This window comes from Pseudomonas sp. FP2294, assembly GCF_030687625.1.
Taxonomy (GTDB): Bacteria; Pseudomonadota; Gammaproteobacteria; order Pseudomonadales; family Pseudomonadaceae; genus Aquipseudomonas; species Aquipseudomonas shahriarae.
This window is the reverse complement of the sequence record NZ_CP117441.1, coordinates 4,687,986-4,915,950: the sequence shown is the minus strand read 5'-3', so window position 1 is coordinate 4,915,950 and position 227,965 is coordinate 4,687,986. Positions and strand designations below refer to the sequence as shown.

The 227,965-nt window shown below is 60.1% G+C and carries 208 protein-coding genes, 1 other RNA gene, 5 pseudogenes and 1 riboswitch (2 of these 215 only partly in view); of the genes and pseudogenes, 115 read left to right on the top strand and 99 right to left on the bottom strand.

What is annotated here, in order from left to right; genetic code table 11:
• The 8 genes and pseudogenes from PSH73_RS22065 to PSH73_RS22030 form a co-directional block, all read right to left on the bottom strand.
• A protein-coding gene (locus PSH73_RS22065) for an ABC transporter permease subunit (RefSeq protein WP_057958424.1) crosses the window boundary here: on the bottom strand, positions 1-372 show its 5' portion. 639 nt of this gene lie to the left of the window's left edge; only the first 372 of its 1,011 coding nucleotides appear in the window; the start codon lies at positions 370-372; the stop codon falls past the left edge of the window.
• A 73-nt stretch (positions 373-445) separates the two neighbouring features.
• Positions 446-2,041, bottom strand: a complete 1,596-nt coding sequence (locus tag PSH73_RS22060) for an ABC transporter substrate-binding protein (RefSeq protein ID WP_305461360.1) — start codon at positions 2,039-2,041, stop codon at positions 446-448.
• 81 nt (positions 2,042-2,122) lie between these two features.
• Complete coding sequence (locus PSH73_RS22055; protein WP_057958426.1) at positions 2,123-3,523, bottom strand: OprD family outer membrane porin; 1,401 nt, start codon at positions 3,521-3,523, stop codon at positions 2,123-2,125.
• Positions 3,524-3,693: 170 nt separating this feature from the next.
• Positions 3,694-5,238 carry an ABC transporter substrate-binding protein gene (locus tag PSH73_RS22050; RefSeq protein ID WP_370694608.1) on the bottom strand — a complete coding sequence of 515 codons (1,545 nt, stop codon included), beginning with the start codon at positions 5,236-5,238 and terminating at the stop codon, positions 3,694-3,696.
• Between the two features lie 365 nt (positions 5,239-5,603).
• Entirely contained in the window at positions 5,604-7,229 is a 1,626-nt protein-coding gene (locus PSH73_RS22045) for an ABC transporter substrate-binding protein (protein ID WP_057438055.1), read from the bottom strand.
• Between the two features lie 312 nt (positions 7,230-7,541).
• Positions 7,542-8,102: pseudogene (locus tag PSH73_RS22040) on the bottom strand (ABC transporter substrate-binding protein); the annotation flags it as partial.
• 57 nt (positions 8,103-8,159) lie between these two features.
• A complete protein-coding gene (locus PSH73_RS22035) occupies positions 8,160-10,583 on the bottom strand; it encodes a hypothetical protein (protein WP_233093234.1) in 2,424 nt (807 codons plus the stop codon).
• A 465-nt stretch (positions 10,584-11,048) separates the two neighbouring features.
• Positions 11,049-11,762 (bottom strand): SIMPL domain-containing protein, encoded by a 714-nt coding sequence (locus PSH73_RS22030; RefSeq protein ID WP_057958429.1) that lies wholly within the window; start codon positions 11,760-11,762, stop codon positions 11,049-11,051.
• 207 nt (positions 11,763-11,969) lie between these two features.
• On the opposite strand from PSH73_RS22030, the gene PSH73_RS22025 reads away from it, so the two are divergent.
• Together PSH73_RS22025 and PSH73_RS22020 are read left to right on the top strand one after the other, a co-directional pair.
• The gene (locus tag PSH73_RS22025) at positions 11,970-13,232 is read left to right on the top strand and encodes an ATP-binding protein (RefSeq protein ID WP_057958430.1); all 1,263 of its coding nucleotides are present in this window, start codon (positions 11,970-11,972) and stop codon (positions 13,230-13,232) included.
• Positions 13,225-13,785: a response regulator transcription factor gene (locus PSH73_RS22020; protein ID WP_057958431.1), complete on the top strand. Its 561-nt coding sequence runs from the start codon at positions 13,225-13,227 to the stop codon at positions 13,783-13,785. Before PSH73_RS22025 ends, PSH73_RS22020 begins: the two co-directional genes overlap by 8 nt.
• A gap of 198 nt (positions 13,786-13,983) precedes the next feature.
• Here the strand turns inward: PSH73_RS22020 and PSH73_RS22015 are convergent, their stop codons facing one another.
• Positions 13,984-14,421, bottom strand: a complete 438-nt coding sequence (locus tag PSH73_RS22015; protein ID WP_120734150.1) for a YhcB family protein — start codon at positions 14,419-14,421, stop codon at positions 13,984-13,986.
• A gap of 147 nt (positions 14,422-14,568) precedes the next feature.
• Between PSH73_RS22015 and PSH73_RS22010 the strand changes: the two genes are divergently transcribed.
• The 3 genes from PSH73_RS22010 to zapE all read left to right on the top strand — a co-directional run bounded on the left by PSH73_RS22010 (position 14,569) and on the right by zapE (position 17,752).
• Positions 14,569-15,198, top strand: coding sequence for an alpha/beta hydrolase (locus PSH73_RS22010; RefSeq protein WP_057438061.1), 630 nt, complete (start codon positions 14,569-14,571; stop codon positions 15,196-15,198).
• Positions 15,199-15,222: 24 nt separating this feature from the next.
• Positions 15,223-16,578, top strand: a complete 1,356-nt coding sequence (locus PSH73_RS22005) for a tryptophan--tRNA ligase (RefSeq protein ID WP_057438063.1) — start codon at positions 15,223-15,225, stop codon at positions 16,576-16,578.
• A gap of 79 nt (positions 16,579-16,657) precedes the next feature.
• A complete protein-coding gene (gene zapE, locus PSH73_RS22000; RefSeq protein ID WP_057438065.1) occupies positions 16,658-17,752 on the top strand; it encodes a cell division protein ZapE in 1,095 nt (364 codons plus the stop codon).
• A gap of 129 nt (positions 17,753-17,881) precedes the next feature.
• Here the strand turns inward: zapE and PSH73_RS21995 are convergent, their stop codons facing one another.
• On the bottom strand, positions 17,882-18,802 hold the full coding sequence (locus PSH73_RS21995; protein WP_169866093.1) for a GlxA family transcriptional regulator: 921 nt from the start codon (positions 18,800-18,802) through the stop codon (positions 17,882-17,884).
• 220 nt (positions 18,803-19,022) lie between these two features.
• Here PSH73_RS21995 and PSH73_RS21990 point away from each other — a divergent pair, with 220 nt between their 5' ends.
• Positions 19,023-20,159: an acyl-CoA dehydrogenase family protein gene (locus tag PSH73_RS21990; protein ID WP_305461356.1), complete on the top strand. Its 1,137-nt coding sequence runs from the start codon at positions 19,023-19,025 to the stop codon at positions 20,157-20,159.
• A 101-nt stretch (positions 20,160-20,260) separates the two neighbouring features.
• Here the strand turns inward: PSH73_RS21990 and PSH73_RS21985 are convergent, their stop codons facing one another.
• Complete coding sequence (locus tag PSH73_RS21985; RefSeq protein ID WP_057444655.1) at positions 20,261-21,301, bottom strand: NADP(H)-dependent aldo-keto reductase; 1,041 nt, start codon at positions 21,299-21,301, stop codon at positions 20,261-20,263.
• 248 nt (positions 21,302-21,549) lie between these two features.
• On the opposite strand from PSH73_RS21985, the gene rplM reads away from it, so the two are divergent.
• The 8 genes from rplM (at position 21,550) to PSH73_RS21945 (ending at position 27,343) form a co-directional block, all read left to right on the top strand.
• Positions 21,550-21,978: a 50S ribosomal protein L13 gene (gene rplM / locus PSH73_RS21980; protein WP_029291908.1), complete on the top strand. Its 429-nt coding sequence runs from the start codon at positions 21,550-21,552 to the stop codon at positions 21,976-21,978.
• A 14-nt stretch (positions 21,979-21,992) separates the two neighbouring features.
• Positions 21,993-22,385 (top strand): 30S ribosomal protein S9, encoded by a 393-nt coding sequence (gene rpsI / locus PSH73_RS21975; RefSeq protein ID WP_003171743.1) that lies wholly within the window; start codon positions 21,993-21,995, stop codon positions 22,383-22,385.
• A 267-nt stretch (positions 22,386-22,652) separates the two neighbouring features.
• Complete coding sequence (gene petA, locus PSH73_RS21970; protein ID WP_032860120.1) at positions 22,653-23,246, top strand: ubiquinol-cytochrome c reductase iron-sulfur subunit; 594 nt, start codon at positions 22,653-22,655, stop codon at positions 23,244-23,246.
• Positions 23,246-24,457, top strand: a complete 1,212-nt coding sequence (locus tag PSH73_RS21965) for a cytochrome bc complex cytochrome b subunit (protein WP_003188526.1) — start codon at positions 23,246-23,248, stop codon at positions 24,455-24,457. The genes petA and PSH73_RS21965 overlap by 1 nt, the downstream gene beginning before the upstream one ends.
• Entirely contained in the window at positions 24,457-25,236 is a 780-nt protein-coding gene (locus tag PSH73_RS21960) for a cytochrome c1 (protein WP_198799644.1), read from the top strand. Before PSH73_RS21965 ends, PSH73_RS21960 begins: the two co-directional genes overlap by 1 nt.
• Before the next feature lie 150 nt (positions 25,237-25,386).
• Positions 25,387-26,004 (top strand): glutathione S-transferase N-terminal domain-containing protein, encoded by a 618-nt coding sequence (locus PSH73_RS21955; protein ID WP_027604841.1) that lies wholly within the window; start codon positions 25,387-25,389, stop codon positions 26,002-26,004.
• A gap of 17 nt (positions 26,005-26,021) precedes the next feature.
• Complete coding sequence (locus tag PSH73_RS21950) at positions 26,022-26,435, top strand: ClpXP protease specificity-enhancing factor (protein ID WP_057438071.1); 414 nt, start codon at positions 26,022-26,024, stop codon at positions 26,433-26,435.
• Positions 26,436-26,593: 158 nt separating this feature from the next.
• Positions 26,594-27,343 carry a FadR/GntR family transcriptional regulator gene (locus tag PSH73_RS21945; RefSeq protein ID WP_057958438.1) on the top strand — a complete coding sequence of 250 codons (750 nt, stop codon included), beginning with the start codon at positions 26,594-26,596 and terminating at the stop codon, positions 27,341-27,343.
• 23 nt (positions 27,344-27,366) lie between these two features.
• Here the strand turns inward: PSH73_RS21945 and PSH73_RS21940 are convergent, their stop codons facing one another.
• Together PSH73_RS21940 and PSH73_RS21935 are read right to left on the bottom strand one after the other, a co-directional pair.
• Positions 27,367-27,561 carry a hypothetical protein gene (locus PSH73_RS21940; RefSeq protein WP_198799643.1) on the bottom strand — a complete coding sequence of 65 codons (195 nt, stop codon included), beginning with the start codon at positions 27,559-27,561 and terminating at the stop codon, positions 27,367-27,369.
• Positions 27,562-27,750: 189 nt separating this feature from the next.
• Entirely contained in the window at positions 27,751-28,908 is a 1,158-nt protein-coding gene (locus PSH73_RS21935) for a phospholipase (RefSeq protein WP_169989522.1), read from the bottom strand.
• Positions 28,909-29,135: 227 nt separating this feature from the next.
• Between PSH73_RS21935 and kdgD the strand changes: the two genes are divergently transcribed.
• From kdgD to PSH73_RS21910, 5 genes are all read left to right on the top strand, one after another.
• The gene (gene kdgD, locus PSH73_RS21930; protein ID WP_057438078.1) at positions 29,136-30,047 is read left to right on the top strand and encodes a 5-dehydro-4-deoxyglucarate dehydratase; all 912 of its coding nucleotides are present in this window, start codon (positions 29,136-29,138) and stop codon (positions 30,045-30,047) included.
• Positions 30,048-30,101: 54 nt separating this feature from the next.
• Positions 30,102-31,547, top strand: a complete 1,446-nt coding sequence (locus PSH73_RS21925) for an aldehyde dehydrogenase family protein (protein ID WP_057958440.1) — start codon at positions 30,102-30,104, stop codon at positions 31,545-31,547.
• Between the two features lie 103 nt (positions 31,548-31,650).
• Positions 31,651-33,015, top strand: coding sequence for an MFS transporter (locus PSH73_RS21920; RefSeq protein WP_029291889.1), 1,365 nt, complete (start codon positions 31,651-31,653; stop codon positions 33,013-33,015).
• A 12-nt stretch (positions 33,016-33,027) separates the two neighbouring features.
• On the top strand, positions 33,028-34,581 hold the full coding sequence (gene garD, locus PSH73_RS21915; RefSeq protein ID WP_305461353.1) for a galactarate dehydratase: 1,554 nt from the start codon (positions 33,028-33,030) through the stop codon (positions 34,579-34,581).
• 111 nt (positions 34,582-34,692) lie between these two features.
• On the top strand, positions 34,693-35,634 hold the full coding sequence (locus PSH73_RS21910; RefSeq protein ID WP_057438376.1) for an AEC family transporter: 942 nt from the start codon (positions 34,693-34,695) through the stop codon (positions 35,632-35,634).
• A gap of 69 nt (positions 35,635-35,703) precedes the next feature.
• On the opposite strand, the gene PSH73_RS21905 is transcribed toward PSH73_RS21910, so the two are convergent.
• The 6 genes from PSH73_RS21905 to gatC all read right to left on the bottom strand — a co-directional run bounded on the left by PSH73_RS21905 (position 35,704) and on the right by gatC (position 40,896).
• A complete protein-coding gene (locus PSH73_RS21905; protein WP_057958446.1) occupies positions 35,704-36,087 on the bottom strand; it encodes a carboxymuconolactone decarboxylase family protein in 384 nt (127 codons plus the stop codon).
• Complete coding sequence (locus tag PSH73_RS21900; RefSeq protein WP_233098269.1) at positions 36,084-37,094, bottom strand: calcium/sodium antiporter; 1,011 nt, start codon at positions 37,092-37,094, stop codon at positions 36,084-36,086. The genes PSH73_RS21905 and PSH73_RS21900 overlap by 4 nt, the downstream gene beginning before the upstream one ends.
• 98 nt (positions 37,095-37,192) lie before the next feature.
• Entirely contained in the window at positions 37,193-37,564 is a 372-nt protein-coding gene (locus tag PSH73_RS21895) for a septal ring lytic transglycosylase RlpA family protein (protein ID WP_057958448.1), read from the bottom strand.
• A gap of 120 nt (positions 37,565-37,684) precedes the next feature.
• On the bottom strand, positions 37,685-39,130 hold the full coding sequence (gatB, locus tag PSH73_RS21890; protein WP_057438093.1) for an Asp-tRNA(Asn)/Glu-tRNA(Gln) amidotransferase subunit GatB: 1,446 nt from the start codon (positions 39,128-39,130) through the stop codon (positions 37,685-37,687).
• Between the two features lie 10 nt (positions 39,131-39,140).
• Positions 39,141-40,592, bottom strand: a complete 1,452-nt coding sequence (gene gatA, locus PSH73_RS21885) for an Asp-tRNA(Asn)/Glu-tRNA(Gln) amidotransferase subunit GatA (protein WP_057438095.1) — start codon at positions 40,590-40,592, stop codon at positions 39,141-39,143.
• Between the two features lie 16 nt (positions 40,593-40,608).
• Entirely contained in the window at positions 40,609-40,896 is a 288-nt protein-coding gene (gene gatC / locus PSH73_RS21880) for an Asp-tRNA(Asn)/Glu-tRNA(Gln) amidotransferase subunit GatC (protein ID WP_003216077.1), read from the bottom strand.
• A 210-nt stretch (positions 40,897-41,106) separates the two neighbouring features.
• Here gatC and mreB point away from each other — a divergent pair, with 210 nt between their 5' ends.
• The 8 genes from mreB to tldD all read left to right on the top strand — a co-directional run bounded on the left by mreB (position 41,107) and on the right by tldD (position 52,259).
• Entirely contained in the window at positions 41,107-42,144 is a 1,038-nt protein-coding gene (gene mreB, locus PSH73_RS21875; protein WP_002555108.1) for a rod shape-determining protein MreB, read from the top strand.
• Positions 42,145-42,312: 168 nt separating this feature from the next.
• A complete protein-coding gene (mreC, locus tag PSH73_RS21870; RefSeq protein WP_253207558.1) occupies positions 42,313-43,350 on the top strand; it encodes a rod shape-determining protein MreC in 1,038 nt (345 codons plus the stop codon).
• Positions 43,350-43,838: a rod shape-determining protein MreD gene (mreD, locus tag PSH73_RS21865; protein ID WP_057438103.1), complete on the top strand. Its 489-nt coding sequence runs from the start codon at positions 43,350-43,352 to the stop codon at positions 43,836-43,838. The genes mreC and mreD overlap by 1 nt, the downstream gene beginning before the upstream one ends.
• A 50-nt stretch (positions 43,839-43,888) precedes the next feature.
• On the top strand, positions 43,889-44,485 hold the full coding sequence (locus PSH73_RS21860) for a nucleoside triphosphate pyrophosphatase (RefSeq protein WP_115128996.1): 597 nt from the start codon (positions 43,889-43,891) through the stop codon (positions 44,483-44,485).
• Positions 44,486-44,554: 69 nt separating this feature from the next.
• Positions 44,555-46,012, top strand: a complete 1,458-nt coding sequence (gene rng / locus PSH73_RS21855; RefSeq protein ID WP_115128995.1) for a ribonuclease G — start codon at positions 44,555-44,557, stop codon at positions 46,010-46,012.
• 75 nt (positions 46,013-46,087) lie between these two features.
• Positions 46,088-49,903, top strand: a complete 3,816-nt coding sequence (locus PSH73_RS21850) for a YhdP family protein (RefSeq protein WP_305418339.1) — start codon at positions 46,088-46,090, stop codon at positions 49,901-49,903.
• Positions 49,904-49,951: 48 nt separating this feature from the next.
• On the top strand, positions 49,952-50,800 hold the full coding sequence (locus tag PSH73_RS21845; RefSeq protein WP_057958455.1) for a carbon-nitrogen hydrolase family protein: 849 nt from the start codon (positions 49,952-49,954) through the stop codon (positions 50,798-50,800).
• A 16-nt stretch (positions 50,801-50,816) separates the two neighbouring features.
• Positions 50,817-52,259 (top strand): metalloprotease TldD, encoded by a 1,443-nt coding sequence (tldD, locus tag PSH73_RS21840; protein WP_057958456.1) that lies wholly within the window; start codon positions 50,817-50,819, stop codon positions 52,257-52,259.
• Between the two features lie 45 nt (positions 52,260-52,304).
• Here tldD and yjgA read toward each other — a convergent pair whose 3' ends face one another.
• A complete protein-coding gene (gene yjgA, locus PSH73_RS21835; RefSeq protein WP_029291815.1) occupies positions 52,305-52,826 on the bottom strand; it encodes a ribosome biogenesis factor YjgA in 522 nt (173 codons plus the stop codon).
• 108 nt (positions 52,827-52,934) lie between these two features.
• Here yjgA and pmbA point away from each other — a divergent pair, with 108 nt between their 5' ends.
• The 6 genes from pmbA (at position 52,935) to PSH73_RS21805 (ending at position 58,206) form a co-directional block, all read left to right on the top strand.
• A complete protein-coding gene (gene pmbA / locus PSH73_RS21830) occupies positions 52,935-54,281 on the top strand; it encodes a metalloprotease PmbA (protein ID WP_057958457.1) in 1,347 nt (448 codons plus the stop codon).
• 151 nt (positions 54,282-54,432) lie between these two features.
• The gene (locus PSH73_RS21825) at positions 54,433-54,828 is read left to right on the top strand and encodes a hypothetical protein (protein WP_057438105.1); all 396 of its coding nucleotides are present in this window, start codon (positions 54,433-54,435) and stop codon (positions 54,826-54,828) included.
• Positions 54,821-56,197 (top strand): lyase family protein, encoded by a 1,377-nt coding sequence (locus PSH73_RS21820; RefSeq protein ID WP_305461348.1) that lies wholly within the window; start codon positions 54,821-54,823, stop codon positions 56,195-56,197. The genes PSH73_RS21825 and PSH73_RS21820 overlap by 8 nt, the downstream gene beginning before the upstream one ends.
• Before the next feature lie 27 nt (positions 56,198-56,224).
• The gene (locus tag PSH73_RS21815) at positions 56,225-56,668 is read left to right on the top strand and encodes a hypothetical protein (protein WP_305461346.1); all 444 of its coding nucleotides are present in this window, start codon (positions 56,225-56,227) and stop codon (positions 56,666-56,668) included.
• A gap of 1 nt (position 56,669) precedes the next feature.
• Positions 56,670-57,281: a superoxide dismutase gene (locus PSH73_RS21810; protein WP_200659096.1), complete on the top strand. Its 612-nt coding sequence runs from the start codon at positions 56,670-56,672 to the stop codon at positions 57,279-57,281.
• Positions 57,282-57,312: 31 nt separating this feature from the next.
• Entirely contained in the window at positions 57,313-58,206 is an 894-nt protein-coding gene (locus PSH73_RS21805) for a ZIP family metal transporter (protein WP_200659094.1), read from the top strand.
• A 200-nt stretch (positions 58,207-58,406) separates the two neighbouring features.
• Here PSH73_RS21805 and PSH73_RS21800 read toward each other — a convergent pair whose 3' ends face one another.
• The 10 genes from PSH73_RS21800 to PSH73_RS21755 all read right to left on the bottom strand — a co-directional run bounded on the left by PSH73_RS21800 (position 58,407) and on the right by PSH73_RS21755 (position 65,417).
• The gene (locus PSH73_RS21800) at positions 58,407-58,679 is read right to left on the bottom strand and encodes an HPr family phosphocarrier protein (RefSeq protein ID WP_057438107.1); all 273 of its coding nucleotides are present in this window, start codon (positions 58,677-58,679) and stop codon (positions 58,407-58,409) included.
• Positions 58,680-58,695: 16 nt separating this feature from the next.
• On the bottom strand, positions 58,696-59,553 hold the full coding sequence (gene rapZ, locus PSH73_RS21795; protein ID WP_120734139.1) for an RNase adapter RapZ: 858 nt from the start codon (positions 59,551-59,553) through the stop codon (positions 58,696-58,698).
• 2 nt (positions 59,554-59,555) lie between these two features.
• Positions 59,556-60,020 carry a PTS IIA-like nitrogen regulatory protein PtsN gene (gene ptsN, locus PSH73_RS21790; protein WP_057958463.1) on the bottom strand — a complete coding sequence of 155 codons (465 nt, stop codon included), beginning with the start codon at positions 60,018-60,020 and terminating at the stop codon, positions 59,556-59,558.
• 12 nt (positions 60,021-60,032) lie between these two features.
• Positions 60,033-60,338 (bottom strand): ribosome hibernation-promoting factor, HPF/YfiA family, encoded by a 306-nt coding sequence (hpf, locus tag PSH73_RS21785; protein WP_032860085.1) that lies wholly within the window; start codon positions 60,336-60,338, stop codon positions 60,033-60,035.
• Positions 60,339-60,413: 75 nt separating this feature from the next.
• Entirely contained in the window at positions 60,414-61,907 is a 1,494-nt protein-coding gene (locus PSH73_RS21780) for an RNA polymerase factor sigma-54 (protein WP_057445159.1), read from the bottom strand.
• A gap of 184 nt (positions 61,908-62,091) precedes the next feature.
• Positions 62,092-62,817, bottom strand: a complete 726-nt coding sequence (gene lptB, locus PSH73_RS21775) for an LPS export ABC transporter ATP-binding protein (protein WP_029291791.1) — start codon at positions 62,815-62,817, stop codon at positions 62,092-62,094.
• A complete protein-coding gene (gene lptA / locus PSH73_RS21770) occupies positions 62,817-63,350 on the bottom strand; it encodes a lipopolysaccharide transport periplasmic protein LptA (RefSeq protein WP_029291790.1) in 534 nt (177 codons plus the stop codon). Before lptA ends, lptB begins: the two co-directional genes overlap by 1 nt.
• Positions 63,337-63,909 (bottom strand): LPS export ABC transporter periplasmic protein LptC, encoded by a 573-nt coding sequence (lptC, locus tag PSH73_RS21765; protein WP_057438113.1) that lies wholly within the window; start codon positions 63,907-63,909, stop codon positions 63,337-63,339. The genes lptA and lptC overlap by 14 nt, the downstream gene beginning before the upstream one ends.
• A gap of 8 nt (positions 63,910-63,917) precedes the next feature.
• Complete coding sequence (locus PSH73_RS21760; RefSeq protein WP_029291786.1) at positions 63,918-64,442, bottom strand: HAD family hydrolase; 525 nt, start codon at positions 64,440-64,442, stop codon at positions 63,918-63,920.
• The gene (locus PSH73_RS21755; RefSeq protein ID WP_115128986.1) at positions 64,443-65,417 is read right to left on the bottom strand and encodes a KpsF/GutQ family sugar-phosphate isomerase; all 975 of its coding nucleotides are present in this window, start codon (positions 65,415-65,417) and stop codon (positions 64,443-64,445) included.
• Between the two features lie 287 nt (positions 65,418-65,704).
• Here PSH73_RS21755 and PSH73_RS21750 point away from each other — a divergent pair, with 287 nt between their 5' ends.
• From PSH73_RS21750 to hisC, 10 genes are all read left to right on the top strand, one after another.
• Entirely contained in the window at positions 65,705-66,514 is an 810-nt protein-coding gene (locus tag PSH73_RS21750) for an ATP-binding cassette domain-containing protein (protein ID WP_038443322.1), read from the top strand.
• The gene (gene mlaE, locus PSH73_RS21745; protein ID WP_029291779.1) at positions 66,514-67,311 is read left to right on the top strand and encodes a lipid asymmetry maintenance ABC transporter permease subunit MlaE; all 798 of its coding nucleotides are present in this window, start codon (positions 66,514-66,516) and stop codon (positions 67,309-67,311) included. The genes PSH73_RS21750 and mlaE overlap by 1 nt, the downstream gene beginning before the upstream one ends.
• Positions 67,311-67,778 (top strand): outer membrane lipid asymmetry maintenance protein MlaD, encoded by a 468-nt coding sequence (gene mlaD / locus PSH73_RS21740; protein ID WP_057438115.1) that lies wholly within the window; start codon positions 67,311-67,313, stop codon positions 67,776-67,778. The genes mlaE and mlaD overlap by 1 nt, the downstream gene beginning before the upstream one ends.
• Before the next feature lie 11 nt (positions 67,779-67,789).
• Positions 67,790-68,443, top strand: a complete 654-nt coding sequence (locus PSH73_RS21735) for a phospholipid-binding protein MlaC (RefSeq protein WP_057438117.1) — start codon at positions 67,790-67,792, stop codon at positions 68,441-68,443.
• The gene (locus tag PSH73_RS21730; RefSeq protein ID WP_057958465.1) at positions 68,440-68,745 is read left to right on the top strand and encodes a lipid asymmetry maintenance protein MlaB; all 306 of its coding nucleotides are present in this window, start codon (positions 68,440-68,442) and stop codon (positions 68,743-68,745) included. Before PSH73_RS21735 ends, PSH73_RS21730 begins: the two co-directional genes overlap by 4 nt.
• Before the next feature lie 114 nt (positions 68,746-68,859).
• A complete protein-coding gene (locus PSH73_RS21725) occupies positions 68,860-69,099 on the top strand; it encodes a BolA family protein (protein ID WP_010567702.1) in 240 nt (79 codons plus the stop codon).
• Between the two features lie 23 nt (positions 69,100-69,122).
• On the top strand, positions 69,123-70,388 hold the full coding sequence (gene murA / locus PSH73_RS21720; protein WP_057438121.1) for a UDP-N-acetylglucosamine 1-carboxyvinyltransferase: 1,266 nt from the start codon (positions 69,123-69,125) through the stop codon (positions 70,386-70,388).
• 156 nt (positions 70,389-70,544) lie between these two features.
• Positions 70,545-71,180, top strand: coding sequence for an ATP phosphoribosyltransferase (hisG, locus tag PSH73_RS21715; protein WP_003188599.1), 636 nt, complete (start codon positions 70,545-70,547; stop codon positions 71,178-71,180).
• 127 nt (positions 71,181-71,307) lie between these two features.
• The gene (gene hisD / locus PSH73_RS21710; RefSeq protein ID WP_003188601.1) at positions 71,308-72,624 is read left to right on the top strand and encodes a histidinol dehydrogenase; all 1,317 of its coding nucleotides are present in this window, start codon (positions 71,308-71,310) and stop codon (positions 72,622-72,624) included.
• A gap of 3 nt (positions 72,625-72,627) precedes the next feature.
• Positions 72,628-73,680, top strand: coding sequence for a histidinol-phosphate transaminase (gene hisC / locus PSH73_RS21705; RefSeq protein ID WP_057438123.1), 1,053 nt, complete (start codon positions 72,628-72,630; stop codon positions 73,678-73,680).
• Between the two features lie 130 nt (positions 73,681-73,810).
• On the opposite strand, the gene PSH73_RS21700 is transcribed toward hisC, so the two are convergent.
• Together PSH73_RS21700 and upp are read right to left on the bottom strand one after the other, a co-directional pair.
• Positions 73,811-75,085 (bottom strand): uracil-xanthine permease family protein, encoded by a 1,275-nt coding sequence (locus PSH73_RS21700; RefSeq protein ID WP_057958466.1) that lies wholly within the window; start codon positions 75,083-75,085, stop codon positions 73,811-73,813.
• 2 nt (positions 75,086-75,087) lie between these two features.
• Positions 75,088-75,726 (bottom strand): uracil phosphoribosyltransferase, encoded by a 639-nt coding sequence (upp, locus tag PSH73_RS21695; RefSeq protein ID WP_029291751.1) that lies wholly within the window; start codon positions 75,724-75,726, stop codon positions 75,088-75,090.
• A 163-nt stretch (positions 75,727-75,889) separates the two neighbouring features.
• Here upp and PSH73_RS21690 point away from each other — a divergent pair, with 163 nt between their 5' ends.
• The 3 genes from PSH73_RS21690 (at position 75,890) to PSH73_RS21680 (ending at position 77,410) form a co-directional block, all read left to right on the top strand.
• Positions 75,890-76,447, top strand: coding sequence for a hypoxanthine-guanine phosphoribosyltransferase (locus PSH73_RS21690; protein WP_057438125.1), 558 nt, complete (start codon positions 75,890-75,892; stop codon positions 76,445-76,447).
• A gap of 3 nt (positions 76,448-76,450) precedes the next feature.
• A complete protein-coding gene (locus tag PSH73_RS21685; protein WP_057438127.1) occupies positions 76,451-76,918 on the top strand; it encodes a WbuC family cupin fold metalloprotein in 468 nt (155 codons plus the stop codon).
• 204 nt (positions 76,919-77,122) lie between these two features.
• Complete coding sequence (locus PSH73_RS21680; protein ID WP_305461342.1) at positions 77,123-77,410, top strand: PA4642 family protein; 288 nt, start codon at positions 77,123-77,125, stop codon at positions 77,408-77,410.
• Positions 77,411-77,513: 103 nt separating this feature from the next.
• Here the strand turns inward: PSH73_RS21680 and mqo are convergent, their stop codons facing one another.
• Together mqo and PSH73_RS21670 are read right to left on the bottom strand one after the other, a co-directional pair.
• Entirely contained in the window at positions 77,514-79,022 is a 1,509-nt protein-coding gene (mqo, locus tag PSH73_RS21675) for a malate dehydrogenase (quinone) (RefSeq protein ID WP_057958467.1), read from the bottom strand.
• 733 nt (positions 79,023-79,755) lie between these two features.
• The gene (locus PSH73_RS21670; RefSeq protein ID WP_057438133.1) at positions 79,756-79,992 is read right to left on the bottom strand and encodes a hypothetical protein; all 237 of its coding nucleotides are present in this window, start codon (positions 79,990-79,992) and stop codon (positions 79,756-79,758) included.
• A 170-nt stretch (positions 79,993-80,162) separates the two neighbouring features.
• Here PSH73_RS21670 and PSH73_RS21665 point away from each other — a divergent pair, with 170 nt between their 5' ends.
• On the top strand, positions 80,163-80,750 hold the full coding sequence (locus PSH73_RS21665; protein ID WP_029291738.1) for a YajG family lipoprotein: 588 nt from the start codon (positions 80,163-80,165) through the stop codon (positions 80,748-80,750).
• A gap of 57 nt (positions 80,751-80,807) precedes the next feature.
• Here PSH73_RS21665 and PSH73_RS21660 read toward each other — a convergent pair whose 3' ends face one another.
• Positions 80,808-81,017, bottom strand: a complete 210-nt coding sequence (locus PSH73_RS21660; RefSeq protein ID WP_170044058.1) for a hypothetical protein — start codon at positions 81,015-81,017, stop codon at positions 80,808-80,810.
• 183 nt (positions 81,018-81,200) lie between these two features.
• On the opposite strand from PSH73_RS21660, the gene PSH73_RS21655 reads away from it, so the two are divergent.
• A complete protein-coding gene (locus PSH73_RS21655) occupies positions 81,201-81,458 on the top strand; it encodes a hypothetical protein (protein WP_170059365.1) in 258 nt (85 codons plus the stop codon).
• A 135-nt stretch (positions 81,459-81,593) separates the two neighbouring features.
• Here PSH73_RS21655 and PSH73_RS21650 read toward each other — a convergent pair whose 3' ends face one another.
• Positions 81,594-82,757: a 1-acyl-sn-glycerol-3-phosphate acyltransferase gene (locus tag PSH73_RS21650; RefSeq protein ID WP_169959755.1), complete on the bottom strand. Its 1,164-nt coding sequence runs from the start codon at positions 82,755-82,757 to the stop codon at positions 81,594-81,596.
• Positions 82,758-82,901: 144 nt separating this feature from the next.
• On the opposite strand from PSH73_RS21650, the gene PSH73_RS21645 reads away from it, so the two are divergent.
• The 3 genes from PSH73_RS21645 to PSH73_RS21635 are packed head-to-tail and all read left to right on the top strand — an operon-like array spanning position 82,902 to position 84,013.
• Positions 82,902-83,084 (top strand): CPXCG motif-containing cysteine-rich protein, encoded by a 183-nt coding sequence (locus PSH73_RS21645; protein WP_057438139.1) that lies wholly within the window; start codon positions 82,902-82,904, stop codon positions 83,082-83,084.
• Positions 83,085-83,095: 11 nt separating this feature from the next.
• Complete coding sequence (locus PSH73_RS21640) at positions 83,096-83,356, top strand: putative signal transducing protein (protein WP_057444473.1); 261 nt, start codon at positions 83,096-83,098, stop codon at positions 83,354-83,356.
• A gap of 36 nt (positions 83,357-83,392) precedes the next feature.
• Positions 83,393-84,013 (top strand): SOS response-associated peptidase, encoded by a 621-nt coding sequence (locus tag PSH73_RS21635; protein ID WP_057438144.1) that lies wholly within the window; start codon positions 83,393-83,395, stop codon positions 84,011-84,013.
• Between the two features lie 130 nt (positions 84,014-84,143).
• On the opposite strand, the gene PSH73_RS27130 is transcribed toward PSH73_RS21635, so the two are convergent.
• Together PSH73_RS27130 and PSH73_RS27125 are read right to left on the bottom strand one after the other, a co-directional pair.
• Positions 84,144-84,848 (bottom strand): methyl-accepting chemotaxis protein, encoded by a 705-nt coding sequence (locus PSH73_RS27130; RefSeq protein ID WP_370693750.1) that lies wholly within the window; start codon positions 84,846-84,848, stop codon positions 84,144-84,146.
• Between the two features lie 201 nt (positions 84,849-85,049).
• A pseudogene (locus PSH73_RS27125) lies at positions 85,050-85,106 on the bottom strand (hypothetical protein); the annotation flags it as partial.
• Positions 85,107-86,501: 1,395 nt separating this feature from the next.
• Here PSH73_RS27125 and PSH73_RS21625 point away from each other — a divergent pair.
• Entirely contained in the window at positions 86,502-87,320 is an 819-nt protein-coding gene (locus PSH73_RS21625) for a M48 family metallopeptidase (protein WP_057958473.1), read from the top strand.
• A 126-nt stretch (positions 87,321-87,446) separates the two neighbouring features.
• On the opposite strand, the gene PSH73_RS21620 is transcribed toward PSH73_RS21625, so the two are convergent.
• From PSH73_RS21620 to PSH73_RS21610, 3 genes are all read right to left on the bottom strand, one after another.
• Positions 87,447-88,031 (bottom strand): TMEM165/GDT1 family protein, encoded by a 585-nt coding sequence (locus PSH73_RS21620; RefSeq protein ID WP_057438151.1) that lies wholly within the window; start codon positions 88,029-88,031, stop codon positions 87,447-87,449.
• An 89-nt stretch (positions 88,032-88,120) separates the two neighbouring features.
• A riboswitch (yybP-ykoY riboswitch) is annotated at positions 88,121-88,240 on the bottom strand.
• A 51-nt stretch (positions 88,241-88,291) separates the two neighbouring features.
• Positions 88,292-89,290 (bottom strand): class I SAM-dependent methyltransferase, encoded by a 999-nt coding sequence (locus tag PSH73_RS21615; protein ID WP_115128982.1) that lies wholly within the window; start codon positions 89,288-89,290, stop codon positions 88,292-88,294.
• Positions 89,291-89,321: 31 nt separating this feature from the next.
• Entirely contained in the window at positions 89,322-90,287 is a 966-nt protein-coding gene (locus PSH73_RS21610) for a 2-hydroxyacid dehydrogenase (RefSeq protein ID WP_305461339.1), read from the bottom strand.
• 84 nt (positions 90,288-90,371) lie between these two features.
• Between PSH73_RS21610 and PSH73_RS21605 the strand changes: the two genes are divergently transcribed.
• The 7 genes and pseudogenes from PSH73_RS21605 to PSH73_RS21575 form a co-directional block, all read left to right on the top strand.
• On the top strand, positions 90,372-91,001 hold the full coding sequence (locus PSH73_RS21605; RefSeq protein ID WP_057438156.1) for a LysE family translocator: 630 nt from the start codon (positions 90,372-90,374) through the stop codon (positions 90,999-91,001).
• Positions 91,002-91,148: 147 nt separating this feature from the next.
• Positions 91,149-92,831: a fatty acid--CoA ligase gene (locus PSH73_RS21600; protein WP_057438159.1), complete on the top strand. Its 1,683-nt coding sequence runs from the start codon at positions 91,149-91,151 to the stop codon at positions 92,829-92,831.
• A 335-nt stretch (positions 92,832-93,166) separates the two neighbouring features.
• Positions 93,167-95,041 (top strand): DUF1302 domain-containing protein, encoded by a 1,875-nt coding sequence (locus tag PSH73_RS21595; RefSeq protein WP_057958477.1) that lies wholly within the window; start codon positions 93,167-93,169, stop codon positions 95,039-95,041.
• A gap of 28 nt (positions 95,042-95,069) precedes the next feature.
• Positions 95,070-96,434 carry a DUF1329 domain-containing protein gene (locus PSH73_RS21590; protein ID WP_057958478.1) on the top strand — a complete coding sequence of 455 codons (1,365 nt, stop codon included), beginning with the start codon at positions 95,070-95,072 and terminating at the stop codon, positions 96,432-96,434.
• Positions 96,435-96,666: 232 nt separating this feature from the next.
• The gene (locus PSH73_RS21585) at positions 96,667-99,405 is read left to right on the top strand and encodes a LuxR C-terminal-related transcriptional regulator (protein WP_120734134.1); all 2,739 of its coding nucleotides are present in this window, start codon (positions 96,667-96,669) and stop codon (positions 99,403-99,405) included.
• Between the two features lie 72 nt (positions 99,406-99,477).
• Complete coding sequence (locus PSH73_RS21580) at positions 99,478-101,667, top strand: OsmC domain/YcaO domain-containing protein (protein ID WP_120734133.1); 2,190 nt, start codon at positions 99,478-99,480, stop codon at positions 101,665-101,667.
• A gap of 32 nt (positions 101,668-101,699) precedes the next feature.
• Positions 101,700-101,957 (top strand): annotated as a pseudogene (locus PSH73_RS21575) (MBL fold metallo-hydrolase); the annotation flags it as partial.
• A gap of 394 nt (positions 101,958-102,351) precedes the next feature.
• Here PSH73_RS21575 and PSH73_RS21565 read toward each other — a convergent pair.
• From PSH73_RS21565 to PSH73_RS21525, 9 genes and pseudogenes are all read right to left on the bottom strand, one after another.
• Complete coding sequence (locus tag PSH73_RS21565; protein ID WP_305461336.1) at positions 102,352-102,909, bottom strand: DUF3365 domain-containing protein; 558 nt, start codon at positions 102,907-102,909, stop codon at positions 102,352-102,354.
• A gap of 205 nt (positions 102,910-103,114) precedes the next feature.
• Positions 103,115-103,322: pseudogene (locus PSH73_RS21560) on the bottom strand (MBL fold metallo-hydrolase); the annotation flags it as partial.
• Positions 103,323-103,525: 203 nt separating this feature from the next.
• Complete coding sequence (locus PSH73_RS21555) at positions 103,526-103,714, bottom strand: DUF2892 domain-containing protein (protein WP_081044184.1); 189 nt, start codon at positions 103,712-103,714, stop codon at positions 103,526-103,528.
• 13 nt (positions 103,715-103,727) lie between these two features.
• Positions 103,728-104,147, bottom strand: a complete 420-nt coding sequence (locus PSH73_RS21550; protein ID WP_057958483.1) for a DUF6691 family protein — start codon at positions 104,145-104,147, stop codon at positions 103,728-103,730.
• Positions 104,144-104,584 carry a YeeE/YedE family protein gene (locus PSH73_RS21545; protein ID WP_057958484.1) on the bottom strand — a complete coding sequence of 147 codons (441 nt, stop codon included), beginning with the start codon at positions 104,582-104,584 and terminating at the stop codon, positions 104,144-104,146. The genes PSH73_RS21550 and PSH73_RS21545 overlap by 4 nt, the downstream gene beginning before the upstream one ends.
• 143 nt (positions 104,585-104,727) lie before the next feature.
• Positions 104,728-105,219 (bottom strand): OsmC family protein, encoded by a 492-nt coding sequence (locus PSH73_RS21540; protein ID WP_057958485.1) that lies wholly within the window; start codon positions 105,217-105,219, stop codon positions 104,728-104,730.
• A 189-nt stretch (positions 105,220-105,408) separates the two neighbouring features.
• Positions 105,409-106,212 (bottom strand): sulfite exporter TauE/SafE family protein, encoded by an 804-nt coding sequence (locus PSH73_RS21535; RefSeq protein ID WP_057958486.1) that lies wholly within the window; start codon positions 106,210-106,212, stop codon positions 105,409-105,411.
• A gap of 28 nt (positions 106,213-106,240) precedes the next feature.
• Positions 106,241-107,911, bottom strand: coding sequence for a bifunctional protein tyrosine phosphatase family protein/NAD(P)/FAD-dependent oxidoreductase (locus PSH73_RS21530; protein ID WP_057958487.1), 1,671 nt, complete (start codon positions 107,909-107,911; stop codon positions 106,241-106,243).
• 51 nt (positions 107,912-107,962) lie between these two features.
• Entirely contained in the window at positions 107,963-108,841 is an 879-nt protein-coding gene (locus PSH73_RS21525; protein WP_057958488.1) for an MBL fold metallo-hydrolase, read from the bottom strand.
• Between the two features lie 236 nt (positions 108,842-109,077).
• On the opposite strand from PSH73_RS21525, the gene PSH73_RS21520 reads away from it, so the two are divergent.
• From PSH73_RS21520 to PSH73_RS21485, 9 genes are all read left to right on the top strand, one after another.
• On the top strand, positions 109,078-110,403 hold the full coding sequence (locus PSH73_RS21520; RefSeq protein ID WP_057958489.1) for a sigma-54-dependent Fis family transcriptional regulator: 1,326 nt from the start codon (positions 109,078-109,080) through the stop codon (positions 110,401-110,403).
• A gap of 147 nt (positions 110,404-110,550) precedes the next feature.
• Positions 110,551-110,751 (top strand): cytochrome oxidase putative small subunit CydP, encoded by a 201-nt coding sequence (cydP, locus tag PSH73_RS27120; RefSeq protein WP_057958490.1) that lies wholly within the window; start codon positions 110,551-110,553, stop codon positions 110,749-110,751.
• Entirely contained in the window at positions 110,748-112,319 is a 1,572-nt protein-coding gene (locus PSH73_RS21515) for a cytochrome ubiquinol oxidase subunit I (protein ID WP_057958491.1), read from the top strand. The genes cydP and PSH73_RS21515 overlap by 4 nt, the downstream gene beginning before the upstream one ends.
• Positions 112,312-113,448, top strand: a complete 1,137-nt coding sequence (cydB, locus tag PSH73_RS21510; RefSeq protein ID WP_057958492.1) for a cytochrome d ubiquinol oxidase subunit II — start codon at positions 112,312-112,314, stop codon at positions 113,446-113,448. Before PSH73_RS21515 ends, cydB begins: the two co-directional genes overlap by 8 nt.
• Before the next feature lie 22 nt (positions 113,449-113,470).
• Entirely contained in the window at positions 113,471-113,593 is a 123-nt protein-coding gene (gene cydX / locus PSH73_RS21505) for a cytochrome bd-I oxidase subunit CydX (protein ID WP_081044185.1), read from the top strand.
• Positions 113,590-113,877, top strand: a complete 288-nt coding sequence (locus PSH73_RS21500) for a cyd operon YbgE family protein (protein WP_057958493.1) — start codon at positions 113,590-113,592, stop codon at positions 113,875-113,877. Before cydX ends, PSH73_RS21500 begins: the two co-directional genes overlap by 4 nt.
• Positions 113,878-113,888: 11 nt before the next feature.
• Positions 113,889-114,329, top strand: coding sequence for a group II truncated hemoglobin (locus PSH73_RS21495; RefSeq protein WP_057958494.1), 441 nt, complete (start codon positions 113,889-113,891; stop codon positions 114,327-114,329).
• A 198-nt stretch (positions 114,330-114,527) separates the two neighbouring features.
• Positions 114,528-114,908 (top strand): rhodanese-like domain-containing protein, encoded by a 381-nt coding sequence (locus PSH73_RS21490; protein ID WP_057958592.1) that lies wholly within the window; start codon positions 114,528-114,530, stop codon positions 114,906-114,908.
• A gap of 987 nt (positions 114,909-115,895) precedes the next feature.
• Positions 115,896-116,657, top strand: coding sequence for an OmpA family protein (locus tag PSH73_RS21485; protein WP_029297808.1), 762 nt, complete (start codon positions 115,896-115,898; stop codon positions 116,655-116,657).
• Positions 116,658-116,725: 68 nt separating this feature from the next.
• Here PSH73_RS21485 and PSH73_RS21480 read toward each other — a convergent pair whose 3' ends face one another.
• From PSH73_RS21480 to PSH73_RS21465, 4 genes are all read right to left on the bottom strand, one after another.
• Positions 116,726-117,307, bottom strand: coding sequence for a BON domain-containing protein (locus PSH73_RS21480; protein WP_057958495.1), 582 nt, complete (start codon positions 117,305-117,307; stop codon positions 116,726-116,728).
• Positions 117,304-117,897 carry a phosphoheptose isomerase gene (locus PSH73_RS21475; protein ID WP_057438165.1) on the bottom strand — a complete coding sequence of 198 codons (594 nt, stop codon included), beginning with the start codon at positions 117,895-117,897 and terminating at the stop codon, positions 117,304-117,306. Before PSH73_RS21475 ends, PSH73_RS21480 begins: the two co-directional genes overlap by 4 nt.
• Positions 117,898-118,001: 104 nt before the next feature.
• Positions 118,002-118,373 carry a YraN family protein gene (locus tag PSH73_RS21470; protein WP_198818409.1) on the bottom strand — a complete coding sequence of 124 codons (372 nt, stop codon included), beginning with the start codon at positions 118,371-118,373 and terminating at the stop codon, positions 118,002-118,004.
• A complete protein-coding gene (locus tag PSH73_RS21465) occupies positions 118,373-120,184 on the bottom strand; it encodes a penicillin-binding protein activator (protein ID WP_057958497.1) in 1,812 nt (603 codons plus the stop codon). The genes PSH73_RS21470 and PSH73_RS21465 overlap by 1 nt, the downstream gene beginning before the upstream one ends.
• 219 nt (positions 120,185-120,403) lie before the next feature.
• Here PSH73_RS21465 and rsmI point away from each other — a divergent pair, with 219 nt between their 5' ends.
• From rsmI to lpxC, 18 genes are all read left to right on the top strand, one after another.
• Complete coding sequence (gene rsmI, locus PSH73_RS21460; protein ID WP_057958498.1) at positions 120,404-121,276, top strand: 16S rRNA (cytidine(1402)-2'-O)-methyltransferase; 873 nt, start codon at positions 120,404-120,406, stop codon at positions 121,274-121,276.
• A 95-nt stretch (positions 121,277-121,371) separates the two neighbouring features.
• An RNA gene (gene rnpB / locus PSH73_RS21455) (RNase P RNA component class A) lies at positions 121,372-121,725 on the top strand.
• A gap of 354 nt (positions 121,726-122,079) precedes the next feature.
• The gene (gene mraZ / locus PSH73_RS21450; RefSeq protein WP_003171868.1) at positions 122,080-122,535 is read left to right on the top strand and encodes a division/cell wall cluster transcriptional repressor MraZ; all 456 of its coding nucleotides are present in this window, start codon (positions 122,080-122,082) and stop codon (positions 122,533-122,535) included.
• The gene (rsmH, locus tag PSH73_RS21445) at positions 122,532-123,479 is read left to right on the top strand and encodes a 16S rRNA (cytosine(1402)-N(4))-methyltransferase RsmH (protein WP_029297816.1); all 948 of its coding nucleotides are present in this window, start codon (positions 122,532-122,534) and stop codon (positions 123,477-123,479) included. The genes mraZ and rsmH overlap by 4 nt, the downstream gene beginning before the upstream one ends.
• On the top strand, positions 123,476-123,769 hold the full coding sequence (gene ftsL, locus PSH73_RS21440) for a cell division protein FtsL (RefSeq protein WP_057438173.1): 294 nt from the start codon (positions 123,476-123,478) through the stop codon (positions 123,767-123,769). The genes rsmH and ftsL overlap by 4 nt, the downstream gene beginning before the upstream one ends.
• Positions 123,769-125,511 carry a penicillin-binding protein 2 gene (locus PSH73_RS21435; RefSeq protein ID WP_162947807.1) on the top strand — a complete coding sequence of 581 codons (1,743 nt, stop codon included), beginning with the start codon at positions 123,769-123,771 and terminating at the stop codon, positions 125,509-125,511. The genes ftsL and PSH73_RS21435 overlap by 1 nt, the downstream gene beginning before the upstream one ends.
• Positions 125,511-126,974: a UDP-N-acetylmuramoyl-L-alanyl-D-glutamate--2,6-diaminopimelate ligase gene (locus tag PSH73_RS21430; protein WP_305461332.1), complete on the top strand. Its 1,464-nt coding sequence runs from the start codon at positions 125,511-125,513 to the stop codon at positions 126,972-126,974. The genes PSH73_RS21435 and PSH73_RS21430 overlap by 1 nt, the downstream gene beginning before the upstream one ends.
• Positions 126,967-128,337, top strand: a complete 1,371-nt coding sequence (murF, locus tag PSH73_RS21425) for a UDP-N-acetylmuramoyl-tripeptide--D-alanyl-D-alanine ligase (RefSeq protein ID WP_120734128.1) — start codon at positions 126,967-126,969, stop codon at positions 128,335-128,337. Before PSH73_RS21430 ends, murF begins: the two co-directional genes overlap by 8 nt.
• Complete coding sequence (mraY, locus tag PSH73_RS21420; protein WP_057958502.1) at positions 128,337-129,419, top strand: phospho-N-acetylmuramoyl-pentapeptide-transferase; 1,083 nt, start codon at positions 128,337-128,339, stop codon at positions 129,417-129,419. Before murF ends, mraY begins: the two co-directional genes overlap by 1 nt.
• A 6-nt stretch (positions 129,420-129,425) precedes the next feature.
• Positions 129,426-130,772, top strand: a complete 1,347-nt coding sequence (murD, locus tag PSH73_RS21415; protein ID WP_120734127.1) for a UDP-N-acetylmuramoyl-L-alanine--D-glutamate ligase — start codon at positions 129,426-129,428, stop codon at positions 130,770-130,772.
• Positions 130,769-131,992 (top strand): putative lipid II flippase FtsW, encoded by a 1,224-nt coding sequence (gene ftsW, locus PSH73_RS21410; RefSeq protein WP_057958504.1) that lies wholly within the window; start codon positions 130,769-130,771, stop codon positions 131,990-131,992. The genes murD and ftsW overlap by 4 nt, the downstream gene beginning before the upstream one ends.
• On the top strand, positions 131,982-133,052 hold the full coding sequence (gene murG / locus PSH73_RS21405; protein ID WP_057438181.1) for an undecaprenyldiphospho-muramoylpentapeptide beta-N-acetylglucosaminyltransferase: 1,071 nt from the start codon (positions 131,982-131,984) through the stop codon (positions 133,050-133,052). The genes ftsW and murG overlap by 11 nt, the downstream gene beginning before the upstream one ends.
• The gene (murC, locus tag PSH73_RS21400; RefSeq protein ID WP_057958505.1) at positions 133,045-134,496 is read left to right on the top strand and encodes a UDP-N-acetylmuramate--L-alanine ligase; all 1,452 of its coding nucleotides are present in this window, start codon (positions 133,045-133,047) and stop codon (positions 134,494-134,496) included. The genes murG and murC overlap by 8 nt, the downstream gene beginning before the upstream one ends.
• Positions 134,493-135,476, top strand: coding sequence for a D-alanine--D-alanine ligase (locus PSH73_RS21395; protein WP_057958506.1), 984 nt, complete (start codon positions 134,493-134,495; stop codon positions 135,474-135,476). Before murC ends, PSH73_RS21395 begins: the two co-directional genes overlap by 4 nt.
• Positions 135,477-135,480: 4 nt before the next feature.
• Positions 135,481-136,347 (top strand): cell division protein FtsQ/DivIB, encoded by an 867-nt coding sequence (locus PSH73_RS21390; RefSeq protein WP_057438185.1) that lies wholly within the window; start codon positions 135,481-135,483, stop codon positions 136,345-136,347.
• 15 nt (positions 136,348-136,362) lie between these two features.
• Positions 136,363-137,622, top strand: coding sequence for a cell division protein FtsA (gene ftsA / locus PSH73_RS21385; protein ID WP_029297837.1), 1,260 nt, complete (start codon positions 136,363-136,365; stop codon positions 137,620-137,622).
• Positions 137,623-137,688: 66 nt separating this feature from the next.
• Entirely contained in the window at positions 137,689-138,879 is a 1,191-nt protein-coding gene (gene ftsZ, locus PSH73_RS21380; RefSeq protein ID WP_057444456.1) for a cell division protein FtsZ, read from the top strand.
• A 112-nt stretch (positions 138,880-138,991) separates the two neighbouring features.
• Positions 138,992-139,903, top strand: coding sequence for a UDP-3-O-acyl-N-acetylglucosamine deacetylase (gene lpxC / locus PSH73_RS21375; protein ID WP_029297841.1), 912 nt, complete (start codon positions 138,992-138,994; stop codon positions 139,901-139,903).
• 146 nt (positions 139,904-140,049) lie between these two features.
• On the opposite strand, the gene PSH73_RS21370 is transcribed toward lpxC, so the two are convergent.
• From PSH73_RS21370 to PSH73_RS21345, 6 genes are all read right to left on the bottom strand, one after another.
• Positions 140,050-141,543, bottom strand: a complete 1,494-nt coding sequence (locus PSH73_RS21370; protein ID WP_120734126.1) for a sensor domain-containing diguanylate cyclase — start codon at positions 141,541-141,543, stop codon at positions 140,050-140,052.
• 84 nt (positions 141,544-141,627) lie between these two features.
• The gene (locus tag PSH73_RS21365) at positions 141,628-142,950 is read right to left on the bottom strand and encodes an OprD family porin (RefSeq protein ID WP_120734125.1); all 1,323 of its coding nucleotides are present in this window, start codon (positions 142,948-142,950) and stop codon (positions 141,628-141,630) included.
• Positions 142,951-143,263: 313 nt separating this feature from the next.
• Entirely contained in the window at positions 143,264-144,628 is a 1,365-nt protein-coding gene (locus PSH73_RS21360; RefSeq protein ID WP_057958509.1) for a heavy metal sensor histidine kinase, read from the bottom strand.
• A complete protein-coding gene (locus tag PSH73_RS21355) occupies positions 144,618-145,295 on the bottom strand; it encodes a heavy metal response regulator transcription factor (RefSeq protein ID WP_057958510.1) in 678 nt (225 codons plus the stop codon). The genes PSH73_RS21360 and PSH73_RS21355 overlap by 11 nt, the downstream gene beginning before the upstream one ends.
• A 9-nt stretch (positions 145,296-145,304) precedes the next feature.
• The gene (locus PSH73_RS21350) at positions 145,305-148,400 is read right to left on the bottom strand and encodes a multidrug efflux RND transporter permease subunit (protein ID WP_169989507.1); all 3,096 of its coding nucleotides are present in this window, start codon (positions 148,398-148,400) and stop codon (positions 145,305-145,307) included.
• Positions 148,397-149,563, bottom strand: coding sequence for an efflux RND transporter periplasmic adaptor subunit (locus tag PSH73_RS21345; protein WP_169989506.1), 1,167 nt, complete (start codon positions 149,561-149,563; stop codon positions 148,397-148,399). Before PSH73_RS21345 ends, PSH73_RS21350 begins: the two co-directional genes overlap by 4 nt.
• A gap of 215 nt (positions 149,564-149,778) precedes the next feature.
• On the opposite strand from PSH73_RS21345, the gene PSH73_RS21340 reads away from it, so the two are divergent.
• The 3 genes from PSH73_RS21340 to PSH73_RS21330 all read left to right on the top strand — a co-directional run bounded on the left by PSH73_RS21340 (position 149,779) and on the right by PSH73_RS21330 (position 153,031).
• On the top strand, positions 149,779-150,012 hold the full coding sequence (locus PSH73_RS21340) for a hypothetical protein (RefSeq protein ID WP_057438192.1): 234 nt from the start codon (positions 149,779-149,781) through the stop codon (positions 150,010-150,012).
• Between the two features lie 135 nt (positions 150,013-150,147).
• A complete protein-coding gene (locus PSH73_RS21335) occupies positions 150,148-151,359 on the top strand; it encodes a transporter substrate-binding domain-containing protein (RefSeq protein WP_057958513.1) in 1,212 nt (403 codons plus the stop codon).
• Between the two features lie 97 nt (positions 151,360-151,456).
• Positions 151,457-153,031 (top strand): PAS domain-containing methyl-accepting chemotaxis protein, encoded by a 1,575-nt coding sequence (locus tag PSH73_RS21330; RefSeq protein ID WP_057958514.1) that lies wholly within the window; start codon positions 151,457-151,459, stop codon positions 153,029-153,031.
• Positions 153,032-153,205: 174 nt separating this feature from the next.
• Here PSH73_RS21330 and PSH73_RS21325 read toward each other — a convergent pair whose 3' ends face one another.
• The 5 genes from PSH73_RS21325 to PSH73_RS21305 all read right to left on the bottom strand — a co-directional run bounded on the left by PSH73_RS21325 (position 153,206) and on the right by PSH73_RS21305 (position 157,622).
• Positions 153,206-153,949, bottom strand: coding sequence for a YkgJ family cysteine cluster protein (locus PSH73_RS21325; protein WP_057958515.1), 744 nt, complete (start codon positions 153,947-153,949; stop codon positions 153,206-153,208).
• A 108-nt stretch (positions 153,950-154,057) separates the two neighbouring features.
• Complete coding sequence (locus PSH73_RS21320; protein WP_057438199.1) at positions 154,058-154,540, bottom strand: N-acetyltransferase; 483 nt, start codon at positions 154,538-154,540, stop codon at positions 154,058-154,060.
• A gap of 3 nt (positions 154,541-154,543) precedes the next feature.
• Entirely contained in the window at positions 154,544-155,446 is a 903-nt protein-coding gene (locus tag PSH73_RS21315; RefSeq protein WP_057438202.1) for a chemotaxis protein CheV, read from the bottom strand.
• Between the two features lie 98 nt (positions 155,447-155,544).
• Positions 155,545-156,519: a D-glycerate dehydrogenase gene (locus tag PSH73_RS21310; RefSeq protein ID WP_057958517.1), complete on the bottom strand. Its 975-nt coding sequence runs from the start codon at positions 156,517-156,519 to the stop codon at positions 155,545-155,547.
• Between the two features lie 134 nt (positions 156,520-156,653).
• Positions 156,654-157,622 (bottom strand): LysR family transcriptional regulator, encoded by a 969-nt coding sequence (locus PSH73_RS21305; protein ID WP_057958518.1) that lies wholly within the window; start codon positions 157,620-157,622, stop codon positions 156,654-156,656.
• A 181-nt stretch (positions 157,623-157,803) separates the two neighbouring features.
• On the opposite strand from PSH73_RS21305, the gene PSH73_RS21300 reads away from it, so the two are divergent.
• From PSH73_RS21300 to PSH73_RS21285, 4 genes are read left to right on the top strand one after another with little or no spacing between them, the layout of a single operon-like run.
• Positions 157,804-159,315, top strand: coding sequence for an efflux transporter outer membrane subunit (locus PSH73_RS21300; RefSeq protein WP_120734122.1), 1,512 nt, complete (start codon positions 157,804-157,806; stop codon positions 159,313-159,315).
• Between the two features lie 11 nt (positions 159,316-159,326).
• Complete coding sequence (locus PSH73_RS21295; protein WP_200656922.1) at positions 159,327-161,510, top strand: FUSC family protein; 2,184 nt, start codon at positions 159,327-159,329, stop codon at positions 161,508-161,510.
• Complete coding sequence (locus PSH73_RS21290) at positions 161,500-161,700, top strand: DUF1656 domain-containing protein (RefSeq protein WP_057438206.1); 201 nt, start codon at positions 161,500-161,502, stop codon at positions 161,698-161,700. Before PSH73_RS21295 ends, PSH73_RS21290 begins: the two co-directional genes overlap by 11 nt.
• A 10-nt stretch (positions 161,701-161,710) precedes the next feature.
• Positions 161,711-162,571, top strand: a complete 861-nt coding sequence (locus PSH73_RS21285) for an HlyD family secretion protein (RefSeq protein ID WP_057438208.1) — start codon at positions 161,711-161,713, stop codon at positions 162,569-162,571.
• A gap of 46 nt (positions 162,572-162,617) precedes the next feature.
• On the opposite strand, the gene PSH73_RS21280 is transcribed toward PSH73_RS21285, so the two are convergent.
• Positions 162,618-163,022: a hypothetical protein gene (locus PSH73_RS21280; protein ID WP_057438390.1), complete on the bottom strand. Its 405-nt coding sequence runs from the start codon at positions 163,020-163,022 to the stop codon at positions 162,618-162,620.
• Positions 163,022-164,209, bottom strand: a complete 1,188-nt coding sequence (locus tag PSH73_RS21275; RefSeq protein WP_057958521.1) for an MFS transporter — start codon at positions 164,207-164,209, stop codon at positions 163,022-163,024. The genes PSH73_RS21280 and PSH73_RS21275 overlap by 1 nt, the downstream gene beginning before the upstream one ends.
• Before the next feature lie 111 nt (positions 164,210-164,320).
• On the opposite strand from PSH73_RS21275, the gene PSH73_RS21270 reads away from it, so the two are divergent.
• Entirely contained in the window at positions 164,321-165,175 is an 855-nt protein-coding gene (locus tag PSH73_RS21270) for a LysR family transcriptional regulator (protein WP_186625898.1), read from the top strand.
• A gap of 41 nt (positions 165,176-165,216) precedes the next feature.
• Here PSH73_RS21270 and PSH73_RS21265 read toward each other — a convergent pair whose 3' ends face one another.
• Positions 165,217-166,029 carry an SDR family oxidoreductase gene (locus PSH73_RS21265; protein ID WP_057438210.1) on the bottom strand — a complete coding sequence of 271 codons (813 nt, stop codon included), beginning with the start codon at positions 166,027-166,029 and terminating at the stop codon, positions 165,217-165,219.
• 20 nt (positions 166,030-166,049) lie between these two features.
• On the bottom strand, positions 166,050-166,514 hold the full coding sequence (locus PSH73_RS21260) for a multidrug transporter (RefSeq protein WP_305461326.1): 465 nt from the start codon (positions 166,512-166,514) through the stop codon (positions 166,050-166,052).
• Between the two features lie 203 nt (positions 166,515-166,717).
• Between PSH73_RS21260 and PSH73_RS21255 the strand changes: the two genes are divergently transcribed.
• On the top strand, positions 166,718-169,498 hold the full coding sequence (locus tag PSH73_RS21255) for a dermonecrotic toxin domain-containing protein (RefSeq protein ID WP_305461324.1): 2,781 nt from the start codon (positions 166,718-166,720) through the stop codon (positions 169,496-169,498).
• A 126-nt stretch (positions 169,499-169,624) separates the two neighbouring features.
• Here PSH73_RS21255 and PSH73_RS21250 read toward each other — a convergent pair whose 3' ends face one another.
• The 13 genes from PSH73_RS21250 to yaaA all read right to left on the bottom strand — a co-directional run bounded on the left by PSH73_RS21250 (position 169,625) and on the right by yaaA (position 187,682).
• Entirely contained in the window at positions 169,625-171,076 is a 1,452-nt protein-coding gene (locus PSH73_RS21250) for a mannose-1-phosphate guanylyltransferase/mannose-6-phosphate isomerase (RefSeq protein WP_198818000.1), read from the bottom strand.
• A gap of 147 nt (positions 171,077-171,223) precedes the next feature.
• Positions 171,224-171,877, bottom strand: coding sequence for an alginate O-acetyltransferase AlgF (locus PSH73_RS21245; protein WP_305461321.1), 654 nt, complete (start codon positions 171,875-171,877; stop codon positions 171,224-171,226).
• Between the two features lie 16 nt (positions 171,878-171,893).
• The gene (locus PSH73_RS21240) at positions 171,894-173,084 is read right to left on the bottom strand and encodes an alginate O-acetyltransferase (protein WP_057958524.1); all 1,191 of its coding nucleotides are present in this window, start codon (positions 173,082-173,084) and stop codon (positions 171,894-171,896) included.
• 11 nt (positions 173,085-173,095) lie between these two features.
• Entirely contained in the window at positions 173,096-174,628 is a 1,533-nt protein-coding gene (locus tag PSH73_RS21235; RefSeq protein WP_057438220.1) for an MBOAT family protein, read from the bottom strand.
• A gap of 187 nt (positions 174,629-174,815) precedes the next feature.
• Positions 174,816-175,916, bottom strand: a complete 1,101-nt coding sequence (locus PSH73_RS21230) for a mannuronate-specific alginate lyase (RefSeq protein ID WP_120734119.1) — start codon at positions 175,914-175,916, stop codon at positions 174,816-174,818.
• Positions 175,917-175,924: 8 nt separating this feature from the next.
• Positions 175,925-177,373, bottom strand: a complete 1,449-nt coding sequence (locus PSH73_RS21225; protein ID WP_120734471.1) for an alginate O-acetyltransferase — start codon at positions 177,371-177,373, stop codon at positions 175,925-175,927.
• A gap of 11 nt (positions 177,374-177,384) precedes the next feature.
• Positions 177,385-178,974, bottom strand: a complete 1,590-nt coding sequence (gene algG / locus PSH73_RS21220) for a mannuronan 5-epimerase AlgG (RefSeq protein WP_305461319.1) — start codon at positions 178,972-178,974, stop codon at positions 177,385-177,387.
• Positions 178,974-180,461, bottom strand: coding sequence for an alginate export family protein (locus tag PSH73_RS21215; RefSeq protein ID WP_305461317.1), 1,488 nt, complete (start codon positions 180,459-180,461; stop codon positions 178,974-178,976). Before PSH73_RS21215 ends, algG begins: the two co-directional genes overlap by 1 nt.
• Entirely contained in the window at positions 180,458-181,894 is a 1,437-nt protein-coding gene (gene algK / locus PSH73_RS21210) for an alginate biosynthesis TPR repeat lipoprotein AlgK (protein ID WP_120734470.1), read from the bottom strand. Before algK ends, PSH73_RS21215 begins: the two co-directional genes overlap by 4 nt.
• A 107-nt stretch (positions 181,895-182,001) precedes the next feature.
• Complete coding sequence (locus PSH73_RS21205) at positions 182,002-183,171, bottom strand: alginate biosynthesis protein Alg44 (protein WP_029297907.1); 1,170 nt, start codon at positions 183,169-183,171, stop codon at positions 182,002-182,004.
• Between the two features lie 37 nt (positions 183,172-183,208).
• The gene (gene alg8, locus PSH73_RS21200; protein WP_162947770.1) at positions 183,209-184,690 is read right to left on the bottom strand and encodes a mannuronan synthase; all 1,482 of its coding nucleotides are present in this window, start codon (positions 184,688-184,690) and stop codon (positions 183,209-183,211) included.
• Between the two features lie 83 nt (positions 184,691-184,773).
• A complete protein-coding gene (locus PSH73_RS21195; protein ID WP_057958529.1) occupies positions 184,774-186,090 on the bottom strand; it encodes a nucleotide sugar dehydrogenase in 1,317 nt (438 codons plus the stop codon).
• 812 nt (positions 186,091-186,902) lie between these two features.
• On the bottom strand, positions 186,903-187,682 hold the full coding sequence (yaaA, locus tag PSH73_RS21190) for a peroxide stress protein YaaA (RefSeq protein WP_057438227.1): 780 nt from the start codon (positions 187,680-187,682) through the stop codon (positions 186,903-186,905).
• Positions 187,683-187,829: 147 nt separating this feature from the next.
• On the opposite strand from yaaA, the gene PSH73_RS21185 reads away from it, so the two are divergent.
• The 7 genes from PSH73_RS21185 (at position 187,830) to PSH73_RS21155 (ending at position 199,067) form a co-directional block, all read left to right on the top strand.
• Positions 187,830-188,954 carry a polysaccharide deacetylase family protein gene (locus PSH73_RS21185; protein WP_169959730.1) on the top strand — a complete coding sequence of 375 codons (1,125 nt, stop codon included), beginning with the start codon at positions 187,830-187,832 and terminating at the stop codon, positions 188,952-188,954.
• A 323-nt stretch (positions 188,955-189,277) separates the two neighbouring features.
• On the top strand, positions 189,278-190,672 hold the full coding sequence (locus PSH73_RS21180) for a PhoH family protein (RefSeq protein ID WP_198792611.1): 1,395 nt from the start codon (positions 189,278-189,280) through the stop codon (positions 190,670-190,672).
• 169 nt (positions 190,673-190,841) lie between these two features.
• A complete protein-coding gene (gene moaC / locus PSH73_RS21175) occupies positions 190,842-191,315 on the top strand; it encodes a cyclic pyranopterin monophosphate synthase MoaC (RefSeq protein ID WP_057438233.1) in 474 nt (157 codons plus the stop codon).
• Positions 191,312-191,554: a molybdopterin converting factor subunit 1 gene (gene moaD, locus PSH73_RS21170; RefSeq protein ID WP_057438235.1), complete on the top strand. Its 243-nt coding sequence runs from the start codon at positions 191,312-191,314 to the stop codon at positions 191,552-191,554. The genes moaC and moaD overlap by 4 nt, the downstream gene beginning before the upstream one ends.
• Positions 191,555-191,556: 2 nt before the next feature.
• A complete protein-coding gene (moaE, locus tag PSH73_RS21165; RefSeq protein ID WP_057958531.1) occupies positions 191,557-192,009 on the top strand; it encodes a molybdopterin synthase catalytic subunit MoaE in 453 nt (150 codons plus the stop codon).
• A 230-nt stretch (positions 192,010-192,239) separates the two neighbouring features.
• Positions 192,240-194,225 carry a hypothetical protein gene (locus PSH73_RS21160; RefSeq protein WP_162947769.1) on the top strand — a complete coding sequence of 662 codons (1,986 nt, stop codon included), beginning with the start codon at positions 192,240-192,242 and terminating at the stop codon, positions 194,223-194,225.
• Positions 194,226-194,264: 39 nt separating this feature from the next.
• On the top strand, positions 194,265-199,067 hold the full coding sequence (locus PSH73_RS21155) for an RHS repeat domain-containing protein (RefSeq protein WP_305461312.1): 4,803 nt from the start codon (positions 194,265-194,267) through the stop codon (positions 199,065-199,067).
• A 24-nt stretch (positions 199,068-199,091) separates the two neighbouring features.
• On the opposite strand, the gene PSH73_RS21150 is transcribed toward PSH73_RS21155, so the two are convergent.
• The 3 genes from PSH73_RS21150 to PSH73_RS21140 all read right to left on the bottom strand — a co-directional run bounded on the left by PSH73_RS21150 (position 199,092) and on the right by PSH73_RS21140 (position 202,590).
• The gene (locus tag PSH73_RS21150; protein ID WP_057958534.1) at positions 199,092-200,219 is read right to left on the bottom strand and encodes an FAD-binding oxidoreductase; all 1,128 of its coding nucleotides are present in this window, start codon (positions 200,217-200,219) and stop codon (positions 199,092-199,094) included.
• Positions 200,220-200,364: 145 nt separating this feature from the next.
• Entirely contained in the window at positions 200,365-201,837 is a 1,473-nt protein-coding gene (gene rhlB, locus PSH73_RS21145; RefSeq protein ID WP_115128943.1) for an ATP-dependent RNA helicase RhlB, read from the bottom strand.
• 96 nt (positions 201,838-201,933) lie between these two features.
• Positions 201,934-202,590 (bottom strand): alpha/beta hydrolase, encoded by a 657-nt coding sequence (locus PSH73_RS21140; RefSeq protein WP_198792619.1) that lies wholly within the window; start codon positions 202,588-202,590, stop codon positions 201,934-201,936.
• A 345-nt stretch (positions 202,591-202,935) separates the two neighbouring features.
• On the opposite strand from PSH73_RS21140, the gene PSH73_RS21135 reads away from it, so the two are divergent.
• The 5 genes from PSH73_RS21135 (at position 202,936) to PSH73_RS21115 (ending at position 207,361) form a co-directional block, all read left to right on the top strand.
• A complete protein-coding gene (locus tag PSH73_RS21135; protein ID WP_057438245.1) occupies positions 202,936-203,967 on the top strand; it encodes an amino acid ABC transporter substrate-binding protein in 1,032 nt (343 codons plus the stop codon).
• A 72-nt stretch (positions 203,968-204,039) separates the two neighbouring features.
• Positions 204,040-205,221, top strand: coding sequence for an amino acid ABC transporter permease (locus PSH73_RS21130; protein WP_198830312.1), 1,182 nt, complete (start codon positions 204,040-204,042; stop codon positions 205,219-205,221).
• A gap of 10 nt (positions 205,222-205,231) precedes the next feature.
• Positions 205,232-206,329 (top strand): amino acid ABC transporter permease, encoded by a 1,098-nt coding sequence (locus PSH73_RS21125; protein ID WP_057958538.1) that lies wholly within the window; start codon positions 205,232-205,234, stop codon positions 206,327-206,329.
• A 10-nt stretch (positions 206,330-206,339) separates the two neighbouring features.
• Positions 206,340-207,104, top strand: coding sequence for an amino acid ABC transporter ATP-binding protein (locus PSH73_RS21120; RefSeq protein WP_045062117.1), 765 nt, complete (start codon positions 206,340-206,342; stop codon positions 207,102-207,104).
• Between the two features lie 68 nt (positions 207,105-207,172).
• Positions 207,173-207,361, top strand: coding sequence for a hypothetical protein (locus PSH73_RS21115; RefSeq protein WP_305462745.1), 189 nt, complete (start codon positions 207,173-207,175; stop codon positions 207,359-207,361).
• A gap of 44 nt (positions 207,362-207,405) precedes the next feature.
• Here PSH73_RS21115 and PSH73_RS21110 read toward each other — a convergent pair.
• Positions 207,406-207,477: pseudogene (locus tag PSH73_RS21110) on the bottom strand (type II toxin-antitoxin system MqsR family toxin); the annotation flags it as partial.
• A gap of 159 nt (positions 207,478-207,636) precedes the next feature.
• Between PSH73_RS21110 and PSH73_RS21105 the strand changes: the two are divergent.
• Both PSH73_RS21105 and PSH73_RS21100 read left to right on the top strand, forming a co-directional pair.
• On the top strand, positions 207,637-208,296 hold the full coding sequence (locus PSH73_RS21105) for a FadR/GntR family transcriptional regulator (protein ID WP_057438247.1): 660 nt from the start codon (positions 207,637-207,639) through the stop codon (positions 208,294-208,296).
• Complete coding sequence (locus PSH73_RS21100) at positions 208,286-209,566, top strand: CynX/NimT family MFS transporter (protein ID WP_057438249.1); 1,281 nt, start codon at positions 208,286-208,288, stop codon at positions 209,564-209,566. The genes PSH73_RS21105 and PSH73_RS21100 overlap by 11 nt, the downstream gene beginning before the upstream one ends.
• On the opposite strand, the gene PSH73_RS21095 is transcribed toward PSH73_RS21100, so the two are convergent.
• From PSH73_RS21095 to PSH73_RS21060, 8 genes are all read right to left on the bottom strand, one after another.
• A complete protein-coding gene (locus PSH73_RS21095; protein WP_057438251.1) occupies positions 209,563-210,213 on the bottom strand; it encodes a DUF1120 domain-containing protein in 651 nt (216 codons plus the stop codon). The genes PSH73_RS21100 and PSH73_RS21095 overlap by 4 nt on opposite strands.
• Before the next feature lie 17 nt (positions 210,214-210,230).
• A complete protein-coding gene (locus PSH73_RS21090; protein ID WP_305461307.1) occupies positions 210,231-211,373 on the bottom strand; it encodes a DUF1120 domain-containing protein in 1,143 nt (380 codons plus the stop codon).
• A gap of 11 nt (positions 211,374-211,384) precedes the next feature.
• Positions 211,385-213,817, bottom strand: coding sequence for a fimbria/pilus outer membrane usher protein (locus PSH73_RS21085; RefSeq protein ID WP_305461305.1), 2,433 nt, complete (start codon positions 213,815-213,817; stop codon positions 211,385-211,387).
• 55 nt (positions 213,818-213,872) lie between these two features.
• On the bottom strand, positions 213,873-214,574 hold the full coding sequence (locus PSH73_RS21080) for a fimbria/pilus chaperone family protein (RefSeq protein WP_057958542.1): 702 nt from the start codon (positions 214,572-214,574) through the stop codon (positions 213,873-213,875).
• A 33-nt stretch (positions 214,575-214,607) separates the two neighbouring features.
• The gene (locus PSH73_RS21075; RefSeq protein WP_115128933.1) at positions 214,608-215,234 is read right to left on the bottom strand and encodes a DUF1120 domain-containing protein; all 627 of its coding nucleotides are present in this window, start codon (positions 215,232-215,234) and stop codon (positions 214,608-214,610) included.
• 89 nt (positions 215,235-215,323) lie between these two features.
• Positions 215,324-215,944 carry a DUF1120 domain-containing protein gene (locus PSH73_RS21070; RefSeq protein ID WP_169989496.1) on the bottom strand — a complete coding sequence of 207 codons (621 nt, stop codon included), beginning with the start codon at positions 215,942-215,944 and terminating at the stop codon, positions 215,324-215,326.
• Between the two features lie 37 nt (positions 215,945-215,981).
• On the bottom strand, positions 215,982-216,596 hold the full coding sequence (locus PSH73_RS21065) for a DUF1120 domain-containing protein (protein ID WP_057958544.1): 615 nt from the start codon (positions 216,594-216,596) through the stop codon (positions 215,982-215,984).
• 47 nt (positions 216,597-216,643) lie between these two features.
• On the bottom strand, positions 216,644-217,270 hold the full coding sequence (locus PSH73_RS21060) for a DUF1120 domain-containing protein (RefSeq protein ID WP_057438259.1): 627 nt from the start codon (positions 217,268-217,270) through the stop codon (positions 216,644-216,646).
• Between the two features lie 427 nt (positions 217,271-217,697).
• On the opposite strand from PSH73_RS21060, the gene PSH73_RS21055 reads away from it, so the two are divergent.
• The 5 genes from PSH73_RS21055 (at position 217,698) to PSH73_RS21035 (ending at position 221,230) form a co-directional block, all read left to right on the top strand.
• A complete protein-coding gene (locus tag PSH73_RS21055; protein ID WP_057958546.1) occupies positions 217,698-218,507 on the top strand; it encodes a hybrid sensor histidine kinase/response regulator in 810 nt (269 codons plus the stop codon).
• A 200-nt stretch (positions 218,508-218,707) separates the two neighbouring features.
• On the top strand, positions 218,708-219,343 hold the full coding sequence (locus PSH73_RS21050; RefSeq protein ID WP_057438263.1) for a response regulator transcription factor: 636 nt from the start codon (positions 218,708-218,710) through the stop codon (positions 219,341-219,343).
• An 84-nt stretch (positions 219,344-219,427) separates the two neighbouring features.
• Positions 219,428-219,898 (top strand): nuclear transport factor 2 family protein, encoded by a 471-nt coding sequence (locus PSH73_RS21045; RefSeq protein ID WP_057444437.1) that lies wholly within the window; start codon positions 219,428-219,430, stop codon positions 219,896-219,898.
• 36 nt (positions 219,899-219,934) lie between these two features.
• On the top strand, positions 219,935-220,219 hold the full coding sequence (locus tag PSH73_RS21040) for a GIY-YIG nuclease family protein (RefSeq protein ID WP_057444436.1): 285 nt from the start codon (positions 219,935-219,937) through the stop codon (positions 220,217-220,219).
• 81 nt (positions 220,220-220,300) lie between these two features.
• Entirely contained in the window at positions 220,301-221,230 is a 930-nt protein-coding gene (locus PSH73_RS21035) for a glutathione S-transferase family protein (RefSeq protein WP_057438265.1), read from the top strand.
• 123 nt (positions 221,231-221,353) lie between these two features.
• Here PSH73_RS21035 and PSH73_RS21030 read toward each other — a convergent pair whose 3' ends face one another.
• Both PSH73_RS21030 and yejK read right to left on the bottom strand, forming a co-directional pair.
• Entirely contained in the window at positions 221,354-221,707 is a 354-nt protein-coding gene (locus PSH73_RS21030; RefSeq protein ID WP_057438267.1) for a glutaredoxin family protein, read from the bottom strand.
• Positions 221,707-222,711, bottom strand: coding sequence for a nucleoid-associated protein YejK (gene yejK / locus PSH73_RS21025; RefSeq protein WP_038443112.1), 1,005 nt, complete (start codon positions 222,709-222,711; stop codon positions 221,707-221,709). The genes PSH73_RS21030 and yejK overlap by 1 nt, the downstream gene beginning before the upstream one ends.
• A gap of 396 nt (positions 222,712-223,107) precedes the next feature.
• Between yejK and PSH73_RS21020 the strand changes: the two genes are divergently transcribed.
• On the top strand, positions 223,108-223,389 hold the full coding sequence (locus tag PSH73_RS21020) for an HU family DNA-binding protein (protein ID WP_038443110.1): 282 nt from the start codon (positions 223,108-223,110) through the stop codon (positions 223,387-223,389).
• 66 nt (positions 223,390-223,455) lie between these two features.
• Here PSH73_RS21020 and rlmF read toward each other — a convergent pair whose 3' ends face one another.
• The 3 genes from rlmF to PSH73_RS21005 all read right to left on the bottom strand — a co-directional run.
• Positions 223,456-224,472: a 23S rRNA (adenine(1618)-N(6))-methyltransferase RlmF gene (gene rlmF / locus PSH73_RS21015; protein WP_057958549.1), complete on the bottom strand. Its 1,017-nt coding sequence runs from the start codon at positions 224,470-224,472 to the stop codon at positions 223,456-223,458.
• A 138-nt stretch (positions 224,473-224,610) separates the two neighbouring features.
• Positions 224,611-227,457: a valine--tRNA ligase gene (locus PSH73_RS21010; protein ID WP_120734106.1), complete on the bottom strand. Its 2,847-nt coding sequence runs from the start codon at positions 227,455-227,457 to the stop codon at positions 224,611-224,613.
• A gap of 152 nt (positions 227,458-227,609) precedes the next feature.
• A protein-coding gene (locus PSH73_RS21005) for a hypothetical protein (protein ID WP_057958551.1) crosses the window boundary here: on the bottom strand, positions 227,610-227,965 show its 3' portion. 28 nt of this gene lie beyond the right edge of the window; only the last 356 of its 384 coding nucleotides appear in the window; its start codon lies beyond the right edge, outside the window; its stop codon occupies positions 227,610-227,612.

Sequence of the window (227,965 nt, the reverse complement as noted above, 5' to 3'; positions counted from 1 at the left end):
CTTGAGTGCCGCGATCACCCCGGCCAATAGCCCGAGGATGCCGGCGAACAACAGGGCGGCCATGGACAGTTCCAGGGTCGCGGGGAACAGGGCGGTGAACTCGCTCCAGACGCTGGTGCGGGTGCGCAGGGATTCGCCGAGGTCGCCCTGGGCGAGCTTGCCGACGTAGTCCAGGTATTGCGCATACAAGGGTTTGTTCAAGCCAAGGCGTTCCATTGCCTGGGCGTGCATCTCGGGGTCAACCCGCCTTTCGCCCATCATGACTTCTACGGGGTCGCCAGGGATCATGCGAATCAACGCAAAAGTCAGCAACGTGATGCCGAAGAACGTGGGGATCAATAACCCCAATCGGCGGGCAATAAAACTAAACATCGTGTTGTCTACCTCAATCAGCCGGTTAGGCAGGTCCGGCTCCGTCAACGTCGACGGAACCGGGCGTCTCTTATTACTTCACCTGGGTGGTGGCGAAGTTATTGTTGGTCAGGGGGCTTTGGGTATAACCCTCGACGTTCTTGCGCATGGCGGTGAACATTTTCGGGTAGGCCATGGGGATCCATGGTTGGTCCTTGTCGAAAACGGCCAGCGCTTGTTCATAGAGTGCGGCGCGTTCGGCGGGTTCAGCCACGGCGCGGGCCTTGTCGATCAAGCCCTGAAACTCTTGGTTACACCAGCGGGCGTAGTTTTCGCCGTTTTTAGCGGCATCGCAACTCAGGTTGGGGGTGAGGAAGTTGTCTGGGTCGCCGTTGTCTCCGGCCCAGCCGGCCGAGACCATGTCGTGTTCGCCGGCTTTGGCGCGCTTGAGCATTTCGCCCCACTCCATGACCCTGATATTGACCTTCAGGCCAATCTTCGCCAGATCCGCCTGCATGCGCTGGGCGCCGAGCATCGGGTTGGGGTTGGTCGGGCCGCCGCCGTTGCGGGTGAACAGGGTGAATTCGGTGCCTTCCGGCACGCCGGCTTCCTTGAGCAGGGCACGGGCCTTGTCCAGGTCGCGGGGCGGGTTTTTCAGCTGGTCGTTGAAGCCCAGCAGGGTCGGCGGGTACGGGCCGGTGGCGTCGATGGCATTGCCTTTGCCGTACAGGGATTCGTTATAGCCCTGTTTGTCGAACGCGATGTTGATCGCGTGGCGCACCCGCGCGTCGCTCATGTACTTGTGGGTGGTGTTCATGGCGGTGTAGGCGGTGGTCATCGCCGCCAGTTCCGCGACCTTCAGGTTGGAATCGGCCTTGATACTCGGCAGGTCGTCAGGCTTTGGATACAGCGCGATCTGGCACTCATTGGCCTTGAGCTTTTGCAGGCGCACGTTGTTATCCACCGCGATGGCCAGGATCAGCGGGTCGGCGGGCGGCTTGCCACGGAAGTATTCCGGGTTGGCCTTGAAGCGCACCTGGGCATCTTTCTGGTAGCGGGTAAAAATAAACGGGCCGGTGCCGATCGGCTTGCTGTTGAGCTCGCCGGTCTTGTTGGCGGCCAGCAGTTTGTCGGCGTATTCGGCGGAGTGGATGGCGGTGAAGGGCATCGCGACATCGGCCAGGAACGGGGCTTCGGGGCGGGTCAGGGTGAAGACCACGGTGTGGTCATCGGTCTTCTCGACGCTTTTGAGCAGTTCCTTGAAACCCATGCTTTCGAAATAGGGGAAACCGGTGGTGGACTTGTTGTGCCACGGATGTTTCGGGTCCAGTTGACGCTGGAAGCTCCAGAGCACGTCGTCGGCATTCAGGTTGCGCGTGGGCTTGAAGTAGTCGGTGGTGTGGAACTTGACGTCATCACGCAGGTGGAAGGTATAGGTCAGACCGTCTTCACTGATGTCCCACGATTTGGCGAGTGCAGGCACGATTTCAGTAGTGCCGGGCTTGAAGTCCACCAGGCGGTTGAACATGGTTTCGGCCGCAGCATCGGCGGTGACGGCCGTGGTGTACAGGACCGGGTCGAAGCCTTCCGGACTGGCTTCGGTGCAGACCACCAGCGGCTTGGCCGAAATGCCCAGGGCCACACTCAGCAGTGCAGCGGTCATGGCGGCTTGTAACGGGAGCATTTTCATTGAAGAGCCCTCTGCAAACGATTCAACCACACAAATGTAGACGGCAGGCTCGTCCTGAGCCTGCCGTTTACCTGGCGCTAATTAAAGGATGTTGAATGGGATGGTGGTGACCAGACGGAATTCCTTGACGCTGCCGTCAGATTGGAACTCGCTGCCACGGTGTTCGACGTAGGTCGCACGGATAGCAGTGGCCTTGAGCGGGCCGCTCTGGATCGCATAACCGGCGCCTACACCGTATTCCTGGTGTTTCTCGCCGTCTTGCTTCTGGATACCGTCGTAGCCCTTGCCGACTACCCCACGGTTGCCGGTGTAGTGGGTACCGTCAATGCCCCAGCCGCGAGCCGAGTAGATGTTGAACTTCAGGCCCGGCACGCCGTATTCGGCCATGTTAATGCCGTAGGCGACCTGGAAGGATTTCTCGTTCGGGCCGTTGAAGTCCGAAGTCAAGGAGTTGGCCAGGTAGATGCCGTTGGTTTCGTGCAGGTAGTCGAAGTACTCGTTACCGTTCACCGCCTGGTAGGAGAAGGTCAGGCTGTGGGCTTGGTGCGCCAGGCCCAGGGACAGGGAGAAGGTATCGTTGTCGATATCCCCCATCAGCTTTTTGCCTTCGTCGACGGTCTTGTAGTAGTTGAAGCCAGTGGTCAGGGCCAGTTGCTGGCTGTCACCCAGTTCGTGGGTTGCACCGAAGTAGTACTGGTTCCAGAAGTCCTTCACGTTGGCACCGAAGAAGCTGGTCTTCAGGCTTTTGAACGGCTGATAGTTGGCGCCCAGGGTGTAGACCTTGTCGGTCTCCACGCTGGCATCGGATGTGTATTCGGTACGGAACTTCGACAGGCTCTGCTCGGTACGTGGCGAAACACGATCAAACACACCGCCCTGGAACGACAGGTTGTTGAATTCTTCGCTGTTGAAACTCACACCCTCGAAGCTCGAAGGTAGGGCACGGTTGCCGATAGTGTCGACGATAGGGCTGCTGAAGTTCTGGCGACCGGCAGTCAGGGTGGTGTTGGAAACACGGAACTGGACGTTGGCCAGGCCCAGTTTGCTCCACTGGTCTACGGCATTGCCGTCAGAGTCAGCCAAGGTGCGGTTAGAGCCGCCCTTGATATCGCGTTTGCTGCGGTCCAGAACCAGAGCGTTGTACACCGCTACTTCGGTCTTGACACCAACAGTGCCCTGGGTGAAACCCGAGCTTGCGTTGAGGATGGTGCCCTGAACCCAGTTGGTACGGTTGCGGTCGGTCTTTACGACACCGTGCTCTTTGTATTTGAAGCTGCCCCCCCGGTACAGGCTTTCGTGGGAGTACCAGTTGCGCGTACTGCCGCCGAGGCTGAAGTCTTCGATAAAGCCCTTGGCTTCGCTTTGGGCGCTGGCGCCGGCCAGTGTGGTCGGCACGAATTCCTGGCTTGCAGGTTCGGCGTAAGCGGTCGCGGTGATGCTGCTGATGGCCATGGCCAGTAGCACTTTGCTGCTTAGTTTCATGGGTGGAGCTCCTTTGGTTCTCTTTTTTTTATGCCGGCCTTTTTAGATGAGCCGGCTATTGGGTGTGTAACTCTTCAAGCACTTGCAAACGTTTGCTGTAGGACATTTCGCGAATTACAGCTGCACGTTTGCGGCAGAGCCCACTTCGCTCTGCGCATCCGGTTATTTTCTTATGGGGTGATACTGACGCCCGAGAACACGTTGCGGCCGAAGGGGCTGACTTTGAAACCTTCGACCTTGGTGCTTAACGGTTGGTTGACCGTCGAGTGGGCGACAGGCGTGATCGGCACCTGTGTTTTAAGCAGTTGCTGCGCCTGTTTGTACAGAACAGTCCGTTGTTCACGGTCGGTGACGACCTTGGCTTGCTTGATCAGCTTGTCGTACGCCGGGTCACACCACATCGAGTAGTTGTTCCCGCCGATGGCGTCGCAGCTGTAGAGGGTGCCCAGCCAGTTGTCCGGGTCACCGTTGTCGCCGGTCCAACCAATCAGGCTGACATCGTGCTCGCCGTTTTTGGTGCGCTTGATGTACTCGCCCCACTCATAGCTGACGATCTTGACCTTGAGGCCAATCTTGGCCCAGTCGCTTTGCAGCATCTCGGCCATCAGCTTGGCGTTGGGGTTGTACGGGCGCTGGACGGGCATGGCCCACAGGGTGATCTCGGTGCCTTCCTTGACGCCGGCCGCCTTGAGCAATTCCTTGGCTTTTTCCGGGTTGTAGGCGGCGTCCTTGATGCTGTCGTCATAGGACCACTGGGTCGGCGGCATGGCGTTGACCGCCAGTTGCCCCGCGCCCTGGTACACGGCATTGAGGATGCTCTGCTTATTCACCGCCATGTCCAGGGCCTGGCGCACTTCGAGCTGGTCGAAGGGTTTGTGCCGCACGTTATAGGCGATGTAGCCGAGGTTGAAGCCGGGTTTGGTCAGCAGTTGCAGGTTCGGGTCGGCCTTGAGCGCGTCGACATCGGCGGGGCGTGGATGCAGGGTGACCTGGCATTCATTGGCCTTGAGCTTCTGCACGCGTACCGAGGCGTCGGTGTTGATGGCGAAAATCAGTTGGTCGAGCTTGACCTTGCTCGGGTCCCAGTAGTTTTTATTGCCGGCGAAACGGATCTGCGAATCCTTCTGGTAACGCTGGAACACGAACGGCCCGGTGCCGATCGGCTTCTGGTTGATATCGCTGGGTTTGCCGGCCTTGAGCAGTTGCTCGGCGTACTCGGCCGAGAGGATCGCGGCGAAGCTCATGGCGATGTTCTGGATAAACGCGGCATCGACCGTGTTCAGGGTCATCACCACGGTATGCGGGTCGGTTTTCTCGACCTTGGCGATGTTCTTGTTCAGGCTCATCCCGTTGAAGTACGGAAACTCGGTGGGGTAGGCCTTGCGAAACGGGTGGTTGGCGTCAAGCATGCGGTTGAAGGTGAACAGCACGTCATCGGCGTTGAAATCCCGTGTCGGCTTGAATTCCTTGTTGCTGTGGAACTTCACCCCTTCGCGCAAGTGGAAGGTGTAGGTCAGGCCGTCTGGCGAGATATCCCACTTGGTAGCCAGCCCTGGTACGACGCCGGTTTCACCCTTTTCGAACTCAACCAGGCGGTTGTAGATCGGCTCGGCCGCATCGTTGTCGGTGGCGGTGGTGTACTGCGCAGTATCGAACCCGGCCGGGCTGCCTTCGGAGCAGAACACCAGGCTTTTCTTTTCGGCAGCCTGGCCCATCGAAGCGACGGCCAACAGGCTGGTACCCAATATCGCGGATAGAACGGTGGTATGGCGCATGACGGTCCCCAATCCATGTTTATCGTTTTCGTCAGTGAACAATCAGCACGCCTTACCTGGCATGGAGAAAGCACTGCTCCCATCCACAGCAAATGCCGTATCGGAATTGCGCGTTTGCCTACCTCGACGTTAGGGAACGAGGGCAGGGCGGTAAATGCGCAGAACCGGACAGACCTTGTAGGTATCGGACGTAACCTGCGCAGTTAGCTGCTGTAGGACGGCAGCCCATGCGGGGGTAGTTCGATTCCTAGGATCTGGGCGGATGCAATAACGGCGACGTTATGAAACGTCGCCGCTAGAGATCACTACTTGCTGACGCTTACCCCGTAGAAGGAATTCAAGCCAAATGGGCTGATCTTGAAGTCCTGCACGTTGTTGCGCATGGGTTGATACACCGTCGAGTGTGCGATAGGTGTCATGGGCACTGCATCTTTGAGGACGTGTTGCGCCTGCTTGTACAGTTCGGTGCGCTTGGCGACGTCCGATGTGGCCTTGGCTTCTTTCACGATGCCGTCGAATTTCTTGTCACACCATTTGGAGAAGTTGTTGCCGGCCAGGGAGTCGCAGCCAAACAGCACGTTCAGCCAGTTGTCCGGGTCACCATTGTCACCGCTCCAGCCGATGATCATGGCCTGGTTCTCGCCGCCCTTGGAACGCTTGATGTACTCGCCCCACTCGTAGCTGACGATGTTGACCTTCAAGCCGATCTGCTTCCAGTCGTTCTGCAGCATCTCGGCCATCAGCTTGGCGTTGGGGTTGTACGGACGCTGGACCGGCATGGCCCACAAGGTGATCTCGGTGCCTTCCTTGACGCCGGCCTCCTTGAGCAGTTCCTTGGCCTTGGCCACATCGTGCGGGACGTCCTTGATGGTGTCGTCATAGGACCATTGGGTCGGCGGCATGGCGTTGACCGCCAGTTGGCCTGCGCCCTGGTACACCGAGTCGATGATCTGCTGCTTGTTGACCGACATGTCCAGCGCCTGGCGTACGCGCAGGTCGGCCAGGGGGTTGGCGGCCGTCTGGCCCTTGAGCACTGGCATGACGTTGTAGGCGATATAACCCAGGTTGAAACCGGCCTGGTGCGGCAGTTTCAGGGTTTTGTCCTCGCCCAGGGCCTTGAGGTCGGCCGGACGCGGGAAGAGGGTGACCTGGCATTCATTCTTCTTGAGTTTCTGCACACGCACCGACGGGTCGGTGGTGATGGCGAAGATCAGGTTGTCGATCTTCACGTCTTCAGGCTTCCAGTAATCCTTGTTGCCGGTGAAGCGGATGTTGGAGTCTTTCTGGTAGCTCTTGAACACGAACGGACCAGTGCCGACCGGCTTCTGGTTGATGTCCTGGGGCTTGCCGTCCTTCAACAGTTGGGCGGCGTATTCGGCCGACTGTACCGAGGCGAAGCTCATGGCCAGGTTCTGGATAAACGCGGCGTCCACGGTGCCAAGGGTGAACTTGACGGTGTGGTCGTCGATTTTCTCGATGTTCTTGATGTTGGTGTCCATCCCCATGTCCGTGAAGTACGGGAACTCGGTGGGGTAGGCCTTACGGAACGGATCGTCTTTATTGATCATCCGGTTGAAGGTGAAGAGCACGTCGTCGGCGTTGAATTCACGAGTCGGCTTGAAATACGGCGTGGTGTGGAACTTGACCCCTTCGCGCAGGTGGAAGGTGTAGGTCAGGCCGTCTTCGGATACATCCCACTTGGTGGCCAGGCCAGGAATCACGGCGGTGCCGCCGCGCTCGAACTGGCTGAGCCGGTTGAACATGGTTTCGGCCGAAGCATCGAAGTCTGTTCCGGTAGTGTACTGGCCTGGGTCGAAACCGGCCGGGCTCCCTTCGGAGCAGAACACCAGATTAGTCGCCGCCTGGGCGAAAGGTGCAGCGGCCATTAAACCGGCGCTGACTAAAAACGGAATGACTGCGTGTTTAAGCATGTTGGCCTCATGATTTGTTGTCATTTTTGGAATTGAGGGCGACCTCGTGAGTCGGCCTGCGGATACTTATGCAGGCCCCATACCCAATGCAAGACGTTGAGAGGCAACAAGCGGCAAAGAGTGGTACGAACGTACAGGAATGTCGCATTCATATAATTTTCGGCACAAAACTGCATTTTTGAGGGTGTTTTTCGGTGCGTGACGCGCACCGAATCGGTTCGGTCGAGGTGTCTGGCGCACTAGATTGGGGCGTAGCTGTTACTTATTCAGACTTACGCCGTAGAACGGCGTCAGGCCAAACGGGCTGATTTTTCAATCCTGGACGTCCTTGCGCAGGTGCTGGAAAACCGTCGAGTTCACAATTGGCGTTATAGGTATTTGATTGTTAGGTATTTTTTGCTCCTGTTAATACCACTTGATGGGTTCGTCATGGTCACTGCTGAGCCTGGCCTTCTGCACCTGTTGGCCGTACTCCGGGTGACACCATTTTGCATAATCGCGGCCCTTGATCGCGGCACACCTGTAGAGCACACCGAGCCAGTAATCCGGTGCGCCGGTCCAGGCGTAAATCATCACATCGTGCTCGCCGTTTTTTGCACGTTTGATGCATTCACTCACTCATAGCTGACGATATTGGCGGTGATCCCGAATCTGGTCCAATCCTGGCGGACCATCTGCGCTGACATTCGCGTGTTGGGAGTGGAGGCGCGCCCCATCGTCATCGCCTATAGATGGGGGGGTGATACCTGGTGCAACTCCTGCTTCTTTTAGTAGCGCCCAGGCCTTGGCCGGATCGTGCGGTGAGTCTTTGATGTTGAGGGCATAAGACCATTTGGTCGCAGGCCGGGTGCTCTGCGCCAATTGCCCGCCAGCGTTTTTGAGCCTCTCCCAACGGGGGCGGCAAAAATCGCTGACTGCTTCAGATCGTCCTTAAGCGCCGAAATGAGCGGGCTTATAAGTGAAAAACCACCACTTTATTGGGTTCCAATGTGGGTTTTTCTTGGTGGGGTTGAACGTCTTGGCCAAATTATCGTTGACGTATTCTTCGGCTTGTATCCTGACCGCTCGTCTCACCGCAGGGGTCAGATTTGTGTTGCTCTGTTTTAAGTGTTCTAAGTAGAAGGTTTCTACTTTGCCGATGGCTTTTGTAATAACTTCTGGAGCGAGGCGTGCCGTTAATGTTCCCTCGTAACCTTTTACTGGGCGGTTTATGAGCTTCTGGAATTCAGCGGCAAATGACTGTTCAGCACCGTTTGCGGAGTAGCAAGATAGAAGGCGTACTTTTTGAAAGTTTTCCGGCCGGATGCCTTGTTGATGTAGTGTGTCCAGTAGCTCCTGTGGAGTATTTAGTTTTCCATTGTATGAAACTTTGCTTGTTCCCGTTGATTTGTCGAGCCCGCCATGTACCACAATGTTCAGGCGAGAATCTTTGCCTAGTTTTGAGTCATCGACAAAAGTGTAAAGATCTTTGTTGATGTGGTTGAGGTCCTTTGCGTCTCCGCTGAGTATATTGACGCTATCGGCGGTGGAAAATAGCTCTTCACCTGTTGGAAGATTTTTAATTGATTTAAGCTTTTCAATACTGGTGTTTTCGGCGTCGGTCAACGGGAGGGACGTTAATATACCGCCTTCTTTGGGCACCTGGTTCGGGGAGGGCTCAGTACCGCTATTAGCCTTGGGGGGGTGCTCAAATTCGTAGCTGCTTGTATCTGCGTTATATTTCCACTGATAATCATAGCCGGCAGAAGAGTTAAAGCGTATGGCTGCTTTCTCTGCCTCAACCTCGGCCCCCCCGACAACGGCAAATGCAGCTTCTTGTGCCAGTTGCAGTCCTGATATAACCGCTGCGCTAGTGCCTCCCGCGCGATCTTGTGCGGTCATGCCATAGAGGCTGTCATGGGCTCCGAAGACAATATTGCCCGTATTGCCGACGACGGGTAAATATCCGAAAGTATTCCCCCAAAGTTCCTTTGCCTTCTTCCAGCCCTGCTGTGAGGATCCAAATACTTCAGTTTGGTCAGACCATACGGCATTCTTGGCATTCTCTTTTTGAAATTCTGAAGCAATGCCATTGCTCAGGTTGCCGAACCTCAAATAATAGTCACTGTCCCGTGATTGGGTGTAATTGAACAGTTCCGAAACCGGTACTTCCTTATCCTTCACAAAGTTCTGGCGTCCGGGGTAGAGGGCGGGGGCGCCTTCAATCAAGTTGTCGAGGACGCCGACTGCGCTTGGCCAATGGGCATCCTTTCCGCCTTGCCGGTCTCTGGCATTAAAGCTTTGCACTAAGTTGTCACGGTTGACTTTAGCCCAGGCCGCGAAATCTTTATCACCATGAATCTCGCTGATAGTGCCATTTTTTAAATCAACCATCAGCCCCTGGTTGGGCCTGTTATTAGCGTTGCCATCATAGGGGGTGTATGGAATAAATGCATACCCTGCCAGTGGGTAGCCGTATATGTTGGGGATGATAACCTGCCCATTTTTATTCAGTGTCCGGTTGATGGCTTCTTGACCTTCAGGGCTTAAGGTCTTGAATGCATTTTTATCGCTATGCAGGCTTTTTAAAGTTCCCTTTAAAGTATAGGTGTCTGCTTTGCCTGATCTTTCTGCCAATTCTCCCGAGGCGTTTCGCATTGGCGTGGCTACGGTTTTTTCCCAACTGTTTTGGAGTTTTTTGCCCAGCGACTCTAAGTTGCTCACCATCTGCTTGTCTTCAGGCTCGATTTCCATAAAGCTAAAATTTATCGGCCCGCCTCGTTCTACTTTATCGTGCTGAAGTGCGCCTGCTGCAATTTCCCATGCTGAGTAGGTGCGTTTCTCTACGTTGCTTAAGTTTTCGGGAGTGCCCCGTCCCACATAGGACTTGAATGTCACCGTGATTTTTTTATGCGGGTCGTATCCCGCTGCCAACAAACCAGCACTGAAGTAACCTGCGGGCTCCATGAATTGACGAGTGTCTTGGAATTTAATGTTCCTTTCGCCTTCGCTACCGGATTCCACATTCTTGATTTTCAGTTCTACACGATACGCATAGTCATCAACACGTTTCTCCCGTTCCTGCATGGAGGCGCTCGCCCCGGGCGGAGTGAGGCTCCAGCCATAAATGACCCCCTTGTAATTACCCGGTTTAAGGTCTTCATTGGGCGAATGCCCACTAAACCCACCGCGATAAAACTGCTTGTTACGCGGAACATTGCCCCTCGATCTATCCCCGGGGGCTATTGAGCGAGAGACGCGATTCGACGCAGGTTCTTGCTCTGGGTAGTCTGCTTTTGAGCCCAGGGGGTTGGCTGTTGATGGGGAATTAGTGGTGGCGGGAAATTGTAGTCGAGAGGGTTCCTGTATGCGCATTTTCGGCTCGATCACGGAGTGGGTTGTAGGCTAATCATCGATCATCTATGTGCTGCCACTCAGCAATGAATTTAAATACCGTGCATTAGCGGTACCGCACAGAGATTTTCGAAGAATCACGTTCCTTTAACTAAGGTGGCGGTGACAGTAATCAAGTGGCTGTCTGGATACATTGAGTTCCACTGTTACACTCGGGCTGAGCGTATAGAGTGGGTTTTAAGCTTATCCCCACAGTGCTGAAGAAGAGGTTTACGCAGAAGTACCGTAACCTTGTTACAGGGCGGTTTGAGTTTGGAGGGCACTTAAGCTTTACTGCCGTCGTTACTGAAACATTGCCTGCATGGTCTTCAATAGCGGCAATGTAAGTAGTGATTTTATTCAGGCGGTGTAGGTGCTGATAGTCGAAAAAGTTGCCCAAAAAAAAGCGCAGCCGTTGAGGCTGCGCCGTTTCTAAGGCTGCAAAGGTTACTGCAAGACTTCAATCACCCCGTCGGCGCTCATGCTGACCTGGCTGGTGCCGGCCTCGACCTCAGGTGTCGGCGCCGAATCCATCGCTGCCGCCTTCATCATCATCCCGCCATTTCGCGCGTACGGCATTGGGTAGCCGTTGGTATTGAAGTTCAGGTTGACGATCTTGTAGCCCTTGCCGCCGAGTGCATCGGTGGCCAGTTGGGCGCGGGCCTTGAACGCGGCGACCGCATCCTTGAGCAACGCGTCTTCGCTGGACTTGCGCGTGGCGTCGGCGATGGCGAAGTCCATATTGTCCATTTTCAGGGTGTTGAGCAGCTCGCCGGTGAGCTTGGACAGCGCGGGGAAGTCCGCGCTTTCCAGACGCAGTTCGGCGCGCTCGCGCCAGCCGGTGATCTTCTGGTTCTTGTTGTCGTAGATCGGATAGCTGTTGCGGCTGCCCTGGCGCAGGGTCACGGCTTTTACTTCGCGAGCTTCGCCCAGCGCCTTGTTCATGATGGTTGTGACTTCGGCGGCGAGCTTGGCCGGGTCAGTATTTTGCGACTCGGTGTAGAGGGTGACGATCATCTTGTCACGGGCCACTTCCTGGCTGACTTCGGCCCGCAGGGAAATCTGGTTGTAGTGCAGTTGGTCGGCGGCCAGCGCGGGCAGGCTGGCAATGCTGCCAACGCTGAGGGCAATAAGGGCGGCACTGCGAGTGAAACGTGACATGGAAGCTCCTTGAGAGTGATCGTGTTCGGTAAGACTGTAGACGGGGGATTCGGGTTCGGCGGGTTACAAAATCTCTACATCTGGCGACGATGCCGACGAACGGTCATAAAGCCATGACCTGCGTCAAAGGGCCACAGACTCGCAGACTGTATCGTCGCTTCGTTTATACTTGCTGCGATCCGCCTGGAGCGCTCATCAGGAGAGCTCATGCTCGCCCCCGTAAAACTGACTTCCGCCACTCGCCAGAACCTCTGGCGCCTGACGTTTATCCGCACCCTGGTGCTGGCCGCCCAGGCCGGTTCCGTGGGGCTCGCCTATTGGTTTGAACTGCTGCCGCTGCCTTGGCTGCAACTGTGGGTGACCCTGGCCTTTTCCACGGTGCTGTGTGTGTTCACGGCCATCCGTCTGCGCACCACCTGGCCGGTGACGGAGCTGGAGTACGCGCTGCAACTGGCCTGCGACCTGTTTATCCACAGCGTGTTGCTGTATTTCTCCGGTGGCTCCACCAACCCCTTCGTTTCCTATTACCTGGTACCGCTGACCATCGCTGCCGTGACCTTGCCGTGGCGCTATTCGGTGATCCTGTCGGGGATTGCCCTGGCGCTTTACACCTTGTTGCTGGCGCAGTTCTATCCCCTGGAAACCTTCCCGATTGCCCGGGAAAACCTGCAGATCTACGGCATGTGGCTGAGCTTCGCGCTGTCGGCGGCGGTGATCACCTTTTTTGCCGCGCGCATGGCCGAAGAGCTGCGGCGCCAGGAAGAACTGCGCGCAATCCGCCGTGAAGAGGGCCTGCGTGACCAGCAACTGCTGGCCGTGGCGACCCAGGCCGCCGGTGCGGCCCATGAACTGGGCACGCCGCTGGCAACCATGAGCGTGCTGATCAAGGAAATGCGCCAGGACCATCACGACCCGGCCTTGCAAGACGACCTCGGCGTGTTGCAGGAACAGGTCAAGCAGTGCAAGCAGACCTTGCAGCAACTGGTGCGCGCCGCTGAAGCCAACCGGCGCCTGGCGGTGGATATGCAAGACGTCACCCAGTGGCTGGACGAAGCCCTGAACCGCTGGCACTTGATGCGTCCCGAAGCCAGTTACCGTTTCCACCTGCTGGGGCAGGGCGCAGTGCCGCGTATGGCGCCACCGCCGGACCTGACCCAGGCGTTGCTGAACCTGTTGAACAATGCAGCCGACGCCTGCCCGGAAGGGTTGGAAGTGCAGTTGGACTGGGATTGGGAAAACCTCACCATCAGTATTCGCGACCACGGCGCTGGCGTGCCGCTGGCGATTGCCGAGCAGATCGGCAAGCCATTCTTTACCACCAAGGGCAAAGGCTTCGGCCTGGGCCTGTTCTTGAGCAAGGCCAGCGTGACCCGCGCTGGCGGCTCGGTGAAACTTTACCCCCATGAGGAAGGCGGCACGCTCACCGAGCTGCGCCTGCCCCGTGCTGCACGAGGAGACATCGATGAGTGACGAGATCCAAGTCGAAGGCGAAGAACTGCCGCACCTGTTGCTGGTAGATGACGATGCCACCTTTACCCGCGTAATGGCGCGAGCCATGAGCCGTCGCGGGTTTCGCGTCAGCACTGCAGGTTCCGCCGAAGAAGGCCTGGCCATCGCCCAGGCCGACCTGCCGGACTACGCGGCACTGGACCTGAAAATGGACGGTGACTCGGGCCTTGTGCTGCTGCCCAAGCTGCTGGAGCTGGACCCGGAAATGCGCGTGCTGATCCTCACCGGGTATTCGAGCATTGCCACCGCTGTCGAGGCGATCAAGCGCGGTGCCTGCAACTACCTGTGCAAGCCGGCGGACGCCGATGATGTGCTGGCCGCCTTGCTCTCCGAGCATGCCGACCTCGACACCCTGGTGCCGGAAAACCCGATGTCGGTGGACCGCCTGCAGTGGGAGCACATCCAGCGCGTGTTGACCGAGCACGAAGGCAATATCTCAGCCACGGCCCGTGCCCTGGGCATGCACCGCCGGACCTTGCAGCGCAAGCTGCAGAAGCGCCCGGTACGGCGCTGAACTACGGTGAGTGGGCTTGTGTGGGAGCGGGCTTGCTCGCGAAGGCGCAGTGTCAGTCAAGTCTTTAACAACTGACACTCCACCTTCGCGAGCGAGCCCGCTCCCACATTGGATCTCCATTGTTCTGCCGATCCAGTTCCAACAAAAAGCCCGGCTGATCATGGATCAGCCGGGCTTTTTGTATGGCTTGAAAACGACTTACTTTTTCAAGCCGTAATGCTCATCCAGCATGCCGGGGGCGTTCGGCGCCTTTGGCGCGTAGTCCCGCGGCGGCTCCTGGTTTTCCCGTGGCGGGGTCAGGCGCTCCCGTGGGGCTTGCGTGGCATCGGAATGCAGCGCGGCCAGCAGACGCTGACGGGTAATATCGTCCAGGGCCAGGCGGTTGGCGCCATCGGCGAGGTGATCCTGTACTTCCTGGTAGCTCTGGGTGAGCTTCTTGACCAGGGTCGCGGTGCTGTTGAAGTGGGTAACAACCTCGTTCTGATAACTGTCAAAACGTTCCTGGATGTCATCCAACTGACGCTGCGTGCGGTTAGGCGCGGCATTCGGCAGGAGGCGAGCAACCAGGAATCCAATGGCGACACCGGCAACCAGGGCAAGAGTCGGCAACAACCAAACTAAGAGCGAGTGTTCCACGAGTCCTTCCTCTATAAACGGCTTTGCTTTACGTTAACGGCTCGGACCTGCGCTGTATACCGCGATTAAGCTCGCAATGATGCCATGCACAGACTTTTAGCTAGACGAGTCGACCCCTTGAGAGGTCACGGAGTTCATTCCTTGCTCATGCGTGAAACCCCTGTTTTGATTGATGGCCCGGTAGGCCAATTGGAAGCCTTGTACCTCGATCACCCCGAGCCACGTGGCCTGGCGCTGATCTGCCACCCTAACCCGGTGCAGGGTGGGACCATGCTCAATAAAGTCGTCTCGACCCTGCAACGTACCGCCCGCGATGCCGGTTTGATTACTTTGCGTTTCAATTACCGTGGCGTCGGTGCCAGCGCTGGTAGCCATGATATGGCCACAGGTGAAGTGGACGATGCCGAAGCCGCCGTAAGCTGGCTGCGTGAAAAACACCCGGACCTGCCCATCACCTTGCTGGGTTTCTCGTTCGGTGGATTTGTTGCCGCCAGTCTCGGCGGGCGCCTGGAAGCCAAGGGCGAAAAACTCGCGCACCTGTTTATGGTGGCTGCGGCCGTCATGCGTTTGCGTGACGAGGACCCGCTTCCACAGGGCTGCCCGCTGACCGTGATCCAGCCGGAAACCGACGAAGTGGTCGACCCGCAGCAGGTCTACGACTGGTCTGCCGCCCTCAAACGCCCCCATGAGCTGCTGAAAGTGGCAGAATGCGGGCACTTTTTTCATGGCAAGCTCACCGATCTCAAGGATCTGGTGCTGCCGCGCCTTTCGAATTGATAGCAGTCTGATAAGCGATTACCCATGACGACTCGTACCCGTATCCTCACCGGCATCACCACCACCGGCACCCCGCACCTGGGCAACTACGCCGGTGCCATCCGCCCGGCGATCCTCGCCAGCCAGGATGCCAATGCCGATTCGTTCTACTTCCTGGCCGACTACCACGCCCTGATCAAGTGCGATGACCCGCAGCGCATCCAGCGCTCGCGTATGGAAATCGCCGCGACCTGGCTGGCCGGTGGCCTGGATGTGAACCGGGTGACCTTCTACCGTCAGTCCGATATCCCGGAAATTCCCGAGCTGACCTGGCTGCTGACTTGCGTCGCGGCCAAGGGCCTGCTCAACCGTGCCCACGCCTACAAGGCCTCGGTGGACAAGAACCTGGAAAACGGCGAAGACCCGGATGCCGGGATCAGCATGGGCCTGTACAGCTATCCGGTGCTGATGGCGGCGGACATCCTGATGTTCAATGCCCATAAGGTCCCGGTCGGCCGCGACCAGATCCAGCACGTGGAAATGGCCCGTGATATCGGCCAGCGTTTCAACCACCTGTTCGGCAAGGGCAAAGAGTTCTTCACCATGCCCGAGGCAGTGATTGAAGAAGGTGTCGCCACCTTGCCGGGCCTGGATGGGCGCAAGATGTCGAAGAGCTACGACAACACCATTCCGTTGTTCACCACCGCCAAGGACATGAAGGACGCGATCTCGCGAATCGTCACCGACTCCCGCGCGCCGGGTGAGGCCAAGGATCCGGATAACTCGCACCTGTTCACCTTGTACCAGGCGTTCGCCACCCCTGAACAGGAACAGCAACTGCGCAGCGAACTGCTCGACGGCCTGGGCTGGGGCGAGGCGAAAAACCGCCTGTTCCAACTGCTGGACGGCCAGTTGGGCGAAGCCCGCGAGCGCTACCATCAATTGATGGCGCGCCCTTCGGACATGGAAGACCTGCTGCTGGTCGGCGCCAAGAAGGCCCGTGCCGTCGCCGGTCCATTCCTGCAGGAGCTGCGGGAAGCCGTGGGCCTGCGCTCGTTCGTCAACCAGGCCAGCGAGGCTGCCAGCACCAAGAAGAAGGCAGTCAAGGCCGCGCGGTTTGTCAGCTTCCGTGAAGACGACGGCAGCTTCCGCTTCCGCCTGCTGGCGGCTGACGGCGAGCAGCTGTTGTTGTCGCGCAACTTTGCCGATGGCAAGGCGGCCGGCGCTGTCACCAAGCAGTTGCAGTCCGGCCAGGCGCTGGATGTGCGCAGTGAGGCCCTGGGCTTTACGGTGTGGCTCGACGGCGCGTGTATCGCCGACAGCCCGGCCTTCGCCGATAGCGCTGCGCGGGATGCCGCCATCGAAGCCGTGCGCGTAGCATTGACGCCAATCGAAGACTGACCCGACCAAGGGTTGATTGCCATTATCCGGGGCCGTCGTTACAGTGACGGCCCGTTTTTGTTGCCTTGCTAACGAAATTATGACGCCCCTAGAACGATATCAAGCTGATCTGAAGCGCCCCGACTTCTTCCATGATGCTGCCCAGGAAACGGCGGTGCGTCACTTGCAGCGCCTGTACGAAGACCTGGTCGCCTCTTCCCAGAGCAAGCCGGGGATGCTCAGCAAGCTGTTTGGCAAGAAAGACCAGACGCCGGTCAAAGGCTTGTACTTCTGGGGCGGTGTGGGTCGCGGCAAGACTTACCTGGTCGACACCTTCTTCGAAGCGCTGCCGTTCAAGGAGAAGTCGCGCACTCACTTCCACCGCTTCATGAAGCGCGTGCACGAAGAGATGAAGACCCTGCACGGCGAGAAAAACCCGCTGACCATCATCGCCAAGCGTTTCTCCCAGGAAGCGCGGGTTATCTGTTTCGATGAGTTCTTCGTGTCCGATATCACCGATGCGATGATTCTCGGCACCCTGATGGAAGAGTTGTTCAAGAACGGCGTGACCCTGGTCGCCACCTCGAACATCGTGCCTGACGGCCTGTACAAGGACGGCCTGCAGCGTGCGCGTTTCCTGCCGGCCATCGCTCTGATCAAGCAGCACACCGATATCGTCAACGTCGACAGCGGCGTCGATTACCGCCTGCGGCACCTCGAGCAAGCCGAGTTGTTCCACTTCCCCCTCGACGAAGCGGCCCACGAAAGCCTGCGCAAGAGCTTCCGTGCGTTGACGCCGGAATGCACCCAGGCGGTGGAAAACGATAAGTTGATGATCGAGAATCGCCAGATCATTGCCCTGCGCACCTGTGACGACGTGGCCTGGTTCGACTTCCGCGAGCTGTGCGACGGCCCCCGCAGCCAGAACGACTACATCGAACTGGGCAAGATCTTCCATGCCGTGATCTTGAGCGGTGTCGAGCAAATGAGCGTCACTACCGACGACATCGCCCGGCGCTTTATCAACATGGTCGATGAATTCTACGACCGTAACGTCAAGCTGATCATCTCGGCTGAAGTCGAACTCAAGGACCTCTACACCGGCGGTCGCTTGAACTTCGAGTTCCAACGGACCTTGAGCCGCTTGCTGGAAATGCAGTCCCACGAGTTCCTGGCGCGGGCGCACAAGCCTTAGGCAAACACCGAACCAAAATGTGGGAGCGGGCTTGCTCGCGAATGCGGCGTATCAGTCGACTTATTCGTTAACTGACACACCGCATTCGCGAGCAAGCCCGCTCCCACATTTGATTGTGCCCGGCTTTAGTTAGGCGGCCTGCTGGAACTGCTGGCGATACTGGTTCGGCGACAGTTCCGTGTGCTGCCTGAACAGCCGCGCAAAAAAGCTCGCATCGTCGTAACCCACCTCATAGCTGATGGTCTTGATGCTCTTGCGGCTGCCCGACAACAACCCCTTGGCTGTCTCGATGCGCAGGCGTTGCAGGTAGTGCAGCGGCTTGTCGCCGGTAGCGGTCTGGAAGCGCCGCATAAAGTTGCGGATGCTCATGCCGTGTTCTCGGGCCACGTCTTCAAAGCGGAACTTGTCGGCGAAGTGCTCTTCGAGCCAATGCTGGATCTGCAGGATGATCACATCCTGGTGCAGCTTCTGCCCACCAAAACCGATGCGTCCCGGCGCGTAGCTGCGCTGCACTTCGTAAAGGATGTCGCGGGCCACGGCCTGGGCGATGTTGGCGCCGCAGAAGCGCTCGATCAGATAGATGTAGAGATCGCAGGCCGACGTGGTGCCCCCGGCGCAGTACAGGTTGTCGGCGTCGGTCAGGTGCTTGTCCTGATTGAGCTGGACCTTGGGGAAGCGTTCGCTGAAGGCGTTGAAGAAGCGCCAGTAGGTGGTCGCCTCCTTGCCATCAAGCAGGCCGGCTTCGGCGAGCCAGAACACCCCGGTGGCCTCACCGCATAACACCGCCCCGCGCGCATGTTGCTCGCGCAGCCAGGGCAGGATCTGTGGGTAGCGTTTGCTCAGGGCGTCGAAGTCATCCCAGAAGGCCGGCAGCACAATGATATCGGCGTTTTCCAGGCCGCCGTCGACCGGCATGATCACATCGCTGAAGCTGCACACCGATTGCCCATCGGGGCTTACCAGGCGGGTTTCAAAGGCCGGCGTGAGGCCCAGGCCCTGCTGTTTGCCGTAACGCAGGCTGGCGAGGTGGAAGAAATCCTTGGCTTGCATGAGGGTGGAAGCAAACACCCGGTCAATGGCCAAAATGCTGACGCGCCGCAAGGGCGTGGAGACGAGGTTAGACATAATTTCGATTATTCTTATAGGGGAAAGTGGTCAACTAACGGCTGGATCGTCTTATTTTTTGTCGCATGTGTCCAGTGTCCTGTGACGTCCGTGCAGCTTAGGCTCTGTGATCTTGTTTTTGTCCGACAATCGACGCAGGTGACTCATGATTCCCAGAACCTTGTTCAGCTCCGAGCACGAACTCTTCCGCCAGAGCGTGCGCACCTTCCTCGAAAAAGACGCGGTGCCGTACCATGCGCAATGGGAAAAGCAGGGCCATATTGATCGCGCCCTGTGGAGCAAGGCGGGGGAGGCGGGGATGCTGTGCTCGCACCTGCCGGAAGAATATGGCGGCCTGGGCGCGGACTTTATCTACAGCGCCGTGGTGATCGAAGAGATCGGCCGCCTGGGGCTGACCGGGATTGGCTTCTCCCTGCATTCGGACATTGTTGCGCCGTATATCCTGCACTACGGCAGCGAGGCGCTGAAGCACAAGTACCTGCCCAAGCTCGTTTCCGGGGAGATGGTCACGGCCATTGCCATGACCGAGCCGGGTGCCGGGTCGGACCTGCAGGGGGTCAAGACCACTGCCGTGCTGGACGGCGATGAGTATGTAATCAACGGCTCCAAGACGTTTATTACCAATGGCTTCCTGGCGGACCTGGTGATTGTGGTGGCCAAGACCGATCCCAAGGCCGGCGCCAAGGGCACCAGTCTGTTTCTGGTCGAGGCCAATACGCCGGGCTTCGACAAGGGCAAGCGCCTGGAAAAGGTCGGGATGAAGGCTCAGGACACCTCCGAGCTGTTCTTCCAGGACGTGCGGGTGCCCAAGGAGAACCTGCTGGGCCAGGCGGGGATGGGCTTTGCCTACCTGATGCAGGAGCTGCCCCAGGAGCGCCTGACCGTGGCGATCGGCGCCCTGGCGTCGGCCGAGGCGGCGCTGCAATGGACCCTGGACTACACCCGCGAGCGCAAGGCGTTCGGCAAGGCGATTGCCGACTTCCAGAACACCCGCTTCAAGCTGGCGGAGATCGCCACCGAGGTGCAGATTGGTCGGGTGTTTGTCGACAAGTGCCTGGAACAGCACCTGCAAGGCAAGCTGGATGTGCCGACGGCGGCGATGGCCAAATACTGGACCACTGACCTGCAATGCAAGGTGCTCGATGAGTGTGTGCAGTTGCACGGCGGCTACGGTTACATGTGGGAATACCCGATTGCCCGGGCCTGGGCGGATGCGCGGGTACAGCGCATTTATGCGGGGACCAATGAGATCATGAAGGAGATCATTGCGCGGGCGCTTTGAATCTCTGGTGCTGTTGAGGGCCCCATCGCAGGCAAGCCAGCGCCCACATTACCGATCAAATGTGGGCGCTGGCTTGCCTGCGATGGCGGCCTGAAGGTCAATCAAGGCGCAGGATTTGGGTGATCCTTCTGAATCGCCTCGATCCCGTCCAACACCTCTTTCGACAGTTTCAGATCAGCACTGGCGATATTGCTGTCCAACTGCGCAAGCGTCGTCGCGCCAATGATATTGCTGGTCACAAACGGCTGCTGCGTGACAAACGCCAGGGCCATCTGCGCCGGGTCCAGGCCGTGCTCGCGGGCCAGGGCCACATAGCGGCTGCACGCGGCTTCCGATTGCGGGTTGAAGTAGCGGCTGAAGCGGCTGTAGAGGCTCAAGCGACCCTTGGCCGGCCGTGCGCCGCCTTCGTACTTGCCGCTGAGCATGCCGAATGCCAGTGGCGAATATGCCAGCAAGCCACATTGCTCACGGATGGCGACTTCTGCCAGGCCCACTTCAAAGCTGCGGTTGAGCAGGTTGTAGGGGTTCTGAATCGACACCGCGCGGGTCCAGCCACGGGCCTCGGCCAGGGCCAGGAACTTCATGGTGCCCCACGGCGTTTCATTGGACAGGCCGATATGGCGGATCTTGCCGGCCCTGACCTGCTCGTCGAGGGCTTCGAGGGTTTCTTCCAGCGGTGTGAGGTCGGGCTCTTCCTGGTGCTTGTAGCTCAGTTGGCCGAAGAAGTTGGTGCTGCGTTCCGGCCAGTGCAGTTGGTACAGGTCGATCCAGTCGGTCTGCAGGCGCTTGAGGCTGGCGTCCAGGGCGTCGACGATGTGCTTGCGGTTGTGCTTGAGCTGGCCGTCGCGGATGTAGTCGATGGTGTTGCCGGGGCCGGCGATCTTGCTGGCGAGGATCCAGTCGGCGCGGTCACCCCGACTCTTGAAGTAGTTGCCGATGTAGCGTTCGGTGGTGGCGTAGGTGTCAGCCTTGGGGGGGACCGGGTACATTTCTGCGGTATCGAGGAAGTTGATCCCCGCACCTTTGGCTCTTTCAATCTGGGCGAAGGCCTCTGCCTCGGTGTTTTGCTCGCCCCAGGTCATGGTCCCGAGGCAGATCGCGCTCACGTTCAGATCGGTCCGGCCCAGCTGTCGATAATCCATCGGGTGCTCCTTCGGGGAAAACAATCATAAAAGCAGGTTGAATTTTTTTTCGCAATCTGCATAATTGCCCACCTCTTTCTGCAGTGGAAGTGATGCGCCGCCTGCCGAAGAATCTTGCCGTTGAACGGACGCGCTGACCCGAGCCCCCGATAGCGTCTGTATCCGGCTGCCTTTGACTTGTCAAAGTACGCACTATTCAGTAAGATCCGCCGTCTAATTTACAGGGCGGCCCCTGAGGCTATTAAAGAATGACAACTTTTACTGCAAAACCGGAAACAGTTCAGCGCGACTGGTTTGTCGTCGACGCCGCTGGTCAGACCCTGGGTCGTCTGGCCACTGAAGTCGCCAGCCGTCTGCGTGGCAAGCACAAGCCTGAGTACACCCCTCACGTTGATACCGGTGACTACATCGTAATCATCAACGCTGAGCAGGTTCGTGTAACCGGCAACAAAGCAAGCGACAAAATGTACTACCGTCACTCCGGTTTCCCAGGCGGTATCAAGTCTTCGAACTTCGAAGGCCTGATTGCCAAGAAGCCTGAAGCCCCGATCGAGATCGCGGTTAAAGGTATGCTGCCGAAGGGCCCACTGGGTCGCGACATGTATCGCAAGCTGAAAGTCTATGCGGGCGCTGCTCACCCTCATGCTGCTCAGCAGCCCCAAGAACTGAAGTTTTAACGGAATAGTTCATTATGTCGGCGACTCAAAATTACGGCACTGGCCGTCGCAAAACCGCAACCGCACGCGTTTTCCTGCGTCCGGGCACTGGTAACATCTCGATCAACAACCGCACTCTGGACAACTTCTTCGGCCGCGAAACTGCCCGCATGGTAGTTCGTCAGCCGCTGGAACTGACCGAGACCGTTGAAAAGTTCGACATCTACGTCACCGTTATCGGTGGCGGTGTAAGTGGTCAAGCTGGCGCAATCCGCCACGGTATCACTCGCGCTCTGATGCAGTACGACGAAACCCTGCGCGGCGCTCTGCGCAAAGCTGGCTTCGTGACTCGTGATGCCCGTGAAGTTGAACGTAAGAAAGTCGGTCTGCGTAAAGCGCGTAAGCGTCCGCAGTACTCGAAGCGTTAATTCGCTTTACGTTCCACAAAAACGCCCAGCCTCCTCGCGGAGCTGGGCGTTTTTTATTGCCCGCTTTTTATGCAGGTTTTTTCTGTGTGACAACTTGCCACATCCGTAGACCCCCTATACTACAAGGCTTGGGGCTTAGGCTCCGGGTAATTACCTTGTCAGAGGTGGGGCTTTTCATTACCATTCGGCAAAATTTTTATAAGTTCAGATTTAATACTTAGTAGACGCCTGATTTAACAGGCCAAAAAGCTGATGGGAGAGGACTGAATGAGCAATGACGGCGTGAATGCAGGCCGGCGTCGCTTCTTGGTAGCAGCCACATCCGTTGTGGGTGCTGCAGGAGCGGTGGGGGCTGCGGTCCCGTTCGTGGGGTCATGGTTTCCCAGTGCCAAGGCGAAAGCCGCAGGTGCACCGGTGAAGGTGAATGTCAGCAAGATCGAGCCAGGCCAGCAGATGATTGCTGAGTGGCGCGGCCAGCCAGTATTCATCGTTCGTCGTACCGAGGAAATCCTGGGGAATCTGAAGAAAATCGAGGGCCAGTTGTCTGACCCCGAATCCAAGAATTCCGAACAACCCGCCTACGCCCAAAACGAAGCGCGTTCGATCAAGCCAGAGATTCTGCTGCTGGTCGGTCTTTGCACGCACCTGGGCTGCTCGCCGACCTTCCGCCCGGAAGTCGCGCCTGTGGATCTGGGCAAGGACTGGGTTGGCGGCTATTTCTGCCCTTGCCACGGTTCCCACTACGACCTGGCCGGTCGCGTCTACAAATCCCAGCCTGCTCCGTTGAACCTGCCGGTTCCGCCGCACAACTACGAATCTGACGACGTTATTGTCATTGGTGTCGATAAGGAGAGCGCGTAATGAGCAAGTTCATGGATTGGGTGGATGCGCGCTTCCCCGCCACCAAAATGTGGGAAGACCATCTCAGCAAGTATTACGCGCCGAAGAACTTCAACTTCTTCTATTTCTTTGGCTCCCTGGCATTGCTGGTACTGGTCAATCAGATCGTGACCGGTGTCTGGCTGACCATGAGCTACACCCCGTCGGCGGAAGAAGCATTTGCCTCCGTCGAATACATCATGCGCGACGTCGAGTACGGCTCGATCCTGCGTCTGTTGCACTCCACTGGCGCTTCGGCGTTCTTCATCGTGGTCTATCTGCACATGTTCCGTGGCTTGCTCTACGGCTCGTACCAGAAGCCGCGTGAACTGGTGTGGGTGTTTGGCATGCTGATCTACCTGGCACTCATGGCAGAGGCCTTCATGGGCTACCTGCTGCCTTGGGGCCAGATGTCCTACTGGGGTGCCCAGGTGATCATCTCGCTGTTTGGCGCGATCCCGGTCATCGGCAACGACCTGACCCAGTGGATCCGTGGTGACTACCTGATTTCGGGCATCACCCTGAACCGCTTCTTTGCCTTGCATGTGGTGGCCTTGCCGATCGTGATCCTCGGTCTGGTGGTGCTGCACATCCTGGCGCTGCACGAAGTCGGTTCGAACAACCCCGACGGCGTGGACATCAAGAAGCACAAGGACGAGAACGGCATTCCGCTGGACGGCATTCCTTTCCACCCTTACTACACCGTGAAAGATATCGTCGGCGTGGTGGTGTTCCTGTTCGTCTTCTGCTCGATTGTGTTCTTCTTCCCGGAAATGGGCGGCTATTTCCTCGAAAAGCCTAACTTCGAACAGGCGAACGCATTCAAGACCCCGGAACACATTGCCCCGGTCTGGTACTTCACGCCGTTCTACGCCATTTTGCGGGCGATCCCCGACAAGCTCATGGGCGTTATCGCCATGGGTGCGGCCATTGCGGTGCTGTTCGTGTTGCCTTGGCTCGACCGTAGCCCGGTCAAGTCCATGCGCTACAAGGGCTGGCTGAGCAAAATCTGGCTGTGGGTGTTCTGTATCTCGTTCGTGATCCTGGGTGTGCTGGGCGTACTGGCGCCGACCCCTGAGCGGACGTTGTTGTCGCAGGTCTGCACCTTCCTGTACTTCGCCTACTTCATTCTGATGCCGTTCTACACCCGGCTCGAGAAGACAAAACCGGTTCCGGAAAGGGTGACTGGCTGATGAAAAAATTATTCGCTGCATTGATTCTTGCTGCCCTGCCGGCACTGTCCTTCGCGGCCGGTTCTGGCGTGGCACTGGAAAAAGTCGACATTGACGTTTCTGACAAGGCTGCCATGCAAGACGGCGCCCGTACGTTCGCCAACTACTGCATGGGCTGCCACAGCGCCAAGTTCCAGCGTTACGAGCGCGTGGCCGATGACCTGGGCATCCCTCATGAGTTGATGCTCAAGAACCTGGTGTTCACCGGTGCCAAGATTGGCGACCACATGAACATCGGCATGCAAGCGGCCGACGCCAAGGCCTGGTTCGGGGCTGCACCGCCCGACCTGACCCTGGTAGCACGCGTACGTGGCACCGACTGGCTGTATGGCTACCTGAAATCGTTCTACGAAGACCCTACGCGCCCATGGGGCGTGAACAACAAGGTCTTCCCGAACGTGGGTATGCCTAACGTGCTGGTCGGCCTGCAAGGCCGTCAGGTGGTCGGATGCAAGCAGGTTCAAGTCGTGGAAAACGGCAAGAAGCAATATGACCCGCTGACCGGCACGCCGTTGACCCACGAAGCCTGTGACCAACTGACCATCGTGCCCAAGAGCGGCGCGCTGAACGAGGAGCAGTTCGACGAGAAGGTCAAGAACCTGGTGACCTTCCTGGCTTACTCCGCCAACCCGGTCAAACTGGAGCATCAACGCATCGGTACCTATGTGTTGCTGTACCTGGCTTTCTTCTTCGTATTCGCTTATTTGCTCAAGCGTGAATACTGGAAGGATGTGCATTGATCCAACCTTAGGCAATTGCTGTTAATCTTGCGCGCCCAGCGACGTCTCTGAACGGGTAACGCTCTGGTTGATCCAGGTGTTACAGGAGATGCTTTCTGGGCGCGCTCGTTTTTGAGCTTTCGATAATTTCAACAAGCGAGGAGGACCGCCATGGGCGTGACCAACCGGTTGGCCTGTTACTCCGACCCCGCCGACCACTATTCCCACCGAGTACGCATCGTGCTCGCAGAGAAGGGTGTCAGCGCCGAGATCATCAGTGTGGAGGTGGGACGTCACCCGCCGAAACTGATCGAAGTGAACCCTTACGGCAGCTTGCCCACCCTGGTCGATCGTGACCTGGCGTTGTGGGAGTCAACCGTGGTGATGGAATATCTGGATGAGCGTTACCCCCATCCACCTTTGCTGCCGGTGTATCCGGTGGCGCGTGCCAACAGCCGCCTGCTGATCCATCGGATCCAGCGTGACTGGTGTGGGCTGGTGGATCTGATTCTGGATACACGCAGCAAAGAAGCGGCCCGTGTGCAGGCGCGTAAGGAATTGCGCGAGAGCCTGACCGGCGTTTCTCCATTGTTCGCCGACAAACCTTTTTTCCTCAGTGAGGAACAAAGCCTGGTGGATTGCTGCCTATTACCCATACTCTGGCGTTTGCCGATTCTGGGCATTGAACTGCCGCGGCCTGCCAAGCCGCTGCTTGATTACATGGAGCGCCAGTTTGCGCGTGAGGCTTTCCAGGCAAGTCTGTCTGGCGTCGAACGTGATATGCGCTAAGGCTTAAGGAGCCGTTGATGAACTCCAGTCGACCTTACCTGGTCCGCGCGCTCTACGAGTGGATTGTGGACAACGATTGCACCCCGCATATGCTGGTCAATTCCGAGTTTCCTGCGGTGCAGGTGCCACAAGGTTTTGCCAGTGACGGACAGATTGTCCTGAACGTTTCGCCCAGTGCCGTGCGTCAACTGCACATGGACAATGAAGCGGTCAGCTTTGAAGGGCGTTTTGGTGGGGTACCCCATACGCTCTATGTGCCCATCGGCGCGATCCTGGGCATTTATGCCCGGGAGAATGGCCAGGGCATGGTGTTTGATCTGGAGTCGTCCCTTGAAGACGACGAAGCGATTGAAATTGAAGATGATCTGCCGCCACCTGATTCCGAGCCACCGCGCCCTAGCGGCCGGCCGAGCTTGAAAGTGGTGAAGTGATAAAACATGCGCCTTCGGGCATGTGTTGAAAATGCCCCGGCTTAGGCTGGGGCATTTTTTTGCGCGCGATAAACCTTGGGCAAATCATGCAGGGCGGTGATCGTACAACTCGCTTGGGCTATGATGCCCTTTTGAATCATCGAGATAGTTGCCTGCCCATGGAAAACCTCAGCACAGCCCCGCGTCTTCCCCGCAAGCGCCGTAGCCTTGCCCAGGAACTGGTCACGGTGTTGTCCGAACAGATCCGCGATGGCCAGCTCAAGCGTGGCGACAAACTGCCCACCGAGTCAGCCATCATGGAAGCCCATGGGGTCAGCCGCACGGTGGTGCGCGAAGCGATCTCGCGGCTGCAGGCAGCCGGGCAGGTGGAAACCCGGCATGGCATCGGCACCTTTGTGCTGGATACGCCGAGCCCCAGCGGGTTCCGCATTGATCCGGCGACCGTGGTCACGCTGCGTGATGTACTGGCGATCCTCGAATTGCGCATCAGCCTGGAAGTGGAGTCTGCTGGTCTCGCGGCCCAGCGTCGCAGTGACGAGCAGTTGGCAGCGATGCGCGCGGCCCTCGATGCCCTGAATGAAAGTGCAGCGCACGCCAGTGATGCGGTAGCGTCGGACTTCCAGTTCCACTTGCAGATTGCCCTGTCCACCGGCAACCGTTACTTCACCGATATCATGACCCACCTGGGCACCAGCATTATTCCGCGGACCCGCCTGAATTCTGCGCGCCTGGCCCATGACGACCAGCAGCACTACATGAGCCGCCTGAGCCGTGAGCACGAAGAGATTTATGAGGCGATTGCCCGCCAGGATTCGGATGCGGCGCGGGCGGCGATGAGATTGCATTTGACCAATAGTCGAGAGCGGCTGCGCCAGGCTCATGAAGAAGCGCAGGCGCAGCGGGGGTAATTCGGTGATTGCTAGGGAGGCATTTACGCCAGGAAAAAGTCGATTTGCTTAACTTCGCCATTTTTGATTTGGAAGTTTTTGCCTATGATCAATTCAGGCGGACCACCATCAAGTTGAACGGTATCACCGATATTGGGTAGGTCCACAGCATCGATATTCTGCGTCGCTGCTTTGAATTTATTGGATTTGGATGTAAACGTGCATTTTCTAGTAGCCATGGCATGCCTCGCTATTTCTCGATTACTGAAGGGCCTCCAGGGTGACTGCACCTCTTGCGGCTGAGGTTGCCCGGTGGTGGCGTTCAATCTAGGGGCGACGGGTACATCGCTGATACTGTCAGAATTCACAGTGACGACGAACGGTCCCCTGTATACGAATCATCCGTACACAGGGGCGCTGTGGCTACATCAAGGCAGCGGGTTATTTGGCTTGTAGTCCTTAAGCAACAGATACGTACTCCACCCCCACCAATCATTGGTCCACTGCTTGTCATTCAAGTTGTTGACGTCCTTGCGCCGCAACACCTTGTCGCCCTCGGCCTTGAACAGCGGCGAAAAGTTATTCGCTGGATTGTTCGCCGCGTTCAAGTCCGGCACATGCAGTGGTGCCTTGAATGTGGCCGGGGAGGGCGCGATACCGCTGATGTACGCGTCGAAGATCTCATCGGCCGAAGCCTGTACCGCACGCTTGACCTGAGTGCGGTTGGCGGCGTCATTGCTATCGAAATAGCGTTTGTCGCCATAGGCATGCCACTCATCGCCCAGGGCATTGCGTACATTGAGCCCGAACTTGCTGTCTTCATCGTGCATAAAGCGGCTGATCAACGACCCGAGTTCACCCGGTGTCACCACGGCCGCCAGTTGTTTGCGTGGGACGCGCAGGTGCCCTGCGGAAAACAGGTCGGTCAAGAAGTGATCAGCAAAGCTGTTCATGGCGTAAGCCAGTTCCAATTGCTGGCCACTGCCGCTTTGGTGAGCCACCACCGCTTGTTGCAGGGCGGCAGAATGCCCGGCCAGGTAGGCAGACAGCGCCCACTCGCCGAAATGGTCGGCATTATCGGCCGCCAGCTTCAAGTAGCGCCCCAGGGGAACCATGGCTGAAACCACGCTGCCGCCGCCGGTGATACGGTTCCACTCTTCAGACAACGTATCTCCTAGTGCGTCGTAGGCCTCATGGGGTTGCTTGCCATCCTGAATGGCCTGCTTCACTGCGTTGATCTCTTTTTGCATGACCGCGAGGATTTTGCCCGCTTCCTCCCGTGACGCCGGCAAAGTCGCCAGCGAGTTAAACGCGGCGGTGAAGCGCTGCACACGCTCGGTGGGTGACGCACCGTCACTGATGGGCTGGCCGGGAATTCCGTAGAAGTCACCGCCCAGGGAGATGATCTGACCATAGGTCAGGGCCAGGCCGTTGGGTAGTTGAAGCTTGACTTGCGCGCCCGGAATAGAGGGCGCGCCCTGCACGAAGCGCAGCTGGGTGTCATCGCCAATGGCGGTGTGCTCGCCGCCTTCAAAGCGCAGGGAGGGGAGGGTTTTGCGGGTAATGACCGATTCAAGTTCTGACATGTTAGCTCCTTGCTATGTCGTAGGAATCTTCCTTGATAACTGTATGTATATACAGTTACTGCGAGAATAGAGGAATAATTTCCTACGTCAAGGCGCTCGCTACTAATGACCTCGAAATACCGGCAAGCCGACAAAAGAAGGTTGACGAACATTTTTATAGTTGTACGATGACGTACCACATAAATAATAACGTTCCAGTCTTCGTCTTTGCCCAGGGTGTTCAAATAATGAATCCACAAGAACTGAAGTCCATCCTCTCCCACGGTCTGCTGTCTTTCCCGGTCACCGATTTCAATGCCCAGGGTGAGTTCCACCCGGCGGGCTATATCAAGCGCTTGGAGTGGCTGGCCCCGTATGGCGCCTCTGCGTTGTTTGCGGCGGGCGGCACCGGTGAGTTTTTCTCCCTGGCAGCCAGTGAATACGCCCAAGTGGTGAAAACCGCAGTCGATACCTGCGCTACCAGCGTGCCGATCCTCGCCGGTGTCGGCGGCTCCACCCGCCAGGCCATCGAGTACGCCCAGGAAGCCGAGCGCCTGGGAGCCAAGGGCCTGCTGCTGTTGCCGCACTACCTGACCGAAGCCAGCCAGGATGGCGTCGCCGCCCATGTCGAGGCGGTGTGCAAGTCGGTAAAAATCGGTGTGGTGGTCTACAACCGCAACGTCTGCCGCCTGACCGCGCCGCTGCTGGAGCGCCTGGCCGAACGTTGCCCGAACCTGATCGGCTACAAGGATGGCTTGGGTGATATCGAGCTGATGGTGTCGATCCGCCGTCGTCTCGGTGATCGTTTCAGCTACCTGGGCGGCTTGCCGACTGCAGAGGTTTACGCCGCTGCCTACAAGGCCCTGGGCGTGCCGGTGTACTCCTCGGCAGTCTTCAACTTTATTCCCAAGACCGCGATGGACTTCTACCACGCGATTGCCCGGGAAGATCACGCCACCGTCAACAAGATCATCGACGACTTCTTCCTGCCTTACCTGGACCTGCGTAACCGCAAGGCCGGCTATGCCGTGAGCATCGTCAAGGCGGGCGCAAAAATCGCCGGCTATGACGCAGGCCCGGTACGTACCCCGCTGACCGATCTGCTGCCAGAAGAATACGAAGCCCTGGCCGCGCTGATCGACAAGCAAGGTGCGCAGTAACCCATTAATAAAGCCGCTGAGTGATCAGCGGCTTTTTGCGTAAGGAGAAGAGGCGTGTCCCAAGCCAAGCGTTTTGACAACTACATCGGCGGCCAATGGGTGGCCGGTGCGGACTACTCAAGCAATATCAACCCGTCGGATCTGTCGGATGTCATCGGCGATTTCGCCACGGCCGACCTGGCCCAGGTCAACGCCGCCATCGACGCGGCCCGCGCGGCGTTCCCGGCGTGGTCGACCTCCGGCATCCAGGCCCGGCATGACGCCCTGGATAAAGTCGGCAGCGAGATCCTCGCCCGCCGTGAAGAACTCGGTACGCTGCTGGCCCGCGAAGAGGGCAAGACCCTGCCGGAAGCCATCGGCGAAGTGACCCGTGCCGGTAATATCTTCAAGTTTTTTGCCGGCGAGTGCCTGCGCCTGTCCGGTGATTACCTGCCGTCGGTGCGCCCTGGGGTCAATGTCGAAGTCACCCGCGAAGCCTTGGGCGTGGTGGGCCTGATTACCCCGTGGAACTTCCCGATTGCCATCCCCGCCTGGAAAATCGCCCCGGCCCTGGCCTACGGCAACTGCGTGGTGCTCAAGCCGGCAGACCTGGTGCCCGGCTGTGCCTGGGCCCTGGCCGAAATCATCTCCCGCGCCGGCTTCCCCAGTGGTGTGTTCAACCTGGTGATGGGCAGCGGCCGCGTCGTCGGCGATGCGCTGGTCAACAGCCCGCAGGTCGATGGCATCAGCTTTACCGGCTCCGTGGGCGTGGGCCGACAGATCGCAGTCAGTTGCGTGTCGCGCCAGGCCAAGGTGCAGTTGGAGATGGGCGGCAAAAACCCGCAGATCATTCTCGACGATGCCGACCTCAAGCAGGCCGTCGAGTTGTCGGTGCAGAGCGCGTTCTACTCCACCGGCCAGCGTTGCACGGCGTCCAGTCGCTTTATCGTCACGGCGGGGATCCACGACCGATTCGTCGCGGCCATGGCCGAGCGCATGCAGTCGATCAAGGTCGGCCATGCCCTGCACGCGGGCACCGATATCGGTCCGGTGGTGTCCCAGGCCCAACTGGACCAGGACCTGAAATACATCGACATCGGCCAGGGCGAGGGTGCGCGGCTGGTCAGCGGTGGTGGTTTGGTGACGTGTGACACCGAAGGTTACTTCCTGGCGCCGACTCTGTTCGCCGACAGCCAGGCCGCCATGCGCATCAGCCGTGAAGAAATCTTCGGCCCGGTGGCCAATGTCGTGCGCGTGGCGGACTACGAAGCGGCACTGGCCATGGCCAACGACACCGAGTTCGGTTTGTCGGCAGGCATTGCCACCACCTCGCTCAAGTATGCCAACCACTTCAAGCGCCACTCCCAGGCCGGGATGGTGATGGTCAACCTGCCGACGGCGGGTGTGGATTATCACGTTCCCTTTGGTGGGCGTAAGGGCTCATCCTACGGTTCGCGTGAGCAAGGTCGCTATGCGCAAGAGTTCTACACCGTGGTGAAAACCAGCTACATCGGCTCGTAAACGCAATACGTGTGGGAGCCGGCAATCCAGCTCCCACAAAAAAGCAGTGCGCAGCACCAAAACCATTACCCGCAAAAAAAATAATTAGTGGGAGTACATCTACATGCAAGCGACCAAGCCGACGCACGTCCGTTATTTGATCTTGCTCATGCTGTTCCTGGTGACCACGATCAACTACGCCGACCGCGCCACCATCGCCATCGCAGGTTCCAGCCTGCAAAAAGACCTCGGCATCGACGCGGTCACCCTCGGTTATATCTTCTCTGCGTTCGGTTGGGCCTATGTTGCCGGGCAAATCCCCGGCGGCTGGCTGCTCGACCGTTTCGGCTCGAAAAAAGTCTATGCCCTGAGCATCTTCACCTGGTCGCTGTTCACCGTGCTACAAGGCTATGTCGGTGAGTTCGGGGTCTCCACCGCCGTGGTGGCGCTGTTTATGCTGCGATTCTTGGTGGGCCTGGCAGAGGCGCCATCCTTCCCCGGTAACGCACGGATTGTCGCGGCCTGGTTCCCCACTGCCGAACGCGGTACGGCTTCGGCGATCTTCAACTCGGCGCAGTACTTCGCCACTGTGTTGTTTGCACCGCTGATGGGCTGGATCGTCTACAGCTTCGGCTGGCAGCACGTGTTTATCGTGATGGGCGTGATCGGCATCGTGTTCTCGCTGATCTGGCTGAAAGTAATCTACAGCCCGCGCCAGCACCCGCTGATCAACGAAGCCGAGTTCAACCACATCGCTGCCAACGGGGCGATGGTCGATATGGATCAGGACAAGGCCAAGGGTAAGAAAACCGACGGGCCGAAGTGGGATTACATCCGCCAGTTGCTGACCAACCGCATGATGCTCGGGGTCTACCTGGGCCAGTACTGCATCAACGGTATTACCTACTTCTTTCTCACCTGGTTCCCCGTGTACCTGGTGCAGGACCGTGGCATGACCATCCTCAAGGCCGGTTTTATCGCCTCGTTGCCGGCGATCTGCGGTTTTATCGGCGGCGTGCTGGGCGGGGTGATTTCCGATTACCTGTTGCGCAAGGGCCACTCCCTGACCTTCGCTCGCAAGGCGCCGATCATTGCCGGTTTGTTGGTCTCCAGTAGCATCATTGCCTGCAACTACGTGGATGTGGAATGGATGGTGGTCGGCTTTATGGCCCTGGCCTTCTTCGGCAAAGGCGTTGGCGCACTGGGTTGGGCGGTGGTGTCTGACACCTCGCCGAAACAAATCGCCGGCCTCAGCGGCGGCTTGTTCAACACCTTCGGCAACCTGGCTTCCATCACCACGCCCATCGTGATTGGCTACATCATCAGCACTACCGGTTCGTTCAAGTGGGCCCTGGTGTTCGTCGGCGCCAATGCGCTGGTGGCGGTATTCAGCTACCTGGTGATCGTCGGCCCGATCAAGCGCGTGGTGCTCAACGAGCCACCGAGCAAAGGCCCCGAGTTGACTAACCTTTCCCAAGCGCAATCCTGAAGGGGCCGTGTGATGCAGTTGATTGAACATGCCGACTCGCCGCGCTCCATTCGTCTGCACGAGCGCGACAACGTAGTAATCGTGGTCAATGACCAGGGCGTGCCGGCGGGCACCGAGTTCCCGGACGGCCTGGTGACCGTGGAGTTCATCCCCCAGAGCCACAAGGTGACCCTGGAAGATATCCCGCAAGGTGGTCAGATCATTCGCTATGGCCAAACCATCGGTTACGCCTTGCAGCCGATACCGCGCGGCAGTTGGGTCCAGGAAGATCAACTGCGCATGCCTACCGCACCGCCGCTGGACAGCCTGCCGCTGTCCACCGAGGTCCCCGAGGCCCAGGCGCCATTGGAAGGCTTTACTTTCGAAGGTTATCGCAATGCCGACGGCACCGTCGGTACGCGCAATATCCTTGGCATCACCACCACTGTGCAGTGCGTGACCGGCGTGCTGGACCATGCGGTCAAGCGCATCAAGGACGAGTTACTGCCCAAGTACCCGAATGTCGATGACGTAGTGGCACTGACCCACAGCTACGGCTGTGGCGTGGCCATTACCGCCACCGACGCCTATATCCCGATCCGCACTGTGCGCAACCTGGCACGCAACCCGAACCTGGGGGGCGAAGCGCTGGTGATCAGCCTGGGCTGCGAGAAATTGCAGGCCGGGCAAGTGATGCACGACAACGACAGCTCGGTGGACCTCAGCGAGCCGTGGCTGTACCGCCTGCAGGACGCCAGCCACGGCTTCAGTGAAATGATCGAGCAGGTCATGGCGCTGGCCGAAGTCCGCCTGAAGAAACTCGACCTGCGCCGGCGGGAAACCGTACCGGCCTCGGAGCTGATCCTCGGCATGCAATGCGGCGGCAGTGACGCGTTTTCCGGGATCACCGCCAACCCGGCGCTGGGTTACGCCTCGGACTTATTGCTGCGGGCCGGGGCGACGGTGATGTTTTCCGAAGTCACTGAAGTGCGCGATGCCATTTACCTGCTGACCTCCCGTGCCGAGAGCCAAGACGTTGCCCGGGAACTGGTACGGGAAATGGATTGGTACGACCGCTATCTGGCCAAGGGCGAGGCCGACCGCAGCGCCAACACCACGCCGGGCAACAAGAAGGGCGGGTTGTCGAACATTGTCGAGAAGTCCCTGGGCTCCATCGTCAAATCCGGCAGCAGCGCGATCAACGGCGTACTGGGGCCGGGCGAGCGCTTCAAGGGCAAAGGCCTGATCTTTTGCGCGACACCGGCCAGCGATTTTGTCTGCGGCACCTTGCAACTGGCGGCGGGGATGAACCTGCACGTCTTCACCACCGGTCGCGGCACGCCTTACGGGCTGGCGATGGCGCCGGTGGTGAAGGTCTCGACCCGCACGGAACTGGCCCAGCGCTGGCCAGACCTGATCGATATCGACGCCGGACGCATCGCCACCGGCCGTGCGACCATCGAGGAGCTGGGCTGGGAGTTGTTCCACTTCTACCTGGATGTAGCCAGTGGCAAGAAGCAGACCTGGGCCGAGCGGCATAAATTGCACAATGACATTACGTTGTTCAATCCGGCGCCGATCACCTGAGACCGTGTCGCATCATCGCGGGCTTGCTCGCGATGGAGGCCTGCCGGGCGCAATGGTGCTGGATGTTTTATGATTAGCCACCTACTGACCCTCACCAAGGTTCTCCCTGGCATGCTGGCTATCTTCCTGCAAACCCTGACCATCACCGCGCCGGTGTTTGCCATGCTGTTCCTGGGCGTCCTGCTCAAGCGCATCAACTGGATCAACGACGACTTTATCCACACTGCGTCGGCCTTGGTGTTTAACGTCACCATGCCGGCGTTGCTGTTTCTGGGGATTCTGCACGCCGACCTGCATTCGGCGCTCAAGCCAGAACTGCTGATTTATTTCTCGGTTGCGACGTTGGTCGGCTTCGCCCTGGCCTGGGGGTGGGCGATTTTCCGTTGCCCGCGTGAGGACCGGGGTATTTATGCCCAAGGTGCATTTCGTGGTAACAACGGGGTGATCGGCCTGGCACTGGCGGCCAGTATGTACGGCGACTACGGGATTTCCCTTGGCGCGATCCTCGCCGCCCTGGTGATCCTGTTCTACAACACCCTGTCGACCATCGTGCTGGCGGTCTACAGTCCGGTGATCAAGTCCGATCCGTGGAGCATCTGCAAAAGCGTGTTGGCCAATCCATTGATTATCAGCGTGATTGCGGCCACACCCTTCGCGTATTTCCAGATTGGCTTGCCCGGCTGGCTGGAAAAGTCCGGGCAATACCTGGCAGATACAACATTGCCATTGGCGTTGATCTGTATCGGCGGCACGTTGTCCATGGCTGCCCTGCGGAAAAGCGGCAGCATTGCCCTGAGCGCCAGCCTGATGAAGATGATCTGGCTGCCCCTGGTGGCGACTGCCGGCGCGTGGCTGTACGGGTTCCGCGGGCCGGAACTGGGGATCCTGTTTTTGTATTTCGGCGCGCCGACGGCCGCCGCCAGTTTTGTCATGGCTCGCGCGGCCCAGGGCAACCACGAGTTGGCGGCAGCGATCATTGTGATCACCACCTTGATGGCGGCGGTGACCACTAATATCGGGATCTTCGTGTTGCAGGCGGGTGGCTGGATCTGAAATGTTCTGGTGAAGGTGTGCACAATCAAAATTGTGGGAGCGGGCTTGCCCGCGATAGCGATCTAACAGTCACTGCGGGCCTGACTGATACGCCTCAATCACTTCCTGCGCCGCCCGAAACGCATCAATCGCCGCCGGCACGCCGGCATACACCGCGCAATGCAGCAGCGCCTCGCGAATTTCTTCAACAGTACAGCCATTATTCAGCGCGCCGCGCACATGGCCCTTGAGTTCCTGCGGGCACTTCAAGGCAGTCAATGCCGCGAGTGTAATCAGGCTGCGGGTCTTCAGTGGCAGGCCTTCACGGTTCCACACCCCGCCCCAGGCATGTTCGTTGACGAAGTCCTGCAGTGGCTGGGTGAACTCGGTGGCATTGCCCAGCGCGCGGTCGACAAACACATCACCCATGACCTGGCGACGCATTTGCTCGCCGGATTTCGGTTGATCGGTCATTGCGATTCCCTCTTGTGGTGTTGGCGGCGCCAGGCTCGCAGCGAGGTGAACAACAGGAAAGCCACCAGCGCTGGCAGCACGTAGTACAGCATCAGTTGTTCGAGTTTATTGGCCAGCGGCATGCCGGTGGTGAACGACAGCACATGCAGCCCATACGCCAGGTACAAGCCCAGCAGCAGCAAGCCTTCGGCGCGGGTAATGCGGTAGCCGGTGTAAAACACCGGCAAGCACAACACCACGACGCCGAGCATTACCGGCAGGTCGAAATCCAGGGCATTGGGCGATACCGACAAGGGCGACGGCGCCACCAGCGCGGTAAAGCCCAGTACCCCCAACAGGTTGAACAGGTTGCTGCCGATCACGTTGCCCACCGCAATCTCCCGCTCGCCGCGTACGGCGGCGATCAGGGATGTGGCGAGGCACGGCAGGGAGGTACTGACGGCAACGATGGTCAGGCCGATCACCCGCTCGGACAGGCCCAGGTCGCCGGCCACTTCCACCGCCGCCCCCAGCACCAGGTGCCCGGCGATCACCAGCAGCACGAGCCCACCGATCATCCACAGCAAACTGCTCAACCACGGCGCCTGCACCACGGTGTCGCGGGTCCGCGGGCGGCGCGAATGGCGGGTCTGGTACAGCAACAGAGCGAGGTAGGCGAGTAGGGCGACCAGCAGGGTCAGGCCGTCAAGCGGGGTCAGGGCCTCATCGCTGGCGAGAATAAACAGCAGCAGGCTGGCGCCGATCATCACCGGGATATCCAGGCGCACCAGTTGGCGCGACACGCGCAAGGGAATGATCAGCGCCGACAGGCCCAGGGTGACGAGGATATTGAAGATGCTGCTGCCGATCACACTGCCCACGGCAATATCGGTATTGCCGGCCAGGGTGGCCTGCAGGCTGACGGCGATTTGCGGCGCGCTGCTGCCAAAGGCCACGATGCTCAAGCCAATGATCAGCGGCCTGACCTTGAGGCTGGCGGCCAGGCGCACGGCGGCGCGTACCAGCATTTCGGCGCCGGCAATCAGCAGCAGCAGGCCGCTGATCAGTTCAATCAGGCTGATGGGCGAGAGGGCGCTTAATCCGAAAATGGTCAGGGCTCCGACAGTCAGTTGCTCAGGGCTTGTACGCGCACGCGCGCGGTTCCGCTGCGCAGCATACCCAACTGTTCGGCGGCCTGGCGTGAAAGATCAATCAGTCGGCCACGGGTGTGTGGGCCGCGATCATTGATGCGTACCACCACGGATCTATCGTTGGACAGGTTGGTGACCTGCACCCGCGTGCCGAATGGCAGGCGTCTGTGGGCGGCGGTCATTGCGTGTTGGTTGAAGGGTTCACCGCTGGCGGTTTTCTTGCCGTGGTGCTTGGCGCCGTAGTAGGACGCGGTGCCGGTTTCGTCGTAACCGTTGGGGTCGATCAGGCCACTGGCGCAGCCGGTGAGCAGGGAGAACAGGGCGCAGAGGCCGAGTAGACGCTTCATTATCAAAATATCCCCATTACAAATGTGGGAGCGGCGGTGCGACGCTTCGAGTCGTCGCACCGCCGCTCCCACATGGGGTCCGAGTCGCAAGTAAAATCCCGCTCGGACCATTCATTGCTATCAGCCTTCGAGCTTGCTCTTGAGCAATTCGTTCACCTGTTGCGGGTTGGCCTTGCCTTTGGAGGCTTTCATCGCCTGGCCCACAAAGAAGCCGAACATCTTGCCGCGCTTGGCTTCATCCGCCGCACGGTATTGCTCGACCTGCTCGGCGTTGGCCGCCAGCATTTCATCCAGCACGGCCGAGATGGCGCCGCTGTCGGTGACTTGCTTGAGGCCGCGCTTCTCGATGATCTCGTCGGCGTTGCCTTCACCGCTGGCCATGGCCTCGAATACGGTCTTGGCGATTTTGCCGGAGATGGTGTTGTCCTTGATGCGCAGCAACATGCCGCCCAGTTGTTCGGCCGAGACCGGGGCTTCGTCGATTTCCAGGCCCTGTTTGTTCAACAGGCTGCCCAGTTCGACCATGACCCAGTTGGCGGCCAGCTTGGCGTCACCGGCAATGCTCACGACTTTTTCGAAGTAGTCGGCTTGCTCGCGGCTCGAAGCCAGCACGCTGGCGTCATACACCGACAGACCGAACTGCGCCTGGAAACGCTCGCGTTTTTGCGGTGGCAATTCCGGCAGGGTGGCGCGCACGTCATTGAGGAACGAATCCTCGAGCACCACTGGCAACAGGTCCGGATCGGGGAAGTAACGGTAGTCGTTGGCTTCCTCTTTGCTGCGCATGGCACGGGTTTCGTCTTTGTTCGGGTCGTACAGGCGGGTCTGCTGGATCACTTTGCCGCCGTCTTCGATCAGCTCGATCTGGCGACGGACTTCGGTGTTGATCGCCTTCTCGATGAAACGGAACGAGTTGACGTTCTTGATCTCGCAGCGGGTGCCGTACTCGACCTGGCCTTTTGGCCGCACCGACACGTTGCAGTCGCAACGCAGGGAGCCTTCGGCCATGTTGCCGTCGCAGATGCCCAGGTAGCGCACCAGCGCGTGGATGGTCTTGACGTAGGCCACGGCTTCCTTGGCACTGCGCATGTCCGGCTCGGACACGATCTCCAGCAGCGGCGTGCCGGCGCGGTTCAGGTCGATGCCGGTGGCGCCATTGAATTCTTCATGCAGGCTCTTGCCGGCATCTTCTTCCAGGTGCGCACGGGTCACGCCGACGCGTTTGATCGTGCCGTCTTCCAGAGGGATATCCAGGTAGCCCTTGCCGACGATCGGCAATTCCATCTGGCTGATCTGGTAGCCCTTGGGCAGGTCCGGGTAGAAGTAGTTCTTGCGCGCAAACACGTTGTGCTGGCCGATCTCGGCGTCAATCGCCAGGCCGAACATCACCGCCATGCGCACGGCTTCCTGGTTCAGTACTGGCAGTACGCCAGGCATGCCCAGGTCTACCAGGCTGGCCTGGGTGTTGGGCTCGGAGCCGAACGTGGTGGCGCTACCGGAGAAAATCTTCGATTGGGTGGCGAGCTGGGTATGAATCTCCAGCCCGATCACAACTTCCCATTGCATAGTGTTCTCCTCAGAAGCCGGTTGGGGTGCGAGTGTGCCAGTCAGTGTGCAACTGGTACTGGTGCGCCACATTGAGCAAGCGGCTTTCCTGGAAATACGGGGCGAGTAGTTGCACGCCCACTGGCAAACCGTCGACAAAGCCTGCAGGCATGGACAAGCCCGGCAGGCCGGCGAGGTTGGCGGTGATGGTGTACAGGTCTTCCAGGTATTCGGCGATCGGGTCGCCGGTCTTGGCGCCGATCTTCCAGGCCGGGTTTGGCGTGGTTGGGCCGAGGATCACGTCGACTTCATTAAAGGCTGCCATGAAGTCGTTCTTGATCAGGCGACGGATCTTTTGCGCCTTGAGGTAGTACGCGTCGTAGTAACCGGCCGACAGGGCGTAGGCACCGACCATGATCCGGCGTTGTACTTCCACGCCGAAACCTTCGCCACGGGAGCGCTTGTACAGGTCGGTGAGGTCTTTCGGGTCTTCACAGCGGTAGCCGAAACGCACGCCGTCGAAGCGCGACAGGTTCGACGAGGCCTCTGCCGGGGCGATCACGTAGTACGCCGGAATTGCGTGCTGGTTGTTCGGCAGGCTGATTTCCTTGATCACCGCGCCGAGCTTTTCCAGCTCCTTGACGCTGTTGTGCACCAGCTCGGCGATACGCGGGTCGAGGCCGGCGCTGAAATACTCTTTCGGCACGCCGATGCGCAGGCCTTGGATCGAGGTATTGAGGCTGGCGCTGTAGTCCGGCACCGGTTCATCAATGCTGGTGGAGTCCTTCGCATCGAACCCGGCCATGCCTTGTAACAATATTGCGCAGTCTTCGGCAGTGCGGGCCAAAGGGCCGCCCTGGTCGAGGCTGGACGCGTAGGCAATCATGCCCCAGCGGGAAACACGACCGTAGGTCGGTTTCAGGCCGGTGAGGTTGGTGAACGCGGCAGGCTGGCGGATCGAGCCGCCGGTATCGGTGGCTGTGGCGGCCGGAAGCAGGCGGGCGGCCACGGCTGCAGCCGAACCACCGGACGAACCGCCGGGCACGTGCTCCAGGTTCCACGGGTTTTTCACCGCGCCGTAGTAGCTCGATTCGTTGGCCGAGCCCATGGCGAATTCGTCCATGTTGGTCTTGCCCAGGGTCACGGCCCCGGCTTCGGCCAGCTTGGCGACCACGGTCGCATCGTAGGGCGCCTTGAAGTTATCGAGCATCTTCGAGCCGCAGCTGGTGCGGATGCCCTGGGTGCAGAACAGGTCCTTGTGACCGATTGGCGCACCCAGCAGCGCGCCGCCTTCACCGTTGGCGCGACGGGCGTCAGCGGCCTTGGCCTGGCTAAGGGCCAGCTCTTCGGTGAGGCTGATGAAGCTGTTGACCTTCGGGTCCAGCGCGGTGATACGCGCCAGCAGGGCCTTGGTCAGCTCTTCGGAAGAAAACTTTTTGTCGGCGAGACCGCGGGCGATCTCGGCCAGAGTCAATTGATGCATTGCAGGCTCTTTCCCTTTAGTCGATGACTTTCGGAACCAGGTACAGGCCGTTTTCGACCGCTGGTGCGATGGACTGGTAGGCCTCGCGATTATTGCGTTCGGTCACGACGTCTGCGCGCAGGCGCTGGCTGGCTTCCAGTGGGTGGGCCAGGGGTTCGATGCCATCGGTATTCACCGCTTGCATCTGGTCGACCAGCCCGAGAATGCTGTTCAGGGCTGCGGTGGTCTGTGGAAGATCGGCTTCATTGAGGCCCAGGCAGGCCAAATGAGCGATTTTTTCCACGTCGGAGCGTTCAAGCGCCATGGGATTCTCCAGTGGAAAACAGAACGGAAGCTATCCGTGTGTTAGATTGTCGGAACACTACCGCATTTCTACGGTCATAAGGCCGCGATTGTGGGGTTAGGTGCACAGAAAGTCGGCCAATTTAGCACATTGGCGCCTTGCCCAAAATCCCTGTCGTTGTTAGAGTTTGCCGCACTTTTTTACCCACGCGTTGCCTAGGGTCCCTTTCCCATGTTCAAGAAACTGCGTGGCATGTTTTCCAGCGATCTTTCCATCGACCTGGGCACTGCCAACACCCTTATTTACGTGCGCGAGCGCGGTATCGTCCTGAATGAGCCATCGGTTGTGGCCATTCGGACCCATGGTAATCAGAAAAGTGTCGTTGCCGTGGGCACCGAGGCCAAGCGCATGCTCGGCCGTACACCTGGCAACATTGCCGCCATTCGTCCGATGAAAGACGGCGTGATCGCCGACTTCAGTGTCTGCGAGAAGATGCTGCAGTACTTCATCAACAAGGTTCATGAAAACAGTTTCCTGCAGCCCAGCCCTCGTGTGCTGATCTGCGTACCGTGCAAATCCACCCAGGTGGAGCGTCGTGCCATCCGTGAATCGGCCCTTGGTGCCGGTGCCCGCGAAGTGTTCCTGATCGAAGAGCCAATGGCCGCTGCCATCGGTGCCGGCCTGCCGGTTGAAGAAGCGCGCGGTTCGATGGTGGTGGATATCGGTGGCGGTACCACTGAAATCGCCCTGATCTCCCTCAATGGCGTGGTGTATGCCGAATCCGTACGGGTTGGCGGCGACCGCTTCGACGAAGCGATCATCACGTATGTGCGTCGTAACTACGGCAGCCTGATCGGCGAATCCACCGCCGAGCGCATCAAGCAGGAAATCGGTACCGCCTACCCGGGTGGCGAAGTGCGCGAAGTCGATGTTCGCGGTCGCAACCTGGCTGAGGGCGTGCCACGTGCCTTTACCCTGAACTCCAATGAAGTGCTGGAAGCTCTGCAAGAGTCCCTGGCCACCATCGTTCAGGCGGTCAAGAGCGCGCTGGAGCAGTCGCCGCCGGAACTGGCTTCCGATATCGCCGAGCGTGGCCTGGTGCTGACCGGTGGTGGCGCCTTGCTGCGTGACCTCGACAAGCTGCTGGCCCAGGAAACCGGCCTACCGGTGATCGTCGCCGAAGACCCGCTGACCTGCGTTGCCCGTGGCGGTGGTCGTGCACTGGAAATGATGGATAAACACACCATGGACCTACTCTCCAGCGAATAAGATCGTTGGTTGCGCCATGTTTCGCCAACAGGCAGCACTTTGCAGTGCTGCCTGTTGGCGTTTATCTTCTTCAATCTGCATCCAGGCCGGTTTGATGCCGTATGAATAAAGAGAATATCTGCCCGGGAGTAGCGGCCTATTAAACCGCTCTTCACTAAAGGCCCCTCATTGGGCGTGCGCTTGTTGGTGCTGGTCGTGCTATCGGTCGCGCTGATGGTGGTCGATGCCCGCTTCACACTGCTCAAGCCAGTGCGTAGCCAGATGTCGCTGGTATTGATGCAGTCCTACTGGATCACCGACCTGCCGCAACGGCTATGGCAAGGTGTGGCCAGCCAGTTTGGCAGCCGCACAGAACTGGTGGCCGAGAACGAAAAGCTCAAGACCGAAAACCTGCTGCTGCAGGGGCGCATGCAAAAGCTTGCGGCCCTGACCGAGCAGAACGTCCGGCTGCGCGAGTTGCTCAATTCTTCCGCGTTGGTCAACGAAAAGGTCGAAGTGGCCGAGTTGATCGGCATGGACCCCAACCCCTTCACCCATCGCATCATCATCAACAAGGGCGAGCGCGATGGCGTGGTCCTTGGCCAGCCGGTGCTCGATGCCCGTGGCCTGATGGGCCAGGTGGTGGAGTTGATGCCCTATACCTCCCGCGTGCTGCTGCTCACCGACACCACCCACAGCATTCCGGTGCAGGTCAATCGCAATGGCCTGCGGGCGATTGCCAGCGGTACCGGCAACCCGGAACGCCTGGAATTGCGGCATGTGGCCGACACCGCTGACATCAAGGAAGGCGACCTGCTGGTCAGCTCCGGCCTCGGCCAGCGATTCCCGGCGGGCTATCCGGTGGCGACGGTCAAGGAAGTGATCCACGATTCCGGCCAGCCATTCGCGATTGTCCGTGCCGTGCCGACAGCCGCGCTGAACCGTAGCCGCTACCTGTTGCTGGTGTTCAGTGACACGCGCACGCCGGAAGAGCGCGCCAACGAGGCTGCCCAGGCCCAGGAAGCGCAGGACCGGCAGGACGGCACCACCACGCCGATCATCCCGGCCACCGTACCCAAGCCTGCGACACCGGCAGCGCCAGTGGCGACACCGGCTGCACCCGCCGCGCCCGCTTCGGCAACACCTGCCCGGCCGGTCAGGCCTGCGGCGTCCACGCCTGCTGCTGCTGCACCTGCGCCGGCAACCACTCGACAGGGGGCGCAATAATGGCCGGTACACATTCACGCAATGGCTGGATGGTCTGGTTGACCTTCGCCATCGGTATGTTGCTCAGCGTTTCGCCGATGCCGCAATTCATGGAAATCCTGCGCCCGCTGTGGCTGGCCTTGCTGCTGGCCTTCTGGGCCCTGGCCTTGCCGCACAAGGTCGGCATGGTCACCGCGATGTGCCTGGGGCTGGCTGAAGACGTGATGTATGGCACCTTGCTCGGCCAGAACGCCTTGATTCTCACGCTGATCACCTTCCTGGTGCTGTCGCTGCAGCAACGCCTGCGCATGTTTCCGATGTGGCAGCAATGCCTGGTGATCCTGGTGATCTTCGGTCTGGCCCAGTTGGTGCAACTGTGGCTTAGCGCCTTGACCGGTAACCGCCAGCCGACCCTCGCGCTGGTCTTGCCGGCGCTGGTCAGCGCGCTGTTGTGGCCATGGGTCAGCTTCGGTCTGCGTGGTTTGTGTCGCCGCTATAAAATCAATTGAGTGGGGCGCGAAGCTCTGCCTGGTTATCGAACCCGCAGGGAGAGTTTGCAATGCAATCGCTTTATCTGGCCTCCGGCTCTCCTCGGCGGCGTGAACTGCTGACCCAGATTGGCGTGCCGTTCACCGTGGTCAACGCCGCTATTGATGAAACACCCCTGGGCGACGAGTCGCCTGCGTCCTACGTCGAGCGCCTGGCCCGTGGCAAAGCCGCTGCAGGCCTGGCGACATTAGCCGATACCGCAAATGCCTGCGTGCTAGGGGCCGATACTGCCGTCATCCTGGATGGCCGGATCCTCGGTAAGCCCGTGGACCAGGCCGATGCCCTGGCCATGCTGCTGGCCCTTTCTGATCGTGAGCACGAAGTCCTCACCGCCATTGCGCTGCTTGATGGCCAGCGTTGCGAAACGCGCCTGGTCAGCAGTCGCGTGCGCTTTCGCCAGGTTTCCACACAAGAAGCAACGACTTACTGGCACAGCGGTGAACCCCAGGACAAGGCGGGCGGCTATGCTATCCAAGGGTTGGCGGCGGTATTTGTCGCCGGGCTCAATGGCAGCTACTCGGCAGTCGTTGGCCTGCCGGTCTGCGAAACAGCAGAACTGCTGGGCCATTTCGGCATACCCTGTTGGCAACACCTTTCCGTGCGCTGAACGCTCTACTCCAGCGCCACCTTTAAGCGATCGGCCACTATTGTGAAAACGCCTGAACGAGACCCAGCCATGAGTGAAGAGATTCTGATCAATATCACGCCGATGGAATCGCGCGTGGCGGTGGTAGAAAACGGTGTTTTGCAGGAAGTGCACGTCGAGCGCACCCAGAAGCGCGGGATCGTTGGCAATATCTATAAAGGTAAGGTTGTGCGGGTGTTGCCGGGCATGCAGGCAGCCTTTGTCGATATCGGCCTGGACCGTGCCGCATTTATCCATGCCTCGGAAATCTCCCTGCGCGAAGGCCCTGCGGTCGAGAGCATCAGCGCCCTGGTGCACGAAGGGCAGAGCCTGGTGGTGCAAGTCACCAAAGACCCGATTGGTTCCAAGGGCGCGCGCCTGACCACGCAATTGTCGATTCCTTCGCGTTACCTGGTGTACATGCCGCGCACCGCCCACGTCGGTATTTCCCTGAAAATCGAAGACGAAGGTGAGCGTGAGCGCCTGAAAAAGGTGGTCAGCGATTGCGTGGCGGCCGAAGGTATCAAAGAGGCGGGCGGCTTTATCCTGCGCACTGCCGCCGAAGGTGCCGGTGCCGATGAAATCCTGATGGACATCCGCTACCTGCGGCGCCTGTGGGACCAGATCGCGGCCCAGATCAAGACCGTCGGCGCGCCGAGTGTCATCTACGAAGACCTGGGCCTGGCCCTGCGAACCCTGCGTGATCTGGTCAGCCCGAAGATCGAGAAAATCCGCATCGACTCGCGGGAAACCTTCCAGCGCACCACGCAATTTGTCGCCGAACTGATGCCGGAAATCGCCGATCGCCTGGAACACTACCCCGGCGAACGGCCGATTTTCGACCTGTATGGCGTCGAGGACGAAATCCAGAAGGCCCTGGAGCGCAAGGTGCCGCTCAAGTCCGGTGGCTACCTGGTGGTCGACCCGGCCGAAGCCATGAGCACCATTGACGTCAACACCGGCGCCTTCGTCGGCCATCGCAACCTTGAAGAAACCATCTTCAAGACCAACCTCGAAGCCGCCACCGCCATTGCCCGTCAACTGCGCCTGCGCAACCTGGGCGGGATCATCATCATCGACTTCATCGACATGGAAGATGAAGAACACCAGCGCCAGGTGTTGCGCACCCTTGAAAAGCAGCTGGAGCGCGATCACGCCAAGACCAACATCATCGGGATCACCGAGTTGGGCCTGGTACAGATGACCCGCAAGCGTACCCGTGAAAGCCTTGAGCAAGTGCTGTGCGAACCGTGCAGCAGTTGCCAGGGCCGCGGCAAGTTGAAGACCCCGGAAACGGTTTGCTACGAGATTTTCCGGGAAATTCTACGAGAGGCACGCGCTTACCAGGCCGAGGGTTATAGAGTCCTGGCCAATCAGAAGGTGGTTGATCGGTTGCTCGACGAAGAGTCGGGCAACGTTGCGGAACTGGAGGGCTTCATTGGCCGTACCATCCGTTTCCAGGTCGAAACCATGTATTCACAGGAACAATACGACGTGGTGCTGCTCTGATTCGCATCCGTCCTGTTCAACGAGACCGCCAGACCTTGATCTGCCGTCCGACTATTACCTTGAGGGTCGCCTGACATGGAGCGTCTACAACGCTTTTTTGCCGCACTGACCCGTTGGGGCCTTGGCCTGTGTGCATTGCTGTTGGTACTGGCGGCGGTCTACGTCAGCCTGGGCCGTGAATTGACGCCATTGGTGGCGGAGTACCGTGCCGAAGTCGAGGCCAAGGCGCAGGCGGCGGTCGACATGCCCCTGAGCATTGGCAGCCTGGAAGGGCGCTGGAGCGGCTTTGCCCCGGTCTTGCTGGCCCATGACGTGATGGTCGGCGAGGGCAGCAGTGCCTTGCGCCTGGACCAGGTGCAAGTGGTGCCCGATCTCTGGGCCAGCTTGCTGGCGTGGGATGTGCGCATTGCCCACTTGGAAGTCAGCGGATTGCAGCTCAGTGTCAAGGAGGACCAGGACGGCCGTTGGGCGCTGCAAGGCCTGCCTGTGCAGGACGACCAGCCCCTGGACCCGGAACGACTGCTCACGCGCATGCAAGCGGTGGCGAAGATTTCGCTGCTCGACAGCCAGGTCACTTTGCAACCGTTTGAACAAGCGCCGCTGACCTTGACCTATGTGGGCCTGAGCCTGCAAACCGGTGCCACCCGCCAACGCCTGGATGCACGCCTGACCTTGCCCGATGGGCAGCCGCTGGCCCTCAGCCTGCGCACGCGGATCCGCGCTAGCCAGTGGCGCGATGGTGAAGTCCAGGCCTACCTGAGCCTGCCCCAGAGCAATTGGGCGCAATGGATTCCGGCGAAGTTGACCCGGGACTGGAAACTCAATGAGCTGAAAGCCGGCGGCGAACTCTGGCTGACCTGGGCCGGCGGAACGCTGCAAAGCGCCGCCGCGCGGCTCAATGCGCCGCAAGTGAAGGTGCGGTATGCCCAGCGCAAACCCGTGAGCATCCACAACCTGGGCCTGACGGCCTACCTGCAACGCAGTGATCGCGGCCTTAAGGTGGTCTTCGACTCGCTGGCCATGAACCTGGGCGACACCCGTTGGGAGTCGCACCTGCAATTGCAGCAAACCCTGGCCACCGACAAGGCTCAGGAAACCTGGAACCTGCAGGCCGACCGCCTGGACCTGACGCCGATCACCCCCTTGCTCAACGCCCTGGCGCCATTGCCCGAGGGTTTTGCCAAGACCGTCGAAGCGTTGAAAGCCACGGGCGTGCTGCGCAATGTCCTGGTGGATTATCGTCCCCAGGAGACGGGCGATCAGCGCGTCAGCTTTGCCGCCAACCTCGAGCGGGTGGGCTTTGATGCGTATTTCGGCGCACCGGCGGCCCGCAATGTCTCCGGCAGCATCAGCGGCGACCTGGGCCAGGGCGAGCTGCGCATGGACAGCAAGGACTTTGCCTTGCACCTGTACCCGATTTTCGCCAAGCCCTGGCAGTACATCCAGGCCAACGCGCGCCTGACGTGGAGGCTGGATAAACAAGGCTTCACGCTGATCGCTCCGTATATCAAGGTGCTGGGGGAAGAGGGCAAGGTCGCGGCGGACTTCCTGATTCGCCTGCATTTCGATCATAGCCAGGAAGACTACATGGACCTGCGGGTCGGCATGGTCGAGGGCGATGGACGCTTTACTCCCAAATACCTACCGGCCGTGTTGAGCCCGGCCCTGGATGAATGGCTGCGTACGGCCATTCTCAAGGGCGCGGTCGATGAAGGCTTCTTCCAGTATCAAGGCTCGTTGAACCACGATGCGGTGATGGCGGCGCGCAATATCAGCCTGTTCTTCAAGGTGCATGACGCCGAGCTGGCGTTCCAGCCTGGCTGGCCCCATGTGAGCAAGGTGACCGGTGAAGTGTTTGTCGAAGAAACCGGTGTGCGCATCCTGGCCAGCAAGGGGCAATTGCTCGACACCAAGGTCAAGGATATCTACGTCAACATTCCCCATGCGCTTCCTGGCCATGACAGTCATCTGCTGCTGACGGGCGGGTTTGCCGGTGGGCTGGGTGACGGCCTGAAGATCCTGCAGGAAGCCCCCATCGGCACGGCGTCGACGTTTGCCGGCTGGAAAGGCGAGGGCGACCTGCAAGGTTCACTCGACCTGGACATCCCCCTGGCCAAAGGCACCGAGCCGAAAATCGTGGTGGACTTCAAGACTGACAAGGCGCACCTGCAACTGGCCGAGCCGACCCTGGACCTGAACCAGCTCAAGGGCGAATTCCGCTTCGACAGCACCAAGGGCCTGAGTGGCCAGAACATCAGTGCCCAGGCCTTTGACCGGCCGATCACGGCGCAGATTGCTGCCGGTGGCAAGCCGGGCAATCTCAGCACGCGGGTCACCGCCAAGGGCCAGGTGACGGTCAAGCGCCTCACCGACTGGCTGAAAGTCGGCCAGCCGCTGCCGGTGTCCGGGGATATCCCGTATCAACTGCAACTGGACCTGGACGGTGCCGACAGCCAGTTGCGGGTCAGTTCCAACCTCAAGGGCGTGGCGGTGGATTTGCCTGCTCCGTTTGGCATGTCCGCCGGTCAGGGCCGCGCCAGTGTGTTCCGCATGACCTTGCAGGGCGCAGAGCGACGCTACTGGTTTGATTACGGCGAGCTGGCGAACTTTACCTTTGCAGCCCCGGCGAACAACTTTGCCCAGGGCCGTGGCGAACTGTTCCTCGGGGATGGCGATGCCTTGCTGCCCGGTGGCAAGGGCCTGCGGATTCGCGGGGTGCTGTCGGAGCTGGATATAGATCCGTGGAAGAAACTGGTGGACCGCTACGCCGGCAATGATCCGAGTGGCAATGCCAAGCAACTGTTGAGCAGTGCCGATTTCAAGATCGGCAAGCTGACAGGCTTTGGTACTCAATTCGACCAGGTCAGCCTGCAACTGGAGCGCAAGCCCGCGGCCTGGGGGCTGCAGCTCGACAGCCAGCAAGCCAAGGGGGCTATTGGCCTGCCGGATGCCAAGGGCGCACCCATCGCCATCAATCTGCAATACGTGAAGCTACCGGCGGTTGACCCCACGGTACAGGCCGACGAGAACGCGCCTGATCCCCTGGCGAACATTGATCCCAAGGACATTCCGGCGCTGGATATTTCCATTGGCCAGTTGTTGCAGGGGCCCGACTTGATCGGTGCCTGGTCCTTGAAGGTGCGCCCGACGGCCAAGGGCATGGCCTTCAACAACCTCGACCTGGGCCTCAAGGGTATGCGGCTCAAGGGGGCCGGTGGCTGGGAAGGGGCGCCGGGCGCCAGCAGCAGTTGGTACAAGGGGCGCCTGGACGGCAAGAATATCGCCGATGTGCTTAAAGGCTGGGGCTTCGCGCCCACCGTGACCAGCCAGAGCTTCCATCTGGATGTTGATGGACGCTGGCCGGGTTCGCCTGCGTGGGTTGGGCCCAAGCGGTTTTCCGGGAGCCTGGATGCATCGTTCCGCAAGGGCCAGTTTGTCGAGGTCGAGGGCGGTGCCCAGGCGTTGCGGGTGTTTGGTCTGCTGAACTTCAACTCGATTGGCCGGCGTTTGCGCCTGGACTTCTCGGACTTGCTCGGCAAGGGCCTGAGCTACGATCGGGTCAAGGGCCTGCTGGCCGCCAGCAATGGTGTGTTTGTGACCCGTGAGCCGATTGTTCTCACCGGGCCGTCGAGCAACCTGGAGCTTAACGGCACGCTGGACCTGGTGGCTGACCGTGTCGATGCCAAGTTGCTGGTGACCCTGCCGGTGACCAACAACCTGCCGATCGCCGCGTTGATCGTGGGGGCACCGGCCATTGGCGGCGCACTGTTCCTGATCGACAAACTGATTGGCGATCGGGTCTCGCGTTTTGCCAGCGTCCAGTACAAGGTGGAAGGGCCATGGAAAGATCCAAAAATCACCTTCGACAAGCCATTTGAAAAACCGCAATAAGCCCCTGTGGAGTAGCATGGCCCCATGCTTTTTATGGAGTGTCGGCCCATGTCCTTTGCGGTAATCCAGATGGTCAGCCAGAGTGATGTTCTGGCCAACCTGGCCCAGGCCCGGCGGTTGCTGGAGCAGGCGGCGGCGGGGGGCGCGCAACTGGCAGTGCTGCCGGAAAACTTCGCCGCCATGGGCCGCCGTGACGTGGCCGCTATCGGCCACGCCGAAGCTGTGGGCGAGGGGCCGATCCTGCCGTGGTTGAAACTGGCCGCCCGTGACCTCAACTTATGGATAGTGGCCGGTACCTTGCCGTTGCCCCCGCTCGGGCAGCCCGACGCCAAGTCCAATGCGTGCTCGCTGTTGATCGACGCGCAGGGGCAGATTGTGGCGCGCTACGACAAGCTGCATCTGTTCGACGTGGACGTGGCGGATGCGCGCGGTCGTTATCGCGAATCTGACGACTATGCTTACGGTAACCAGGTAGTGGTGGCCGATACGCCGGTTGGGCGCCTGGGGCTGACGGTCTGTTATGACCTGCGCTTCCCCGAGTTGTACAGCGAATTGCGTGCGGCGGGGGCCGAATTGATTACTGCGCCTTCGGCCTTTACGGCGGTAACGGGGGCTGCGCACTGGGATGTGCTGATCCGGGCCCGGGCCATAGAAACCCAGTGCTATCTGCTGGCGGCCGCCCAGGGCGGTGTGCATCCGGGGCCACGGGAAACATTTGGCCATGGGGCAATTATCGACCCATGGGGGCGCGTACTGGCGCAACAAGATCAAGGCGAAGCGGTGTTGTTGGCCGAACGCGATAGCAGCGAACAAGCGTCGATACGGGCGCGCATGCCGGTGGCAGGCCACCGGCGCTTTTTCTCGCAGGGCGCACAGCGACCTGCTTCAGAACGATGAATTTAAGGCCGAACCTATGAGCGAGTTGTTGTCCTCAGTCAGTGAACACCTCCTGGCGCCCGGTGGCGTGACCATCGAAAGTCTGCAAACCGTACTGGGTGACCTGGCCGGGCCGGGTATTGATGCTGCAGACCTGTATTTCCAGGGGCAGATTTCCGAGTCATGGTCCCTGGAAGACGGGATCGTCAAGGACGGCAGCTTCAACCTTGACCAAGGGGTTGGCGTGCGCGCGCAGTCCGGTGAGAAGACCGGCTTTGCTTATAGCAATGCCATCACCCTCGAAGCCCTGGGCCTGGCCGCCCGCGCGGCGCGTTCGATTTCCCGCGCCGGGCAGCACGGCACCGTGCAGGCGTTCAGTACCCAGGATGTGGCCCAGTTGTACGGCCCGGATAATCCACTGGAAGTAATGACCCGTGCCGAAAAGGTCGAGTTGCTCAAGCGTGTGGATGCTGCAACCCGGGCCCTCGACCCGCGTATCCAGCAAGTGAGCGTGAGCATGGCCGGGGTCTGGGAGCGCATCCTGGTGGCGTCCACCGATGGCAGCCTGGCGGCCGATGTGCGCCCGCTGGTGCGCTTTAATGTCAGTGTGATCGTCGAGCAGAACGGGCGTCGCGAGCGCGGCGGCCACGGTGGCGGTGGGCGTACGGATTATCGCTATTTCCTCACCGACGACCGCGCCATGGGCTATGCCCGCGAGGCGTTGCGCCAGGCGCTGGTCAACCTGGAAGCCATTCCGGCGCCAGCGGGTACGCTGCCGGTGGTCCTGGGTTCGGGCTGGTCCGGGGTTTTGCTGCATGAAGCGGTGGGGCATGGCCTGGAAGGTGACTTCAACCGCAAGGGCAGCTCCGCCTACAGCGGGCGCATGGGCGAAATGGTCGCCTCCAAGCTCTGCACCATTGTCGACGACGGTACATTGGCCGGTCGCCGTGGTTCCCTGAGCGTCGACGACGAAGGTACGCCGACCGAGTGCACCACGTTGATCGAAAATGGCGTGCTCAAGGGCTATATGCAAGACAAGCTCAACGCGCGCCTGATGGGCGTGGCGCGTACCGGCAACGGCCGTCGCGAGTCCTACGCGCATTTGCCGATGCCGCGCATGACCAACACCTACATGCTCGCGGGCGAAAGCGACCCGGCAGAGATCATTGCCTCGGTGAAGCGTGGGATCTATTGCGCCAATCTTGGTGGCGGCCAGGTGGATATCACCAGCGGCAAGTTCGTGTTCTCCACCAGCGAAGCCTATCTGATCGAAGACGGCAAGATCACCGCGCCGGTCAAGGGTGCAACCCTGATTGGCAACGGCCCGGAAGCCATGAGCAAGGTGTCGATGGTCGGTAACGACCTGGCGCTGGACAGCGGTGTGGGGATGTGTGGCAAGGATGGGCAGTCGGTGCCGGTGGGTGTCGGCCAGCCAACCCTGAAAATTGATGCGATCACCGTGGGTGGTACGGGGTCGTAAGGCGTGGAGCTTCGGGTGGCGAAGACCGCCACCCGGGGAAGAGGATCAGCGCAGGCCGCGTTGAGTCTCGTCCAGCTCACGGATGTACTTGAAGATTTTACGGCTGGTGGCCGGCGCCTTGTTCTGTGCCAGTTCGTGCTGGGCCTGACGGATCAGGGAGCGCAGTTGCTGGCGGTCGGCGTCCGGATAGTCCAGGACGAACTTCTCCAATACAGCGTCGTCACCGCCGATCAGGCGGTCACGCCAACGTTCCAGGTTATGGAAACGTTCGTTGTATTGGCGGGTGGAAGCATCGAGTTGATCGAGCAAAGTCAGAATGGCGTCAGTGTCCTGGTCGCGCATCAGCTTGCCGATAAACATGATGTGCCGTTTACGCGCGATATTCGCGGTGTGCTTGGGTGCATCCGCCAAGGCCCGGCGCATTTCGTCGGTCAGTGGCAGTTTGGCAATCAAGTCCGGCTTGAGTGTTGTAAGGCGCTCGCCGAGATCAACCAGAGCATGCAGCTCGCGTTTGACCTGGGTTTTGCTTTTCTCCCCATCGAGGGAGTCGTCGTAAGAATCAACCATGGTGGCAGTCCGCAAAGAAACGCCGCCATGATAACCAGTCGGGGGCCGCTTGTCCGGCCCGGTCGCTCGATGGCCTTAACCGAAAGCAGAATTTGAGTGGAGAGAACCATGAGTGCAGCCCAAAGCGTCGGTCCACAAGCGTTACCGGCACTGCAGGAACAAGTTGAGCAGATCATCGCCGAGGCCAAGCGCCAGGGCGCCAGTGCCTGTGAAGTGGCGGTGTCGCTGGAGCAGGGCCTGTCGACTTCGGTACGCCAGCGGGAAGTGGAAACCGTTGAGTTCAACCGCGACCAGGGTTTTGGCATCACCTTGTATGTGGGGCAGCGCAAAGGCTCGGCCAGCACTTCGGCCAGCGGCCCGGAAGCGATTCGCGAGACGGTTGCCGCCGCACTGGCGATTGCCAAGCACACCTCCGAAGACGAGGCCTCGGGTTTGGCGGATGCGGCCTTGATGGCGCGGGATCTCAAGGATTTCGACCTGTTTCACGCCTGGGATATCACTCCCGAGCAGGCCATCGAAAAGGCCCTGGCCTGCGAAGCCGCGGCGTTTGATGCCGACAGCCGGATCAAGAATGCCGATGGCACCACCCTGAGCACCCACCAGGGTTGCCGGGTGTATGGCAACAGCCACGGGTTTATCGGCGGCTATGCGTCGACGCGCCATAGCTTGAGCTGCGTGATGATCGCCGAGGCCGATGGCCAGATGCAGCGTGACTACTGGTATGACGTGAGTCGCCAGGGTGAGCTGTTGGCGGACCCGGTGAGCATCGGCCAGCGCGCCGCGCAACGGGCGGCGAGCCGCCTGGGTGCGCGCCCGGTGCCGACGTGCGAAGTGCCGGTGTTGTTTTCGGCGGAACTGGCGGGTGGTCTGTTCGGCAGCTTTCTCGGGGCGATTTCCGGGGGTAATCTGTACCGCAAATCGTCGTTCCTTGAAGGCGCGCTGGGGCAGAAGCTGTTTCCGGAGTGGCTGACCCTGGACGAACGCCCGCACCTGATGCGCGCCATGGGCAGCTCGGCCTTTGATGGCGACGGCCTGGCAACCTACGCCAAGCCGTTTGTCGAGAACGGTGAGCTGGTGTCCTACGTGCTTGGCACCTACGCCGGGCGCAAGCTCGGTCTGCCGAGTACCGCCAACTCCGGTGGGGTTCACAACCTGTTCGTGACCCATGGCGACGAAGACCAGGCGGCGCTCCTGCGGCGCATGGGCCGTGGTTTGCTGGTGACCGAGCTGATGGGCCACGGCTTGAACATGGTGACGGGCGATTATTCCCGAGGCGCGGCGGGGTTCTGGGTGGAGAATGGCGAAATCCAGTTCGCGGTCCAGGAAGTGACCATCGCCGGCAATATGCGCGACATGTTCAAGCAGATCGTCGCCGTGGGTAACGATCTGGAATTGCGCAGCAATATCCGCACCGGCTCGGTGCTGATCGAACGCATGACCGTCGCCGGCAGCTAAGCCGCAACCCGTTACACAACAGCGCCACCCCCAGGGTGGCGCTTTTTTTTGCCTGGAATATCACAAGGCCGACAAAGGTATCGGTTCAATAGCTTGTTTTGATTCTCAATATCATTTAATAATAAATATCATTATCGAGTGAGCATGGGTCATGAGTTCTGTCCTGCACGAGGATCCCTACCTGGAAAGCTGGCGCTGGATGAGTCGTCAGATTCGCTGCGGGCTCAACCCTGACGAGCCGCGCCTGATCGAACACTACCTCAGCGAAGGCCGCTATCTGGCCTGTTGCACGGCCACGCACCCGTGGACCATCGCCGAGACCTCGTTCCGTCTGCTGCTCGACACTGCCACCGATATCGCCTTGCCCTGGCATTGGCGCTCCACGTGCCTGGACCAGGCCTGGCGCCCGCTGCGCGACCTGGAAAACCTGTCTCACTGTGCCTGCCGCCTCAAGCGCTGGCAGACCTTTGCCTGGCAATTGGCGACTTGCGAACTGCAACCTTCGATTTCTCACTCCGACTTGGTGCAAGGATCTTCCGATGAGTAACACCCGTATAGAACGCGACAGCATGGGCGAACTACAGGTACCGGCCGACGCGTTGTATGGCGCGCAAACCCAGCGTGCAGTGGATAACTTCCCGATCAGCCACCAGCGCATGCCGACCCAGTTCATCCGCGCCCTGATCTTGGCCAAGGCCGCCGCCGCCAGGGCCAACGTCGATCTCAAGCAGATCAGCGCAAGTCAGGGCAAAGCCATCGTCGACGCCGCCCAAGGCTTGCTGGAAGGCGACTTCATGCAGCACTTCCCGGTGGATATTTTCCAGACCGGCTCCGGCACCAGCTCCAACATGAACGCCAACGAAGTGATTGCGACCCTGGCCAGCCGCCTGCTGGGCGAGCCGGTCAACCCCAATGACCACGTCAATTGCGGGCAAAGCAGCAACGACATCATCCCGACCACCATTCACGTCAGCGCCGCGCTGGTGCTGCATGAACAGACGTTGCCGGCGTTGCTGCATCTGGTTGCGGTGATCGGGCGCAAGGCGGTGGAAGTTCATCCGTTCATCAAGACCGGGCGTACTCACCTGATGGACGCCATGCCGGTACGCATGAGCCAGGTGCTTGAAGGGTGGGCGCAGCAACTCAAGGCCAATATCGCGCACTTGCAGGGCTTGCTGCCAAGCCTGCAGGCCCTGGCTCAGGGCGGCACGGCCGTTGGCACCGGGATCAACGCGCATCCTGAGTTTGCTGCGCGTTTCAGTCAGCAGTTGAGCAGCCTGACCCAGGTGCAGTTCACTCCGGGCAAGAACCTGTTTGCTCTGATCGGCTCCCAGGACACCGCCGTTGCCGTCTCCGGCCAACTCAAAGCGATTGCCGTGTCGCTGATGAAAATCGCCAACGACCTGCGCTGGATGAACTCCGGCCCCCTTGCCGGTCTCGGTGAAATCGAACTCGAAGGCCTGCAGCCGGGCTCGTCGATCATGCCGGGCAAGGTCAACCCGGTGATTCCAGAGGCTACGGCCATGGTTGCGGCCCAGGTGATCGGCAATGACAGCGTGATCACCATCGCCGGTCAGTCCGGCAACTTCGAACTCAACGTGATGCTGCCGATCATCGCCCAGAACCTGCTCAGCAGCCTGGAACTGTTGGCCAACTCCAGCCGTCTGCTGGCAGACAAGGCCATCGCCAGCTTCAAGGTCAACGAACCCAAGCTCAAGGAAGCGCTGTCGCGTAACCCGATCCTGGTTACCGCACTCAACCCGATCATTGGTTACCAAAAGGCCGCTGAAATCGCCAAGAAAGCCTATCAACAAGGCCGGCCGGTGATTGATGTGGCGCTTGAGCACACCGACTTGCCCCGCAGCCAACTGGAAATCCTCCTGGATCCGGAAAAGCTCACGGCGGGTGGCGTGTAATCACCGACCCTGCTTTGGAGGCTCACCATGGAGCATTGGAAACGCACGATCGAACGGGCCAATCACTGCTTTATGCAGGGCGAACTGGTGGATGCCCGCGAGCATTACCTGCAAGCCCTGGCCCTGGCCCAAGTGTTGTTCGAGCGCTGGGGTGATGCCGACGAAACCGTAGCCGCTTGCGTCATTTCCCATCACAACCTGGCGGACCTGCACCTGCGCCTGAACCAGCCGGAAGAAAGCGCGGAATACCTCTGCGCCATTCACCAGCGCTTGCTGCAGACCATGCAGGACACCCGGCTGCCTCAGCCACTGCGCGAGGCGGCCTTGCGCCAGAGCAGCAAGACCTACGTCGAACTGTTGAATTTCATCAGCGATCACGGCGAATACCCCCGTACCCATCGCTTGCTAGGCAGCCATACGGCGTCGACGGATGCGCCGACCCGCAACAGCCCTTTTTATGGAGCACATTGATATGTCCTACACCTTGCCTGCCTTGCCTTACGCCTACGATGCCCTGGAGCCGCATATCGATGCGCAAACCATGGAAATCCACTACACCAAACACCACCAGACCTACATCAATAACCTCAATGCGGCGGTCGAAGGTACTGAGTTTGCTGGCTGGCCCATCGAGAAACTGGTCTCCAGCGTCCAGCAACTGCCGGAAAAGCTGCGCGCAGCGGTGATTAACCAGGGGGGCGGGCATGCCAACCACTCATTGTTCTGGGCAGTCATGTCGCCCAAGGGCGGCGGCAAGCCCGAAGGTGCCCTGGGCCACGCGATTGATGAGCAGTTGGGTGGCTTTGACGCCTTCAAGGAGGCCTTTACCAAAGCTGCGCTGACCCGCTTCGGCAGTGGCTGGGCCTGGTTGAGCGTGACCCCGCAAAAGACCCTGGTAGTCGAGAGCAGTGGCAACCAGGACAGCCCGTTGATGAATGGCAATACGCCGATCCTCGGTCTGGACGTGTGGGAACACGCCTACTACCTGCTTTATCAGAACCGCCGTCCTGAATACATCAACGCCTTCTACAGTGTTATCAACTGGCCGGAAGTCGCTGAGCGCTACCAGGCGGCCCTCGCTTAATGACCTTTCATAACAAGACTTAAGGCCGACTATGGGCACTGAAACACTGGCGATCAGCAGCGTACGAATGTTTCGTTATGCGTTTGGCTCGCTGCTGCTGTTGGCGGGAATGGCATTGCTGGTGGCCCACGGGCTGGCCTGGCTGAACCTGGAGCCGCGGATCCTGCGCGCACTGCAAGGTGGCGCAATCTGCGCCCTGGGTACGGCGCTGGGGGCGGTGCCGGTGCTGGTGATCCGGCGGATGCCGTTAGCGGTCAGCGATACGTTGCTGGGCTTCGGTGCTGGCGTGATGCTCGCGGCGACCGCGTTTTCGCTGGTCGTGCCAGGGATCGCCGCCGCCGAAAACCTGGGGTTCACTCCCTGGGCGTCCAGCGGCCTGGTCAGCTTCGGCATCATGCTCGGTGCCTTCGGCCTGTTTCTGGTGGACCGCAAGGTCTCCGGTGCCAGCCCGGAGATGCTGGTCGGTACGCCCGATAAACCGGTGATCCCGCCGCGTATCTGGCTGTTTGTGTTCGCGATCATTGCCCACAATATTCCCGAAGGCATGGCGGTAGGCGTCTCGGCGGGTGGCGGTATGCCCGATGCCGACAGCCTGGCCATGGGCATTGCCTTGCAGGATGTGCCGGAAGGGCTGGTGATTGCGCTGGTGCTGGCAGGGGCGGGGATGTCGCGGGTCAAGGCATTCCTGATTGGGGCGGCATCCGGCCTGGTAGAGCCGGTGTTTGCCGTGCTCTGTGCCTGGCTGGTCAGCCTGGCCGAGATGCTGCTGCCTCTGGGTTTGGCCCTTGCGGCCGGGGCGATGTTATTGGTGGTGACTCACGAAGTAATCCCCGAGTCGCGACGCAATGGCCATGACAAACTTGCCAGCCTGGGGTTGTGCATCGGGTTTTGCCTGATGATGGCCATGGATACAGCGCTGGGCTGATGCCTAACGCAAAAAGCAATGTGGCAGCTGGCTAGTGTGGGAGCTGGCTTGCTTGCGATGCAGACACCTCGGCATAAAAAATGTGGGAGCGGGCTTGCCCGCGATAGCGGTGTATCAGTCAAGTATGTATCGACTGACTCCCAGCTATCGCGGGCAAGCCCACTCCCACATTGATTTGTGCTGCATTCAGGAAAGAAGGGCTATTCGCCTTCATCGAAGTAGTTGTTGATCAACTTCACCAGCGCATCCAGCGCTTCCTGTTCCTGCTCACCTTCGGTCTTCAGATGAATCGTCGTGCCCTTGCCTGCGGCAAGCATCATCATGGCCATGATGCTTTTGCCATCGACCATGGACTCTGGCGTACGCCCGGCACGCACCTGGCAAGGAAACTGGCCCGCAACTCCGACGAACTTGGCCGACGCGCGGGCATGCAAGCCCAGTTTGTTGATGATTTCAATTTCCAGAGCGGGCATCGCGAAGGTGTTCCTTTCAGCTGAGGTCGCGGTGGCGAACCTGGACATTCTTGAGGGTTTGCTGCAAGGCCTGGCCCAGGCGCTCGGTCAGGTAGACGGAGCGGTGATGCCCGCCGGTACAGCCGATAGCGATGGTGACATAGGCCCGGTTGCTGGCGGCAAAGCGCGGTAGCCACTTGAGCAGGTAGCTGGAGATGTCCTGGAACATCTCCTCGACATCCGGTTGCGCCGCCAGGTAATCGGCAACCGGTTGGTCCAGCCCGGACTGGTCGCGCAGTTCCGGCTTCCAGTAAGGATTGGGCAGGCAACGCACGTCAAATACCAGGTCGGCGTCTATCGGCATGCCCCGCTTGAAGCCAAAGGACTCAACAAGGAACGCGGTGCCGGGTTCCGGCTGGTTCAGCAGGCGCAGCTTGATGGCGTCACGCAGTTGGTAAAGGTTCAGGCTGGTGGTGTTGATCTTGAGGTCGGCCAGGTCAATGATCGGCCCCAGCAGCTTGGTCTCGTCCTCGATGGCTTCGGCCAGCGAGCGGTGCGGGCTGCTCAGTGGGTGGCGGCGACGGGTTTCCGAAAAGCGCTTGAGCAGCGTTTCTTCGTCGGCATCCAGGTACAGCACGTCGCAATGGATATGCTTGGCGCGTACCTCTTCGAGCAATTCCGGGAAACGCGTGAGGTGGCTGGGCAGGTTGCGTGCGTCAATGGACACGGCCACCAGCGGTTGTGCCAGCTCGGTATGGATCAGCGCACGTTCTGCCAGCTCGGGCAGCAGGCCGGCCGGCAAGTTGTCTATGCAATAGAAACCACTGTCCTCAAGCACATTGAGGGCCGTACTTTTACCTGAGCCGGAACGCCCGCTGACGATGATCAAACGCATGATTACTGCCCGCTTTGTTCATCCAGGACAACCTGATACAGCGCTTCATTGGTGCTGGCGCTACGCAGTTTCTTACGTACTTCGTCACGGTCAAGCATGCTGGCGATCTGCCGGAGCAGTTCCAGGTGTGCATCGGTGGCCGCTTCCGGGACCAGCAGGACGAACAGCAGGTCAACCGGGGCGCCGTCGATAGCGTCGAAATCAGTGGGGGCGTCCAGGTGCAACAGGGCGCTCACCGGTGTTTCACAGCCTTTTAGGCGGCAATGAGGAATAGCGATGCCGTTGCCAAAACCGGTCGAACCGAGTTTTTCACGAGCAATCAGAGCCTCGTATACATCTTGCATCACCAGCTCAGGCACTTCGCGGCTGATCAGGTTGGCAATCTGTTCGAGGGCTTTCTTTTTACTGCCACCCGGCGCGTTCACGAGTGAACGGCCGGGGGTCAGGATGGTTTCAAGTCGAATCATGGGTGGGGAGTGTTAGCGGCCTGTGCCTTGAAGAAGGCTCTGCTGCTTTTCCTTATGCTTTTTGATTTGGCGATCCAGCTTGTCGGTCAGGTCGTCAATGGCGGCATACATGTCTGAATGCTCTGCATTGGCGACTACTTCCCCGCCGGGTATACGCAAGGTGGCTTCGATTTTCTGCTTCAGCTTTTCGACAGACATGATGACTTGCACATTGGTGATCTTGTCGAAATGCCCCTCAATTCGTTTGAGTTTCTCGCTGATGTAGGCGCGCAGCGGTTCGGTCACTTCCAGTTGGTGTCCACTGATGTTGACTTGCATACAGCTTCTCCTTCGTTGCCAGTGCATAAAGCGGCGGGTAGGAGTACCCGCCACTGGAACGCTATGGCCCGCCCGTCACATCAATCGCTTACGCTCGCTGGAAGGCGCGATCCCAAGGGACTCGCGGTACTTGGCGACGGTTCGACGGGCGACCTGAATGCCTTGTGCCTCCAGTAAACCAGCGATCTTGCTGTCACTCAACGGCTTTTTCTGATTTTCCGCCGCAACGAGTTTTTTGATGATCGCGCGGATCGCCGTGGACGAGCATTCACCGCCTTCGGAGGTGCTGACGTGGCTGGAGAAAAAGTATTTCAGCTCATATATACCCCGTGGGGTATGCATGAATTTTTGGGTGGTGACCCGGGAAATGGTCGATTCGTGCATGCCCACTGCTTCGGCAATGTCATGCAGCACCAACGGTTTCATCGCCTCGTCGCCATATTCCAGGAAGCCGCGCTGATGCTCGACGATCTGGGTGGCCACTTTCATCAGGGTCTCGTTGCGGCTTTGCAGGCTCTTGATGAACCAGCGAGCCTCCTGCAACTGATTGCGCATGAAGGTGTTGTCGGCGCTGGTGTCGGCCCGGCGTACAAAACCTGCGTATTGCGGGTTGACCCGCAGGCGCGGCACTGATTCCTGGTTCAGCTCCACCAGCCAGCGCTCGTTGTCCTTGCGCACGATCACGTCGGGGACGACATACTCGGCTTCGCTGGACTCGATCTGCGAGCCGGGACGCGGGTTGAGGCTCTGTACCAGTTCGATGATCTGGCGCAGGTCATCTTCCTTGAGTTTCATCCGACGCATCAGCTGGCTGTAGTCGCGGCTGCCCAGCAGGTCGATATAGTCGGTGACCAGGCGTTGGGCTTCGGCCAGCCACGGTGTCTTGGCGGGCAGTTGGCGCAGTTGCAGCAACAGGCACTCGCTGAGGTTGCGCGCGCCGATGCCGGCGGGCTCGAACTGCTGGATGCGGTGCAGGACCGCCTCGATTTCGTCCAGCTCGATGTCCAGTTCCGGGTCGAAAGCCTCGAGGATTTCTTCGAGGGTCTCGTCCAGGTAGCCCTGATTGTTGATGCAGTCGATCAGGGTCACCGCGATCAAGCGATCGGTGTCGGACATCGGGGCAAGGTTCAGTTGCCACAGCAAGTGGCTCTGCAGGCTTTCGCCGACGGAGGTGCGGGTGGTGAAGTCCCACTCGTCATCGTCGTTGCTGGGCAGGCTGCTGGCGCTGGTCTGGTAGACATCTTCCCAGGCCGTATCCACCGGCAGTTCATTGGGAATGCGTTCGTTCCATTCGCCTTCTTCCAGGTTATCCACCGTGGGTGCGGTTTCCTGGTAGGAGGGTTCCTGGACGTCGGGATTGGGTTTTTGCTCTATGTTGTCGGCCAGTGGGTCGGCATTATCGAAGTCGTCGCCTTCTTCCTGGCGTTCGAGCATCGGGTTGGACTCCAGGGCCTCCTGGATTTCCTGTTGCAGGTCCAGGGTCGACAATTGGAGCAGGCGGATGGCCTGTTGCAGCTGCGGTGTCATCGTCAGCTGCTGGCCCATTCTCAGGACTAGCGATGGTTTCATGGCAGGGGCTTAACACCTTATTCGCCGGCGCAATGCGCCATCCACGACAGGGCGCGTGAGCGCCAAACATAAGCAAATTATATGCCTGATATCGGGGGCTTTGCCTAGAGCGCGGTAACAATAAAAACAATAAGGTTTTTATTGACTCCCGCGCCTGATGGCGAATGTCCTGACACCCCAGTGTTTACAGGCGGAACTCGTGCCCCAGATACACTTCCTTGACCAGTTCGTTGGCCAGGATGGTGGCGGAGTCGCCCTCGGCAATCAGTTGGCCGTCGTTGACGATATACGCGGTTTCGCAGATATCCAGGGTCTCACGCACGTTGTGGTCGGTGATCAGCACGCCGATCCCCTTGGCCTTGAGGTGATGGATGATCTGCTTGATGTCGCCTACCGAAATCGGGTCGACACCGGCGAAGGGTTCGTCCAGCAGGATGAACTTCGGTGCGGTGGCCAGGGCGCGGGCGATTTCCACGCGGCGCCGCTCGCCGCCGGACAGGCTCATGCCGAGGTTGTCGCGAATATGGTTGATGTGGAACTCCTGCAGCAGGCTTTCCAGCTCCTGGCGGCGTCCGTCGCGATCCAGTTCCTTGCGGGTTTCCAGGATCGCCATGATGTTGTCGGACACTGACAGTTTGCGGAAGATCGACGCCTCCTGGGGGAGATAGCCGATACCGGCCCGTGCACGGCCGTGCATGGGCTGGTGGCTGACGTCCAGGTCGTCGATCAATACACGGCCCTGGTCCGCCTGGACCAGGCCGACGATCATGTAGAAGCAGGTGGTCTTGCCGGCACCATTGGGGCCAAGCAGGCCGACGATCTGGCCGCTGTCGATCGACAGGCTGACGTCGCGCACGACCTGACGGCTTTTATAGGCCTTGGCCAGATGCTGGGCTTTCAGGGTCGCCATTACTGGGCCTTCTTCTTCGGCTGGATAACCATGTCGATGCGCGGACGTGGCGCAGTGACCTTGGTGCCATTGGCGCGGCCGGCAGTGGCGACCTGCTTGACGGTGTCATAGACGATTTTCTCGCCTTCGGTCGAGTTGCCGTCGCTGCTGATCACTTTGGCGCGGTCAGTCAGTACGATACGGTTCTGCGGCGCGTGATACTGGATGGTCACGCCATAGCCTTTGATCGGACCTGGATCGGCGGCGTTTTGCTTCTGTTCGAAATAGGCAAGGTTGCCCACCGAAGTCACGACGTCGATGTCGCCGGCCGGGGTACGGGTCAGGGTCACGGTGTTACCGGTAATCTTCATCGAACCTTGGGTGATGATGACGTCGCCCTTGTAGGTCGCGATACCTTGCTTGTCATCCAACTGCGCATCGTCAGCCTGGATGTGGATCGGTTGCTGGCTATCGTTCGGCAGAGCCCAGGCGCTCACGCTTCCCAGTGCTGCGCCCAGACCGAGCAAAATAGGGAGGGTTTTAACGAGCCTCATACTGTCCTCTTACGTTCGATAGCAGGTGTATCCTGCTTTCTTTCAAATACGCTTTCATTCCCTTGCCAGTCGATACACCGCCAGCGCCGTCGATTCTAACGTCTTGCTCGGTCTGCGCATATTGCTTCTGTGGGAATACGGTCATGCGACTGCTGGTAATGATGGTGTCGCGCTTCTGGGCGTCGGTGCGCGCAACACGCACCGAGTCGATCAGTTCCACTTCGGTGCCGTCCGGGTTGACCTCGCCACGCTTGCTGGTGACGTGCCACGGGAATTCGGTGCCGCGATACAGGTTCAGGTCCGGATTGGTCAGCAATGTGACCTCGGAAGCCTTCAGGTGTTCGACCTTGTCCGACGTCATTTCGTATTGCACCTTGCCGTCAGGCAGGAACTGCACGCTGTAGGCGTTGGTGGCGTAATAGTCGATAGCGCCCTGGTCGACCTGCGCAACAGGCTGGTCGAGGAAGCGCTCCGGGCTGATATTCCAGTAGCCCACAGCGAGGAACAGCGCGGCGATGGCTCCGAATATCAGGAAGTTGCGAATCTTTTTACTCAGCATAGAGGGCTCTATAAGTAGGCGGCGTGGGCCGCTTCAAGGCTGCCCTGGGCTCGCAGGATCAGTTCGCAGAACTCGCGGGCGGCGCCTTCGCCGCCACGGGCCTGGGTAATGCCGTGGGCGTGTTCGCGAACAAACGACGCGGCATTGGCTACAGCCATGCCCAGGCCGACGCGGCGAATCACCGGCAAGTCAGGCAAATCATCGCCCAGATAGGCGACCTGCTCATAGCTTAGGTTGAGTTTGCCAAGAAGCTCGTCCAGAACCACGAGTTTATCCTCACGGCCCTGGTAGAGGTAAGGAATCCCCAGGTTTTGTGCGCGGCGCTCCACGACCGGGGTCTTGCGACCACTGATGATCGCGGTTTGTACGCCAGAGGCCATCAGCATCTTGATGCCCTGGCCGTCCAGGGTATTGAACGTCTTGAATTCGCTGCCGTCTTCGAGGAAGTACAGGCGACCGTCGGTCAGCACGCCATCCACGTCGAAAATCGCCAGTTTGATGGCCTTGCCCCGTTGCAACAGGTCGGTGTTCATTTACATCACTCCCGCGCGCAGCAAATCGTGCATGTTCAGGGCGCCAATCGGGTGATCGGCATCATCGACCACCACCAGGGCGCCGATCTTGTGGTCTTCCATAATCTTCAGGGCTTCAGCCGCGAGCATTTCGGCGCGGGCGGTCTTGCCGTGAGGGGTCATGACTTGATCAATGGTGGCGGTATGGATATCAATGGTGCGGTCCAGGGTGCGACGCAGGTCACCGTCGGTGAAGACCCCGGCCAGGCGCCCGTCGGCCTCGAGGATCACGGTCATGCCCAGGCCCTTGCGGGTCATTTCCATCAAGGCATCCTTGAGCAGGGTGCCACGTTGTACCTGTGGCAGCTCGTCACCCGCATGCATCACGTTTTCCACTTTCAGCAGCAGGCGACGGCCGAGGGCGCCACCGGGGTGGGAAAAGGCGAAGTCTTCGGCGGTAAAACCACGGGCTTCCAGCAGGGCCACGGCCAGCGCGTCGCCCATGACCAGGGCGGCGGTGGTGGAGGAGGTGGGCGCCAGGTTAAGCGGGCAGGCCTCATGGGCTACATGTACATTCAGGTTCACTTCGGCGGCCTTGGCCAGCGTCGAGTCCGGGTTGCCGGTCATGCTGATCAGCTTGATGCCCAGGCGCTTGATCAGGGGCAGCAGGGTCACGATTTCGTTGGTGGTGCCTGAGTTGGACAGGGCGAGGATCACGTCATCGCGGGTGATCATGCCCATGTCACCATGGCTGGCTTCGGCCGGGTGCACGAAAAATGCCGTGGTGCCGGTACTGGCCAGGGTGGCGGCAATCTTGTTGCCGACATGGCCTGACTTGCCCATGCCGACCACGACAACCCGGCCTTTACTGGCCAGGATCATCTCGCAGGCGCGTACGAAATCTGCGTCGATATGGGCCAGCAAGCCTTCTACGGCTTCAAGCTCGAGGCGGATGGTGCGTTGTGCGGATTGAATAAGGTCGCTGGATTGGCTCATGTCTGAAATCGTATAGCCTGACGAAAAGTCGGCGATTATAGCGGTAATGATCAATTCCCTCACGCAAGTTCGTCAGGCGTTGTTCTACTTAAGAGTGAGATCGCTCTCAAATGCGCAATTACCTGTCCTCTTTCTGAACAAGCACAGCTCCGGCCTTGGGCGCTTTATGTCAGCAGTGATATAGTTCGCCGCCAGTTCGGTCCGCGCAGCGCACATGTGTCTAACTGTCGCAAGCAGTTGTCCCAAGCATGGTGTCTGAGTGAGAAGCTGCATCCCAAGGAGTTTAGATGAGTGCCGATAACGCCTACGCGGTCGAGCTGAAGGGTCTTTCCTTCAAGCGCGGTACGCGCAGCATCTTCAATAATGTCGATATTCGCATTCCCCGCGGCAAGGTGACGGGCATCATGGGCCCTTCCGGCTGCGGCAAGACGACCCTGCTGCGCCTGATGGGCATGCAACTGCGGCCTACCGCCGGGGAAGTCTGGGTCAATGGCCAGAACCTGCCGACCCTGTCGCGCAGCGATCTGTTCGATGCGCGCAAGCACATGGGTGTGCTGTTCCAGAGCGGTGCACTGTTCACCGACCTCGACGTTTTCGAAAACGTCGCGTTCCCGCTGCGGGTGCATACCCAACTGTCGGAAGAAATGATCCGTGACATTGTGTTGTTGAAGCTGCAGGCCGTAGGGCTTCGCGGTGCCATCGACCTGATGCCGGATGAGCTTTCTGGTGGTATGAAGCGGCGCGTGGCTCTGGCGCGGGCGATTGCCCTCGACCCGCAGATTCTCATGTATGACGAGCCGTTCGTCGGCCAGGACCCTATCGCCATGGGCGTATTGGTGCGCCTGATCCGCCTGCTCAATGACGCGCTGGGTATCACCAGCATCGTGGTGTCCCATGACTTGGCCGAAACCGCGAGCATTGCCGACTACCTCTATGTCGTCGGCGATGGCCAGGTATTGGGGCAGGGCACGCCTGAAGAACTGATGAACGCCGATAACCCGCGTATTCGCCAATTCATGACCGGCGACCCTGATGGCCCGGTGCCTTTTCATTTTCCGGCAGCGGATTACCGCGCAGATCTTCTGGGGAAGCGCTGATGCGCAAGACATCTTTAATCGAGAAGGTGCGCCTTTTCGGTCGTTCCGGCATCGACATTGTCGAAGTGCTCGGGCGTTCGACGATTTTCCTGTTTCACGCCTTGCTGGGCCGCGGTGGTATCGGCGGTGGTTTTGGCTTGCTGCTCAAGCAACTGCACTCGGTGGGCGTGATGTCCCTGGTGATCATTGTGGTCTCCGGGGTGTTCATCGGCATGGTGCTGGCGTTGCAGGGCTTCAATATCCTGTCCAGCTACGGTTCCGAGCAGGCGGTGGGGCAGATGGTTGCACTGACGCTGCTGCGTGAGCTGGGGCCGGTGGTCACCGCCTTGCTGTTTGCCGGTCGCGCCGGCTCTGCGTTGACCGCCGAGATCGGCAACATGAAGGCCACCGAGCAACTGTCCAGCCTGGAAATGATCGGCGTGGACCCGCTCAAGTACATTGTTGCCCCGCGCCTGTGGGCCGGCTTCATCTCCCTGCCACTGCTGGCAATGATTTTCAGCGTGGTCGGGATCTGGGGCGGTTCGTGGGTGGCGGTGGACTGGCTGGGGGTCTACGACGGCTCCTACTGGGCCAACATGCAAAACAGCGTGACCTTCAGCGGTGACGTGCTCAATGGCATTATCAAGAGCATCGTCTTCGCCTTCGTCGTGACTTGGATCGCCGTATTCCAGGGCTATGACTGTGAACCCACTTCAGAAGGGATCAGTCGAGCCACTACCAAGACCGTTGTGTACGCCTCGCTGGCGGTACTGGGCCTTGACTTCATTTTGACCGCCTTGATGTTTGGAGATTTCTGATGCAAAACCGCACTGTGGAAATCGGTGTAGGCCTTTTCTTGTTGGCTGGCATCCTGGCTTTGCTGTTGCTCGCCCTGCGAGTCAGCGGCTTGTCGGCCAGTTCGGGCGCCGATACCTATAAACTTTACGCCTACTTCGACAATATCGCCGGTTTGACGGTCAGATCCAAAGTGACCATGGCCGGTGTGACCATCGGCAAGGTCACAGCAATCGATCTGGACCGCGACAGCTTCACCGGCCGCGTGACCCTGCAACTGGACAAGAAGGTAGATAACCTGCCGACTGACTCCACAGCGTCCATCCTCACGGCCGGTCTGCTGGGCGAGAAGTACATCGGTATCAGCGTGGGCGGGGAAGAAGCCTTGCTCAAGGATGGTTCGACCATTCATGACACACAGTCGTCGTTGGTATTAGAGGACCTGATCGGTAAATTCCTGCTTAATACGGTTAGTAAAGACGCCAAATGAGGAGTTTGTTCATGATCTCAACCTTGCGACGTGGCCTGTTGGTGCTGTTGGCAGCCTTGCCATTGATGGCTAACGCCGTGGCGGCACCTTCGGCGCACGACATTATTGATAGAACCACCAAAGAGCTGCTGGCTGACCTTGCCGCGAACAAGGAACAGTACAAGCAGAGCCCAAGCGCGTTCTACGATGCCCTCAACGGTATCGTGGGTCCGGTGGTCGACGCTGACGGCATCTCGCGCAGCATCATGACCGTCAAGTATTCGCGTAAAGCTACGCCTGCGCAGATGCAGCGCTTCCAGGAAAACTTCAAGCGCAGCCTGATGCAGTTCTACGGCAACGCCCTGCTGGAATACAACAACCAGGGTATCGTCGTTTCCCCGGCCAAGGATGAGTCTGGCAACCGCACCAGCGTGGATATGCAGGTCAAGGGCAACAATGGCTCGATCTATCCGGTTTCCTACACCCTTGAGAAAATCAACGGCGAATGGAAAGTGCGCAACGTGATCATCAACGGCATCAACATCGGCAAGCTGTTCCGTGATCAGTTCGCCGATGCCATGCAGCGCAATGGCAACAACCTGGACAAGACCATTGATGGCTGGGCCGGCGAAGTGGCCAAGGCCAAGGAAGTGACCGAAGAAGCTGCAGAGAAGCAGGCCCCATGACTGAGTCGGCTGTTCGTCAAGGCCAGGCCGGCGAGCTGCTCCTCAGTGGCGTGCTCGACTACAGCACCGGGCCGGCCCTGCGTAAGCAGGGCCAGGCACTGATCAATGCCAGCACTGCGCCGGCATTGGTCCTCGATTGCTCGGCGGTGGTGAAGTCCAGCAGTGTTGGCTTGTCATTGCTCTTGTGTTTCCTACGTGACGCCGCGGCGGTCAACAAACCTGTCAGTATTCGCGCATTACCCGAGGATATGCGTGAAATTGCCCAGGTTTGCGGTCTGGCCGAGCTGTTGGCGCATCCTTAATACACATTATTGAAGAAGCCCCCCGTCAGAGTCCTGCTATGCGGGGTTCGCAGGCGCGGGGCTTTTTTGTATGATGTGCGACCCGCGCGCACTGGGCGCCGATAGAGGTTGAGCATGCAGGCCCTAGAAGTTAAAAGCTTCCTTGAAGGAAAGCTGCCGAATACTGAGGTTGCAGTTGAAGGCGAAGGCTGCAATTTCCAGCTGAACGTGATTAGCGATGAACTGGCGGCATTGAGCCCGGTCAAGCGTCAGCAGCAGATCTATGCCCATTTGAACCCGTGGATCACCGATGGCAGCATCCATGCGGTCACTATGAAATTTTTCAGCCGCGCGGCCTGGGCCGAGCGCACCTGAGCCCCCAAGGCGTCGAGATTCTTATGGATAAATTGATTATTACCGGCGGTGCCCGTCTTGATGGCGAAATCCGTATCTCCGGGGCTAAAAACTCGGCCTTGCCGATCCTGGCCGCCACCTTGCTGTGCGATGGCCCGGTTACCGTAGCCAACCTGCCGCACCTGCACGACATCACCACCATGATCGAGCTGTTCGGTCGCATGGGCATTGAGCCGGTGATCGACGAGAAGCTGTCGGTCGAAATCGACCCGCGCACCATCAAGACCCTGATCGCACCGTACGAACTGGTGAAAACCATGCGTGCCTCGATCCTGGTACTGGGCCCGATGGTCGCCCGTTTCGGCGAAGCCGAAGTGGCACTGCCTGGCGGTTGCGCCATTGGTTCGCGTCCGGTGGACCTGCACATCCGTGGTCTTGAAGCCATGGGTGCGACCATCGACGTCGAAGGTGGCTACATCAAGGCCAAGGCGCCGGAAGGCGGCCTGCGTGGTGCAAACTTCTTCTTTGATACCGTCAGCGTGACCGGTACCGAGAACATCATGATGGCCGCTGCCCTGGCCAATGGCCGCAGCGTCCTGCAAAACGCCGCGCGCGAGCCGGAAGTGGTCGACCTGGCCAACTTCCTGATCGCCATGGGTGCCAACATCACTGGCGCCGGCACCGACACCATCACCATCGACGGTGTGAAACGCCTGCACTCGGCCACCTACAAAGTGATGCCGGACCGTATCGAGACCGGTACCTACCTGGTTGCGGCTGCCGTGACCGGTGGTCGCGTCAAGGTCAAGGACACCGATCCGACCATCCTTGAAGCGGTCCTGGAAAAGCTGCGCGAAGCCGGTGCCGAAATCACCACCGGCGAAGACTGGATCGAGCTGGACATGCACGGCAAGCGGCCAAAAGCCGTCAACGTGCGTACCGCTCCGTACCCGGCGTTCCCGACCGACATGCAGGCGCAGTTCATTTCCCTGAACGCGATTGCCGAAGGCACTGGTGCGGTCATCGAGACCATCTTCGAAAACCGCTTCATGCACGTGTACGAACTGCACCGCATGGGCGCCAAGATCCAGGTCGAAGGCAACACTGCCATCGTCACCGGTATCGAGCAGCTCAAGGGCGCGCCAGTGATGGCCACCGACCTGCGGGCTTCGGCCAGCCTGGTGATTTCGGCGTTGTGCGCTGACGGTGACACCCTGATCGATCGCATCTACCACATAGATCGTGGCTACGAGTGCATCGAAGAAAAACTGCAGATGCTTGGCGCGAAAATCCGCCGCGTACCGGGCTAACCCCCACTGCTCGGGCGCAGGGAAGCGCCCGCCCGAGGTGTGCACAGGCACGCCTCGGCTGAATTTGTTTCAAATCGAGGCTGTAATGGCCTCGATCTGTGTCTGGCGCCATTTGCGACCGGACAGCAATAGCCTGATGAAGGATTGACGTTTCCCATGTTGACCATCGCACTGTCCAAGGGCCGCATCCTTGACGATACTTTGCCGCTTCTGGCTGAAGCGGGCATCGTGCCGACCGAGAATCCGGACAAGAGCCGCAAGCTGATCATCCCCACGACCCAGGACGACGTTCGCCTGTTGATCGTGCGTGCTACCGACGTGCCGACCTACGTTGAACATGGCGCCGCCGACCTCGGTGTCGCCGGTAAAGACGTGCTGATGGAATACGGCGGCCAGGGCCTGTACGAGCCGCTGGACCTGCGTATCGCCCTGTGCAAGCTGATGACCGCCGGCCGTGTCGGTGACGTCGAGCCAAAAGGCCGCCTGCGGGTAGCCACCAAGTTCGTCAACGTCGCCAAGCGCTATTACGCCGAGCAAGGCCGTCAGGTCGATATCATCAAGCTCTATGGCTCGATGGAGCTGGCGCCGCTGATCGGCCTGGCCGACAAGATCATCGACGTGGTCGACACCGGCAACACCCTGCGCGCCAATGGCCTGGAACCCCAGGACTTTATCGCTGACATCAGCTCTCGCCTGATCGTCAACAAAGCTTCGATGAAAATGCAACACGCCCGGATCCAGGCGTTGATCGACACCCTGCGCAAGGCAGTGGAGTCTCGACACCGCGGTTGACTCACCTGCGCGGCCCTAGGTCGCGCCCGTCTATCCGCCTCATAGCCAGAATTCTCAGGTGCCCAAGCGGAAACGACTGCTAGTTTAGGGCGCCTGAGTTTTTGCCAATTCTATTGAGGCCCTCGCTATGACCACGTCCACTGCAATTGCCCGACTCAACGCTGCCGACCCGGATTTCGCCCATCATCTGGATCATCTGCTGAGCTGGGAAAGTGTGTCCGACGATTCGGTCAACCAGCGGGTGCTCGACATCATCAAGGCCGTGCGCGAGCGCGGCGATGCGGCGCTGGTGGACTTTACCCGCCAGTTCGACGGCCTGGACGTCAAGTCCATGGCCGACCTGATCCTGCCCCGCGAACGCCTGGAACTGGCCCTGACGCGCATCACCGCGCCGCAGCGCGAAGCCCTGGAAGTCGCAGCGGCGCGGGTGCGCAGCTACCACGAAAAACAGAAACAGGACTCCTGGAGCTACACCGAAGCCGATGGCACGGTGCTGGGCCAGAAAGTCACACCGCTGGACCGCGCCGGCCTGTACGTGCCGGGCGGCAAGGCTTCATACCCGTCGTCGGTGCTGATGAATGCCATTCCCGCCAAAGTGGCGGGCGTGACCGAGGTGGTCATGGTGGTCCCGACCCCGCGCGGTGAAATCAACGAACTGGTGCTGGCCGCTGCCTGCATCGCCGGCGTTGACCGCGTGTTCACCATCGGGGGGGCCCAGGCCGTCGCCGCGTTGGCCTATGGCACCGAAAGCGTGCCGAAAGTCGACAAGGTGGTCGGCCCCGGCAACATCTACGTTGCCACTGCCAAGCGCCATGTGTTTGGCCAGGTCGGTATCGACATGATCGCTGGCCCCTCGGAAATCCTCGTGGTGTGCGACGGCCAGACCGATCCGGACTGGATTGCCATGGACCTGTTCTCCCAGGCCGAGCACGACGAAGACGCCCAGGCGATCCTGGTCAGCCCCGACGCCGAGTTCCTCGACAAGGTGGCGGCGAGCATCAATAAGCTGCTGCCGACCATGGAGCGTGCCGAGATTATCGAGAAGTCGATCAATGGCCGGGGTGCGTTGATCCTGGTGCGTGACATGGAGCAGGCCATCGAAGTGGCCAACCGCATCGCCCCCGAGCATTTGGAACTGTCGGTGGCCGACCCACAGGCCTGGCTGCCGTCGATTCGTCACGCCGGTGCGATCTTCATGGGTCGCCACACCAGCGAAGCCCTGGGCGACTACTGTGCGGGCCCCAACCACGTGTTGCCGACCTCCGGCACTGCGCGATTCTCGTCGCCGCTGGGGGTGTATGACTTCCAGAAGCGCTCGTCGATCATCTTTTGCTCGCCACAAGGTGCTTCCGAGCTGGGCAAGACCGCCTCGGTGCTGGCCCGTGGTGAATCGTTGAGCGCGCACGCCCGCAGCGCCGAATACCGCATCGTCAAGGGAGAGTAAGACATGAGCAAATTCTGGAGCCCTTTCGTCAAGGACCTCGTGCCTTACGTGCCCGGCGAGCAGCCGAAGCTGACCAAGCTGGTCAAGCTCAACACCAATGAAAACCCCTACGGCCCGTCGCCCAAGGCGCTGGCAGCGATGCAGGCCGAGTTGAACGACAACCTGCGTTTGTACCCCGACCCCAACAGCGACCTGCTCAAGCAGGCCGTGGCCAAGTACTACGGGGTGGATGGGAGCAAGGTATTCCTCGGTAACGGTTCCGACGAAGTCCTGGCGCATATCTTCCACGGTCTGTTCCAGCACGACCTGCCACTGCTGTTCCCGGACATCAGCTACAGCTTCTACCCGGTGTACTGCGGGCTGTATGGCATCACCTCGGCCCCGGTGCCGCTGGACGAGCAGTTCCAGATCCGCGTGGCGGACTACGCCAAGCCTAACGGCGGGATCATCTTCCCCAACCCGAACGCGCCGACCGGCTGCGTGATGGCGCTGGACGCGGTGGAGCAACTCCTCAAGGCCAGCCCGGATTCGGTGGTGGTGGTCGATGAAGCCTATATCGACTTCGGCGGCGAAACGGCCATCAGCCTGGTGGATCGCTACCCCAACCTGCTGGTGACCCAGACCCTCTCCAAATCGCGCTCACTGGCCGGTTTGCGGGTAGGCCTGGCGGTGGGCCACCCGGACCTGATCGAGGCGCTGGAGCGGGTCAAGAACAGCTTCAACTCCTATCCACTGGATCGCCTGGCGATTGTCGGCGCGGCGGCGGCCTTCGAAGACCGTGAATACTTCGAGAAGACCTGCCAACTGGTGATCGATAGCCGCGAGACGCTTGTGGCGCAGTTGCGAGAGAAGGGCTTTGAGGTGTTGCCGTCAGCGGCCAACTTCATCTTTGCCCGCCACCCACGGCACGACGCGGCCGGCCTGGCGGCCAAGTTGCGGGAGCAAGGGGTGATTGTGCGGCACTTCAAGCAGGAGCGGATTGCCCAGTTCCTGCGGATCAGCATCGGGACACCTGAGCAGAACCAGGCGTTGATTGATGGTTTGGGTGATCTTTAAGGCTTGAATCTATATGGGCTGGACGGGCCGCATCGCGGGCAAGCCCGGCTCCCACATGGAAATGCATTCCAATGTGGGAGCCGGGCTTGCCCGCGATGAGGCCATCAGCTACACCGACACTCCGTAGCCTTTAGAGCAACGGCTCGTCCGGCTTCTTGTGCTTCCAGCCATCATTGCCCGGCAGCAGCAGGTTCAAACCAATCGCTACCACGGCGCAGAGGGCGATGCCCTTCAGGCCGAAATCATCGGGACCGGTACCGGTGCCGATCAGCACACCGCCAATCCCGAACACCAGAGTCACCGACACAATCACCAGATTGCGCGCCTCCCCCAGGTCGATCTTGTGACGGATCAGGGTGTTCATCCCCACCGCGGCAATCGAGCCGAACAACAGGCACAGAATCCCGCCCATCACCGGCACCGGAATGCTCTGCAGCAGCGCGCCGAACTTACCGACAAAGGCCAGGGTGATGGCAAATACCGCCGCCCAGGTCATGATCTTCGGGTTGTAGTTCTTGGTCAGCATCACCGCGCCGGTCACTTCGGCGTAAGTGGTGTTGGGCGGGCCGCCGAACAGGCCAGCCGTGGTAGTGGCGATACCGTCGCCCAACAGCGTGCGATGCAGGCCGGGCTTTTTCAGGTAGTCACGACCGGTCACGCTACCCACGGCAATCACGCCGCCGATGTGTTCAATGGCTGGGGCCAGGGCCACCGGGACGATGAACAGAATCGCCTGCCAGTTGAATTCCGGCGCGGTGAAGTGGGGCAGGGCAAACCACGGTGCGGCGGCGATCTTCGCGGTGTCGACCACGCCGAAGTAGAACGACATGCCAAAACCCACCAGCACCCCGGCAATGATCGGCACCAGGCGGAAAATGCCCTTGCCGAACACGGCCACGATCAGCGTGGTCAGCAGCGCCGGCATCGAGATCAGCATTGCCGTCTGGTAAGGGATCAACTCGGCACCGTCGCCCGACTTGCCCATTGCCATGTTCGCGGCAATCGGCGCCATGGCCAGGCCGATGGAGATGATCACCGGTCCGATCACCACGGGCGGCAGCAGCCGGTCGATGAAACCGGTGCCCTTGATCTTCACGGCGAGGCCGAGGAAGGTGTAGACGAAGCCCGCCGCCATCACCCCGCCCATGGTCGCCGCGAGGCCGAACTGGCCCTTGGCGAGAATGATTGGGGTGATAAACGCAAAGCTCGATGCCAGGAACACCGGCACTTGGCGCCCGGTGACAATCTGGAACAACAACGTGCCAAGGCCTGCGGTAAACAGTGCAACGTTTGGATCAAGACCTGTGATCAGCGGCATCAACACCAGCGCGCCAAATGCTACGAAGAGCATTTGTGCGCCAGACAGGATCTGGCGCCAAAGCGGGTCGTTGAATTCATCCTGCATGTTCACGCGTCCTTCTGCTTGGTGCCGAAGATCTTGTCGCCAGCATCGCCCAGGCCCGGAATGATGTAGCCGTGCTCGTTCAGGCGCTCATCAATGGACGCGGTGTAGATCACTACATCCGGGTGAGCTTTTTCTACGGCGGCGATACCTTCGGGTGCCGCTACCAGCACCATGGCGCGGATATCCTTGCAACCGGCTTTCTTCAGCAGGTCGATGGTAGCGACCATGGAGCTGCCGGTGGCCAGCATCGGGTCGATGATCATCGCCAGGCGCTCGTCGATCTCGGGGACGAGTTTTTCCAGGTAGGTGTGGGCCTGCAGGGTTTCTTCGTTGCGGGCTACGCCCACAGCACTGACCTTGGCGCCCGGGATCAGGCTCAGCACGCCTTCAAGCATGCCGATACCGGCGCGCAGGATCGGTACCACGGTAATTTTCTTGCCAGCGATTTTCTCGACCTGGACGGGACCGCACCAACCGGGGATCTCGTAGTTTTCCAGGGGTAAATCTTTGGTGGCTTCGTAGGTGAGCAACGCTCCGACTTCCTGAGCAAGCTCACGGAAGTTCTTCGTGCTAATGTCGGCGCGGCGCATAAGGCCGAGCTTGTGTCGGATCAGCGGGTGGCGGATCTCACGGATGGGCATGGGGAAAGGCTCCGGCGGCGGGCAAAAAAACCGGCCTAGATTAATCTATCCGAGGGTGTTGTCCTATAGACAACCAGTACGTTAGTCCATAAAGGCTTGAACGTTGCGTCCCAGAGGCGTACCTTCGCCCGCTTTTCTTGCCACAGTACCCCTGGAGAGCGCCATGTCCGCTGATCTCGAGCATATCCGTCAAATCATGCGCGAGGCTGACTGCCTGTACACCGAAGCACAAGTCGAAGAGGCTATCGCCAAGGTCGGCGCGCACATCACCCGTGAAATGGCTGAAACCAACCCGGTGGTGTTCTGTGTGATGAACGGCGGTCTTATTTTCGCCGGCAAATTGCTGACGCATCTGCAATTCCCGCTGGAAGCGTCCTACCTGCACGCCACGCGCTATCGTAATGAAACCAGTGGCGGCGACCTGTTCTGGAAAGCCAAGCCGGAAGTGTCGTTCATCGACCGCGACGTCTTGATCATCGACGACATCCTCGACGAAGGTCACACCCTGGGCGCGATTGTCGACTTCTGCAAACACGCCGGCGCGCGCAACGTGCACACCGCCGTGCTGATCGACAAAGACCACGACCGCAAGGCCCGCCCGGACCTGAAGGCCAATTACGTCGGCCTGCCGTGCATCGACCGCTACATCTTCGGTTACGGCATGGATTACAAAGGCTACTGGCGCAATGCCAATGGCATCTTTGCTGTGAAGGGGATGTAAGTCGTGGCGCGTTTTCTTGATCAGTCGCTGTTTGCCGAATTGGCCGAGAAAGCCGCCGCCAACCCCCGTGGCCGGCAGAACGTCAACTTCCACCAGATGGAAGAGCCGTGCCATCGCATGGCTGTCGGTTTGCAGCCACACACCTATGTGCAGCCCCATCGTCATCTCACCGCTGACAAGGCCGAGACCCTGCTGGTACTCAAGGGGCGCCTGGGTATTTTGATTTTCAGCGAGTCTGGCGCGGTTCTGGAGCGGCGCATCTTGCAGGCCGGTGGCGATTGCCAGGGCGTTGATCTGTCGCCAGGGGTTTTCCACGGTCTGGTGGTGCTTGAGCCCGACACGGTGATGTTCGAGTGCAAGGCAGGCCCTTATCGCCCGGTGGGCGAGGGCGAACTGGCGACCTGGGCACCCCGGGAAGGCGAAGCCGGCATGGCTGAGTATCATCGCTGGATGCTGGCCCAGTTCGATTGAACCTGGCAGCGGAAAAAAGGTGGGTGGGGTTTGTGTGGGAGCGGGCTTGCCCGCGATAGCGGAGTGGCAGGTTAGATATGTTCGACTGACCCACCGCCATCGCGGGCAAGCCCGCTCCCACATTAGAGCCTCGTGGCTTCCGAACCTTGTGTCCCGCAGGTAGACTTCTACCCCCGTGTACATGTCTGCAGGCTGGAGTCGGCAATGCGTAAAGATAAGAAACAAGTGATTGGTGACGAGATCGGCGACGATCAGATCAAGCTGTTCCTGGATTTTGAACCGGTCGACGCCACCTCACCGTCCCTGCACAAGCTGATCAAAGCCTATCGCGGCCTGCGCATCGACGATTTCGAGCGGTTCCTGGGCTTTTTCAAGGACGCTGGGCTGGACCTCGACGGCAAGGACGAGCATGGCCAGACCTTCGTCGATCTGATCAAGGATCAGCGCAACGCGGACGAGTACATCGAGCTGATCAAAATCGCTCGCGGCTGAATAGCCAGGACATAAAAAAACGCCCCGTTCTCAGCACGAGAGCGGGGCGATCGTTCCCACGCTCTGCGTGGGAATGCATCCGGTGACGCTACGCGTCACGACCTCAAGCGTAGCTTTCGGCCTCGCTACCTTGCTCAACCAGTTCCAGGCTGATGTTGTTCTGCACGCTGATCTTGCGATACAGCTCGGCATCGGTTTCCAGGACTTTTTCCCGGGCCGGGAAGATTTCCTGCAACTTGGCCGCCCATTCACCGGCCGCCTGGGCCGGGAAGCAGCGTTCGATCAGTTCCAGCATGATCGAAACAGTCACCGAAGCCCCTGGGGACGCACCTAGCAGCGCCGCCAGCGAACCGTCTTTGGCCGCGACCAACTCGGTACCGAATTGCAGCACGCCGCCTTTCTTCGGATCCTTCTTGATGATCTGCACCCGTTGACCAGCCACTTCCAGGCGCCAGTCCTCGGCTTTGGCTTCGGGATAGAAGCGGCGCAGGGATTCCAGGCGCTGCTCCATGGACTGCATCACTTCGCTGACCAGGTACTTGGTCAGGTCCATGTTGTCCCGGGCCACGGCCAGCATCGGGCCGATATTGCCGAGGCGAATCGACATGGGCAGGTCAAGGAACGAGCCGAACTTGAGGAACTTGGTGGTGAAGCCAGCGTATGGCCCGAACAGCAGGGATTTCTTGCCATCCACCACGCGGGTGTCCAGATGCGGCACCGACATCGGCGGCGAACCCACGGCGGCCTGGCTGTAGACCTTGGCCTGGTGCAGCTTGACCACTTCCGGGTTGTCGCAACGCAGCCATTGGCCGCTGACCGGGAAGCCGCCGAAACCTTTGCTTTCTTCAATACCCGAGGCTTGCAGCAGCGGCAGGGCCGCGCCGCCGGCGCCGAGGAACACGAACTTGGCGTCGACATTGCGCGTGTTGCCGCTGTTGACGTCCTTGATGCTCACGGTCCAGCCGGCGCCATTGCGCTTGAGGCCGGTAACGCGCTTGCTGTACTTGACGTGGGCATCTGCCGAGCTGCTCAGGTGCGCGAGCAATTGGTTGGTCAGGGCGCCGAAGTTGACGTCGGTACCGTTCATCACGCGGGTCGCGGCGATTTTCTCGTCGGCCGGGCGGCCCGGCATCATCAGCGGCATCCACTCGGCCATTTCTGCACGGTCTTCGGTGTAGTGCATGTCCGAGAACGCGTGGTGCTGGCTGAGGGTTTCAAAGCGTTTCTTGAGGAACGACACGCCTTTTTCGCCCTGCACGAAGCTCAGGTGCGGCACGGGGCTGATAAAGGACTTTGACGAGCCAAAGGTGCCTTTTTTGGTCAGGTACGCCCAGAACTGCTTCGACACCTCGAACTGGGTGTTGATGTGCACGGCTTTCTTGATGTCGATGGAGCCATCACCCGCCTGCGGGGTGTAGTTCAGCTCGCACAGCCCGGCGTGACCGGTACCGGCATTGTTCCACGGGTTGGAACTCTCCGCGGCACCCGAATCCATCAGCTCAACGACTTCCAGCTTGAGGCCGGGGTCGAGCTCCTTGAGCAGTACGGCAAGGGTGGCACTCATGATGCCCGCACCTACCAGTACTACGTCGACTGCTTCGTTATGCGCCATTTAACGCGTCTCCAAAATCTGCAGCACCAAATTGACGGCATGGCTGCCAGGAGTGACGGGGCGGTTCACGTAATGCCCCAGGTTACCCATGGCCAGGATCGCCATGTCCGATTCTTCGCAATTTTTTTGCAACTTCAGCGGACGCTGCCGACCAGGCCTTATCTGCATATGAACGCATTTAAGGGCCCCTGTGGCAATTCGACTTATGGTCAAGTACGTCCGATCGTGCAACCAAATCCGTAGCGGACAGGCTTCAAGCTCCGGTTTTTGAGGAGTACTCGGTCCTGTGTGGTTGGGCAGTGCCAGACGTTGATGGTGCTTGTACAAACGCAAAACTATTCATTTGCTCGCCACACTCTTGTGAAGTTGTGAAAACCCGTTTTTTTCACGCTCTTTTGAAGACGTGAACCTCAAAAAAGGGCTGCCCCAGCCTGGCACCTGGCCCGAAATCACTGCCGACACGCGGCATAACGGGCAAACAACTCAAGTGGCCGAGCGCAATGGCAGCTCTGGCAGATTCGGTAAAGGCGCAGGTTTGCAGACAAAACAGCCAGCTCGCCAGCTTCACTCGATCTGTGTGGGCGGCTCTCTGTGGGCGGTGCGGGGGAGCTAATACCGGAGCATTAGCGATGCTGCGAGGCCCGATCAGGAGACGTCCTTATAATCGGGGGGAGATTGTAGCGAAGAACTGCAGGGAAATGGACGTGTTTTATGACTTTTATTAGCGCTTCGGTCAGGCGGTCAACGGCAGGCGGTGTGATGACCGTGCGCGGCGCGGGCTGATGCGGGCGCGGGCGGGCAGTGGCTGGTGCATCCAGCTCAAGCGGATCTCCTCGACTTCGACCCAGCCTTCACCCACCGGTGGCTGGCTGCAGTGCTTGAATGCCTGGCAACGACCTTGCGCGTCGAGCAGGGCAAAGTGTCGAAAGGCGGGCTTGCGTGCGAATAAGCGCCAGAGAAAGTCGAACATGGTGGGCCTCCTGATAATGGGGCCAAGCATGCCAGCCCAGCATGACATATCGGTGACACTGAACCGCCGCCGGCGGGCCTGTGTCTGAGGTTGTAACTGACGCTAGTTCCCGGCAGCGGCGCACCGCTATACTGCTCGGCTGTCGGTACCTGATTTCTGGAGAGAAAAGCATGTTGCAACGCCTGTTGTTCGGTTTGATCACTGTGACCAGCTTGACCCTGGTTGGCTGCGCCCACAGCCCGCAGCAACTCAGCCCGCAACCCAAGCTCACCACCCAGCTGGCGCCTGTAGGCCATGGCCAGCCGGTCTCGGTGCGGGTGGTTGACGGTCGTCCGTCGCCGACCCTGGGCACCCGCGGTGGCCTGTACCCGGAAACCAGCGCCATCACGGTGACTGGTGCCGACGTGCTGCCCAAGCTGCAAGCCCAGGCCGAAGCGGCTGTGCGCCTGCTGGGCTTCACCCCGACCAGCAACTCGCCTGGCGCGCCGCAACTGACCGTGACCCTGGCGGAGCTGAAGTATCAGTCGCCCAAGGAAGGCCTGTACGTGACCGAAGCCACCATCGGTGCGACCTTCCGCTCTGATGTGTCCGCCGGCAACCGTCGCTACAGCGGCCGTTACGGTGCGTCCCTGGACCAGCGCTTCGGCATGGCGCCGAACCAGGAAACCAACACCAAGCTGGTCAGCGACGTGTTGAGTGATGCCCTGACGCGTCTGTTCAAGGATCCAAGCATCGGCCAAATCCTTAGCTCGCAATAATCAGCTGTAAAAAAGCCGGGCCCCGTTACGGGCCCGGCTTTTTTGTGTCTGCGCTCTTCATGCCGCCGTTTCGACATAAAAGTCCAGCACACTCACGCCTGTCAGCAGGTCCATCTCCGGCAGGTCGGCATGTTGGTGCCCGCCGAGGGCGCAATACACCAGCCAGTGCCGGTCCTGAACATTGAACGCCAGGCCGCCGACCAGCGCCTCTTGCTCATCGCTGGGGGCGATCAGATACAGCCGATCCTGGTTCTGCGCGTGCAACATGACAAGCTCCCTTGTGTGCGAAGGGCAACAGAGTGGCTTGTTAAGGTGACGTTCAGGTGACGCTGTAAATTACTCGATACATTAGTCGTCAATGGGGGAGGGAGCTGTGATGCGCAGGAGGGCGCAGTTCGTTCAGGTTTGTATCTGGATGGATACCCGGTCACTGTTACACCGAGGTTTTTGATGTCGCTGCCGGCATTACTGCTAAATACCGCTGCATTGTTGATTGCCTGCCCCGGCGCCGGGCTGCTGTTTGTGACCCGCCTGCGGGAGCAGCGGGCGATGGCCCAGCTTGCCGCGCAAAGTGAAGAGCGGGCGATCGACCAGCCGATGCTGTTTCTGGATGTGCGTACCGAGCGCCGTCATCGCCTGGGCTACCGCCTCGGGTTTGCCTGTGTCGGGCTGGCGCTAGTGATCTCCTGGCTCAGCACTCAATTGTAAAAATACCCCAAAACCACTGTGGGAGCGGGCTTGCTCGCGATAGCGGTGTGTCAGTCAAATAGTTATCAACTGACCCACCACTATCGCGGGCAAGCCCGCTCCCACATTGTGTTGTGTGTTGTTCACGCTATTGGGTTACAGGACAATCCCTGCTTTAACCCGATATTGATTACGCACCGGCATCGCATATTGCAGCACCAGATACGGTCGGTGCTCCGCCGGGCAGGCATTCAAGCGTCGCTCCCACTCTGCTTTCGCCTTGGCCAACTCGTCCGCCGGGAACACCTCGGCAGCCGTCGGCACCTGCAATTGCGGGTCGGCGTCGCTCCATTGTGCGTAGGCCAGGTAATGCACGGGAAATAACCGGTAGCCCCCCAGAATCTGTCGGTCCATCTCGATGGCCAACTGTTTGGTGTCTTCAAAACGCTCGACAATCGGCGGCGCGAAGTTGACGTGGACCCGGCCCTTGTAGCCCGTGATGCCCAGGGCAATGCTCACGTCATCTTCACCTGGCGCTTTGGCGTAGGTGCCGGTGGTGGCGCGGATATACAGTTCGCGCGCCTTGGCCGCGTCGCACGGGTCGTATTCGTAGCTGATGGACACCGGCGTCAGGTTCAGCGACAGGATGACGTCAGCAAACGGCTCATCCTTGCGGCTCATATGGAACATCTTGAGGATCGCCGACTCAGTGCGATCATCCCCATCCTTGGCGCGGCCTTCGGCCTGGGCAATCCAGATCGACTGGCAGTCGTTACGGATCGAATGGTTGATGTAGGCCGACAGCAGTTGGTACGCCGCCATCTTCTCGCGTCGCCCGGTAATGGAGCGATGTACGATAAAACTCTTGTTCAGGCGCATCAGATCGCTGACAAACGGCTTCTGCAGCAGGTTGTCACCGATGGCAATGCGCGGTGTTGGCAGGCCGGCGTGGTACACCGCATAGTTGACGAAGGCCGGGTCCATCACGATATCGCGGTGGTTGGCCAGGAAAACATAGGCCGTACCGGACTTGAGCTGTTCGACCCCGGTATAGGTGACGCCGTCGGTCGCCCGGTCGATGGTGTGGTCGACGTAAAACTCGACTTTGTCCTGCAAGGTGGCGACGGTGGTCACACCGGCGAACTCACGGCGCAGCTTCTGGGCGATCAGCGGCTTGAGCAGCCAGCCGAAGGCGCCGGCAAAGCGCGGGAAGCGAAAGTGGGTCAGGATGTCCAGAAAGGCCTTGTCACTGAACAGCCGGGCCAGTACTGCCGGGACTTCGCTGTCGTTGTAAGGTCGGATGGTATCGAATTCGCCCATCATGCTCTCTTGTTAGAAACGGCTAGGGTAAGTAAAGGTTTGGATCGATAAGTGACAGGGCAGGTCTGAACAAATGGCATCAAACGAAAAAGCCCTGCAAATAGACCGGCGATTATACGCACAAGTCACCTGGGAGAGACCGCGATGCTAGAACCTGCGCTGTACGATTGTCCTTATTGTGGTGAAGAGGTCGAGACATCTGTGGATTTGTCCGGCGGTGACCAGAACTATATAGAGGACTGCCAGGTGTGCTGTCGGCCGATCAATTTCTACCTGCAGGTCCACGGCGAGGAATGGATGCTCGAAGTGCGCAGCGAGAATGAATAAGGGGGGCAGCCATGCAACGAATCTACGAACCGGAAAACCTGATGGAGGGCGAGTTGCTGCAGCAAATGCTCGCCAGCGAAGGTATCGACGCCCATCTGGTGGGGCGCCATCTGCTGGGTGGTACGGGTGAACTGCCGATCTTCGGCCTGTTGGGCCTGGAAGTGGAGAACGACCAGGCTGGTGAAGCCCGCGAGTTGATTACCGCCTATATCGGCGCCCAACCGCTACCCGGCGATGAACCCGACAGCTACCCCGACGTGCTGGTCTGTTAGGCTGTCGTTCGGTTTACCCAAGAGTCGTGTTGCCCCATGTGTGGACGTTATGCCCTGTTTCGCTGGAACCCCGCCTTCGCTGCCTTGCCGGGGTTCCCGGCGGATCAACAGGCCCAGTGGAATATTTCTCCCAATGATTCGGTGCTGATCCAGCGCGCTACCGACGGCCAGCGCACCCTGGCGCGGGCCCGCTGGGGGCTGACGCCCCCCTGGTTGACTGATCTGTCCCGCACCCCGGCCCATGCCCGCGCCGAAACCCTGGCCGAACAACCGATGTTTCGCGAGGCCTTTCGCCTGCGCCGCTGCCTGCTGCCAGCCAATGGCTTTTATGAATGGCGTGGCACCCAGCGCAAGCGGCCGTACTGGCTCACGCCGGGGGAGGGCTCGACGCTGTTCTTTGCGGCGATCTGGGAGGCTTATCCGGTGCAGGAGCAGGTGTGGTTGAGCGCGGCAGTGGTGACCCAGGCCGCGCAGAGCCAGCGCCGGCCGCTGATTCTGGATGCGGCGGGGCAGGAAGCCTGGCTCGATCCCGAGACGCCGTTGCATGTGTTGCAGGGGTTGCTGGCCGGTGAGCCGGCGGCGTTGCGTGAGCGGGTGCTGGCTAACATGGTCAATGATCCGAAGCTCAATGGGCCGGAGTGTTTGACCCCGGGTTGAGGCTGGGGGTTGAGTGGGGGATTCGCTGGCGCCATCGCAGGCAAGCCAGCTCCCACATTTTGACGTGTGAATACCTTCAAATGTGGGCGCTGGTTTGCCTGCGATACGGCCCTGAAGGCCACTGAAACCTTTATACCTTGAACTGATTGATCAACCGCCGCTGCTGCTCCGCCAACTGGGTCAGCCCCGCACTGGCAGCACTGGACTCATCGGCACCGCCCGCCACCTCATTGGCCACCTGGCCGATATTGATCACATTGCGGTTGATGTCCTCGGCCACCGCACTCTGTTCCTCTGCCGCACTGGCAATCTGCGTGTTCATGTCATTGATCACCGACACGGCCTGGGTGATGGTCTCCAGGGCCTGGGCCGCCTTGGCCGCGTGCTGCACGCTTTCATCGGTACGCTGCTGGCTGTCTTCCATGACCCGTACCACGTCCCGCGTGCCTTGCTGCAATTGCTGGATCATGGCCTGGATTTCTTCGGTGGCCTTCTGGGTTTTCTGCGCCAGGTTGCGCACCTCGTCGGCCACTACCGCAAAGCCCCGGCCCTGTTCGCCAGCCCGTGCAGCTTCGATGGCGGCGTTGAGGGCCAGCAGGTTGGTCTGCTCGGCAATGCCGCGGATGGCAATCAGGATGGCATTGATGTTCTCGCTGTCCTTGGCCAGGGTCTGGACCACGCCCACTGCCTTGCCGATCTCCAGGGCCAGGGCGCCGATGGACGTGGAGGTGTCGCGCACAATCTGCATGCCCTGGCTCGCAGCCTGGTCGGCATGGGTGGCGGCTTGTGCGGCCTGGGTGGCATTGCGGGCCACGTCCTGGGCGGTGGCGGTCATCTCGTGCACGGCGGTGGCGACCTGGTCGATCTCGACCATTTGCTTGTGCACCCCGAGGTTGGTGCGGATGGCGATGTCGGCGGTGTGTTCCGACGAATCGCTGACTTTCTGCACCGAACTGACCACCTGGGTAATCATGCCCTGCAGCTTGATCAGAAAGGTATTGAAGCCGGCGGCAATCGCGCCCAGTTCGTCGGCGCGGTCACTGGTCAGGCGGCGTGTCAAATCGCCTTCGCCCTGGGCGATGTCATTGAGCATCGCCACCATCTGCTTGAGCGGCCGGGCAATGCCATGCCCCACCAGCCAGATCACCAGCAGGCCGATGCCGGCAATCACCAGACCAACCATGGTCATGCCGAAGATATCGGTTTTGCGCTGGGCGTCCAGGTCGCCCTGCAGCGCTTGCAAGTCGGCCATCACCGTGCCCAACGGCAGTTGCAGCATCAAGGTCCAGCGCGCATCGGTCTGGCCGATGTTGAAGGGCAGGAACAACTCGATCAGCCCCTGGGCCTGGTCGACGTCGTAGCGGACTTCGCCGACGTTCGGCTGGTTGAGGTGATCGATTGTATTTTTGTCGAACAGGTCGCTGGCTTTCTCTCCCAGCTTGCTGGCGTCCTTGGTATAGGCGACCAGGCGGCCATTGTTGGAAATCAGCGCCATTTCGCCGGCACCGTTGTACAGCTTCTGGTCGGCAGCGGTCAGCATTTCCTGGATGAAGTTAACCGACAGATCGGCGCCGACGATGCCCTGGAACTTTGCGTCGATCATGATCGGCTCGATAAACGAGGCCAGCATCACCGTGGTATTGCCTACGCGATAGGGCGCGGGGTCGATGACGCAGGGTTTTTGGGTTTCCTTGGAGCAGAGGTAGTACTCACTGGCGCGGATGCCGGTGGAGAGAATTTTCTGGTCGGTCAGGTCGGCGAGTTTTTCCAGGCCCAGGCTGCCGTCCTGGTTGCGGAACCACCAGGGCATAAAGCGCCCGTTTGTGGGCTCTATGCCAACCACGGCGGTGTTCAGGTAGTTGGCGTCGTTGTGGTCGATGGCATTGGGTTCCCAGGCGATATAGGAGCCGAGGACTTTCGGGTTGCGCACCACGGTTTCGTGCAGCAGGTTGATCAGTTGTTCGCGGCTGACCTGCAATGGGGCGCCGCCGTTTGCGTCTTTCATGCCCATCAGTGCGTTGGTGGTGGCCAGGCCTTTGGCGGTCACCAGTGGCGCTTCCAGTTCGCGCTGGATCAGTGTGGCTTGAGTGTGGGCGAGTGCCGTGAGCCGTTGCTCGATGATCTGCTCGAATTGCGCCTGGGTGCGTGCCTGCACCATGTCCTGGGTCCGTGCGCCGGCGAACAGCGCGTACAGCACCAGGGCCGCCACGACGCTCAGCACGATGGCCCCGGCCAATGCCGCAACAGAAAACTGAATCGACTTGAATTTCATGGAAGCTCCGGGCGCTTAGGGCATCATCTGTTTTCTTATATCGGCCACAGGCGCTGCAGACATGAGGTGCTGCCCTGTAAAAGAATCAGGGGTGTCGTTTATAGAATGGTTGTGGGCGTGGGGGATGTCTGAAATCAGCGGTTATGCGTCAGGTGTATCTGGCGCAGATACAAGGGAGGGCCTAGGATATGCGCCATAATTTCAGGGAGAAGGCGCATGAAAAAATATTTGGCGGTAACGGCATTGAGCGCAGCCTTGCTGCTCGCCGGTTGCCAGTCGGTCAACACCACCAGTGGCGGCGCCGTGGGTGTGGAGCGCAAGCAGTACATGTTCAGCATGCTGTCGAGCCAGGAAGTCGACCAGATGTACGCGCAGTCGTACCAGCAGACCCTTGGCGAAGCCAGTGGCAAGGGCCTGCTGGACAAGACCAGCACCAACGCCAAACGTGTGCAGGCTATCGCCAAGCGCCTGATCGCCCAGGCTCCCACCTTCCGTCCGGATGCGGCGCAGTGGAAGTGGGAAGTGAACCTGATCAAAAGCGACGAGATGAACGCCAACTGCGGGCCTGGCGGCAAGATATTTGTCTACAGCGGGCTGATCGACACCCTCAAGTTGACCGATGATGAGCTGGCGGCGGTCATGGGCCATGAAATTGCCCACGCCCTGCGTGAACATGGCCGCGAAGCCATGTCCAAGGCCTACGGCATCGAGATGGCCAAGCAGGGCGCCGGCGCATTGTTGGGCCTGGGCCAGGACAGCATGGCGCTGGCCGATACCGTGGCCAACTACGGCATGACCTTGCCCAACAGCCGCAGCAACGAGAACGAAGCCGACCTGATCGGCCTGGAACTCTCGGCCCGCGCCGGTTACAACCCGAACGCGGCCATCACGCTCTGGAACAAAATGGCCAAGGCCTCCGAAGGCGCACCGCCTGAGTTCATGAGCACCCACCCGGCCTCCAGCAGCCGGATCGCCTCGTTGCAGGCGGCGATTCCCAAGGTGATGCCGTTGTACCAGCAGGCCAAGAAGTCCTGATAATCCAGGCCTTGTGACGATCCAAAGCTGGGAGCGGGCTTGCTCGCGATAGCGGTGGTTCAGTTAATTAATACGTGACTGATACAGCGCTATCGCAGGCAAGCCAGCTCCCACATTTGCAAAGGGTTACAACCAGCCGCTGCTTTGCATGGCCTTGTACACCGCCACCAGCGCCAGGATAAAGAACGCCGAGGCCGCCAGGCGCCGAATCAGGGTCAGCGGTAGTTTCTCCGCGGCGAAATTCCCCGCCAGAACCACCGGCACGTTGGCAATCAGCATGCCCAGGGTGGTACCGATAATCACCAGCCACAACTCCGGGTATTGCGCCGCCAGCATCACCGTGGCGATCTGCGTCTTGTCCCCGATTTCTGCGATGAAGAACGCAATCAGCGTGGTCAGGAACGGCCCGAACTTGCGTGAAGTACTGGCCTCGTCATCGTCGAGCTTGTCCGGCACCAGGGTCCACAGGGCCGTGGCGCAGAAGCTCGCAGCGAGTATCCAGTGCAACACCGCATCCGAGAAGAAACTGCCAAACCAGGCACCCACGGCACCGGCGGCGGCGTGGTTGGCCAGGGTCGCGGCGATGATGCCGGCGATGATCGGCCAGGGTTTGCGAAAGCGTGCGGCGAGGATGAGCGCGAGCAATTGCGTCTTGTCGCCGATTTCGGCCAAGGCAACGATTGCGGTAGGAACGAGGAGTGAATCCAGCATCAGGTAGGTTTCCAGGGGCGGGTCGACACGGCTATGACACGTACAGCCTTCCCGCCCCGGGTAAGGTGTGCGTGTCATAGGTCTTGTCAAACCCCGGTCCGTCTGTGCGGACTCCTGGGTCGCATACGCCATGGTCTGCTGACCAAGTATGTTGACGTATGCCGGACGAGCATGTTGCTCGTGGGAGACTACTCCCCTAGGACGGAGCGGATTCTGCCTTGGCAAAATCCATTCGGCAAGCGTTCTTTTTCAAACGCCCGTCAGCCGCGCTTGGCACGGTAGATGCGAAAACCCTGGCCCTCGGCCTTGACTGCGCACACGCCCAGATGCTCTTCGATCAGTGGTTGGTACTTCAGGAAGCTGTTGGCAACTAGCCGAAGTTCGCCACCGTTTTTCAGATGTTGGCGTGCTTTTCGCAGCAGGTTTTCCGTAGCGAAATAATCCGTATGCACCCCGACATGGAACGGCGGGTTGCTCAGAATCGCATCCAGGCCCATGGGCGCGGCGTCGATGCCATCACCGGTCAGCACTTCGCCTTCCAGGCCATTGGCCTCCAGGGTCAGGCGACTGCTGGCGGTGGCGAAGGCGTCCACGTCGAGCAGCGTCACGGTGTTGTGCGGATAGCGCCGCTTGACCGCCGCGCCGAGCACGCCGGCGCCACAGCCGAAGTCCAGCAGATGACCGCTGGGCAGCTTGTCCAGGTGTTCGAGCAAAAGCGCGGTGCCGCGATCCAGGCGGCCATGGCTGAACACGCCGGGCAAGCTGACGACCTTGAGCGGCCCGTCGGCCAGTGGCACTTCAAAGACCTCGGCCAGGCTTGCCAGGTCGGGGGCTGCCGGGGCGTCGGCCACGGTGGCCAGCCACAGCTGGCAGTGCCGCGCATTGTCGAGCTTGCGTGGCTTGCCGAAGGCGTTCAGTTGCTTGGCGGCGCTTTCGATGCCGCCGCGTTTTTCGCCCACCAGGTACAACTCGGCGCCCGGCAGCCGTGCCGCCACAGCCTTGAGGATGTAGTCGGCGAGGTCCTTGGACTTGGGCAGAAACACCACGGCTGTGTCGAATGCACGCTGCGGTACATTCACCCCGAAATGGCTGCGCTCGGCAAACCGCGCATCCAGCGCCGCCTGATCGCCCGCATGCCAGCACCAGCCATGGGCATTGGGCAGGCGGCCCAGCAGGTCGTCGGCGGGCAGGCCGGCCAGTAACACATTGCCTTGAAAAAGTTCGGCCTGACGAAGCAGTACTTCACTGCGCGGATCCATGGTCTGCTCCCTGAAAAAGGAGCGCAGTTTATCAACTGACGACGCGCTGCGGTGCTCCGCTGAAAAAGCCCCGGGCGTTTTCGGTCAATTGGCCGACGATCCGTTGCCGCGCTTCGCGACTGCCCCACGCACTGTGTGGGGTGATGATCAGCCGTGGGATGTCGCTCGCCAGCAGCGGGTTGCCGGCGATCGGCGGTTCGACGCTCAGCACATCGGTGGCCGCGCCCCCCAGATGACCGCCACGCAGGGCGTCTGCCAAGGCCTGTTCATCAATCAGGCCACCGCGTGCGGTGTTGACCACGAACGCGCCCGGCTTGAGCAGCGCCAGTTCGCGGGCGCCGATAAAGTGCCGCGTATGTTCGTTGAGCGGGCAATGCAGGGTCAGGGCGTCGACCTGCGGCAGCAATTCGTCCAGTGGCACCCGATCTGCGCGGGGCGGGCGACCGGGAATGGCGCCCAGCACTACGCGCATGCCAAAGGCTTCGGCCAGACGCGCGACGGCGCCGCCCAGTTCGCCATGGCCCAGCAAACCCAGGGTTTTGCCTTCCAGCTCGACAATCGGGTAGTCCAGCAGGCAGAACTGCTTGGCTTGCTGCCACAGCCCGGCATCGACGTCTTTTTGATAGTCCTTCAGGCGCGTGGCAAGGTTGAGCAGCAGCATGATCGTGTGTTGCGCCACTGACGGCGTGCCGTAACCCTGGCAGTTACTCACGGTAATGCCCTGGGTGCGGGCGGCGGCCAGGTCGACGTTGTTGGTGCCGGTGGCGGCGATCAGGATCAGTTTCAGGTCAGGGCAGGCGGCCATCGTCTGGGCGTTGATCAGGATCTTGTTACTGATCGCTACCTGGGCGCCTTGCAGGCGCTCGACCACTTGATCGGCCGAGGTCTGTTCGCACAACTGCAAGTCGCTGAAGGTCTCCCGCAACCCGCTGAGGTCAAGGTCCCCCTGGTCCAGGGAAGGGTGATCAAGGAAGACGGCGCGGCGATTGTTCGTCATCAACTGTACCTTTTGCGACAGGGTTCGAAGGCGTAATCTGCCGAGCCTACCAGATGAAATAATCAGTTACTTCTTGGAGTGTGCATGTACCTCACCGAGTTTTTGACCGTGGCGTTGATTCACCTGCTGGCCGTGGCCAGCCCCGGGCCGGACTTTGCCGTGGTGGTACGCGAGAGCGTGACCCATGGCCGGCGTGCCGGCACTTGGACGGCGTTGGGCGTCGGTTCGGCGATTTTCCTTCACGTTGGCTACTCGTTGCTCGGTATCGGTTTGATCGTGTCCCAGTCCATCGTGCTGTTCAACGCCTTGAAATGGGCGGCGGCGGCCTACCTGTTGTATATCGGCTTCAAAGCCCTGCGGGCGCAGCCGGCCAAGCCTGCCAGTGAAGAAGACTTGCACCGCGAAGTGGGCGAGCGCAGTGCCCGCGGCGCCTTTACCTCGGGCTTTGTGACCAATGGCCTGAACCCCAAGGCCACGCTGTTTTTCCTGTCGCTGTTCACCGTGGTGATCAACCCCCACACGCCGCTGGCCATCCAGGCCGGTTATGGCCTGTACCTGGCCGTGGCTACCGCCCTGTGGTTCTGCATGGTGGCCATGTTGTTCAGCCAACAGCGCGTGCGCGCCGGGTTTGCGCGCATGGGCCATTGGTTTGATCGGAGCATGGGTGCGGTGCTGATTGCCATTGGCGTGAAAGTGGCCCTCACCGAGCGCTAAAGGCGCCGCTGGCTGAATGAATGCTGGCGTAAAGCTAGCATTCATCCGGCTCTGCAAATCATTCCTTCGGCTGATTTGGCCGGCGTGCAAGGTCTCTACAGTGCAAATCCTTTAGCCAAGACCGTGCAGTCATAAAAAGGGATTCGTATGTTGCAGACTCGTGTTATCCCGCCCGCCGAAGGCGCCTACCAATACCCGCTGTTGATCAAGCGCCTGTTGATGTCGGGTGCGCGCTACGAGAAAACCCGGGAAATCGTCTACCGCGACAAGCTGCGCTACACCTACCCCACCCTGATTGAACGCGTCGCTCGCCTGGCCAATGTGCTGACCGCAGCCGGGGTCAAGGCCGGTGATACCGTGGCCGTGATGGACTGGGACAGCCACCGTTACCTGGAATGCATGTTCGCCATTCCGATGATTGGCGCGGTGATTCACACCATCAACGTGCGCCTGTCGCCAGAGCAGATCCTCTACACGATGAACCACGCCGAGGACCGCTTTGTGCTGGTCAACAGCGAGTTCGTCGGCCTGTACCAGGCCATTGCCGGCCAATTGACCACCGTCGACAAAACCCTGCTGCTGACCGATGGCGACGAGAAAACCGCCGATCTGCCCAACCTGGTAGGCGAGTACGAAACGCTATTGGCCGCTGCCAGCACGCACTACACCTTCGAGGACTTCGACGAGCATTCGGTGGCTACCACCTTCTACACCACCGGTACCACCGGTAACCCCAAGGGTGTGTATTTCACCCACCGCCAACTGGTGCTGCACACCATCGGCGTGGCGACCATCATGGGCAGCGTCGACAGCGTGCGTCTGCTGGGCACCAACGATGTGTACATGCCCATCACGCCGATGTTTCACGTCCACGCCTGGGGCTTGCCATATGTGGCGACCATGCTCGGCCTCAAGCAGGTCTACCCCGGCCGCTACGACCCGGAATACCTGGTGGAGTTGTGGCGCAAAGAGAAGGTCACGTTCTCCCACTGTGTGCCGACCATCCTGCAGATGCTGCTCAACGCCAAGGCCGCCCAGGGTGTGGATTTTGGCGGGTGGAAAATCGTGATTGGCGGCAGTGCCCTCAACCGCTCGCTGTATGAAGCAGCCAAGGCCCGTGGCATCCAGTTGACAGCGGCCTATGGCATGTCCGAGACCGGCCCGCTGGTGTCCTGTGCCCACCTCAACGAAGAACTGATGGCCGGCAGCGAAGACGAGCGCACCACCTACCGGATCAAGGCCGGTGTGCCGGGGCCGTTGGTGGAAGCCGCGATCATCGACGGGGACGGCAACTTCCTCCCGGCCGATGGCGAGTCCCAGGGCGAACTGGTGCTGCGCGCGCCATGGCTCAGCGAGGGGTATTTCAACGAGCCGCAGAAGGGCGCCGAACTCTGGGAAGGCGGCTGGATGCACACCGGCGACGTGGCCACCCTCGATGCCTTCGGTGTGATCGACATTCGCGACCGTATCAAGGACGTGATCAAGACCGGCGGCGAGTGGATTTCATCCCTGGCCCTTGAAGACCTGGTCAGCCGTCACCCGGCGGTACGCGAAGTAGCGGTGGTCGGGATTGCCGACCCGCAGTGGGGCGAGCGTCCGTTTGCCCTGTTGGTGGTCCGTGAAGGCCACGGGATTGGCGCCCGCGAACTCAAGGAACACCTCAAGCCGTATGTCGAGCAGGGCCACCTGAGCAAGTGGGCAATTCCAAGTCAGATTGCCATTGTTACGGAAATTCCCAAGACCAGCGTCGGTAAGCTGGACAAGAAACGTATCCGTATCGACATCATTGAATGGCAGGCCAATAACAGCACCTTCCTGTCCACGCTCTGAGCCCTTGTGCCGTGCCCGTTCGGGCACGGCAATGCTCTATTACAAGCCTTCGCCTTGTCATTTGCCGAATTTCAGCCATCCTCTTTTGCGTCAGCCCTCGCTGACATGGCGAAAGGGCTGTCGCAGACGGGTTGGTGATGCAAATCACACTTTAGAGGGATCAAGCGGTACCCCCTGCTGGCTATAGTCCCTCCCAGAGTTTTTCAAGGATGCGGCGCTGCGGTCCTGGGTGGTCCGGTGGCTGTCTGGCATTGGAATCGTTGTATTCCGGCCGTTACAAGCGTGTTTGAAAAGGCTCACTGCCATAACAATAAAATGCACATGGAGTAGCGTCGATGACCTCAGTAAATCAGTTCTGGCGCCGGGCGAGATTACCCCTGGCGGTCAGTCTTGCCTCGACCCTCGCCGGGCCCGCATTCGGCGTCAGTTTCAACATTGGTGAGGTCGAAGGCAGCTTCGACTCGTCCCTGTCGGTGGGGGCCAGCTGGAGCACGGCCAAGCCCGATCGCGACCTGATTGGTGTCAACAACGGTGGCAAGGGGCTGTCGCAGACCTCCGATGACGGTCACTTGAACTTCAAGCGCGGGGAGACGTTCTCGAAGATCTTCAAGGGCATCCATGACCTGGAACTGAAGTACGGCGATACCGGTGTATTCGTGCGTGGCAAATACTGGTACGACTTCGAACTCAAGGATGAAGGCCGCGAGTTCAAGGACATCAGCGACCACAATCGCAAAGAGGGCGCCAAGTCTTCCGGCGGGCAGATTCTCGATGCGTTCATCTACCACAACTACTCCATTGCCGATGCGCCGGGTTCGGTGCGTTTTGGTAAGCAAGTAGTGAGCTGGGGTGAAAGTACTTTCATTGGCGGTGGTATCAACTCCGTCAACCCGATCGACGTGTCTGCGTTCCGTCGTCCGGGCGCCGAAATCAAGGAAGGCCTGATTCCGGTCAACATGTTCTACGTGTCGCAATCCTTGACCGATAACCTGTCGGCAGAAGCGTTCTACCAGTTGGAATGGGATCAGACGATCACCGACAACTGCGGGACATTCTTCTCGCAGCCGGATGTGATTGCTGACGGCTGCAACGATAACTTGCGCTTGCTCAGCAAGCGTTCAGTGATCGCGGCGGGCGGTGGTTTGCCGTTGATGAACGCGTTTGGCGTGAACATCAATGAGGAGGGTGTGCTGGTCAAGCGTGGCCCTGATCGCGACGCACGTGATAGCGGTCAGTTCGGCGTGGCGATGCACTACAACTTTGAGCCGCTGGATACTGAGTTCGGCGCGTATTTCATGAACTATCACAGCCGTGCGCCGATTTTCAGCGCCAGGGGCGCCTCCGCTGCGACCTACGCAGCAGCTAACGCATTGACGTTTACACCTGGCGCCAGTCAGTTGCGTCCTCTCATTGTGGCCGGTAACTCCAGCTACTTTGTCGAGTACCCGGAGGATATTCGGCTGTATGGCTTGAGCTTCTCCACCACGCTGGCGACAGGGACCGCCTGGAGTGGTGAATTGAGCTATCGGCCGAATGCGCCAGTGCAACTCAATACCACCGATATTTTGTATGCGGGCGTAACGCCGCTGTTGGGCCTGGGGGACGCTTCGCCACTTAAAGGCTCTGCTGACCAGGATCTGAACGGCTACCGGCGTAAGGAAGTTACCCAGTTCCAGACGACCTTTACGCACTTCTTCGATCAAGTGATGGGAGCAAGTCGCTTGACGTTGGTCGGTGAAGTGGGCGTGACCCACGTCGGTGGCCTGGAAAGCAGTAACAAAGCACGTTACGGGCGTGATCCGGTGTATGGCCCTGGGCAAGGCGCTCTTTGTGCAACGCTTAACGGCGGAACAATTGCCGGTGCCGGACCTGGCACCGATGCCAGCAACCTTACTGCCAATTGCAACAATGATGGCTTCACTACCGCCACTTCCTGGGGCTACCGTGGCCGGGCAATCTGGGAATACCCGGATGTCTTCGCCGGCGTGAACCTCAAGCCTAACGTGGCGTGGTCCCATGATGTGAACGGTTACTCGCCAGGTCCTGGCGGCAACTTTGAAGAAGGTCGCAAAGCGGTGAGCCTGGGGCTGGACGCGGAATACCAGAACACCTACACGGCGAGTCTGGCCTACACCAACTTCTTTGGTGGCGACTACAACACCTCGGTTGACCGCGATTTCGTGGCCCTGAGTTTCGGCGCGAACTTCTAAGTACACTGCATTTCAGGAAGACCAGAACATGAAAATAACCAAAAGTCTGTTGCACGTGGGTGTGCTGGGACTGTCGATCATGGCCAGCAGCGTCATGGCGGCCGTCTCGGCGGATGAAGCCGCCAAGCTGGGCACCACGTTGACCCCGATGGGCGCGGAAATGGCCGGCAACGCTGCCGGCACCATCCCTGCCTGGAAAGCCCTGCCAACCAACGCCGGCGCCGTGGACGCCAAAGGCTTCCTGGCCAACCCGTATGCCAGCGAGCAGCCGCAGTTCATCATCACCGCGCAGAACGTCGAGCAGTACAAAGACAAGCTGGCGCCGGGGCAGTACGCGATGTTCAAGCGCTACCCTGAAACCTTCAAGATGCCGGTGTACACCACCCATCGCGGTGCCACCGTGCCGGCGCAAGTGTTCGCCTCCATCAAGAAAAACGCCACCAGCACCAACCTGGTAGGCGGTGGTAACGGCCTGGAAAACTTCGAAACCGCGATTCCGTTCCCAATCCCGAAAAGCGGGGTCGAGGTGATCTGGAACCACATCACCCGTTATCGCGGCGGCAGCGTGACACGCCTGGTAACCCAGGCCACGCCACAGGCCAACGGCTCGTACAGCCTGGTGTACTTCCAGGACCAGTTCGTGTTCCGCGACAAGATGAAGGATTACGATCCGGCAAATCCGGGCAACATCCTGTTCTACTTCAAGCAGAAAGTGACCGCTCCTGCGCGTCTGGCCGGTGGTGTATTGCTGGTGCACGAAACCCTGGACCAGGTAAAGGAACCGCGCGCCGCGTGGGTCTATAACGCCGGCCAGCGTCGTGTGCGCCGCGCGCCGCAAGTGTCCTATGACGGGCCGGGGACTGCCGCCGATGGCCTGCGGACTTCCGACAACCTCGACATGTACAACGGCGCTCCGGATCGCTACGACTGGAAGCTGGAAGGCAAGAAGGAAATCTACATCGCCTCCAACAGCTACAAACTCGACGATCCGAAGCTCAAGTACGCCGACATCATCAAGGCCGGCCACATCAACCAGGACCTGGCGCGTTATGAACTGCGCCGCGTCTGGCACGTGGTCGCCACCTTGAAGGAAGGCCAGCGCCATATCTATGCCAAGCGTGACTTCTACATCGACGAAGACACCTGGCAAGCAGCGGTGATCGACCATTACGACGGTCGTGGCCAACTGTGGCGTGTAGCGGAAGCCCATGGCGAGAACTACTACGACAAGCAAGTGCCGTGGTACGCCCTCGAAACCCTCTACGACCTGCAGTCCGGCCGCTACCTGGCCCTGGGCATGAAGAACGAAGAGAAACAGGCCTATGACTTCGGCTTCACTGCCACCACCAGCGACTTCACCCCGGCGGCTCTGCGTCAGGATGGTGTTCGCTAAACAGCGCTAGACAAGTCCGCACCTGTGGGGGTGGGCTTGTGTGGGAGCGGGCAAGTCCGCTCCCACACAAGCCCATCCCCACATTTGTTTTTGGGCATCCGGAAAATAGTTGGTTATTTCTTGTTGTAGTCTTTTTCAGACAAATGTTGCAAAGATCTACAAAGCGACGGCTTTTAACGCTAGTCTGCGGACATCTGCAATGCCGACCACAGCCTACTACAAGAGCCCGGCGATGACTGATCTGTCCCCAATCCAAGGGCCTGCCAGTGCGATAATCCCCACGCTGGAAGGGCGCTTCTACCGACCCCCGCTGCCCGATGGCTATGTGCTGCGCCCGCGTTTGTGCGAGCGCTTGAGCGCCGGCCTGGACGGGCGTCTATTACTGGTCAGCGCGCCGGCCGGGTTTGGCAAGAGCTCGCTGGCGGTGGAGTTCTGCCAAAGCCTGCCTGATCACTGGCATAGCCTGTGGCTGGGCCTCAGTTCGCGGGACAGTGATCCGGGACGCTTCCTTGAGCGCCTGCTGGAAGGTTTGCAGCAGTATTTCCCGCAGGTCGGCACCCAGGCCCTGGGTTTGTTGAAAATGCGCCAGCGCCATCAGCCGTTTGCCTTTGAAGAGTGGCTTGATGGCCTGCTCGACGAATTGACCGTCCACCTGTCCACACGTACCCCGTTACTACTGGTGCTGGATGACTACCACCTGGCCCAGGGCCCGGTGCTGGATCGCTGCCTGCAATTCTTTCTCAACCATTTGCCCGATGGCCTGTTGGTGCTGGTCACCAGCCGCCAGCGTCCCGACTGGCATTTGGCACGGTTGCGTTTGTCCCGGCATCTGCTGGAGTTGCATGAACAAGACCTGCGCCTGACCAACGACGAATCCCTGGCCTTGCTCGAGAGTCATAGCAGCTCGTTGCGCGGTGAAGCCTTGGACAACCTGATCCGTCGCAGCGAAGGCTGGGTGGCCGGCCTGCGTTTCTGGTTGCTGGCGGCCTCCGAAGCCGGCAACGAGGCCGACTTGCCCCAGGGCCTGCATGGTGGGGAGGGGCTGATCCGTGACTATCTGCTGGAAGAGGTGATCGACTGCCTGCCGCCGGAAGTCCAGGCCTTCCTTTACGACACGGCCTCCCAGGAGCGTTTTTGCAGCGAGTTGTGCGATGCCGTGCGCGAGGCCCATGACAGCGCGGAAATCCTGCGCTACCTGCAAGCCCATCAGGTGTTCCTGGTGCCGCTGGACGAGCAGGGCCACTGGTACCGTTATCACCACCTGTTTTCCGATTTACTGCGCACCCGGCGCTCGCCAAATGCGATGTTGCCGGCCGCCAGCCTGCACCTGCGCGCCTGCCGCTGGTTCAACGCCCAGGGCTTGCTCGATGAGGCCGTGGAGCAAGCACTGCGTGCCGGGCATCCGGATGTGGCGGCGAATCTGGTGCAGAACCTGTCCGAAGAACAACTGCTGGCCGAGCAGAACGTCGGCATGCTCCTGCGCTGGAAGATGGACTTGCCCGACAGCCTGTTGATCAGCACGCCGCGCTTGATCGTGCTCTATAGCTGGGCGCTGGGGCTGGCTTGCCAGTTGGATGCGGCGGAAGAGTTGTCCAGCCATCTCAGCCGCTTCCTGCCGGCACCGTCGGCCACTGCGCAGAAGTCGATGCTCGCCCAGTGGCTGGCCCTCAGCGGCATCATCGCCCGTGGGCGCGGCGACCGGGAACTGACCCACTTGTATTGCACAGAGGCCCTGGAAAGCCTGCCGCACAAGCGTTACGGCCAGCGTTTGATGTGCCTGTCGACCTTGTCGAACCTGGCCATCGTCGACGCCGACCTGTGGCGTGCGCGGGGCTTGAATCGCGAATCCCTGGAACTGGCGCAACGCGTCGGCAACCCGCTGTTCGAGGCCCTGGCCCATTACGACCGGGCACGGGTGCTGCAGGCGCGTGGGGAAATCCTGCGTTCCCTGGAGGAGGTGCGCGAGGGCCTGCAACGCTTGCAGGGCCTGGCATCCCAGCGCCTGTATGCGGTGCGCGCACGCCTGTCGTTGTATGAAGGGTTCCTGCTGCTGATGCGTTGCCAGCCGGAGGCCGGCCTGTTGCGTTTGCGTACAGGGCTTGCCGAAGCCCGCGCCTGCCGGGATATCAGCGTGTTGATCGGCCACTGTGTCATCGCCAACCTTGAGGGGCGCCGTGGCGATTTTCCCAAGGCCTTTGCCGAACTGGCCGAAGCCGAGCGCTTGATGCATATCTGGGACGTGCCGCCGATCTACTACCTGGCCATGATCACCCTGATCAAATGCGAGTTGTGGCTGGCCCAGGGCCGTACCGACCTGGCCGATGCCTGGCTGGTGCGCCTGGGGCAAACCTATAACGGCGAGCAGGCTGCCGCCGCCCCGGAGTTTCATCCGCACCTGGCGCAACATATCGAACTGCAACAGGCGGCCCTGGATGCTATTCGTGGCCAGTGCGAAAGCGCCCGGCGTCGACTCGATGGGTTGGCGCGGCAAGCCGAAGGCAAAGGCCAGCAGATGATCGCGGTGATGGCCCTGAACCAGCACGTGCTGTTGTTGCTGGATGACGGCCAGGCAATGTCAGCCCGGCCGCTGTTTGCCCGCGCCTTGCAAATGGCCAGCGGTGGCGCGTTGCAACCCTTCCAGCGCCTGTTGGAACGTTATCCCGACTGGGTACGCGAGCAACTGGGCCAGGCGCCGAACGATTTGATGCGGCAAAGCCTCTGGGCCCTGCTGCCGGCGGTTGCCCCGCGCGAGCCAGTCGAAACCAGCCATTCCAGCGAAACCTTGAGCGCCCGTGAGCTGGCAGTGCTGCAGTTGATCGCCCAAGGGTGCTCCAACCAGGAAATCAGCAACCAGCTGTTTATCTCGCTGCACACCGTCAAGACCCACGCCAGTCATATCAACAGCAAACTGGGGGTCGAGCGCCGCACCCAGGCAGTCGCGCGGGCGCAGGAGATGGGGTTGTTGGGGTAAGGGGGAGACTTGCGCCGTAAAAGCCGGATAATGGCGGCCAATTCGTTTGCTCCGCTATTCTGGTAATCCCGCATGGAAATCAAGGTCAATTTTCTCGACAACCTCCGGCTTGAAGCCAAGTTCGATGACTTCACCGTGGTGGCCGACCAGCCGATTCGCTACAAGGGCGATGGCTCGGCCCCCGGTCCGTTCGACTACTTCCTGGCTTCGTCGGCGTTGTGTGCGGCTTACTTTGTGAAGTTGTACTGCAGCACGCGCAATATCCCCACGGACAATATCCGCCTGTCGCAGAACAATATTGTCGACCCGGAAAACCGCTACAACCAGATCTTCAAGATTCAGGTCGAGTTGCCGGCGGATATTTCCGACAAGGATCGCCAGGGCATCCTGCGCTCCATTGACCGCTGCACGGTCAAGAAAGTGGTACAGGCCGGGCCCGAGTTTGTTATCGAAGAGGTGGAAAACCTCGACGCCGACGCCCAGGCGTTGCTGATGCCGGCGGCTGCGTCAGACGCGGGCACCTTCATCGCGGGCAAGGACCTGCCGCTGGAGCAGACCATCGCCAACATGTCGGCCATTCTCGCGGGCCTGGGCATGAAGATTGAAATCGCCTCGTGGCGCAATATCGTGCCCAATGTCTGGTCGTTGCATATCCGCGATGCCCATTCGCCGATGTGCTTTACCAACGGCAAGGGCGCGACCAAGGAAGGCGCACTGGCGTCGGCCCTGGGAGAGTTTATCGAGCGCCTGAACTGCAATTTCTTCTACAACGACCAGTTCTGGGGCGAAGACATCGCCAACGCGGCGTTTGTGCATTACCCGGAGGAGCGCTGGTTCAAGCCCGGCCGTAAAGACGCGCTGCCGACGGAAATCCTCGACGAGTACTGCCTGAAAATCTACAACCGCGATGGCGAGTTGCGCGGCTCACACCTGATCGATACCAACTCCGGCAATGAAGAACGTGGCATCGTCTCACTGCCGTTTGTGCGTCAGTCTGACGGCGAGGTGGTGTATTTCCCCTCCAACCTCATCGAAAACCTCTACCTGAGCAACGGCATGAGTGCCGGTAACACCTTGGCTGAGGCCCAGGTGCAGTGCCTGTCGGAGATTTTCGAGCGTGCGGTGAAGCGCGAAATCATTGAAGGTGAATTCGCCTTGCCGGATGTCCCGGCTGAAGTGCTGGCCAAATACCCAAGCATCCTCGCCGGTATCCAGGCCCTGGAAGAGCAGGGTTTCCCGGTGCTGGTCAAGGATGCGTCCCTGGGCGGCGAGTTCCCGGTGATGTGCGTGACCCTGATGAACCCGCGCACCGGCGGCGTATTTGCCTCGTTTGGCGCCCACCCAAGCCTGGAAGTGGCGCTGGAGCGAAGCCTTACCGAGTTGCTTCAGGGCCGCAGCTTCGAAGGCCTGAACGACTTGCCGCAGCCGACCTTTGAAGGGCATGCGGTGACCGAGCCGAACAACTTTGTCGAGCACTTCATCGACTCCAGCGGCGTGGTGTCGTGGCGCTTCTTCAGTGCCAAGTCCGATTACGCGTTCGTGGAGTGGGATTTTTCCGGCCAGGGCGAAGACTCCAACGCCGAAGAGGCCGCGACTTTGTTCGGTATTCTCGAAGGCATGGGCAAGCAGGTCTACATGGCGGTGTACGAGCATATCGGCGCCAAGGCCTGCCGCATCCTAGTGCCGGACTATTCGGAAATCTATCCGGTTGACGACCTGATCTGGGATAACACCAACAAGGCGTTGTTCTTCCGCGCCGATATCCTCAACTTGCACAGCCTGGATGAAGACGGCCTGCAAGCGCTGGTCGAGCGCCTGGTGGAAAGTGAACTGGATGATTACACCGATATCACCACCCTGATCGGCATCGAATTTGACGACAACACGGCTTGGGGCCAGTTGACGATCCTTGAGTTGAAGCTGCTGATCTATCTCGCCTTGCAGCAGTATGAAGAGGCGAAGGAAGCGGTGGAGATGTTCCTGCAATACAACGACAACACCGTCGAACGCGGCCTGTTCTACCAGGCAGTGAATGCGGTGCTGGAGATGCAGTTGGACGAGGATTTGGAGCTGGAAGACTACGAGGCCAACTTCCGCCGGATGTTTGGCAACGAGCGCATGGACGCCGCCATTGGTTCGGTGGAGGGCAGCGTGCGGTTCCATGGTTTGACCCCGACCAGCATGAAGCTCGAAGGCCTGGATCGACACCTGCGGCTGATCGACAGCTACAAAAAACTGCACGCCGCACGGGCCAACAGCTAGAAGGGAGCCCTTATGCACGCCACAACCCCCGACTGATCCGCGAAACCTTCCCCGTCGGCCCTTTGCAGTGCAACTGCACAATCATCGGCGGGTCACCAAGAAGGCCATCGTGGTCGATCCGTATGGCAACCATGAGCTGATCCTGGCGCGGCGCGGCGCGGCTCGACGCGCTGGGCCTGGGCCTTAAGGTGGTGAGCATCATCCACACCGATGCGCACCTGGACCACTTCCTGGCTTCCGGCCAGTTGAAAGACAAGACCTGCGCCACGCTGCACCTGCACAAGGAAGATTGTCTTTCTGGGCTGCCCAATACGCTTGGTTTTAGCAACTGAAAAAGTAATCCGAATCGCTCAATCACGAAGCCAAATGTCATAAGCGAAAGACTGGTTCGGTTCCAAGCCGGCAAGGCTCCCTCAGCGGCAAAAAACACTCATGGATCGTTCAGGTCAGATATTAAGTTATCCTTGTTTGAACGATTGTAGATTCGATTCCGGTCAGCTAGCAGCGATTGTTAAATTTATAAGTAAGACACGTAGACGTGTAGATGTTTTTTTCTTACTTAGGCTCCATATGTAGTGGTCTAATAAAAATTGAAATGCTCTAGTGTTCGGCTCAAGGATCGAATGTTGTAGGCTTAACAGAAATACCGCTCACCCAGAATGGGTATTTTTTTGCGTTCCTAAGTTAATCATTTGTTGTCTCTATGATTCGGCGTAGAGTAAATGCACCGCGCAACTCTCCTAGAGCAAAGCCGCGGGCTTTATCCTGTGGGTATCGTTGATCTATTACCGCAGCCAGTTCCGGCTTTAGCTCCTTACCATGGCATCCTAAACACGCCTCACCTGTGGGAATAGCCTTCATCATTCGGAATTCACCCTTTACGATTTCCGAATACGCTAAACCAGATAATGCTTCACCTGCCGCAGCGCGCTTAACAAACTGCTCAAGGATCTGCCTTTCCCAAACATCTGGCGCGTTATCCGGATTTCGAACCTTTAATGCTGTCCGACCCACAACCCACGGTGTTTGACTATGCTGATCAGCAATTTGTGGTGCGAGCAACTGGCAAGCCTCAACGGCGTTAACCGCTCCGCCTGTTTGCATCGCTGATTTCACGGTGTCCATAAGATGCTGCTGGAAGGGGGGAATAAGAGCAGCCCCTTCAGCAGTCATCTTTTCGAGGTCGTCAGCATAGGCTGCAACGCTCAATGCTCCGCTCAGAAAAATCGTTACCATCCGCATATCAATTTCCTCATACTTTTCTCGATCGAACTGTTGGGGTTAACAAACATGGCCTTGACGGGGTGGTGAGTCACGATCTAAAACGTGCATCTGCCCTTGTCAGGTAGCGACGGTATTGACGCATGCCAATTATTTAAGTGAGTCAATTAACGACAGCAACTCAGAGCACGTTAAGAGTCATTTTCAGGTAGCAAGTGCCACTTCCTTAAAATGGAGGTAACTGACCGGCCCGCATGTTCACTTGCACGGATGGGTGGATAAGTGTCGGCGTACCGAAGGTGGCATTCCGCGCTTGGCGCATAGCAACGAAATCTGCTTCGCTGGTGCCCATGATGCACATGGACGTTATGAGTTCGTTGCTCTGCAATGGTTGTTTCATTGCGGTATTCATCTCGACCCGGGACCTTATAGTCGGGTCACTGACAACATAGCTATAGGTATGCTTAGCGGAGTCAAAAAAAGCTTCTACATGTGGTTTCATGATGGAATTCTCTTTTCGATATACGAAGTGGAGTGCTGATCTACCAACGGGCTCTGGTAAGGAACCGTGATCAGTGCTGCGATCTAAACCACCAGGGGCACCTTCAGGCGCCCGCTAGTGTGCAACGGTTGCCGCTCAGCAACGGTTACAGGTTTTGATGCCTAGCAACGTATAGACAGGGCAGAAACGGAAAATGCCAGTGGCCAGCGGCACCAAACCTATCCAACCCCACACGCCGATCACACCGGATAGACTGAGGCCAATGAGAAGCAGACCAGCGACAACGCGCAGGCTACGGTCAATGGTTCCAATGTTCGCTTTCATGGCGATCTCCCGATCAATGGCTGCGCCGGGTCTCCAGCGCAGTAAACAACAACATGCCGGCCAGCATGGCCAACATGAACACAATCACTTGCCAGCTTCCTGTCAGCAGAATTGCCACGGCGGGGCCAGGACAGATGCCTGCTATTCCCCAGCCGATGCCGAACAACAGGCTCCCGCCAATCAAGCGCGGGTCCAACTCACGTTTGATCGGTAGCTGCATTGGCCTTCCCAGCAGAGAACTTGATTGCTGTCGCGCCCAGGTTAGCGGGCCAACGGCTATGCCGATCGCCCCGACCATGACCAACGCCAAGGAAGGATCCCAGGCACCGGTTAAATCGAGGAAAGCGAGTACTTTGCTCGGATTGGCCATGCCTGCCAGAAGCAGACCCAAGCCGAACAGCAGACCCGCAATGAATGCACTCAGTTTGGTCATGTCCAACCCCCCAGCAGATGACGCAAGACAAACACTGTGGCGAAACCACTGAACATGAAGCACGCAGTGGCAACCATCGATCGCGGCGAAAGGCGCGATATGCCGCACACCCCATGGCCACTGGTGCAACCTGAACCATATCGTGTGCCGATGCCCACCAATACACCGGCGACGATCAATTCGAACCAGCCACTTTGGAACTCAATCTGCGGCAGCGTGGCGAACAAGCCCCATAGAAGAGGCGCGATGAGCAGGCCCAGGAGAAAAAGTGCTTTCTCACTCACCCCCTCGCTCCCACGCTGTAAAAAACTGCCGATCAGACCGCTGATGCCTGCGATACGCCCGTTGGCGACGACGAATAGACTGGCCGCCAAGCCAATCAATGCACCGCCTGCAAGGGATGACCAGGGAGTGAAGTTGAGCCAGTCGACATTCATGAAGCTTCTCCGGCACAAAATTGTTGATACAGGGTTTGGATGACTGCCGATGCTGCTGGACTGCTGATGCGATAGAACGTCACCAACTCCAATACCAATCGGGCACTCTAAGCCACAATGTTTTACCTATCCGCTGCAAGTTTTCACGCCCCTGTCGAAGCGGGTTCAGTGGAAGCATGCAGATCACCTTTTAGTACCAGCCCTTCGGAGTCTATGACTCGTAATTGGACTGGGATGCCTTGGGCCACGCTTTGTGTAACGGTGCAAAAACTTTCGAATTGGCCAAGGATGCGCGGTAAGTGCTCCAGCTTGGCAGCTGATTTTCCTAACTGCAGTTCAATGTCTATATGGAGTACCCGTAGGCGATTTTCAGCATTGCGTCCGACCTCAGCAGTGGCCTTGCATGAAAGCGGCTCGGCATCCTGCTTGTACTTACGCAGGGCGAACAGCAGACTGTTAGTCAGACAGTTAGCAACCGCACCGAGCAGCAGTTCCACCGGGCTGGGACCAACAGCCTCACCCAGTGGGGGTGGCTCATCCACGGTCAGAGTCGGCGCACCTTCTTCGAAGTGCAGCGTGCAGCGATAGTCATGTTGTTGCTCCAAACGCAAATTCACACGAGTGCTGTCGTTCATGAGTCCAATCCTTCGTTCATTTGACGGTAGGTTCAATCCAGCTCTGCAGCAGCGGACCAGGAAGTGGATCAGTGGGGTGGCCGAGATAAATACCAGCAGAAGAACCATCGCGGCCGGATCTGGCAGTCATGGATTGGCTGAAGGCTTCCAGGGCAGCCGTCAACAGGCGGATAAGTCCTCCGCCCTGATCTACTGAATAGCTTTTACCAGCAAGGCCACTGCAACCACTGCAGATACAATGGCAAACCCTTTTTGTAAGTTTGGCCCCGACAGCTTGGCAGCGACCAAGCGCCCGCAGATCATGCCGGCTAATGCGCCAATGGAAAACGGAATGGCAACTGCCCACTGTAAGTGCCCAGCTGCCGAGCTTGCAGCAACGCCGGAAATTGAAACCAGTGCAATAACGGCTAGAGACGTTGCGAGCACGGACTGCGCTGTCAAATTGGTGTATCGCTGGAGCGCCGGCACCATCACGAAGCCACCGCCCACGCCGAGCAAGCCGGAAAGCCCGCCCGCGACAATCCCAGAAACGGTGAGCGCCCATGCACAGGGTGCAGTCCAGTTCAGCTTTCCGCGATTTGCGTCCAACAGACAAGGCGGTTGTTTGTTCATGGCCGGTGTCTTTGATTCCGCGGAAGAAGGCAATGAGCGTTGAAACACCCGGAACGCTACGTACATCAAGACAAAGGCAAAGATGATCGTCAACGGACGGTTCGGCATGCGCTGCGCCAGCCAAAGGCCAAGCGGAGAACAGACGATCCCCGCACCTGCGATCAAAAGCGCTGCTTTATAGCGGACGGTGCCGTTTTTGAGTCCCATCACGGCACCCAGAGTCGCGGCTAAACCGACAGCCAGTAAACCGATTGGCCCAGCTTCGGCCATGCTCAACCCCACTCCAAACACCAGCAAGGGAACAGCCAGTATTCCTCCGCCAGCGCCGGTCAGCGCCAGAATGACCCCAACAGTAAGCCCGAGCAGTAGGATCACGATCATCTCAGTCTCCTTGCTTTCAGGTCTGGTTTCATAGGTCGGCCAACTCAGGTTTCGCCATCCACTCATGGCCCTTGAGCATTCCCTTCCAATACAGCGGTGGAAGAATCCGTTCCTTGAGCAGCCATGCCAGCCTCGATGGCCGGGTGCCGTCGATTAGCCAGGATGGGAAGCTGGGGGCGACCTTGCCACCATAGGTGAACTCAGCCAGTACGATCTTGCCGCGTTCAACCGTCAGCGGGCAGGAGCCGTAACCGTCGTAATGGGCGCTGCCTTTCGCTTTACCCATTGCAGCCAGCACATTATGGGCAACGACTGGCGCTTGCTTGCGTGCTGCTGCGGCGGTTTTGGCGTTGCTGGAGTTGGCCGCGTCTCCCAGCGCGTGAATATTGACCCAGGTTTTATGGCGCAAAGTGGCAGGGTCGACATCAATCCAGCCAGCCGTGTCAACGAGAGGGCTGACCCGGATGAAGTCCGGCGCAATCTGCGGTGGCACCACATGAAGTAGATCGAAGTCGCGCGCAACAAGATGGGAGCTGCCATCCGAATCGACGCAGTTGAACGTTGCAGTCCGTGCGGGCCCATTCACGCTGGTGAGTGTGTTGCCGAAATTCAGGTCGACACCATAAGCCTTGATGTATGACATCAGTGCGGGCACATAGTCGGGAACTCCGAACAGCACCGCGCCAGCGCTGCAAAACTCGATCTCGATGTTGTCCAATACACCGGTACGTTTCCAATGATCGGCGGAGAGGTACATTGCCTTTTGCGGTGCCCCGGCACATTTGATCGGCATGGGTGGTTGAGTGAAAATGGCTCGCCCACCACGCAGTTGCTGCACCAGTTCCCACGTGTAAGGGGCAAGGTGATACAGGTAGTTTGAAGTCACACCGTTGCGGCCTAGCGTGTCCGACAACCCCTCGATGGCATGCCAGTTAAGCTTCAGGCCAGGGCATACAATCAGCTGCTCGTATTTGACGACTCGGCATCCATCAAGAATGACGGCATTTCTCTCTGGTTCGAATGCGGCGACCGCCGACTTGATCCAGTGCACGCCTCGCGGGATGGTTGTGCCCATCGTGTGGGCAGTTTGGGGTGCATTGAAGACACCACAGCCGACAAGCGTCCAGCCTGGTTGGTAGTAGTGCACATCTGCCGGGTCGATGATGGCAATGTCTAGTCCAGGCTCTCGTGCCAGCAAGCTGGATGCAGTCGCGATACCCGCCGCACCGCCACCGATGATGACCACGGAATGCTCCGCCTCAGAAACTTCGACCGGTGTGCGCCCCTGATTCGCAATTCGGCGAATGACGCCTTTCATATCGAACCCGGCTTTTTTGGCAGTATCGACGATGTGTGGCAGGGATTGTTGGCCGGCTTGTGACAGTGCCCACATCGTTGTCGAGCGCATGCCGGAACGGCAATAGGCCAACACGGGCTTTGGAAGCGTTTCAAGGAGCTTGCCAAAGGCAATACCTTGCTCGTCGGTGACTTTGCCTGATTCAGCAGGGAGGTAGTGCGCCTCAATACCGATCGCCTGGGCGGCTCGTTTGATTTCGGCAAACAACGGTTGATCGCCGCCTTCGCCATCGGGACGGTTACACACAATGGCGCGAAAACCAGCTTCTTTCAGTTCCGCCAATTGGTTGGGGAAAATTTGTTCTGATACTGACAGTCCAGGCACAAGGCAACGAATGTCCATAAAGGTCTCCGTTATGGGTATTTTCTTATAGGTTTTTCAGGGGAGGCAACGTCAGGCGACGTTGAGTGGGATTTTCAGGTAGCGCGTCCCGTTCGCTTCAGGCTCAGGCAAATGCCCGGCTCGCATGTTGACCTGAACCGATGGCAGGATCAGCGTTGGCATGTCCATCAATGCGTCACGCTTTGTGCGCATCGCCACGAACTCTTCCTCACTGATCCCATTACGCACGTGGACGTTTTGCGTGCGTTGGTCTGCAACAGTACTGACGAACTGCACCTCGCGGCCATCTGGCTGGTAGTCGTGGCACATGTACAGCAAGGTATTGGCCGGCAGACTCAGTACCTTGTTGATTGATTGGAACAGCGTACGCGCATCACCACCGGGAAAATCACAGCGTGCAGTACCGTAGTCCGGCATAAACAAGGTATCGCCGACGAATGCAGCCTTTTCGGTCCCATCGCTGATCACATAAGTCATACAGGCTGGTGTATGGCCCGGTGTATGGAGCGCGTGGCATTGCAGCGTGCCGATGGCGAACAGCTCGTCATTGACGAACAGGTGATCGAACTGGCTTCCATCGCGGGCCATATCACGACCTGTATTGAACAGAGTGCCGAATACCTCTTGCACCGTCGAAATCTGGCTGCCGATCCCTATTTTTCCACCGAGCTTTTCCTTCAGGTATGGCGCGGCCGTCAGGTGGTCTGCGTGGACGTGAGTCTCAAGAATCCAGTCGACCTTCGCATTGAGTTCGTTCACCCTCGCAATCAATTTGTCGGCAGACGTTGTGGCGGTGTGGCCGGATTTAGGGTCGTAGTCAAGTACGCTGTCTACTAAAGCGCAGTGGTTGGTCGCTTCATCCAGCACAAGGTAGCTGACGGTATTGGTGGCAGAATCGAAGAATCCTTCGACGTGAAGTTTTACGCTCATGACCTGTCTCCTTAGGGGGGCTTTTATCGAGCCGCTCACACTAAGGACTGACATAGCAATAAGCCTGCCAAGGTTGTTGTGTGCGAAAAATGGTTTTTATCTTGTTGATTTCAATAGATTTATATTTTTTTTAGGGATTTGTTTTTTTATAAGACCCTGAAATTCGCTGCCATTGGCAGTGCCTGTTGACAGAGCTGGCAGTGCCACAACAGGATGGTGGATTCTCAGGAGCCACCATGAAGACCATCCTGCCCGCCCCGGACAACTCACTCCCACACCCGGATCAAGTGCAGTCGCTTGTTTCGTTTCTTGAGCACGAACCCCAGCCGATGATCGTGCTCGATCCGGAGTACAACATCCTGGCCGCCAACACTGCCTATCAGCGGCAGTTTGGCAGCGCTGACAAACCCTTTATCGGTCATAAGTGTTATCAAGTCTCACACCATTACGATGTCCCTTGTGATCAGGCGGGTGAGAATTGTCCGATGAAAAAGGCGCAGGAAATGCGCGGGCCGGATCGTGTTTTGCACATTCACCACACGCCTCGCGGTCCCGAGCATGTCGACGTCGAATTGCGTCCGATCCTAGACGAGCACGGAATAATTACCGCGTATGTTGAGCGTCTCACACTGGTCCGAAGCGCCTCAGCGCGCCCCAGTAACGAAGGGCTGGTGGGCTGTTCACCAGCCTTTAACCTCGCCCTGTCTGAGCTGCAGCGGGTCGCACCATCAATGCTGCCGGTACTGCTGTTAGGCGAGTCCGGTACGGGCAAAGAGTTGTTCGCTCGCGCGGTGCATGAAACCAGCGAGCGGGCCACTGGACCCTTTGTAGTCGTAGATTGCTCAGGATTGACCGAAACGTTGTTTGAGAGCGAGCTGTTCGGCCATGAAAAAGGAGCATTCACCGGTGCCTCCACGCGTAAACCTGGTTTGGTCGAAACGGCCCAGGGCGGCACGTTGTTTCTTGATGAGATTGGCGATGTTCCGCTGGCAATGCAGGTGAAACTGTTGCGCCTGATCGAATCGGGCACCTATCGCCGTGTCGGCAGTGTCGAGACCCTTCACGCCAACTTCAGGTTAATTGCTGCGACCCATAAACCACTGGAAAAAATGATGGAGAGAGGTGAGTTCAGGCAGGACCTGTACTACCGCATCAGCGCCTTTCCAATTCAGTTACCCCCCTTGCGTAACCGAGTTGAAGATATTGGCTTGCTTGTGAATTCATTTCTACAACGTGCCGGTACAGGCAAGCGCCGGCTGACGATAGATGCCGATGCTCTGACACAATTGCAGCGCCTTCCCTGGCCCGGCAATATCCGTGAGTTACGCAATGTTCTAGAAAGAGCCAGTCTGTTCGCTGACGATGGAGTGATCCGCTCCATACATTTACCCCTGCCCAGCGTCGTGATACCTCCTCAGTCCTCGACGTCCACCCCTTTAGGCGGCAGCACGCTGGTACAAGCACTCGCGACTTTTAAAGGTTCCCGCAGTGAGTTGGCCAAGCAAATGGGGATTAGCGAGCGTACGTTGTATAGGCGACTGAAAGAGCAAGGGTTGGCGTAGTCGCTAGCGCTCACACCGCATGACTGCCAATGACTGCCACTCTGGCAGATTGGCAGCGTATTAACCTGCCATGGCATCCTCTGCCTTGACGGATTCACTTCTAACATACTGTTATTAAACAATAAAAATAAAAAAGATCCCCTTGGCATGCCGTGTGCTAACTGCATAGTCATGACCATTTCCGACAAACGACTACGACGCCATCTGCTCACAGCAGTACTGATCAAGCTACTGGTGCTGACAGTGCTGTGGTGGCTGTTCATCCGGGATTCGCACGTCAGCGTCGACTCGAACACTATCGGCGACAGGTTCGGTGTACCCACCTCGACTCAAGGGGCAAGCAAGTGATTTCAGAACAACTGGTGGATTTGTCTCGGCTGCAGTTTGCAGCCACTGCGCTTTACCACTTTCTTTTTGTACCGCTCACGGTTGGCATGGTGTGGCTGCTGGTCATCATGGAAAGCGTTTATGTGATGACCGGTAATGTCATCTGGAAAGACATGACGCGCTTCTGGGGCAAGCTGTTCGGCATCAACTTCGCCCTCGGGGTGACTACGGGTATCACCCTGGAATTTCAGTTCGGCACCAACTGGGCGTATTACTCGCACTACGTCGGCGACATCTTCGGTGCCCCGCTGGCCATCGAGGGTTTGATGGCGTTCTTCCTTGAATCGACCATGATCGGCCTGTTCTTTTTTGGCTGGGATCGCCTGAAAAAAGAGCACCACTTACTGGTCACGTTGCTGATGGCCATTGGTACAAACCTCTCTGCGCTATGGATTTTGATCGCCAATGGATGGATGCAGAATCCGGTGGGCTCGGAGTTCAGCTACATCACCATGCGCATGGAGATGGTTGATTTCTGGGCAGTGGTGTTCAACCCGGTTGCCCAGGCCAAGTTTGTACACACGGTCTCTGCCGGCTATGTCACCGGCTCGATGTTTGTGCTGTCGATTTCAAGTTGGTATTTGCTCAAGAATCGTGATGTCGAGTTTGCCAAGCGCAGCTTCCGGGTGGCGGCCGCCTTCGGTCTGGCATCCGTGTTGAGCGTGATCGTGCTGGGGGATGAGTCGGGTTACACGGTAGGTGAGGCGCAGCAAACCAAACTGGCGGCCATGGAGGCCATGTGGGACACCAAACCGGCACCTGCGGGTTTGACCCTGGTCGCCAGCATCAATGAAGCCGAGTCCAGGAACAACTGGGAGGTTGATATTCCATGGGTGATGGGCTTGATCGGCACTCGCTCGGCCAGCAAGCAAATCCCAGGCATACATGACATTAAAGAAAAAAACCGCGCTCGAATTCTCCGCGGCATTACCGCCGTCAATGCGCTGGAAGCGCTGCGAGCCGACCGCACCGATAAAGCGGCATTCGAAACCTTCGAAGCTTATAAGGCGGACCTGGGCTTTGGTCTGCTGCTCAAAAAATACGTCGAGGACGTCAACCAGGCCACGCCGGACATTATCGACAAAGCAGTGAACGATACCGTCCCACGCGTAACCCCCATGTTCTGGGCGTTCCGGATCATGGTGGGGCTTGGTTTTGCGATGTTGATGCTCTTCGGGCTTGCCTTCTGGAGCACGTTGAAGTCGACCTGCACGCGCAGCCGCTGGTTACTGCGTTGGGCTCTTTACATGCTGCCTGCGCCATGGGTTGCCTGCGAGTTGGGCTGGTTCGTCGCCGAATATGGTCGTCAGCCATGGACCATCTATGGCGTGCTGCCTACCCACATGAGTGTGTCTACCCTCAGCGTCAATAACCTCTATGGCTCGCTGGCGGGATTCATCGTGTTCTACACCGTGCTGCTGGTGGTTGAAATGTTCCTGATGGTCAAGTTTGCCCGTCAAGGTCCCGGCAGCCTCGGTACAGGTCGTTATGCCCACGACGCCCATTTGAAGGAACTCCACCATGCTTGATTACTTCACCCTGAAAATTATCTGGTGGGCGCTGGTTGGCGTACTGCTGATCGGTTTCGCCATCATGGACGGCCACGACATGGGGGTTGGCACACTCCTGCCTTTTGTCGGCCGCAACGACCTGGAACGACGCGTGGTTATCAACACCGTAGGGCCGCACTGGGATGGCAATCAGGTGTGGTTCATCACTGCCGGCGGCGCCCTGTTCGCGGCGTGGCCAGTGGTGTATGCCACTGCATTCAGCGGGTTCTATTGGGCGATGATCATGGTCCTGTGGGCGCTATTCTTCCGCCCGGTGGGTTTTGACTATCGCAGCAAGATTCAAAACTCCACTTGGCGCAGCACTTGGGATTGGGGCCTCTTTGTCGGAGGCGCGGTGCCGCCCCTGGTGTTCGGGATCGCGTTCGGCAACCTGTTGCAAGGGGTGCCGTTTCATTTCAACGACCTTCTGGTATCGACGTACACCGGCAGTTTTTGGCAACTGCTCAATCCCTTTGCGCTGCTGACCGGGGTTGTGAGTAGCGCAATGATTACCTTGCAGGGCGGTACCTATCTGGCACATCGCACTGAAGGTGTCATCCAGGCCAGGGCGATCAAAGGTGGAGTGGCTGCGGCAATCGTATTGTCGTGCTCGTTTATAGCGGCCGGCATCTGGCTGCAATGGATCGACGGTTATCGCATTACATCGTTGGTTGATACCGCCGGATTGCCCGATATTCTTAATAAGTCCGTGGTGCGCGAAGCGGGCGCCTGGATGGCTAACTATGGTCATTATCCGTTGTTGTGGCTGTTGCCCGTACTGGGATTGGTTGGCGCAGGAGGTGCCGCCATATTGCTGATGATGCGTCGCACACTCTCGGCGTTTGTTGCCTCATCGCTTGCGGTGATCGCAGTCATCAGCACGGCGGGTGTGTCGATGTTTCCATTCATCATGCCGTCATCAACAGTACCTGCGGCAAGTCTCACCGTGTGGGACAGCGTCTCCAGTCATTTAAGCCTAGCCATCATGTTCTGGGCCACGTTGATCTTCATGCCACTGATCGTGATTTACACCTCGTGGGCGTATCGCGTTATGCGGGGCAAGGTCACCGTCGCACACATCAAAGCCAACGAACATTCAGCCTATTAGTGCCAGCAAAGGAGTAAAGACTATGTGGTATTTCGCCTGGATGCTGGGAGTCGGTTTTGCATTGCTACTGGCTATATTGAATGCGATGTGGGGCGAGAACGAGGGCGGCCGAGCCTTGAGTGACAATGAGGAGACGCGGACATGATGCCGCGTGTTGCTAACGCTCCACCATCCTCACAAATTAATTTGCTGAGTTTGCTTATCGCTGTGGCGATCATGCTCGCATGTACGCTGTATCCCCCCATGATGGCAGCCCCCGATGGGAAAGCTGACCATGTGCTGGCTACTGCGTTGTTTGCGGCCATGAGTGTGGCCTTCGTGAGAGGTGTGGGTTTTGTCCCGCGGATGCTCGTCTGGCGTTGGCTTTTCTCAGGCTGGACCTGCTTTGCGGCACTTGCGCTTGCTGGTTGGGCAAAGTTTCTACATTGAGGACCGACGATATGACTGAGCTATTGAGTGACCAATATAAAGAAGGCGCTAGTACTTATCTCCAGTTAGGGGGGGAATCAGGCGTCCGTAAACTCGTCAACCGCTTTTACGAGCTGATGGATACGCTATCTGAAGCGAGAGTGGTGCGCCTGATGCATCCATTGAGCCTCGCCGACAGTGCTGACAGTCTATTTAAGTTCCTCAGCGGCTGGTTTGGCGGCCCGCCGCTGTTCCAACTGGAGCGCGGCCACCCGCGTCTGCGCATGCGACATGCGCCCTTTGCAGTCAGTATTGTTGAGCGCGACGAATGGATGCTGTGCATGCGTCAGGCAATTGATGAACAGGTGAATGACATAGCGCTAAATAGCAAGCTACAACGTATGTTTTCCGAAATGGCCGATCATATGATTAATACTGATGGGCAAAGTGCAGGTATTGCGGCACCCGTCTGAACGTTGCGTCTACTTTCAGCATCCGCACAATCGCAATGTTTTTAATTGGTTTTACCTGCTGCTTGTGAGAGCAGTTTGATAGATGTTCTTCAGTCTGAACTTTCTGATGGTGCGTATCTATGCCCAGATGGTTTTCCAATGCTGTCTCACCAAACAGAAGTAATCACCTCACTTAATTGGACTTTTAAAAATATCATGATAAAAACTGCCCATGACCTAGTAACTGAGGCAAAAGCACTGATTGAAGAGGTCTCCATCAAGGACGCAGAGCAGGCTATCCAGGATGCAGATGTGCTTATCGATGTGCGCGAAGCGGACGAGTATGCTGCTGGACACATTTCAGGCGCGATACATGCTTCGCGCGGCATGCTGGAATTTAAACTTACTAACGACAGTGCCCTCAGTTCTCGAGAGCTTAAAGTTGTAGTTTATTGCAAGACAAGTGGCCGTGCCGCACTAGCGGCCGCGTCAATGAAAAATATGGGCTATCTGTATGTCAAGTCGATCATGGGCGGATTTGATGCTTGGATCAGTGAAGAGAAACCAATTGCAGTTCCGCACCTGCCAACCTTTGATTAATATCTTATGTTCAAGTGGATTACGTGTTAGTGGTGCAATTCAAGGCAGGGGATCGTTGCGCGTTAATCCTGACAAAGAAATCGAATCGCCAGTGGTTTAGTCTAAGTGATGCCAGTATGTCATAATCAAATTTTTTTACAGTTTTTGACATGTTCCGCCCGCCGCTATACGGGTATCAATGGTCGCTGCAGCAGACTTCGAACTGACTGAGGGAAGTAGGCGCTGTATTTCATGCTCGTTCTATCATTACGCCTGTATGCACCAAGCCAAGGGGCTAATACTGTCCGGTGCCGGAAGGTCAGCAGTGCTCTAGCGACAGTGGCGAGCAAGACCCGTGTTAGTGAAACTCGCTCGCCATTGACGCCACGCTTGGAGCGACGGATTGGGTATCTGACCGCGTTGCAACAAAAGCTTGAGCTTCTGGAGCGTGACCAGCCATTCAGACACCTGAAGTCTCGGCGTCTGTCTGCGGCAGGATTGAATGTGATCTCCGCCCATCCGGCTTACGCGCGGGCCTACCGTTACGACCGGTATGCCCTGCGCTCTGGTATCAGTAGAGCGGTCGGGGAGGAGTCTTTATGGATCAGTCCCACCTAGGAAATCTATGAGCGTTGGTGCTACGTGATGCTTGTGAGCGTGCTCAGGCAACTGTTAGCTCATTTCGAGAAGTGCCGCCGCTTCAAAACCACTGATCGCGTGCTGTGGCGCGCCAGGCATGAGGGGGGGCACGCGTTGTACGCCGTTATGAGAGCCTTGCTCTTGAGATCTGAATCTCGATGTATGGTGATGTAATTGATATAAGGGTGTTTGTCAGGGCCTGACAGGGCAAGGCTCTGCTAGGGTTTAGGTGAGCGTGCCGGTGTTTATCTTTTGTCACAGGTGCGCGGCGGAGCACGGAATTTTTGCCGTTTGTCGCGTTCCAAACTCGGCACAGGTCCATTGCCAATGTCCTCTGCATCACAGAATGCAAAAGTAGGAGCTTCCCTCATGTTCACTTCGCGTCGTCTGCTTGTTGTTGCTACCGCGGTAGCCCTATTGTCGGGCTGTGCTTCCCCTAACCCTTACGATGGCAGCCAGGGACAGGCGGACAACGGTTCACAAGGCATGAGCAAAACCGCCAAGTACGGCGGCCTCGGCGCGCTGGCGGGTGCCTTGGCCGGTGCAGCCATTGACCACAACAACCGTGGCAAGGGCGCGCTGATCGGCGCCGCCGTGGCCGGTATCGGCGCTGCCGGTTACGGCTATTACGCTGACCAGCAGGAAAAGAAACTGCGGGAAAGCATGGCCAACACCGGCGTCGAGGTGCAGCGCCAGGGTGACCAGATCAAATTGATCATGCCGGGTAACATCACGTTTGCCACCAACTCCGATGCTATCGCCAGCAGCTTCTACACCCCCTTGAACAACCTGGCCGGGTCGCTCAAGCAGTTCAACCAGAACACCATCCAGATTGTCGGCTATACCGACAGCACCGGCAGCCGCCAGCTCAACATGGACCTGTCCCAACGGCGTGCGCAAAGCGTGGCCAACTACCTGACCTCCCAAGGTGTGAGCCCGACCAACCTGACCACCCGTGGTGCCGGCCCGGATAACCCGATTGCCAGCAACGCTGATGTCAATGGTCGTGCGCAGAACCGTCGTGTCGAGGTCAACCTCGGCCCGATCCCGGGTCAGCAGTACGGCCAGCCTGCGCAGCAACAGCAGCAGAACAACCAGTTCCAGGGCAATCCGTACCAGCAGTACCAGTAACCGCCAGCCAATAAAAAGGGCGCCGTGCAGTCAATGCACGGCGCCCTTTTTATTGGCTGGCGATTACATCAGTCGATGTATTCGAACAGCTTCACAATTTTCTGTACCCCGGACACACCCTGGACCAGGTTGGTGGCGCGGGTGGCTTCCTGCTGGGTCAGCAGGCCCATCAGGTAGACGATGCCGTTGTCAGTCACCACCTTGATCCGCGAGCCGGGGATCGCGCTGTCGGTGAGCATCTGCGCCTTGATCTTGGTGGTCAGCACAGCATCATTGCTGATTGCCAGCAGGGTGATGGGTTGTGCGACCTGCAATTCGTTATGGACTTTCTTGACCCGTTGCACGGTCGAAGCAGCTTGCTCGGCCTGGGTCTTGAGGTCGGCGCGCGGGGTTTGCCCGGCGAGCAGCACGATGCCGTTGAAGCTGGTCACGACGATGCGCGATGCGCCGTTACCCAGGTCGGTGGCGGCCTTGGCGACGTTGACGCCGACCTTGGTCTCGATCAGCGAGTCATCGATCTTGCTGCCAAAGGTGCGCGTGCCGCGGTCGTCCTGGATAGGGGAGTCGCGGGTCGCGGTGATGGCCGAGGTGCAGCCGCTGATAGCGAGGCACAGCGTGATGGCCATAAGGCTGAGGCGGTTAACGGTCATTCTTCACTCCCGAACAGTTGGCTGTCGATCAGATCGCACAGGCAGTGGATCGTCAGCAGATGGACTTCCTGAATACGTGCAGTGACATGGGCCGGGACGCGGATCTCCACGTCTTCGGGCAGCAGCAGTGAAGCCATGCCGCCACCGTCGCGCCCGGTCAATGCTACGACAATCATTTCGCGATCATGTGCGGCCTGGATCGCTTGAATAATGTTTGCCGAGTTGCCGCTGGTGGAAATCGCCAGCAGCACATCGCCCGGTTGGCCGAGGGCACGGATTTGTTTGGAAAAGATTTCGTTGTAGCTGTAGTCGTTGGCGATCGAGGTAATCGTCGACGAATCGGTAGTCAAGGCGATAGCCGGCAGGCTCGGCCGCTCGCGCTCAAAGCGGTTGAGTAGCTCGGAGGAGAAGTGCTGGGCGTCGCCGGCCGAACCGCCGTTGCCGCACGAAAGCATTTTGCCTTCGTTGAGCAGGGCGTTGACCATGACCTGGCTGGCTTGCTCGATGTGCGGTGCAAGTACGTCCATCGCCTGTTGCTTGGTATCGATACTGGCCTGGAAAAGCTGGCGAATTCGGGATTGCATGTCCATCTGTGTGACCTTAAGTAGCGCGGCTGTATGGCACACGAATGTGCAGCCCGCAAAGCAAAGAGCAAAAGTGTGCGGTGAAGATGTCCGATCTGTGCCGGTGGCGCTCAGCCGTCGAAGGCGTTGCGCAGCCAGTTCAGACCAGCGGTTCCGTGGGGGCTGCTTTCTATGGCAACCACATCGAAACGGCAGGGGGAGTCGGCCCAGCGACGTTCACTGAGCAGGAAAAACTGCGCGGCGAGTATCAGCTTTTGACGTTTGCGCTCGTCGATACTGGCGAGCGCACCACCCCATTGTGCGTATTTTCTGTAGCGGACTTCGACAAATACTACTGTATCGCCGTCAAGCATGACCAGATCAAGCTCGCCGCGTTTACACAACCAGTTCTGCGCCAGCAGGCGCAGACCTTGTCGCTGCAAGTGTTCAAGTGCTTGTTGTTCGGCATCCTTGCCGGTTTCTGCGCTGGAGCGTGGGGGCATCAGCGCGGGGTATCGGGCAAGCGTTCGATCTGGCCACTGACAAACTTGGCCCACGGCATCTGGCGTTCGATCCGTTGGCTCGGGCTCATGCCCAGGTTGCCGGAATGGCCGTCGATGCGGGTGTCGGGCAGCGCCTTGAGTTGACCCAGGCGTGGCGCCAGGCGGTAGGCGTCCACACCCATCGCATAGAGGCGGCCCAGGCTGCCATTGGCTTGTGGCCATTGTGTAGCAACCTGATTGCGCAGCGGGTCGGTGGTGTTGAGCAGCCACGGCGTTTCGCAGAACATAATGCCGTTCATGTCGTTGTACTGGTTCTTGTCGCCACTGGCACTGAACACGTGGGAAGTGGCATATACCGGCACATCGCCCGCGTATTGGAAGTTCAGCGTCGGCTTGATCTGTTGGGCCTGTTGCGGTGTCACGGCGAGGAAGATGAACTCGATATCCTGGCGACGCGATGGCTGTGCCGCGATGTCAGTGCCGACTGTGCTTTGCAGGCTCTTGGCGCGGCCTTCGCTCTGGCGCAGCTTGAACAGGTCGGCGATCTGCTGGGCGAGGGCCACAGGCTGGTCGACATGTTCGACACCGATCAGGGTGCCGCCGTTGGCTTCCCAGTCCTGGCGGAAGGCCTTGAGCACACGGTCGCCCCACTCGCCTTTTGGCACCATGGCCGCTGCGCGGTGCAGGCCATCGGCGCGGGCACGGCGCGACACTTCACGGGCTTCGTCCTCGGCAGCCAGGCCGAACTGGAACAGTTGCGCAGGGGCTTGGTCGCCCTCGCTGTAGTTCAGGGCCAGGGTGGTGATGGGCAGTTGCGGGCGGGCGCTGAGTTGCTTGACCAGCGGCTTCTCCAGCGGGCCGATCACCAGTTGCACGCCATCAGCCTGGGCCTTTTTGTAGAACTCATCGATGGAGCTGACGCGCGAGCTGTCATAGAACTCGATGACAGGTGGCTTCTGCCCGGCCTGTTGCGCTTGGTAGTGCGCGGCCATGAAACCTTCGCGCAGGGCCCTGGCCACGCTGGCCAGCGGGCCTTGCTGCGGTAAGAGCAGGGCGATTTTATTCAGCGGCTGGCTGGCCAGTTCCTTGAGCTTGGTCAGCGGCGTCGGCAGTTGCACCGCCGCCGGGTGCGCAGGGTTCTGCACGCGCCAGGTGTCGATGGCGGCTTGCTGCTGCTCCAGGGTGCCGGCGTTCTTCACGGCCTGGGCCAGGCTGATCCAGCCGTCGAGGACCGGATTGCCGCTGGCCTGCAACTGCTCGCCAGGTACGGCGGCAATCAGGCTCCAGATGGCTTCGTGGTTGCTGGCGGCAGCATCGCCCGTCAGCAACGGGGCCATGGCCACGCGTTCGCGGGCTGCGGCCAGGGTCTGGCCGTCGGCTTCATAGGCGCGGGCATGCACGCTGCCAGTGCGGATCTGTTGTTCCGGCGGCAACTCCTTGAGGTTTTGCAGGCTCGGATGGCTCAGCGCGGTCAACGCAGCCTTGGGCTGGTTGCGGCCCATGGCCAGTTCTGCAGTCAAGGTGCTGGCGAAGACCTGGGCGGCCGGCTTGAGGCTGTCCAGCGGCACTTGCGCGAGGATCTGCGCGGAGCGCCCAGGATTGTTCTGGTGGAAGGCCATGTCCGCTGCGCTCAGGCGCAGCAGTGCAGCTTTTTCTGGAGTCTTGGCCGAAGTCGCCTGTTCGAGCAGTTGCTCGATGGTGGCATCCGGGGTCCGTGGGAGTTCGCCAAGGCTTGACGAGGGCGAGCTTGCGCAAGCCGCCAACAGGGCAGCCAGGCAAAGGGCGGAGAACAGCCGCAGGCAAGCGATCATGTAAGTGTTCCTGATACCGATCAAATTAGCGTGGAATTGTACCCAAGCACTGGCCCGGGCGCGATGTTACTGGCGTGAAACCGTCTATTTAGATCGTTTAAATGTTGCAGGGCGTCAGTAACCGCAGCAAACAGACCCGATGGACACGACCCCGTTGGCGCATTTTCTTGACGTCTACGCGCTACAATATGGCTTTTGCCAATCTTTGAGGTGTGCGCTTTGACTGCTCCAGGTCCTTTGAATTCCACTGCTGGCTCGCTTTTTGTGGTGGCGACGCCCATTGGCAACCTGGACGACATCAGCGCACGGGCGCTGAAAGTGTTGCGCGAAGCCAAGTTGATTGCGGCGGAAGACACCCGGCACTCGCTGCGCCTGATGCAGCACTTTGGCATCACCACGCCCCTGGCGGCCTGCCATGAGCATAATGAGCGTGACGAGGGCAGTCGCTTTATTACCCGCCTGCTCGCGGGCGATGACGTGGCGTTGATTTCCGATGCCGGTACGCCATTGATCTCCGACCCTGGTTACCACCTGGTCCGTCAGGCCCGGGCGGCGGGCATCAATATAGTCCCGGTTCCCGGGGCGTGTGCGTTGATTGCCGCCTTGTCAGCCGCGGGCTTGCCGTCCGACCGCTTTATCTTCGAAGGTTTCCTGCCGGCCAAGGCCGTGGGGCGCCGGGCGCGTCTGGAACTGTTAAAGGAAGAGCCGCGCACCCTGATCTTCTACGAGGCGCCGCACCGTATCCTCGAGTGCCTGCAAGATATGGAGCTGGTCTTCGGTGGCGAACGCCTGGCCTTGCTGGCACGGGAGCTGACCAAGACTTTTGAAACCCTCAAGGGCCTGCCGCTGGAAGAGCTGCGCGCGTTTGTCGAGGGTGACAGCAATCAGCAGCGTGGCGAATGCGTCGTGCTGGTCGCGGGCTGGGCCGCGCCAGAGACTGAAGATGCCGTGGGCAGTGAAGCCATGCGCGTGCTGGACCTGCTGCTCAAGGAAATGCCACTCAAGCGCGCCGCAGCCCTGGCCGCAGAAATCACCGGTGTGCGCAAGAACGTGCTGTATCAGGCCGCGCTTGATAAGCAAAAGAGCGAATAGTTCCAGGGTTTAACCTGCACGGCGTCGGAACATGATGGCAATGCTGTCTTTTAATACTTGTTCTAAGGCCGCCGTGCCGTTAACCTTCGCGGCGGAGAGTCGATTGGACAGTCGCTGCCCTCTATGAAAATTAGGGGGGGGAGGAAAGTCCGGGCTCCATAGGGCGAAGTGCCAGGTAATGCCTGGGGGGCGTGAGCCTACGGAAAGTGCCACAGAAAATAACCGCCTAAGCACTTCGGTGCCGGTAAGGGTGAAAAGGTGCGGTAAGAGCGCACCGCGCGACTGGCAACAGTTCGTGGCTAGGTAAACCCCACTTGGAGCAAGACCAAATAGGGTTCCAAGGCGTGGCCCGCGCTGGAACCGGGTAGGTTGCTAAAGATGTCCAGTGATGGCCATCGTAGACGAATGACTGTTCAAGACAGAACCCGGCTTATAGATCGACTCTCCACCTTTTTCCCTCTGCACGAGTCTCGGGCAGAAACCAGGTAGTAGCGCAAGAATCCCTCCCTGCCAAATCATTGGCAGATGCGTCTTCGTAATACCGAAAAAATCTTACTCTTAATAAATTACTTTAAGCTCAAGCTCTAGCTCTTTGAGCTATTTGCGTTTGTTGAGTCAAAAACATCGTCGAACTCTCGTTTCTCCTCCTTTTACGCTCCTAAATCTCCGTTCTGTAAGGCTTTTCCTTTAATCCGCGCCTTGACGGTGTGGTAGGCGCATTCCTATAGTGTGCGCAAGTGGCGGAAAGTGGCACAAAGTGGGTTTTTTGAACGTAAAACGCTAAAATTTGGAGAAACGCACCTGTGTTTCGCGGAGCTAACGCTATCAGTCTCGATGCAAAAGGCCGTCTCGCCATGCCGAGCCGGTATCGTGACGAGCTCATTTCGCGAAGTTCCGGGCAGTTAATCATCACGATTGATGCCGTTGACCCTTGTTTGTGTGTTTACCCCCTCGATGAGTGGGAGTTGATTGAAACCAAGTTGCGCGCTCTGCCTTCGTTGCGTGAAGAAAACCGCCGTTTGCAACGCCTGCTGATTGGTAATGCCGTCGACCTCGAACTCGATGGCAGTGGTCGTTTCCTGGTTCCACCGCGTCTGCGCGAATACGCCAAGCTGGATAAGCGCGCGATGCTGGTAGGCCAACTGAACAAGTTCCAATTGTGGGACGAAGATGCCTGGGATGCTGTGTCTGCAGCTGACCTGGCTGCTATTCAACAACCGGGCGCCATGCCTGATGAACTGCGTGATTTGATCCTGTGACTATTGATAGCGGCTTTAACCACATCACCGTGCTGCTTGACGAAGCCGTCGAGGCTCTCGCCGTGCGCCCTGATGGCTGCTATCTGGATGGCACGTTCGGGCGCGGCGGGCATAGCCGGTTGATCCTCAGCCAGCTTGGCCCGGAGGGCAAACTCCTCGGGTTCGACAAGGATCCCCAGGCGATTGCCACCGGGCAAGCGCTAGCGGCCGAAGACGGCCGCTTTGTCGTTGTGCAGCGCAGCTTTGCCGAGTTGGGCGCGGAAGTCGCCGAGCGGGGCATGGCGGGCAAGGTGGCCGGGGTTTTGCTGGACCTGGGCGTGTCGTCGCCGCAGTTGGACGACCCTGAGCGCGGTTTCAGTTTCATGAATGATGGTCCGCTGGACATGCGCATGGACCCGAGCCGTGGCATCAGCGCCGCGCAGTTCATCGCCACCGCGCCCCACGAAGAAATCACCCGCGTATTCAAGGAATACGGCGAAGAGCGTTTCGCCGGCCGCATGGCCCGTGCCGTGGTAGAGCGCCGGGAAATCCAGCCGTTCGAACGCACCGCCGACCTGGCCGAAGTGCTGAAAGTCGCCAACCCGGCATGGGAGAAGGGCAAGAACCCTGCGACCCGTGCATTCCAGGGCCTGCGCATTCACGTCAACAACGAACTGGGCGACCTGGAGGCTGGCCTCGAGGCTGCCCTGGAGTCCCTGGAAGTGGGCGGTCGTCTGGTGGTGATCAGCTTCCACTCCCTGGAAGACCGCATCGTCAAACTGTTCATGCGTCGTCTGGTCAAGGGCGAAACCGACAACCTGCCGCGCAACCTGCCGGTACGTTTCGAAGCCTTTGTGCCGAAAATCAAAATCCATGGCAAAGCGCAGTTCGCTTCCGAAGCCGAACTCAAGGCCAACCCACGTGCTCGCAGCGCCGTCATGCGTGTTGCGGAGAAGTTGCGGTGAGCAAGCTTTTCGCCAAGCCCCTGCCGGGCGGCAGCTTCTTTATGATGCTGCTGTACGTCGGCGTACTGGTGTCTGCAATTGCGGTGTCCTACAGCGCCCACTGGAACCGTCAGCTGCTCAATAGCCTGTACGGCGAATTGAGTGTGCGCGACAAGGCCCAGGCGGAGTGGGGCCGGTTGATTCTTGAACAAAGCACCTGGACGGCCCATAGCCGCATCGAAGTGCTGGCCTCCGAACAGCTGAAGATGCACATTCCTGGCGCGGCGGAAGTCCGCATGGTGGCGCCATGATGAAACTCGAAGGCGCACTCTACCCGTGGCGCTTCCGCGTCGTGCTGGGCTTGCTCGCGTTGATGGTGGGTGCGATTGTCTGGCGCATCGTCGACCTGCAAGTGGTGGATCGCGACTTCCTGATCGGCCAGGGCGATGCCCGCAGCCTGCGTCATATCCCGATTCCTGCGCACCGCGGGCTGATCACCGACCGTAACGGTGAACCCCTGGCTGTCAGTACACCGGTGACTACGCTGTGGGCCAACGCCAAGGAACTGCAAGGGTTCAAGGACAAATGGACCGAGCTGGCCCACGCCCTCGGCCAGGATCCCAAGGCCCTTAAAGAGCGTCTTGAAGCCCAGGCCAGCAAAGAATTCATCTATCTGGTTCGCGGCCTGACCCCGGAACAGGGTCAAGGCGTGCTCGACCTGAAAATCCCCGGTGTCTACGGCATCGAGGAATTTCGGCGTTTCTACCCGGCCGGCGAGACCACTGCCCACATGGTCGGCTTCACCGACATTGATGACCATGGCCGCGAAGGGGTGGAGCTGGCCTACGACGAGTGGCTGGCCGGGGTTCCCGGCAAGCGGCAGGTCATCAAGGATCGGCGCGGCAGACTGATCAAGGATGTCCAGGTCACCAAAAACGCCAAGGCCGGTAAGCCCTTGGCGTTGTCGATTGACTTGCGCCTGCAGTACCTGGCCAACCGCGAGCTGCGCAATGCGATCATCGAGAACGGCGCCAAGGCCGGCAGCCTGGTGATCATGGACGTGAAGACCGGCGAGATCCTCGCCATGGTCAACCAGCCGACCTACAACCCGAACAACCGTCGCAACCTGCAACCGGCGATGATGCGCAATCGCGCGATGATCGACGTGTTCGAGCCGGGTTCGACCATGAAAGCCATCTCCATGAGTGCGGCCCTGGAATCCGGGCGCTGGAAGCCGACCGACAAGGTCGAGGTCTATCCGGGCACCCTGCAGTTGGGCAAATACACCATTCGCGACGTGTCCCGCAGCGAAGGCCCGGTGCTGGACCTGACCGGCATCCTGATCAACTCCAGTAACGTCGGCATGAGTAAAATCGCCTTTGATATCGGCGGCGAAAACATCTACCACCTGGCGCAGAGGATCGGCCTGGGCCAGCCTACCGGCCTGGACTTCCCGGGCGAGCGCGTCGGCAACCTGCCCAACTACCGTGAGTGGCGCAAGGCCGAGACCGCGACCTTGTCCTATGGCTATGGCCTGTCGGTGACCGCGATCCAGCTGGCCCACGCCTTTTCCGTGCTGGCCAACAATGGCCGCATGACGCCGTTGAGCCTGATCCACCTGGACGAAGCGCCGAAATCCGAACAGGTCATCCCGGAAAACGTCGCCAAGACCATGCAGACCATGCTGCAACAAGTGATCGAGGCGCCACGCGGCGTGTTCCGTGCCCAGGTCCCGGCCTATCACGTGGCCGGCAAGTCCGGTACCGCACGGAAGACGTCGGTGGGCACCAAGGGCTATGCCGAAAACTCCTACCGCTCGCTGTTCGCTGGCTTCGGCCCGATGAGCGATCCGCGTTACGCCATCGTCGTGGTCATTGATGAGCCGAGCAAAGCCGGCTACTTCGGTGGCCTGGTCTCGGCCCCCGTATTCAGCAAAGTCATGTCCGGCACCCTGCGTTTGATGAACATCACGCCGGACAACCTGCCGCCGACCCAACAAGCCAACGCCGGACCACCGGTCGCTGCTGTAAAAGCCAATGGAGGGCGCGGCTGATGTCTCTTAGCCTGAACAAGATTTTCGCCCACGCTGGCCGCGATCTGTTGATTCGCGAACTGAGTCTGGACAGCCGTAACGTACGTGCTGGCGACCTGTTCCTGGCTGTGCCGGGCGGCAAGTTCGATGGTCGTGCCCATATCGCCGACGCCCTGCAGCGCGGCGCGGCGGCGGTGGCCTACGAAGTCGAAGGCGCCACTGTATTACCGATTACCGATGTGCCGTTGATTCCGGTCAAGGGCCTGGCGGCGCAGTTGTCGGATATCGCCGGGCGTTTTTATGGCGACCCGAGCCGCCAGCTCAACCTGATTGGCGTCACCGGCACCAACGGCAAGACCAGTGTCACCCAGTTGGTGGCCCAGGCGCTGGATCTGCTGGGCCAGCACTGCGGCATCGTTGGCACCCTGGGCACCGGTTTCTATGGCGCGCTGCAAAGCGGACTGCATACCACACCGAACCCGATTGCCGTGCAGGCGACCCTGGCCGACTTGAAAAAGGCCGGGGCCAAGGCCGTGGCCATGGAAGTGTCGTCCCATGGCCTGGACCAGGGCCGGGTCACCGCCCTGGCGTTCGACGTGGCAGTGATGACCAACCTGTCCCGCGACCACCTGGACTACCACGGCAGCATGGAGGCGTACGCCGCCGCCAAGGCCAAGCTGTTCGGCTGGACCGATCTGAAGTGCCGCGTCGTGAACCTCGATGATGCATTCGGGCGCCAACTGGCCGCAGAAAAAAGCGAAGCGCGCCTGATCAGCTACAGCCTGGAAGACTCCAGCGCCTGCCTGTATTGCCGCGAAGCCCAGTTCAATGATGAAGGTGTACTCGCGACGCTGGTCACGCCCCAGGGCGAGCACCACTTGCGCAGTGCCTTGCTCGGTCGCTTTAACCTGAGCAACGTCCTCGCGGCCATCGGCGCCTTGCTGGGCCTGGATTACGCCCTGGACGAAATCCTGCGTGTATTGCCCAAGCTTGAAGGCCCGGCCGGGCGTATGCAGCGCCTGGGGGGCGGGACGCAGCCGCTGGTGGTGGTCGATTATGCCCACACCCCGGATGCCCTGGAAAAAGTTCTCGAAGCCCTGCGCCCTCACGCCAAGGGCAAGTTGCTGTGCCTGTTCGGCTGCGGCGGCGACCGCGATCGCGGCAAACGCCCGCTGATGGCCGAGATCGTCGAGCGCCTGGCCGATGGTGTGCTGGTGACTGACGACAACCCGCGCAGCGAAGCGCCAAGCCAGATTTTCGATGATATCCGCGCAGGCTTCCAAGACGCCTCTCGGGTGAGCTTCGTCGCCGGTCGCGGCGCGGCCATTGCCCAATTGATCGCCAGCGCCAGCGCTGACGATGTGGTGGTCCTGGCCGGTAAAGGCCATGAGGACTACCAGGAAATCAACGGCGAACGCCATGCCTTCTCCGATCTGGTCGAGGCCGATCGCGCCTTGACCGCGTGGGAGGTGGCCCATGCTTAAGGCCATGCAGTTCAGCGAACTGACCCAGGCCTTGTCGGCCCGTGTGTTGTCGAGCGATTGCAGCTTCGACGGCGTCAGTATCGACAGTCGCAACATCAAGCCGGGGCAACTGTTTGTCGCCCTGGCCGGCCCGCGCTTCGACGGGCATGACTATTTGAATGAGGTGGCCGCCAAAGGCGCGGTCGGTGCCTTGGTGCAGCGTGAAGTCACTGACGCGACACTGCCGCAGTTGCTGGTGGCCGACACCCGTCTGGCCCTGGGTCAATTGGGCGCGTTGAACCGCGCGGCGTTCACTAATCCGGTGGCGGCGATCACCGGCTCCAGTGGCAAAACCACGGTCAAGGAACTGCTTGCCGGTATCCTGCGCACGCGCGGGCCGGTGCTGGCGACCCGTGGCAACCTGAACAACGATTTCGGCGCACCGCTGACCCTGCTTGAACTGGCGCCGGAACATACCGCCGCCGTGATCGAGCTGGGCGCGTCGCGCATTGGCGAAATTGCCTACACCGTAGCCATGACCCGGCCGCACGTCGCCATTATCAACAACGCGGGCACTGCCCACGTTGGCGAGTTTGGTGGCCCCGAGAAGATCGTCCAGGCCAAGGGTGAAATCCTTGAGGGACTGGACGCTTCCGGTACCGCAGTCCTGAACCTCGATGACAAGGCCTTCGAAACCTGGCGTGTACGTGCCGCCGGGCGCAAGGTCTTGAGCTTCGCCGTGCACAACGCCGCGGCGGACTTCCATGCCTCGAACATCACGCTCGATGCCCGTGGCTGCCCGGCCTTCACCCTGCACAGCCCGCAAGGTGATGAGCACGTGCAATTGAACCTGCTGGGCAACCACAACGTTGCCAACGCCCTGGCCGCCGCCGCCGCTGCCTACGCCCTGGGCGTGTCGCTGTTCGGCATTGCTACCGGCCTGGGCGCAGTGCAACCGGTCAAGGGGCGCACCGTGGCGCAACTGGCGAGCAACGGCATGCGCGTGATTGATGACACTTACAACGCCAACCAGTCCTCGATCTGCGCGGCCATTGACCTGCTCAAAGGCTTTGACGGTCGCAAGGTGCTGGTGCTGGGTGATATCGCCGAGCTGGGCGACTGGGCCGAACAGTCCCACCGCGAAGTGGGTGCCTACGCCAGTGGCAAGGTCGACGCCTTCTACGCCGTCGGCCCGAACATGGCCCACGCCGTCGCCGCGTTTGGTTTGGGCGCGCGGCACTTCGCGAGCCAGGCCGAGTTGATCCAGGCGCTGGGCGTAGCCGAACAAGACAAACACACAACCATTTTGATCAAGGGATCGCGCAGCGCGGTGATGGAAAACGTCGTCGCGGCCTTGTGTGGCTCAAGTACGGAGAAACATTAATGCTGCTGCTGCTGGCTGAGTATCTGCAACAGTTCCACAAAGGCTTCGCGGTCTTTCAGTACCTGACCCTGCGCGGGATCCTGGGTGTGCTGACCGCGCTGTGTTTGTCGCTGTTTCTGGGGCCATGGATGATCCGTACTCTGCAAAACCTGCAGATCGGCCAGTCCGTGCGCAATGACGGCCCGCAGTCGCACTTGTCCAAGTCCGGCACACCGACCATGGGCGGCGCGTTGATCCTGTCGTCCATCGGCATCAGCACCTTGCTCTGGGCCGACCTGGCCAACCGCTATGTCTGGGTGGTGTTGCTGGTGACCCTGCTGTTCGGCGCCATCGGCTGGGTCGATGACTACCGCAAGGTAATCGAGAAGAACTCCAGGGGGCTGCCAAGCCGCTGGAAGTATTTCTGGCAATCGGTGTTCGGCCTGGGCGCGGCGATCTTTCTTTATATGACTGCGCCGAGCGCGGTGGAAACCACCCTGATTTTCCCGATGCTCAAGGATGCCAGCATCCCGTTGGGCATTGGCTTCGTGGTGTTGACCTATTTCGTGATCGTCGGCTCCAGCAACGCGGTCAACCTGACCGATGGCCTCGACGGCCTGGCGATCATGCCGACGGTGATGGTGGGCGGCGCCCTGGGCATCTTCTGCTACCTGTCGGGTAACGTGAAATTCGCTGAATACCTGCTGATCCCGTATGTACCGGGCGCGGGTGAATTGATTGTGTTCTGCGGCGCGCTGATCGGTGCCGGACTGGGCTTCCTGTGGTTCAACACCTATCCGGCCCAAGTGTTCATGGGCGACGTCGGCGCCCTGGCGCTGGGCGCTGCCCTGGGCACCATTGCCGTGATCGTGCGCCAGGAAATCGTCCTGTTCATCATGGGCGGCGTGTTCGTGATGGAGACCCTGTCGGTGGTGATCCAGGTTGCGTCCTTCAAGTTGACCGGTCGCCGCGTGTTTCGCATGGCGCCGATTCATCACCACTTTGAACTCAAGGGCTGGCCGGAGCCACGGGTGATCGTCCGTTTCTGGATCATCACCGTGATTCTTGTGCTGGTTGGCCTTGCCACCCTGAAACTGAGGTAGAAACGAGTGTCCCTGATCGCTTCAGACCACTTCCGCATCGTTGTCGGCCTCGGCAAGAGCGGCATGTCCCTGGTTCGCTTCCTGGCGAACCGGGGCACGTCGTTTGCCGTGGCCGATACGCGGGAAAATCCACCGGAGCTGGTCACGCTGCGCCGTGACTACCCGCACGTGGAAGTGCGTTGTGGCGAGTTGGATGTCGAGTTTCTGTGCCGTGCCGACGAGCTCTATGTGAGCCCTGGCCTGGCCCTGGCGACTCCGGCCCTGCAAGCGGCAGCGGCGCGTGGCGTGAAGTTGTCCGGCGATATCGAGCTGTTTGCGCGTAACGCCAAGGCGCCCATCGTTGCGATCAGCGGTTCCAACGCCAAGAGCACCGTCACCACCCTGGTCGGCGAAATGGCGGCTGCGGCCGGCAAGCGCGTGGCCGTGGGCGGTAACCTCGGTACGCCGGCGCTGGATTTGCTCAGCGACGATATCGAGCTGTATGTCATGGAGCTGTCGAGCTTCCAGCTGGAGACCACCGATCAACTCGGCGCCGAAGTGGCCACCGTGTTGAACGTCAGCGAAGACCATATGGACCGCTACAGCGGCCTGCCGGCTTATCACCTGGCCAAGCACCGGATCTTCCGTGGTGCGCGGCAAGTGGTGGTCAATCGCCAGGATGCCCTGAGCCGTCCGCTGATGGGCGAGGGCTTGCCATGCTGGACCTTCGGCCTGAGCAAACCCGATTTCAAGGCCTTTGGTATCCGTGAAGAGAATGGCGAGAAATACCTGGCCTTCGAATTCCAGAACCTGATGCCGGTTCGTGAACTGAAAATCCGTGGCGCCCACAACCAGTCCAATGCCCTGGCGGCCCTGGCGTTGGGGCATGCGGTCGGCTTGCCGTTCGACGCGATGTTGTCGAGCCTGCGCACCTTTGCCGGCCTGGAGCACCGCTGCCAGTGGGTGCGCGACCTGGATGGCGTGAGCTACTACAACGATTCCAAGGCCACCAATGTCGGCGCCGCGCTGGCCGCCATCGAAGGCCTGGGTGCCGATATCGACGGCAGACTCCTGCTGATCGCCGGTGGCGACGGCAAGGGTGCCGACTTCAAGGACCTCAAGGGCCCGGTGGCTGCTCATTGCCGTGCCGTGGTGCTGATGGGCCGTGACAGCGACTTGATCGCCGCTGCCCTGGGCGACGCAGTGCCGCAAGTGCGCGCCACCTCCCTGGACGACGCCATCGCCCAATGCCGCGCCCTGGCCCAGCCCGGCGATGCCGTGCTGCTGTCGCCGGCGTGCGCCAGTTTCGACATGTTCAAGAACTACGAAGAGCGCGGCCAATTGTTCGCCCGTGCCGTGGAGGGCTTGGCATGAGTCTGGACCTGAAGAACATTATCAAGCCGTACCCGTCGCCGATCATTACCGGGCGCGGGATCGACCTCGACTTCCCGATGCTCGCCGGTTGCCTGGCGCTGCTGGGCCTGGGCCTGGTGATGATCACCTCGGCCTCCTCGGAAGTGGCCGCCGTACAGTCGGGTAACACCCTGTACCACATGATCCGCCACCTGATTTACCTGGTGATCGGCCTCGGTGCGTGCATCGTCACCATGATGATTCCTATCGCCACCTGGCAGCGCCTGGGTTGGCTGATGCTGCTCGGTGCCTTCGGCCTGCTGGTGATGGTAATCGTCCCCGGCATCGGCCGTGAGGTGAACGGTTCGATGCGCTGGATTGGCTTCGGTGCCTTCAACGTGCAGCCTTCGGAAATCGCCAAGGTGTTCGTGGTGATTTACCTCGCGGGCTACCTGGTGCGTCGTCAGAAAGAAGTGCGGGAAAGTTGGATGGGCTTCTTCAAGCCATTCATCGTGCTGCTGCCCATGGCCGGTCTGTTGCTGATGGAGCCGGACTTCGGCGCCACCGTGGTGATGATGGGCGCCGCTGCTGCGATGCTGTTCCTCGGCGGGGTGGGCTTGTTCCGCTTTGCCCTGATGGTCGGGCTCGCCGTGGCGGCCGTGACGATCCTGGTGCAGGCGCAACCCTATCGGATGGCGCGCCTGATCACCTTTACCGACCCCTGGTCTGACCAGTTCGGCTCCGGCTACCAGCTGACCCAGGCGCTGATCGCCTTCGGTCGCGGCGAGTGGCTGGGCGTGGGCCTGGGCAACAGCGTGCAGAAGCAGTTCTACCTGCCGGAAGCCCATACCGACTTCGTGTTCTCGGTACTCGCCGAAGAGCTGGGCGTGGTCGGCTCCCTGGCCACCGTCGGGCTGTTCGTGTTCGTCTGCGTGCGGGCCATGTACATCGGCTTGTGGGCCGAGAAAGCCAAACAATTCTTTGCCGCCTATGTGGCTTACGGCCTGGCCTTCCTGTGGATCGGCCAGTTCCTGATCAACATCGGTGTGAACGTCGGCCTGCTGCCGACCAAGGGCCTGACCCTGCCGTTCCTCAGTTATGGCGGCAGCTCGTTGGTGATCTGCTGTGCCTGTCTCGGCTTGTTGCTGCGTATCGAGTGGGAGAGTCGAACCCATTTGGGCAGCGAAGAGATGGAATTCAGCGAGAGCGATTTTGCCGAGGAGCCGACCCATGGGCGCTAACGTGCTGATCATGGCGGGCGGCACCGGCGGCCACGTGTTCCCGGCGCTGGCCTGTGCCCGTGAGTTCCAGGCCCGCGGCTACACCGTGCATTGGCTGGGTACGCCCCGTGGCATCGAAAATGAACTGGTTCCGGCGGCCGGCTTGCCCCTGCACCTGATCAACGTCAGCGGCCTGCGCGGCAAAAGCAAATTGTCCCTGCTCAAGGCGCCGTTCGTGTTGCTCAAGGCGGTGTGGCAGGCGCGCAAGGTTATCCGTGAGTTGAAGCCGGTGTGTGTGCTGGGCTTTGGTGGCTATGTCACCGGTCCCGGCGGTGTGGCCGCGCGATTGGCCGGTGTGCCGGTGATCGTCCACGAGCAGAACGCTGTGGCCGGTACTGCCAACCGCCTGTTGGCGCCATTGGCGGCGCGAGTCTGCGAGGCATTCCCGAATACGTTTGCAGCCATGGACAAGCGCCGCACCACCGGTAACCCGGTGCGTACCGAGCTGTTTATGGACATTGCCCGCCAGGCCCTGACCGGGCGCAAGGCGCACCTGCTGATCCTCGGCGGAAGCCTGGGCGCCGAACCGCTGAACAAGCTGCTGCCGGAGGCGCTGGCGCAACTGCCTGTGGAACTGCGTCCCGAGATTTTCCATCAGGCAGGCAAGAACCACGATGAAGTGACTGCCGCCCGCTATCGCGAGGCCGGTGTCGAGGCGACTGTAGAGCCTTTTATCAAAGACATGGCCCATGCCTATGGCTGGGCCGACCTGGTGGTCTGTCGCGCAGGTGCGTTGACCGTCAGTGAACTGGCTGCTGCCGGTCTGCCGTCCTTGCTGGTGCCTTTGCCCCATGCGATCGACGATCACCAGACCCGCAACGCCGAATATTTGGCCGGGGAGGGCGCTGCCTTCCTGCTGCCGCAAAGAACGACTGGCGCCGCCGATCTGGCCGCACGCCTGACTGAGGTTTTGATGCAACCCGAACGACTGAACAGCATGGCGAGCACCGCAAGCCGCCTGGCCAAACCCGACGCCACCCGTAGCGTGGTCGATATCTGCCTGGAGGTGGCCCATGGTTGAGAATCAAAAAGCCATGCCGCAACCGGAAATGCGCCGTATCCGTCGCATCCACTTCGTCGGTATCGGCGGCGTGGGCATGTGCGGGATCGCCGAGGTGTTGCTGAACCTGGGTTACCAGGTCTCCGGCTCCGACCTCAAGACCTCGCCGGTCACCGAGCGCCTGGAATCGTTTGGCGCACAGATCTTTATCGGCCACCGTGCCGAGAACGCCGCGCAGGCCGATGTACTGGTGGTCTCCAGTGCCGTGAACACCTCCAACCCGGAAGTGGCCACCGCCCTTGAACGCCGTATTCCCGTGGTGCCCCGCGCCGAGATGCTGGCCGAGCTGATGCGTTACCGTCACGGCATCGCCGTCGCCGGTACCCACGGCAAGACCACCACCACCAGCCTGATCGCTTCGGTATTTGCCGCCGGCGGCCTGGACCCGACCTTCGTGATCGGTGGCCGGCTGAATGCAGCAGGTACCAATGCACAACTGGGTACCAGCCGTTACCTGATTGCCGAAGCCGATGAAAGCGATGCCAGCTTCCTGCACCTGCAGCCGCTGGTGGCCGTGGTCACCAATATCGACGCCGACCATATGGCGACTTACGACGGCGACTTCAACAAGTTGAAGAAAACCTTCGTCGAGTTCCTGCATAACCTGCCGTTCTACGGTTTGGCCGTGGTGTGCCTGGACGATCCGGTAGTGCGCGAAATCCTGCCGCTGGTCAAGCGTCCGACCGTGACCTATGGCTTCAGCGAAGACGCCGACGTGCGCGCGATCAATGTACGTCAGCAAGGCATGCAGACCTTCTTTACCGTGTTGCGCCCGGATCGCGAGCCGCTGGACGTCTCGGTGAACATGCCGGGCAACCACAATGTGCTCAATTCCCTGGCGACCATCTGCATCGCCACCGATGAGGGCGTCAGCGATGAAGCCATCGTCGAAGGCCTGTCGGGTTTTGCCGGTGTGGGCCGGCGCTTCCAGGTCTACGGCCACCTGCCGGTAGACGGCGGCGACGTGATGCTGGTGGATGACTACGGTCACCACCCGACCGAAGTCGCGGCCGTGATCAAGGCCGTGCGTGGTGGCTGGCCGGAGCGTCGCCTGGTGATGGTCTATCAGCCGCACCGCTACAGCCGCACCCGTGACCTGTACGACGATTTCGTAAATGTATTGGCCGATGCCAACGTGCTGCTGTTGATGGAAGTCTACCCGGCCGGTGAAGAACCGATCCCCGGCGCCGACAGCCGCAAGCTGTGCAACAGCATCCGTCAGCGCGGGCAACTGGACCCGATCTATATCGAGCGCGGCGTGGACCTGGCGCCGGTCGTCAAGCCGCTGTTGCGTGCCGGCGACATCTTGCTGTGCCAGGGTGCCGGTGATATCGGCGGCCTTGCCCCTAAATTGCTCGCGAGCCCGCTGTTTGCTGCCGCGCCTGCCCAGGGGAAGTCGAAATGACCACCAACTACGGCTCCCTGTTCTCCACCATCGCGCCTGCCGACTTCGGCCGCGTGGCGGTACTGTTCGGCGGCAAGAGCGCTGAGCGCGAAGTGTCGCTCAAGTCCGGCAATGCTGTGCTCCAAGCGCTGCAAAGTGCCGGTGTGAACGCCTTTGGTATCGACGTGGGCGATGACTTCCTCGCTCGCCTGCAGGCCGAGAAGATCGACCGAGCCTTCATCATTCTTCACGGCCGTGGCGGTGAAGACGGCAGCATGCAGGGCCTGCTGGAGTGCGCCGGGATCCCTTACACCGGCAGCGGCATCCTTGCCTCGGCACTGGCCATGGACAAGTTGCGCACCAAGCAGGTGTGGCACAGCCTGGGCATTCCGACGCCGCGTCACAGCGTTTTGTGCAGCGAAGACGATTGTATTTCTGCGGCCAAGGAACTGGGCCTGCCTTTGATCGTCAAACCAGCCCATGAAGGCTCCAGTATCGGCATGGCTAAAGTGAACTCGGCCGCCGAATTGATCGACGCATGGAAAGCGGCAAGTACCTACGATTCGCAAGTGTTGGTGGAACAGTGGATCTCCGGTCCCGAATTCACCATCGCGACCCTCCGTGACCAGGTATTGCCGCCTATCGCGCTGGGCACCCCCCATACCTTTTACGACTACGACGCCAAGTACCTGGCCTCCGATACCCAGTACCGGATCCCATGCGGCCTCGATGCAACCAAAGAGCAGGAATTGATGGACCTCACAGCGAAAGCCTGTGAGGCGTTGGGTATCGCCGGTTGGGCGCGGGCAGACGTGATGCAGGATGACCAGGGGAACTTCTGGTTCCTTGAAGTCAACACCGCACCGGGCATGACCGACCACAGCCTGGTCCCCATGGCTGCACGCGCAGCCGGCCTGGACTTCCAGCAGTTGGTGCTGGCGATCCTGGCCGCCAGTTATGTGGCCGGTAATGTGGCCGGTAATGAAGAGGCACGAGGTTAAGACCATGCAAGGCGCATCGCTTCGCCATCAGCCACCCGCTCCCGGCCGCAAGCCGGTGCCGCGTGGTGCCAGTCGAATGGTGGCTAAAGAGCCGATGTCGGCGCGCCTGCCGAAAGCCAACTTTGGTTTTCTCAAGGCCCTGTTCTGGCCGGTGCTGTTGGTGGCGTTGGGCTTTGGCACCTATGAAGGTGCGCAGCGCCTGTTGCCGTATGCCGACCGCCCCATCACCAAGATCAGCGTGCAGGGCGACTTGAGCTACATCAGCCAGCAAGCGGTGCAGCAGCGGATCGCGCCTTTTGTCGCGGCGAGCTTCTTCACCATCGACCTGGCAGGCATGCGTGCCGAACTGGAGCAGATGGCGTGGATTGCCCACGCCGAAGTACGGCGCGTGTGGCCGGATCAAGTGACGATCCGCCTGGAAGAACAACTGCCCGTGGCCCGTTGGGGTGACGAAGCGCTGTTGAACAACCAGGGCCAGGCGTTCAACCCGCGTGAGCTGGCCAACTACGAGCATTTGCCGCAGTTGTTCGGGCCGCAACGGGCGCAACAACAAGTGATGCAGCAGTACCAGGCGTTGAGCCAGATGCTGCGGCCACTGGGCTTCTCCATTGCGCGCCTGGAATTGCGCGAGCGGGGCAGCTGGTTCCTGACCACCGGGGCAGGCAGTTCCGGCCCGGGCATCGAGTTGTTGCTGGGACGCGACCACTTGGTGGAGAAGATGCGCCGCTTTATCGCCATCTACGACAAAACCCTGAAAGAACAGATTACGAACATTGCGAGCATCGACCTGCGTTACGCCAACGGCCTGGCCGTTAGCTGGCGCGAACCGGCTGCGCCCACGGCAGCGCAACCCGCTGTCGCGAAGAATTAAGAAGAGGCAGGACCCATGGCAAACGTGCAAAGCGGCAAAATGATCGTCGGTCTCGATATCGGCACCTCCAAGGTGGTGGCGCTGGTAGGCGAGGTCGCGGACGACGGCACGCTGGAAATCGTCGGAATCGGCACGCATCCGTCCCGGGGCCTGAAGAAGGGCGTGGTGGTCAACATCGAATCCACCGTGCAGTCGATCCAGCGCGCTATCGAAGAAGCGCAACTGATGGCGGGCTGCCGAATTCACTCGGCATTCGTCGGCGTGGCGGGCAATCACATCCGCAGCCTGAACTCCCACGGCATCGTGGCGATCCGCGACCGTGAAGTCAGCTCGGCCGACCTTGAGCGCGTCCTCGACGCTGCCCAGGCCGTGGCGATCCCGGCTGACCAGCGTGTGCTGCACACCCTGCCGCAGGACTACGTGATTGATAACCAGGAAGGCGTACGTGAGCCCCTGGGCATGTCGGGCGTCCGCCTGGAAGCCAAGGTCCACGTGGTGACCTGCGCCGTGAATGCCGCACAGAACATTGAAAAATGCGTGCGTCGTTGCGGCCTGGAAATCGACGACATCATTCTTGAGCAGTTGGCCTCGGCCTACTCGGTCCTGACCGACGACGAAAAAGAGCTGGGCGTGTGCCTGGTGGACATCGGCGGCGGCACCACCGATATCGCGATCTTTACCGAAGGTGCGATCCGTCACACCGCGGTGATCCCGATTGCCGGCGACCAGGTGACCAACGACATCGCCATGGCCCTGCGGACACCGACCCAGTACGCCGAAGAAATCAAGATCCGCTACGCCTGCGCCCTGGCCAAGCTGGCCGGTGCCGGCGAGACCATCAAGGTGCCGAGCGTGGGCGACCGTCCACCGCGTGAACTGTCGCGCCAGGCCCTGGCCGAAGTGGTCGAGCCGCGCTACGACGAACTGTTCACCCTGATCCAGGCTGAACTGCGTCGCAGCGGCTACGAAGATTTGATCCCGGCCGGCATCGTGCTGACCGGTGGCACCTCGAAGATGGAAGGCGCGGTCGAACTGGCCGAGGAAATCTTCCACATGCCGGTCCGCCTGGGCGTGCCCCATGGCGTCAAGGGCCTGGGCGACGTGGTGCGCAACCCGATTTATTCCACCGGTGTGGGCTTGCTGTTGTACGGCCTGCAAAAGCAGACCGACGGCATTTCCCTGTCGGGCATTGGCAGCCGCGAAAGCTATAGCAGTGACGAGCCCAAAGCGCCGTTGCTGGAGCGCCTGCAGGCTTGGGTGAAAGGCAATTTCTAAAGATTTACCGCAACACCGTTTCAAAGTAGTAGGCGAAAAAACTAGAGAAATGAAAGGAGAGGGAAAATGTTCGAACTCGTAGACAACATCCCCGCAAGCCCGGTTATTAAAGTAATCGGTGTCGGCGGTGGCGGCGGCAACGCTGTCAATCATATGGTCAAGAGCAACATTGAAGGCGTTGAATTCATCTGCGCCAACACTGATGCCCAGGCGCTGAAGAGCATCGGCGCGCGGACCATCCTGCAATTGGGCACAGCCGTGACCAAGGGCCTGGGCGCTGGCGCCAATCCGGAAGTCGGCCGTCAAGCCGCCCTGGAAGACCGCGAGCGTATTGCCGAAGTGCTGCAAGGCACCAACATGGTGTTCATCACCACCGGCATGGGCGGCGGTACCGGTACCGGTGCGGCGCCAATCATTGCTGAAGTAGCCAAGGAAATGGGGATCCTGACGGTCGCTGTCGTGACCCGTCCGTTCCCGTTCGAAGGCCGCAAGCGTATGCAGATCGCCGACGAAGGTATCCGTCTGCTGTCTGAAAGCGTTGACTCGTTGATCACCATCCCCAACGAGAAACTGCTGACCATCCTCGGTAAAGACGCCAGCCTGCTGTCGGCTTTCGCCAAGGCCGATGACGTACTGGCCGGTGCCGTTCGCGGTATCTCCGACATCATCAAGCGTCCGGGCATGATCAACGTCGACTTTGCCGACGTACGCACGGTCATGAGCGAAATGGGCATGGCAATGATGGGCACTGGCTGCGCCAGCGGTCCTAACCGTGCACGTGAAGCGACCGAAGCGGCCATCCGCAACCCGTTGCTCGAAGACGTGAACCTGCAAGGTGCACGCGGCATCCTGGTGAACATCACCGCCGGTCCTGACCTGTCCCTGGGTGAGTACTCCGACGTGGGTAGCATCATCGAAGCCTTCGCTTCCGAGCACGCGATGGTCAAGGTCGGTACCGTTATCGATCCAGACATGCGCGACGAGCTGCATGTGACCGTGGTTGCCACGGGTCTGGGCGCTAAAATCGAGAAACCGGTGAAGGTTATCGACAATACCGTGCACACCAGCCAGGCCTCGGCCGCCGCTCCAGCACCTGCTCGTCAGGAACTGCCGTCGGTGAACTACCGTGATCTGGATCGTCCGACCGTGATGCGCAACCAGGCCCAGGCCGGTGCTGCGGCGTCCCGTAGCCCGAATCCGCAAGATGATCTGGACTATCTGGACATCCCGGCTTTCCTGCGTCGTCAGGCCGATTAATGGAATGTATCAGGGCTATGAAGGTGATTGGTGTTCAGCAAAGGTCTGGTCTGCTATTATCGCCAGCCTTTGTTGATACCAGTTCGCAATTTGCGCTGAAGCGGTCCAAGCCATGATTAAACAACGCACCCTGAAGAATATTATCCGTGCCACAGGTGTAGGTCTGCACTCCGGGGAGAAGGTATACCTGACTCTCAAGCCCGCACCTGTCGACACCGGCATCGTGTTTGTTCGTGCCGACCTGGACCCTGTGGTGCAGATTCCTGCTCGCGCGGAAAACGTTGGCGAAACCACCATGTCGACCACATTGGTCAACGGTGACGTCAAAGTGGACACGGTGGAGCACTTGCTCTCGGCCATGGCTGGCCTGGGCATCGATAACGCCTACGTCGAGCTCTCCGCGTCTGAAGTCCCGATCATGGATGGTAGCGCTGGACCTTTCGTATTCCTGATTCAATCTGCCGGCCTGGAAGAACAGGACGCAGCCAAGAAGTTCATTCGCATTCTGCGGGAAGTGACAGTAGAAGACGGCGACAAGCGCGCCACCTTCGTCCCGTTCGAAGGCTTTAAAGTGAGCTTTGAGATCGATTTCGATCACCCGGTATTCCGTGACCGCACCCAAAGTGCAAGCGTGGATTTTTCCAGCACTTCGTTCGTAAAAGAAGTCAGCCGCGCCCGTACCTTTGGTTTCATGAGTGACATCGAGTACCTGCGCAAGCACAACCTCGCACTCGGCGGCAGCGTTGAAAACGCCATCGTGGTCGACGCGGATGGTGTACTGAACGAAGACGGCCTTCGCTATGAAGACGAATTCGTGAAGCACAAGATCCTCGATGCAATTGGTGACCTCTACCTGCTGGGCAATAGCCTGATAGGCGAGTTCAAAGGCTTCAAGTCGGGCCATGCACTTAACAACCAGCTCCTGCGCAAGTTGATTGAGCAGAAAGATGCTTGGGAAGTCGTGACCTTCGAAGATGCCAGCACCGCACCGATCTCTTACATGCGTCCCGTTGCGGCGGTGTAAGTAACAACTCTCTTTCTTTAGTTTTTAAAGGCTGCCTTCGGGTGGCCTTTTTTTATGGCGGTGGTTTGTGGCTCCGCCAATGTTCAATCAAGGCGCAAAACAGACCTGCGGTGACAAGCTCCCTCGCCACAATAGGTACGCAACCACTACCTCACCAGGGCCGCATCGACGACGCGGTTACGCCCGCTATTTTTCGCCTCATACAATGCCCGGTCAGCACTGAGCAGCAACTCCTCCAATGACGCGCTGCTGCGTTTGTCCCAGGTGCTCAGGCCGATACTCACCGTAATAGGCTCGCTATCACCGGCAACCGGCGGCAAGTGCTGGATCCCCTGGCGGATATGCTCGGCAATCGTCCTGGCACCGCTGGCATCGGTATGCGGCAGGATCACCGCAAACTCTTCGCCGCCGTAACGTGCCGCCAGATCGGCCGGGCGGCGGATTTGGCGGCCGATCACCTGCGCCACGCTGCGCAAGGCTTCATCCCCCCCCTGATGGCCATGGCGGTCGTTGAAGGCCTTGAAGTGGTCGACGTCGATCATCAGCACAGACAAGGGCTCGGTCGAGCGGCGGGCGCGCTCCCATTCCAGAGCCAAGCGCTGGTCGAGGGTCCGGCGGTTGGCCAGGCCGGTCAGGCCGTCCGTGGCTGCCAGTTCTGACAGCACCTTCTCGGCGCGATAGCGGCGCCGCAGCTCCAGGCGCAACATCCAGCTCAGCCACAGCAGGCCCACACACAACACCCCGGTGGCCCCTGCCGTCAGCCACGCGGCGCGCTGCCAGGCGGCGAACACATCGTCGCTGGCCAACGCCACCACCACGATCAATGGCAACCGCCCCACATTGGTAAAGGTATACAGCCGTGGCGTACCGCTGATCGCAGAGATGGCCCGGAAGCTGCCGCTGCCTTCTTTCAGCATGCGCTTGAAGTTGGGGAGTGAACTCAGGTCCTTGTCGATCATGTCCTGTTCGAGCACGGGGTGCTGGGCCAGCAGGATGCCCTGGTTGTTCAGCAGGTTGATGGTGTTACCGTTGCCGATGGTCAGGCTGCTGAACAGTTGGTCGAAATACGCCAGGCGCATGGTCGCCACGGCCACCCCGGCAAACTCGCCGTCGGGCCCGGTCACGCGGCGGCTGAAGGCGATACGCCAGACCTGCTCGCACTGACAATGGATCTTGAACGGGCGGCTGATAAACAGTCCGGCCTCGGGGTTCTGTTGATGGACCTGGAAGTAGTCGCGGTTGGCGAAGTTACGTCGGGTTGGGGTCAGCGTCGACGAGTCGGCAAGCACCGCGCCCTGGGCGTCCAGCAGCAGGACTTCACCTTTATAGGGGGCTGCGGTGGACTGGTCGAATTGCAGTTGATGCCGCACATCCGCCGGCAGTCCCGACAAGTCCTTGCCGGCCGCCTCAATCAGGCCGTGCAGTGCCAAGTCATAGAGCTCGACGTTGCGCAGCACATCGGCATTGATCAGTTGGGTGATATTGCTGGTAGACCGTTGGGCGGTCTGCAGCGTGCTGGCATGTTCGCGGATCAGCAGCACGGCGACGATGATCAGGATCAGGGTGACGGTGAGGCCACTGCCCAGAATCAGCAAAAGCTCCGGGCGTGCAGGCAGGTTAAGGGCGCGGCGTTGACTCATCGGACGGACTTCGGCGGTGACGATGAGGGCAGTTTAGTTCCGCGCGCCTGAAATTAGCTCATCGGCAAAAAAGATAATTGGCCGTCAGAACACATTGATCGGGTAGTCGACGATCACCCGGTACTCATCCACATCGCGGTCCACCGCCGAGTAGCCATTGCTGCCCCGGTTGGTCGCCCATTGCAGGCGCACCGCCAGGTCCTTGGCCTTGCCGCCCTGCACCACGTACTTGAGGTCGATATCCCGCTCCCAGTGCTTGGCGTTCTTGCCGTCGGCGCTGTACCAGGCCGAGTAGCCGCGGCTGTTGGGGTCGACTTTGGTCAGGTCGGTCTTGCCGCTGATGTACGACACCGCTGACGTCAGGCCAGGGACGCCGAGCCCGGCGAAGTCATAGGCGTACTTGAGCTTCCACGAGCGCTCGTTGGGGCCGTTGAAGTCCGAGTATTGCTGGGAGTTGTCCAGGTACACGCTGTCGCCCTGGGCGATGTAGTCGAACGGCGTGTTGCCGTTGACCCGCTGGTAGGCGGCCATGACGCTGTGATTGCCCACGCCCACGGTGAAATGCAGGCTGTAGGTGTTGTTGTCGATATCCCCCAGCAAGGCATTGCCGGTGTCCTGGGTATGGTAGAAGTGCAGGCCCGGGTTGAGGCTGACCAGGTCATTGACCGCGTAGGTGTAGTCCAGGTCGTAGTAGTACTGGTTCCACACGTCCTTGAGTTCGGAGGCGTACAGGTTGCTGGTCAGCCCTGGCAGACCGCTCCAGGCCACGCCTGCCCAGTTCATATGCTGGCTGTCCTGGCCCGTGGGCAGCGCGCCATAGCTGGTGCCGATGCGCCCGTGGCCGCTCTGGTTGTAGAGCTTGGCAAAGCTGGCCTGGCCGCCTTCGAACATCCAGCCGTCGAGGCTGTGGTTGGTCAGGCTGACGCCACGGAAGGTCTCGGGCAGCATGCGGGTCATGCCGCCGGCAATTACCGGGTTGTTGAGGAACAGATCGCCGGCTTTGAATTCGGTATCCAGAGCGCGGATTTTCAAGGTGCCGCCACCGGTGGAAAACGAGCCCGGCGCTTTGCCGTTGCCGCTGCCGTACGGCAGGATGCTGGAGCCGTCCGTACCGCCGCCGCCGTCCAGTTTCAGGCCGAGCATGCCATGCACATCCAGGCCGAAACCCACGGTGCCCTGGGTGTAACCGGACTCGAAGACCCCGAGGAAGCCTTGGCCCCACTCTTTGCTGTCGTCGGTGTGAATGTCGCGGCGGTCACGATTCATGTAGTAGTTGCGGGTGTTGATATTGAGGCTGGAGCCTTCGACGAATCCGTCGGTGGGAGGGGTGTCTGCGGCATGGGCGATAGGGGAGATAGTTGCTGCAATCGCGAGGAATAACGGGGTGAATGTCAGCGCGGTTTTCACCGGGGGAGCTCCTTTGGGTCAGTCTGAACGGCCAATGTTGTGGGGTGTTCCTGGCCTTTTTTACGGCAAAAAAAAGCCGCTGAAGTCAGCGGCTTTAAGACAGATTCCCAGTGTAGAGCCCTGGAAATAAGTCGAGGGAAATGGCAGGGCGGGTCGGCTGTCTTTGCCGTCTCGCTCGTCGATGCGACATATTGGCGCAGGCGAGCGGTACGGTACAGAGTGTAACAAGATAATGACTGTTGCCCAAATCGCAACAGTCGAGACGATGAAGACCCTCTATGGGAATGGGCTTATGTCGGAGTGATTTTGAAATTCAGATCGGCAGGGTGATACCAAAGGTGTTGCCACCGTGTTCACTGCGCACAAACACCTCCCCGCCATGCATCAAGGCAATCGCCTTGACGATGGCCAACCCCAACCCATGATTGGCCCCGCTGTTGCTGCGCGAGGCGTCGACGCGGTAGAAACGCTCGAACAACCGTGGCAAATGCTCGCTGGCGATCCGTTCTCCAGGGTTGGTCACGCCAATCAGCACCTGCTGCTCGTGCGTTTCAATCCGCACCTCGATCACTTGCCCCGGCGAGGTGTGCTGCACGGCGTTGTTCAGCAGGTTGATCAGGGCCCGGCGCAAATGGGCCTTTTCGATCCTCACCTGGGCATCGCCGACCACCGTGACCTGCACCTGGGCGTCTTCAAGGATAAAGTCCAGATAGTCGAGGGTGGTCGCCACCTCATCGGCCAGGGAGCTTTCAACCAGCTTGGTGGCTTTGCTGCCCTGGTCGGCGCTGGCCAGGAACAGCATGTCATTGATGATCGAACGCAGGCGCTCCAACTCCTCCAGGTTCGATTGCAGCACTTCAAAGTAATGCTCGGCCGAGCGGCCACGTGTCAGCGCCACCTGGGTCTGGCCGATCAGGTTGGTCAGTGGCGAGCGCAGTTCGTGGGCCACGTCGGCGTTGAACGACTCCAGGCGCGAGTAGGCGGTTTCCACCCGCTCCAGGGTGGAGTTGAAGGCATTGGCGAATTGCTTGAGTTCCGGGGGCAGCGGCGACAATTGCAAGCGCCCGGACAGTTTCGGCGGGGCCAGTTTTTGCGCTTCGTCCGAGAGCCTGATCAGCGGCTTGAGGCCGATGCGCGCGACCCAGAAGCCCAGCAGCGAAGCCAGCACCACGCCGATAAACGCCAGGCTGATCAACGCCATCAGCAAATGGTGCTGGGTGGCGCGGAAGTTGGCGGTGTCGATGGCGATCATAAAGCGCAGCGGCGGGCGCAGGTCCTTGGCCGGGAACTGGCTGACCAGCACCTTGAACGGATACGCATGCCCCGGCAGGTATAAATCACGCTTGCCCGTGGGGCCGGCGGCGAACTCGCGAAGGTGCGCGTCCGGGTTGCCGTACTCATAGGCCGGGTCGCTGCTCACTACCCAGAAGCGTATGCGTGCATCCTCTTCGCCCAGCAGCTTGAGTTTGTTGGTCATTTTCACCCAGTGATCCGGCGTGCCGAAACGTGTGATCGACGACTCCAGCACACTGTAGCGCGCATCCAGTTCGGCCTCCGGCAACAGGCCCAGGCCACGGTCCACCTGCTGGTAGAGCGCGCCGCCGATCAGCAGGAAAATCACCAGCGCGACCAGGGTGAACATGCCGCTCAGGCGCAGGGCAATCGAGTTACTCGACACTGCGGTTCTCCAGTACATAGCCCATGCCACGGATGGTGTGCAGCAGCTTGTGCTCGAAGGGCCCGTCGAGCTTGGCCCGCAGGCGCTTGATCGCCACTTCGACCACATTGGCGTCGCTGTCGAAATTGATGTCCCAGACCATTTCCGCAATCGCCGTCTTGGACAGGATCTCGCCCTGGCGCCGCGCCAGGACGCTGAGCAGCGAGAACTCCTTGGCCGTCAGGTCCAGGCGCAGGCCGGCGCGGCTGGCCTTGCGGCTGATCAGGTCGATCCACAGGTCGGCAACGGTCACCTGCACCGGTTCATGCCCGCCGCTACGGCGGGTCAGGGCTTGCAGGCGGGCGACCAGTTCGAGAAAGGAAAACGGCTTGCCCAGGTAATCGTCGGCGCCTTCGCGCAGGCCGCGAATGCGGTCTTCCACGCGCTCGCGGGCAGTCAGCATGATCACCGGGGTTTGTTTACGCGCCCGCAGTGCGCGCAGCACGCCAAACCCGTCGAGGCCGGGCAGCATCACATCGAGCACGATTACTGCATAGTCGCTTTCCAGGGCCAGGTGCAGGCCCTCGATGCCGTCGCGGGCGACGTCCACCGTGTAGCCTTGTTCCGTCAGCCCGCGATGCAGGTAGTCGGCGGTTTTCTCTTCGTCTTCAATAATCAGGACACGCATGACCCCGCCTCAATGTGTGGTCGCCAGCCCGGGGGCCGGAGTGGGTCTGTGGAACAGCTTCTCAAGGTACAAGTATATGACCGGCGTGGTGAACAGCGTCAGCGCCTGGCTCACCAGCAACCCGCCGACCACCGCGATGCCCAGGGGCTGGCGCAGCTCCGCGCCGGGGCCTGCGCCGAGCATCAGCGGTACTGCGCCCAGCAGCGCGGCGAGGGTGGTCATGATGATCGGTCGAAAACGCGTGACACAGGCTTCATAAATCGCATCCGCCGGTGCCAGCCCACGAACCCGTTGCGCTTCGAGGGCAAAGTCGATCATCAGGATGCCGTTTTTCTTGACGATGCCGATCAACAGCACCAGGCCGATCAAGGCCATGATGGAAAAGTCCTGGCCCAGCAGCCACAGCATGATCAACGCACCCAGGCCGGCCGAGGGCAGGGTCGAGATGATGGTCAGCGGATGCACGAAGCTCTCATACAGCACGCCGAGGATGATATAGACCGCCACCAGCGCCGCGAGGATCAGCCACGGCTGGCTGGCCAATGAACTCTGGAACGCCTGGGCCGCACCCTGGAAATTGCCAATGAGGGTGCTCGGCATGCCGATCTCGTTCTTGGCCTGGTCGAGCATGATCACGGCGTCGCCCAGGGCCACGCCCGGTGCCAGGTTGAACGACAGGTTGGCCGCCGGGAACATGCCGTCGTGGCTGATGGACAACGGCCCGACCGTCGGCGGGTCGACCTTGGCCAGCGCCGACAATGGCACCATTTCACCGCTGAGGGGCGAGCGCAGGTAGAAGTAGTTCAGGCTCTCGGCCTTGCCCCGTTGCTGGCTGTCCAGTTCCAGCACCACCTGGTACTGGTTGGTCTCGGTCTGGAATTCATTGACCTGGCGCTGGCCGAACGCATCGTACAGCGCCTGGTCGACATCGGTGGCGGTCAGGCCGAAACGCGCGGCGGCCTGGCGGTCGATGCTGATGTGGGTGATGCTGCCGCCCAGTTGCAGGTCGTTGGACAGATCGCGGAAGGCCGGGTTGGTGCGCAGTTTTTCGGTCAGGCGCTGGGTCCAGGTATTCAGGGTCGCGCCGTCGTTGCTCTTGAGCACGTACTGGTACTGGCTGCGGCTGGGCCCGGAGCTGAGGTTGATGTCCTGGCCGGCGCGCAGGTACAGCACGATCCCCGGTACCCGGGCCAGTTTGGCGCGGATCCGGTCGATAAACTGGCTGGCCGACACATCGCGATCACCGCGATCTTTCAGGGCAATCCAGAAGCGGCCGTTGGCGATGGTCTGGTTACTGCCGGTCACACCCACCGAGTGGGAGAAGTTTTCCACCGCCGGGTCGGCCTTGATGATTTCGGCCAGGGCCTGGTGCTTGGCCACCATGTCCGGGTAGGACACATCTGCCGCCGCCTCGCTGGTGCCAAGAATAAAACCGGTGTCTTGTACCGGGAAAAAGCCCTTGGGGATAAACACGTAGCCGGCCACGGCCAGGCCCAGGGTCACAGTGAAGATGCCGAGCATCGTGCGCGGATGGGCCAGGGCCCGGCGCAGGTTCCTCGCGTAACCGGCCAGCAGGCGTTCGCCAAAGCCCGGTTTGTCGTGGGGAGGGTGGGCGGGCGCGCGCATAAACTGCCCGGCCAGCATCGGCGCCAGGGTCAGGGACACCACCACCGAAATCAGGATGGTCGAGGTCGCGGTCAGGGCAAATTCCTTGAACAGGCGCCCGACCACGCCGCCCATGAACAGCAACGGGATAAACGCGGCCACCAGCGAAAAGCTGATCGACACCACGGTAAAACCGATCTCGCCGGCGCCCTTGATCGCCGCTTCGCGCTTGTCCAGGCCCGCCTCAAGGTGACGGTGGATGTTCTCCACCACCACAATCGCATCGTCCACCACAAAACCCACGGCAATCACGATGGCCACCAGGGTCAGGTTGTTCAAACTGAAGCCCATCACATACATCAGGGCAAAAGTGGCCACCAGCGACACCCCCAGCACACTGGAGACAATCAGGGTTGCCGACCACTGGCGCAGGAACAGCGCCATCACCGCCACCACCAGCAACACCGCGATCAACAGGGTGATTTCCACTTCATGCAGCGAGGCACGAATGGTCTTGGTGCGATCCGACAGCGAGCTGACTTCCACCGACGCCGGCAGCATCGCCTGCAAGCGCGGCAGCTCGGCCTGAATGCGGTCCACGGTGTCGACGATATTGGCCCCCGGCTGGCGGAAAATCACCAGGTTGACCCCCGGCGTATCACCGGACCAGGCCTGCACGTAGGCGTTTTCCGAACCGTTGATCACCCGTGCCACGTCGCGCAACTGCACCGGCGCGCCGTCCTTGTAGGAAACAATCAGCTCGCCGTATTCCTCAGGATGAAACAGCTGATCGTTGGTCGACAGCGTCGATACGCTGTCGCGCCCATACAGCGCGCCCTTGGCCAGGTTCAGGCTCGACTGCTGCAGCACCAGGCGGATATCGGCCAGGGTCAGGCCGATGGCGGCGAGTTTGTCCGGCGAGGCCTGTACCCGGATTGCCGGGCGTTGCTGGCCGGTGATGCTGATCTGGCCGACGCCGTCGATCTGGCTGATCTGCCGGGCCAGCAGGGTTTCCACGTAGTCGCTCAGTTCGGTGCCGGGCATACTGTTGGAGCTGATACTGAGGATCAGCACCGGGCTGTCCGCCGGGTTGACCTTGCGCCAGGTCGGCAGGTTGGGCATATCGCTGGGCAATTTGCCGGCCGCCGTGTTGATCGCCGCCTGCACTTCCTGGGCGGCGGTGTCGATGCTCTTGTCGAGGGTGAATTGCAGGGTCAACAGGCTGGAGCCCAGGGCACTGCTGGAGGTCATCTGGGTCATGCCGGGGATGGCACTGAATTGCACTTCCAGGGGCGTGGCCACCGACGAGGCCATGGTGTCGGGGCTGGCGCCGGGCAGTTGGGCGGTGACCTGGATCGTCGGGAACTCCGCCTCCGGCAATGGCGCGACGGGCAGGCGCGGGAAGGCGATCAAGCCCAGCAGCACCAGGGCAAAGGTCAGCAGCAGGGTGGCGACCGGATGGTCGACGCACCAGGCCGATACTGAGCCACGACCCTTCATGGCCGGGCCTGCGCTTGGGCGGTCTGGACCACTTGCGGCGGCTCCTTGAGCACCTCCACCTGGGCACCGGCCTTGAGGCGCGACTGGCCGTCGCTGACCAGCACATCACCGGCCTGCACACCGGTGACAATCGTCAGGTCGCTGTTCTGGTAGGTCACGTGCACCGGCACCACGTCCACCTTGTCGCCATTGACGCGGTACACGAAGTGCGAGTCCAGGCCGCGCTGGACCACGGTCGGCGGCACCACCAGGGCCGCCTTGTCGAGGGCGGTCTGGATCTTCACCGTGACCAGTTGCCCCGGCCACAGTTTTTGCGTGGCATTGCTGAATTCGGCCTTGGCGCGGATGGTGCCGGTGGTGGCGCTGATCTGGTTATCAATCAGGCTCAGGCGGCCTTTGCCGAGCAGGATGGCGGCCGGGCTGTCGGTGTCGGCGCCGAGGAACGCATCGACACTGGCCGGGTGTTGCGCGGCGATCAGGCCCTGCAGGGTCGGCAGCATCTGTTGCGGCAGGGAAAATTCCACGGCGATCGGGTCGATCTGCGTCACCGAGAACAGGCCCTGGGCATCGCTGGTACGTAGGAAGTTGCCTTCATCCACATTGCGAATCCCCACCCGCCCGCTGACGGGGGAGCGAATCTGTGTGTAGGAAAGCTGAACCTGGGCCGCATCAATTGCCGCCTGGTTACCCAGGGCCGTGGCCTTGAGCTGGTTGACCAGGGCTTGCTGCTGGTCGTAAGTCTGCTTCGACACGCCGTCGTCGATGCTCAGCTCTTTGTAGCGCTTGAGATTGACTTGTGCCACCTGCAACTGCGCCTGGCTTTCGCCCAACTGGGCCTTGGCCTGGTCAAGGCTGGCGCGGATCGCCCGGTCATCAATGCTCGCCAGCAGGTCGCCGGCCTTGACCCGTTGCCCCTCCTTGACCAGCAACTGGGTGAGAATGCCGTCGACCTGCGGGCGGATCACCACGCTATGCAGCGACAGTACCGAGCCGATACCGCTGACAAACCGTGGGATATCCTGCTGCGCGACACTGACCACCCGGACCGGGATTGCGCTGGAAGCCGACAGCTTGGTCTTGGCCGGCCGGGTCGCCACCCAGGCCACGACCGCCAGGGCCACGACGGCGAGCACAATCACGGTGGTTTTGCGTTGAATGGGCATGGTCTCGCGGCGTCCGGACAGGGAAAGGGAGGAGTGGAGGCTCTTTATAGCCTGTAAAGCCGGTCAGCAAAGTGACCGGTAACTGACAGGGCTGTCAGCAAAGGTCGACCATTCGTACGGGCAGTGGTTAAAGAACCAGGGCGCGCAGGTATACTGCGCGCCAGTGTGGCCCGCAAGTCGGGCCCGCGTCATTTTTTGCACGCTCCGGAGCTTCCATGAATTCCCCGACACAACCGCCTGTTGAAAGCGCCGAACTCGCTGATCCAGACAGCCTCGACAGTGAAGCCAAGCCGGTGATCCCGGCGTTCAAATTCCCCTTCAAGCCGGGTGAGCTGGCCGGGGCGAAAGACAGCAATCAGCCGTGGTACAAAAACGGCGCGAAGAACGGTCACACCAAGACCCCCGGCATGGCGCCGCCCGGCACCCGTCGTTCGATGGGCAAGCGCTGACTGCCTACAGCCATTGCTGACTTTTCGCCTTGTCGGCCCATGACCTTTTCTTGAAAGCTTGCTCGATACCCCTTCGCCGCGCCTGGTTGGCAGCACGGGGTGAAGGAGTGGGATTTTCAAGAAAGGGATGTCTTCATGGCTTGGGCAAAGATCTTTGTTTTATCCATTGGGGCGCTACTGTCGGGCGCCTTTCTGATAGGGCCGGTGGCCGCCGCGGCGCCGCGCAGCGAGATCCGCTTCGCGATTTCCCCTCTGTTTCCTCCCTATGAAAGCCGCAACGCCCAAGGGCAGTTGGTCGGCTTGAACATCGAACTGGGCAATGCCTTGTGCGCGCAACTCGATGTTCGCTGCACCTGGGTCGATCAAGTCTTCACCCATAGCATCGCAGCCCTTGAAAGCCGGCGTTTCGACGCAATCATGGGCATGGCTTCTACCCCGCAACGCCGGCAGTTGATCGACTTCACCGACGATTTGTACCCCCTGACCACGCACTTGGTGGCGCGCCGTTATTCCGGGCTGATGCCCACGGTACGCGCCCTCAAGGGCAAGCGCGTGGGGGTGTTGACCGGCAGCAATCGCGAAGCGTTCGCCCTGGCGCAATGGGCGCCGGCCGGGGTGATCATCAAGAGCTTCTGGCTCAATGACCAGTTGATCCGCAGCCTGGTGGCCGGTGATATTGACGCGACTCTGCAAGGTACAGCCGAAATTCGCCAGGAGCTGCTCGACACCGAGCAGGGGCAACCTTTCGATTTCGTCGGCCCGCCGGTCACCGGCCAACAGATGGGCACTGCCGTGGCCATCGGCGTGCGCAAGTCCGATCGTGAATTGCGCAGTGACCTTAACCGGGCGCTGGAGCAGCTCAAGCAGAGCGGCGAGCACCAGCGCATTCTGCGAGGGTATCTGCGGGAGGAACTCGACATTGCAGCGGCGCAACCGGGCGATGGGCCGCGCTTTTACCCCAGCGAGCTGACGCTGCCTTTTTCCGAGGCGGTGCGGGTCGGCGACACGTTGTACATCTCCAGTATCTCGGGGTTGGATATTCGCGGCAATCCGGTGAAAGGCGGGACGGGCGCACAGATGAAGCAGGTGATGAAGAACCTGCACGACCTGTTGGAGCGTCATCATTCGTCGTTGGATCGGGTGGTCAAATGCACCTTGATGCTGGCCGACCTGGATGATCTGGCTCTGGTCAATGAGGTGTACCTGGGCTACTTCGCCCGTAGCCGCTTGCCCGCCCGCAGCGTACTGGCCGTGCGCAGGTTGCCGCGCAGCGCACGGGTGGCGCTGGACTGTGTCGCCCTGATTGAGGAGTACCACGAGCCGCAGGCGCTGGCGCCGGGCAACTAAATGCGTGGAACATGAGCTGGATCAGTATTTGCTCAACCGGTGCGCTTAGAGTCGGTGCCCCTGCCGACTCCCCCAATAACTCCCGAGCGCGCTTTCCATGAAGATCAATCTCCCGGTCACGGGGCGAAATGTGGACATTGCCCAAGATGCCAACATTCTCTCGACCACCGACCTCGGCAGTTCGATTACCTACGCCAACCAGGATTTTATCGACGTCAGCGGCTACAGCCGCGAGGAGCTGCTGGGCGCGCCACATAATCTGCTGCGCCATCCGGACATGCCGTCGGCGGCCTTTGCCCATATGTGGCAGACCCTCAAAAGCGGTCGCTCGTGGATGGGCATGGTGAAGAATCGCTGCAAGAACGGCGATCACTACTGGGTCAGTGCCTATGCCTCGCCGGTCACCCGCGACGGCGTGGCGGTGGAGTACCAGTCCGTGCGGACCCGGCCCGATGCGCGGCGGGTGATGGCGGCGGAGCGCGTGTATGCCCGTCTGCGCACGGGCACTCGGCGCATGCGGCCGGTGCTGGAGATGCCCTTGAAGTTGTCGCTGGTCACCGGCGCGACATGCGCCTTGACCTGGGGGGCAGGGGTCGGCTTGGCAAGCTATCCGTGGGCGGTGCAAGTGCTGGGCCTGGCGGCGGTGGGCGCGGTGGGGATATTAGGCGTCAACCTGTTGTTGCGCCCCCTGCGGCAACTGAGCGAGCGGGCGCGGCAGATCGCCGATAATCCCGTCAGCCAGGCGATCTATACCGGGCGTGCGGATGAGCTGGGGCAAATCGAATTTGCCATGCAGATGCTTGAAGCCCAGGTGGGCGCGGTGGTCGGCCGGATTGGCGATGCATCGCAGCGTTTGTCCGGGCACGCCGCCGCCCTGGTCGAGCAACTGGACAGCAGCCACAGCAGCACCCTGGGCCAGCAGAGCCAGACCGACCAGGTGGCCACCGCCATCCACGAGATGGCGGCCAGCGTGGCGCAAGTCGCCAACCATGCCCAGCAAGCTTCGAAAGCCGCCGACCAGGCCGGCAGCGCGACCCGTGAAGGTCATCAGCGAGTGGACGAAAGCCGCGATGCGGTGCTGCGTCTGTCCCAGGAACTGGCCAGGGCCACCACGGTGATCCATCAATTGGAAAGCCATAGCGGTGATATTTCCGGTGTGCTGGAGGTGATCCGGGCGATTGCCGAGCAGACCAACCTGCTGGCCCTCAACGCGGCCATCGAGGCAGCGCGAGCGGGCGAACAGGGCCGTGGTTTTGCGGTGGTGGCCGACGAAGTGCGCGGCCTGGCACAACGTACCCAGCAATCGACCAATGAAATCCAGCGCATGATCAGCACCCTGCAGGGCGGCGCCCGGGATGCGGTGATGGCCATGGAACAGAGCAGCCAGCATGTCGAAGCCAGCGTCGATCACGCCCAGCGCGCCGCATCGGCCCTGGATGGCATCAGCCAGCGGGTCAACCAGATCACCGCCATGAGTGTGCAGATTGCCACTGCAGTGGAAGAACAGAGCGCGGTCAGCGAAGACATCAATCGCAATATTGTCGGCATCCGCAATGCCGGCGAAGCCACCGTCACTGCCGGTCAGCAGAGCCAGCTCAGCTCGGGCGACGTGGCGGCCCTGGCGGAAGATCTGCGGCGGCTGGCAGAAGAGTTCTGGGGCAAACGCCACTAGGTTGTGGATGCCCTTCAGTTCAGAGAGGGGGCAGGGCAATCAGTCACCTGTGGCGAGGGAGCTTGCTCCCGTTGGGGCGCGAAGCGGCCCTAAAATGGGACTGCTACGCAGTCCAACGGGAGCAAGCTCCCTCGCCACAGCTACAGCTACAGCCCCAACCCCATTTGACGCGCCTCAGGCAGCGCGCAGCGAGATAAACGCATAGTTGGCCGGCACCTCGGTGGCGATCTGTGCCCCGGCATCCAGCAACTGTTCGGCGATGTCCATGCCGGACACATGAAACACCCACTCATTGGCCATGGCCGGTTGTTCCACCGCCAATTCAATGGCCTGGGCAAACGCGCCCATATCCGGCAGGTACGCGGTAAAACCATCGCCCTTGAGCGCCGTGGTGCGAATCCCCAGCAGGGCGCACACCGCTTCCTTGGTCTGCACGTCGTCACGGTCGGCCTGGCGTGAGCGGCGGATCAGCTCCGCCAGTTCAGGGTCCACCAGTTCACCCCCGACGATCAGCGCCGGGCCCTGTTCCCAGGAGTGCGGCGGACAATCCTTGGCGGCCGGGTTCAGTGGGATATGCGGGTTGATCTCCATCGGGTAGATACGACAGACCAGCGGCCGCCGCTCATAGATGCCGCAGCGGTTGTCTTCGTCAAGATTCCGGCAGGGCCCCGCGTTGTAGGCGGCAAAAGTAATGGCCACAAACGCCTCGGTCGTGCCGCTGGGCACCACCACCGAACGCCGTTCGGCATGCTCGCGTTGTTGCAGCGGCAGGCCCAGGCCATTGCCCAGGAAGCCTTCCACCAGGACGATGACATTGCCGCCGTCCGCCGCCCACTGGCGGGCTTCGTCGAGTGTCAGGGGGACATGATGGTCGGTGCAGCATTTGCCGCAACCAACGCAGGAAAAATGGGTATTCATGGAGGATCTGCTACCAGGCCAGGTCAGAGGGCGCTCTTGGACGGTGACGGGTTTTTACCTCTATCCGCCGTTCAGAGACTCTGGAAGCAAGTTATGCGCCAGTGCCGGTCAGTCGTCGCTGACCACGTCGCGCAGCACAAACACCATGCCCGCACTTTCATACAGCTGGCGTGCGCGCAGATTGCTCTCCAGCACCTTGAGGTCCACATAGGGCTCGCCGCGTTGCTTGAACACCTGGAAGCTGTGCAGCAACAAGGCGCGACCCAGCCCCTGGCCCTGGGCACAGGGGTGAATGGCGAGATTCTTGATAAAGGCACTGGTCCAGCATTGGGCCACGCCAAGAATGCCTTCGGCGTTGCTGACCACCAGGCACAGCCTGGGGTCGAACTCTGCGTTGCTGATGAACTGCTGCTGCCAGGTGTCCAGGTTGGCGACATGGCCGCCGCCTTGTTCCTGGGTCATGCGTAACACCGCATGAATCGCCGGGGCCAGTTCGTCGCGGTAATGGTCCAGGCGGATGCCGGCCGGCCATTGCGGCGCGGGCAGGCTGGTGGTGAGGTCGCGGCGCAGCAGTTGGTAATACGCTGTCACGGTTTACAGGCCTTTTTGCGCCACGGTCTGGGCCGCAACCACCAGGCATTTGGTCAGCTCGGGTGACGAGAACTTGGTCAGCACCGAGTCGGCACCGGCCAGGCGGGCTTTTTCGCTGTTCATCGCGCTGTCCAGGGAGGTGTGCAACAGCACGTACAAATCCTGGAAGTCCGGGGTTTCGCGCAGGGTGCGGGTGAGGGCGTAGCCGTCCATTTCCGACATTTCGATGTCAGACACCACCACATTGATCTGCCCGGCGCTGCCTTGCAGTTCCAGCAGCACGTCGATGGCCTCTTTGGCACTGCGAGCGGTGTGGCAGGTCAGGCCGAGGTTGCGCAGGGTGTGCACCGATTGCTGCAGGGCCACCTGGCTGTCGTCCACCACCAGGATGCGCGCATGGCCGAGCACTTCGGCTTCTTCCATGGTCAGGTCGGTCGGTGCCACTTCGATCTGCGCGGGGGCGATGGCGTGGATGACTTTTTCGATGTCCAGCACCTGCACCAGCACCCCGTCGACCTGGGTCACGCCGGTGATAAACGAGCGCGTACCGCCGGAACCAAAGGGCGGCGGACGGATATCGGTGGTCAGGCAATGCACGATCCGGCTCACCGCCTGCACATGCAGGCCCTGCTTGGAGCGGCTGACATCAGTGACGATCAGGCAACCGCCGTCGGGGTCTTGCAGGGGCATTTCGCCCAGCGCCCGGCTGAGGTCGATCACCGACAAGGCCGCGCCACGCAGGGTGGCGATGCCTTTGACGTGCGGGTGGGACTCCGGCAGCTTGGTCAGCGGCGGGCAGGGAATGATTTCGCTGACTTTCAGCAGGTTGATGGCCATCAGCTTGCCGCTGCGCAAGGTAAAGAGCAGAAGCGAGAGTGAATCTGCGCGGGCTTTGGTGGTGGACATAAAAACCTTCTGTGGATCAGCGATAACAATCTATAGCGGGTTATCGACGTTCGCGCCAAAAACTGTAGGGGCTGGCTTGCCAGCTCCTACAATGCCGATCAGCCTTTCCACACCTGCGGGTTCACCAGATCCTGCGGGCGCTGGCCCTGCAGGGCGCTGCGCAGGTTGTCCAGGGCACGGTTGGCCATGGCTTCACGGGTTTCATGGGTGGCCGACCCGATGTGCGGCAAGGTCACTGCATTGCTCAGTTGGAACAGCGGCGACTCGGCCAGGGGCTCGCGCTCATACACATCCAGCCCGGCGCCGCGAATGCGCTGGGTTTGCAGGGCTTCGATCAGTGCCGGCTCGTCCACCACCGGGCCTCGGGAAATATTCACCAGGATTGCGCTGGATTTCATCAGGCCCAACTCGCGATGGCTGATCAGGTGCTGGGTCTTTTCACTCAACGGCACCACCAGGCACACAAAATCCGCCTCGGCCAGCAACTGGTCCAGGCTGCGCATCTGCGCGCCCAGTTCCTGTTCCAGCGTGGTCTTGCGGCTGTTGCCGCTGTAGATAATCGGCATATTGAAGCCCAGGCGCCCACGGCGGGCGATGGCCGCGCCGATATTGCCCATGCCGACGATACCCAGGGTCTTGCCGTGTACATCACAGCCAAACAACGGCGCGCCGACGCTGGCTTTCCACTGCCCGGCCTTGGTCCAGGCGTCCAGCTCGGCCACGCGGCGGGCGCTGCTCATCAGCAGGGCGAAGGCCAGGTCGGCGGTGCTTTCGGTCAGCACATCGGGGGTGTTGGTGAGCATGACCCCGCGTTCGTTGAAGTAGTCCACGTCGTAGTTGTCGTAACCCACGGAGACACTGGACACCACTTCCAGCTTGCTCGCCCCTTCGAGCTGCGCCCGCCCGAGCTTGCGGCCGACGCCGATCAGGCCGTGGGCGTGGGGCAGGGCTTCAGTGAACTGCGCGTTGATATCACCCTGCTTGGGGTTGGGGACGATGACCTCGAAGTCCTGTTGCAGGCGTTCGATCATCGCGGGGGTGACACGGCTGAAGGCGAGGACAGTCTTTTTCATCGCAAGTGAGGCTCATCGACAGGGAAGAATGCCAAGCACGCTAACATTCCTCGCTGCGAATGTCAGGACACCGCTAGACCTCTGTGGGCACAGGGCAAAATGTGGGAGGCTGGCCTGCCTGCGATGACGGCAGGTCAGCTACCCAGCCGCACCCCACCCAAACTGCCACTCAGTTCATACGCAACCAGTTCCGCCTGGTGCGCCGCGAGGATCTCCGGCAGCGAGCCGCGCAGGTATTCCACCCAGGTCTTGATCTTCGCATCCAGGTACTGGCGCGACGGGTAGATGGCGTACAGGTTCAGTTCCTGGGAGCGGTAATTCGGCATCATCCGTACCAGGGTGCCGTTACGCAGGCCTTCGATGGCCGCGTACACCGGCAGCAGGCCGACGCCCATGCCGCTGATGATCGCGGTCTTCATCGCGTCGGCGGAGTTCACCAGGAACGGCGAGCTGTTGATGCTCACGCTTTCCTGGCCGTCCGGGCCGTTGAAGGCCCATTTGTCCAGTTGGATCACCGGGCTGACCAGGCGCAGGCAGGCATGGTTGAGCAGGTCACTGGGCCGCTGCGCGCAGCCGTTGGCTTTGACGTAGGCCGGCGAGGCACAGACGATGCTGTAGGTGATCCCCAGGCGTTGGGAGACAAACCCCGAGTCCGGCAGCTCGCTGGCGAGCACGATGGACACGTCGTAGCCCTCGTCCAGCAGGTCGGGCACGCGGTTGGCCAGGGTCAGGTCGAAGGTCACGTCGGGGTGGGTGCGGCGGTAGCGGGCAATCGCGTCGATCACGAAATGCTGGCCGATGCCGGTCATGGTGTGCACTTTGAGCTGCCCGGCGGGGCGTGCATGGGCGTCGCTGGCTTCGGCCTCGGCTTCCTCGACATAGGCGAGAATTTGCTCACAGCGCAATAAATAGCGCTTGCCGGCCTCGGTCAGGGCGATGCGGCGGGTGGTGCGGTTGAGCAAGCGGGTTTGCAGATGGGCTTCCAGATTGGAGACCGCGCGCGAGACGTTGGCCGTGGTGGTGTCCAGTTGTACGGCGGCGGCGGTGAAGCTGCCGGCCTCGGCGACACAACTGAAGGCGCGCATGTTTTGCAAAGTGTCCATGGGGTGCTCTCAAGGGAGATGGCAAATTGTGACACGAAGTTACGGGGGCGAGTGAGCCCGACCAATGGATTATCGCCTGAACGGTAATAAAGATTCACAGGAATCCCACCTTATCGCCATTCCCCGTGCCCCCTAGAATTGCCGCACCGTCCCCGCAACACCACCTCAGGAATTCGCAGCAGTGCCGCGTCGCATCAGCAGAGAGCTGAAGACTCTCAGTGTTTGGGCTTTATCGTTAGCAATCAGCGGCTGCATCGGAACCGGAGGAATTGCCCCCCAAGGCAAGCACCTCGCCGCCAATACCCTGGCCACCGACGACGCGATCCAGAGCGCCGCCCGGGATGCCCACTGGCCGACCAGCCAGTGGTGGCAGGCCTATGGCGACCCGCAACTCAATCGGTGGATCGACCTCGCCGTACAAGGCAGCCCGAGCATGGCCGAAGCCGCCGCCCGGGTGCGTGAAGCACGGGCCATGGCCGGGTTGGCCGAGTCGGCCGAGGCCGTGCAGATCAACGGGGATGCCACCTTCAAGCGCCACAACTGGCCCAGCGATCAGTTCTACGGCCCCGGCAAGCTGGACAATTCCACCACCTGGGACAACAACGCTGCCCTGGGCCTGAGCTACGCCCTCGACCTGTGGGGCCGCGAGCGCAATGCCAGCGAGCGCGCCGTCGACCTGGCGCATAGGCGTGTCGCCCAGGCACGCCAGGCCCAGTTGGAATTGCAGAACAATGTGGTGCGCGCCTATATCCAGCTGTCGCTGCATTACGCCCAGCGCGATATCGTCGCCGCCACCCTGGCCCAGCAACAGCAGATCCTCGACCTGGCGCAAAAGCGCCTGGATGGCGGGATCGGCACGCACTTTGAAGTCAGCCAGGCCCAGACGCCGTTGCCGGAAACCCATCGGCAACTGGACGCCCTCGACGAAGAGATCGCCCTGACCCGCAACCAACTGGCGGCTTTGGCCGGCAAGGGGCCGGGGGAGGGTGCAACCTTGCAGCGGCCGACCCTGGCCCTCGGTGCGCCGCTGAAATTGCCCTCGGCACTGCCCGCGCAATTGCTCGGCCAGCGCCCGGACGTGGTCGCCAGCCGCTGGCAAGTCGCGGCCCAGGCCCGGGGGATTGACGTGGCCCACGCCGGTTTCTACCCCAACGTCGACCTGGTGGGCAGCCTCGGCTACGTCGCCACCGGCGGCGGCATGCTGGAGTTCCTCACCGGCAAGAAACTCAACTACAGCGTCGGCCCGGCGATCACCCTGCCGATCTTCGACGGTGGCCGCCTGCGTGCGCAATTGGGCGAGGCCAGCGCCGGCTACGACATTGCCGTGGCCCGCTACAACCAGACCCTGGTCAATGCACTCAAGGGCATCAGCGACCAACTGATCCGCCGCGAATCCATGGCCAAGCAGCAAACCTTCGCCGCCGAATCGCTGGCCTCGGCGCAGAAAACCTATGACCTCGCAATGATCGCCTATCAGCGCGGGCTGACCGATTACCTCAATGTGCTCAATGCCCAGACCCTGCTGTTTCGCCAGCAGCAGGTCGAGCAACAGGTCCAGGCCGCGCGCTTGAGCGCCCATGCCGAACTGGTGACAGCCCTGGGCGGTGGCCTGGGTGCTGGCAGCGATGCTCCGACACCCGATAAGACACTCCCGAGCAAGACCCCGGCGGCTTTGGCCGTGTTCGATCACTGATCAGGTTCCCCATGACTCCCTTGCCTGCACCGCTGCGTTGGCTGCATTCCCTGGAATGGCGCCGTGGCTTTTTCGACTGGGCGCGCAGTGATGGCGTGACCTGGGTGTATATCTTCAAAGTACTGATCGCCGCGTTTCTCACCCTGTGGCTGGCCATGCGCCTGGAACTGCCGCAACCGCGTACCGCGATGATCACCGTGTTTATCGTGATGCAACCGCAAAGCGGCCAGGTGTTTGCCAAGAGCTTCTACCGCTTCCTCGGCACCCTGGCGGGGTCGGCGGTGATGGTGTTGTTGATCGCCTTGTTTGCGCAAAACACCGAGCTGTTCCTTGGCGCGCTGGCGATCTGGGTCGGCGTGTGCACGGCCGGTGCCACCCGTAACCGTAACTTTCGCGCGTATGGTTTTGTGCTGGCCGGGTATACGGCGGCGATGGTCGGCCTGCCGGCGCTCGCCCACCCGGACGGCGCCTTTATGGCGGCGGTCTGGCGGGTGCTGGAAATCTCCCTGGGGATTTTGTGTGCGACCCTGGTCAGTGCCGCGATCCTGCCGCAAACCAGCAGCGCGGCCATGCGCAACGCCTTGTACCAGCGTTTCGGCACCTTCGCGCTGTTCGTCACCGATGGCCTGCGCGGGCGCGGCCAGCGTGAAGGTTTTGAAAGCAGCAACGTGCGCTTTATCGCCGAAGCCGTGGGCCTGGAAGGGCTGCGCAGCGTCACCGTATTCGAAGACCCCCATATGCGCCGGCGCAATGGTCGCTTGAGTCGCTTAAACAGTGAGTTCATGGGCATCACCACGCGCTTCAACGCCCTGCACCAGTTGCTCGAACGCCTGCGCAGCGATGCCGCCGACCATGTGGTGGCCGCGATCAAGCCCGGCCTGCAGGACTTGGCCGAACTGCTCGATGGCTTCAGTGGGCGCGCCCTGACCAGCCCCGATGCTGCGCGCCTGGTGAGCCAACTGACGGCCTACAAGGAGAGCCTGCCGGCCAAGGTCCGCAGCCTGCGGGCGATGTTCCAGGAGAGCAGCCCGAGCGATGCCGAGCAGTTGGATTTCCACACTGCCTACGAGCTGCTGTACCGCTTTGTCGATGACCTGCACAACTATGCGCAGACCCATGCTTCCCTGGCCGAGCACAGCCACGCACGGGAGCACTGGGACGAGTCCTACACGCCGAAAACCAACTGGCTGGCCTGTGCCGCGTCGGGAATTCGCGCGTCATTCATTCTGCTGGTGCTGGGCAGTTACTGGGTGGCCACCGCCTGGCCCAGCGGCGCGACCATGACCCTGATCGCGGCAGCCACCGTGGGCCTGTCGGCCGCCACGCCGAACCCCAAGCGCATGGCCTTCCAAATGGCCTGCGGGACGCTGATCGGCGCCGTGGTGGGCTTTGTCGAAATGTTCTTCGTGTTTCCCTGGATCGACGGCTTTCCCTTGCTCTGCGTGATGCTCGCCCCGGTGATCGTGCTCGGTGCGTTCCTCTCGTCGCGCCCGCAATACGCCGGGGTCGGCCTGGGCCTGCTGATCTTTTTCAGTACCGGTTCGGTGCCGGACAACTTGACGATCTACAACCCCTACACCTTTATCAACGACTACATCGCCATGATCATCGGCATGCTGGTGTGCGCCGCGGCGGGGGCGATTATCCTGCCGCCCAACAGCCCTTGGCTGTGGCGCCGCCTGGAGCGCGACCTGCGTGAGCAAGTGGTATATGCCATCAGCGGCAAGCTCAAGGGCCTGGCCTCGGGTTTTGAAAGCCGCACCCGCGACCTGCTGCACCAGGCCTATGGCCTGGCCGCCGGCCAGCCACAGGTGCAACGCAACCTGTTGCGCTGGATGTTTGTGGTGCTTGAAGTCGGTCACGCGATCATTGAGTTGCGCAAGGAACAGGCGATTCTGCCGGTGCACCCGGCGTACGCTCAATCCCAGCCCTGGCGCCAGGCCATCCGGGTCATGGGGCGTTCGCTGGTGCGGCTGTTTTTGCAACCGAGCCAGAGCAACCTGGAGCGCGCCCTGGTGGCGGTCGATCACGCCATCAGCCGCGTGCAGGCCACCGACGAACCCTTCGCCCCGCACTTCGACACCTCGGCCCTGCGCCGGGTGAAAAGCTACCTGCACTTTATCCGCACCTCCCTGCTGGACCCGCAATCGCCCCTGGCTGCCTTCAAGCCTTCCGGAGTCGCCCATGCCTCGTGAAATCGCGTTCCACGGCATCTATATGCCGACCATGACCCTGATGTTTTTTATCGCCGCCGCACTGGCCTGGGCCCTGGATCGCTTCCTGGCGGGCTTTGATTTGTACCGTTTTTTCTGGCACCCGGCGCTGCTGCGCCTGAGCCTGTTCACCTGTCTTTTCGGCGCCATGGCGCTGACTGTCTACCGTTGAGAATGCCCCGATGAAAAAGTTTTTCAGCCTGCTCGCAACCCTGCTGGTTCTGGCCCTGGCGATCTGGATTGGCCGCACCTTGTGGGTCCATTACATGCAGACCCCATGGACTCGCGATGGCCGGGTGCGCGCCGACATCATCAACGTGGCCGCCGACGTCACCGGCGAAGTGGTGGATGTGCCGGTGCGTGACAACCAGTTGGTGAAAAAGGGCGACCTGCTGATGCAGATCGACCCCGAGCACTACCGCATCGCGGTCAAGCAGGCGCAATCTTTGGTCGCCTCACGCAAAGCCACCTGGGAGATGCGCAAGGTCAACGCCCACCGCCGCGCCGACCTCGACGCCCTGGTGATCTCCAAAGAGAACCGCGATGACGCCAGCAACATCGCCGACTCGGCCCTGGCCGACTACCAACATGCCCTGGCGCAACTGGAAGCCGCCGAACTGAACTTGAAACGCACGCAAGTCGTGTCAGCGGTCGACGGCTATGTCACCAACCTCAACGTGCATCGCGGCGACTATGCGCGCATTGGCGAAGCCAAGATGGCCGTAGTCGATATGAACTCGTTCTGGGTCTACGGCTTCTTCGAAGAAACCAAGCTGCCCCATGTGAAAGTCGGTGATAAAGCCGATATGCAGCTGATGAGCGGCGAGACCCTCAAGGGCCATGTGGAAAGTATCTCCCGCGGCATCTACGACCGCGATAACCCCGAGAGCCGCGAACTGATCGCCGACGTGAACCCGACCTTCAACTGGGTACGCCTGGCCCAGCGGGTACCGGTGCGGATCCATATTGATGAAGTGCCGGAGGGGGTGTTGCTGGCGGCGGGGATTACTTGCACGGTGATCGTCAACCAGGCACAAAACTAAACAGAGGGCATCAGGCACGTCGCCTGCCGGCTCCTGCAGGGGAGGGTTATTGGCCCTGGATATAGGTCTCATGCAGGTGCCGCCACAGCAGTGCGCCGCTGGCCTGTTTCTCGAACACCACGGTGGCCCGGCGATCCGTCTGGCTGGCGCTGTGATCAACCTGATGCTCACGGTAGGTCACCGTGGCACCCCGCGCATGGCGGTCGATGCCGGTCAGTTCACTCAAGGTGATTTTCAATCCGGGCCGCATGCCGCCCAGGCGAGTGAACAGGGCCTGGACCCCGGCGGCATTCACCCGTGCGCCGGTGGCGGGGGCGATCATGCTGAACTCGGGGGAGAAGCGCGCCAGCAAGTTCTGCAGGGTGCCTTCGGGGGCTGTGCCGGCAAACCACTGCTCGATCTCGATGTGGGTCTGGATCACTTCTTCAAAAAAGTCGCTGTAATCAATCATCATTGAGTCTCGCTGGCTGGGTGAAGCAGTGCGCGAACCCTGGAGGTATCCAGGCTCAGCGCTGCGAAGAGCGGCAGCAGTGTCAGGGCTGCCGCGATCAAGAAGGTCATGGTGAAGGAATCCGAGGCCGATAGCACGGCGCTGAGTGCCGCTGCGCCGAGGCAAAAGCTCACTTGCCGATTGATATTCCACAGCGCGCTGGCGTGGCCCATGCGTTCGGCAGGAATATCCAGAAAGGCCAGGGTCTGCGCGGTGCTGCTGCACAGGCTGCCACCCAGGCCCATCAGGGCATAGGCGCCCACCAGCAGGGCGGGCTGGGCAGCATTGAGCAGCAGGATGCCGGCGCATTGCAAGGCCATGCCGGCCAGCAGCAATGGCTTGGGCCCGCACCGGCTGAACAACTGCTTGCTCAGGTAGATGGCCAGGGCCGAGGCCAGTGCCCACGGCAGCATCAAGGCCCCGGTGCGTGTCGCGTCGTATCCAAGGCCTCGCAGGTAGAGGATGGCGACCAGGCTGGTGCCGATAAAGACGCCGGGGATAAACAGATACACCAGCATCGCCACTCGCAGCATCGGGTGGCGGATCTGCTTGAACAGACTCCCCAAGGCCAGGGCCGGTCGCGAGGTTGCGGGCACATCGGGTTTTATCCACAGCAGTGCCAGCAGCAGGGTCAGGAGGGCCAATGGCAGGTTGGCATAGAAGATCCAGCGCCACGACACCGTGTCCACCAGCAAGCCGCCCAGCGCCGGGGAGAGTGCTGGCACCAGCAGCGTCACCGACATCACTCGGGCCGTCAGTTGGTGACGCTGCCCAGGGGCAAAGTGTCGGTACGCCAAGGCCTGGCCCACCGGTATCAGCAATCCACCCCCCAAGCCTTGCAACAGCCGCCAGCCGATCAGGGCCTGAATCGACTCGGCCTGGCCTACCAGCACCGATGCCATGCCAAACAGCCCCAGGCTCGCGGCGATCAAGCGCCGCTCGCCCAACACTGCGGCGAGCCAGACGCTCAGCGGAATAATCAGGGTCAGGCCGAGCAGGTATGCGTTGCTGATCCACGCCAATTGCGTGACCGAAGCCTGCAGTTCATGGGCGATATCCGGGTAGGCGACGGTGGCGACAAACATGTTCACCAGGTCCAGGGCGAAGCCCAGTAAAAAGATCCAGGCGACTTTCGAGCGGTAGGTCATAGGGGCGATCCAGCGTTTGAGGCTGGCAGGGTAGGCCGGTTGCAGAGCTTGGGATACACGGGTTTGCCTGTTAGTTTGTCAAAAATATTTTGACAAAGGGGGGCTGTGGCCATGGTCAGTCTGGACCGATTCGACACTTTCAAAGCCGTGGTCGAGGCCGGCTCGCTGACGGCCGCCGCCGATCTGCTGGGCCAGACCCGCGCGGTGGTCAGCTTCAATCTCAAACGTCTGGAAGCCGAACTGGGCGTCACCCTGCTCACCCGCAGTACCCGCCAACTGGCGCTCACCGATGCCGGCGAACGTTTCTACCTGCGCTGTACACGCATGCTCGAAGAAGCACGGCTGGCAGTGGAAGAGGCCCGTTCTGAGCACGCCCAGCTCAAAGGCACCCTGCGCATCACCACGACTGTTGAATATGCGTTGGCGGTGGTCGCGCCGGCCGTGGAAGGTTTTCGCCGCCTGCACCCGGACCTCAACATCCACTTATCCACATCCTCGACCCATGCCGACCTGATCTCCGAGCGGTTTGACGTGGCGATCCGGCTGGGGCGCCTGGTGGACTCCAATCATCGTGCGGTGCAGTTATCCACCTATCAGGTATTTGCCGTTGCGGCGCCTGGTTTGGGTAGTGCCCATACGTTGGATGAACTAGAACGACTGCCCAAGCTGGGGCATGGCCGCCTGACTGAGTTGAGCGTGACCGACCCGGCAGGTGGCGAACATCACTATCGCTCTGGCCCCAGTGCGCTGGTGGTCGACAGTGCCGCCGTGCTGCAAGCATTTGCCGTGCGCGGGCATGGCGTGGCGGTCCTGCCGCAGTGGCTGGTGCAGGAGGACCTGGACGCGGGGCGGCTGGTACGCCTGTTGCCGGATCATCGTTTCGCGCCTCAGGGGGTGTATGCGCTGTATCCGGACACGCGGCATTTACCGCTGAAGGTGCGGGCGTTTATTGACTTCATGAAATAGCGAAGACCCCGTGCAGAGGGCAAGTCCGCTCGCCACGGTGATCAAAGTGCTCCACCCAGCCCAAATCGCTTCTTCAACACCGTCTCCAACAACCCCTTGGGCAGCAGCGCCGCCATCAACGGCAACGCCCGGCTGCCATTCCCCGAACGCAGCAGGCGCGGTGGTTCACTCTGTTGCACGGCCTTGAGCACATCCGCCGCAAAGGTGCTGGCCGGGGTCGGTTTGTCCTGGGAGGCCTGGGAGCGGGCACGGATGCTTTCGCGCAGTGGCCACCACGGCGATTGTTCATTGATCAGCAATTCGGCCTGGGTGCCGGCGTTCTTGGCAAAGTGGGTATTGATCGCCCCCGGCTGCACTTCCATGACTCGCACGCCAAACGGTGCGAGTTCCATGCGCAAGGCATCGCTCAAGGCATGCACGGCGGCCTTGGAGGCGCAGTAGGCGCCGGCAAACGGCGTGACCAGCACCCCGGAAACGCTGCCGATATTCACCACCAGCCCTTTGCGCGCGCGCAGGGCGGGGAACAGCGCCTGGGTCACGCCGACGATGGCGAACACGTTGGTCTCGAACTGGCGCTGCAGGGCCTCGGTGCCACCATCGAGCAGCGGGCCCATGGCGCCGTAGCCGGCGTTGTTGATCAACACATCCAGCTCGCCCACCTGTCCGGCCAATTGCGCCAGGGCCGCGCCATCGTTGACGTCCAGTTGCACGGCCTTGAAACCGGCAGATGCGAGGGCCGCGACGTCTTCGGGACGGCGGGCGCTGGCCCATACGTCATAGCCGGCGACTTTGAAGGCATCGGCCAGGGCACGGCCGATGCCGCTGGAGCAACCGGTGATAAGCACGTTAGGCATGGGGCAATCCTTGGTAGTGGTTAGTCGGAGAAGCTGCCTTGCAGGTGTTCGGCGCGAAACTCCAGGGTTTGCGGGCGGTAGCCGGGGCGCAGGGGCGGCACCGGCAGACAGTCTTCCCAGGTGGCGCCGGCCTGCAGTTCGCCGGGGCCGCGATAACGCGGGGCAGCATAGACGTTGTCCGCCAGGTTCACCGTATCGCCTGGTGCGTAGGCGGCGACGCGCCAGCGCAGTTCGGTCAGGGGGACGTCGTTGCCGTTGTTGAGCTTGAGCTGCAAGGGGCGGTCGGCGGGGCACTGATCGGGGGCATAGTGGATGCGCAGTTCCAGGCGCGCCAGTTGCGAGGCTTCGCGGTTGTCCAGCCAGACCACCCATATCGCCACGAAGCCCAAACCCACTGCTGCGGCGAGGGAAACCGGCAATGCCTTGGCCGGGTAGCGCAGGAGTAGGACCAGCCAGGTGATGATGAGCAGAACGCCGAATAACATGGGGACAGCCTCGTGGGTGGATGAACCATCGTACCGTTGACAGCATGCGGTTGCCTATCGGGTTGCGGTCACCCCCGAACGGACACTCCACGTAACCTTCGCGCTGGAATCAAGGGGGGTGTTCGCTTCACACACCTATATACAGCCACAGACTGACGGTCGTTGTTCTGTGAGCTTTTTTTATACGTGCCGAGAACAACGCCATGACCTTATCCGTACAAAATTTTGCTGTTCCAGCCTACCGCTCCTTCGCTTCTGACGATGAGAGCAGCCCAATGAAGTCGGCCTCCAATCCCCAAGCCACCACCGTCGCCGGCAACAGTGCCCTGGACAACCGTAACGCGCTGATACTGACCCTGGCAGGCTTGGAGCAAGGCCTTGCAACGGGCCGTATATCCAATGAGCATATTCTCCCGGCCTTGCAAGCCGCCAAAATACAATTGGCTCCCGATGCGCAACACCCAGGCCCGACCATGGAAGTCAGCCTTGCGCAATACATCACCGCCAATGGCTGGAGCATTCCGCAAAACCGAGAGGGGCTCATCCAACTCAGGCAGACTGTGTCTGCCCTGGCACCGACAAGTCCCTCGAATGCCTACGCAGTCATTACCGAGCGAGCCGCCAAGGCCAATGTCGAAAAAACCAAATTCAAAAAGATTGTGTTGGACACGGCCGTGGCGTTTCCAGATGTGCGCAAAGAAGCCAAAAAGCGTGCAGAAGAAATTGTGTTCGGGTTGACCGGAATCCATGTAGACGCCGACAAGACTTATTTGAATCGTTTTAACAGTTCGCAATCAGGGCAAACCGCTACCGGTTGGGAACACATGAAGGAAGAACCCACGTCATCCATCAGTTTGACTGACGCCGTGTTGAAGAACTTTTCCGAGTACGACGGGATTCCCGGCACTCTGGACTCGGAAGCGGGCTTGTATAAAGACGGCCCCGGACAAAGCGCCAAAGCAGGCTATGGCGCCCACAACGAAATCCCCCTGGCGCCTTCGGCCTTTATGAAGGCCCTTTGGAAATCCGACTTCCAGACGACCATGTCGGCAAAAATCGACAGCTTCTGGAAAGACCACGCCGATGGCTACCGCACAGTCCAGAAAGGCATATTCATCTATAGGGCAGGCGAGCAACTCAAGGCCCAGGAGGCGAAGTTACCGGCCGAACGTGCGCTGCAGCCGCCCGAGCATCAGCTCACCAGGAGTGACTATAGACGGCTGATGAAGGCGGTTACCGGTGCAGAAATAGCCGAAGACCAGCCCATGACCGTGGAGAAACTGCAGGCAACCTCCCCGGTAACCGGCGATGTCCAGGTTCATGCATTTGATATCAATGGCTTTCAGTCCAGTGATATTTTGCGTTTTACCCTGCCCGCAGAGGGGCTCCAGAAGGATGCCAGCGGGCGCCTGGACGGCGTGCAAATTCTCTATATTCCTGACGCCAAGCCAGCCTTTCTGAAATTCGCCTCACTGGAAAAAATGGATCAATGGGTCAGCGATCAAGGCAAGACGCCCCAGACGCGCAAAGCCCTGGAGTCGCACTTCTCGTTGGCTGATCGGCAGAACAGTGAGTCCGGTGGTTTTGGGACCGCATTCTTTAATGCAATCGTGCCGCTGGGTTCCCTGATCTCTGAGATACGGCCAAAAAACGGCGTCGATTCATCCCTGGAATACCTCAGTACGGATAGCGTCAGCAGCCAGGAGGGCAACGTCATTGACCGCAGCAATATCGCGATCAAGGGCGATGTGTTCAGTCACATGGCGGACAGTGGCCAGCAGCGTATGAGGAACGACGCAGACACCGCGATCAAATCCAACAGCGAGGTCACCCGTGACACCTGGCTCAACGACATTTCGGTCGGCGCAGAACTGCTGGTCAAACTGGCCCCGCTGGCTGCTCCGGTCGCCGCCGCTGCCGTCATCACAAGTCTCACGGAAGTGGTATTGGGCACCGAAAAAGAGATTTCGGGCGACACCCAGGCTGAACGTCATGACGGGGCGTCGAAGTCATTCGATGGCATGATCAACACCTTGTTCTCCTCTGCCGGTCTCAGCTCAAATGCCGCGGATCCCTTTGCGCTGCCCAAAGAAGAACCGCTAGCCCCTGAGCCCTCCGTGGAGTCCGCGTCCGAACCGGCGCCTGACTCTCCAGGCGTTGATGCCGATGTGCCCAATCGCCTGCAACCGTCACAAACGGACAACATCAGCGCCTACGCCATTGCCGATGGCGAATCATTACTGGCCAAGAGCACAGTCAATGCTAGAGGGATTTATCAGTACAAGAACGAGGCGGGGCTAGATCGTTGGTTTATCCGTTACACCGATCAGTCCGGTATCGCCAAGACGTATGAGATTAAAGGTGATTTCAAACTCAGTGACGGCTATGTCCAGATTATTGATCCCCAGACCGGTAAACCCGTACTGACCGTTGAAACAGGTGCCGATAACCAATGGCGCGCGAGCAAGATGCTCGGGGGCAATAGAAAAGGCAAGGGGGTCAACGCTGCCCGCGAGCAGCCTGCCGGGCAAGGCCCGCTGGCATCAAGCTCAGCAACCAATCAACCCTTGGCCAATCATCAGGATTGGCAGTCGATAGTGGATTCGGGCACTTACAACGGCAAGCCGGTTTACATTCACTACACCAGCAAGGCCGGCGCAGAAGCGATCGCTCGCGAGCGAAGCATCAATGATCTGGCGCGTGGTGAAAGGCGTGCGGGTTCAAAGGGCGGTGTGTACGTTAACCCCCCAGGCCAGCAATTTAACAGCGAGAACGTTGAGAACCTGTTGTTTTTAGGGAATGAACGCTATGTGGGCAGTGGCGACTATATGGTGATCTTCAGCTCTGACCAGGTGCCCACGGATTTAGGCCCGGTCACGGCCGGCAGCCAGTTCGTCGAGCTCAAGATGGCCAAAGAAATCAAGCTGACGCCGTCGAACTTTCTGTATTTGGGGCCGAACAATTTCAAGGACTATTTCGAGTGAAGGGAACAACGCTGAGTGGGTGATCGCTGCCAATCTGCAAAGTGGCCCGATCAGAAAAAGCCCCCGCCCAGCCCATTGCGGATAGGGGACGCAACGGGCTGGGCGAGGGCTTTTTGTTTTGCGGTGTTACTGCGCGATGGTTTTCACTGACACACCACGCTCGACGGGAGTCGAGCGCCCGTAGATATCTTCAAACCGCTCGATATCGTCTTCGCCCAGGTAGCTGCCCGATTGCACTTCGATGATCTCCAACGGGATCTTGCCCGGGTTGCGCAGGCGGTGCACCGAGGCAATCGGGATGTAGGTGGACTGGTTCTCGCAGAGCAGGAACACATTCTCGTCGCACGTCACTTCGGCGGTGCCGCTGACCACGATCCAGTGTTCGGCGCGGTGGTGGTGCATCTGCAGCGACAGGCACGCGCCCGGCTTGACCGAGATGTGCTTGACCTGGAAACGCCCGCCCATGTCCACCGAGTCGTAGGAGCCCCACGGACGGTAGACCTCGCAGTGGTTCTGGGTCTCGCTGCGCCCCTGTTCGTTCAGGGTGTTGACCATCTGCTTGACGCCCTGGACCTTGTCCTTGTGGGCAATCATCATCGCGTCCTTGGTTTCCACGACCACGATGTTTTCCAGGCCGATCACCGACACCAGCTTGCCGTTGCCGTGGATCATGCAGTTCTTGCTGTCCTGGATCACCACGTCACCCTTGGTCACGTTGCCGTTGGCGTCTTTGTCATTGACCGCCCACAACGAGGCCCAGCAACCCACGTCGCTCCAGCCGGCACTCAGCGGCACCACGCAGGCGCGCTGGGTTTTTTCCATCACCGCGTAGTCGATGGAATTGTCCGGGCAGCAGGCGAACGTGGCTTCGTCGAAGGTCACGGTGTCGGTGGTGTGTTCGCTGCGTTCCAGGGTCAGCACGCAGGTGTCGTAGATGTCCGGGTCGTGCTTTTTCAGCTCTTCGAGGAAGCGGCTGGCGCGGAACAGGAACATCCCGCTGTTCCAGAAATAACCGCCGCTTTTGACGAACTCGACGGCGCGTTTTTCATCCGGCTTCTCGACGAACTGCTGCACCCGGCTGACACCTTCGGGCAGCAGCGAATCGTTGGTGGACTTGATATAGCCGTAGCCGGTTTCCGGACGGGTGGCCGGTACACCGAACAACACCATCTCGCCACGCTCGGCCGCCACGGTGGCCAGGGCCAGGGCGCGTTGCAGGGCTTTCTGGTCATCCAGCACATGGTCGGCTGGCAAGACCAGCATCAGTTCATCGCGGCCTTCATTGACCAGCATCATCGCGGTCAGGGCCACGGCCGGCGCGGTGTTGCGGCCAAACGGTTCCATCAGGATGCGCTGGCTGTCGAGCTTGCGAGTGCTCAGTTGCTCATTGACGATAAAACGGTGGTCTTTGTTGCAGACGATGATCGGTGCGTCCATGCCTTCGAACACCAGGCGCTCGAGGGTTTGCTGGAACAGCGTGTGCTCGCCGGTCAGGGCCAGGAACTGTTTAGGAAACTGTTTACGGGAAAGCGGCCAAAGACGTGAGCCGCTACCACCGGAAAGGATTACTGGGATCATGTGTTTCTCCTTGAATCGATTTGGGTCAGAGCTACGAAGGTTTGTCGTTTCACTCTTGTTTTTGTCTCGGTCCTGAGTCGACACGCGGACAGTGTGGGAGCAGGCAAACCAGCTCCCACAAGGGGGCGTCTCAACTCAGGGAAATCATCAACGGGTCGACACGGGGCGCTTGACCCACACTGGCGACAGGTTGCTGCCGGAGCCGGTGACATACAGCACCGCCGCCTCACCACGTTCCAGGGCCACCGGCTTCACATCGCCAACCTTCTTGTCACCGTCGTACAGCGCCAGGCTGACCTTCACCGGGTTGATCTCGCGCTCGCCACGGCCCTTGGCGGCCACGGCCTTGACCACATCGGTCTTGCCGTCGGCGGTTTTCAGGGTCAGGGCCTTGTCGCTGAGGTTCTGCACGCGCACCAGGGATTTCTGCTTGTTCTTGAACGGCGGTTCTTCGATCAGTTGCGGCTGGCCGCTGGCGCTGTTGACCAGGGTGTAATAGTGATCGGCGGCCAGTTTGACCGTGACGTTCTGGCTACCGACCTTGGCGCTGTAGTCGCCGCCCGGCAGGAAGCTGAAGTCACTGCTGGCCAGCGGTGCCACATCGCTCAACGCCGTGTTGCCGACGCTGGCGCTGACTTCCTGGTTGCTGGCGTTGAACAGGCGCACGAAGCTCGAGCCTTTCGGTGCGACGGGGCTATAGAGGGCGGCGTCGCCTGCGAACGCGGACATGGATACGAAGCTCATGCCGGCGGCCAGGGCCAGAGTCTTGGCGAGACGACGCGGAGTAGTAGTGAAAGTCATGTGAGTTACCTCTCTTTCAGTTTTGCGCCCGGTCGGGCGTCTCGGATTTTTCGGTTTTAACTGGGGTGTTGCTTGCCATGTTCTGTTGGCGCGTACCGGCTTGTTTGAGCTGCGCGACCCACTCGGGGTCGGCCTCGCCGATTTCGTTGTTCACCGGCAGATAGCGTTCCGGAAACTCCCAGATCAGCACTTGCGGCGGGCTGTTCTTGAAGTCATCGCTTTTCAGGTAGCTGAGCATCGGCAGGATCGGGCCGTGGCCGTCTTCGGAGTAGTTCACCACTTCGCTGCCCAGGGCTTGCTTCAGGGCGCCGACGAAGTTCCAGTTGGGGTTGGCGCTGTAGCTGGTGCCCACCAGGGCCACCGGCATCTCGCTGTCGGCAAACAGCGCGTCGTCGCCTGCGGCCTGGGCCTGCACTGCGTGGGTCACGCGTTTTTGCAGGGGCTCCTTGGGCGGCATCAGGTTTTCGAACAATGGGTCCAGGGGCAGGAACAGGCGCAAGTCACCGCTGTGGGGGGCGATGCCCTCGGCGTCGGTGACAAAGCGCTGGGGCTCGCCGCTGAGCAGGGTCTTGGCGTTGATGGTCCTGGCCAGCTGCTTGGCGGCGACTTCGGCGCCATCCGGGGTCCAGTGGGTGTCGGTGCGCAGGAACACCTGCTGGCCGTGGAGCTTGGCCTGTTGCAGCGGGCCCAGCAGGTCGGGGGCGAGGATCTTGTCAGCGGCAACCCGCGCATGGAAGTCCTGATAAAGCCCGGCATGAATGCTCGCCGGTTGCACTTCACCCAGATGCTCCGGGTACAGGCGCACCTTGGCCGGGACAATCGCCATCACCAACTGCACGCCCTTGGCCTTGAGGGTCTGGCGCACGCCTTCGACCAGGGCGTAGTTGTCTTGCAGGTTCTGCTCTTCGTTGACGGCGGGGTTGAACTCCTCGTCGCTGTACAACCAGTGATCGCGACCCAGCACCACGCCGGGACGGCCTTCGTTGAACAGCTTGTAGTCCAGGGCGGCCCAGAGGTTGGTGCCCAGGCGCTTGATCGGGAACTCGTCGTCGTAATGGGTCTCGACGGCCTTGGCCCAGCGCCCGTTGAGCACGGTGGCCTCGGCGTTGGTATTGAAACCGAAGAAACTGCGCACCGACCACGCGCCCAGGGCCATAAGCAGGGCCATGAACAGCGCGGCGTAGAGGATGCGGAATGAACGGGTCATGGTCGGCTCCCTCAGAACTGGAAGTAAAGGAACGGCGAGAAGCTTTGCGCCGAGAGTTTCAGAATCGAAGCCACAAACAGCAGCAGGATCACCGCGCGCATGGCATAGCGGGGCCAGTCGGCGGTCCAGTAGGCCGGTTGCACGGCGGCGTTGCTGCCGACGCTGAAACCGGGCTCCTGGATGCTGCCGGGGGTGTCGCCAGGCACTGCCTTGATCAGGCTCGGATCAGCCGGCTTGGCCTTGTCGGCCGGGCGATTGTTGTAGAAGTCGCGCAGGCCGAAGAACGCCAGCGTGGCGTAGGCCACCACCATGGTTGCCACTTGCAGGCCCGTCAGGTTGGCGCGGTTGAGTTCCGACAGCGACCACTCGCCAAAGCTGAACATCGCGCCGTACATGCGCCCGGCGACGTGCAGGTTTTCGGCACGGAAGATCACCCAGCCCATCACCACCAGCAGGAAGGTGAAGGCCCAGCGCACCGGGTTGAAGCTACGTGGCGAGGTGTTGAGGCCGATGGCTTTTTCAATCGCCAGCCACATGCCGTGCCAGGCGCCCCAGACGATGTAGGTGATGTTCGCGCCGTGCCACAGGCCACCGAGCAGCATGGTCAGGAACAGGTTGCGATAAGTGGTCAGCGTGCCTTTGCGGTTGCCGCCCAGGGTGATGTACAGGTAGTCACGCAGCCAGGTGGACAGGCTGATATGCCAGCGCCGCCAGAACTCGGTGATCGACTGGCTGATATACGGCTGCTTGAAGTTTTCCATAAAGCGGAAGCCCATCATCAAGCCCAGACCGATCGCCATGTCGCTGTAGCCGGAGAAGTCGAAATACAGCTGCGCGGTATACGCCAGCGCGCCGAGCCAGGCGTCGCCGGTGGTGGGGTTTTGCAGGGCAAAGCAATGGTCGGCCACCACCGCCAGGGTGTCGGCGATAAACACCTTCTTGATAAAGCCCTGCATGAACCGCGTGCAGCCCTCGGAGAATTTATCCAGGGTGTGGGTGCGGTTGTTGAACTGGTCGGCCAGGTCGCGAAAGCGCAGCACCGGGCCGGCAATCAAGTGCGGGAAGATCGCCACGAACGCCGCAAAGTCGATGAGGTTGCGGGTGGCCGGGGTGTCGCCGCGGTACACGTCGATGATGTAGCTGATGGACTCGAAGATGTAGAACGAGATCCCGATCGGCAACAGCACGTGGGTCAGGATAAACGGCTCCAGTCCCGCCGACTTCATCATCAGGTTGATGCTGTCGACGCCGAAGTTGGCGTACTTGAAGTAGCCGAGGATGCACAGGTCGACCGCCACGCCGAGCAGCAGCCAGCGCTGGGCCGGCTTGGTGCGCACGCCTGCGGCACCGACCTTGAGGCCGATCCAGTAGTTCCACAGGGTCACGGCGGCGAACAGCGCCAGGAAGTCCACTCGCCACCAGGCGTAGAACACATAACTGGCAATCAGCAGCAGCAGATTGCGATAGCGTTGCCCGCTCAAATAGTACAAGCCGAGAAAGATCGGCAAGAACAGAAACAGGAACACATTGGACGAGAAAACCATCCCGATCTCTCCATGTTTAACCAACAGTCAAGGGCCAACGGCCCCCCCAAACCCCCCACGAAAACCGGGGAGGGCGATCGTTCCCACGCTCTGCGTGGGAATGCCTCTTGTGACGCTCTGCGTCACGCTGTGGGACGCAGAGCGTCCCGTGCTGCATTCCCACGCGGAGCGTGGGAACGATCAGCGGCTAACTGCCTTTTTCATGTGCCGGGTCGTAGACCTTGGTCAGGTCGCCACCCAGGCGGAAGGTCTTGAACGGCTGCATCTCGTGCTTGCGCTCCAGTACCTCCGGGGCGCAGGTGTAGAGGGTGCAGAAGGGCTCCAGCCAGGCGAATTTCGAGTCCTGCTCCAGATCCTGCATGTCCTGCTCTTTGCCGTTCTTCTGCTCGAAGAGTTCCGGATCCTTGACCCCGGCCAGCACCTTGTCGCCCAGGCGCTTGAGTGCGCCGTTGTTTTCCGGGCGTACATCCACGCCATTGACCAGGGCGAAACTGGCGATCATCGCCAGCGGTGGCAGCGCATAGTTGTGGTAGGCCAAGGCCCGTTGCTGGCGCTTGAGTTCGTTGGGCAGGTAGCCCTGGGCGTCGACCTGATTGGCACCGACCTTGTATTCCTTCACCGCCCAATCGAACAGGTCGCGACGGTTGGTGGCGACGGATGTGGCCATCACCGACCAGGCGGCCCAGTACGAATGGTTGTTGGTTTTTTCCAGGGGCAGGTTGTCCCAGTCGCTGACCACTTGCTCGGCCAGTTTGTTGAACCAGGCTTCGATCAACTGCGATTCCTGTGGGTGCCTGGCCAGCGGTTGCGACTCGGAGAACTTCAGGCGCACATAGGCCGACGCCATGCTGCCCAACGCCCATTTGCGCATCGACTTGCCGGTGTGGTTGAAGTCCTTGGACATCAACGCATCGGCCTTGGCCCAGCTCACCAGCCAGTTCAGCGTGCACTGCAATTGCTCCGGGCGACCGTCGCGCATGAACTGCATCACCCGCTTGCTGGTGTCTTTTTCCAGTTTGGTGATGTCGGCGGTGCTGTCGCGAAAGGCTTTTTCCGACTGCACATTCAGGGTCGAACGGGCTTTGTCGGAGCCTTCGTATTTGCTGCGAAACTGCAGCGAGCCGGTGTAGGGCGTCGGCATGGCGTCGCAGTCATTCTTGAAGTCGCCGGTCTTGAACGCTTCAATCGGCGCGAAGTAGCCCTGGGGCGGACGCAGCGGCGCGGCGGCGTTGGCGTGGCCGGCAAATATCGCCAGGCCGAGCAACGTTGGAATCAATAACTTCTGCATAGGTAACCTCATTGCCCGGCGGAAGCAGTCTGCTGACCACCCGCGGGGAATACGTTGCGTGTGCAAATTTTCGCTTCGACTTTCTGCGCCGCAGCGCCCGCTTCGGGGCCCTGCACTTCCACGGCCAGCAGGTTCTGCGAGGCCCAGTCTTCATCGGTGCGCAGTTCAAAGGCGAAACGCCCGTCTGTCTCGGATGTTTCGGGTTTGTCGATCTTGATGTCCTCGTGGCGCCCGTTCATGTACCAGAGGGTGGCTTGCAGGGTTTTCACCGAGGGATCGGCGAAGCGAATGTCGACCTGATGACGGCTGTTGCGCAGGTCCATGTTCTTGCTGTTAACCATCAACTCGTTCTTGCCCGGCTTGAGGGTGGTGCTGGCGCTCATCTGCGCCGGCTTGCCCTCACAGCCGTTGTCGAGCAGGGCCATCATCTGGCGGTAGGTGGTTTCCTGGTCGAGGCGATACAGCGGTGAGAATTCCCAGATCAGAATCTTCGGTGGGCTCTTCTGGAATTCTTCGCTGCCCAGGTACTGGATCATCGAGCCTTCCAGGCCACCGCCGGGGAAGGCGACGTTAAGGATGTCGGCGCCGATTTCCTGTTGCAGGAAGCCGGCGAAGTTGTAGTTCTTGCCACTGTGGCTGGTGCCCACCAGGGTGATCTGCGGGTTGCCGGAGTCGCCGAACAGGTCGCCGTCCGCCGCTTCGCCCTTGGGCTCGGTGCTGAACTGGTCCATGTACTGGATCGCGTAGCTGGTGCCGCACAGCTGCCCGGCCATGTTGTGCAGGGTGCCGGTCTTGCCCATGCGCCCGGACTTGTTGGTCTCGAATTCACGCTGGGGGATCCCGGCGAACTCGGGCATGGCGCGCACCTTGGCCCCGACGATTTTGGCGGTGCGCTGGGCGCCATACGGGGTCCAGTGCTGGTCGCCACGGAAGTAGAAGTCGTGGGCCGGCTGTTCGTCCGGCAATTGCTCGTTGGTCAGCGGCGACAGGTCCGGCACCACATAGCCCATCTTGGCAAAACGCCCGAGCATGCTCTTGTAGTTGCCCAGGGCCTTGTCGAAATCGAAGCTGGCTTTCTCTGCCGGGTTGAGTTTGTTGCGGTTCACCAGGCCACGGGTCGGCTGGTAGACCACCACCAGTTCCACGCCCTTGCTCTTGAACGCATCGCGCAGTTGCTGCATGCGCTTGTAGCCGGCCGGGGTGGTGTCGAATTCGGTGCGCAGGTCTTCCTGGGTACGGAACAGCCAGTCGCCCTGGGCCTGTACCAGGGTGGTGAAGTTCTGCTGGTAGCGGGTGGTGTAGTTCTTTGCGTCGTGGGCCTCGGGGCACAGGTTGCAGCACGGCTCGGCGGTAAAGCTCGGCGCCTGGGCTTCATCGGCGCGCACGCCGCTGCTGGCGGCCAGGATGCCGAGGGTCAAACCCGAGAGGCTGAGTAGCTTGATCATGTGTGGGTGCATAAAGGTCATCCTCAGTCCTGCAATGGGGTCTGGCGTTCGACAGGGTCGATCAGCACGGCTTTTTTCTGGCGTACCAGCAAGTCGAGAATCTCTTCCTGGCGCTCACCTAGAACGCCGGAGAAGCTGATGCCACTGGATTTGGTCGGCGCGAGCATCGACACGCGGTACAGCTCGATGCTCAACGGCGAGTCGATGGACAGCGGCCCGCTGCCATTGGCCGCCAGCTCGCCGCCAACCACGATCAGCGAGACCTTGGTGTCGAACGGATCGAGCGCGATGTCGCGGTCGGTGTCGGTCAGGTCCTTGATATGGCCGTAGACCCCGGTCAGGCCGTTGGCCATGGCGAGGTTCTCGTACAGGCGGATGTTCACGCTGTTACGGACACGGATGCCGTGGCGACGGTTGCTGATCACCTTGTTGCCCCACAACAGGTTATCGCCGCTCTCATAGAGGGTGATGCCGTCGGTGTGGTTGCGGTAGATCTCGTTGTCGGCGATCAGGTTGTTCACGCTGTTACGGTCGATCACCAGGCCCGACAGCTTGTTGTCGTAGCTGCGGTTGTTGAAGATGAAGCTGTCGTTGACTTCACGGGAAATAATGATGCCGTGCTTCTTCTTGGTGCCGTATACGGTGTTGTCGGCAATGATCAGGCCGTGGGAGCGGTCGTGGGGGTCGATGCCGTAGACGATGTTGTCTTTGTAGGTGCTGCCCTTGATCACAAAACCGGTGGTTTCGTAGCAGTAGAAGCCGTACCACATGTCGGAGAACTCGGAATCGACAATCCAGCCGGTCGGCTCCGGGCGCTTGAGGACCTTGGCCATGTTCGGCGTGTACTGGGAAATACTCACGCCGTAGGACTTACTGTTGGCATAGCCGAAGCTGGCCATCTTGCTGTTGACGATATAGGTCTGGGTACCGCCCCAGGCCAGCAGGAACGGGCGGAATTCCGTGGGCGAGCGGAAGGTCGCCGGGCCGTTGGTTTTCTCGCGCCAGCCGGTGATCTTGGTGTCGCGCACAAACAGCTGGCCGTCGTTGACCAGGAACGAGCCGGCTTCCTGGGACAGGCGCAATTCCTGGGTCTGCCCGTCGATTTCGAGGATGCCTTTTTCGCCGACCACAATCGGCAGCCTGGCCAGGAACACACCGGGCGAGGTTTCGCTCAGGTATTGCTTGGGCACCTTCTTGAGCAGGTCCTTGAGGTTCATGTAGCCGTCGTCGATAAAGATCGCCTGGGGAATGCCGTGCTGGCGCACCACCCATTCGGCCATCTTGTTGTCGCCGCCGATAAAGTCCTTGAGGGCGTTTTCCTGCATCATCCGGCGCACGCTGACCTTGGCGGCCTTGCTGCGCACGATTTTTTTCGCCACGGCTTCGGCGGTGTAGCCCGAGAGGTCCGGCAGTGGCGGTTTGGCCATCTCCAGCGGCGCCGTAGGCGGGCTGGTGATGGTGTAGGTCTTGGCCTGTTGCAGTTCCTTGGCGAGGGTGGGCGCCTTGACCTGCGGCTCGACATTGGCAAAGGCCGGGGCGCACGCCAGCAGCATTGCCGCAGCGAGCAGGGCCGAGCCTTTGAGGGCGTGAGGATTCATTGCGCAGGCTCCCATCAGAAACGCCAGATCACATCGACAAAGGCGCGGTGCATGTACGAGTCGACTTGCTTGCCATAGGCGTCGCCCGGTTTGAACACTCCGCCACGAAAGCGCACCAGGGCCGACGGTTCGTCGATCGACTGGCTGAGGGCGGCGGGCAGCAGGCCCTTCTTGAAGTACTTGGTGACCACCAGGTCCATCTCCTGGCCAAGGTCTTTCTTACCGTCTTCCAGGGGCAGGGAGGCGCTGGACAGCACGGCGCCGGTGACGTCGTCGTAGTTGTTCTGCACCGCGTCGATGCCATTGCTGCCCACCGGCTTGTTGCCGTCCACGCGCCAGAACTTGTGGTAGACCAGGCTGGCGTCGTAGTCATCGCGCAACTGCCAGGAGCCGAACAGGCTCATGGACTGCATATTGTTCATCTCGCCGCGAAACGCCTCGCCAAAACGATGCATCCGCGATTGGGTGCCGGTGAAGTTCGAGCGGTTGCTTTGCAGGCCGTTCTGCTCGTAGTCGGCACTGGCGCGGGCATAGGCCGCACCCACTTGCCACTGCGGGTCGAGGCGCAGGCGCACCCCCAGGTCGGTGGCCCAGCCATCCACATCGGTATTGCGCTTGGCGTTGGCCGGGCGGCTGCCGTCGGCGTTCAGCGCGTTGACGTTGCTACGGTCGCCCTGCATGCCGGTGACGCTGGCCCAGTAGTTGACGGTGTTGGTGTTGCGCCAGTTGTAAGCGTCGCTGTTGGCCTCAATGCCGAGCCAGGTCAGATCGCCGTTCTGGCGCTTGTCCAGCGAATCGGCGGCCACGCCCGGTTGCGGGTAGTCGAGCTTGCCGTCGTCATGGCTGTGATGACCGCGCACGCCAACCCAATGGCCCGGGGTCCACTGGTAGGCCGCGTCGGCGTAGAAGTGCTGGCGGTCCTTGTCTTCGGGGGACAGTTCCTTGAGGTCGGTGCGGTACTCGCTGAAGCGTTCGGCGGCGCCGACATTGGCCTTGAGCAGGGTGGTGTCGAAGGTCCAGTTCAGCGCTTCGATGTTGGTGTCGCGCCATTGCCCGTCATCATTGCGCAGGCGCTGGCGGCCGAGCTTGAGGATCTCGCCGGGGTAGGGGGTGAAGCCGCTGTAGCCGACCCAGAACTCACGCAGGGCCAGGTAGTTTTTCTTGGTCTTGCGGTCCTTGTTGCTCGATTGCTCGGTGGTGTCGCCATCGGACTGTTGCAGGGTGTCGGTTTCGATGATGTCGCTGGACGCCACCGCCTGGCCCATGGCGTAGGCGCTCCAGGCGCCGCTTTCACCGTAGATCCACGGGCGCACATCCAGGCCGATGCCGTTGACGTCGCCGCCTTTTTGCGTGCCCAGGTCGCGGTCGTCTTCGGACTGGCCGGTGACTTTCACGTCCAGGCCGAAGTTCTTGTCTTCGGTCAGCGCGGCCAGGGTCGGGCACGACCACAGCAGGGCGAAGGTCAGGCCAATGCCGGCCTTGACGAATGGATTGAGTTTCATAGGGATTCCTCGCCGTCTTCTTCTTGCAGGGCGTGCAGTTGCAGCGTGCTTTGGCTCAAGGCACCACGGGCGGCCAGCTCTTGTTGCAGCAGGCGCTGGCCCTCGGCGCGCTGGGCGGGTGGCAGTTGTTGTTCGAGTTGCGCGGCCAGTTCATTGGCCTGCGGCGTGTCCTGGCGCTTCGCCAATTGGCTGAACACATAGGCGTTGAGCGGGTCGGGCTGGGTGCCCTTGCCTTGGGAAAACAGCTGGGCGATAGCGAAGTCGGCGCTGTTCTGGCCGTTGCGCGCCGCCGTCAGCAAGTGATCCAGGGCTTTTTGCGGGTAGACCTGGCCCAGGTAGCCACGGCGATAGATCTGGCCGAGGTAGTAATCGGCGGCCACTTCCCGGCCCTGGGCATTCTGGAAGTGGGCTTCGGCGGCCTTGGCATCGGCCGGCACCCACTTGCCTTCGTAGTAGAGCTTGCCCAGCAGCAACTCGGCGCGGGGCTGGTCGGCGGCGCGGCCGTTGTCGAGGTACTTCATCATCTGCTCGACGTCGCCCAGTTCCGGGAAGTCGTAGAGCAGTTGCGCGAGGCTGACCCAGGACGCCGGGTAGCCAGGGGCGATTTTTTCCAGCAGGGCCTGGGCGCTTTTTTCATCGGTCTTGCCCAATGAGGCATCGCCCAGCACACGGGCCACACTGTCGACCCGCTGGGCGCTGACGGTGCCACGGCTGTAGCCGGCTTCCATCTGCTTGAGCAGTTCGGCCTGTTGCTCCGGTTGCTCGCGCTTCTGGTAGACAGTGGCCAGTTCGACGTAGCAGATATCGGTGCTGTTCAGCGCGGCCTTGCAGATTTTTTCGATGTCATCCAGGTGCTGATCGTAGGTGCCCTGGGTGCGGTACAGCAGCACCTGTGCCAGGCCGGCTTCCGGGTAGCCGGCGGAGCGCCAGGTATCAATCTGCTGCTGCGCGTTGACGCTGGGGAAATCGTGGGGGTATTGCAGGTACAGCATGGCCAGCGGGATCAGGGTGTTGCCTTCGCCATTGGCAAAGGCTTTTTTCAGCAGGCCTTCGGCTTCGCGGTGCTCGGCTTCGGTGGCGCCGGGCTTGGCCACCAGCAGACGACCGAGACGGGCCTGGGCGCGGGGCGAAATATCGGCGGCCGCACGGTAGGTGGCTTCGGCTTGCTTGATCTGCGCCGGGTCACGGCTGCCGACCTGGATATCGGCCAGGCCGACCTGGGCTTCGCTGTAGCCCAGCTCTGCCAGTTGCTGGTAGTTCTGCGCGGCGGTGGCGGTGTCGCCCCGCTTGAGGGCTTCATTGGCCAGGCGCTGGTCGGGCAGGCCGGCGCAACCGGCCAGTGTGACGGCCAATGCCAGCAGCGCCACAGGTCGCAAGGGGGAGCGAGCTTTTGTGGGAGCTGGCTTGCCTGCGATGGCATCGCCGCGGTGCATCTGCTGCACCGAATCGATGCTATCGCGGGCAAGCCCGGCTCCCACAGAAGTGGGCTCCCACAAGGATTGTGTTGTTCTTGAAATAGGGTTCACAGGCAAATCCTCGCTTACAAACCAGCAGCCATGGCTTTATCAATCAGCCAGTTCAGGGACGGACCACGGTCGCTGGTCACTTCCACGGGGCGGCCGGCATAGGCGCTGTCCAGCGGGGCATCGGGCTTGATCTGCACGCGGATATCCGAGGACAGGTCGGCGCTGTTGAGGCTGGTGCTGCTGACGATGGTGCCGGTGCGGGTCTGTTCTTCATCGGCGACCTGGAAGCTCACCGGGGTGCCTGGGCGCACGTCGCCGAACTGGCGATAGGAGAAGCGCGCCTCGACATTCGCCTGGCTGCCGCGCGGCACCAGTTGGAAGATCACATCACCCTTGCTCGCGTATTGACCATCGGCCACCAGTTGCTGGGCGACGATGCAGTCGCAAGGGGAGGTCAGGGTGCCGGTCATTTGCTTGCCGAACAGCTCTTCGACCTTGGCCGGTTGCAGCTGGTCTTCGTCCAGGTGGCCCTTGAGCACATCCAGCATGCTGGTGCTGAAGGTCGCCAGTGGCGCGCCTTTGGCGGCAACGCCGTTGTCTTTGATCAGGCTTTGCACGGTGCCGTCGCGGGGCATCGTGACGTTCATCCCCGGCACGCTGACCAGGCCGGCCTGGGCATGACTGACGAAGTACATGCCATACACCGACTTGAACACAAACCCGAATGCCGCCAGGCCCACCAGGAAGATCGCCAGGCTGAACGTCACGGCGCGCAGGCGACCAAAGGCGCTCATGCCGCTGCCGCTGTCCTTGACCTTGCGTGCCTTGGTGAAGTTGTCGCGCTGCAGGGTCGCCAGTACATCGCCCATGGTCACGATATCGCCGGACAGGTGCGAAGTGATCAGGTGCCGCAGGGTGGAAATATCCTGGGCATCCAGGTTCTGGAACTGGCAGCCGGTGCGGCCGGTCTGGCGGTCGTGGGAGCGGATCAACAGCTCCACGTCCATCGCCAGGCCGAGGTTGTCGATGACAAACTGCAGGCGCGCTTTATGCACATCGCCGACCTTCAGCGGTTGCTGGGCGGCATTGAAGGCCAGGCCGCCGGCGGACAGGTCGATGACCCGTACTTCCATGGGCGTGCGGTCGGCACCGAAGAAGCGCAGCTTGGCCGGGATTTTCACCCGGGCGTGTTGGCGCTGGGCTTCGGATTCGTGGACAACATTGGCGTTTACTTGACTGTTCATCAGGGCATTTCCTTAAGTTAATTCAGGCTTGGCAGGGTCAGACCATCATCAGCAACACGGCGACGAAAATGCTGCCGGCGGAGAAGGTCATGGTCCGAGACGACCAGGTGTTGAACCAACGTTGAAAGCTGGCCAAATCGCGGGTCAGTTTGGTGTCCTGGCGGGTCCAGGACTGTTGATCGAGGCGGAAGAACACGTAGATCTTCACCAGCGCGCCCATGATCTGGTTGTAATAGAGAATCACCGGGTAGGCGGGGCCGATCTTGTGCCCCGAGCACGACAGCAACAGGGTCAGAATCAGGCGGGTGATGCCGATCCACAAAAGGTAAGCGAGGATGAACGCGCCGCCGTACTTGAAGGTGGCGATGATCGCCACGGTCAGGCCGAGCAGGGAGGTCCACATCGACACGCGCTGGTCGAACAGCACCACGCTGGTGAACAGACCCAGGCGGCCCATGCCCAGGCCCAGGGCCCGGGAGTTCTGGCGCAGGTTGTTGCCGTACCAGCGGAACATCAGCTTGCGGCTGGCCTTGATAAAGCTCTTTTCCGGCGGGTGTTCCACGGTGTTGATCGCCGCATCGGGCACGTAGAAGGTGTCGTAACCCAGGCGCATCAGGCTGAACCAACTGGACTTGTCATCGCCGGTCAGGAATTTGAAACGGCCCAGGCGCCAGTGTTGCAGCGAGTCGCTTTCCACGTCGGCGATAAAACCGGGGTCGGTGACGACGCTGGCACGGAACACCGACATGCGTCCGGTCATGGTCAGCACGCGCTTGGACAGGGCCATGGAGCACATGTTGATGTGGCGTTGGGCGAAGCGCAGTTTGTGCCACTCGCTCATGATGTAGCCGCCGCGCACTTCGCAGAACTCGTTGGTGGTCAGGCCGCCGACATTGCCGAACAGCTGGAACCACGGCACGGTCTTGCGCACTACGCCTTCGGCGAGCACGGTGTCGCCGTCGATCACCGCCACCACGGCGCGGTCGTCCGGCAGGTGACGGGAGATCGCCCGAAAACCGAAGGCCAGGCCGTCGCGCTTGCCGGTGCCGGCGATACGCACGAAGTCGAGCTTGACGTGAGCCGGTGGGTTCATCTTTTCCCAGAGGCTCTTGACCAGCAGCTCATCGGACATTTCCACCAGGGAGCAGACCACAGTGGTGGGGAAACCGCACTCGATGGCCTCGCGGATCACCGAGCTGTAGACCTGGGCCGTGGTCAATGCGTCGATACGAAAGCTGGTAACCATCAGGAACACATGGGACGGGTCCGCCGCCTTGCCCAGCTTGCGCACTTTGCGCCGCAGGTGCGGGTAGACCACGTACAGGAACAGCATGCCGCGAAAGAAATGCGTAGCACCCATCGAGTAGCGCCAGATACCCACGGCGCCAATCAGGAAAATAAAATTCTTCGACTCGGAGTCGAACGTACTCGCCGGCAGCAGCAGGGCGAGTCCCATCAGCAGGCTCAGAAAGACCAGCCAGCCGGCGGATTGGAGCAGTACGTGTTTTAACTTGGACATGAGCGTCATCCGAAGGTGAAGAAGGCTTCAAGCTGCAAGCGCTGGGGATCAGGACACTTGCAGCTTGAAACTTGCCGTTGCTGTTACCAGCAAATGCCTTCGGTACGGCCACTGACGCTGGTGGCCTGGGTCATAAAGCCCACCAGGTCGACCACTTGCTTGCCGTGCGGGGCTTGCTGGGCCAGGGCGCGGAATTTCTCGTCGCGGTTGCCGAGGATGATCACGTCGCTGTTGTTGATCACATCGTCGAAGTCCGAGTTGAGCAGGGACGACACGTGGGGAATCTTGCCTTCGATGTAGTCCTTGTTGGCCCCATGCACACGGGCGTATTCGACGTTGCTGTCGTAGATGCTCAGGTCGAAGCCCTTGCCGATAAGCATTTCCGCCAGTTCCACCAGTGGGCTTTCACGCAGGTCATCGGTGCCGGCCTTGAAGCTCAGGCCCAGCAGGGCGACCTTGCGCTTGTCGTGGCTGGAGACGATGTCGAAAGCGTTCTGTACCTGGGATTCGTTGCTGCGCATCAGCGAGTTGAGCAGCGGCGCCTCCACGTCCAGGGAGCTGGCGCGGTACGTCAGGGCGCGCACATCTTTTGGCAGGCACGAGCCGCCGAAGGCAAAGCCGGGGCGCATGTAGTACTGGGACAGGTTGAGGGTCTTGTCCTGGCAGACCACTTCCATCACTTCGCGACCATCGACGCCTACGGCCTTGGCGATGTTGCCGATTTCGTTGGCGAAGGTGACTTTGGTGGCGTGCCACACGTTGCAGGTGTACTTGATCATCTCGGCAACGGCGATGTCCTTGCGGATGATCGGCGCATCGAGTTCTTCGTACAGCGATTGCAGGACATCACCGGAGGCTTTGTCCAGTTCACCGATCACGGTCATCGGTGGCAGGTCGTAGTCGGCGATGGCCGTGGATTCGCGCAGGAACTCCGGGTTGACCGCGACACCGAAGTCGACGCCGGCTTTTTTGCCGGAGCAGTCTTCGAGGATCGGGATCACCACGTTGGCCACGGTGCCGGGCAACACGGTGCTGCGCACCACGATGGTGTGGCGGGTGGTCTTGTCACGCAGGACAAAACCGATCTCGCGGCATACCGCCTCGATGTAGTTGAGTTCCAGGTCGCCGTTTTTCTTGCTCGGCGTGCCGACACAGATCATCGACAGGTCGGTATCGCGGATGGCGTCGGCGAAGTTGGTGGTACCGCGCAAGCGGCCGGTGGCAATGCCCTGGCTCAACAGTTCGCCCAGGCCGGGTTCAACGATGGGGGATTTGCCCGCGTTGATCAGGTCGATCTTATCCTTGGAAATGTCTACGCCGACCACTTCGTGGCCCCGTGCAGACAGGCAACCGGCACATACTGCGCCCACGTAACCCAAACCAAATATGCTGATGCGCATCGCATTTACCTCTATCTTTATCACGCCATTAGATGGCCGGAGTTCATGTTTTCAAGCGTCACTCATGCACTAGGTAATGCGGTGAATAGACACAGCATTGCCATGTACAGGCATGTTAAAAGTCGAGTGACTAACTAATGCACTCAAGTTGTGCGCAACTTGGCCTTATTGTTGGGGCTTGCCCTGAAATGCAGCCAGCCTTCGGTGAGAAGGGTCTGGCGTCAGTGCCGCAACGCCTTGATATGGACATAAAGCCCTTATCTATCAACGCATTGGGTTGTCTCACTGACCCATTTGGGTAGGCTCAGCCTTGGCCTTGTAGGGGATGGTCATGCAACCTTATCGCCCGCCCTCAACTAAACAGTTGTTAATTAGACCGAAGGGTCAAAGTTGAATATGACAACTTTGCTACTTCCGTTGGTCGCTGTGTAAGTCATATCGCACAAGAACAGAGATAATCGTTACCGGTGGTATGAGCGGCACTGAAGGACATAGTTCCTGGCCGCTCATCCTGTTTCTGGAAATTTCTTGAAATATTAGGAAAGATGGCACTAGTACTATATTGATAGCACTTGCGGATTGGGCTAGTGGTTATAGGGAGTTGACGCGGGGATATAGTTTTGTGCCACTACTGTTTGAAAAAAGTGGTGCCACTACGAAAAATTCTGACGAATGTCGAGTGAAAGAAACGTTAGGAAATCTGAAGAAATATTTTTGACGTCAAAGTAATGACGATTCCGCATTTGAAATACGGAAAAAATGTGGGAGCAGGCTTGCCAGCTCCCACATCGGATTTGCGCTGTACTGGCGACCTACTCCGGTGCGTGATCGCGCAAAAATACCAGGTTATCCGGCTTGGACTGCTCGGCACTGAAGCGATAACCCTGGACATCAAACTGCTTGAGCTGCGCCGGGTCGTTGATGCGCTCTTCGATGACAAAGCGGCTCATCATGCCCCGGGCCTTCTTGGCGTAGAAGCTGATGATCTTGTATTGGCCGTTCTTCAGGTCCTTGAACTCGGTATTGATGATCCGCGCGTTCAAGGCTGGGCGCTTGACCGCCGAGAAGTATTCGTTGGAGGCCAGGTTCAGCAGCACATCATCGCCCTGCTCAGCCAGGGCCTCGTTGAGCCATTCGCTGATCCGCGTGCCCCAGAAGGCGTACAGGTCCTTGCCACGGGCGTTGCCCAGCTTGGTGCCCATCTCCAGGCGGTACGGCATCATCAGGTCCAGGGGACGCAGCAGGCCGTACAGGCCCGAGAGCATGCGCAGGTGGTCCTGGGCGTAAGCGAAGTCGGCGTCGTTGAAGGTCTGGGCATTGAGGCCGGTGTAGACGTCGCCCTTGAAGGCCAGCAGCGCCTGCTTGGCATTGGCCGGGGTGAAGGCCGGGGTCCAGCTGCCGAAACGTGCGGCGTTGAGGCCGCCGATCTTGTCGGAAACATGCATCAGTTCGCTGATCTGCGCCGGGCTCAGCTCGCGCAACTGCTCGATCAACTCCTGGGAGTGGTCGAGGTATTGTGGCTGGGTAAAGCGCTGGGTTACCGGCGGGGTCTCGAAATCGAGGGTTTTGGCGGGGGAAATCACCGTCAGCATGAAGTCGTCTCCTGTAATCGTCGGGGGATTCTAGGGGGTTGGGGCGTTGGACTCCACCTATCACGCCAATAGCTGCCATACGGTTATCCCTGTGGGAGGATAGTGATCGGCTATAGTGGCCGACGAATCAGGAGGGGGAGACCTGTTGTGCGAATTGCGCTTTTAGTGTGCGCCTGGCTGACGTGCCTGGGCGCCCAGGCGGCCAGTGTGGATGTCGCGACCCTGGACCGTGGCACCTGGCCGGAAAAACTCAGCAGCCCGGCGCTGTTTGATGTGGCATCACGCGCCGAAATCCTCATGTTCGCCAACGCGCTGCTGGCCAGCGAGGCCCTGGATGAACCGGCCCTCAAGCAGCGCCTGGGGCTGAAGATCGTCAACCAGGGCGCTATCGACGACCTGCGCCGCCACCTCTGGCAGCGGTTGCTGGAGAACTACATGTTCGCCCAGCAAAGCTGCGAACAGGACGCCTCGTTCTGCTATCTGGTGGACAACCTCGACGACCTGCGCGATCAAGCCGGCAAGTTCGAGGTGAGCGAGCAATCTTTCTATATAGGCTGGGCCGGTCCCAGTCGCGCGTTTCACCAGCGCTACCTGGATGAGCTGCTGCGCAAGGCCGCGCTGTTCCCGCAGATCGGCAGCGAAGTGGCGCGTTTTGGGGATTTCGAGCGCAATGGCGATGAACTCAACGACCGCCTGTTTTTACTGACCTTCGATGGCGGCCCGTCACCGCCCGGCGGTCAGACCGACTGGCTGGCCGACTACCTGCGCAAGCAGAAAATGACAGCCACCTTCTTTGTCCTGGGCAACAGCCTGCAAACCCGCCTGGAGAAAACCTCGGCCGTCGATGTGCAGGGTTTGTACCAGGGTCAGTGCGTGGGTATCCAGGGCTGGCAATACCGTTCCCACAGCCATTGGGTCGACTGGCAAAGCTCGATCACCCGCAGTGCGTCGCTGACCCAGAACCTGCTGCCGGAAAACTACGTGCCGCTGTTCCGCCCACCCTATGGCCAGCGCCGGGCTGACAGCCAGGGCTTTTTCCAGGCCCAGGGCCTGCAAGTGGCATTGTGGGATATCGACTCCCAGGATGAACCCGGCCTGCTCAAGGCCGACGAGTCGGCCCAGCGGGTGCTGACGCTGATGTTGTTGTGGCGCAAAGGGGTGATTGTGTTCCACGACACCCAGGACAAGGCGCGGGTCGCATTGCCGCTGTTGCTACAGGCAACGGCGCAAAGTGGGCTGGGTTGGCAGGATTGTCGGGAAGCGTTTCGCTGAAAAGGGCAAAAGCCCGGCCCTGTTGGGGATGAGGGTTTTTTGGGGTGATTTGCTGCGACATTTCGATGCAGGCGGACTTCCGACTTTAGCGGGGTGCGTGGCGGCCCGCCAGTGCTATTCGTCATCCTGAAAAATAAACTTCAAAAAAGCGTCAAAGTGCTTTTTCCTGTCATGGGTTTTGCGGTATTACGAAGTCAGATCGCCGAAACCTGCACCACAGGTGGCGTCTTCCCAGACTCCCTTTGCGGTGTATTCGGCGCTCGAATCGAGGCGCAGCACTGTTGTGGTATTGCGTCGACTGGCTCCCACAAAGGTGACCGAGTATGGATGATCATGGACGTAACCCTTCTTCCGACCAGCCAATCCTTTATGTGCTTGATACCAATGTATTGATTCACGATCCAAACGCGTTGCTCAATTTCGAAGAACACCACGTCGCCATCCCGATGATCGTGCTTGAAGAGCTCGACAAACTCAAAAGCGGGCACCACAGCGTTGCCGCCGAATGCCGCCAGGCGATCCGCCTGATTGACAAGACCCTGGGCGAGGCCTCGCCCGATGATGTGGAAGTCGGCGTCCCGATCCAGCGTGGCAAGGGCGGGCCCAAGGGCTTGCTGTCGATCCTGATGAGCAAGCGCAGCGAGCCCAACAGCCTGCTGCCGGAAAACCTCAACGACAACAAGATCATCAACCAACTGATCGACCTGCACGCGCGCGACAAGGACCTGCGCCTGGTGCTGGTGACCAAAGACATCAACATGCGCCTCAAGGCACGAGCGTGTGGGATCGCTGCCGAGGACTACAGTACCGACCAACTGGTCGACGATGTGTCGATGCTGTCCCGGGGTTATCACACCATGACCGGCTCGTTCTGGGACCGCGTGAGCAAGGTCGAGACCCGCCAGGACCATGGCCGCACCTGGCACCAGGTGCAACTGACCGACAACCTGCCGGCGGTGCATATCAATGAATTCATCATCGACGAACAGGGCTTTGTGGGCTGGATCAAAGAGATCCAGGTCGACAAGCTGCTGATCCTCGATCTGCATCAGGAGCCCCTGTTGCACCAGGAAGCCTGGGGCCTGAAACCGCGTGATATCTACCAGAGCCTGGCGCTGTACGCGCTGCTCGACCCGGACATCCACCTGGTCAACCTGACCGGCGCGGCGGGTTCGGGCAAGACCATCCTCGCCCTGGCGGCTGCCATCGAGCAGACCATGGTCACCAAGCGTTATCGCCGTATCATCGCCACCCGTAGCGTGCAGGGCCTGGACCAGGAAATCGGCTTTTTGCCCGGCACCGAGGCAGAAAAAATGGAGCCGTGGCTGGGGGCGATCACCGACAACCTCGAAGCCTTGCACATGGATGACGAAAACACCCATGGCAGCGTCGACTACATCCTCAGCAAAGTGCCGTTGCAGTTCAAATCCCTCAACTACATTCGAGGTCGCAGCTTCCAGCAGAGCCTGATTCTGATTGACGAATGCCAGAACCTCACGCCGCACCAGATGAAAACCATCATCACCCGTGCCGGCGCCGGTTCCAAAGTGGTGTGCCTGGGCAACCTGGCACAGATCGACACCCCCTACCTGTCCGCGACTAGCTCCGGGCTGACCTACCTGACGGAACGCTTCAAGGATTTCCCGAACGGCGTGCACATCGCCTTGCAGGGTGTCCCTCGCTCGATTCTGGCCGAATACGCCGAATCCCACCTGTAATCCGAAACCGGGCGATGCCTCCATCGCCCGGTTCACCTCAATTCCTGTGGGAGCCGGGCTTGCCCGCGATGGCGTTGGTGACTGACACTGCGCTATCGCAGGCAAGCCTGCTCCCACCTTTTGATCTGCGTTGGGTTTACAATCGGGGCTTCTGATCAGGAGTATCCCCGTGCTGACTCATCTCGATTCCCAGGGCCGTGCCCATATGGTCGACGTCACCGATAAAACCGTGACGTTCCGCGAAGCCGTGGCCGAGGCGCGGGTGCGCATGCTGCCCCAGACCCTGCAAATGATTGTCGACGGCGCCCATCCCAAGGGCGACGTGTTCGCCGTGGCGCGCATCGCCGGGATCCAGGCGGCGAAAAAGACCAGCGACCTGATCCCCCTGTGCCATCCGCTGATGTTGACGGGCGTCAAGGTTGAGCTGGCAGCCGAAGGGGAAAATACCGTGCACATCATCGCCCGCTGCAAGCTGTCCGGGCAGACCGGCGTGGAAATGGAAGCACTGACTGCCGCCAGTGTTGCCGCGTTGACGATCTACGACATGTGCAAGGCGGTGGACCGTGGCATGACCATCGAGAACATCCGCCTGCTGGAAAAGCTCGGCGGCAAAAGCGGGCATTTCAAGGCGGACCAGGCATGAGCATCAACGTACTGTTTTTTGCACGCTACAGCGAGGCGATAGGCCTGGACTCCCTGGAGGTCGAAGGCGACTTCGCTACGGTCGATGCCGTGCGCCTGGCACTGGCGGCTGATGCGGGCTTCGAGGTGCTCAACGAGGCCAGCCTGATGTGTGCGCGCAACCAGGAACTGTGCTCCCTCGACGAGCCTTTGCAGGCCGGTGACGAAGTCGCCTTCTTCCCGCCCGTGACCGGAGGCTGACCATGGCCATTCGTGTGCAAGCCCAGCCCTTTGACCCCGGCGCCGAAGTCAACGCCATGCACGCGGCCAACGTGGGTGTGGGTGCGGTGGTGAGCTTTGTCGGCTATGTACGCGATTTCAACGATGGCCTCGATGTGGCGGGGATGTTCCTTGAACACTACCCCGGCATGACCGAAAAAGCCCTGGCCAAGATCGCCGTCGAAGCCGAGCAGCGCTGGCCGCTGCTCAAGCTCGAAGTGCTGCACCGCATCGGCGCCCTGGAGCCCGGCGAACCCATCGTGTTCGTCGCGGCCGCCAGTGCCCACCGCCAGGCGGCGTTTGATGCCTGTGCGTTTGTGATGGACTACCTCAAGACCCGGGCGCCGTTCTGGAAGAAGGAGAACACCAGTGAGGGGGCGCGGTGGGTTGAGGGGCGAGAGAGTGATCATGCGGCGGCGGGTCGCTGGAAAGCCTGATTGTTTATCATTGGGTGGCGCTTGCAAGAACACGCAGTCATGGCTGTGGTTTATAGTTATAAAGGTTCATTAAGTTATTTCTATTTCAGCTAATTAACTGTCATTTTTAACAGTTACTTTCTCTTTTTTCCTGGTCTCTAATCTCCCTAAGTGTTCGATATCTAAGTTCGTGGAATTTCAGCTCGAATTTGGTTTCGAGAAAGTTCGCGCTACGGCGATGGATGTGATTTTTGGAGAACGAGATGATCAGGCAATCACATAATATGCGGCTTGTGCATTTTAAGGTCAGGTTTGCTGATGGCACTGACTATACGGATGCACTTTATGCCAATGGGCATCATCAAGTTGAAGTTGTAGTTGAGGTTTTAAAGCAGGTTTTGGGGAAAAAAGGTGTCTGGAGTCAAGCCTCCTTAACCGATAGTGAGCGAGCGAGTGTAAAAATCGTACCTGTTTCTATCGCGGATAATGCCAGTGTAGGCAGCGGGTGGAGTTGCGATACGCAGAAGAACGAATATGATCCAGGACTCTGGAATCGTACTGGGGAAGAACTCGGCGAGAGTCTGCCAAACAATACGGTTGTTGACGCGGGGGTAGAGATTGTCAGGCGTTATATGCGCCTTGAGGAAAATGTCTCTCTCAAGGCTGTACAGTTCATGGCGACTATTGTGTTGGACGGAGAGACGGTTACTAACAGCTATTCCGAATATCCGACTGATTTTAAGTCGTCGGTATTTATCAAGCCCACGGTGCCCCCAGTATTGCTTTCTACAGAGCTTGATTTGATTGTTGATTATGATGCTTTAAATATTACAGGGCTTCTTGATATTGATATGTACTATTGGGAAGGTGTTAATGGTTTGTGGTTTGTTCATAATTATGGGTTGAATGAGTCAGTGGAGGTGCCAAATGAAGGGACCTCCTTTCAGACGTCTTATGGACTTTCGGGTAATTATAAAGGAGGGGTTTTCTCTGGGTCTGCGAGCAGTACTTTACGGTTGAGTATGGTTCACCAGTATCTTCCAGTTGTAAATCCAGGTGAGGATCCAGTGATTCATCGGATAAGTAATCGTGTCATGTGCGCGGTTAAACTTACTACACAGATTCCGGACCTTCCGCATGAGGTTTTGAATAGCAAGTGGCGGTTGCGGGATAACTATGGGAATCTTCATGTATTTAAAATAGTTCCCTATGAAAGTGGCAATCGTCTGACGGTGGAGCCCGTTAAGTTAGCAAGGCGACCTCAGCACTTCCACATCGTCCTTGCTAATGGTCAGGATTCTACTGACGCGCTGTATGCCAATGGCCGGCATCAGTGCAAAGTTCTTATTGAAGTCACTATGGTGCAGGAAGGGATTAATGGTAATTGGGAGAGCACGCTCCTGCGGGAGGATGAAAAAGCCAGTGTAGCGGTCACATTATATTCTCCAAATGTGAACCAGCCTCTACCGGGGGGGTGGTCCTGCGATACCGTGAAAAATATATATGATACCGGACTTTGGATTCGAGAGATACAAGACGCAGAGGGGGGCGGAATTGGGGAGAACACTACGCAACAAAAGAGTGGGGCGCTGGATACTATAGAGATAGTTGAGCGATTTATGCGTTTGGAAACCGGCGCTTCAATGGAGAGTCGGAGGCTTATGGCTAAGATAATTATAGATGGTAAAGTTTATACCACGAATTTTAACGAAGGGGATTCAAAGTTTAATGCTTGGGTGAATATCTCGCCTCGGCAGCCTTATCGAGTGAGAGTTCGTGATCTTATACTTACTGTGGATCACGCTTATTGGAATCACAATACGAAGACCGATATTGATGTTTGGTATTGGTTGCCCCCGCCTGGGGTGAGGTTTATCTCCCAAATGGGGTTAGACGCACCCATGTGGGTCCCTTGGGAGGGGCGTTACTTTCAGACGTCTTTTGTTAATGGGGCCGGTGGAGTTGATAGAAAAGGCGGAGTTGTAGTGGGCCACGATAAGCCTGGGTCAAGCCCCTCTCTTGATGAGATACATGAAAACTTGTCAGATAATTATCATATTCTGAGATTTAATCGAGTAAATACGATTATGCGTGCGTTATGGGTTTCCATTGAGCTCCCCATGTTTGAAGGGGAGGGCAACACACCTTGGCGACTAGTCGATAATTATGGCTGCATGCATGTATATACTATGCGTGGAAGTAGGCAAAATATTGAGTTGTTGGATTATGAGAGCTGATTAGATTTGTGCGTCTCGTCTTCAGAACAGGTGCTTACCATGAATGTCTATTCCAACGCATTTAATTTTTCCTCGTACTTGAACGGTTCCGTCGATCCACGAACAGGTCAGTATGGTGCCCAAATCAATTTGGCTCAATTATCTCCTGAGGGGCCTCTCGAGGTCAGTCGCAGTATTGTTTTGTTATTTTCAATGTTTGAGCCTGGCCGTGTACCTTATGGGTTGGGGTGGCGCCTGAGTAATACGGAATTTGACCTTTCCAGTGCGCAACTCACGTTGATTAGCGGCGAGCGATTTAAGACGCAAGGTATGCCTTCTGTTGGCGGAACGATGGTTTTCAAGGATCGAAAACTTAAAGATCTAGTGGTAAGGCGAACGAATGAAACCACGCTGCATGTGATTTATCGGGATGGCACGATTGAAGTTTTGGAGCGTACCAGTAGTACGCTCCCTTATCGAATTACTTCCATAAGATTTGAAAATGGTGAGGTCTTCAGATTCGGCTATGCCCCAGGTGGTTCTCTTGAGCGTATCCTCAATCACAAACAGGAAGAGTTGCTGCTACTGACCTACGCGAGTGGGCGCCTGCAAACGGCTGATAGACGTGTCGAGGGGGGGCGTTATGCGCGTACGCGATTTACACAGATCAATGATCGCCTTACAGGTGTCACTGCGCCTTACGATCGTAGTGGTGCGCCGGGGGTTGCTGCCTATACGTTTGTATACAGGACGCTGTTTCGTAATGGCTTGGTTGCGATTGAGCGGGTGCAAACGCCGATGGGCGGAACTGAGCAGATCAACTATACCGAAAACGGTCATCAATATGGCAACAACCAATTCATCCCCCGTGTGTCCAGTTGGACGCAGACTCCAGGTGCCAATCAACCTCCAATGATCCGGACTTATGATTACAGTCCAGGGCAGAACTTCACGGGGTTCCCTTATGCGGGTGGTTTCAAAGAGGGTGAGGACAACCTGTATCTGATTAGCGGCGCCTATGACTATTGGACTGAGGAGAAAAGCATTGACGCGGCCAATAACAATACGGTCTTGAGCGTCACTCGTACCACCTACAATAAGTTTCACCTGTTGACCGAAAAGCAGGTCCTACGCGAGGGAACGCGCAGTAAAGTAAATATCACCTATAACACGCTCCCCGGTCTATTTCCCAGCCAGCCCGCGAACTTCCAACTGCCCAAAACCGTTACCAATCGCTATGAACTCGTAGCTGGTGGCACCTCGAGGGAAGAGATCCAGCAGATCGAAACCGATGATTATGGCAACGAACTCAGCCGCACCGAACCCTCTGGCATTCGCACCGAATACAGTTATTACCCGATTGCCGGCGAAAGCGGCAAATGCCCGGCGGACCCCCACAAATTGTTCCAGCGCTACCTCAAACAAGAGCGACTCGTACCTGTAGGAGGCACGCCTACCGCGCGACTCACGGAATATACCCATACGCGCGTCCCCCAGACGGGCAGTAGTTATTTTGTGCTACAGCAATCGAGCAGCCAGGCTGGTGTGCTAGTGATGCAGCAGACTTACTACGAAACCCCTGTGGCGCTGGCTGGCCGGTTGAAGAGCAGCACCAGTACGGTCGGCGGGCAGCTGTTGACCAGTGATTTCAGTTACGTCATTGAAGGCGATAACCTGATCGAAACCCGACGGTTGAAAGGGCGCGAAGAACAAGGAAATCAATGGCTTGAGGCAAAACGCACGCTTTCGATGGTCAGTCGACGCCTGTTGTCGTTAACGCGAGATGGCGGCAGCACGATGGGCCTGGCGTACGACGTCAATGGCCGGCTGACCGCAGAAACCGTAGCTCTTGGAGCGCCGCAGAAAGCGACCCGGCAATACGCTTACCATTTTGCCGAAGAGAATAAGCGTGCCCATCTGATTACCGCGGACGCGCAAGGTAACAAGACGATTACCTACTACGACGGTGCCGGACGCCAGGTGTCCGAAGCACAATTGATCGGCTCGAGCCAGGAGCGAGTCGCCTGCACTTGGCGTTATGACGCGCTTGGGCAAACTGTGGAAGTGGTCAAGAGCGACTACGTGACCAACGGGCAACGCTCGTTGCGCAGCGTCCACTCCTACAGTAAGTGGGGCAACGCCAGCCGCGTCACCCACGCCGATGGCCGTGTTGTCATCAACGAGTATGACCCGCGGCTCAATCTTACCGAGGAGGGCGTGGTTGGCGGTGAACGGCTGTTGACCTATTTCAATACGCATAACCAGCCAATGAAGGTGGAGCGCCTGGATGCCAACAATAATAAAGTGGAGCTGGCGTCGTATACCTACGATGGCCTGGGGCGCTGCGTGACGGCAATGGATGTCAATAAAACGTCCACTGAGCTGACCTATGACGTGTTCGACCGGGTGCTGACGACCCTTCAAAAACCAATAGATGGCACTCCTCATCGGCTGCGTAAAACGGATTACGCCCCCGGCACCAGCAGTGAATTGGCCAGTGCTTTTACGGTCGACAACAAGCGGCTGGGGGCCCGTACCTACGATAGCCTCGGCAGAATGACCAGCCAGACGCGTGGGGCATCGGGGCAGGCCACGACCTGGGAGTACAAGGCCGGAGAGATGGAACCGTTCACCATGGTTTCCTCCCGTGGGGTTCGCCAGACCCTGACTTATGACACAGAGTTGGATGTGCCGACTCGGATTGAGATGTCGGACCATCCGGCGAGCACCTACCGGCATGACCCGGTTACCGGTGCTATGACACGTTCCGAGACCAATGGCTTGATCCATGAGTTCGTTATGGATGCCAACGGCCGTCCTGAAAAGGATATCCAAACCGCCAACGGCAACGTCCTGACCTCGCAGTATGGCTATTCCCCTGGCGGGCGCCTGCTGCAGCAAACTTCCGCCGACGGCCAGTCCAGCCAGCTTGAGTACGATGTGTTCGGGCGGTTCTCCAAGATGACCACTGGCGCCATGGTCATCGAGCAAACCTACGATACATTGGGCCGGCCGCATGTCCTGAGCACCGCCTATGAAAGCACGCGAGTCGTTACCAAGCTGTCCTATGACTCGCTGGGTCGGGAAGCCGAGCGCCGCTTCGAGCAGAACGGTGCGCTGTTCCAGGTCATGACCAGCACGTATCACCTCAACAGTATGTTGGCGACACGGGAACTCAAGGACGCCGGCTCACGCCTGGTGATCGGCGAAACCTTCACCTACGATGCCTTTCTGCGGCTCAAGACCTATCGCTGCACGGGGCCCGAACACCCCAAGGATCATCTGGGGCGTGGCATTGTCGGGCAGGATTTCAGCTTTGACAGCCTCAATAACATTACTCGGGTTGTCACGACGTTTGCCGACAGCACGCAAGACACCTGCGAGCGTTATTTTACCGGTGCCGATCCCACTCAACTGACCCGGCTGACCCACACACGCCCGGCGCAGGATGTCACCCTGACGTATGACGCGGCGGGCAACTTGCAGGCACACCCGGCGGGCCAGGCCTATACCTACAATGGTTTTGAGCAGTTGACCACAGTGCAGGCCGGTCCCCTCAAGTACAGCTACCAATACGATGCCGAGGCCCGCCAGGTACTGGCGTCCCGGGGCAGTGAGCCGCCGGTGATGCTGGCATACGCCGGCGACCGGCTGGAGACTCTGGTTGAAGGGAGTAAAAAGATCCGTTATGCCGACGGCGGGGATGAGGTGATGGCACGCAGCGGGGGCGTCGACGGGCTGCAACTGCATATGAACGATGCCAGCGGTAGCGTGCGCGGCGTATCGGCCCCAGGCCAGGCCCATGTGCGGCGACACTACACGCCCTACGGCGATACGAAAATCCCGCTGGATGACGGCAAGGTCCGTAGCATGGCTGATCTGCAACTGCCGGCGTTGAATGGTCAACGGCTGGATGCGGCGATCAACCTCTACTTTCTCGGCAACGGTCAACGGGTCTACGATCCTCACCTGATGATGTTCTTGCAGCCTGATCCGCTGAGCCCTTTTGACGAGGGGGGGATCAACAGCTATGCCTACTGTGCTGGTAATCCGGTCAACCTAATGGACCCCAGCGGGTTGTTGCCGAACTGGTTGAAGTGGGTATTGACCGGAGTTGCGCTGGTGTTGTCGATAGTGACGGTAGGTTTTGCGGCTCCCGGATTTGTTACCGCGGTAGCGGCATATGCGGCGGCAGCTGGAACGGCGGCGGCATCTGCGGCGGGGATGGTTGTTGCTTCCAAGGCGGCGCTGCTGGGGGCTGCATCGTTGGGGGTGGTTGGGGGAACGCTTAGTGTCGCAGCCTTGAGTATCGCTGAGGTCGACAGGGCGATGGGTTGGGACCGTTCGCACCACATCCAAAACCTGGGGTGGGCATCTTTCGGGTTCTCTGTGGCGTCATGGGTAGTTAGCTTTGCGGGGGCCTACACGTCGGCAAGTATGGCCTACACTGCGGCTCTCAAGGCCAGCACGGCCAAGGACTTTGTCAAGTACAGCAGCTTTTTTGACGCCCCACTGGGGGCCAGCTTTCTGGCGGCTGGCAAGCGGATGCTGGGCTTGAGCTATAAGTTCACCGATAAACAGGGAATCACTAGCTTCAGCAAGATTTACGGGGTCACCCGTTTCGTATTGAGAAGTACCAACTTTGGTCGCTCGGTAGAGGCCAGAACCACATCGGCAGGCTCGGGTGGTGGCGATCCTGCCCAACCCGTGCCAGGTGCTCCCGGTTCGGCCCATCCCCAGCCGCAAGCCACGGGCAGTCGCCTGGTGGATATGCCGGCCAGCAGTGCAGGCTATTACCAGGCATTCAGAGACGAGGCGTCGCGCATTCGCCAGCCCATCATTGCGCAGTTGTATCAAGGATGATCCAGCAGGGCACCGTGCCTGCAATCAACCCAGGCGCCGGGGCGATAACATCGCCTCCGTCAGGCCGGCACGCTGCAACGCCTCGGGTAACGCCAGGTGGCGAACCAATGCCGCACTGGCCTGGCCCATCGCCGGTGAGGTCTGGATGCCATAACCGCCCTGGGCCGCTACCCAGAATAAACCCTCGACCTGTGGATCGAACCCGCACACCAGGTCGCCATCGCTGACAAAGCTGCGCAACCCTGCCCAGGTGCGGGTCGGGCGGCGGATGCTCAGGGTGGTGGCTTGTTCGATGTGATAGATGCCCGTGGCAATGTCCAGCTCTTCGGGTTGCACGTCGTGGGGCGCCACCGGGTCGGCATTGGCCGGTGAGCCGAGGAACATGCCGGCGTCGGGCTTCATGTAGAACGAGCCGTCGAGGGCCGCCAGTTCCGGCCAGGTGTGGCTATTCACCTCGGCGGGGGGCGCGAAGATAAAGGCGCTGCGCCGCTTGGGTTGCAGGCCGATCTTCCGCGCTCCGGCCAGCTCGCCAATGGTGTCGGCCCAGGCGCCGGCGGCATTGAGGATCACCGGGGCGCTGAAGCGTTGTTGCGAAGTGCGCACGTGCCACTGGCCCTCGCCGTCGCGGGTCAGTTTCTGCACTTCATTGTCGGTGTGGATTTCTCCGCCATTGCGCCGGATACCACGTAGATAGCCTTGGTACAGCGCGTCGGTGTCGATGTCGCAGACCGTCGGGTCGTAGATCGCCCCGTGGACTTTTTCCGGGCGCAGGATCGGCAGCCTGTGCAGCGCCTCCTCGGCACTCAGCAGCTGCGTCTCGGGTACCAGGGCCTTGGCACTCAGGTATTGGCGCTGCAGTTCGTCAGGATCGCCCAGCAGGTCCACCAGCAGTTCGCCACGGGGCGTGAGCAACGGATGCTCGCTGAAACCTGCGGGCGGGTGATCGAAGAAGTCGCGGCTGCCCAGGGTCAGGGCGCGCACTTGCGGGGTACCGTAGGCGGCGATATACAGCGCGGCCGAGCGGCCAGTGGAGTGATAGCCCGGCATGGACTCACGCTCCAGCACGATGACGCGGGCGTGTCGGGACAGCCAGTAACCGGCGGAGGCACCGGCAATACCGCCGCCGATGATGATGTAGTCGGCCTGGTTCATGTGTTCCTCCTTGAATGTGAAAGCGCTGAAAGCAAATGTGGGAGCGGGCTTGCTCGCGAATGCGGTGTGTCAGTCTCTGGACATATTGACTGATTCACTGCGTTCGCGAGCAATCCCGCTCCCACATCTTTTACCGCATTCCAGCTTAAGGGCGTTTACGCTCTACGGGACGCAGCAAGTGCGTCGGCGGCGTTTCGCAGCTGATCTTGCGGCCCAGCAAGGTTTCGATCGACGGCAATTGATACGAGTCGTCTTCCCCGGCAAAGCTGATCGACACACCGGCAGCGCCTGCACGCCCGGTACGGCCGATACGGTGTACGTAGTCGTCCGGCACTTCCGGCAGGGTGAAGTTGATCACGTGGCTGATGCCGTCGATATGAATCCCGCGGCCTGCCACATCGGTGGCCACCAGCACGCGGATCTTGCCTTCGCGAAAGCCTTCCAGGGTCTTGATGCGTTTGTGCTGCGGCACGTCGCCGGACAGTTGCGCGGCATTGACGCCGTCGCGAACCAGGCGTTCTTCAATGCGCCGCACTTCGTCCTTGCGGTTGGCAAATACCATGACCCGCTCCCAACCGTTGTCGTTGACCAGGTTGTAGAGCAGCTTGTATTTGTCGGCACCGGCCACCGCATAGATATGCTGTTCGACGTTTTCGCTGGCGACGTTCAGCGCCTCGATCTCGACGATGGACGGGTCGGTGGTCCACTGCTTGGCGAGGTTCATCACGTCTTCGGTGAAGGTCGCGGAGAACAGCAGGGTCTGGCGTTCGTTTTTCGGTGGGGTCTGGCGAATGATCTGACGCACTTGTGGGATAAACCCCATGTCGAGCATCCGGTCGGCTTCGTCCAGCACCATCACTTCAACCATGTCCAGGTGTACGTCACCACGCTGGTTGAAGTCCAGCAAACGGCCCGGGGTGGCGACCAGGATGTCGCAGTGCCGCGCTTCCAGGTGCTTGAGCTGTTTGTCGAAGTCCATGCCGCCCACGAACGTCATGACGTTGAGGCCGGTGTACTTGGTCAGGTCGGCGGCATCCTTGGCGATCTGCACCACCAGCTCCCGGGTCGGGGCGATGATCAGTGCCCGTGGCTCGCCCATGTAGCGCTCTTTGGGCGGCGGGGTTTGCAGCAGCTGGGTAATGATCGAGATCAGGAACGCTGCGGTCTTGCCGGTACCGGTCTGGGCGCGGCCAATGGCGTCTTTGCCGGCCAGGGTGAAGCCCAGTACCTGGGCCTGGATCGGCGTGCAGTATGGAAAGCCCAGGTCCTGGATGGCATGCATCAGTTCCGGGGCCAGCTTGAAGTCGTGAAAGCGGGTCTTGCCCTCTTGGGGCTCAACCACGAAGTCTTCCAGTTTCCACGGCTTTACCACCGGTTTTGGCGCACGTTCGCGGCGCGGTTTTTCTACGCGCGGTGGTTCTTCTACGGGCTGGGCGGCTGGAGCCGGGGCGGCAGGCGTGGCAGGCGCTGGTTTTGGCGAGGCAACGGGCGCGGTTCGGCCAGGCTGTTTACCGTCATTGCGGCTGCCGGAAGTTTGGGCCGGGGCGCTGGGAACAGGGGCGAGTGGTTCAGCCTCGCTTTTACCGAACATCTTCTTGAGTGCTTTGAGCACGGTCATCTCATCAATTGGTTAAGGAATGTACGCCGGCCAGTGTAATGCAAGAATCGGGCGCGGCGTAGTGCGTTGGACACGCGGCTACACAATGGCGGTTTTTTAGCCAAGCCGTTGGCTTAGCCATTGACCGATATCGCGGATCTCTTCGGGTAACACTTCGTGACCCATTGGGTATTCTTGCCATGTCACGGTGACACCCTGCTGCTTTAAATGCTCATAGGCGCTGCGGCCCATGGCGTTCTGCACCACTTCATCGTACTGGCCGTGCAGGCACAGGGCCGGAATGCGCTGCTGGCTGGCGGACAGTTCCAGTTCATCGCTGAACGTCGGTGCATAAGTGGAGAGGGCAAGCACGCCACCCAAGGCCCCCTGCCATTTCATAAAGGCGGCGTGCAGGACCACCGCGCCGCCTTGGGAAAAGCCGGCAAGGAAAATGCGCGAGGCGTCTATTCCGCTGGCTTTTTGTTGGTCGATCAAATCAATGACCATTTTTGCCGACTCATCCAGCTGTTCACGGCTGATGGCCCGTGCCGGGCTCATGGCCAATATGTCGTACCAGCTTGGCATCTCGTAGCCGCCATTGATGCTCACCGCACGGGTCGGTGCCTGGGGCAATACAAAGCGCGTGGACAGCAAGGTTTCCTGCAACGCCTCCGCCACTGGCAAGAAGTCGTAGCGATCGGCACCCAGGCCATGCAACCAGATTACGCAGGCGTCTGCGGGCTTGGCGGGCTGAAGAATCAAGGGGTCGGTCATGTTTGCTCCATAAATGTGCGTGCGCGCCGAAGAGATGCGACAAGGCAGCTCGTGCAAGGCGGCTCAGTTAACAAGATGTCGCATGGTTGACTGTTTTGCGATTGATCCTGGGCTGAAACGACTCATCTGACACTCTGGTACGGCGCTTGCTATGTGTAGGTTGATGTCAGAACTATCCGGGAACGGTAACACTATCAGTGACTACCGCCTCTGGGATAGCCGCTGCAATGACAGCGACAGCCTCTTGCTGCTTGACCCCAAAAAAAGCCAACACGGGTCGATATCGCCTCATAAGGGTGCGCAGAGGTTCGAGCTCCGACACAACAAGAGCAACTGGAGGTTTGAATGAAGGTATTGAAGTCCACCCTGGCCATCGTGACTGCGGCGACCGTATTGGGGATCAGTGGTCTGGCCCAGGCCGGTGCCACCCTGGATGCAGTGCAGAAGAAAGGGTTTGTGCAATGTGGCGTCAGCGACGGCCTGCCGGGTTTCTCGGTGCCGGATGCCAGCGGCAAGATCCTCGGGATTGACGCTGACTACTGCCGCGCCGTGGCCGCTGCGGTGTTCGGCGACGCGACCAAGGTCAAGTTCAGCCAATTGAATGCCAAGGAGCGTTTCACCGCGCTGCAGTCTGGCGAAGTCGACATCCTCTCGCGCAATACCACCATGACCAGCTCCCGCGATGCGGGCATGGGCCTGAAATTCCCGGGGTTCATCACCTACTACGACGGCATCGGCTTTTTGGTCAACAACAAGCTGGGCGTGAAAAGTGCCAAGGAACTGGACGGTGCAACCATCTGCATCCAGGCCGGTACCACCACCGAGCTGAACGTTTCCGACTACTTCCGTGGCAACAACCTCAAGTACACCCCGATCACCTTCGACACCTCCGATGAAAGCGCCAAGTCCCTGGAGTCCGGGCGCTGCGACGTGCTGACCTCCGACAAGTCGCAACTGTTCGCCCAGCGCAGCAAGCTGGCCGCGCCGAAAGACTACGTGGTCCTCCCGGAAACCATTTCCAAGGAGCCCCTGGGCCCGGTCGTGCGTAATGGCGACGACGAGTGGCTGGCCATCGTGCGCTGGGTGGGCTACGCCATGCTCAACGCTGAAGAAGCCGGTATCACCTCGAAAAACGTCGAGGCTGAAGCCAAGGCCACCAAGAACCCGGACGTTGCCCGTCTGCTGGGCGCTGACGGCGAATACGGCAAAGACTTGAAAGTGAAGAAGGACTGGGTGGTCCAGATCGTCAAGCAGGTCGGTAACTACGGTGAAGTGTTCGAGCGCAACCTGGGCAAGAGCACCCCGCTGGAAATCGACCGTGGCCTGAACGCGCTGTGGAACAACGGTGGCATTCAATACGCACCTCCTGTGCGCTGATCGCTGATGGTTCTATCACCCGGTGGGCCAACCGCCGGGTGATGTTCTGTTCCATTTTTTGCGGGGCACTTAATGCAAACTCAAATCGGCGCACCAAAACAGAAGCTCAGCTTCAGTGATCCAAAAGTGCGTGCGTGGCTGTTCCAGATCATCACCATCGTGGCGGTGGTCGCGTTGGGCTGGTACCTGTTCAACAACACGCAAACCAATCTTCAGCACCGGGGCATTACCTCCGGCTTCGACTTCCTGGAGCGCAGCGCCGGTTTCGGCATCGCTCAACATTTGATCGACTACACCGAATCGGACAGCTATGCCCGGGTCTTTGTGATCGGTCTGCTCAACACCTTGCTGGTCACCGTGATCGGTGTGGTCCTGGCCACCATCCTCGGGTTTATCATCGGCGTGGCCCGGCTGTCACCGAACTGGATCATCAGCAAACTGGCGACGGTGTATGTGGAGGTGTTTCGCAATATTCCGCCGCTGCTGCAAATCCTGTTCTGGTATTTCGCGGTGTTCCTGACCATGCCGGGGCCGCGCAACAGCCATAACTTCAGCGACACCTTTTTTGTCAGCAGCCGTGGCCTGAACATGCCGGCGGCCGTCGCGGCCGATGGGTTCTGGCCGTTTGTCGGCAGTGTGGTGCTGGCGATCACTACCATTGTGTTGATGAGCCGTTGGGCCAATAAACGCTTTGAAGCCACCGGCGTGCCGTTCCACAAGTTCTGGGCGGGTCTGGGGCTGTTCCTGGTGATCCCGGCGTTGTGCACGTTGCTGTTTGGTGCGCCCGTGCATTGGCAAATGCCGGAACTCAAGGGCTTCAACTTCGTCGGCGGCTGGGTTCTGATCCCCGAGCTGCTGGCGCTGACCCTGGCGCTCACGGTTTACACAGCAGCGTTTATTGCCGAGATCGTGCGTTCGGGCATCAAGTCGGTCAGCCACGGCCAGACCGAAGCCGCGCGCTCCCTGGGCATGCGCCCCGGGCCCACGCTGCGCAAGGTCATCATCCCGCAAGCCCTGCGGGTGATCATCCCGCCGCTGACCAGCCAATACCTGAACCTGGCGAAAAACTCGTCCCTGGCCGCCGGTATCGGTTACCCGGAAATGGTTTCGCTGTTTGCCGGCACGGTGCTCAACCAGACCGGCCAGGCCATCGAGGTCATTGCCATCACCATGAGCGTGTACCTGGCAATCAGCATCAGCATTTCCCTGCTGATGAACGGGTACAACAAGCGCATTGCGCTGATCGAACGGTGAGGACACCCGCATGACTTCCCATACTTTCAAACCTGATATGCCGCCGCCGAACAAAGTCTTCGGCCCGATGGCATGGATGCGCGCCAACCTGTTTTCCAGTTGGCTCAATACCCTGCTGACCTTGCTGGCGTTCTACCTGGTGTACCTGGTGGTGCCGCCGATCCTGCAGTGGGCGATCCTCGACGCCAACTGGGTCGGCACCACCCGCGCCGACTGCACCAAGGAAGGCGCCTGCTGGGTGTTTATCCAACAGCGCTTCGGGCAGTTCATGTACGGCTACTATCCCGGCGACCTGCGCTGGCGCGTGGACTTCACCGTGTGGCTGGCGGTGATTGGCGTGGCCCCGCTGTTTATCTCGCGGTTTCAGCGCAAGGCGGTCTACGGCCTGGGCTTTCTGGTGCTGTACCCGATCATCGCCTTCTTCCTGCTGCACGGCGGGATCTTCGGCCTGACCAACGTCGCCACCAGCCAATGGGGCGGCCTGATGCTGACCCTGGTCATCGCCACCGTCGGCATCGCCGGGGCCTTGCCCCTGGGGATTGTGCTGGCGCTGGGGCGACGCTCGAACATGCCGGCGATTCGTGTGGTGTGTGTGACCTTCATCGAGTTCTGGCGCGGCGTGCCGTTGATTACCGTGCTGTTCATGTCGTCGGTGATGCTGCCGCTGTTCCTGCCTGAAGGCATGGGCATCGACAAGCTGCTGCGGGCCCTGATCGGCGTGATCCTCTTCCAGTCGGCCTATGTGGCTGAAGTGGTGCGCGGTGGCTTGCAGGCGATTCCCAAGGGGCAGTACGAAGCGGCCGCCGCGATGGGCCTGGGCTACTGGCGCAGCATGGGCCTGGTGATCCTGCCGCAAGCCCTGAAGCTGGTGATCCCCGGCATCGTCAACACGTTTATTGCGCTGTTCAAGGACACCAGCCTGGTGATCATCATCGGCTTGTTCGACCTGCTCAACAGCGTCAAGCAAGCCGCCGCCGACCCGAAATGGCTGGGCATGGCCACTGAAGGCTATGTGTTCGCGGCCCTGGTGTTCTGGATTTTCTGTTTTGGTATGTCGCGCTATTCCATTCATTTGGAACACAAGCTCGACACTGGCCACAAGCGTTAGGAGTTTTTTGATGAGCGAAGCAATCAAACAGCCGGTGAGCCCTGAAGGCATTATCCAGATGCAGGGCGTCAACAAGTGGTACGGCCAGTTCCATGTGTTGAAAGACATCAACCTCAACGTCAAGCAGGGCGAGCGCATCGTGCTGTGCGGCCCGTCCGGTTCGGGCAAATCCACCACCATCCGCTGCCTCAACCGCCTGGAAGAGCACCAGCAGGGGCGCATCGTGGTCGATGGCGTGGAACTGACCAATGACCTCAAGCAGATCGAAAGCGTGCGCCGGGAAGTGGGCATGGTGTTCCAGCACTTCAACCTGTTCCCGCACCTGACCATCCTGCAGAACTGCACGCTGGCGCCGATGTGGGTGCGCAAGATGCCCAAGCGCAAGGCCGAGGAAATCGCCATGCACTACCTGGAGCGCGTGCGCATCCCGGAGCAGGCCCACAAGTTCCCGGGACAATTGTCGGGCGGCCAGCAACAGCGCGTAGCGATTGCCCGTGCCCTGTGCATGAAGCCGAAAATCATGCTGTTCGACGAGCCGACCTCGGCCCTCGACCCGGAGATGGTCAAGGAGGTGCTGGACACCATGATCGGCCTGGCCGAAGACGGCATGACCATGTTGTGCGTGACCCACGAAATGGGCTTTGCGCGCACCGTGGCCAACCGCGTGATCTTTATGGACAAGGGCGAGATCGTGGAACAGGCGGCGCCCAATGACTTCTTCGACAACCCGCAGAATGAGCGGACCAAGTTGTTCTTGAGTCAGATTTTGCATTGATGGATGTTTGAGACCAACCCGGCCTGGCGCCGGGTTTTTTTTGCGGCTAGGAAGCGTTGAGTACTTCAGTGTCGCTGTTCACGGTAGAGGTGAAGGCACCGAACAAATCAGCACCCTCGGCGGATGCGTTTTATCTCGGCGCCGATCATTTTTCGCGCGGCGAGAACCAACTCATCACCCGCTTCTGCATAGCGATCCGCACTATCGGTATCGGGGTCCCAAAAGCCGTCGCCACAGGCTTTGCATCCCCAGCCTGAAAGAGTGTCGACCCGACGCCCCATGCCCTGGACACTGATGGTTTTGCGTTCCTTCCAAGCCGCCTGACATCCGCCTTTATCACCGCCGAATCGTAATGAGGTGTGTACTTTTCCATAAGACACCTGAGGCCAATAGTTACCCTTGAAGGGTAATTTTACTGATCGAAAATTCGCTTCCTTTGCCCGCCTGAAAACCCTGGTGCGTTGCTTCTGTAGGCAACTCCGAATAGTCTGTACGAAAATTCATCCTATGATTGGACGAAAGTACAAAACCCATGCCGGACATCGCCCCTCTGATCAAACGCTCCCTGGTCGACCAGGCCCTGGACCAACTGCGCCAGCGCATCACCCAAGGCAAATGGGCGATTGGCGAGCGCCTGCCCACCGAGCCGGAGCTGTCGGCCGAGCTGGGCATCAGCCGCAATACCGTGCGCGAAGCCATGCGGGTGCTGGCGTTCTCCGGGCTGATCGAGGTTCGCCAGGGAGACGGTAGCTACCTGCGTTCCATGACCGATCCGTTAGGGGTGATGAATGCCATGTCCCAGTGCACCCTGGAGCAGGCGCAGGAGACGCGGCAGATTCTTGAGGTCGAGGCCGTCGGCCTGGCGGCCTTGCGCCGCACCCCTGAGGATCTGCAACGCCTGCACCAAGCGCTGCGGGCCAGTGGCGAGCACTACCACGGCGACCTGGAGCACTACATCCAGTGCGACCTGGTGTTCCACAAGCGCCTGGTGGACGCGGCCCACAACCCGGCCTTGAGCGAGCTGTACCAGTACTTTTCCAGCATCGTCGGCGCCCAGTTGCGCCAGACCCTGAATATCAAGCCGCGTCGCCAGGCAGTGTTCGACCTGCATGTCGAACTGCTCAATGCCGTGGAGCAGCAGGCCCCGGAGCGCGCCAAAGCCCTGTCCCGGCAGTTGATCAATGAACCTTGAACCCGAGAACGCCATGCCCCGCCCAGAAAATGCCCTTGAAGAATTGCTGATCGACGCCGAGGCCGACGACGAGGTGGTCCAGCACAGTCCGCCGCAGGTGCATCGTCCGTGGCTGTTATTACTGGGCCTGATCCTGGTGGCGTTGAACCTGCGCCCGGCGTTGTCGAGCATGGCACCGCTGCTCAGTGAAGTGTCCGCCAGCCTGGGGTTGTCGGCGGCCCAGGCCGGCCTGCTGACCACCTTGCCGGTGCTGTGCCTGGGCCTGTTTGCGCCCATGGCGCCGATCCTCGCCCGACGGTTTGGCGCCGAGCGGGTGGTGCTGGGGATTTTATTGACCCTGGCCGCCGGGATCATTCTGCGCAGCTCGTTCGGTGAGGTCGGGCTGTTCGCCGGCAGTCTGCTGGCCGGGGCCAGTATTGGCATTATCGGGGTGTTGTTGCCGGGTATCGTCAAGCGTGACTTCGCCAGGCAGGCCGGGGCCATGACGGGGGTCTACACCATGGCCCTGTGCCTGGGCGCGGCGTTGGCAGCAGGGGCCACGGTGCCGTTGAGTCATTACTTCGCAGACAGCTGGAACATCGGCCTGGGCTTCTGGATGCTGCCGGCACTGCTGGCGGCGCTGTTCTGGTTACCGCAAGTCGGGCAGAAACACGGCGCCCACCAGGTGGCGTATCGGGTCAAGGGCTTGCTGCGCGACCCGCTGGCCTGGCAGGTGACGTTGTATATGGGCCTGCAATCGTCCCTGGCCTATATCGTGTTCGGCTGGCTGCCGTCGATCCTCATCGGCCGTGGCCTGAGTGCCACTGAAGCCGGGTTGGCCCTGTCCGGCTCGATCATCGTGCAACTGGCCAGCTCCCTGGCCGCACCCTGGCTGGCCACCCGTGGCAAGGATCAACGCCTGGCCATTGTGGTGGTAATGCTGCTGACCCTCGGCGGCCTGTTCGGGTGCCTGTATGCACCGTTGGACGGTCTGTGGGGCTGGGCGATTCTGTTGGGCCTGGGCCAGGGTGGCACGTTCAGCCTGGCGCTGACCTTGATCGTGCTGCGCTCGCGCGATTCCCATGTGGCCGCCAACCTGTCGAGCATGGCCCAGGGCATCGGTTACACCCTGGCGTCCCTTGGCCCGTTCGCGGTCGGCCTGGTGCATGACTGGACCGGCGGCTGGACGGCCATTGGCTGGATTTTCGCGGTAATCGGCCTGGGTGCAATCGTCGCCGGGCTGGGCGCAGGACGTGCGCAGTATGTGCAGGTCACCAGCGAGAAACTCTAGAGATACAGCACTTCCAGGGTTGCCGAGCCATCCAGCGGGGTGTCGGTGCTCAGGTCCAGGTTCTGCCGGGCATTGATCACCGCTTCGACTTTGACCGTGCTGATCAGAACCTGAATCGCCGACGGTCCGGCGACACTGTCTTTGGTTTCGGTGAACCCCAGGTAACTGTTGGCGCCAATCTCGATGGTGTTGAGGTTGGCGGTACGCCAGGCCAGGCCGCCGGTGGTGGACTCGGTGCCGTAGATCAGCGAAGTACTGTCGACCAGCGTTTTTCTGGGATCAAACGTCATGGAATACAGCCCGATGCGATTACCACTGTTGTCGAACCCCAGCCCGTAATAGATCTCGCTGTTGACCGTGGCCGAACCGTTGCGATTGTCGCGCATGCGCAGGGCAAAGCGCGCTGGGGCATTGCAGCCGATTCTGACTTGCAACTGCTTGATCGGCAGGCGTGTGCCCTTGTCGAGGTTCAGGTCATGTTGGGAAATCTTGCCGTAGTCGATCAGCCCGCCGCTGGACAGCAGCGGGGTACAGGCTGTCGGCGTGACCTGGCCTTTGACGCTCAGGTCCACGGTCGAGGCGGCCAGCGCAGGTTGCGCCGAGACCAGTAACAGCAGGGCGGGCAAAGCCAGGCAGTGCTTGTGCATAAAGAAGGTTCCAGAGGTCAGAGGTAGATGATTTCCAGGGTGCCGGAGCCGTTGATACGCACCACGTTGCGCAGGTCCATGGATTGGGTGGGGGCCAGGTAGGGCTTGATGCGCACCGTGCCGACCAGGTGTTGAGCGGCAATCGGCCCCAGGGTGCTGCCGATGCTGTCGGTAAACCCCATCAGGCTATTGGCGGCGATCGGGATCTGCCGGGCGGTGGCGCTGCTCCAGGCCTGGCCGTTGCTGGTGGAGTCGGTGCGATAGAGGGTGCCCAGGTTATCGGCGCTGAAGTCCGCCGGGTCGATGTTCAGATAGTAGCGACCGATTTTGTTGTGACTGGCATCCACGCCCAGGCCATAGGCGGTCTCATCGGTGCCGCCGGTGGCCGAGCCGAATCGGTTGTCGTGCATCACCAGGGCGAAGCGTGCGGGGGCATCGCAACTCACGGAAAACTGCAACGTACGGGTGGGCAGCGGGGTTTCTGCAGTGGCGCTCAGGTCCTTGGCCAGCAAGGTGCCGTAATTCACCAGGCCGCCGTTGGATAACTGCGGTGTGCAAGCGACGGGGGCGAAGTGGGCGCGCAGGGTCAGTTCCCGGTAGCGCCCGCTTTGGGGGGCGTCGAAGGTGCCCGACACTTCCCAGGTGGTCGCATCGCGCACGTGGGTCGCGGCCACGTCGGCCCAGGCACTGAGGCTTACTTGCAGGGAAAAGTGCTGGCCTTGCACCGGATTGCCGCCGACCATCGGCACCACCCCATGGCCTGGACGCCAGTTCAACGCTGTGGCGACGGTGGCGGGAGGCTGGCCGGCGCCCGGTAGTAACCCCAGCTCCACTGCCTGGCCATCCAGCACGCCATCGCTGACTTGCAGGGCGTAGTGTCCATGTTCGGTAAATTGCAGGTATTGCGCATTCGCCGCCAGGGCCCGATAGAACACACCCATATCCGCCGGTTGCGGACAACTCAGGTTCAGGCTCAGGCGGCGTTCGCCGAGCAGGCGCTGGGGGGCACTGTCGTTTTGTGCAAGGCGGCTCATCAGGCCCAAATCCAGCAGGGATTCACTGAGGGTCAACTGGCACTCGTCATCGGCCAGGGCATTGCCGGCAAGGCCGACGGTAAGCACGACCGCCATCAGTCGCTTTGGGGCGCGGAAAAGGCGCATGGTGATCGTCCTCATAAGGCGTTGCAGCTCGCTGGCACGGTTTCGAAGTACACCTGGGGATCGCCCTTGGCCGGCAGTTCAAATTGCAGCCGGCAGCGCTCCATCTCTGGTGCGTTGACCCACAATTCAGACTGCTCCAGCACGTTGGGCAGGAACACCTGGCCACTGTCCTGCACCAGGGTCACGAACTCGCCGCTGGCGGTACTGACAGAGGCGCCACGGGGCAGCAACGCCCCCTGCGCGGTGCGCGCGGTGAGCAACACTCGACGGGTCAAGGTCACGCCGAATTCGACCCGTTGCACGGCGCCGCGCCCGGCCGAGATCATGGTCAGGCCGTTGTTGATATCGGCGTTGCGCGGCAGCGAGCGGGTCTGCACTTCCACCGGGCTGCGGCCATAGGCGCTCACCTGGGGCACCACGGCCTGGCCTTGCCAGTCGGTCCACACCGGGCCGCTGGGCGTGCTCAGCTTGATACCGCCCATGTCGCCCAGCGCCACCACGGCAAAGGTGTCGCGCACCGCATACGGCGACAACGTGACACCGCCACCATGCAGCACCACGCCCCCCCGGGCGCTGCCCTGATAGCTCGAACGCTCGGCATCGGCGCGGCTGTAGCTGAAATCGAGTTGGCTGTAGCGGGGCAGGGCCGAGAGGCCGAGGGTGGTTTCGACCTGCTGGTCGCGGGTGTCGTGTTCGGCGCTGACGCGGTAACTCAATTGATCGTCGATCTGTTCGTTCAGCCCCAGCCCCGTGCGATGTTCGCTGCCCGAGTTGCGGACCCAGGCCCGCACGCGGCGGCTCTCGCCCAGGGGCAGGCTGACGTTCAGGTACACCGCGTTGTCCTGCTGCTGGCGCCCGCCCATCTGCCACTCGGCACTGGCCGACAATGACACCCCGCCGACGCTGGTGCCCCAGGACGCCAGGCCGCGACTGCTGCTCTCGCCGTCAGCGCTGCTCGAGCGCGAAACCCCGGCACTGAAAGCCCCCAGCCACGGGTGGGACCAGCCCAGCGTGGCGCTTTGTTGATCGCGATAACGGGAGCGCGGTTGCTGGGTGGTGTCGGGCGCGTAGGTGGCTTCTTCCAGTTCCCGATAGCCCGGTGTCCTCCAGGAATTGGCCACGCTGAACGACCATTGATCATTCAGGCGCTGGGCCCAGGACAGGTCGGTTTGCAGGCCACGGACCTTGTCCCGCGCCTGGGTATCGGCGAGCTGTGTGGACAGCTGGATCTGACTGTCCAGCCACGGCAGCCAACCCAGGCTCAGCCCCGCAGCCCGGTATTCACTGGACACCAGCACGCCGCTGCCCAGGGACAGTTGCGAGTGCACGGCACCGGTCCAGCCCGCGCTGGCGACCCACGGATCGTCGCCCTGGGCATCGCCGATATTGCGCACACGGCCCACCGCCACCGAGTACCCCGGTGCTGGCAACCCGAGGCCGAGCATGGCGGCGGGGACGGTGAAGCGTCGCTCGCCGCCGCTGCTTTCCTTGACCGTGACTTCGACGTCCGAACGCGAGTTCAGGCGCCGTACGTCCGTCAGGGAGAACGGTCCGGCGGGCACCACCGTGGAGTGAATCAACGCGCCGTTCTGCCGCACCTCGACTTGCGCCGGGCTGTTGGCAATACCGTCGATGGTCGCGCTTTGCCCCTGTGCCAGTAGAGCCTGTTCGGTCAGGACCTGGACCCCGGTGATCTGCGCACCGGATAACACCGGGTTGTAGAGGCTGATCTGCCCGGCTTGCAGCACGGCTTGATGGCTGGCAAAAGTGCGCTGGGCATAGGCCTCCAGATGGGTGCTGCGCGACAGCCCATCCTGCCAGGTCTGTACTTGGCGGCTGCGCACGATCCAGTCGCCGGCGTTGAAACCCACCTCGGTATTGGCCGAGCCAAACCGGCTGTTGCCGTCGCCGAAGCGGTTATAGAACCCTGTGAGATCGTAATTGAGCAAGCCGGCGACGCCGCCGGTTTCATAGCCCGAGACGTCTTGTTGCACCGGGCGCAATGCATCGGTCGGCACCACCAGGGACACGCTGAGGCTGGCGGGGTCCGGCTCCACCAGGCTTTGTGGGTACTGCGCGAGAAAATCATGGCAGGGCCCTTCGTCGCCGGGGATCGTCAGGTTGGCGGCGTCCAGCAAGGATCGGTCAAAACACAGTACGCCCTGTTGATCAAAACCCACCTCCAGGCGCCCACGAGGCTGGCCGTTGACCCGCAGGCTCACCGCCTGCCTGCCGGCGGCAAAGCGCGGGGCGTCCAGCAGCAGGTTGGCCAACTCTGGGTCAATGCCGCGCTGGTGCAGGGTGGTGGCGTCGAAGCCGGGCCGTGCTTCGGCCCAGGCTTTGCCCGGCAATAAGGCACAGGCCAGCAGCATCGCGGGGAAGGCAAGGCGAGCGGGAGTGTCGGGCACTGCTTCGCCGTCACGGGAGCTCAATATTGTTTTCACGAAAGGCACTCGATTGAAGGGCGTCTGTGGCGGGTCGGGAACCTCTTGTTGCTCGTCAGATGATCGGGGCTTCGTAGGCGGCAGCCGCAAAGCCGTAGACGGTGGCCGGTTGCAGTCGCACTTTAGTGGCGGGGCCGCCGCTGGCCTGCACACTCAGGGTCTCCCCGGGCAACACGTAGGTGCGAGGCAGCATGGCTTTGCCGTCACCGGGCAGCAGGCGCAGGTCCTGGGCCAGGCGCACCACATACGGGCTGTCGTTGCGCACGTGCAAGGTACTGCCCTGTTGCGACCAGGTCAGGCTGGTCCAGGGCGTGCGATTGAGGGCCAGGCCCTTGGGGTGGATGATCACCGGCAGGTTCTGGCGCACCGTCACGCCGACCTGTGCGTGCCCGGCTTTGGCCGCGGAACGGCCCTGGGGCATACCTTCGAAGATCGCCCGTTTGAGCCGCTGGGTACGCAGCGGTTGTTGGCTTTGCAGGATGAAACGGACCAATTGCGATTTGTCCGGCTCCACCCGCGACAGTGGCGGCGTGACTACCAGCAGGGGTTCGGTGTCTTCGGGAATGTCTTCCAGGGTGACGTGCAACAAGGCGAGCTGGCCGTCGGTGTTGGTCACTGAAACGGCGGCCTCACCCTCGGCTTCGTAAATAATCACCACGGAGGTGTCCGGCACCATGCCGTCGGCCTGGGCCTGTGCGCCAAGCAGCAGCGACAGGGCAAGCCAGCAGGTTGCTGTTTTGAGTAAGGTTGTGGTCATGCCGGGGTCTTCCATTGGGGCAGCGTGAAGAGGTCAGAGGTAACGCAGGTCCAGCACGATGGAGCCATCGAGCGGCACCTCCTGATTCAGGGTCAGGTACTGGGTGAAGTTGATCGACGTGTCGATGCGCAATTGAGTCGTCAACTGGCCGATGAAGTCCGGCTGGCGATCTCCGGGCAGGGCAAAGCCGACATAGGATTTGGGGTACGCATTGGGTTCCGGGCGCCAGGTTTCGCCACTGTCGGTGGAGGCCAGGACCTGCATGGGCTGTGAGTCGCCCTGGGGGTTGCGATAGGACAGGGCGATGGACCCCAGGCGCTCGGCCGGGACGTGGATGTTTCGGCCCAAGCCATAGAAGAACCCAGGGGCCAGTGAGGATTGCGCGCGGTTATCGAGCCCCACCAGGGCGAACAACATCGGCCTGGTGCATTGCACCTTCAGTTCCAGCAACTGGCCCGGTAGTACGGTGAACTCGTTGGCGTTGAGGGTGTGTGCGGGAATTTTCCCATGATTAACCGTGCCGTCCTCTGACAGCGTCACGTGGCAGGCATCCGGCGTCAGCCGCCCCGTTACCGTGATATCGACAGAAGACGCGGCGAAGGCCGCTGCGCCATTCGTCAGCAAAAGCCAGATCGCCAGAAGGCGAGGGTAGGTGTTCATCGGTGGGCGCCACTGGCCGAAGTAGACACGGCCGATACGAAAGAAATACCCATGCCCGCAAGTCTCAGCCAGGCATGGGCGTCCAAGGGTTACAGGTACTTGACTTCAAGGGTGGCGGAACCATCGAGGGTGACCTCGTTGCTCAGGTCCAGGCCGTCGGTACGGGCAATGCTGGTTTCCACCACCAGTTCCGCCACCAGCTCCTGGATGGAGGCCGGCTGGGTGGCGTCATCCATGGTGGCTGCGGCCATGTACAAACCTGGATTCCAGAACTTTTCGCTGTACCAGGTATTGCCGCCGTCTGCGGATGCAATCGGCTGCATCGGTATTCCGTCGGCGACCGCGTTGCGTAGCGTCAACCCGAACCAGCCCAGTTTTTGCGTGCCGTTGATCAAGCCCAGGCCGAACTGGGCCGCAGTGGGGGACGAGCCGGCGCGGTTGTCGATGGCGTGCAGGGCAAATTGAATCGGGGCATCGCACGTGACCCCCAGGATCAGGACGTGGGTGCCGATTTGTGTGGGGCTGTCCGCACGCAAGTCTTTCGCGGAAATCTTGCCATGGTCGACGATTCCGCCATGGTCCATGTTAGGCGTACAGGCGCTGGGGACGATCAGACCCTTGACGGTCAGGTCGACGGTGGAGGCCGCGTAACTGGTGGCAGAGCCAAGCAGCAGCAGGCTGGTGGCGATGGCGGTGAACACGGGTTTCATGGGAGCGAGTTCCTTTCGATTGGGGCTGTGTGTGGCGTTACAGATAGTTGACCTGGACCGTGGCGTGCCCATCGACGGGGACTTCGTCGGTCAGGGTCAGGCCATCGGCAGGCGCAATGTGGGTGTACAGGCGGATCTCCGCGTCCAAGGCGCGGACGGCGATAGGTACCAGGTCATTGCCCCTCGCAACTGCCGTCACCAGGGTGTGGTTGAGCATATTGGTCAGTTCCCACGTCACGCCGCCGTCTCGCGAGGTAATGGTCCGTACCGGGGCACCGTCAGCTATCGGGGTGTAGAGATGAAAGGCGGACCCTCCCAGTTTCTCGCCCCCGGGCGTCATGCCCAGGCCATGCCAGTTGTCGTGGTTGGCCGAGGAGCCGGCACGGTTGTCGACAGTGTTCAGGGTGAAAAGCGTCGGTGCTTCACAGCGCACGCTCAGTAGCATGGATTGATTGGGCAGTTTGGTGTGCTGGTCGGCGTTGAGGTCCTTGGCCGACATTTTCCCGAAGTCGATGGTGCCGTCGCCTGAGATCAACGGTGCGCAGGCGCTGGGCGTAATGGTGCCTTTGACGGCGAGGTCGGTGGTGCTGGCGGCGAATGCCGCCGGTGTGAACAGCAATGTCAGTAGGAGTCTGGAGGCAAAAGCGTTCATAGACATAGGGCCCTTTATCTGGAGTGGTCCAAGCAGCGTCGACCGGTTTAGAGGTACTTCACTTCCAGGGTTGCCGAACCGTCCAGCGCCACCTCATCGGTCAGGGTCAGCGTGTTTGCCGGGGCAATCCAGGTATTGAGCACGATCTCCACGGATGCGGTTTCGAGGGGGTGCGGCAAGTAGCCGACATCCGGGACAAAGCTGCCGAATGCAATCAACCGGTTGGGCGCGACATAGTCGTCGTCCCACTGCATGCGCCATGTGCCATCGCGAAATTGCAGCATTTGCGATGGGATGTCGGCGACGGGGTTACGCACGATCACTACATACATCCCGAGTTTTTCCGTGCCATTGATCAGCCCCAGGCCATAGCCTGAGGCATTGGTGCCGTGCGATGTACCTGCCCGATTATCGACAGGGTTGATCGCAAACAGCGTCATGGCCTCGCAATTCACAGTCAGTTGCAGGGTCTTGTCTTCAATTCGTGTTTGTGTGTCCGGGTTCAGGTCTTTGGCCGAGATTTTCCCGAAGTCGATAGCGCCCGGCACGGTGAGGGTGCAGGCGCTTGGGGTGATAAGCCCTTTGACCGTAAGGTCCACGGTGCTGGCGGCAAAGGCCGATGAGGCACTGGCGAGCAACAGGGCGGTGCCCACCAGGTTTAACGACTTGTTCATGTTCAGGTTGTTCCAGTGCAGGTTCGGCTGATAAGGCGCACACGGCAATACCTGCCCTTTGTGAAGGGTGGCTTACAAGGCGGCTTGGCTTATGGGTTTCAGGGCTGCTGCGGGGCGGCGCCTGAGCTCCCTCTTCTCGGGGTAGGCGCAATTTAGCGGGGAGACTGGGCAGGGGAAATACAACTATTACGACAATCGGCGGGAGAGGGAAATCAGTTTGGAGCGTGTCGGAATAAGTTAATTTGTTTTGTAGGAAAGTTGGTTTTTTCGTAGTTTTTGCATCGTCATGACCGCCTTCATAAGGCTACTTTTGTAGTGCGATAGCAGTCGTGTGAAGTGTTCGCACGTCCCCTGGCTGTTGCGTCAGCGTTGCCGGCCTACTACGAGCGCTGGGCGTTGCAGGACCCATCGCAATCATGAGGTGACCATGGAGACTGGCGTATTTTCCAACGCAGTGCTTTCCCGTGAACCGACACCTTCGCCTACACCGCCTGTGCACTGGCAGCACCTCAAGGTACTGGTGGTGGAAGACCACTCCGCCTACCGCATCTTAATGGGGTGGTTCCTCAAACAGCTCGGGCTGGGCCATCAATTGGTCGGCGACGGGCAGCACGGGCTGGCAGCCCTTACCGAACGGCGATTCGACCTGGTGATCAGTGATTGCCAGATGCCGCATATGGACGGCTACACCATGAGCCGTGCAATCCGTCTGCGTGAACACGCTAACGCCCAGAGGCGGGTACCGATCATTGCCTTGACCGGTAACCTGGTACATGACGACCCCCAGCGTTGCCGCGATGCAGGCATGGATGCCTGGTTGCTCAAGCCGTTGTCCCTGGGGCAATTGCATAGCGTATTGGCATTGTGGCTGCCAGGCCCGGCCGATGTGCAGGCGCCGGTGCCCGTTTCGGCACTCTGGCCGACCCGTGCCGGCCTGATTGAAACCTTTGGCGATGCTCTTGTAGTGGACCAGATGCTCGCCAGCCTGCTTTGCGAAGCCCGGGAGGACAGTGTCGGCCTGGCTCATGCGTGCCGGACTCTGAATGCGCCGTTGACCGCCGAGCGCTTGCATCGCCTGGTGGGGAGCCTGGCCTTCCTCGGGGTGGCGGACCTGGAGTTGCGAGGCATGCGCCTGATCGAGCGCGTCCATGCCCAGGGCATAGCATTGAGCGCGTCGCAGCTGGAAGCGTTCCAGGCTGACTTGCATACCTACCTCACTTACTTGGGCTCGCTGTGATGCCTTTGTCGATTTGTAGGTAAATGGAAGTCTGTGTTGAAAGTTTTTGGTGTAGGCGTTTTCTTTTTATTTTGTAGGTGTTGCCGGGCTGGCTACCAAACATTGATCGTGATGAAAAAACCGGGAGCTCAGGCAGTTGTTGAAGGGGACCGGCGCAGGTATTTTGCGCGGATTCAAGTTGCCATCATCCGTGGGTATTTATGCTTCGCGTAATTATTGCTGACGATCATCCCATTGTGCGTATCGGGCAGAGAGTGGTAATCGAGGCGAACGGCCGGTGCAAAGTCGTGGGGGAGGCCGATGGCCCCGATGAACTGCTGCGGTTGCTGGAAACCACGCCCTGCGACGTACTGGTGACCGACTTCGCTATGCCGGGCGGCCAGCAGGCTGACGGCTATGGCCTGCTGAGCCTGTTGCACCGCCAGTACCCGAGGTTGCCGGTGATTTTGGTGACCATGTTTGCCAACGTCGCCACCTTGCGCGCCTCCTTTGCCCACGGCGCACAGGCGATCGTCGCCAAAAGTGCCTCGGCCAAGGAGTTGCCCCTGGCTATCAAGACGGTGCACGCCGGCCAGACCTTTGTCAGCGAATGCCTGCGGGTGCAGTTGGTGGAGGCGGGTACGGGCGACCAGTCGCAACAGCCGCAGTTGTCCGGCAAGGAGCGCGAAGTGGTGCGCATGCTCGCCAGTGGCATGACGGTCAGTCAGATCGCCGCGCGGGTCAATCGCAGCATTTCCACCATCAGCAAACAGAAAAGCACGGCCATGAACCGCCTGTGTATTTCCACCGACGTGGATCTGTTCGCCTATGCTCGCAGCTGCGGGATGGTGCCCTAGGTATTCCGCAGATCAATGCCGATGGTGTTGCAGGCCCATGCACACTATCGTAAGTGACTTTCAACCCTTCGCCGGATGCTGCCCATGAGCGACGCCCATAACGCCCTGATCAACGAGTTCTATGGCGCCTTCCAGCGCCTGGATGCCGAGGCCATGAGTGCCTGCTACACCGAGGATGTGCTGTTCAGCGACCCGGCGTTCGGCGAATTGCGCGGGCGCGATGCCGGCGACATGTGGCGCATGCTCACCACCCGGGCCAAGGACTTTTCCCTGACCTTCGACCAGGTACACAGTGACGACAACAAAGGCAGTGCTCATTGGGTGGCGACCTACCTGTTCAGCCAGACCGGCCGCACGGTGGTCAACGATATCCAGGCGCGCTTTGTGTTTCGCGACGGCAAGATCTGCGAGCACCACGACCATTTCGACCTGTGGCGCTGGTCGCGTCAGGCCCTTGGCACCAAGGGCCTGCTGCTGGGCTGGACGCCGCTGGTGCGCAACGCGGTGCGCGGCCAGGCGTTGAAAGGGTTGAAGGCGTTCCAGGCCAGTCGTTGATAAGATTGGCGCTCTTTTCGTTTGCCAGAACCTTTTGTGAACAGCCCACCTGAACCTGTCGCGCCCAAACCCTGGTTTGTCTACCTGGTCCGGGCGGCCAATGGCGCGCTCTATTGCGGGATCAGCAACGATCCGCTGCGCCGCTTTGCGATGCACCAGAGCGGCAAGGGCGCGCGGTTTTTTCTGTCCAGCCCGGCGGTGGCGCTGGTGTATACCGAGGCTTGCGCGAGCAAGGGCGAAGCCCTGCGCCAGGAACGCCTGATAAAGAAGCTCAAGAAAAGCGCCAAGGAGTGTCTGGCCCGGGCTTATCAATCTGACTGATCAGTTCCCATCAGGCCAATGGCTAGGCCGCCGGGGTTTTGCGCGATAATCTGGCCGCTCCTTCATCTGGCGGAGTCCGGCATGTCTGAGTTGATCCTGCACCACTACCCCCAATCCCCTTTCGCGGAAAAAGCCCGCCTGCTCCTGGGCTTCAAAGGGCTGTCCTGGCATTCGGTGATCATTCCCCCGGTGATGCCCAAGCCGGACCTGACGGCCCTGACCGGCGGTTACCGCAAAACCCCGGTGCTGCAGGTGGGCGCGGATATTTATTGCGACACCGCGCTGATCGCCCGCCGCCTGGAACAGGAAAAGGCCACGCCGCCGCTGTTTCCCGAAGGCCAGGAACTGCTCAGCCAAAGTTTTGCCGCCTGGGCCGATTCAGTGGTGTTTTCCCATGCCGTGGCCCTGGTGTTCCAACCCGAATCCCTGGCCGTGAAATTTGCCAAGGTGCCACCGCAGTTGCTGCAGGTGCTGGTCGCCGACCGTAGCAAGATGTTCGGCGACGGTAGCGCCGCCCGCATGCCGCTGGAGGTGGCGCGGCACCAGTGGCCGGCAATCATTGCGCGGCTTGAGCAACAGTTGCAGCGTCAGTCAGGGGATTTCCTGTTTGGCGAACCGTCGATTGCCGACTTCGCCATGGCCCATCCGTTGTGGTTCCTCAAAGGCTCATCAGTGACCTCGCCGCTTGTGGATAACTATCCGGCTGCCAGCGCCTGGCTTGCTCGGGTGCTGGGCTTCGGGCATGGCACCGCCAGCGAGATGAATGCCGGGCAGGCCCTGGAAATCGCCCGCGATAGCGCGCCTGCGGCGTTGCCGGATGAAGTGTTTGAAGATCCCAACGGGTTCAAGGTCGGCCAGCAAGTGACCATCGCCGCGACCGACTACGGCGTCGACCCGGTGGCGGGGGAGTTGGTGTTTGCCGGTCGCGAAGAGTTGATCCTGCGCCGCGAGGATGAGCGTGGCGGCACCGTGCATGTGCACTTTCCGCGCCTGGGCTTCTTAATCCGTTAATCAAACCGCTGTAGGCGCGGGTTTGCTCGAATGCCGTTCAGTCAGGCGTAGATCCCACATTTGGTCTTCGCTGCGTTGAGCATTGCGTTCGCTTAACGGGTCGGCATTAGGGCTTGCTCGCGCCTACAGGTTCAGGGCGGACAGGATGGCATCCGGGTTGTAGTCGCGGATCTGCGTGCCATTCACGTCCACAAATGGAATCCCGCCGCCTCCCAGGGCCTCATAAGCCTTGCGTCCCTGGGCGTCCTTCTCGATGTCCACGGTCTTGTAGGGGATACCCTTCTGATCGAGGAACCGCTGGGTCTGCTTGCAGTACCCGCACCACTCGGTGCTGTACAGCGTGACCCGGGCAGTGGCGCGTACCTGCTCCGGGACGACCTGCGACGGATTGAACAGTCGCTCGATCTTGCCCCAGTTCTGGATCGCCACCACTACCAGCAACACCAGCAGGACTTTCTTCAGTACCCCGCCGAGCATCAGTTACGGCGCTTGAGCTGGTCGGTCAGTTGGGTCGGCAAGCCCTTGATGATCAGGGTGCCGGCGGCTTCGTCATACTCGATCTTGTCGCCCAGCAGGTGCGCTTCAAAGCTGATCGACAGGCCCTCGGCGCGCCCGGTGAAGCGGCGGAACTGGTTGAGGGTGCGTTTATCCGCCGGGATTTCCGGCGACAGGCCGTAATCCTTGTTGCGGATATGGTCGTAGAAGGCCTTTGGCCGATCTTCATCAATCAGGCCCGACAGTTCTTCCAGGCCCATCGGCTCGCCGAGCTTGGCCTGGCTGCTGGCGTAATCCACCAGGGTCTTGGTTTTCTCGCGGGCGGACTCGTCCGGCAGGTCTTCGCTTTCGACGAAGTCACTGAAGGCCTTGAGCAGGGTGCGAGTCTCGCCCGGACCGTCGACGCCTTCCTGGCAGCCGATAAAGTCGCGGAAGTACTCCGAGACCTTCTTGCCGTTCTTGCCCTTGATAAACGAGATGTACTGTTTGGACTGCTTGTTGTTCTGCCATTCGGACACGTTGATGCGTGCCGCCAGGTGCAACTGGCCCAGGTCCAGGTGGCGCGAGGGCGTCACGTCCAGCTCGTCGGTCACGGCCACGCCTTCGCTGTGGTGCAGCAGGGCGATAGCCAGGTAGTCGGTCATGCCCTGTTGATAGTGGGCAAACAACACGTGGCCGCCGACGGAGAGGTTGGACTCCTCCATCAGTTTTTGCAGATGCTCCACGGCAATCCGGCTGAAGGCGGTGAAATCCTTGCCGCCTTCGAAGTATTCCTTCAACCAGCCACTGAACGGGTGCGCGCCGGACTCGGCATGGAAGAAACCCCAGGCCTTGCCTTGTTTGGCGTTATAGCTCTCGTTGAGGTCGGCGAGCATGTTCTCGATGGCGGCGGACTCGGCCAATTCGGAGTCACGGGCGTGGAGAACTGCGGGCGTGCCGTCGGGTTTTTTGTCGATCAGGTGGACGATGCAATGACGGATCGGCATGGGCTTCTCGGCTGGTTGAGCGGGAGCGGTTGGCCTCCCGGAAAAAGTCGCCAGTGTACCGCACCCGTTGGTCGCGGCGTCGTTTGAAGCGGTTTCGGGAGGCCTCTGACGGGTCAGATGCCTTTTTTTCACGGTTTAGAGCGATAAAGCTGACCAAATGGGTAGGTAGAAGCGGATATTTCCCCGTCTCTGTGCTAGTTTTGCCCGGTCTTACGCGATGTATCGGCGTTAAGCGTGCATTCAGCATTTGTCAGGTCGAACCAAACCCCGTTTCAGGCATCTATAACCCCGATCTCTCGCGGTTATGGCCAGGGGTGCCAGGCCATGACGGTCGGGCTCGATGGCTGACACTGCACTCTGCAATCCAAATGAATTTGATAGGGAAGGAACACCACAATGGCTTTGACTAAAGACCAACTGATCGCTGATATCGCCGAATCCACTGATACCACCAAGGTTCAAGTACGTGCCGTACTGGAGCAACTGGCTCAGATCGTTGGTGACCAGCTGGACAACGGCGGCGAAATCACTCTGCCAGGTGTTGGCAAGCTGAAAGTGACCGAGCGTCCAGCCCGTACCGGCCGTAACCCTTCGACTGGCGCTGCCATCGAAATCGCTGCGAAGAAAGTGATCAAGCTGGTTGTGGCCAAAGGCCTGACCGACTCGATCAACAAGTAAGACGCAGCAAAAAAACCGTGCACCGGAGCGATCCGGGCACGGTTTTTTGTTGCCTGCGATTTACCTCTAGCGCACCCAGCGCTGGCGCCAGATCTGCTGCTCGTTCTTGGTCTGGAAGGTCCAGGCCACAAAACGGCTCTGTTTCTGGCCTTGGGACATCTCCACTACCTGGCTTTCCAGGGCACCGGCTTTTTTCAGCGCGGTCTCGATGGCAGGCAGGTTGGAGGCTTTTGACACCAGGGTGCTGAACCACAGCACTTTATGGGCGAAATGCGCGCTTTCGGCGATCAATTGCGTGACAAACCGCGCTTCGCCGCCCTCACACCATAGCTCTGCCGACTGGCCGCCGAAGTTCAGTACCGGCAACTTGCGCTTGGGGTCGGCCTTGCCCAGGGCGCGCCACTTACGCTCGCTGCCTTTGGTCGCTTCGTCCATGGAGGCATGGAACGGCGGGTTGCACATGGTCAGGTCAAAACGCTCACCCGGCTCCAGCAGCCCCAGCAGAATATGTTTCGGGTTGGTTTGCAGGCGCAGTTGGATGACCTTGCTCAGGTCGTTGGACTGCACGATGGCCTTGGCGGCCGCCACGGCGGTAGGGTCAATCTCGGAGCCGAGGAAATTCCAGCGGTAATCCATGTAGCCGATCAGCGGGTAGACGCAGTTGGCGCCCATGCCGATATCCAGCACCTTGACGATCGAGCCACGGGGGATCTTGCCGTCGTTGACACTGGCCAGCAGGTCGGCGAGGAAGTGCACGTAGTCGGCACGCCCTGGCACCGGTGGGCACAGGTAGTCAGCCGGGATATCCCAGTGCTGCACGCCATAGAACGCCTTGAGCAGCGCCCGGTTGAACACCCGCACCGCGTCCGGGCTGGCGAAGTCGATGCTTTCCTTGCCGTAGGGGTTGAGGATCACGTACTGGGCCAGTTCCGGCGTAGTCTTGATCAGCGCCGGGAAGTCGTAACGGCCCTGGTGGCGGTTGCGCGGATGCAGAGTGGCCTCTTTGCGTGGCACCACGGGCTTGGCTGTGGCGGCGGTTTTCGGCTTCTTGCGGGGCGGTTTGGGTGTGCTGGGGGCGGTCATGATGATTCTGGTGTTGGCTCAAAGTGGCGGCCATTGTCACACATCCTGAGCCCGCCCCGGGCAAATGTGGGAAGCGGGGTGTTTTCCAGGGCCAAAAAAAAGAGACCCGAAGGTCTCTTTTTTTACCCGGGTTGCCTCTTACAGGCTGGAAATCCGCGCACGTTGCTCCGCCAGCTTGCCCAACGCCTGTTCGGCCTCGGCCAGCTTGGCGCGTTCCTTGTCGATGACTTCGGCCGGGGCCTTGTCCACGAAGGCTGCATTGGACAGCTTGCCGCCCACGCGCTGCACTTCGCCCTGCAGGCGCAGGATTTCCTTGTCCAGGCGCGCCAGCTCGGCACCTTTGTCGATCAGGCCGGCCATTGGCACCAGCACTTCCATCTCGCCGACCAGTGCGGTGGCAGACAGCGGTGCTTCGGCGCCGTCAGCCAATACGGTGATCGACTCCAGCTTCGCCAGCTTCTTGAGCAGGGCGTCATTCTCGGTGAGACGGCGCTGGTCCTCGGCACTGGCGTTCTTCACGAACACCGCCAAAGGCTTGCCGGGGCCGATGTTCATCTCGGCGCGGATATTGCGCGTGCCGAGCATCAGGGTCTTGAGCCATTCGATATCGCTTTCGGCAGCCTCGTCGATGCGTGCTTCATTGGCCACTGGCCAAGGTTGCAGCATGATGGTCTTGCCTTCGATACCGGCCAGCGGCGCCAGGCGCTGCCAGATTTCTTCGGTGATGAACGGCATGAACGGATGCGCCAGGCGCAACGCCACTTCCAGCACGCGCACCAGGGTGCGACGGGTACCGCGCTGGCGCTCGACCGGCGCGTTCTCGTCCCACAGCACCGGCTTGGAGAGTTCCAGGTACCAGTCGCAATACTGGTTCCAGATGAACTCGTACAAGGCCTGGGCGGCCAGGTCGAAACGGAACTGGTCGAGTTGGCGGGTCACTTCGGTTTCGGTGCGCTGCAGCTGCGAGATGATCCAGCGATCAGCCAGAGACAGCTCATAGGCTTCGCCGTTCTGGCCGCAGTCTTCGCCCTTGTCCAGCACGTAGCGCGCTGCGTTCCAGATCTTGTTGCAGAAGTTGCGATAGCCTTCGACGCGACCCATGTCGAACTTGATGTCGCGACCGGTGGATGCCAGCGAGCAGAAGGTGAAACGCAGGGCGTCGGTGCCGTAGCTGGCGATGCCGTCGGCGAACTCGTCGCGGGTCTGCTTCTCGATCTTTTTCGCCAGCTTTGGCTGCATCAGGCCCGAAGTGCGTTTCTGCACCAGGGTTTCCAGGTCGATGCCGTCGATGATATCCAGCGGGTCCAGGACGTTGCCCTTGGACTTGGACATCTTCTGGCCTTGGCCATCACGCACCAGGCCGTGTACGTACACGGTCTTGAACGGTACCTGCGGGGTGCCGTCTTCATTCTTCACCAAGTGCATGGTGAGCATGATCATCCGGGCAACCCAGAAGAAAATGATGTCGAAGCCGGTGACCAGCACGTCGGTGGAGTGGAATTTTTTCAGGAACTCGGTCTGTTGCGGCCAGCCCAGGGTGGAGAACGTCCACAAGCCCGAGCTGAACCAGGTGTCGAGTACGTCGTTGTCCTGTTGCAACGCGACGTCCGGACCCAGATTGTTCTTGGCGCGTACTTCGGCTTCGTCGCGGCCGACATAGACCTTGCCCGACTCGTCGTACCAGGCCGGAATGCGATGGCCCCACCACAACTGACGGCTGATGCACCAATCCTGGATGTCACGCATCCATGAGAAGTACATGTTTTCGTACTGTTTAGGCACGAACTGGATACGGCCGTCTTCCACAGCCGCGATTGCCGGCTCGGCCAGCGGCTTGGTGGACACGTACCATTGGTCGGTCAGCCACGGCTCGATCACGGTGCCGGAACGGTCGCCTTTTGGCACTTTCAGGGCGTGGTCGTCAACGCTGACCAGCAGGCCAGCGGCGTCGAAGGCGGCAACGATCTGCTTACGCGCTTCGAAACGGTCAAGGCCGGCGTATTCGGCCGGGATCCTGCCGTCGATGCTGTCGTTCAGCGTACCGTCCAGGTTGAACACCTGGCAGGCCGGCAATACGGCGGCGTTCTTGTCGAAGATGTTGAGCAGCGGCAGGTTATGGCGCTTGCCGACTTCATAGTCATTGAAATCGTGGGCCGGGGTGATTTTCACGCAGCCGGTGCCGAATTCAGGGTCGCAGTAGTCGTCCGCGATGATCGGGATGCGGCGGCCTACCAGCGGCAGCTCGACGAACTTGCCGATCAGCGCCTGGTAGCGCTCGTCGTTCGGGTTAACCGCTACGGCAGCGTCGCCGAGCATGGTTTCCGGACGGGTGGTAGCGACGATCAGGTAGTCGTTGCCTTCGGCGGTCTTGGCGCCGTCGGCCAGCGGGTACTTGAGGTTCCACAGGAAACCCTTCTCGTCGTGGTTTTCCACTTCAAGGTCGGAAATCGCTGTGTGCAGCTTGGTGTCCCAGTTGACCAGGCGCTTGCCACGGTAGATCAGGCCATCTTCATGCAGGCGCACGAAGGCTTCCTTGACCGATTCCGACAGGCCATCGTCCATGGTGAAGCGCTCGCGGCTCCAATCCACCGACGAGCCGAGACGACGGATCTGACGGCTGATATTGCCGCCGGAATGGTCTTTCCATTCCCAGATCTTCTCCAGGAACTTCTCGCGCCCCAGGTCGTGACGGTTTTGGCCGGTGGCTTCCAGTTGGCGCTCTACCAGCATCTGGGTGGCGATACCCGCGTGGTCGGTGCCTGGCTGCCACAGGGTGTTGCGGCCCTGCATACGGCGGAAACGGATCAACGCATCCATGATCGCATTGTTGAAGCCATGGCCCATGTGCAGGCTGCCAGTGACGTTCGGCGGCGGAATCATGATGGTGTAGGACTCGCCCGCACCTTGCGGAGCGAAATAATTCTCGGACTCCCAGGTCTGGTACCAGGAAGTTTCAATAGCGTGCGGCTGGTAGGTCTTATCCATGCGCGGCGGGACCCTAGTTGGCATTTATTCAGGAAAGCCGGCAAGTATAACGAGGGATAGGGGAGAGGGCGAGACGAAGAGAGGGGCTAAGGCTGGCGCGGGTCAAATGTAGGAGCGGGCTTGCCCGCTCCTACAGGGGATATCTATGTGGCTTAGGACTGGTACTGGCTAAGCAACCGCTCCATCCGCGCATCCATCCGGCGCTTGATCTCGGTTTCGATATGCGGGGCAAAGTCGTCGATCACGTCCTGCATGATCAATTGCGCAGCGGCGCGCAGTTCGTTGTCCAGGTGCAGCAACAGGGCATCGGGGGCTTTTTCGGCGGCGGGCGCTGCCTGGACGACGGGCGGCTCGACCGGCGCGGCGGCGGCTGGCTTGGCGCCGACCGTATCGAACAGCAGGGGGATCTGTACCTCTTCTGCGACAGTATCGGTCAGCAGCGGCGGTTGCAGGTTGTCATCACCCAGCAACTGGCGGATCGACTCGAGGTCGTCCAGCAGGTGGTCAG

Bases quoted from the DNA above. Each gene is read 5' to 3' on its own strand.
- PSH73_RS22060 (WP_305461360.1), bottom strand. From the start codon at position 2,041: ATGAAAATGCTCCCGTTACAAGCCGCCATGACCGCTGCACTGCTGAGT.
- PSH73_RS22055 (WP_057958426.1), bottom strand. From the start codon at position 3,523: ATGAAACTAAGCAGCAAAGTGCTACTGGCCATGGCCATCAGCAGCATC.
- PSH73_RS22050 (WP_370694608.1), bottom strand. From the start codon at position 5,238: ATGGGCCAGGCTGCCGAAAAGAAAAGCCTGGTGTTCTGCTCCGAAGGC.
- PSH73_RS22045 (WP_057438055.1), bottom strand. From the start codon at position 7,229: ATGCTTAAACACGCAGTCATTCCGTTTTTAGTCAGCGCCGGTTTAATG.
- PSH73_RS22035 (WP_233093234.1), bottom strand. From the start codon at position 10,583: ATGCGCATACAGGAACCCTCTCGACTACAATTTCCCGCCACCACTAAT.
- PSH73_RS22030 (WP_057958429.1), bottom strand. From the start codon at position 11,762: ATGTCACGTTTCACTCGCAGTGCCGCCCTTATTGCCCTCAGCGTTGGC.
- PSH73_RS22025 (WP_057958430.1), top strand. From the start codon at position 11,970: ATGCTCGCCCCCGTAAAACTGACTTCCGCCACTCGCCAGAACCTCTGG.
- PSH73_RS22020 (WP_057958431.1), top strand. From the start codon at position 13,225: ATGAGTGACGAGATCCAAGTCGAAGGCGAAGAACTGCCGCACCTGTTG.
- PSH73_RS22010 (WP_057438061.1), top strand. From the start codon at position 14,569: ATGCGTGAAACCCCTGTTTTGATTGATGGCCCGGTAGGCCAATTGGAA.
- PSH73_RS22005 (WP_057438063.1), top strand. From the start codon at position 15,223: ATGACGACTCGTACCCGTATCCTCACCGGCATCACCACCACCGGCACC.
- zapE (WP_057438065.1), top strand. From the start codon at position 16,658: ATGACGCCCCTAGAACGATATCAAGCTGATCTGAAGCGCCCCGACTTC.
- PSH73_RS21995 (WP_169866093.1), bottom strand. From the start codon at position 18,802: ATGCAAGCCAAGGATTTCTTCCACCTCGCCAGCCTGCGTTACGGCAAA.
- PSH73_RS21990 (WP_305461356.1), top strand. From the start codon at position 19,023: ATGATTCCCAGAACCTTGTTCAGCTCCGAGCACGAACTCTTCCGCCAG.
- PSH73_RS21985 (WP_057444655.1), bottom strand. From the start codon at position 21,301: ATGGATTATCGACAGCTGGGCCGGACCGATCTGAACGTGAGCGCGATC.
- rplM (WP_029291908.1), top strand. From the start codon at position 21,550: ATGACAACTTTTACTGCAAAACCGGAAACAGTTCAGCGCGACTGGTTT.
- rpsI (WP_003171743.1), top strand. From the start codon at position 21,993: ATGTCGGCGACTCAAAATTACGGCACTGGCCGTCGCAAAACCGCAACC.
- petA (WP_032860120.1), top strand. From the start codon at position 22,653: ATGAGCAATGACGGCGTGAATGCAGGCCGGCGTCGCTTCTTGGTAGCA.
- PSH73_RS21965 (WP_003188526.1), top strand. From the start codon at position 23,246: ATGAGCAAGTTCATGGATTGGGTGGATGCGCGCTTCCCCGCCACCAAA.
- PSH73_RS21960 (WP_198799644.1), top strand. From the start codon at position 24,457: ATGAAAAAATTATTCGCTGCATTGATTCTTGCTGCCCTGCCGGCACTG.
- PSH73_RS21955 (WP_027604841.1), top strand. From the start codon at position 25,387: ATGGGCGTGACCAACCGGTTGGCCTGTTACTCCGACCCCGCCGACCAC.
- PSH73_RS21950 (WP_057438071.1), top strand. From the start codon at position 26,022: ATGAACTCCAGTCGACCTTACCTGGTCCGCGCGCTCTACGAGTGGATT.
- PSH73_RS21945 (WP_057958438.1), top strand. From the start codon at position 26,594: ATGGAAAACCTCAGCACAGCCCCGCGTCTTCCCCGCAAGCGCCGTAGC.
- PSH73_RS21940 (WP_198799643.1), bottom strand. From the start codon at position 27,561: ATGGCTACTAGAAAATGCACGTTTACATCCAAATCCAATAAATTCAAA.
- PSH73_RS21935 (WP_169989522.1), bottom strand. From the start codon at position 28,908: ATGTCAGAACTTGAATCGGTCATTACCCGCAAAACCCTCCCCTCCCTG.
- kdgD (WP_057438078.1), top strand. From the start codon at position 29,136: ATGAATCCACAAGAACTGAAGTCCATCCTCTCCCACGGTCTGCTGTCT.
- PSH73_RS21920 (WP_029291889.1), top strand. From the start codon at position 31,651: ATGCAAGCGACCAAGCCGACGCACGTCCGTTATTTGATCTTGCTCATG.
- garD (WP_305461353.1), top strand. From the start codon at position 33,028: ATGCAGTTGATTGAACATGCCGACTCGCCGCGCTCCATTCGTCTGCAC.
- PSH73_RS21910 (WP_057438376.1), top strand. From the start codon at position 34,693: ATGCTGGCTATCTTCCTGCAAACCCTGACCATCACCGCGCCGGTGTTT.
- PSH73_RS21905 (WP_057958446.1), bottom strand. From the start codon at position 36,087: ATGACCGATCAACCGAAATCCGGCGAGCAAATGCGTCGCCAGGTCATG.
- PSH73_RS21900 (WP_233098269.1), bottom strand. From the start codon at position 37,094: ATGCTGGTACGCGCCGCCGTGCGCCTGGCCGCCAGCCTCAAGGTCAGG.
- PSH73_RS21895 (WP_057958448.1), bottom strand. From the start codon at position 37,564: ATGAAGCGTCTACTCGGCCTCTGCGCCCTGTTCTCCCTGCTCACCGGC.
- gatB (WP_057438093.1), bottom strand. From the start codon at position 39,130: ATGCAATGGGAAGTTGTGATCGGGCTGGAGATTCATACCCAGCTCGCC.
- gatA (WP_057438095.1), bottom strand. From the start codon at position 40,592: ATGCATCAATTGACTCTGGCCGAGATCGCCCGCGGTCTCGCCGACAAA.
- gatC (WP_003216077.1), bottom strand. From the start codon at position 40,896: ATGGCGCTTGAACGCTCCGACGTGGAAAAAATCGCTCATTTGGCCTGC.
- mreB (WP_002555108.1), top strand. From the start codon at position 41,107: ATGTTCAAGAAACTGCGTGGCATGTTTTCCAGCGATCTTTCCATCGAC.
- mreD (WP_057438103.1), top strand. From the start codon at position 43,350: ATGGCCGGTACACATTCACGCAATGGCTGGATGGTCTGGTTGACCTTC.
- PSH73_RS21860 (WP_115128996.1), top strand. From the start codon at position 43,889: ATGCAATCGCTTTATCTGGCCTCCGGCTCTCCTCGGCGGCGTGAACTG.
- rng (WP_115128995.1), top strand. From the start codon at position 44,555: ATGAGTGAAGAGATTCTGATCAATATCACGCCGATGGAATCGCGCGTG.
- PSH73_RS21850 (WP_305418339.1), top strand. From the start codon at position 46,088: ATGGAGCGTCTACAACGCTTTTTTGCCGCACTGACCCGTTGGGGCCTT.
- PSH73_RS21845 (WP_057958455.1), top strand. From the start codon at position 49,952: ATGTCCTTTGCGGTAATCCAGATGGTCAGCCAGAGTGATGTTCTGGCC.
- tldD (WP_057958456.1), top strand. From the start codon at position 50,817: ATGAGCGAGTTGTTGTCCTCAGTCAGTGAACACCTCCTGGCGCCCGGT.
- yjgA (WP_029291815.1), bottom strand. From the start codon at position 52,826: ATGGTTGATTCTTACGACGACTCCCTCGATGGGGAGAAAAGCAAAACC.
- pmbA (WP_057958457.1), top strand. From the start codon at position 52,935: ATGAGTGCAGCCCAAAGCGTCGGTCCACAAGCGTTACCGGCACTGCAG.
- PSH73_RS21825 (WP_057438105.1), top strand. From the start codon at position 54,433: ATGAGTTCTGTCCTGCACGAGGATCCCTACCTGGAAAGCTGGCGCTGG.
- PSH73_RS21820 (WP_305461348.1), top strand. From the start codon at position 54,821: ATGAGTAACACCCGTATAGAACGCGACAGCATGGGCGAACTACAGGTA.
- PSH73_RS21815 (WP_305461346.1), top strand. From the start codon at position 56,225: ATGGAGCATTGGAAACGCACGATCGAACGGGCCAATCACTGCTTTATG.
- PSH73_RS21810 (WP_200659096.1), top strand. From the start codon at position 56,670: ATGTCCTACACCTTGCCTGCCTTGCCTTACGCCTACGATGCCCTGGAG.
- PSH73_RS21805 (WP_200659094.1), top strand. From the start codon at position 57,313: ATGGGCACTGAAACACTGGCGATCAGCAGCGTACGAATGTTTCGTTAT.
- PSH73_RS21800 (WP_057438107.1), bottom strand. From the start codon at position 58,679: ATGCCCGCTCTGGAAATTGAAATCATCAACAAACTGGGCTTGCATGCC.
- rapZ (WP_120734139.1), bottom strand. From the start codon at position 59,553: ATGCGTTTGATCATCGTCAGCGGGCGTTCCGGCTCAGGTAAAAGTACG.
- ptsN (WP_057958463.1), bottom strand. From the start codon at position 60,020: ATGATTCGACTTGAAACCATCCTGACCCCCGGCCGTTCACTCGTGAAC.
- hpf (WP_032860085.1), bottom strand. From the start codon at position 60,338: ATGCAAGTCAACATCAGTGGACACCAACTGGAAGTGACCGAACCGCTG.
- PSH73_RS21780 (WP_057445159.1), bottom strand. From the start codon at position 61,907: ATGAAACCATCGCTAGTCCTGAGAATGGGCCAGCAGCTGACGATGACA.
- lptB (WP_029291791.1), bottom strand. From the start codon at position 62,817: ATGGCGACCCTGAAAGCCCAGCATCTGGCCAAGGCCTATAAAAGCCGT.
- lptA (WP_029291790.1), bottom strand. From the start codon at position 63,350: ATGAGGCTCGTTAAAACCCTCCCTATTTTGCTCGGTCTGGGCGCAGCA.
- lptC (WP_057438113.1), bottom strand. From the start codon at position 63,909: ATGCTGAGTAAAAAGATTCGCAACTTCCTGATATTCGGAGCCATCGCC.
- PSH73_RS21760 (WP_029291786.1), bottom strand. From the start codon at position 64,442: ATGAACACCGACCTGTTGCAACGGGGCAAGGCCATCAAACTGGCGATT.
- PSH73_RS21755 (WP_115128986.1), bottom strand. From the start codon at position 65,417: ATGAGCCAATCCAGCGACCTTATTCAATCCGCACAACGCACCATCCGC.
- PSH73_RS21750 (WP_038443322.1), top strand. From the start codon at position 65,705: ATGAGTGCCGATAACGCCTACGCGGTCGAGCTGAAGGGTCTTTCCTTC.
- mlaE (WP_029291779.1), top strand. From the start codon at position 66,514: ATGCGCAAGACATCTTTAATCGAGAAGGTGCGCCTTTTCGGTCGTTCC.
- mlaD (WP_057438115.1), top strand. From the start codon at position 67,311: ATGCAAAACCGCACTGTGGAAATCGGTGTAGGCCTTTTCTTGTTGGCT.
- PSH73_RS21735 (WP_057438117.1), top strand. From the start codon at position 67,790: ATGATCTCAACCTTGCGACGTGGCCTGTTGGTGCTGTTGGCAGCCTTG.
- PSH73_RS21730 (WP_057958465.1), top strand. From the start codon at position 68,440: ATGACTGAGTCGGCTGTTCGTCAAGGCCAGGCCGGCGAGCTGCTCCTC.
- PSH73_RS21725 (WP_010567702.1), top strand. From the start codon at position 68,860: ATGCAGGCCCTAGAAGTTAAAAGCTTCCTTGAAGGAAAGCTGCCGAAT.
- murA (WP_057438121.1), top strand. From the start codon at position 69,123: ATGGATAAATTGATTATTACCGGCGGTGCCCGTCTTGATGGCGAAATC.
- hisG (WP_003188599.1), top strand. From the start codon at position 70,545: ATGTTGACCATCGCACTGTCCAAGGGCCGCATCCTTGACGATACTTTG.
- hisD (WP_003188601.1), top strand. From the start codon at position 71,308: ATGACCACGTCCACTGCAATTGCCCGACTCAACGCTGCCGACCCGGAT.
- hisC (WP_057438123.1), top strand. From the start codon at position 72,628: ATGAGCAAATTCTGGAGCCCTTTCGTCAAGGACCTCGTGCCTTACGTG.
- PSH73_RS21700 (WP_057958466.1), bottom strand. From the start codon at position 75,085: ATGCAGGATGAATTCAACGACCCGCTTTGGCGCCAGATCCTGTCTGGC.
- upp (WP_029291751.1), bottom strand. From the start codon at position 75,726: ATGCCCATCCGTGAGATCCGCCACCCGCTGATCCGACACAAGCTCGGC.
- PSH73_RS21690 (WP_057438125.1), top strand. From the start codon at position 75,890: ATGTCCGCTGATCTCGAGCATATCCGTCAAATCATGCGCGAGGCTGAC.
- PSH73_RS21680 (WP_305461342.1), top strand. From the start codon at position 77,123: ATGCGTAAAGATAAGAAACAAGTGATTGGTGACGAGATCGGCGACGAT.
- mqo (WP_057958467.1), bottom strand. From the start codon at position 79,022: ATGGCGCATAACGAAGCAGTCGACGTAGTACTGGTAGGTGCGGGCATC.
- PSH73_RS21670 (WP_057438133.1), bottom strand. From the start codon at position 79,992: ATGTTCGACTTTCTCTGGCGCTTATTCGCACGCAAGCCCGCCTTTCGA.
- PSH73_RS21665 (WP_029291738.1), top strand. From the start codon at position 80,163: ATGTTGCAACGCCTGTTGTTCGGTTTGATCACTGTGACCAGCTTGACC.
- PSH73_RS21660 (WP_170044058.1), bottom strand. From the start codon at position 81,017: ATGTTGCACGCGCAGAACCAGGATCGGCTGTATCTGATCGCCCCCAGC.
- PSH73_RS21655 (WP_170059365.1), top strand. From the start codon at position 81,201: ATGTCGCTGCCGGCATTACTGCTAAATACCGCTGCATTGTTGATTGCC.
- PSH73_RS21650 (WP_169959755.1), bottom strand. From the start codon at position 82,757: ATGGGCGAATTCGATACCATCCGACCTTACAACGACAGCGAAGTCCCG.
- PSH73_RS21645 (WP_057438139.1), top strand. From the start codon at position 82,902: ATGCTAGAACCTGCGCTGTACGATTGTCCTTATTGTGGTGAAGAGGTC.
- PSH73_RS21640 (WP_057444473.1), top strand. From the start codon at position 83,096: ATGCAACGAATCTACGAACCGGAAAACCTGATGGAGGGCGAGTTGCTG.
- PSH73_RS21635 (WP_057438144.1), top strand. From the start codon at position 83,393: ATGTGTGGACGTTATGCCCTGTTTCGCTGGAACCCCGCCTTCGCTGCC.
- PSH73_RS27130 (WP_370693750.1), bottom strand. From the start codon at position 84,848: ATGACCGCCACCGCCCAGGACGTGGCCCGCAATGCCACCCAGGCCGCA.
- PSH73_RS21625 (WP_057958473.1), top strand. From the start codon at position 86,502: ATGAAAAAATATTTGGCGGTAACGGCATTGAGCGCAGCCTTGCTGCTC.
- PSH73_RS21620 (WP_057438151.1), bottom strand. From the start codon at position 88,031: ATGCTGGATTCACTCCTCGTTCCTACCGCAATCGTTGCCTTGGCCGAA.
- PSH73_RS21615 (WP_115128982.1), bottom strand. From the start codon at position 89,290: ATGGATCCGCGCAGTGAAGTACTGCTTCGTCAGGCCGAACTTTTTCAA.
- PSH73_RS21610 (WP_305461339.1), bottom strand. From the start codon at position 90,287: ATGACGAACAATCGCCGCGCCGTCTTCCTTGATCACCCTTCCCTGGAC.
- PSH73_RS21605 (WP_057438156.1), top strand. From the start codon at position 90,372: ATGTACCTCACCGAGTTTTTGACCGTGGCGTTGATTCACCTGCTGGCC.
- PSH73_RS21600 (WP_057438159.1), top strand. From the start codon at position 91,149: ATGTTGCAGACTCGTGTTATCCCGCCCGCCGAAGGCGCCTACCAATAC.
- PSH73_RS21595 (WP_057958477.1), top strand. From the start codon at position 93,167: ATGACCTCAGTAAATCAGTTCTGGCGCCGGGCGAGATTACCCCTGGCG.
- PSH73_RS21590 (WP_057958478.1), top strand. From the start codon at position 95,070: ATGAAAATAACCAAAAGTCTGTTGCACGTGGGTGTGCTGGGACTGTCG.
- PSH73_RS21585 (WP_120734134.1), top strand. From the start codon at position 96,667: ATGACTGATCTGTCCCCAATCCAAGGGCCTGCCAGTGCGATAATCCCC.
- PSH73_RS21580 (WP_120734133.1), top strand. From the start codon at position 99,478: ATGGAAATCAAGGTCAATTTTCTCGACAACCTCCGGCTTGAAGCCAAG.
- PSH73_RS21565 (WP_305461336.1), bottom strand. From the start codon at position 102,909: ATGCGGATGGTAACGATTTTTCTGAGCGGAGCATTGAGCGTTGCAGCC.
- PSH73_RS21555 (WP_081044184.1), bottom strand. From the start codon at position 103,714: ATGAAAGCGAACATTGGAACCATTGACCGTAGCCTGCGCGTTGTCGCT.
- PSH73_RS21550 (WP_057958483.1), bottom strand. From the start codon at position 104,147: ATGACCAAACTGAGTGCATTCATTGCGGGTCTGCTGTTCGGCTTGGGT.
- PSH73_RS21545 (WP_057958484.1), bottom strand. From the start codon at position 104,584: ATGAATGTCGACTGGCTCAACTTCACTCCCTGGTCATCCCTTGCAGGC.
- PSH73_RS21540 (WP_057958485.1), bottom strand. From the start codon at position 105,219: ATGAACGACAGCACTCGTGTGAATTTGCGTTTGGAGCAACAACATGAC.
- PSH73_RS21535 (WP_057958486.1), bottom strand. From the start codon at position 106,212: ATGATCGTGATCCTACTGCTCGGGCTTACTGTTGGGGTCATTCTGGCG.
- PSH73_RS21530 (WP_057958487.1), bottom strand. From the start codon at position 107,911: ATGGACATTCGTTGCCTTGTGCCTGGACTGTCAGTATCAGAACAAATT.
- PSH73_RS21525 (WP_057958488.1), bottom strand. From the start codon at position 108,841: ATGAGCGTAAAACTTCACGTCGAAGGATTCTTCGATTCTGCCACCAAT.
- PSH73_RS21520 (WP_057958489.1), top strand. From the start codon at position 109,078: ATGAAGACCATCCTGCCCGCCCCGGACAACTCACTCCCACACCCGGAT.
- cydP (WP_057958490.1), top strand. From the start codon at position 110,551: ATGCCGTGTGCTAACTGCATAGTCATGACCATTTCCGACAAACGACTA.
- cydB (WP_057958492.1), top strand. From the start codon at position 112,312: ATGCTTGATTACTTCACCCTGAAAATTATCTGGTGGGCGCTGGTTGGC.
- cydX (WP_081044185.1), top strand. From the start codon at position 113,471: ATGTGGTATTTCGCCTGGATGCTGGGAGTCGGTTTTGCATTGCTACTG.
- PSH73_RS21500 (WP_057958493.1), top strand. From the start codon at position 113,590: ATGATGCCGCGTGTTGCTAACGCTCCACCATCCTCACAAATTAATTTG.
- PSH73_RS21495 (WP_057958494.1), top strand. From the start codon at position 113,889: ATGACTGAGCTATTGAGTGACCAATATAAAGAAGGCGCTAGTACTTAT.
- PSH73_RS21485 (WP_029297808.1), top strand. From the start codon at position 115,896: ATGTTCACTTCGCGTCGTCTGCTTGTTGTTGCTACCGCGGTAGCCCTA.
- PSH73_RS21480 (WP_057958495.1), bottom strand. From the start codon at position 117,307: ATGACCGTTAACCGCCTCAGCCTTATGGCCATCACGCTGTGCCTCGCT.
- PSH73_RS21475 (WP_057438165.1), bottom strand. From the start codon at position 117,897: ATGGACATGCAATCCCGAATTCGCCAGCTTTTCCAGGCCAGTATCGAT.
- PSH73_RS21470 (WP_198818409.1), bottom strand. From the start codon at position 118,373: ATGCCCCCACGCTCCAGCGCAGAAACCGGCAAGGATGCCGAACAACAA.
- PSH73_RS21465 (WP_057958497.1), bottom strand. From the start codon at position 120,184: ATGATCGCTTGCCTGCGGCTGTTCTCCGCCCTTTGCCTGGCTGCCCTG.
- PSH73_RS21435 (WP_162947807.1), top strand. From the start codon at position 123,769: ATGAAACTCGAAGGCGCACTCTACCCGTGGCGCTTCCGCGTCGTGCTG.
- PSH73_RS21430 (WP_305461332.1), top strand. From the start codon at position 125,511: ATGTCTCTTAGCCTGAACAAGATTTTCGCCCACGCTGGCCGCGATCTG.
- murF (WP_120734128.1), top strand. From the start codon at position 126,967: ATGCTTAAGGCCATGCAGTTCAGCGAACTGACCCAGGCCTTGTCGGCC.
- mraY (WP_057958502.1), top strand. From the start codon at position 128,337: ATGCTGCTGCTGCTGGCTGAGTATCTGCAACAGTTCCACAAAGGCTTC.
- ftsW (WP_057958504.1), top strand. From the start codon at position 130,769: ATGAGTCTGGACCTGAAGAACATTATCAAGCCGTACCCGTCGCCGATC.
- murG (WP_057438181.1), top strand. From the start codon at position 131,982: ATGGGCGCTAACGTGCTGATCATGGCGGGCGGCACCGGCGGCCACGTG.
- murC (WP_057958505.1), top strand. From the start codon at position 133,045: ATGGTTGAGAATCAAAAAGCCATGCCGCAACCGGAAATGCGCCGTATC.
- PSH73_RS21395 (WP_057958506.1), top strand. From the start codon at position 134,493: ATGACCACCAACTACGGCTCCCTGTTCTCCACCATCGCGCCTGCCGAC.
- PSH73_RS21390 (WP_057438185.1), top strand. From the start codon at position 135,481: ATGCAAGGCGCATCGCTTCGCCATCAGCCACCCGCTCCCGGCCGCAAG.
- ftsA (WP_029297837.1), top strand. From the start codon at position 136,363: ATGGCAAACGTGCAAAGCGGCAAAATGATCGTCGGTCTCGATATCGGC.
- ftsZ (WP_057444456.1), top strand. From the start codon at position 137,689: ATGTTCGAACTCGTAGACAACATCCCCGCAAGCCCGGTTATTAAAGTA.
- lpxC (WP_029297841.1), top strand. From the start codon at position 138,992: ATGATTAAACAACGCACCCTGAAGAATATTATCCGTGCCACAGGTGTA.
- PSH73_RS21370 (WP_120734126.1), bottom strand. From the start codon at position 141,543: ATGAGTCAACGCCGCGCCCTTAACCTGCCTGCACGCCCGGAGCTTTTG.
- PSH73_RS21355 (WP_057958510.1), bottom strand. From the start codon at position 145,295: ATGCGTGTCCTGATTATTGAAGACGAAGAGAAAACCGCCGACTACCTG.
- PSH73_RS21350 (WP_169989507.1), bottom strand. From the start codon at position 148,400: ATGAAGGGTCGTGGCTCAGTATCGGCCTGGTGCGTCGACCATCCGGTC.
- PSH73_RS21345 (WP_169989506.1), bottom strand. From the start codon at position 149,563: ATGCCCATTCAACGCAAAACCACCGTGATTGTGCTCGCCGTCGTGGCC.
- PSH73_RS21340 (WP_057438192.1), top strand. From the start codon at position 149,779: ATGAATTCCCCGACACAACCGCCTGTTGAAAGCGCCGAACTCGCTGAT.
- PSH73_RS21335 (WP_057958513.1), top strand. From the start codon at position 150,148: ATGGCTTGGGCAAAGATCTTTGTTTTATCCATTGGGGCGCTACTGTCG.
- PSH73_RS21330 (WP_057958514.1), top strand. From the start codon at position 151,457: ATGAAGATCAATCTCCCGGTCACGGGGCGAAATGTGGACATTGCCCAA.
- PSH73_RS21325 (WP_057958515.1), bottom strand. From the start codon at position 153,949: ATGAATACCCATTTTTCCTGCGTTGGTTGCGGCAAATGCTGCACCGAC.
- PSH73_RS21315 (WP_057438202.1), bottom strand. From the start codon at position 155,446: ATGTCCACCACCAAAGCCCGCGCAGATTCACTCTCGCTTCTGCTCTTT.
- PSH73_RS21310 (WP_057958517.1), bottom strand. From the start codon at position 156,519: ATGAAAAAGACTGTCCTCGCCTTCAGCCGTGTCACCCCCGCGATGATC.
- PSH73_RS21305 (WP_057958518.1), bottom strand. From the start codon at position 157,622: ATGGACACTTTGCAAAACATGCGCGCCTTCAGTTGTGTCGCCGAGGCC.
- PSH73_RS21295 (WP_200656922.1), top strand. From the start codon at position 159,327: ATGACTCCCTTGCCTGCACCGCTGCGTTGGCTGCATTCCCTGGAATGG.
- PSH73_RS21290 (WP_057438206.1), top strand. From the start codon at position 161,500: ATGCCTCGTGAAATCGCGTTCCACGGCATCTATATGCCGACCATGACC.
- PSH73_RS21285 (WP_057438208.1), top strand. From the start codon at position 161,711: ATGAAAAAGTTTTTCAGCCTGCTCGCAACCCTGCTGGTTCTGGCCCTG.
- PSH73_RS21280 (WP_057438390.1), bottom strand. From the start codon at position 163,022: ATGATTGATTACAGCGACTTTTTTGAAGAAGTGATCCAGACCCACATC.
- PSH73_RS21275 (WP_057958521.1), bottom strand. From the start codon at position 164,209: ATGACCTACCGCTCGAAAGTCGCCTGGATCTTTTTACTGGGCTTCGCC.
- PSH73_RS21270 (WP_186625898.1), top strand. From the start codon at position 164,321: ATGGTCAGTCTGGACCGATTCGACACTTTCAAAGCCGTGGTCGAGGCC.
- PSH73_RS21265 (WP_057438210.1), bottom strand. From the start codon at position 166,029: ATGCCTAACGTGCTTATCACCGGTTGCTCCAGCGGCATCGGCCGTGCC.
- PSH73_RS21260 (WP_305461326.1), bottom strand. From the start codon at position 166,514: ATGTTATTCGGCGTTCTGCTCATCATCACCTGGCTGGTCCTACTCCTG.
- PSH73_RS21255 (WP_305461324.1), top strand. From the start codon at position 166,718: ATGACCTTATCCGTACAAAATTTTGCTGTTCCAGCCTACCGCTCCTTC.
- PSH73_RS21250 (WP_198818000.1), bottom strand. From the start codon at position 171,076: ATGATCCCAGTAATCCTTTCCGGTGGTAGCGGCTCACGTCTTTGGCCG.
- PSH73_RS21245 (WP_305461321.1), bottom strand. From the start codon at position 171,877: ATGACTTTCACTACTACTCCGCGTCGTCTCGCCAAGACTCTGGCCCTG.
- PSH73_RS21240 (WP_057958524.1), bottom strand. From the start codon at position 173,084: ATGACCCGTTCATTCCGCATCCTCTACGCCGCGCTGTTCATGGCCCTG.
- PSH73_RS21235 (WP_057438220.1), bottom strand. From the start codon at position 174,628: ATGGTTTTCTCGTCCAATGTGTTCCTGTTTCTGTTCTTGCCGATCTTT.
- PSH73_RS21230 (WP_120734119.1), bottom strand. From the start codon at position 175,916: ATGCAGAAGTTATTGATTCCAACGTTGCTCGGCCTGGCGATATTTGCC.
- PSH73_RS21225 (WP_120734471.1), bottom strand. From the start codon at position 177,373: ATGCACCCACACATGATCAAGCTACTCAGCCTCTCGGGTTTGACCCTC.
- algG (WP_305461319.1), bottom strand. From the start codon at position 178,974: ATGGGAGCCTGCGCAATGAATCCTCACGCCCTCAAAGGCTCGGCCCTG.
- PSH73_RS21215 (WP_305461317.1), bottom strand. From the start codon at position 180,461: ATGAAACTCAATCCATTCGTCAAGGCCGGCATTGGCCTGACCTTCGCC.
- algK (WP_120734470.1), bottom strand. From the start codon at position 181,894: ATGCACCGCGGCGATGCCATCGCAGGCAAGCCAGCTCCCACAAAAGCT.
- PSH73_RS21205 (WP_029297907.1), bottom strand. From the start codon at position 183,171: ATGAACAGTCAAGTAAACGCCAATGTTGTCCACGAATCCGAAGCCCAG.
- alg8 (WP_162947770.1), bottom strand. From the start codon at position 184,690: ATGTCCAAGTTAAAACACGTACTGCTCCAATCCGCCGGCTGGCTGGTC.
- PSH73_RS21195 (WP_057958529.1), bottom strand. From the start codon at position 186,090: ATGCGCATCAGCATATTTGGTTTGGGTTACGTGGGCGCAGTATGTGCC.
- yaaA (WP_057438227.1), bottom strand. From the start codon at position 187,682: ATGCTGACGGTGATTTCCCCCGCCAAAACCCTCGATTTCGAGACCCCG.
- PSH73_RS21180 (WP_198792611.1), top strand. From the start codon at position 189,278: ATGGATGATCATGGACGTAACCCTTCTTCCGACCAGCCAATCCTTTAT.
- moaD (WP_057438235.1), top strand. From the start codon at position 191,312: ATGAGCATCAACGTACTGTTTTTTGCACGCTACAGCGAGGCGATAGGC.
- moaE (WP_057958531.1), top strand. From the start codon at position 191,557: ATGGCCATTCGTGTGCAAGCCCAGCCCTTTGACCCCGGCGCCGAAGTC.
- PSH73_RS21155 (WP_305461312.1), top strand. From the start codon at position 194,265: ATGAATGTCTATTCCAACGCATTTAATTTTTCCTCGTACTTGAACGGT.
- PSH73_RS21150 (WP_057958534.1), bottom strand. From the start codon at position 200,219: ATGAACCAGGCCGACTACATCATCATCGGCGGCGGTATTGCCGGTGCC.
- rhlB (WP_115128943.1), bottom strand. From the start codon at position 201,837: ATGACCGTGCTCAAAGCACTCAAGAAGATGTTCGGTAAAAGCGAGGCT.
- PSH73_RS21140 (WP_198792619.1), bottom strand. From the start codon at position 202,590: ATGACCGACCCCTTGATTCTTCAGCCCGCCAAGCCCGCAGACGCCTGC.
- PSH73_RS21135 (WP_057438245.1), top strand. From the start codon at position 202,936: ATGAAGGTATTGAAGTCCACCCTGGCCATCGTGACTGCGGCGACCGTA.
- PSH73_RS21130 (WP_198830312.1), top strand. From the start codon at position 204,040: ATGCAAACTCAAATCGGCGCACCAAAACAGAAGCTCAGCTTCAGTGAT.
- PSH73_RS21125 (WP_057958538.1), top strand. From the start codon at position 205,232: ATGACTTCCCATACTTTCAAACCTGATATGCCGCCGCCGAACAAAGTC.
- PSH73_RS21120 (WP_045062117.1), top strand. From the start codon at position 206,340: ATGAGCGAAGCAATCAAACAGCCGGTGAGCCCTGAAGGCATTATCCAG.
- PSH73_RS21105 (WP_057438247.1), top strand. From the start codon at position 207,637: ATGCCGGACATCGCCCCTCTGATCAAACGCTCCCTGGTCGACCAGGCC.
- PSH73_RS21100 (WP_057438249.1), top strand. From the start codon at position 208,286: ATGAACCTTGAACCCGAGAACGCCATGCCCCGCCCAGAAAATGCCCTT.
- PSH73_RS21095 (WP_057438251.1), bottom strand. From the start codon at position 210,213: ATGCACAAGCACTGCCTGGCTTTGCCCGCCCTGCTGTTACTGGTCTCG.
- PSH73_RS21090 (WP_305461307.1), bottom strand. From the start codon at position 211,373: ATGCGCCTTTTCCGCGCCCCAAAGCGACTGATGGCGGTCGTGCTTACC.
- PSH73_RS21080 (WP_057958542.1), bottom strand. From the start codon at position 214,574: ATGACCACAACCTTACTCAAAACAGCAACCTGCTGGCTTGCCCTGTCG.
- PSH73_RS21075 (WP_115128933.1), bottom strand. From the start codon at position 215,234: ATGAACACCTACCCTCGCCTTCTGGCGATCTGGCTTTTGCTGACGAAT.
- PSH73_RS21070 (WP_169989496.1), bottom strand. From the start codon at position 215,944: ATGAAACCCGTGTTCACCGCCATCGCCACCAGCCTGCTGCTGCTTGGC.
- PSH73_RS21065 (WP_057958544.1), bottom strand. From the start codon at position 216,596: ATGAACGCTTTTGCCTCCAGACTCCTACTGACATTGCTGTTCACACCG.
- PSH73_RS21060 (WP_057438259.1), bottom strand. From the start codon at position 217,270: ATGAACAAGTCGTTAAACCTGGTGGGCACCGCCCTGTTGCTCGCCAGT.
- PSH73_RS21055 (WP_057958546.1), top strand. From the start codon at position 217,698: ATGGAGACTGGCGTATTTTCCAACGCAGTGCTTTCCCGTGAACCGACA.
- PSH73_RS21050 (WP_057438263.1), top strand. From the start codon at position 218,708: ATGCTTCGCGTAATTATTGCTGACGATCATCCCATTGTGCGTATCGGG.
- PSH73_RS21045 (WP_057444437.1), top strand. From the start codon at position 219,428: ATGAGCGACGCCCATAACGCCCTGATCAACGAGTTCTATGGCGCCTTC.
- PSH73_RS21035 (WP_057438265.1), top strand. From the start codon at position 220,301: ATGTCTGAGTTGATCCTGCACCACTACCCCCAATCCCCTTTCGCGGAA.
- PSH73_RS21030 (WP_057438267.1), bottom strand. From the start codon at position 221,707: ATGCTCGGCGGGGTACTGAAGAAAGTCCTGCTGGTGTTGCTGGTAGTG.
- yejK (WP_038443112.1), bottom strand. From the start codon at position 222,711: ATGCCGATCCGTCATTGCATCGTCCACCTGATCGACAAAAAACCCGAC.
- PSH73_RS21020 (WP_038443110.1), top strand. From the start codon at position 223,108: ATGGCTTTGACTAAAGACCAACTGATCGCTGATATCGCCGAATCCACT.
- rlmF (WP_057958549.1), bottom strand. From the start codon at position 224,472: ATGACCGCCCCCAGCACACCCAAACCGCCCCGCAAGAAGCCGAAAACC.
- PSH73_RS21010 (WP_120734106.1), bottom strand. From the start codon at position 227,457: ATGGATAAGACCTACCAGCCGCACGCTATTGAAACTTCCTGGTACCAG.